Source organism: Pseudomonas sp. S09G 359, from assembly GCF_002843605.1.
Taxonomy (GTDB): Bacteria; Pseudomonadota; Gammaproteobacteria; order Pseudomonadales; family Pseudomonadaceae; genus Aquipseudomonas.
In genome coordinates this window covers 4,756,485-4,987,170 of sequence record NZ_CP025263.1, presented here as the reverse complement: position 1 = coordinate 4,987,170, position 230,686 = coordinate 4,756,485, and the positions used below count along the sequence as shown (strand labels likewise).

The window sequence follows — 230,686 nt, the reverse complement described above, 5'->3', positions numbered from 1 at the left end:
ACACGGAAGCCCTGTTTGCGGCTCCAGTTGAAGTCTTCGGCGGTGTAGCCCTGGGCGCGCAGGCCGATTTGCACCACGCGGTCGCAGTCGAGCAGGCCTTCTTCCACGGCGCGGCGGAAGGTGGTGCCGTGGGCGATTTTCTCGCCGAACATATGGTCGTTGACGTCGGCGTGGGCATCGATGTGCACCAGCCCGACCTTGCCGTGTTTCTTGTGGATCGCGCGCAGGATCGGCAGGGTGATGGTGTGGTCGCCGCCCAGGGTCATCGGGATCACGTCGTGTTCAAGGATCTCGTCGTAGGCTTCTTCAATGATGCGCACGGCGTCGAGCAGGTTGAAGGTGTTGATCGCCACGTCGCCGATGTCGGCCACCGACAACGAGTCGAAGGGCGCAGCACCGGTGGCCATGTTGTAAGGGCGGATCATCACCGACTCGGCGCGGATTTCGCGTGGCCCGAAACGGGTACCGGCGCGCAGCGAGGTGCCGATGTCCAGGGGCACGCCGACAAAGGCGGCGTCCAGGCCCTTGGCCGACTGCAAATGGGGAAGACGCATCATGGTGGCGATGCCGGCGAAGCGCGGCATTTCGTTGCCGCCCAGTGGTTGGTGGAAAATCTTGTCCACGGGATTGCCTCATCGTTGTTTTGTTTATTAGGGGCCGATTCTGCGAAATACGCCGATACGAAAGAATCGGCAGGGGCAAATACTTAGTTCAGATTTTTCTAAACTAATGCCTGAGGTAAACTGCGTTCAAATGTGGGAGGGGGCTTGCCCCCTCCCACAGGTTTTCGTGTGCCTCTGGAGCTGACCATGGCCAACGCCTTGCCCGACCTGAAACTCCTGCGCATCTTTGTCAGCGTCGTGCGGCATCAGGGGTTCGCCAATGCCCAGCACGAACTCAACCTGTCCACCTCGGCCATCAGCACTTATATGAGCCAGTTGGAAAGCGCGTTGGGCCTGGTGCTCTGCCATCGCGGGCGCGGCGGGTTCAGCCTGACCAGCAAGGGCGAGTTGTTCCACCAGGAAACCCTGCGTTTGCTCGGTGAACTGGAAGGCTTCGAGCAATACGCCGCCGCGCTCAAGGGCGAGTTGCGCGGTACCCTCAAGCTCGGCGTACTCGACTCCACCGTCAGCGACAAGGCCCTGCCGTTCGCCGAAGTGATCGGCGCCTACAGCCTGGAGCACCCGGCGGTGCACTTGCATTTGTCGGTGATGAGCCCTTACGAGCTGCAGCTCGGTGTGCAGGACAATCGCCTGGACCTGGCCATCGGGGCCTTTTCCAACCGCATGAGCGGGTTGATCTATATGCCGCTGTATCGCGAGCAGCATTGGCTGTATTGCAGCACGCGGCATCCTTTATTCAATGAGCGGCGTATCCCCGAACAGGTGATCACCCAGCAACGCATGGTGGGTCGCGGCTACTGGAGCCAGGCCGAACTCGCGCGCCACGGCTTCAAGCACAGCGCGGCCACGGTAGAAAGTATGGAGGCGCAGCTGATTCTGGTGCTGTCCGGCGCCTACATCGGTTACCTGCCCGAACATTACGCCCAGGCCTGGGCCGATAAGGGCGACCTGCGCGTGCTGCTGCCGGCCACCTTCGGCTACCAGGCGCCGTTCTCGATGATCATGCGTCGGGGCCGCAGCCGCGAACCGCTGATCCAGACCTTCCGCGATCTGCTCAAAGCCCAGCTCAACCAGGCCTGATAAACCATGTCCAGACCCCAATGTTCGCGTTGCCTCAGGCCGATTACCCACTGCTTGTGCGCGCTGATCCCCAGCCTCGACAGCCGCACCCGTGTGTTGCTGTTGCAGCACCCAAGCGAGGTCAACCACGCGCTGAATACCGCGCGGCTGGCGGCGCTGGGCTTGAATAATGCGCAGTTGCTGGTGGGCGAGGTGTTTGCTGATTTGGCGAGCTTGTTAACCCCGCCCGGCTATCAGGCGCGGCTGTTGTTTCCGGCTGACGATGCCCAGCCGCTGCACGCTTATGCGCCCAACGATCAACCGCTGTTGCTGGTAGTGCCCGACGGCACCTGGCGCAAGGCGCGCAAACTGTTGCACCTCAACCCCTTGCTGGCGGCGTTGCCACGGGTGACGTTGGCTGCGGGCGGCGTATCGCGTTATCGACTGCGCAAGGCGCCAGGGCCGGGGGCGTTGTCGACTGTTGAAGCTATCGTGCAGGCGTTGCAGGTGTTGGAGGCGCCGGTGTCCTTCGAGCCGTTGCTCAAACCGTTCGAGGCGTTGATCGAAGGGCAGATTGCGGCGATGGGGGAGGAGGTGTTTCAGAGAAATCATGGCGGCGGGGATTTGGGCTAGGCGGGTTATCGAGGCGCGGCCATCGGGGGCAAGCCCCCTCCCACATTGACCGCGTTCCAACATGAGAATGCGCTCCAGTGTGGGAGGGGGCTTGCCCCCGATAGGGCTCTCACAGCCACCACCTTCCTCGCTTATTCCTTTAAGCCATAAGCACCGCACTTTGCGTGATATGGCCCGCCGGCCTTTCCCGGTATGATGTTCGCCCCCGCAGTCTGGATTGCGAATACGCCATGACCTTGCAGTACCCTACAATCGCCGATTGCGTCGGCAACACGCCCCTGGTCCGCTTGCAACGCATGGCGGGTGAAACCAGCAATACCCTGTTGCTTAAACTCGAGGGCAACAACCCGGCCGGCTCGGTAAAAGACCGCCCGGCGCTGTCGATGATCACCCGCGCCGAGCTGCGCGGGCAGATCAAGCCCGGCGACACCCTGATCGAAGCCACCTCGGGTAACACCGGGATCGCCCTGGCCATGGCTGCCGCGATCAAGGGCTACAAGATGGTGCTGATCATGCCCGACAACGGCAGCGCCGAGCGCAAGGCAGCCATGACTGCCTATGGCGCCGAGTTGGTGCTGGTGACCCAGGAAGAGGGCATGGAAGGCGCCCGCGACCTCGCCGAGCGGATGGCCGCCGAAGGCCGTGGCGTGGTGTTGGACCAGTTTGCCAATGGCGATAACCCTGAGGCGCACTACACCAGCACCGGCCCGGAAATCTGGCGCCAGACCCAGGGCACCATCACCCATTTCGTCAGTTCCATGGGCACCACCGGCACCATCATGGGCAACTCGCGCTACCTCAAGGAGCAGAACCCGGCGATCCAGATCGTTGGCCTGCAACCGATGGAAGGCGCGGCTATCCCCGGTATCCGCCGCTGGCCCGAAGAGTATTTGCCGAAGATCTACAACGCGACCCGTGTGGACCGCATCATCGACATGGCCCAGCGTGAAGCCGAAGACACCACGCGCCGCCTGGCCCGTGAAGAAGGCATTTTCTGCGGCGTGTCCTCCGGTGGCGCCGTGGCGGGCATGTTGCGCCTGTCCAAAGAAGTGGAAAACGCGGTGATCGTCGCGATCATCTGTGACCGAGGCGACCGTTACCTGTCGACCGGCATCTTCGACGAACCCAACTGATGGCCAAGCACGAGAGAGGCCTGCGCTTCCAACCGACGGGCGGCAGCCGGGCCCCACAGATTCCCGTGGGCAAGAAACAACGCCTGACCATCGAGCGCCTGGCCAATGACGGCCGTGGCATCGTGTTCTTTGAAGGCCGCACCTGGTTCGTCAACGGCGCGCTCGCCGGCGAAGAGGTCGAAGCGCGGGTACTGGGCGCCCATGGCAAAGTGGTCGAGGCGCGTACCGAGCGCGTTTTCAAAGCCAGCGAACTGCGCCGCCCGGCGCCGTGTGCACATGTTGGCCGCTGTGGCGGTTGCAGCGTGCAGCATTTGCCCCATGACGAACAACTCGCCCTGAAACAGCGCATGCTCGCCGAGCAACTGTCCCGCGTGGCCGGTGTCGAACCGCAAGAGTGGGCAGCGCCTTTGAGTGGGCCGGAATTCGGCTACCGACGCCGTGCGCGTGTGGCCGTGCGTTGGGACGCCAAGGCGAAAACCCTCGAGGTGGGCTTCCGCGCCGTGGCCAGCCAGGACATCGTTGCCATCGATGATTGCCCGGTGCTGGTACAGGCCTTGCAACCGATCATGCAGCGCTTGCCGAACATGCTGCGCCGCCTGAGCAAACCGCAGGCCTTGGGGCATGTGGAACTGTTCAGTGGTTCATCCATCGCCGTGTTGCTGCGGCATATGGCGCCGTTGTCGGACGCGGACCTGCAGGTGTTGAAAGAATTTTGTGCTTTCCATGAAGCCCAATTGTGGCTGCATGGCGAGGGCCAACCGGAGCCCGTGGAGCCTGACCAGGCGCTCGGTTTTCGATTGGAGGCCTGGGACCTGGAACTGGCTTACCGGCCAGGCGATTTTGTCCAGGTCAACGCCGGGGTTAACGAGGCGATGGTCGCCCAGGCCCTGGAATGGCTGGCGCCGCAGCCGGATGAGCGCGTGCTGGATTTGTTTTGCGGCCTTGGCAACTTTGCCTTGCCGCTGGCTAAACAAGTTCGCGAAGTCGTGGCGGTGGAAGGCGTGCAGACCATGGTCGAGCGGGCGGCGCTCAACGCCGTCAGCAACAATTTGCATAATGCGCAGTTTTTTCAGGCCGATTTGTCCCAGCCTTTGATTGACGCGCAGTGGGCCAAACAGGGCTTTTCTGCGGTACTCTTGGACCCACCCCGTGACGGTGCCCTGGAGGTTGTGCGTAAGCTCGCCACCCTGGGGGCCAAGCGCCTGGTGTATGTGTCCTGCAACCCGGCCACGCTGGCGCGGGACACGGTTGAGTTGGTCAAGCAAGGCTACCGGCTAAAACGTGCCGGGATCCTCGACATGTTTCCGCAGACTGCGCATGTCGAGGCCATGGCGTTATTTGAAGCGGGCTAGGATGCCCGTTTAATCCGACTGGCCTGCATTCTCCAGGGCCGTGATCTGCCAGGGAGTTTGCAGCAAAAGTCGGCGATGATTTTTGGCGCATCCAAGGTGCGTCGTAGGGAAGGTAAGCAAGATGGTACAGGTGAGAGCACACCAGCCGATCAACACCGACGGCAGTATCAATCTCGAGGCATGGCTGGATCATGCCATCAGTGTCGACCCGGCACTGGACCGTGAAGCCTTGAAAGCAGCCTGCGAGTTCGCTCGTGAGTCTGAGCAGCAAGACAATGCGGCCAAGAACCTGTGGGCCGAAGGCACTTCAAGCTTTCGCACCGGGTTGGAAATCGCCGAGATCCTCGCCGATCTCAAGCTCGACCAGGATTCGCTGATCGCCGCCGTGCTCTATCGCGGCGTGCGTGAAGGGCATATCCAGTTGCCGACGGTCAGCCAGCGTTTCGGCGCCGTGGTGGCCAAGCTGATCGACGGCGTGCTGCGCATGGCCGCCATCAGTGCCAGCCTCAGCCCGCGTCAGTCCATGGTGCTGGGCACCCAGGGCCAGGTCGAGAACCTGCGCAAGATGCTCGTGGCGATGGTCGACGACGTCCGCGTCGCCTTGATCAAGCTGGCCGAACGCACCTGCGCGATCCGTGCGGTGAAAACCGCCGACGACGAGAAACGCAATCGCGTCGCTCGTGAAGTCTTCGATATCTATGCGCCGCTGGCTCACCGCCTGGGTATCGGCCATATCAAGTGGGAGCTGGAGGACTTGTCCTTTCGCTACCTCGAGCCCGACCAATACAAACAGATCGCCACGCTGCTGCACGAGCGGCGACTCGACCGTGAGCGCTTTATCACCGACGTGATGGGCCAGCTGCGTTCCGAGTTGCAGGCCACCGGCGTGGACGCCGATATCAGCGGCCGGGCCAAACACATTTATTCGATCTGGCGCAAAATGCAGCGCAAGGGCCTGGCGTTCAGCCAGATCTACGATGTGCGCGCGGTGCGTGTGCTGGTGCCGGAAATGCGCGATTGCTACACCGCGCTGGGCATCGTCCACACCCTGTGGCGGCACATTCCCAAGGAGTTCGACGACTACATCGCCAACCCCAAGGAAAACGGCTATCGCTCGCTGCACACTGCGGTGATCGGCCCCGAGGGCAAGGTGCTGGAAGTGCAGATCCGCACCCACGCCATGCACGAAGAGGCCGAACTGGGCGTGTGTGCGCACTGGCGCTACAAGGGCACCGACGTCAAGGCCGGGTCCAACCAGTACGAAGAAAAAATCTCCTGGCTGCGCCAAGTGCTGGAATGGCACGAAGAACTCGGCGACATCGGCGGCCTGGCCGAACAGCTGCGGGTGGATATCGAGCCGGACCGGGTCTACATCTTCACGCCCGACGGCCACGCCATCGACTTGCCCAAGGGCGCCACACCGCTGGACTTCGCCTACCGCGTGCACACCGAGATCGGCCACAACTGCCGTGGCGCCAAGATCAACGGGCGCATCGTACCGCTCAACTACAGCCTGCAAACCGGTGAGCAGGTCGAGATCATCACCAGCAAGCACGGCACGCCGAGCCGCGACTGGCTGAACCCGAACCTGGGCTACATCACCACGTCGCGGGCGCGGGCGAAGATCGTCCACTGGTTCAAGTTGCAGGCGCGCGACCAGAACGTCGCCGCCGGCAAGACCCTGCTCGAACGCGAACTGGCGCGCCTGGGCCTGCCCCAGGTGGACTTCGACAAGTTGGCCGAAAAAGCCAACATGAAGATCGCCGAAGACATGTTCGCGGCCCTCGGTGCCGGCGACCTGCGCCTGGCGCAACTGGTCAACCTGGCCCAGCAGTTGGTGGAGCCGGAACGCGGCAGCGAACAGCTGGAACTGATCCCACGCAAAGCCACCGGCTACAAGCCCGGCAAGCGCGGCGATATCCAGATCCAGGGGGTGGGCAACCTGATGACGCAAATCGCCGGGTGCTGCCAGCCGTTGCCGGGCGACGCCATTGTCGGCTACATCACCCAGGGCCGTGGGGTGAGCATTCACCGCCAGGATTGTGCCTCGGTGCTGCAGTTGGGCGGGCGTGAGCCGGAGCGGATCATCCAGGTCAGCTGGGGCCCGGTGCCGGTGCTCACCTACCCGGTGGACATCGTCATCCGTGCCTACGACCGTTCCGGTTTGCTGCGTGACGTCTCGCAAGTGCTGCTCAATGAGCGGATCAACGTGCTGGCGGTCAACACCCGCTCGAACAAAGAGGACAACACCGCGTTGATGTCCCTGACCATCGAGATTCCGGGGTTGGATGCATTGGGACGGTTGCTGGGGCGGATTTCGCAGTTGCCGAACATCATCGAGACACGCCGCAACCGTACCCCATGAATAGCGGGATGAACACAATCTGAAATGTGGGAGGGGGCTTGCCCCCGATTGCGGTGGGTCAACCAAGAATCTGGCACCTGACACTCCGCTATCGGGGGCAAGCCCCCTCCCACATTTGATCTTCAGCGGAAAAAGATCGATGTATTCACTTGAAGACTTGCTGCACCTGATGAGCCGCCTGCGGGACCCGCAATACGGGTGCCCGTGGGACATCAAGCAAACCTACGCCACCATCGTGCCGCACACCCTGGAAGAAGCCTACGAAGTCGCCGACGCCATCGAGCGCGGCGACTTCGATCACCTGCAGGGTGAGTTGGGCGACCTGCTGTTCCAAGTGGTGTATTACAGCCAGTTGGCGCGGGAAGAAGGGCGTTTTGAATTTGCCGGGGTGATCGACAGCATCACCCGCAAGCTGATCCGCCGCCATCCCCACGTGTTCCCGAGCGGTGATCTGTATGCGCCGCTGGACATTCCTCAACTGAGTGAAGAGCAGGTCAAGGCGCGTTGGGAGCAGATCAAGGCCGAGGAACGTGCGGAAAAATCCGACGCGCCAGAGCAACTTTCCCTGCTCGACGATGTGCCTACGGCGCTGCCATCGCTGTCGCGTGCCGCCAAGTTGCAAAAGCGCGCCAGCCAGGTCGGCTTCGACTGGCCGTCCGCCTTGCCGGTGGTAGATAACGTGCGCGAAGAGCTGGATGAAGTGCTCGAGGCCATGGCCGACAACGACCCTGCGGCCATCGCCGATGAGGTCGGTGACCTGCTGTTCGCGGCGGTCAACCTGGCCCGGCACCTCAAGGTCGACCCGGAAACCGCGCTGCGTGGCGCGAATGCCAAGTTCGAACGACGTTTCCGATTTATCGAACAGGCATTGCGCGATACGCACAAACCCATAGAAGATTGCACCCTCGAAGAGTTGGACGCCCTGTGGGGCGAAGCCAAACGTCAGGAAAAAAATGTGTCCAGCTGCGGTTGAGCAGTTGCCTAAGTGAGTAAGCACCATGAGCATTTCCCTTCGCGACCAGTTGCTCAAAGCAGGTCTGGTCAACCAAAAGCAGGCCAAGCAGGTCGGCAAAGAAAAACAGAAGCAGCAGCGCCTGGTCCATAAGGGCCAGATCGAGGCTGATGACACCCAGGCCCGCCTGGCTGCCGAGGCGCAGGCCGAGAAGGTCAAGCGCGACCAGGAGCTGAACCGCCAGCAGCAGGAAAAAGCCGAGGCCAAGGCCCGTACGGCGCAGGTCAAGCAACTGATCGAGACCTCGCGCCTGCCCAAGCTGACCACTGAGGACTACTACAACTTCGTGGACGACAAGAAGGTCAAGCGCCTGTCGGTCAACACCTTGATGCGTAACAAACTGAGCAACGGCTCCCTGGCGATCGTGCACCACGGCGGCGGTTACGAGGTGATCCCGCGCGAAGCGGCGCTGAAGATCCAGGAGCGCGCACCGGAGCGCATCGTGCAGCTCAACATCCTCACCGAAAGCCAGGTGCCGGATGAGGATGACCCGTATGCCGCCTACCAGATCCCCGATGACCTGATGTGGTAAAGCATTAACGCTCCTGTGGCGAGCGGGCTTGCCCGCGTCGGGCTGCGCAGCAGCCCCCAAAAAACACAAACCCCGCTCAAAAGGCGGGGTTTGTGTTTTACAGGCACCCCCGCTGCGTGGCGCTCGGGTGCCTATACAATTTCAGTGTTTCACGAGCTCTGTGCCTGGCGCTTCATTTCGAGAGTTTCGAGCTCGTTTTTATAATTGTGGGCTTCGTTCTCGTTATGGAACATGCCGACCAGTTGGTCTTGTTGATGTACGTCCCAGATGTGAATCCCGTGGGCTACCGCTTCATGGGACATATGTTCGTCGTCGCGCTCAGTTACTTTTACAGTCATCTGCTTGCTCCAATCTCTGGTGGGGTCTGCGGCAAGTCGTCGCAGGTCTTTGTTATATATTTTGTTAGCTTGCTAAGTAAACCGATTTTCCGCGCAACAATTCATTGCAGAAAACGCAACAGTGCTGAAGGCCGCGTAAACCGCGACATTGCGCCGCAGGGTGCTGAGTTTTATGACAAAAGTTTCATGTTCGGGTAAGGCTTTCAGCCCGGTATTGACCCGACTGGCGTCATCGCAGGCAAGCCAGCTCCGTTCCAAAGGTGGGAGGGGGCTTGCCCCCGATAGCGATAGAAGCTTCAAAACAAAACCAGCAGGCAAAAAAAAGCCCCGCATTCAGCGAGGCTCTTTTTTAATCCATCATCCCATCAGCTACCTTTGACAGCCTTGCCGTCAACGGTACCGTCCTGCAGCATGATGTTGTATTCCTTGCCGTCGGTCTCGACCTGACGCAGGGCAACCAGAATGCCGCCCTGGTCCTTGGCAAACCACATCTGGGTGATGCGCTTGCTTTGAGTGGGGTCACGCACGCGCTCAACCTTGATTGCGTCGATGGAACCGACCTTGGTCTGGACCTTTTCCGGGCCGATCACGCGGAAGTCGTAGGTGTCGACGTCGGTGCCTTCAACCACGTTGTAGCTCATGCTTTTCTTGCCGGCAGCCACGTCGCGCTGCAGGGCCAACTGGTAGGTCGACTTGTCGAGCATGCCGCTTTGCAGAGGGACGTTGACCGGGTCCTTGTTTTCAAAGCCAGTAACTTTCTTGGCGGACTGGTCGAAATCCAGGTTGATCTTCTTGGCCTTGCCCAGGCCGCCGCGTTCGAAGGTGTAGCTCTTCGGTTGCAGGGTGTCCTTGTCAAACAGGATCACGCTGGTTTCGGTCAGGCTGGCGATCATCATGGAGGCCTTGAAATTCAAGGTCCAGGAGCCGTTGTCGTTTTTGGTCAGGCTGCGTTCAGCCGAACCACTCATGGGCAACTGTTTCCAGTCGGCGGTGTAGCTGACGGAGAAAGGGTGTAGGTCTGCTGCTTGCACGGCAGGCAAGGCGAACAGCGCAAAAGCGAAGAGCAAGGCGCGACGCATAAAATCTCCTAGGTTCGAATCAAGTGGCCGCTGGCCGCAAGTAACTGACCGTCCAATAATGCACCCTGGTCGCCAAGAATCAACCGCCCCTCGGCAAACCAGCGAACAGCCAGCGGATAAATCCTGTGTTCCTGGGTGTGAACCCGTTGCGCAAGGCTCTGCGCCGAGTCGTCAGACTCTACCGGAACCACTGCCTGTACGACCAGAGGCCCGCCATCGAGTTCCTCGGTGACGAAGTGCACGCTGCAGCCATGCTCGCTGTCACCGGCGTCAAGGGCGCGTTGATGCGTGTGCATGCCTTTGTATTTGGGCAGCAGGGAAGGGTGGATATTCAGCAGGCGCCCTTCATAGTGGCGGACGAAATCGGCGCTGAGGATGCGCATGAAGCCGGCCAGTACCACGAGTTGGGGGTTGAAGGTGTCGATCAGGTCGACCAAGGCGCTGTCGAAGGCCTCGCGGCCCTCGAAAGCCTTGTGATCCAGCGAGCGGGTTTCGATGCCCGCGTCCCTGGCGCGTTGCAGGCCGTAGGCGTCGCTGCGGTTGGAGATCACCGCAGCGATGCGCACCGGGCTGTCGCCGGTGCGCGTGCTGTCGATCAGGGCCTGCAAGTTACTGCCGGTGCCGGAAAGCAGCACCACGACATCACAGGTCTGGGACATTAATGAGCCTTGAGGTTCTTCAGTTCAACCTGGGCCGCGCCTTCAGGGGCGGTGGCGATCTGACCGATAACCCATGGTTGCTCGCCCGCTTCACGCAGTACGTTCAGCGCGGTTTCAACGTGCTCTTGCGCCACGCAGATGACCATGCCCACGCCGCAGTTCAGCACGCGGTGCATTTCGGTTTCGTTGACGTTGCCTTTCTCTTGCAGCCAGTCGAACACAGCAGGGCGCTGCCAGCTGGCCACGTCGACAATCGCCTGGGCGCCTTTTGGCAATACGCGCGGGATGTTGTCCAGCAGGCCGCCGCCAGTGATGTGGGCCATGGCCTTGACCGCGCCAGTGTCCTTGATCAGCTTGAGCAGTGGCTTGACGTAGATGCGCGTTGGCGCCATCAGCAGGTCGGTCAGTGGCTTGCCGTCGAGCTGGATGTTCTCGATGTCGGCGCCGGACACTTCGATGATCTTGCGGATCAGCGAGTAGCCGTTGGAGTGCGGGCCGGAGGATGGCAGGGCCAGCAGGGCGTCACCGGCGGCGACTTTGGAACCGTCGATGATGTCGGCTTTTTCTACCACGCCGACGCAGAAGCCGGCCAGGTCGTAGTCTTCGCCTTCGTACATGCCTGGCATTTCAGCGGTTTCGCCGCCGACCAGGGAGCAACCCGACAGTTCGCAACCAGCGCCAATGCCGGTGACCACTTGGGTAGCGGTCTCGACGTTGAGCTTGCCGGTGGCGTAGTAGTCCAGGAAGAACAATGGCTCGGCGCCGCAGACCACCAGGTCGTTGACGCACATGGCAACCAGGTCGATGCCGATGCTGTCGTGCTTGTTCAGGTTCAGTGCCAGGCGCAGCTTGGTGCCTACACCGTCGGTGCCGGAAACCAGCACGGGCTGCTTGTAGCCGGCCGGGATCTCGCAGAGGGCGCCAAAACCGCCCAGGCCGCCCATGACTTCGGGGCGCGCAGTGCGCTTGGCGACGCTCTTGATGCGTTCGACCAATGCTTCACCGGCGTCGATGTCTACACCGGCGTCCTTGTAGCTCAGGGAGGGTTGCTTGCTCATGATCCAGGCCTTTAGGGGGGATTCAGGGGTAACGACCGAGTGGGCAGGCGCTTTGGGTAAAAGGCCTAGCCGTTGACGGTCTGCGAAGGCGCGCGATTTTATCAGGCTTGAGGGGCAGCGGCCATCCTCGGGCCGACGGGCAGGGCCATATAGGTTAAAAAAGCCGGTTAAAAAAATGCTAATCGGCTCTGCCATGGCGCGTATTAAGGTATAGCCTTGAACCAGCTGTCGTTATGACAGCATGAAAACTTACCAAGACCCTGTGAATGTTTTGCCGGTAGCTGTGGTCACAGCCTTGCCAAACCGAGTTCACGCGGTCTGTTCCAGCCGCTAAATTTGTCGTTCGGGAATCTTCCATGCGTCTGTGTAAATTCTTATTTGTGGGCTGTTTGTCGTTGGTCAGCCTGGCGAGTCATGCCGAAACCCTCAATGGCCTCTATCAAGTACTTGAACCTGTCAGCAGCCAATCGCCGCAAGAGCGCGACCAGGCCACCCAGCGCGCCGTGCAGACTCTGGTGATCCGCCTCACCGGCGACGCCAAGGCCGCCGATGGCCCAGGGCTGGCGGCGATCCGCAAGGACCCGCAGCAAATTATCACTCAGTACGGCTATGACGCCGGCCCGCCCGAGAGCCTGCAGGTGGATTTCGACCCGGTCAGCACCGACCGTGCGCTGCGTGACGCGGGCCTGTCGATCTGGGGCAGCAATCGCCCCTCGATCCTCGGCTGGTGGCTGAACGACTCTACCGAAGGCAGCAGCCTGGTGGGTGATGGCCAGACCATCGCGGCAGCACTGCGCCGTGCGGCACAACACCGTGGCCTGCCACTGCGTCTGCCGTTGGGCGACCTGGAGGAGCAAGTTGTCGCCACTGCACCGAATCTGGAAAGCGCCGACGCCACGCCATTGCGCGCCGCCTCGGAACGCTACGGCGCCGACGCCTTGCTCGCCGTGCATGCGCGCCAGGAGGGCAGCCAGTGGCAGGCCAAGTGGCGCCTGTGGCTGGGCGACAAGAGCGAACAGGGCACGGCGCAAGGCGCCGACACCGCTGCGGTGGCCGACGCCGTGCTGCTCGCCGTCAGCCAAAAACTCGCGCCGCGCTTTGCGGTCAAGCCAGGGGTAAGTGCCGAGCAACTCCTGGAAGTGCAGGGCATGACCCTGGAGCGCTACGCCGCCCTGGGGCATCTGTTGGAGCCGTTTGGTGGCCAGCCACTGTTGGTGGATGGCAATCGCATTGTGTATCGCGTGAATGGCAGTGCCGAGCAGTTGCGCACCCAGTTGAGCCTGGCCAAGTTGCAGGAGGTGCCTGCTGGCGAGGCGCCGGTGCAGCAACCGGTGGTCGATGGCACGCAACCGGTTGTAGCACCAGAGCCTCAGGCGCAGCTGCGTTTTCGTTGGTAAAAAGTTTCTTTCTATATAGAAGCAAATAACAGATGGAGTGGTTTATGGCGGATACGCGTCGTTGGGTGTGGCTTGGCGGGATCGTCCTGCTGTGCGTTTTTGTGTTCTTGCTGCATTCGATCCTGACGCCGTTCCTGGTTGCGTTGCTGCTGGCCTATCTGTTCGATCCCGTGGTGGATCGCCTGGAAAAAGCCGGCCTGTCGCGCACCCTGGGCGTGGTGGCGGTGTTTGCCCTGTTCACCTTGATCATCACCGCGTTGGTGCTGGTGCTGGTGCCGATGCTGGCCAAGCAGCTGTTCCGCCTGTACGAGCTGGCGCCACAGATGCTCGATTGGCTGCAGCACACGGCGATGCCGTGGGCCCAGGCCAAACTGGGATTGGCCGATGGCTTCTGGAAGTTCGACAAGGTCAAGGCAGCCATCAGCGAGCATATGGGCCAGACCACCGATATCGTCGGTGTGGTGCTCAGCCAGGCGACCGCCTCCAGCCTGGCGCTGATCGGCTGGCTGACCAACCTGGTGCTGATCCCGGTGGTAGCGTTCTACCTGCTGCGTGACTGGGACATCATGATGGCCAAGATCCGCAGCCTGCTGCCGCGCAACAACGAAGAGCGCATCGTGTCCCTGGCCGGCGAATGCCATGAGGTGCTCGGCGCGTTCGTGCGTGGCCAACTGCTGGTGATGCTGGCCCTGGGGATCATCTACGCGGCCGGCTTGATGGCTATTGGCTTGGAGCTGGGCCTGTTGATCGGCTTGATTGCCGGCCTGGCGGCTATCGTGCCGTACATGGGCTTTGTGATCGGTATCGGTGCGGCGTTGGTTGCCGGGCTATTCCAGTTCGGCGGCGACCTGTACCCGATGCTGGGGATTGTCGCGGTGTTCATGGTCGGCCAGGCCCTCGAAGGCATGGTGCTGACGCCATTACTGGTCGGCGATCGGATTGGCCTGCACCCGGTGGCGGTGATCTTTGCGATCCTGGCGGGCGGTGAGCTGTTCGGCTTTACCGGGATCCTGCTGGCGCTGCCGGTGGCGGCGGTGATCATGGTGCTGGTGCGCCATGTGCATGATCTATACAAGGATTCGGATGTGTATACGGGCGTCGAAGACCCGGACCTGTAACCGCTGCGTCACAAACCCGGCTTCGGCCGGGTTTGTAGTTTATGGCGATAGGCTGTCAAACTATTTGCGCAAAACCGCCAAGTTAACGCAAACCTTTGATTTTGCTTGTGGTCTGCTGCATTGTGCGCCCGGCGTCACGGGTATAAACTTTGCAAACTTTACACAGAGGCCACTAACGGTTCGTTTGGAGCCGTTCAGTCAGCATGAAACCGATTCAGCTGCCCTTAGGTGTGCGTCTGCGTGATGACGCCACCTTTATCAACTACTACCCAGGCGCCAATGCCGCTGCACTCGGCTATGTCGAGCGGCTCTGCGAAGCCGACGCCGGGTGGACCGAAAGCCTGATCTATCTGTGGGGCAAGCACGGCGTGGGGCGTACCCACCTGTTGCAGGCGGCGTGCCTGCGTTTCGAGCAGATGGGCGAGCCGGCGGTTTACTTGCCGCTGGCTGAGTTGATGGACCGCGGTATCGGCATCTTCGATCAGCTTGAGCAGTACGAACTGGTGTGCCTGGACGACCTGCAGGCCATCGCTGGCAAGGCGGAGTGGGAAGAGGCGCTGTTTCACCTGTTCAACCGCTTGCGTGACAGCGGCCGGCGCCTGCTGATTGCCGCGTCCACCTCGCCGCGTGAGCTGCCGGTCAAGCTGGCCGACCTCAAATCGCGCCTGACCCTGGCGCTGATCTTTCAGATGCGCCCCTTGTCCGACGAAGATAAATTGCGCGCCCTGCAGTTGCGCGCATCGCGTCGCGGCCTGCACCTCACCGACGAAGTCGGGCACTTCATTCTCACGCGTGGTACCCGCAGCATGAGCGCCTTGTTCGATTTGCTCGAACAGCTCGATCAAGCCTCGTTGCAGGCTCAGCGCAAGCTGACGATTCCCTTCCTCAAGGAAACCCTCGGCTGGTAGCCAAGCCTTTGTTTACGGGGCTTTTGGCAAATTCCAGGCGTCAGAAAACCCGCGTTTGGGCCGGTTTGGCCACGCAAATGGGTTGCATAGGGTGTTAAGGGCTTAGATGTCATAGTCCAAACAAGAAGTCACATAGATCACGATTGAATTTGCAAATCGATGTGATAGAGGGCATAGTCTCGGCTTCTTTACATATCAGCCACGGTCGTGCCCATGCTAAATCGCTTCGCACCCCTCGTGCCTCTCGCACTCGTTACCCTGTTGTTTGGTTGCGCCTCCCACCCTCAACAGGTGGTTGAGCAGCAAAAACCTCAACAACAATCCCAGGCAAAATTCGTCGCAGCGCAGTCCTCCACTGTCTATGAGGACGCTCTTTATAAAGAAGAGCAGGCCACTGAGAACGAACTCGCCAACTTCGGCGGCAACAAGCCTTACCAGCTTCCAGTCCTGGCCGACAGCATCCTCGAACGCGGCATGTCCCTGATCGGTACCCGTTACCGTTTTGGCGGTACCTCTGAAGCCGGTTTCGACTGCAGTGGTTTCATCGGCTACCTGTTTCGTGAAGAAGCTGGCATGAACCTGCCACGCTCCACCCGCGAAATGATCAACGTGAAAGCACCGTTGGTCGCACGCAACAACCTCAAGCCGGGTGATCTGCTTTTCTTTAGTACTGCAGGCCGTGGTCGTGTCAGCCATGCCGGTATCTACCTGGGCGATAACCAGTTTATCCACTCCAGCAGCCGCCGCAGTGGTGGTGTCCGGGTCGATAGCCTGGGTGACAGCTACTGGAGCAAAACCTTCATCGAAGCCAAGCGCGCACTCGCGATGGCCCCGACTACGGTTACCGCTAGCAAGTAAACTTAAAGTGATACTTGAAGTTTGACGTGTAAGCGCTAGAATCCCTGGATATTGTTGTAATCCGTTCGCGCGAGCTTTGCTTGCGCGTTCTGGTTTTCAGCGTTCGGCAGCGAAAGCCGCATCCAGACCAGGATTGTTCTGCACATGTCGACCTCGGCCCGCCTGATTCTTATCCTTTGCGCCGCGCTGCTCAGCGCCTGCGCAAGCCGACCACCGCCGCCCGCGCCTGTCGCGGTCAAGCCCAAGCCGGTGTTCAACTATTCCAGCCAGAATTATTCGCCTGCAGCCGAAGATGTGCTCTTCCGCGCGCTGGGCCTGGTTGGCACGCCGTATCGTTGGGGTGGCAATACGCCGGATTCGGGGTTTGACTGCAGTGGCCTGATCGGCTTTGTGTACCGTGACGCGGCGGGCATTTCCCTGCCGCGCACCACCCGCGAACTGATCGTGATGCGTGCCCAGGATGTCAGCGAGCAGAACCTGCAAACCGGCGACCTGCTGTTCTTCGCCACCGGTGGCGGCTCCCAGGTCAGCCACGCCGGCATCTACGTCGGCGAAGGCCGCTTTGTGCATGCGCCGCAAACCGGCGGTACGGTGAAGCTGGACACTCTGTCCAAGGCGTATTGGCAGAATGCCTACCTCAGCGCCAAGCGCGTACTGCCAGGGAATCTGGCGCGTAACCCCTGAATCGGCAAAAGATCCAAATGTGGGAGATTCTATGGTTGAGGCTTGCCCCTCAACCATACAATCTCCCACATTGGTTTTGTGGCGTCTTTAATTGACGCTCCACCCCCAACCCACTAACCTTCGCCGCTTGTTTCAGGTGCTCTGTGACCGGTGGGTCGACAGGGTGAAACAGGGAAGCCGGTGAGTGAGCGCACTTGTACACAGTGCTGCCGCGATCCCGGCGCTGCCCCCGCAACGGTAAATGAGAAAAACGCTGCCTTTTTGCCACTGTATCGCCTGAGATATGGGAAGGCGCAGCGTCGGCATGCCTGCCACTCATGAGCCCGGAGACCGGCCTGGACCATTCAACAGCATCACGGTGGGCGATGCTTGGCTGTCTGTATGTGTTTTTCCTGCCCGCCGTTTTTGTTCACTCCCAACGGAGAGCTGCCATGACCGATACCCCCGACCGCGACGAACGCCACCTGGCACGCATGCTGCGCAAAAAAGCCGTGATCGACGAGCGCATCGCCAACTCCCCCAACGAATGCGGCCTGCTGCTGGTGCTCACCGGCAATGGCAAGGGCAAGAGCAGCTCGGCGTTCGGCATGCTGGCCCGGGCCATGGGCCACGGTATGCAGTGCGGCGTGGTGCAGTTCATCAAGGGGCGTAACAGCACCGGTGAGGAGCTGTTTTTCCGCCGCTTCCCCGAGCAAGTGCGCTTCCATGTAATGGGCGAAGGCTTTACCTGGGAAACCCAGGACCGCCAGCGCGACATCGCCGCCGCCGAAGCCGCCTGGGCGGTGTCCCGTGAGCTGCTGCAAGACCCGGCCATTGGCCTGGTGGTGCTGGATGAGCTGAACATCGCCCTCAAGCACGGTTACCTTGACCTCGACCAGGTGCTTAGCGACCTGCAAGCCCGCCCGCCGATGCAACATGTGGTGGTCACCGGCCGTGGCGCCAAGCCTGAACTGATCGAAATGGGCGATACCGTTACCGAAATGGGCATGCTCAAGCACGCCTTCCAGGCCGGTATCAAGGCACAGAAGGGCGTCGAACTTTGAACCAGCCCCGTCATTGCCCGGCTGTCTTGATCGCCGCACCGGCGTCTGGCCAGGGCAAAACCACCGTCACCGCCGCGCTGGCCCGTTTGCACCGCAACCTGGGGCGCAAGGTACGCGTGTTCAAATGCGGCCCGGACTTCCTCGACCCGATGATCCACGAGCGCGCCAGCGGTGCGCCGGTGTATCAGTTGGACATGTGGATGGTGGGCGAGCAGGAAAGTCGTCGCCTGCTGTGGGAAGCAGCGGGGGAGGCCGACCTGATCCTGATCGAAGGCGTGATGGGGCTGTTCGACGGTACGCCGTCCAGCGCCGACCTGGCGCGGCACTTTGGCGTGCCGGTGCTCGGCGTGATCGACGGCACCGCCATGGCGCAGACCTTCGGCGCACTGGCCCTGGGCCTGGCGCGCTACCAGCCGGACCTGCCGTTCGCCGGGGTGCTGGCCAACCGCGTCGGCACCCTGCGCCATGCGCAATTACTCGAAGGCAGCCTCACCGAAGGCCTGCGTTGGTACGGCGCGCTGTCCCGCGAAACCGGGATCGAACTGCCCAGCCGTCACCTCGGCCTGGTGCAGGCCAGTGAGCTGAATGACCTCGACGTGCGCCTGGACGCCGCCGCCCAAGCCCTGGGCAGCAGTTGTGAAGTCGCGTTGCCGCCACCGGTGACCTTCGCCGCTCCACAGGTGATCGAGGCCGAGCCATTGCTGGCCGGTGTGCGCATTGCGGTGGCGCGTGACGAAGCCTTCGCCTTTACCTATGGCGCCAGCCTCGACCTGCTGCGGGCGATGGGCGCCGAGCTGAAATTCTTTTCTCCGATCCACGATCGCGAATTGCCTGACGCCGACAGCCTCTATCTGCCCGGTGGTTATCCGGAGCTGCATCACAAGGCCTTGTCGGAAAACACCCCGATGCTTGACGCCATTCGTGCCCATCACGCCGCCGGCAAGCCCTTGCTCGCCGAGTGCGGCGGCATGCTCTATCTGCTCGACTCGCTCACCGACGTCGACGGCACCCGCGCCGAACTGGTCGGCCTGTTGCAGGGCGACGCGGTGATGCAAAAGAAACTCGCGGCCCTGGCCCTGCAAAATGTCGAGCTGCCGGAAGGCACATTGCGCGGGCATACCTACCACCATTCCTTGACCACCACGGCGTGGGAGCCCATCGCGCGCGGCCTGAGCCCCAATGGTGGGCGCGGCGCCGAGGCGGTGTATCGGCAGGGGCGGATGACTGCGTCCTACGTGCACTTTTACTTTCCGTCGAATCCGGCAGCGGTGGCCGCGTTATTTTTGCCTGACAAGGAGACCGCCATCGGGGGCAAGCCCCCTCCCACATTTGGAACGCGGTCAACTGTGGGAGGGGGCTTGCCCCCGAAGAGGCCATGACCGACAACGCCTTCCCCGAGGCCGACCGCCAGGCCGTCTACCGCGCCATCGCCGAACGCCGCGATATGCGCCACTTCAGCGGCGGCAGCGTGGCCCCCGAATTGCTCCAGCGCCTGCTCCAGGCCGCGCACCAGGCGCCGAGCGTGGGCTTGATGCAACCGTGGCGCTTTATCCGCATCAGCGACCGCCAGCTGCGTGGGCAGATTCAGCAATTGGTGGAGGAAGAGCGCGTGCGCACCGCCGAGGCGTTGGGCGAGCGCTCCGATGAGTTCATGAAGCTCAAGGTCGAAGGCATCCACGACTGTGCCGAAGTGCTGGTGGCGGCGCTGATGGATGATCGTGAGCGGCATATCTTCGGGCGTCGCACCTTGCCGGAAATGGACATGGCCTCGCTGTCCTGTGCGATCCAGAATCTGTGGTTGGCATCCCGCGTCGAAGGGCTGGGCATGGGCTGGGTCTCGCTGTTCGAGCCCCAGGCCCTGGCCGACCTGCTGGGCCTGCCGCCTGGCGCCAAACCCCTGGCCGTGTTGTGCCTGGGGCCCGTTACCGAGTTCTATCCGGCACCGATGTTGCAGCTCGAAGGCTGGACCGAGCCTCGGCCGTTGAGTGACATGTTGTATGAGAATGTGTGGGGAGTGAGTCAATGAGTGTGGCCTTGCTGTGTGTTGCTGCGGTGGCGCTGGATGCGCTGCTGGGCGAACCCAGGCGCTGGCATCCGCTGGTAGCGTTCGGCACGTTTGCCGGGCGCATCGAGCAGCGTTTCAACAGCGGCGGCCGCGGCTGGCGCAGCCATGGCGTAACTGCCTGGTTTATCGCCGTCGTGCCCTTGACCCTGCTGGCCACCGCGTTGTCGTGGGCGCCGTATATCGGTTGGGTGCTGGAGATCCTCGCGTTGTACTGTGCCCTCGGCATGCGCAGCCTCGGCGAACATGTGATCCCGGTGGCCCAGGCGTTGCGCAGCGATGACCTGGATGAAGCGCGCAAGCGCGTGAGCTACCTGGTCAGCCGCCAGACCAGCGAACTCGACCGCACCGAAGTCGCCCGCGCCGCCACCGAGTCGGTGCTGGAAAACGGCAGTGACGCGGTGTTTGCCGCGCTGTTCTGGTTTGTCGTCGCGGGCGTGCCGGGCGTGGTGCTCTACCGCCTGAGCAACACCCTCGACGCCATGTGGGGCTATCGCAACGAACGCTTCGAACGCTTCGGCTGGGCTGCGGCAAAAATCGACGATGTGCTGAACTACATTCCTGCTCGCCTGGTGGCGCTGACCTACGCCGTATTGGGCAAGACCCGACTGGCCCTCAAATGCTGGCGCACCCAGGGCCCGACCTGGGACAGCCCCAACGCTGGTCCCGTGATGGCTGCCGGTGCAGGCGCCCTGGGCGTGGAACTGGGCGGCGCGGCGATCTATCACGGCGAAGTGCACCAGCGTCCGCCATTGGGCGAAGGCCCGGCGGCGGATGCCGATTCCATCGACCGAGGCTGGCAACTGGTGCAACGCGGCGTATGGTTGTGGCTGCTGATCCTTTGTGCAGGGGCGCAATTCTATGCTTGAACACGGTGGTCGGTTGCGCAAGGCGTCGCTCCAGTATGGGATTGCCGAGGCTGATTGGCTCGACCTGTCCAGCGGCCTCGCGCCGTGGCCGTGGCCGATCCCCGAGATCCCGCTGCGGGCCTGGGCACGCTTGCCCGAAACCGACGACGGCCTGGAACAGGCCGCCAGCGAGTATTACGGCGCCGCCCATCTATTGCCGGTGCCCGGCTCCCAGGCGGCGATCCAACTGCTGCCGCGCCTGCGCCGTGCCGGCAAAGTCGGCGTGTTGTCACCGTGCTACGCCGAGCACGCCGAAGCCTGGCGCCGCGCTGGTTACGTGGTGCGCGAAGTGCAGGAGCAGGAAGTCGATTTCTTCCTCGACGGCCTCGACGTGCTGGTGGTGGTCAACCCCAACAACCCCACTGGCCTGAGCTTGAGCCCACAACGCCTGCTCGACTGGCACACACGGCTGGCCCAGCGCGGTGGCTGGCTGGTGGTGGACGAAGCCTTCATGGACGTGACTCCGCAATTGAGCCTGGCCAGCCAGGCGCATCAGGTTGGCCTGATTGTGCTGCGCTCGTTCGGTAAATTTTTCGGCCTGGCCGGTGTGCGGCTGGGCTTTGTGCTGGCTGAACGGCGGTTGCTCAAGTTGCTCGCCGAACAAGTCGGGCCCTGGGCGGTCAGCGGGCCAACACGGGTGCTGGGCCAGGCGTGCCTGCGCGACACCGCCGGGCATGCGCGACAACGCGCGCGGTGCATCGAAGCCGGCCAGCGCCTGTATGCCTTGCTTGAAGGCCATGGCTTCCAGCCCCAGGGCGGCTGCGCCTTGTTCCAATGGCTGATCACACCGCACGCCGAGCGCATGCATGAATTCATGGCCCAGCGCGGCATCCTGCTGCGGCTGTTTGCCCACGACAGCAGCCTGCGCTTCGGCCTGCCCGACACCGACGTCGACTGGCAGCGTCTCGACGCGGCCCTGGCCGCCTACAAGGAAGCGGTATGAGTACGCTGATGGTGCAAGGCACCACCTCCGATGCCGGTAAAAGCACCCTGGTGACCGCGCTGTGCCGTTGGCTGGTGCGCCAGGGCGTGGCGGTGGCACCGTTCAAGCCGCAGAACATGGCGCTCAACAGTGCCGTGACCGCCGAAGGCGGCGAAATCGGCCGCGCCCAGGCGGTGCAGGCCCAGGCGGCCAACCTGGCGCCGCATACCGACATGAACCCGGTGTTGCTCAAACCCAACAGCGACACCGGCTCGCAAGTGATCATCCACGGTCGGGCGGTTACCAGCATGAATGCGGTGGCCTATCACGACTACAAAGCCATCGCGATGCAGGCGGTGCTGGCCTCCCATGCGCGGTTGAGCGCTGCCTATCCGGTGGTGATGGTCGAAGGCGCGGGGTCGCCTGCGGAGATCAATCTGCGCGCCAATGACATCGCCAATATGGGCTTCGCCGAGGCGGTGGACTGCCCGGTGCTGCTGATCGCGGATATCAATCGCGGTGGGGTGTTTGCCCATCTGGTTGGCACCCTTGAGTTGCTGTCGCCCAGCGAGCAGGCGCGGGTCCAGGGTTTTATCATCAACCGTTTTCGCGGCGATATCGCCTTGTTGCAGCCGGGGCTGGATTGGCTGGAGGCGCGTACCGGTAAGCCGGTGGTGGGGGTGTTGCCGTATGTGATGGACCTGCACCTGGAGGCTGAGGACGGTATTGACCGGCGTCAGATTGATAAGGCGGAGCAGGTGCTCAAGGTGGTGGTGCCGGTGTTGCCGCGCATCAGTAACCATACGGATTTTGATCCGTTGCGCCTGCATCCTCAGGTGGATTTGCAGTTTGTTGGGCCGGGGCAGGCGATTCCGGCGGCGGATCTGATTATTTTGCCGGGGTCCAAGAGTGTGCGCAGTGATTTGGCCTATTTGCGTGCCAATGGGTGGGATGCGGCGGTGGTGCGGCATTTGCGTTATGGCGGCAAGGTGTTGGGGATTTGTGGTGGGTTGCAGATGCTTGGGGAGCAGGTGCATGACCCGTTGGGGTTAGAGGGGGTTGCCGGGTCCAGTGAAGGGTTGGGGTTGTTGGCGTTTAGTACGACGCTTGAAGAGGAGAAGCAACTGCGTAATGTGCGGGGGCGGTTGGTGCTTGAGGGGGCTGAGGTCAGTGGGTATGAGATTCATGCTGGGGTGACGTCTGGCGATGGTTTGTCTCGGGCTGCGGTGCAGTTGGATGATGGTCGCAGTGATGGGGCTTTGAGTGCAGATGGGCAGATTCTTGGGACCTACCTGCATGGGGTGTTTGAAACCCCGGCTGCCTGTAGTGCTTTGCTGCGTTGGGCTGGGTTGCAGGATGTGCAGGAGGTTGACTATCACGCTTTGCGTGAGCGGGATATCGAGCGGTTGGCGGACTTGGTAGATAATCACCTCGATACTGCTTTACTGCGCAAGCTATGCGGGATTTGACTATGTGCACGCGGTTAAAGTGTGGGAGGGGCGGTGCGACGATTCGACTTGCGCCCGATAGCGGTCTCCCGGTGTACATATCCATTCCTGGTGTAACGGCCACCTACGGTTCCGCTCTTACAGCGGGTCACTTTTGGAAAGACCCAAAAGTAACCAAAAGGTCTTCGCCCCACCACTCGGCACCTCGCCTAGGCTCGGTGTGCCCTCACTCCGGCTTGAATCCGTGGGCCGCCGCGATGGGCCATCCTTGGCCCAGCGCGGCTAACCCGGCGTCCTGCCGGGTTACCCACGGATTCAAGCCTGCGTTCGGCCAGCGTGGTTTACGGGGCGATTTCAGACCAACAGCAAGATCAAGATCAAAAGCGACTCGCTTCGCATCGCAGGTAGGGTTTTTGATTGGGGGCAGCTCATGCTTCAACTGATTTTGGGTGGCGCCCGCTCCGGCAAGAGTCGGTTGGCTGAAAAGCTCGCCAGCGATAGTGAGTTGGCCGTCATTTACATCGCCACCAGCCAGCCGTTGGATGGGGAGATGAATGAGCGTGTTGCGTTGCATCGTCAGCGTCGCCCTGAGCATTGGGGTTTGGTCGAAGAACCTCTTGAGCTGGCGCGTGTGCTGCGTGAAAACGCTGCTGCCGACCGCTGTCTGTTGGTGGATTGCCTGACCCTCTGGCTCACCAATTTGCTGATGCTCGAAGACGCCGATCGCCTCGTTTTCGAGCGCGATCAATTGCTTGAAACCCTGGCTTCGCTGCCGGGTGAAATCATTTTTGTCAGCAACGAGACCGGTCTGGGTGTCGTGCCGCTGGGCGAATTGACTCGCCGCTATGTGGATGAGGCCGGTTGGCTGCATCAAGCTTTGGCCGAGCGGTGTCAGCGCGTTGTCCTGACGGTTGCCGGCCTGCCTATGACTTTGAAAGGTACTGCGTTATGACTGACACTTGGTGGATCAACCCTTGTAAGGCGATTGATGCCTCTGTGTACGAAGAAGCTCTGGCGCGCCAGCAGCAGTTGACTAAGCCGGCCGGCTCCCTCGGTCAGTTGGAGGCGCTGGCGGTGCAGTTGGCTGGGTTGCAGGGCCGGGTCAAGCCGTCGGTGGAGCAGGTGTGGATTGCGATTTTTGCCGGGGACCACGGTGTGGTTGCGGAGGGGGTGTCGGCGTTTCCCCAGGAAGTGACCGGGCAGATGCTGCATAACTTTGTCACCGGCGGTGCGGCCATCAGTGTGTTGGCGCGGCAGTTGGATGCGCGCTTGGAAGTGGTCGACCTCGGCACCGTCACGCCGTCGCTGGATTTGCCGGGTGTGCGTCACCTGAATATCGGCGCGGGCACGGCGAATTTCGTTAAAGGCCCGGCGATGACTGACGTTCAGGGGCGCCTGGCGCTGCAAGCCGGTCGGGACAGTGTGCTGCGCGCCCGTGAAACGGGTGCCCAGTTGTTTATCGGCGGCGAGATGGGCATCGGCAACACCACGGCTGCCAGTGCGTTGGCCTGTGCTCTGCTCGACTGTCAGGTCAGTGACCTCACGGGGCCGGGCACCGGGTTGAATGCCCAGGGCGTCAGCCACAAGGTTGCGGTGATCGAGCGCGCGCTGGCGTTGCATGCGGCGCAGCGCGGCGATGCGTTGCAAACCCTGTTCAATCTGGGTGGTTTTGAGATTGCTGCGTTGGTGGGGGCTTATCTGGCCTGTGCCCAGCAAGGCATCGTGGTGCTGGTGGATGGGTTTATCTGCAGCGTCGCGGCGTTGGTTGCCACGCGTTTGAATCCGGCCTGCCGTGAGTGGCTGTTGTTTGGCCATCGGGGCGCCGAGCCGGGTCACCGTCATGTGTTGCAAAGCCTCGACGCACAGCCGTTGCTGGAGCTCGGTCTGCGCCTGGGTGAGGGCAGTGGCGCGGCGCTGGCGGTGCCGTTGTTGCGCCTGGCGTGCGCGCTGCACGGGCAGATGGCGACCTTCGCTGAAGCTGCCGTGGCAGACCGCCCCGCATGACCTTGCACCTGGACCTGCTGCGCCACGGTGAAACCGAGCTGGGCGGCGGCCTGCGTGGCAGCCTGGATGATGCGCTCACCGCCAAGGGCTGGGAGCAGATGCGCGCCGCCGTGGTTGCGCGTGGGCCTTGGGATCGGTTGATCAGTTCGCCGTTGCAGCGTTGCGCACTGTTCGCCCATGAGTTGGGCGCGCGGCTCGATCTTCCGGTCAGCCTGGAAAAGGACCTGCAAGAGCTGCATTTCGGCGCCTGGGAAGGGCACAGCGCGGCAGCGCTCATGGAGACCGACGCAGAGGGCCTGGGCCTGTTCTGGGCAGACCCCTATAGCTTTACGCCGCCTGAGGGTGAGCCGGTCAGCGAATTTTCTGAACGCGTTCTCGGCGCTGTCTCACGCTTGCATCGGGCGTATGCCGGTGAGCGCGTGTTGCTGATCAGCCATGGTGGCGTGATGCGCCTGTTGCTGGCACGCTCGCGTGGGTTGCCGCGGGAGCAACTGCTGAATGTTGAAGTCGGCCATGGCGGGTTGTTCAGCCTGCAGGTGGCCGCCGATGGCGTCTTGAAGGAAGTCGAATAAGCATGCTGCCGTTCTGGATCGCCGTGCAATTTCTCAGCAGCCTGCCGATTCGCTTGCCGGGCATGCCGCAGCCTCAGGAATTGGGGCGTTCGCTGCTGTTTTATCCGCTGGTCGGTGGGTTATTCGGCGTGCTGCTTTGGGCCCTGAACACGGCATTGATGGGCGCCCCGTTGTTGCTGCACGCCGCCTTGCTGCTGACCGCTTGGGTATTGCTCAGTGGCGGCCTGCACCTGGATGGCCTGGCGGACAGCGCGGACGCCTGGCTGGGTGGCTTTGGCGACCGCGAGCGCACCCTCACCATCATGAAAGACCCGCGCAGCGGGCCGATTGCGGTAGTGACCCTGGGCCTGGTGTTGCTGCTCAAGTTCACCGCGTTGGTGGCCTTGATCGAGCAGCACAGCGGCGCGGCGCTGATCCTGGCGCCGTTGATTGGGCGCGCGTCGATGCTCGCGTTGTTTCTGACCACGCGCTATGTGCGTGCAGGCGGATTGGGCCAGGCTCTGTCGGACCATTTACCCAGAGTCGTCGGCCAGCAGGTGCTGATCCTCAGCGGCCTGGCCTGTATCCTCATCGGCGGTTTCAGTGGTGGGCTCGCCGTGTTGCTGGCCGCGCTGTGCTTTATGGTGCTGCGCCAATTGATGATCAACCGACTCGGCGGCACCACCGGCGACACCGCCGGCGCCTTGCTGGAGCTGTTGGAAGTCGCGGTGTTGGTCGGCCTGGCGCTGTAACACTTTCTTGCATTTCCTTAATCGCGGGTATATACACGCTCCATGCTTGCCTCCCAATGTTTATGTACCAACCTGCGACGTGCCGCCCGTGGCGTCAGCAGGCATTACGACGGCGCCCTCGACGGCTTCGGGATCAACGTTGCCCAGTATTCTTTGCTGTGCAACTTGCAGCGCCTGGATCAGCCGAGTATTTCCAGCCTCGCCGAAGCCATGGGCCTGGACCGCAGCACCCTGGGGCGCAACTTGCGGGTGCTGGAGTGCGAAGGGCTGGTGCAGTTGGTCGAGGGCAATGACCTGCGCAACCGCCTGGTGCTGCTTACCGACGCCGGAGCAGAGCGACTGGCCGCGGCCTTGCCGGCCTGGGAAGCGGCGCAACAGAAATTGATCGATCAACTCGGCGCGGATAAACGCGAAACCTTGTTGGCCTTGCTGGATGAACTCGCCTGAGCGCGGGTTTGTTCAAATACAAGCGGGTATATACCCGCGAACGGAGAATAAGAAATGACCTCGATGTGGCGCACCAGTGGTTGGATCCTTGTAGGGAGTGCGCTGATCCTGGCGTTATCGTTGGGTGTGCGGCATGGTTTCGGCCTGTTCCTGGCGCCGATGAGCAGCGAGTTCGGTTGGGGTCGTGAGACGTTTGCCTTTGCCATCGCCTTGCAAAACCTGATCTGGGGCCTGGCGCAGCCGTTTACCGGCGCGCTGGCCGACCGCTTCGGCGCAACCAAAGCGGTGTTTGTCGGCGGCGTGCTGTACGCCCTGGGCCTGGTGTTGATGGGGATGTCCGATTCGGCGTGGTCGTTATCCCTGAGTGCAGGCTTGCTGATTGGCATTGGCCTGTCCGGTACCTCGTTCTCAGTGATTCTCGGCGTGGTCGGGCGTGCCGTGGCGCCGGAAAAACGCAGCATGGCCATGGGTATCGCCAGTGCGGCCGGTTCGTTCGGTCAGTTCGCCATGGTGCCCGGCACCTTGGGCCTGATCAGCTGGTTGGGCTGGTCGGCCGCCTTGCTTGCACTGGGCTTGATGGTGGCGTTGATCCTGCCGCTGGTCAGCATGCTCAAAGACAAGCCGCTGCCCGTCATGGCTGGCCAGCAAACCTTGCGTGAAGCGCTGAAGGAAGCCTGCTCCCACTCCGGATTCTGGCTGCTGGCGTTCGGCTTTTTTGTCTGCGGATTCCAAGTGGTGTTTATCGGTGTGCACCTGCCGGCCTACCTGGTTGACCAACACTTGCCGGCGACCGTTGGCACCACGGTGCTGGCACTGATCGGCCTGTTCAATATCTTCGGTACCTACACCGCCGGTTGGCTGGGCGGGCGCATGTCCAAGCCGCGCTTGTTGACGGGCTTGTACCTGCTGCGTGCGGTGGTGATCGTGTTGTTCCTGTGGGCGCCGGTCACCGAAGTCACGGCTTACCTATTCGGCATGGCCATGGGCTTCCTGTGGCTGTCCACGGTGCCGCTGACCAATGGCACGGTCGCCACCCTGTTTGGTGTGCGAAACCTCTCCATGCTCGGTGGGATCGTGTTCCTGTTCCACCAACTGGGTTCGTTCCTCGGCGGCTGGTTGGGCGGGGTGGTCTATGATCGAACCGGTAACTACGATTTGATCTGGCAGGTTGCGATTCTCTTGAGCCTGCTCGCCGCCGCCCTGAATTGGCCGGTGCGTGAGCGGCCCGTGGCGCGGCTGCAGGCGCAGATGGAGGCGGCATGAGCATAGCGGTGCGCGGTTTGATAGCCGCTGCGGGGTTGTTGCTGGTGCTGCTGGCCTGGTGGGGCTGGCAGCATGGCGGGCTGGCGTTGATGCAACTGGGTATGTCGATCTGTTAAGTTCGATATCTGTACTTTTAAAGGACGTTTCGACATGCAGATGCGCTGGCTTGCTGTACCCGTGCTGATGGCTGCTTTTGGCAGCGTGGCGATGGCCGCCGATTGCCCACCCTTGCTCGAAGGGCAATTGCCCAAGCTGCGCGCCAAGGAATCCATCGACCTGTGCCAGCGCTTTGCCGGCAAGCCGCTGGTCATCGTCAATACCGCCAGCTTTTGCGGGTTCGCGCCGCAGTTCAAGGGCCTCGAAGCCTTGTATCAGCGCTACAAAGGCGAAGGGCTGGAAGTGATTGGCGTACCGTCCGATGACTTCAAGCAGGAAGCCAAGACCGGCGAAGAGACTGCCAAGGTCTGCTACGTGAATTACGGCGTGACCTTTACCATGACCGAGCCGCAGAAGGTCAAGGGGCCGGATGCGGTACACCTGTTCAAGGTGCTGGCGCAGCAGACCGATGCGCCGCCGAAGTGGAATTTCTACAAGTACGTGGTCGATCGGCAGGGCAAGGTGATTGCCAATTTCTCCAGTTTGACCAAGCCGGACAGCCCGGAGTTGATCAAGGCGGTGGAGGCGGCGATAGCGTCCAAGCCCTGATCGCCAGCCACTAAAAAGCCCCGCCTCCTTTTGCAGGAGAGCGGGGCTTTTTTACACCGGTCTGAATCAGAAGGTGTAGGTCATGCCCAGGCCGAAACCGTTGGCACTGTTTTCGTATTTGGCGCGGTAGCTGGCTGTCGATGGTGGGTTAGCGGTGTTGTTAACCTTGACGTCTTCTTCCTTCAGGTACGAGTACGCGAGGTCGATGGTCATGTTATCCATGACTTTGTAGCCCAGGCCCACACTGAAGATTGTACGGTCGCCAGTCGGGATGCGCGGCGAACGATCAGTGTTGTTGGTTGGGGACTGGTCGAAGGTCAGGCCAGTACGCAGCACCACTTGTTTGGTCAACTGGTACGAGGTACCCACGGCGTAGGCCCAGGTGTCGTGCCAGTCTTGTTCTTCGGTGATGGAGCTCAGTTGGCTAGGTGCCAGTGCGCCGCCGGCTGCTGTAACGCCTTCGTTGTTGACGGTGATTTCCTTCAGGCGGCTCCAGCGGGTCCAAGTAGCACCACCGTACAGCTTCCAGGCATCGGTCAGGTCTTGGGTGACCGACAGGTCGTAGGACTCAGGGGTTTCGATTTTCAACGAAGCGTCGTAACGGTTGTTACGCAGGAAGCCTTGGGTCGCGGTAGGACCCGATACCTCGGTGTGCCCGTCAAGCTTGTATTTGACCTTCGAGTGGTAGGTCAGGCCAACACGGGTGGTGTCGGTCGCCTGGACCAGTACACCAACGTTGAAGCCCAGGGCGGTATCGTCACCCTTGATCTTGACGTTGGTATCGCTGACGGCCGGGTTAAGGGTCCGGTCCGACTCCAGCACACCGGAAATCCGGTTGATGGTCGGGCCAAAGCCGATGGACACCCGATCATTGAACGCGTAGCTGACAGTTGGCTGGAAGGTCATGACCTTCACTTCGCTCTTGCTGCCGAAGCCACGGCCCTGGAAGCCGTTTTCATAGTCGGTCACCAGGCCGAACGGTGCGTAGACACCGAAGCCGATGGCCCACTGATCGTTAAGTTTGTTGGTGTAGAAACCGAATGGCACCGCGGTGAACGGAACCATGTCACCTTTGTTGGAACCGCGCGAGTTACCGCCGGTATCGCTGATGTCGGTGGAGGCATCAATCGCCGCAACACCACCCGTGATTTGCTGGCCATTCAGGCGGGCCATACCGGCAGGGTTACCGTAAACAGTGCTTGCATCATCGGCAGAAGAAGAGCGACCTGCGAAACCCGTACCCATCCCGCTGACGCTCTGTTCGTTGAGTGCAAAACCGCTTGCGAACAGGTGGGAGGATGCCATGGCAACGGCGAGGCTAAGTGTGGTCTTGAGCATTACTTTTTTCATTATTAGAACTCCGTGGTGATCACCGCTGCGGAAAGTATCAATAAATTTAAGATCGCGCTATAGGCTGTAATGCAGGAGATAGAGCGGTTTTGTAGGACAATCCGACCAAAATTCAGGCTTTTTGCCGAATCTTGCAAATTGCCCGGTCAGCAAACCACGTGATTCATGGGTGAAACACAGGTTTGCCACGCTTGAGTGAAATCGCGCAGCCTTCCTTGTGGGTGAAAAATTTCTTTCCAGATACGCGCCATGGCCAAAACATCGCCCGGCGGTGGCAGTGCAGGCGTGTGTTGCTCCACCAGCAACCAGGCGATGGCGGTGGCGTAACGCAGGTTTACCGTGAGTTCAAGCTGGGGCGCGCTGAGAAAGGCGTGTTGGCTGGCCAGCCCGCGCACCAGGCTGGCGCGCTCGGGGTCCAGGGCCAGGTAGTTATCCCACAACGCGCGATGGCGAGGTTCGGTGATGCTGTACAGGCCATGCCCGCGTCGGTCGTGCAAGGCTGAGCCGAGTTCCGACTGGCTGGCGGCAATGCCCAGCAGCAGGGATTCAGCAGTCTGGTTATGGCGACCGAGGTACATCAACGTCGGCCGGATCACATAACGACACAATTCGCTGGCGGCGATACCCATACATGCCTCAATCCGTGAAAGTGGTCGGCGAGGCCTGAGAGGGGGGCTTGGCAGCAGTGGATCGGATCTCAGGCTCGCCGGAAGCGGATCATGCCGCTTGAGTTGAAGTGTAGTGTCATATTTGTGATGTAAAGGACTGTTTTTAAAACATCTTCGCCATCCAGTTATAACGGTTATATCTATTTGAACTTAGTACAAAAGCTCAAACAAGAAATCCCAGGCAATAAAAAACCCTGTGTTTTAAACAGGGTTTTTTGTGTTTCAGCGACTCGGGTCGATCAGGCAACCAGTGCCTGACGGGTACGCTCGATCACGGCCTGCAGCGGTTCTGCGCTGGAGTATTGATCGGGGTACAAGCGTTCGCTGTGACGAGCGATGCCGTGTTCGTTGACCAGGGTGAAGCTGAAGCAGCCTTTGCGAGCGGCCATGATCAGGCAGTTCATTGGAGCAAAAGCGTTGGTGAGGGTGCGAATGGCATCCTGAGTGTGGATAGTGGACATATTATTGGTGTTCCTACAAATGACACGGTTAAGAACCGTGCAACGTTAAAACGTTCCAGTGACGTTGATCACCATTGATCGAACGAAGAACCCGACTGGAACAAAGCAGCCAGTTTGAAGCGCTAATAAGTTAGGCGCGCTTGGGCTGGCAGGTAGGTACTTAGGAGGGCAGGCAACACAACAGGGGCAAAGGTTCTGGGCCCGGGGTGAAGATCCTGATCAATTTGCAGGTTGGTTCGGTCAGAGTATTGAGACTTCGCGACACCCTTTGCTTGTTCAAAGGCCGTGTCGTCGCAAGTGATACCTGGAAACCATCGAGGTGGTCGGTCCCGTGTTGTTCAGGGGATTTGTTCGACCAGAATTGACTTTCAGCTTGGTACTAACGCCGCGGATAGTAACGGATTGAATCGAGGAAGGGAAGTGTGCTAGTCAAAAAACTTTCTGTCAGCCGCCCAATAGCCCGCGATAGACCAGCACGGTGGTGGCCGCCGCCAATGAGCACCCCAGCCCATACGCTGCCAGGGTAAGGCGCAGGGATTGCCCGGTCTCGACGACCTTCATCACATCGCCCATGTCATTGATGCGGCCTTCGCTCAGTTCGATGCACAGGCTCACGGCGGTGAACGCGGCGGACAACAGGATGGCAATCGCAAACAACGCCCCGTCCGGCGACGGCAGCGCTGCATTGATCCCCAGAGAGATCGCGCAAATGGCCAGCAACAATACGGCGAATAACAGAATTCCTTTCATCGACCCCACTCACCGTCGCGATGTAGGTCGGGAGTGTGGCGAGCCCGCAACGATTTGAAAAGTCCTCGGTCTGCCCCTGCGGTAACATTTTTACAGCCCGTCGCTTCAAAAAAAGCCACTGATATAACCTGTGGGTGGGTACTTGTGCACATTAGTTGCGGCATGTGTAACCACGCCGTCATCTACCTTGTCGGGCCGCCGTTAGCCTGCAATGGAAATTTAAGTCAATGAAAAATCTGGCTTTTTTTTATTGGTGAAAAAATCGTCAGTTTGACTGCGGCCCCCATTCCATGGGGCTTTGCGAGCCTTAAAGGGGGGTTGTCCACTGAGTTATCCACAGCTTCTGTGGATTGTCCCGAGCGCTTGCTCTAGAACGGGCGTGCACGGTTTTTTCAGCTTTACCTGTAGGAAAAAAAGAGTAGAGTGGCGCGCCTTCCGTTCTGTCCCGCAGTGCTTTATGAAGTTTCGCTCAGTATCACCTTCTGTTACCGACACCCCTCAGACTGTTACCGTACCCAAGCGCTTCTCCTTGAAAGTCGCCCTGTGGTTGCTCGACAGCCCGCGCCTGGGCCACAACACCAACGTCAAGCACTTTGCCGGGCGTTTGCTCAAGCAGCCGGCCCGTGAAGGGGTGGTCGCGGCGCAAAGTCGCCTGGGCCAGCTGATGTGCCGTGAGTGTGGCAACGCTCGTGACCGCCGCATCGGCCACGACCTGTTGCGCCTGGCCGCCCGTGCCGGCGACCGCCGCGCCCAACGCGAACTGGGCCAGGTCGAAGACTGAGCTGTCCTCCCGCCCTGTGCTTGGTTAACCTTGCTCTTTTTCGGTAATGGCAGAAATGGCTATGGTTTTTGACTGGACCAGTATTGCCTTGGGTCTTGCTGGCGCCGCGGTGCCTTTATTGGCCGTATGCTGGCAGCTCCAACGGCGGTTGACCGCGCGCACCACGGGCTGGGAATTGCTCGAAGAGCGCCTGGCCACTGCGCAACTGGCCCAGGAAGGCCTCGCCGCCCAACTGGACGCCAGCCGCGACGAGATCAGCGACCTCAGCCAGGCCAATGCCGCCAAACAGGCCGACCTGGCCGCCGTGCGCCGCGAAGTCGAGTTGCTGCAGATCGACCGCGATAACGCCCGCGACGCCGCCCACGCCTGGAACCTCGACCGCAGCGCCAAGGAAACCGAGCTGCGCCGCCTGGACGCACTGTCGGCGGCCTTGCGCGCCGAACTGCGCGAGCAACAGGACAGCCATCAACAGCGCCTCACCGACCTGCAAGGCTCGCGGGACGAGCTGCGCGCGCAGTTCGCTGAACTGGCCGGCAAGATCTTTGACGAGCGCGAGCAACGTTTCGCCGAAACCAGCCAGGAGCGCCTGGGGCAATTGCTCGACCCCTTGAAGGAACGTATTCAATTCTTCGAAAAACGCGTGGAAGAAAGCTACCAGAACGAGGCGCGCGAGCGCTTTTCCCTGGCCAAGGAGCTTGAACGCCTACAGCAATTGAACCTGCGCCTGTCAGACGAGGCCACCAACCTGACCCGCGCCCTCAAGGGCCAGAAAACCCAGGGCAACTGGGGTGAGCTGATCCTCGAGCGCGTGCTGGAACACGCGGGCCTGGAAAAGGGCCGCGAGTACCAGACCCAAGTCAGCCTCAAGGGCCCGGATGGTGAGCGCTTCCAGCCGGATGTGTTGATCATGTTGCCTGGCGACAAGCAGGTGGTGGTGGATTCCAAGGTCAGCCTGACCGCGTATCAACAATACGTGGCAGCGGATGATGAAGTGATCGGCCAAGCCGCGCTGAAGCAGCACGTGCTATCGCTGCGCAATCACGTCAAAGGCCTGGCCGGTAAGGATTACAAACGCCTGGAGGGCTTGCACAGCCTGGATTTCGTGTTGTTGTTCGTGCCGATCGAGGCGGCGTTTTCCGCGGCGCTACAGGCCGAACCCAACCTGTTCCAGGAGGCTTTTGACCGCCATATCGTCATCGTCAGCCCAACCACCTTGCTGGCCACTCTGCGGGTGATCGACAGCCTGTGGAAGCAGGAACGCCAAAGCCAGAACGCGCGGGAAATCGCCGAGCGTGCCGGTTGGCTGTACGACAAGTTTGTGTTGTTTATCCAGGATCTGGACGAAGTGGGCAACCGTTTGCAGCAGTTGGATAAGGCTTACAGCGCGGCGCGGAACAAGCTGACAGATGGGCGCGGAAACCTGGTCAGCCGCACCGAGCAATTGCGATTGCTCGGCGCCCGGGCGAGTAAGAGTCTGCCGGCGGATTTGCTGGAACGGGCGATGACCGATTCAGACGGCGTGGCGCACGTCCCTGAGTAAAATGCAGATCGAAATGTGGGAGGGGGCTTGCCCCCGATAGCAGTGGTTCAGTCACCTAACCTGTAACTGACCCACCGCCATCGAGGGCAAGTCGAATCGTCGCACCGCCCCTCCCACATTTTTACTGTGTACATCCTTGTTATAGCGGCAAATGCCGACTCAACAGCGCCCGCAACGCCGCCGGCTTCACCGGCTTGGCCAGGTAGTCCAACCCCGCCGCATGCACCTCGGCCACCATCTCCGGGCGGCCGTCGGCGCTGATGACCACGCCGGGAATCGGCTCCGCCAGTTGGGCGCGCAGCCAGCCCATCAATTCGGTACCGGTTTCGCCGTGGTCCAGGTGGTAGTCCACCAGTGCCAGCTGCGGGCGCACGCCATCGGCCAGCAACGCCGCGCATTGCGCCTGGTCGGTGGCGGTCCACACCTCGCAACCCCAGCGCGTGAGCAGGCTGCGCATGCCGATCAGGATGCTCTCTTCGTTATCCACACAGAGCACTTGTGCGCCGCTGAGCGGCAGGCCGTTTTCCTGCACGGTTTTGACCTGCGGGCTGGCCTGGTTACGCGCCAGCGGCACGCGCACGCTGAATACACTGCCTTTGCCCGGCCAGGACCGTACGCTCAAGCGGTGGCCGAGTACGCGGCAAAGGCCGTCGGCAATCGCCAGGCCCAGGCCCAGGCCTTTTTCGGCGCGGGTTTGGTGGCTGTCCAGACGCTTGAACTCTTCGAAGATCACCTTCTGTTTATCCTGTGGGATGCCGGGCCCACGGTCCCACACTTCCAAGCACAGCTCGCCCTTGCGCCTGCGTACGCCAAGCAGCACCGGGCCGTCGGCATAACGGAAGGCGTTAGTCAGAAAATTCTGCAAAATCCGCCGTAGCAGCTTGATGTCGCTGTCTACCCGCAATCGGCTGCCACGCAGGCGAAAGCGCAAACCTTGCTCGTGGGCCAGCGCCTTGAATTCGGCGCCCAGAGTGTCGAACAGCTCGTTGAGTACAAACGGCTGGCGTTGCGGGTTGATCTTGCCGTTTTCCAGGCGCGAGATATCCAGCAAGTCGCTGATCAAGTCTTCAGCGGAGCGCAGCGAGCTGTCCAGGTGCTGCACCAGTTGCCGAGCCTCGCTGGACAAGCCGTCATGCTGGTGGGAGAGGGCGGCCGAGAACAGGCGTGCGGCATTCAGCGGCTGCATCAAATCGTGGCTGACCGCTGCGAGGAAGCGCGTCTTCGACTGGCTGGCGGACTCGGCCACACCCTTGGCGTCGGTGAGCGCCACATTGAGTTGCGACAGCTCGTGGGTGCGCTCGGTGACGCGTTGTTCCAGGCCTTCGTTGGCCTCGGTGAGGGCCTGCTCGGCTTCGCGGAACGCAGTAATGTCGGTGAAACTCATGACAAACCCGCCGCCGGGCATCGGGTTGCCGATCAGCTCGATCACGCGCCCGTTCGGGAATAAACGCTCGGACGTATGCGCGCGCCCCTGGCGCATCCAGTGCAGGCGGCGCGCCACATGCACCTCGGCTTCACCCGGCCCGCACAGGCCGCGCTCGGCGTTGTAGCGGATAATGTCGGCAATCGGCCGGCCCACGCTGATCAGCCCGTCGGGGTAGTTGAACAGCTCCAGGTAGCGTCGGTTCCACGCCACCAGCTTGAGGGACTGGTCCACCACGCTGATGCCTTGGGTGATGTTCTCAATGGCGCCTTGCAGCAATGCGCGGTTGAACTGCAGCACCTCCGACGCCTCGTCGGCGATGCGTACTACGTCCTCCAGTTGCATTTCCCGCCCTTCGATGGCGGCTTTCACCACTGCCCGGGTCGACGATGCCCCGAGCACACCCGCCAGCAAGCGCTCGGTGTGGGCGATCCAGTCGTTGTCGGCGTTCTGGTTGGGGTTGAAGCCTTTGCCTTGGCGATAGGCGAAGCGGATAAAGCTCTGCTGCGCGCGCTCGTCACCCACAAAGCGCGCCGCCAGGCTGAGCAGGTCGCTGATCTGCACCGACAGCATCGAACGGGCACTGGCACGCTGGCTGATTTCCTGGCCGATAAAGCGCCCGGCCTGCCAGTGTTCCGACACGCGTGTGCGCGACAGCATCGACACCCACACAAACAACGTGAAGTTACCCGCCAGGGAAAACACCGTGCCCAGCGTCAGTGAAGTGACTGACAAACCCAGCGGGTGCGAATGCATCCACGTCAGCCCGGGGAAAAGGCTGAGCGACCACCCCAGGCTTTTCGCCGTCACGGGTAGGACCAATGTGTAGAACCACAGGAAAGTACCCGCCGCCAAACCGGCAAACACCCCACGTCGATTGGCCTGTTTCCAATACAGTGCGCCGAGCATCGCCGGCGCCAGTTGGGTCACGGCGGCGAAGGCGATCTGGCCGATGGTCGCCAGGCTCGCACTGGAGCCGAGCAGGCGGTAACTGACATACGCCAGCAACAGGATGATCACGATGCTTACGCGGCGTACCGAGAGCATCCAGTGGCGGAACACTTCGAACGGCCGCTCGGCGCTGGAGCGGCGCAGCAGCCAGGGCAGCAACATGTCGTTGGATACCATGGTCGACAAGGCGATGCTGGCCACGATCACCATGCCGGTGGCCGCCGATGCACCGCCGATAAACGCCAGCACGGCCAGGGCCGGATGGGCTTCGGCCAGGGGCAGGCTGATCACGTAGGAGTCCGGCAGCACCGAGCCGGGCAGCATCATCTTACCGCCCAGGGCGATAGGGATTACAAACAGGGCGGCGAGGATCAGGTAGGCCGGGAACACCCATTTGGCCAGGCGCAGGTCCTGCGGGTCGATGTTCTCGACCACGGTGACGTGAAACTGCCGGGGCAGGCAGATGATTGCCATCATGGCCACGCCGGTCTGCACCACCATCGACGGCCAGTTGATGGTTTCTTTCCAGTATTCCTCTAGGCGGGGCGCGAGCATCGCCTGGCTGAACAGGTCGCCGAAGCCGTCATACAGACCGAAGGTCACGAATGCGCCGACCGCCAGGAAGGCGAACAGCTTGACCAGCGATTCAAACGCGATGGCCAGCACCATGCCCCGGTGGTGCTCGGTGGCGTCGAGGTTGCGTGTGCCGAACACAATGGTGAACAGCGCCAGCACCAGGGATACGATCAATGCGGTGTCCTGCGCGCGGGTGCCGGTGGTATCGGCGCCGGCCCCGATCAACAGGTTGACCCCCAGCACGATGCCTTTGAGTTGCAGGGCGATGTAGGGCAGCACGCCCACCAGGCAGATCAGCGCCACCACCACGGCCAGGGACTGGGATTTGCCGTAGCGTGCGGCGATAAAGTCGGCGATGGAGGTGATGTTTTCCTGCTTGCTGATCAGGATCATCTTTTGCAACACCCAGGGTGCCAACACCAGTAGCAGCACCGGTCCCAGGTAGATTGGTAAAAATGCCCACAACTGTTCGGCGGCCTGGCCTACGGCGCCGAAGAAGGTCCAGCTGGTGCAGTACACCGCCAGCGACAGGCTATACACCCAGGCGCGCATACGCGGCGGCAACGGCGCGCGGCGGCGGTCACCATAAAAGGCAATGGCAAACATAATGGCCATATAGGCCAGGGCAACGGCGGCGATCAGCCCGCTGGACAACGTCATGGTAACTCCGCGCATAAGAACACCCGGGCATTCCAGGCCCGGTTGGACAGTCTCGCATGATGCTTGGGGTTAGTCAGTGTCGACCAAGGTCTGAGCGCGACGTGATGTCGCGGCTTACCGGGGTGGCAGGGTTTTCTGACGCAGGATGTAGATCGTCACCAGCACGGCGCTGGTCAGCATAAAACCACGGGCCCACGGCAACGGCACCAGGTAGCAGGAGAAACCGATGCTGAGCCACATCAAGCCAATGGCGTAGACCTTGCCCTTGAGCGGGATGCCATTGCCGTCCAGATAGTCACGGATCCAGGGGCCCAGGCGCGGGTGTTCCACCAGCCAGTTATAGAATCGTGGGGAGCTTCGCGCGAAGCAGGCGGCGGCGAGCAGCAGGAAAGGGGTGGTGGGCAGCACCGGCAGGAAAATGCCGATGACCCCCAGCGCTACGCTGAGCCAGCCGATGGCCAGCAGCACGTAGCGCAGGAGCAGCGAGCGATTGCCCATGGGTGTCACGGGCAAGCGACTCAGTGGTGACGTGGCTTGAGGATCGCCGGTTTTTCGTCAGGGGCGTTGCACAGCAGGTACAGGGCGGTCAGGGCTTCCGGGATCTGTACGATCATGTCGTCCATCAGGTTGGCGTCGGCGGCGATGTCGGCGAATTCCGGCTGGTCGTCGAACAGGCCCGAACCGACCATGATCGGCAGCAGCATTTCGCTGACTTCTTCTTCGGCGGTTTCGAACCAGGCAGCTTCACGCAGGAACACGCCTTCCATGAAACCGATGCACCAGCCGCGCAGGTCGGAGTCATCCGGTTCTTCGCCGAGGTCCAGCTCGCACGGCAGCTCGAACTCCTCGTCGGAAGCCAGTTGGCGACCGATGTGGGCCTTGAGGGCCAGCAGGGTCGATTCGATTTCTTCACGCTGGGCGGCGTCGGCGTAGTGCGGCTCTTCGGCGAACAGCGCGTCGATCCATTCACGGTCGGGTACGACCTCGGAGCAGATCGACAGGGCGGTCAGGTAGCCGTGGGCGGCCACGTAGTCCAGCGCCTCGTCATGCAGCTCATCGGCGTCGAGGAAGGCTTGCAGGCGGGTTAGTTGCTCAGCGAAGGACATTGAAGGACTACCTTGGGAATAAACGATGCTGAATTCTAGGCTTTCTTGAGCGCCCAGGCCAGTGTGGGAGCGGGCTTGCTCGCGAAGAGGCACTATTTAGTGCTGCTGAAGGAACGGATTGCTCAGTGTTTGGGGGCGATTGCCCATTTCCCGCTATTCGTCAGCGGCGCCCTTTGGCGGATGATGCTCGGGTATACTGCCGCGTTTTGTGATGCCCCTGCAGGCCAAGCGCCCACTTGAGAAAACTTCGCTTACGGATTATTTCCTGAGCCCGCGTGTTTTTTCGGCCAGCCTGTACAGAGGGATTTCGGCAATATTTGGAGTTTTACATGCTCGAGCAGGCTCAACGCGTCCTCAAGGACATCTTCGGCTACGACAGTTTTCGTGGCCGCCAGGGTGCGATCATTGAGCGCGTGGCCAGTGGCGGTGATGCACTGGTATTGATGCCTACCGGCGGCGGCAAGTCGCTGTGCTTCCAGGTGCCGGCGTTGTTGCGCAATGGCCTGGCCGTGGTGGTGTCGCCGCTGATCGCGTTGATGGACGATCAGGTTGCCACCCTTGAAGAACTCGGCGTCGCGGCTGCGTCGCTGAACTCCACCCTCAGCGCCGAGCAACAGCGCGACCTGGCCGCGCGGATCAAGCGCGGCGAAGTGAAAATGCTCTACCTGGCCCCCGAGCGCCTGGTACAGCCACGCATGCTGGCGTTTTTGCAGAGCCTGGAAATTGCCCTGTTCGCCATCGATGAAGCCCACTGCGTGTCACAGTGGGGTCACGATTTCCGTCGCGAATACCTGCAACTGGGTCAACTGGCCGAACTGTTCCCCGATGTACCGCGTATCGCCCTGACCGCCACCGCCGACAAACGTACCCGCGAAGAAATCGTCGAGCGCCTGCACTTGCAGAACGCCGAGCGCTTCCTGTCGAGCTTCGACCGGCCGAACATTTTCTACCGCATCGTGCCCAAGGAGCAGCCACGCAAGCAGTTGCTGGCGTTCCTGTCCGAGCGGCGCAGTGATGCGGGCATCGTGTATTGCCTGTCGCGTAAAAAGGTGGATGAAGTTGCCGCCTTCCTCTGTGAGCAGGGTTACCCGGCGCTGCCGTACCACGCCGGCCTGCCCAACGAAACGCGTTCTGCCCACCAGAAGCGCTTCCTCAACGAGGAAGGCCTGATCATGGTGGCGACCATCGCGTTCGGCATGGGCATCGACAAATCCAACGTGCGCTTCGTGGCCCATATGGACCTGCCCAAGTCCCTTGAGGCGTATTACCAGGAAACCGGCCGCGCCGGCCGTGATGGCCTGCCGGCGGACGCCTGGATGGTCTACGGCCTGCAAGACGTGGTGATGCTCAAGCAGATGTTGCAGAACTCCGAGGGCGACGAGCGCCACAAACGCCTGGAGCAACACAAGCTCGACGCCATGCTGTCGCTGTGCGAAGAAACCCGCTGCCGCCGTCAGACGCTGTTGGCGTATTTCGACGAAGACATGCCCGAGCCGTGCGGCCATTGCGATAACTGCACCGATGGCGTGCAGACCTGGGACGCCACCGAGCCGGCGCGCCAGGCGTTGTCGACCATCTACCGCACCGGCCAGCGCTACGGCGTGGGGCACCTGGTAGATGTATTGCTCGGCAAGGACAACGAGAAGGTGCGCAGCTTTGGCCACGAAAAACTCTCGGTGTATGGCGTCGGCAAGGCACGCGCCGAAGGCGAGTGGCGTTCGTTGTTCCGGCAGATGGTTGCGCGCAACCTCGTCGACATCGACATTGAAGGCTATGGCGGCTTGCGCCTGAACGACAGTTGCCGGCCATTGCTCAAGGGCGAGGTAAGCCTGGAACTGCGCCGCGACCTCAAGCCGCAGACCACCGCCAAAAGCACCAGCACCAGCCCGGCCAGCCAACTGGTGCGTGGCGAAGAGCGCGAGCAGTGGGAAGCCTTGCGCACCCTGCGGCGCAAACTGGCGCAGGAACACAGCGTGCCGCCGTATGTCATCTTTCCCGACTCCACGCTGCTGGAGATGCTTCGCGAACAACCCACCACCATGGCCGAGATGGCCCGGGTCAGTGGCGTGGGGGCACGCAAGCTGGAGCGTTATGGCCAGGCGTTCCTCGAAGTGCTCGGCGGTCAGGTCGAGGCGCCGAAGGAAGTTGTTGATATTCGCCACGAATTGATCAGCCTGGCGCGTGCCGGCATGACCCCGATCCAGATCGCCGGCCAACTGCAATGCTCGGAAAAAAACGTCTACACCTTGCTGGCCGAATCTATTGCTAAGCAGCAATTGTCGCTGGAGCAGGCCCTTGATTTGCCGGAGGATTTGCTCGGTGAAATCCAGGATGCGTTCCTCGACGGAGAAGGCGAATTGCCACCGGTTGCGGAGATCGCAGGGCTGTTTACCGGTCGTGTTCCGGAGGGTGTTTTGTACTGCGTGCGGGCCGCTTTGCAGTCTGAATTCGAAATTTAGTGTGCCAATTACGACAATGTAACGAATCAGTACATAGCAACTCTTGCCTACTGGCATGGCTCATGCTTAGCTGACTAATAATTAGCCACACTCTATTTTCAGTCTAAACCATGAGTTTTTTATGCCGTTAACCGATCAACACCGTTTTGGCATGCAGCTGGCGCAAATGTCCCGAGGTTGGCGCGCCGAGCTGGATCGCCGCTTGGCCGGGCTGGGCTTGTCCCAGGCGCGCTGGCTGGTGCTGCTGCACCTGGCTCGTTTCGAAGAGCCGCCGACTCAACGTGAGCTGGCGCAAAGCGTCGGGGTCGAAGGGCCGACCCTTGCACGCTTGCTCGACAGCCTGGAAGGCCAGGGTCTGGTGCAACGCCAGGCGGTGGTGGAAGATCGTCGTGCCAAACGTATCTTGCTGTGTGACACCGCCCGCCCGTTGATCGAGCAGATTGAAACCATTGCCACCGCCCTGCGCCATGAGCTGTTCGTGGGCGTGGATGAAGCGGATTTGAGTGTGTGCATGCGCGTGCACGGGCACATTCTGGCGAACCTGGAAAAGTCCTGACCCAGACAGCACTGGTGATCAAATGTAGGAGGGGGCTTGCCCCCGATGGCGGAGTGTCAGTTGAAATACTCTTCACTGATACACCGTCATCGGGGGCAAGCCCCCTCTCACATTAGAAGGTTTGCCCCAAGTTGAGATAAACCGCCTTCTGGTTATCATCGTTGAACCCATAGCTGAAGTTCAGCGGCCCCAACGGTGTATCGAAGCCCAGGAAAATACTCGCCGCGTTGATATAGCCGCTGTCAAATTCATTGTCGTTGTTCCAGGCCCGACCGCGCTCCAGTGACGCCCCCAAATACAACGGGAAATCCAGCGGCAGGTACGAGCGGGGCGTCAGCCGGCGGTAATACACCGCGCGCATCAAGCTGATGTTCTGCCCCGAGATCGCATCCTGGCGGAAGCCCGACAACTGCCGCGCACCACCGAGCAGAAAGCTGGAAATCACCACGTCGGAATCATCCAGGGTGCGCCCGTAGCGACCGCCCAGCACCAGGGTGTCCGGGCCATGGCTCATGGCCTTGTCCAGCTTGAACTCCCACTGTCGGTAGCGCTGGTCCGAGCCCAGCCCCGGTTCGAATTCGCGGTAGGCCAGGCCGATGTCCTCGCCAGTGTGAGGGAAGTACACGTTGTCCAGGGAGTCGAAGGAATACTTCAGCTCATAGAAGCCTTCACTGAAGCTTACGCTCGGCAGGTCCCGATCACCGATGCGCACGTCGGCCTTGCCCCAGGCTTCGCCGACGCCGAAGCGGATCTCGCCACTGTTGCCGATCTGGCGCCCCACGTTCAGGCCGAAACCGTAGCGTTCCAGGCGATATTCGGAGATCGGGTCGTTGTCCAGGATCAGCTCCACGTTTTGTGCCTGGGCGCTGATGTATGGCGCGACGAAGTAGCGCGAACCAGTGTCCATCGGCTGGTAGAACTCGCTGTACAGCTCCTGGCGATCACCGATCTGCACGCGCGTCAGCCATTCGGCCCCGAGGCGGTTGATGCCGTTCATGCGGTAGCTGGCGCCCAGGTTGAAGGCGCTGTCGCCGCGCATGTCATCCGACAGGTTCAGCCCCAGGCGCAAGTAGTCGGTGCCGCTGCGTTTGCCCCGCGCACTGATCACCAGGGTGTTGGCCTGGCCTTTCTTGATCACGCGGTATTGCACCTGTTCGAAGTAGTCCAGGCCGTAGAGGGTGCCCATGTCTGTTTGCAGGCGGCCCAGGTTCAGCGGTTCACCCAGGGGCTGGCGGATGTAGTAACGGATCACGTCGTCGCTGACTTTGGAGTCGTTTTCCACGTCGATGGCGGTGATCACCGGGGTGCGTTCGCCCGGGGTGCGCGCCGCCACCAGTTGCGGGTCGATCGGCTCGGCGGGGCGCAAGTGCGCGAGCCGTGCGTCGAGTGCGCGGGTGGCACGGTAGCCGGCGTCGATCATGTCCTTGGCGCGGCCGAAGTCGGTCACGCCAAAGGCGGCCAGGGGCGGCTGGATCAGCACGTCCTTGGGGTTAAGGGCCTTGAGTTGTTCTTCGGAGTTGCGCCGGGTCATCAGGGTGATGGACTGGTTAAGCACGTCGACCACCGTCGCCAGTTGCTTGCGTGAGCGCAGCGGGGTGCCGATGTCGACCACGATGGCGATATCGACGCCCATCTCCCGGGCCACATCCAGCGGGATATTGTCGGTCATGCCGCCGTCCACCAGCAGGCGGCCGTCCAGCTCCACTGGCGCGAACACCGCCGGGATCGACATGCTGGCGCGGATGACCTGGGGCAGATGGCCCTTGCGAAATACGACCTTTTCGCCGGTGGTGATATCGGTGGCCACCGCGCGGAACGGGATCGGCAGCTTGTCGAAATTGCGCGTGTTGCTGCTGTGGGCGAACATGCTTTCCAGCAGCAGCGCCAGGTTCTGGCCCTGGATCACGCCCAGCGGCAGGCCGAGGCTGCCGTCATCGCGAAAGCTGAGTTTCTGCTTGACCAGGAAGTCCCGGTCATCCTGCTTGCGCCGAAACGGCACGTCTTCGCGGGGCGGCGCATCGGACAGGGCCTGTTGCCAGTCAATACCCAGCGCGAGTTTCTCCAGTTCGTCGATCTTGTAGCCCGACGCATACAGCCCGCCGATCACCGCGCCCATGCTGGTGCCGGCAATCGCATCGATATGGATGCCTTGTTCTTCCAGGGCCTTGAGCACGCCGATATGCGCCAGGCCACGGGCGGCACCGCCGGACAGCACCAGGCCGATTTTCGGGCGGGGGGCTTCGACGGCTTGGGCGAGGAGAGGCAAAAGGAGCAGGAGCAGCAACAGGCGACGCATCAGGAATCTCGGGGCAGGGCGATAAAGGCCGGTATTATAGCCACTCGATCCGCCGAGCCCGTTACGCCAGGAACCTGTCAAATTATGTCCGTGAACAAACCCGAGATCGTCATCACCTATTGCACCCAGTGCCAATGGCTGCTGCGCGCCGCGTGGCTGGCGCAGGAATTGTTGAGTACGTTTGCCGATGACCTGGGCAAAGTCTCGCTGGCGCCGGCCACCGGCGGCGCGTTTAGCATCACCTGCGACGGCGTGCAGATCTGGGAGCGCAAGGCCGATGGCGGATTTCCCGAGGCCAAAGTGCTCAAGCAGCGCGTGCGCGACCAGATCGACCCGCAACGCGACCTCGGGCACAACGACCGAACCGTGTGACGGTCACCGCAACATCCGGGCGGTGACCGGGGGCACTATTTGGCGGCCAGCTTGTGCTTGATGAAGCCGACGATCAGCGTCAGCACCAGGCCGCCGATACCGCCGCCGATGATATTACTGCCAACCACCGCCACATCCAGGGCTTCGCCACCAGAGCTGCCTGTGAGTGCCGAGATGATCTGGCCCAGCACCAGGCCGCCGACGCCACCGATAACGGTGTTGAGCCCGGTGCCCAGGCTGTGTTTGGTCACGCCGGCGACGTTGCCGCCAATGGCGCCGCTGATGATCTGAACCAGCAAGCTGATGAGCATTTCCATGTTGAAGCCCCTGCATAGCGTTAATGGAGTGACCACTCGCGTGCAGCAACTTCAAGGATCATGGCTGTCGTCGAGGAGTCTTTATCCGTTGAACGACGACAGACTGTTGCGGATAGGCAAAGTATAGATCAGGCCGTGGCAGTCGGCTGTTTGGCTTGGCTGGCGCTGCCCATCAACCCGGAAAGCACGATGGCGACGATGATCAGTGCGCCGCCCAGCAACATGCGCAGTGTCGGTGTTTCGGCGAACAGCAGCCACGCCACGGTGATGCCGTAGAGCGGTTCCATGGCAAACACCACCGAGGCCGTCCGTGCCTTGATCACCGCGAGGCTGGCGACAAACAGGCTGTGGGCCAGGCCGGTGCAAAACACCCCGAGCAGGCCGATCCACAGCCAATCCAGCGCGCGCACTTCGGCCAGCCCCGGTGCCGCCACAGGCACCAGGCACACCGCTACCACCACGTTCTGGCACAGCGCCGCCTGCACTGCCGGAATCCGCCCGGAACTGGCGCGATTGTTCAGCGACAGCAACGAGAACAGCAGCCCCGAGGCGATGCCCCAGAGCAGGCCGCCGGTGGCCTCGCTGGCGAGGTTGAAGTCCGGGGTGACCAACACCAGGCCAACCGTGACCAGCGCCACCAGCAGCACTTCATTGGCGCGGATGCGTTCGCGGAAGATCAAGCCTTCGAGGATCACGGTAAACGCCGGGAATGCGGTGAACCCCAGGGTCGCCACGGCCACGCCGGCTACTTTGACCGCAATAAAGAATGTCACCCAGTGTGCCGCCAGTAACACACCGCTCACCAGCAGGCGGCGCCAGTCGCGCAGCTCGAGTTTTTTCCACGCGGTGTTACTGGCAAACCGGGCAAATATCGCCAGGGCAATGACCGCGAACACGGCGCGGCCAAATACGATGATGGACGGCGAGGCCGCCGCCAGTTTGCCGAAAACGCCGGTGAGGCCAAACATCAATGCGCCGATATGCAGGGCGCCGAGGGCTGAACGGGGAGTCATTGCGATCCTTGAACCAACGGGAGTGACAGCCTCGCAGTCTAGAAGGTTACCGCTGCGGATGTCTGTCGCGCGGCTCGCGATTTATAGCGCAGGGCTCTTGCTCAGGCGCGGCGGCGTAACGCACCGGGGGACGCGCCGAACTCGCGCAACATCGCCGCTGCAAACGCACTTTGCGACCCATAGCCGACACGTTCGGCCACCGCGCCGATCGGCAGCGGTGTTTCGCGCAGCAAGCCCAGGGCCATCTGCAGGCGGCGGCTGCGGATATAGTCCATCGGCGTCTGCCCGCATTCGGCGACGAAGCGTGCGTGCAGGCGGGCCACGGAGAGGTCGGCGATGCGCGCCAGGTCGGCGACTTGCAGCGGGTGCGCCAGGTGCCGCTCGATATGCGCATTGAACGCCGCATAGGGCAGCCGTCGGCCCGGCAGCGGTTGGGCCAGCGGGTGATTGAGGCTGGCCAGCAACAGCACCGCCCCTTGCTGGGCGATCAGCGGGTCATCCACCGGGCTGTGGGCCAGCCATTGCACCAGATGGTGTTGCCGTGCATCCAGGGCCAGGCGCGTGGGTTGATCGAGCAGGCGCTGGCAGGCATCGGCATGTTCGCCCAGGGATTGCACTACCCAGTGCTCGGTGGGCACGTCCAGCACCAGGCAGCGGCTGCCATCGCGACTGCCGCAAGCGTGGTGGGCGGAGAAGGGCAGCACCATCACGCTGCTTTCGCGCACCTGGCTGCCACGGCCATCGACTTCCAGGTCCAAGTGGCCGGACAGGCCAAACACCAACTGCGCATGGTCATGGCTGTGGGCGAGGGGCGCTTCGGTGTAGTGGCGTAGCGTGAGGGCTGGGCTCATCGCGGTCTCCTTGGCTGCAGGCGCCAGTCTACAACGCTTTGCGCCGGGCTGGCGCTGTCATCAGACTGACGCACGACTGTCATGGGCTATTAATCGCCAGGGCGCAAGCTCGCGAAAACACCGTCGAGGTATGCCCATGACCAGTGCCGAGTTCACCAAGCCCAGCCGCAAGCAACGGGTGCGTACCCTGTGGATTTCCGATGTGCACCTGGGCACCCGGGATTGCCAGGCCGAACATTTGTCGCAGTTTCTCAAGGGCTACCACGCCGACAAGGTGTACCTGGTGGGCGATATCATCGACGGCTGGAAGATGCGCGGCGGCATGTATTGGCCCCAGGCCCACACCAACGTGATCCGCCGCCTGCTGACCATGGCCAAGCGCGGCACCGAAGTGATCTATGTCACCGGCAACCATGACGAATTCCTGCGCCGCTACTCCAAGCTGATCCTGGGCAATATCCAACTGGTGGACGAGGCCGTGCACGTCACCGCCGATGGCCGCCACTTGCTGGTCATCCACGGCGACCAGTTTGATGTGATTACTCGCTACCACCGCTGGCTGGCGTTCCTCGGTGATTCGGCCTACGAGTTCACCCTCACGCTGAACCGCTGGCTCAACCACTGGCGTGCACGGTATGGCTATGGCTACTGGTCGTTGTCGGCGTATCTGAAACACAAGGTCAAGACGGCGGTGAGCTTTATCAGCGATTTCGAAGAAGCCATCGCCCACGAAGTGACCAAGCGCGAGCTGCATGGCGTGGTATGCGGGCATATCCACCATGCCGAGATTCGCAAGGTGGGCGCGGTGGATTACCTCAATTGCGGGGATTGGGTGGAGTCGTGCACGGCATTGATCGAGCACTGGGACGGCAGCATCGAGCTGTATCGGTTGGCGGATGCGCAGGCCAAGGAAGCGCAGCTTAAAGCCGAGATGGTTGCGGGCTAGAGCCGGGCACGATCCAAATGTGGGAGCGGGCTTGCTCGCGAATGCGGTGAATCAGTCAATATATTAGCTGGCTGACACACCGCATTCGGGGGCAAGCCCCCTCCCACATTTGTTCCAGGTTTCTTCAGTTGGAGACGTCGGCGATGGCGGCGGCCAGCAGTGTCAAACGCGTTGCATCAATACCCGCGACACTCGCGCGCCCCGAACTGACCATATACACGCTGTGTTTCTCCCGCAGCAGCTTCACCTGCTCGGCACTCAAGCCGGTATAGGAAAACATCCCCCGCTGCGCGCCGATATGCGCAAACCGTTCCGACAACCCGTGGGGCGCCAGTGCTTCCACCAGGCCGGAACGCAGATGTGCGATGCGCGAGCGCATGGCTTCGACTTCGTCGCTCCACAGCTGTTTCAGCTCGGCATCACCGAGGATGGTGGCGACTACGGCAGCACCATGATCCGGCGGCGTCGACCACAGGTTGCGCGCGGTATTCGCCAACTGGCTGCGTACATCCGTCAGTTTTTCGGCATCCGCCGTGCACACGATCAGCGCGCCGACGCGGTCGCGGTACAGGCCGAAATTCTTCGAGCACGAGCTGGTGACCAGCACTTCCGGCAGCTCGGCGGCGAACAGCCGTACCGCCCAGGCGTCCTGCTCCAGGCTGTCGCCAAAGCCCTGGTAGGCAAAGTCGATCAATGGCAGCAGCTGGCGCTCGCGCACGATCTGCAGCACCTGGCGCCAGTCGTCCTGGGACAGGTCGAAGCCGGTCGGGTTATGGCAGCAGGCGTGCAGCAACACCACGTCGCCCTTGGGCACGGTGGCCAGCGTCGCCAGCATCGCCGGCACATCCAGGCGGTTGTCCGCGCCTACGTAGGGGTAGTGGCTGACCTTGATCCCGGCCTTGGCGAAGATGGTTTCGTGGATCGGCCAGGTCGGGTTGCTCAGCCACACGCCACGGCCGGGCAGGCTGTGGGCGATAAAGTCGGCGCTCAGGCGCAATGCGCCGGTGCCGCCTGGGGTCTGGGTGGCGCCGGCACGGCGGTCACGCAGCAGTGCGGAGTCTGCGCCCAGCACCAGCTCACTGATCAGCCGGCCGAAGGCTGCATCGCCGTGGCCGCCGATATAGGTCTTGGTGGTTTGGCTGTCGACCAGGCGCTGCTCGGCGAGTTTTACCGAGCGGGGAATCGGCGTCAGGCCCTGGTCGTCTTTATAAACGCCCACGCCCAAGTCGAACTTGTTCGGGTTGGGGTCCTGGGCATACAGGTCCATCAGGCCCAGGATCGGGTCGCCGGGCACGCGGCCAATGGCATCGAAATGCATTACTTGCGGCCCTCGGCGTCCTTGGCCACTTCGTCGGTGCGCGCGGCCATGATGAAGTCGTTGCGGTGCAGGCCCTTGATGGAGTGGCTCCACCAGGTCACGGTGACCTTGCCCCATTCGGTGAGCAGGCCTGGGTGATGGCCTTCGGCTTCGGAGATTTCCCCCATGGCGTTGGTGAAGGCCAGGGCGAATTTGAAGTTCTTGAACAGGAAAACCTTTTCCAGCTGCATCACGCCGTCGCGTACTTCGATGTTCCAGTCAGGGATCTGCTTGAGCAGCACCGGCAGTTCTTCATCGCTGACTTGCGGGGCATCGGCGCGGCAGGCTTCGCAGTGGGCTTGGTTCAAGGTGGTCATGTGGGTGTCCTGAATTCGAATGTTGAAGGTCAGTAGCGTCACCCTAAAGCAACGCAGGGCCAGGGAACAGATGCACCTGGCTTCAAAATGTAAGGGTCAAGCGGCCTTTGGCTTGGGTGGAAATTTCGGCGCATGCAAACCCAGCTGCATGCCGCGCTCGACCATACCCATGATGTCTTCCTGCGCCACTTCAAACAGGCGCTTGAGCTCGGGCAGCACGAAATACAACGGTTGCAAGATGTCGATGCGATACGGCGTGCGCATCGCTTCCAGCGGGTCGAACGCCTGGTGCTCGGGCTCGGAGGACAAGCTGTACACGGTCTCTTTGGGCGACGACAAAATCCCGCCACCGTAGATGCGCAGGCCGGCGGGTGTGTCCACCAGGCCGAACTCGATGGTCATCCAGTACAGGCGCGCCAGGTACACCCGTTGCTCCTTGGTGGCCGCGAGGCCGAGCTTGCCGTAGGTATGGGTGAATTCGGCGAACCAGGGGTTGGTCAGCAGCGGGCAGTGGCCGAAGATCTCGTGGAAAATATCCGGCTCTTGCAGGTAGTCCAGTTCTTCACGTGTACGAATAAAGGTCGCCACCGGAAACTGCTTGCTGGCGAGCAATTCGAAGAATGTCTGGAAGGGGATCAGCGCGGGGACACGGGCGACTTGCCAGCCGGTGGTCTCGGCCAACACTTGATTGATTTCGCTCAGTTGCGGAATGCGGTCCAGGGGCAGGCCGAGCTTGTCGATGCCGTCCAGGTATTCCTGGCAGGCGCGGCCTTCGATCACTTTCAACTGGCGCGTGATCAGGGTGTTCCACACCGCGTGTTCTTCCGGCGGGTAGTGGATAAAACCTTGCGCATCGGGCTCGCGGGCCACGTACTGCGTCTGCTTCATACGGCTCTCCTGCTAGGCATTCGTTCTTGTTATGTCCTCGGATACACCTATTGATAACGCGGAAGGCGCGGGATTCCATCGGCCTCGGGATTGAAGTTGTAGGAAAAGTTACCGACTTTCGTAAAGTATTCGTTACGACTGTGGGCCTGATCTGTGTCTTGGGCTGTGAAAAGCGCGCGCGCTGTCACATAATCTTGACGACTATCTGCGCCCAGCGGCAAAAAGACGCGGCGCCTTCCCACTTTTCGGGCCTTTTCATGCGTATCAAAGTGCACTGCCAGAACCGCATCGGCATCCTGCGGGACATCCTCAACCTGCTGGTGGAGTACGGCGTCAACGTCGCCAAGGGTGAGGTCGGCGGCGAACACGGCAACGCGATCTACCTGTTTTGCCCGAACCTGGTGAACATGCAGTTCCAGGCGCTGCGCCCGCAGTTCGAAGCAATTGCTGGGGTATTTGGCGTGAAAAGGGTAGGGCTGATGCCCAGCGAGCGTCGGCATATGGAGCTTAATGCGCTGCTCGGTGCCCTGGATTTCCCGGTGCTGTCGATCGACATGGGCGGCTCCATCGTCGCCGCCAACCGTGCGGCCGCGCAGTTGCTTGGGGTGCGGGTGGACGAAGTGCCGGGCATTCCATTGTCGCGTTACGCCGAGGACTTCGACCTGCCGGAACTGGTGCGCGCGAGTAAATCGCGGATCAATGGCTTGCGGGTCAAGGTCAAGGGCGACGTGTTCCTGGCGGACATAGCGCCACTGCAATCCTCCGAGCACGATGACAGCGAGGCCATGGCTGGCGCCGTGCTGACCCTGCATCGCGCCGACCGCGTGGGTGAGCGCATCTACAACGTGCGCAAGCAGGAGCTGCGCGGCTTCGACAGTATTTTCCAAAGCTCCAAGGTCATGGCCGCCGTGGTCCGCGAAGCCCGGCGCATGGCGCCACTGGATGCGCCTCTATTAATAGAAGGCGAAACCGGCACCGGCAAGGAACTGCTGGCGCGCGCCTGCCACCTGGCCAGCCCGCGCGGGCAATCGCCGCTGATGGCGCTTAACTGCGCAGGCTTGCCCGAGTCGATGGCCGAGACCGAGTTGTTCGGCTACGGCCCCGGCGCGTTTGAAGGCGCACGGGCCGAAGGCAAGCTAGGGCTGCTGGAGCTGACGGCGGGCGGTACGTTGTTTCTCGATGGTGTGGGGGAAATGAGCGCTCGGCTGCAGGTGAAATTGCTGCGCTTTTTGCAGGACGGATGCTTTCGCAGGGTCGGCAGCGATGAAGAGGTGTACCTGGATGTGCGGGTGATCTGCGCCACCCAGGTGGATTTGTCCGAACTTTGCGCCCGGGGTGAATTCCGCCAGGACCTTTACCATCGCCTCAACGTGCTGTCCCTGCATATCCCGCCCTTGCGCGAATGCCTCGACGGCCTTGCACCATTGGTTGAGCACTTTCTCGATCAAGCCAGCCGGCAGATCGGCTGCCCGCTGCCCAAGCTGGCACCGGCGGCGATGGACCGGCTTAGCCACTACCACTGGCCGGGCAATGTACGGCAGTTGGAAAACGTGCTGTTCCAGGCGGTGTCGTTGTGTGAGGGCGGCACGGTCAAGGCCGAGCATATCCGCCTGCCGGATTACGGCGTGCGCCAGCCCCTTGGCGATTTTTCCCTGGAGGGCGGTTTGGAGGCGATCGTCGGGCGCTTCGAGAAGGCGGTGTTGGAAGCCTTGTATGCCGAGCACCCCAGCAGCCGGCAGTTGGGCAAGCGGTTGGGGGTGTCGCACACCACCATCGCCAACAAGCTGCGCGACTACGAAATCCTGAAGACCGATAAATAATTCGCTGACACTACGCGGTAAAAAAATGTGGGAGCGGGCTTGCTCGCGAATGCGGTGTGTCAGCCAGCTAATATATTGATTGATTCACCGCATTCGCGAGTAAGCCCGCTCCCACATTTGATCTTCGTCGTTTTCCAGGCCTGTGTTTGCCGCAGGCGGCAGTAGTCCGCCGTTTTTTCGACTCTCACGCCATCCTGAAATCTTCCCGCCTTGGCGCAAACCCCCGTCCCGCCTGGACTTTCCCCTGTTTTGGAAAGTTGGTTCGCAAATTGCTTAAGCCTCATCAGTACAGCGGTGGGCGGCAAGCGTCCGTCAGAAAGAGGAAAGAGCGTGGACAAGTACCTTTATGTGGCAATGACCGGCGCCAGCCAGAATGCTCTGGCGCAGAAGGCCCATGCCAACAACCTGGCGAACATTTCCACCAATGGTTTCCAACGTGACCTGGAACAGGCGCGTTCGATGCCGGTGTTCGGCGACAGCTTTCCGGCGCGGGCGTTTGCCATGACCGAGCGCCCAGCCACCGACTTCAGCCCTGGCGCGATGATCGAAACCGGTCGCGACCTCGATGTGGCGGTGAGCGGCGACGGCTGGATGGCCGTGCAAACCCCGGACGGCAGCGAAGCCTACGTGCGCAGCGCCAGCATGAACGTCGATGCATTGGGCGTACTGCGGGCCGGCAACGGTATGCCGATCATGGGCAACGGTGGCCCGATTGCCGTGCCGCCGCAGCAGAAAATCGAAGTGGGCGCCGATGGCACCATCAGCATCCGCGCCATGGGCGAAGGCCCGCGGGTGATGGCTGAAGTGGACCGCATCAAGCTGGTCCAGCCCGACCTCAAGAATATGAATAAAGGCCTCGACGGCACCATCCACACCAAGGATGGCCAGCCGGCCCAGGCCGATGCGGGCGTCACCCTGACCTCGGGTTTCCTGCAGGCAAGCAACGTCAACGCGGTGGAAGAAATGACCGCGGTGCTGGCGCTTTCCAAGCAATTCGAGCTGCACATCAAGATGATGAACAGCGCCAAGGAAGACGACCAGGCCATGACCCGCGTTATGGCGATGAGCTGATAGCCGCGTCACCGACGACTAATTTTGCAACGCAGCGCCAACAAACAGGCGCACGAAGGAGAACAGCATGCTTCCGGCTCTATGGGTTGCCAAAACAGGTCTGTCCGCCCAGGACACCAACCTGACCACCATTTCCAACAACTTGGCCAACGTGTCGACCACGGGTTTCAAACGTGATCGCGCCGAGTTCCAGGACCTGCTCTATCAGATCAAGAAGCAGCCGGGCGCCCAGTCGACCCAGGACAGCGAACTGCCGTCGGGCCTGCAACTGGGTACCGGTGTGCAGATCGTTGGCACTCAAAAGAACTTCAGCGCCGGTAACCTGCAGCAAACCGGTCAGCCGCTGGACATGGCGATTAACGGCCGTGGCTTCTTCCAGATCCTGCAACCGGATGGGACTACGTCCTACACCCGCGACGGTACTTTCCACCTGGACTCCAACGGCCAGATCGTCACCGCCAATGGTTTCGCCCTGGAACCGGCTGTAGTGGTACCGGCGGATGCCAAGACTTTCACCGTCGGCAACGACGGCACCGTGTCGATCACCGTGGCCGGTAACCCGGCGTCGCAAGTGATCGGCAACCTGCAAACCGCCGACTTCATCAACCCGGCCGGCCTGCAGGCCATGGGTAACAACCTGTTCCTGGAAACCGCCTCCAGCGGCGCGCCGCAAATCGGCACCCCTGGCTTGAACGGTTTCGGCACCACGCTGCAAAGCACCCTGGAAACCTCCAACGTCAGCACGGTTGAAGAGATGGTCAACATGATCACCACTCAGCGCGCCTACGAGATGAACTCCAAGGTGATTTCCACCGCCGACCAGATGCTTTCGTTCGTAACGCAGAATCTGTAATCAAGTCTATGGGGCGCTCTTGAGGGCGCCTGCAACACCGTGAGGTAAGGGTCATGAATCGCTATGTTTCCGTTCTGGCATTGAGTGGGATTGCCGTGCTCGCGGGCTGTGTCGCCCCGACGCCAAAACCCAATGACCCGTACTACGCGCCGGTGTTGCCACGCACGCCGCTGCCGTCGGCCGCCAACAATGGCTCGATCTACCAGGCCGGTTTCGAACAGAACCTGTACAGCGACCGCAAGGCGTTCCGGGTCGGTGACATTATTACCATCACCCTGAACGAGCGGACCCAGGCGAGCAAGAATGCCAACTCGAAGATCGACAAGACCTCCGCAGCCAACCTCGGCCTGACCTCATTGTTTGGCGCCGTGCCAAATACGAATAACCCGCTGGGCGATGGCGACTTGACGTTGAACGCCGGCTATAACGGCAGCCGTGCCACCAACGGCCAGAGCGCTGCAGCGCAGGGCAATACCTTGACCGGTTCTATCACCGTGACAGTGGCGGATGTATTGCCCAACGGCATCATCGCCGTGCGCGGTGAAAAGTGGATGACCCTCAACACCGGTGACGAGCTGGTGCGCATCGCCGGGATGATCCGGGCCGATGACATCGCCACCGACAACACCGTGCCGTCCACGCGGATTGCCGATGCGCGCATTACCTATTCGGGTACGGGTTCGTTTGCTGACGCGAGTCAGCCGGGCTGGTTCGACCGTTTCTTCCTTAGCCCGCTGTTCCCTTTCTAGGTGGCCACTTTGAAACTCAAACAGCTGATGGCAGCGGCGCTCTTGCTGAGCTTGAGCGCAGTCGCCCAGGCCGAACGCCTGAAGGACATCGCCAGCATCTCTGGCGTGCGGTCCAACCAGTTGATCGGCTACGGCCTGGTGGTGGGGCTCAACGGTACGGGTGACCAGACCACTCAGACGCCGTTCACCCTGCAGACCTTCAACAACATGCTCTCGCAGTTCGGCATCAAGGTGCCGGCGGGTTCGGGCAACGTGCAGTTGAAAAACGTCGCGGCGGTATCGATCAGTGCCGACTTGCCGGCGTTTTCCAAGCCGGGCCAGGTGGTCGACATTACCGTGTCGTCCATCGGTAACTCGAAAAGCCTGCGTGGCGGCACCTTGCTGATGACGCCGCTCAAAGGTATCGACGGCAACGTCTACGCCATCGCCCAGGGCAACCTGGTAGTGGGCGGCTTTGATGCCGAAGGCCGCGACGGTTCGAAGATCACTGTCAACGTGCCGTCGGCCGGTCGTATTCCTGGCGGCGCCACGGTTGAACGCACCGTGCCCAGCGGTTTCAACCAGGGCAACAGCCTGACCTTGAACCTCAACCGTTCCGACTTCACCACCGCCAAGCGCGTGGTCGACAAGATCAACGACATGCTCGGCCCTGGCGTGGCCCAGGCCATTGACGGTGGCTCGATCCGCGTGACGGCGCCGTTGGACCCAAGCCAGCGCGTCGACTACCTGTCGATCCTCGAAAACCTTGAGGTCGACCCGGGCCAGGCGGTGGCCAAGGTCATCATCAACTCGCGTACCGGTACCATCGTGATCGGCCAGAACGTCAAGGTTTCGCCAGCGGCGGTGACCCACGGCAGCCTGACCGTGACCATCACCGAAGACCCGATCGTCAGCCAGCCGGGGCCTTTGTCCAATGGCCAGACGGCGGTTGTACCGCGCTCGCGTGTCAACGCTCAGCAAGAAGCCAAGCCGATGTTCAAGTTCGGCCCTGGTACCACCCTGGATGAGATTGTCCGCGCGGTGAACCAGGTCGGCGCAGCGCCGGGCGACTTGATGGCGATCCTCGAAGCTTTGAAACAGGCCGGCGCCTTGCAAGCCGACCTGATCGTGATCTAAGGCCATGGCCATGGATATGCGCAAGAGCGGGATCAGCAGCACGGCGGACTCGGGGTCTTATTCCGACCTGAACCGGCTTAACCAGCTCAAGGTCGGCGACGACAAGAACAGCGAAGGCAACATGCGCAAAGTCGCGCAGGAGTTCGAGTCGCTGTTCCTGAGCGAAATGCTCAAGTCGATGCGCTCGGCCACCGAGGCCCTGGGCAAGGACAACCCGCTGAACACCCCGGCGGCCAAGCAGTACCAGGAAATGTACGACCAGCAACTGGCGGTCTCGATGTCCCGCGAGGGCGGCGGTATCGGTTTGGCCGATGTGCTGATGCGCCAGATGCAGAAGAACAAGCCGGTGGACGCCCAGGCGGCCACCTTGCAGGGCCCGGCTGCGGCCGAACCGGTGAAGAAGGTCGCTGTGCCGACGGAGATCGCCGCCGGTACCCAGGCCGACGGTCCGCTGGGCCGCTCCAATGGCCAGCGCCCGCTGTGGGCCTATCGCGTGGCCGAGCCCCAGGCCGGCGCCGCTGCGTCCCACAGCAACGACATGGAATTGATGAACCAGCGCCGTATCGCCTTGCCGAGCAAGCTGACCGACCGCCTGCTGGCTGGCATCGTGCCGAGTACCGAGGCCACCACCGTGGCCCAGGCTGCGCCACTGCGTAACAGCGCCGCCGCCGACAACGTGGTCAACAGCACCGCGCGCACCTTTGCCGTGCCGAGTGGGCGCATGCAGGTGTATGGCCGTGCGGTGGCCCAACCACCGTTGGCTCCGGCGAAAAAGGCGTTCAGCTCGCAGGATGAGTTTGTCGCCACCATGTTGCCGATGGCCAAGGCGGCCGCGGCGCGTATTGGCGTTGACCCGAAATACCTGGTGGCCCAGGCCGCCCTGGAAACCGGTTGGGGCAAATCGGTGATGCGCGCCGAGGACGGCAGCAGCAGCCACAACCTGTTCGGCATCAAGGCCGGCCAGAGTTGGCAGGGCGGCCAGGCACGTGCAATCACCAGCGAGTTTCGTGATGGGGCAATGGTCAAGGAAACGGCGCAGTTCCGTTCCTACGATTCTTACCAGGACAGCTTCCATGACCTCGTGACATTGCTGCAAAGCAATGATCGCTATAAAGAAGTTGTGAAGTCGGCCGACAACCCGGAACAGTTTGTACGCGAGTTGCAGAAAGCCGGTTATGCAACCGACCCGGACTACGCCAGCAAGATTTCGCAGATCGCCAAAACGATGAACAGTTACCAGAACTACGCTGCCGCTGGCGCAACCACACATTTATAAGGTCTGAACCATGAGTTTGCTCAGTATCGGGATGTCAGGGCTCAATGCCGCTCAAGGATCGTTGTCGGTCTTGAGTAATAACATTGCCAACGCCAATACCGCGGGCTATTCGCGTCAGCAGACCACCCAGAGCGCAACGGCGTCGAACCCGTATGGCGGCGTGTTCATCGGCACCGGCACCACCCTGGCCGACGTGCGTCGGGTGTACAACGAGTACCTGGACACCGCCTACCAGAACAGCACCGCGCTTAACAGCGATGCAGCGGCGTACCTGGACCAGGCCAGTGCCATCGACAAGACGCTGTCGGACAAGACCACCGGCATGTCGGCGGTACTCAGCTCGTTCTTTGCTGCGGTGCAGACGGCGTCGGCCAACCCGAACGATACCTCGGCGCGCCAGATCCTGCTGACCAATGCCCAAACCTTGAGCAACCGTTTCAACTCGATCTCCACCCAGTTGAGCCAACAGAAAGAAACCATTAACAGCCAGTTGACCTCCATGAGCGATCAGGTCAACCAGTTGACCTCCTCGATTGCTTCGCTCAACAAGCAGATCAACCAGGTGCAGGGTTCGACGAACACCGCCCCGGCCAACCTGCTGGATGCGCGCGCCGAGGCCGTGCGTTCGCTCAATGAGCTGATCGGCGTGACCGCCACCGAGCAGAACGGCGTGTTCAGCGTCAGCACCGGCAGCGGGCAATCCCTGGTGTTGGGTGACCGCTCCAACACGATTTCCGCCGTGCCGAGCAGCAGCGACACCAGCCAGTACACGATCCAGCTGAATATGCCCGGCGGCACCGCGCTCGACCTGGCCAATGTGGTCAGTGGCGGCAGCATCGGCGGCCTGATGCGTTATCGCAGCGACGTGCTGATGCCGGCGATCAACGATCTGGGTCGGATTGCCATCGTCACCGCTGACGCAATCAACAGCCAATTGGGGCAGGGTGTAGACCTGAACGGTGAGTTCGGCGCGTCGATGTTCAAGGACATCAACAACGCAGCCTCCGTGGCCCTGCGCAGCCAGGCGGCACAAGGCAACCAGGGTGACGCAAGCCTGGGCGTGACGATTGCAGACAGCAGCAAGCTGACCAACTTCGACTACAAGGTCTCCTTCAACGACGCCACCAACCTCAACAAGGTGACCGTGCTGCGTTCCGACGGCAAGGCCATGGGCACCTACGATCTGAGCACCACGCCGCCGCCGGTCATCGACGGGTTCACCCTGGCGGTCAACAACGGCGCGACGGGCGTGTCGGCGGGTGACAGCTTCAAAGTCAGCCCGACCGCCAACGGCGCCAAGGAAATCGGCACCGTACTCACCGACCCGAGCAAGATTGCCTTTGCCGGGCCGTTGCAGGGCGAGGCGGGCAAGACCAACCAGGGTAGCGGCACGTTCACACCGCCGACCCTGACGGTGCCCATCGACATCGAGGGCGGCGCCGACGCTGCACAGTTGCGTGTCGGCATCGCCAATTCGATGCCGGTGAAGATGGTCTTCGGCGACACGGCAGCCGATGGCACGCAGAGCTACACCCTGAGTAACTCCAAGGGTGAGGCTATCGGTTCGGGCACTATCGTCCCGGGCCAGGCCAACAAGATTTCCATCAGCGTACCGATGCGCGATGCCAGCGGCACCTTGCTGAGCCCGGCCAAGAGCTTCAGCTTCGACACCACCGTGGCCGGTTCGCCTACCAACGGTGACAGCACCTCGTTCTCGTTCAATGCCACCGGCAAGTCCGATAACCGCAACGCCCAGGCACTGATCAACCTGCAGACCAAGGCGACCGTGGGTGTGGCAGCGGATGGCAGTGGCGGCACCAGCCTGGTGGGCGCCAACAGCAAGTTGGTCTCGACCGTCGGCGCCAAGGCCGCTGCGGCCGCCACCGACACCACGGCCACTACTGCGCTGTTGACGGCCAACAAGAACGCGCGCAACTCGGTGTCCCAGGTCAACCTGGACGAAGAGGCGGGCGACATGATCAAGTTCCAGCAGTACTACACCGCGTCGTCGCAGATCATCAAGGCTGCGCAAGAAACCTTCAGTACGCTGATCAATAGTCTTTAAGGGAGTCTGGGACGATGCGCATTTCTACTCAGCAGTATTTCGACACCAGTGCCAGCAAGTATCAGAGCAACTATTCCAGTGTCGTGCAGGCCCAGCAGCAGGCGAGTTCCGGTGTGCGTGTGCAGACCGCCGCGGATGATCCCGTTGCCGCGCAACGCCTGCTGATGCTGCAACAGCAGAAAGACATGCTGGCCCAGTACAGCGGCAATATCACCAGCATTCAAAATACGCTGACCAACGAAGAAAGCGTCCTGACTGCGATCAGCACCACGATCCAGGCCGGCAGCCAGCTGGCCTTGCGTGCTGGCGGCGTGACCAGTGATGCGGACCGCAAGTCGATTGCGGTCGAGGTGGGCGCCCTCGAAGATCAACTGCTGGGCCTGCTCAACAGCAAGGATTCGGCGGGTAACTATCTGTTCTCCGGCTCCAAGACCGACACGCCGCCGTACTCGCGCAACAACGATGGCACCTACAGTTATCAGGGCGACGAGAATGAGCTGAGCCTGCAGGTGTCCGAGACGCTGAATGTGCGCACCAGCGACACCGGCAAGACCATCCTGGAAGGGGCGGTCAACACCAGCCGCACCCAGTCCAATTACATTGCGCCGGCAGCGGGCCCTGTGGCACCGGCGATTTCGCCGCCGCTGGTGGATGATCACAAGGTCGCGATCTCGGCGGGCCTGGTCACCTCGGGCGTCGACTACACCAAGCAGTTCGCCGACGGCCAGCCGTACAAGGTGACGTTTACCAGCAGCACCCAGTACGTTGTGACCGACAAGGACAACAACAACATTACCTCGCAGCTGCCCGGTAATGGCACGTTCGACTCCACCAAGGAAGGCAGCGCCAGCATCAACGTGCGCGGGGTCAAGTTCGATATCACGGTTGACCTCACTGACACCGCCACCGGGCCGAATGCCGATGCGCTGGTCACGGGGCGTGAGTTCAGCTTGAGCGCCACGCCGGACGCGTTCAACATCTCGCGGACCGCGAGCAATACCTCGTCGGCGCAATTGGTCAATGCCCAGGTCAGCAGCTCAGCCGACTATGCCAGCACCTTTCCGGGCAACAGCGGGATCCTGATCAAGTTCGACGACACCGACCCTTCGCAGTTCAAGGTGTATGCCCAGCCCTACACCGCCAACAGCAAGCCGATTGTCGACAATGGCGTGGTCGTGCCTGGCATCGCACCGGCCAAGGACACGATCACGGCGGCTGGCGTCACCTTTGAGTTGAGCAGCGCGCCGAACGCTGGCGATCAGTTTGCAGTCGGCAACACCACCCAGAAAACCCAGAACGCCCTCGACACCCTGGGCCAGCTACGCAAGGCGCTGGAGCTACCGGCGGACGGTATCCCAGGTGCGCGCGTCAAACTCCAGGACGCCTTGAACGCCGCCGTGAGTAATCTGACCAACTCGTCCGACCAGGTCGACAACGTGCGCGGCTCCATCGGCGCCCGCCAGAACGCACTCACCGTGCAGGCCAGCGAGAACACCAGCGTCGGCCTGGCCAACACCTCGACCATGAGCGCCCTGGCCAACGTCGACATGGGCGAGGCAGCGATCAACCTGACCTTGCAGCAAACCATGCTCGAAGCCTCGCAACTGGCGTTTGTGAAAGTCTCGCAGTTGAGCTTGTTCAACAAGATGTAAGTGGCTTTACCGCAAACGGCCCACCCTGGAAACAGGGTGGGCCGTTTGCGTTTGCGGGGTTTAATTGTTTGAAGGTTTTGCATAAACCACACACAATTGAGTGACCTGTGAGTCATAAAGCGCATCTTCACTGTATCGTGTGAAAAGGATAAGTCGTCACAGGGTCCATGCAGGGCGGCTTTCAGCGAGATTTTTTATGGGGTTATCCCCTTTATTGTCAGCACCCCAGGCGTAGCCCTCGGGGTGTTCTCCAGCTATTTAGTATTGGGAAGCCACAATGATTGGCATAAAAAGCATCGCCAGTTACGTGCCGGCAGACGGGATCGATAACTACGCCCAGGGTGCCAAATTCGCCAAGGATGAAGAGTTCATCATTGGCAAGATCGGTTCGGCGTTCCTGCCGCGCAAGGAAGCTGCGCAGGAAACCTCCGATCTGTGTGTCGAGGCGGTCAACGCTTTGTTTGCCAACAACCCGGATTTGAAGCGCGAATCGATTGACGCGCTGATCGTCGTCACCCAGAACGGCGACGAAGAGGGTTTGCCCCACACCGCCGCCATCGTCCAGGACAAGCTCGGCCTGCCGACCCACGTCGCCGCCTTTGATATCTCCCTGGGCTGCTCCGGCTACGTCTACGGCATCTACGCGATGAAGGGCTTCATGGAAGCCGCCGGCCTGAAAAACGGCCTGCTGATCACCGCCGACCCGTATTCCAAGATCGTCGACCCGGAAGATCGCAATACCACCATGCTGTTCGGCGACGCCGCCACCGCCACCTGGATGGGCGAAGACGCGCCGTGGCTGCTGGGCAAGTCCAAGTTCGGTACCGACGGTTCCGGCGCGCCGCACCTGAAGGTCAGCGACGGCGTGTTCTTCATGAACGGCCGCCAGGTCTTCAACTTCGCACTGCTTAAAGTACCGGCGCATTTGCACGAGCTGCTCGACGAGTCAAACCTCAAGGCGGATGAGATCGATGCGTTCTGCATTCACCAGGGCAGTGCGGCGATTGTCGACGCCGTGGCCCGCCGTTTTGAAGATGCGCCGGTGGACAAGTTCATCAAGGACATGGTCGAGACCGGCAACACCGTGTCGTCGAGCATTCCGTTGCTGCTGGAAAAGCACGTGATGGACGCCACCTGGAAGCGCGTGGCCATCAGCGGTTTTGGTGTGGGCCTGTCGTGGGGTTCGGCGATTCTCTATCGCCCGTGACCCTTTAATAGCCGCAACAAAAAAACGCCGATGATCGAAAGATCATCGGCGTTTTTTATTTGGCGCCAGAAAAGCCAATGTTTGTTGGGTTTTGTGCCTGCGTAAACCCTTGAATTACAAGGGGTGGCACCGCGCCAGCAAAAAAATCAAAAAAAATCCTCAAGCAACTGCCCACCACGACGATAACTATTACGTAGGTTCTCAGGCCACACCCGGCGGTTGCCAGGGCCGGAAGCCGCAGTATCCATCCAACGAGGATTTCGTCATGGCTTTAACAGTAAACACCAACATTGCTTCGATCACTACTCAGGGTAACCTGAACAAAGCTGGCGGCGCCCTGGCCACTTCCATGCAGCGCCTGTCTTCCGGCCTGCGTATCAACAGCGCTAAAGACGACGCTGCCGGCCTGCAGATCGCTAACCGCCTGACCAGCCAAATCAACGGCCTGGGCCAAGCAGTCAAAAACGTGAACGACGGTATCTCGATCGCTCAGACCGCTGAAGGCGCGATGCAGGCTTCGACCGACATCCTGCAAAAAATGCGTACCCTGGCTCTGTCCTCCGCTACTGGCTCCCTCAGCGCTGACGACCGTAAGTCGAACAACGACGAATACCAGGCTCTGACTTCGGAACTGACCCGTATCTCCACCACCACCACTTTCGGTGGCCAGAAGCTGCTGGACGGTTCGTACGGTACCAAAGCTATCCAGGTTGGCGCCAACGCTAACGAAACCATCAACCTGAGCCTGGAAAACGTTTCGGCCAACAACATCGGCTCCCAGCAGCTGAAAAGCGTTGCCATCGCTCCAGGTACCGGCACCGTTGCTGGCGACATCGTTGTAACTGGTAACGGTCAGACTGGCACTTACACTGCTGTCGCCGGCGACTCGGCTAAAACCATCGCCAGTAACCTGAACGGCATCATCGGTGGCCTGACTGCTACTGCCAGCACCGAAGCCAAGTTCACCGTAGACGAAGCTGCAGCGACTACTGCTCCTGCTTCGTTCACCCTGACTGTAGGCGGCGCGTCCGTTGACTTCAAAGGCGTGACCAGCCAAGCCGGCCTGGCCGACCAACTGAAATCCAACGCCGCTAAACTGGGTATCAGCGTCAGCTACGACGAAAGCAAGAAAACCCTGGAAGTGAAATCCGACACCGGTGAAAACATCGTGGTCAGCGGTTCCACTGCTCCTGGTTCGGTAAGCGTTGCTGCTAAAGACGGTGCTGGCGCCTACGGTACTGCCGTTCCTTTGGCTAACGCCCTGATCGTTACTGGTCAGGTGTCTCTGGATTCGGCCAAGGGCTACTCCCTGGCTGGCGCTGGTGTTGCCGGTCTGTTCAGCGCTACTACTGAAGCCGCTTCGACCAAAACCACCGTTGCTCAAACCGACGTGACCGACGCCACCAAGGCCCAAAACGCCCTGGCTGTAATCGACAAGGCCATCGGCACCATCGACGGCGTTCGTTCGGGCCTGGGTGCTACCCAGAACCGTCTGACTACCACTGCAGACAACCTGCAGAACATTCAGAAGAACTCCACCGCTGCACGTTCCACCGTTCAGGACGTCGACTTCGCTTCCGAAACCGCCGAACTGACCAAGCAACAAACCCTGCAATCGGCTTCCACTGCGATCCTGTCGCAGGCTAACCAGCTGCCATCCGCTGTACTGAAGCTGCTTCAGTAATTCCAGCGCTTGGTAACTAACGGAAGGGCGCGTCTACGTGCCCTTCCGTTTTTTCGGTTTAGAGGAGATTGGACATGGACATGAGTGTAAAGCTGAGCCCGTCTTATCCGCCGGTTGCACCTCAAAGCGCACCTGCTCAGGTGGCAGCCGACAAAAGCGTCACTAAAGTCCAGGAAGCCCCCGCCATCGGCAAGCAGCCGGAGCGCGCGGACCTGGAAAAAGCAGTCACCGATATGCGTGAGTTCGTTCAATCGACTCAGCGCAGTCTGGATTTTTCGATTGATGATTCGACCCACCGTGTGGTGGTCAAGGTCATCAATACCGACAATGGTGAAGTGATTCGCCAGATTCCGTCGGAAACAGCATTGAAGCTGGCACAGAACCTTTCCAGCGCAAGCAACCTGTTGTTTGATGACAAGGTCTGAGCTGGCATGAAACTTGTTGCTGTCGTAGCTTGAGGCGTAATAAGTCAAGATAACGGCAGCCACCGAACAGGAGATAGATGATGGCGGGTTCAACGGTAAGTGGTATCGGTTCGAACATCGATACGCAAGCGATCGTGACATCCTTGGTCAACGCCGAAAAGGTGCCCAAGCAGACGCAGATCAATACCGCGTCCCAGAAGGCGACCACCACGCTGTCTTCGATCGGCAAGATTCAGGCCGCGCTGGATGCGTTCCGTGGCGCGTTGGACACCATGTCCACGGGCAACAGCTTCACGGGCTTGACCGGCTCGTCCTCGGACGAAAAGGTCGCCACCATGACGGCCAGCAACACCGCGTCCAACGGCAGTTTCCGTTTGATCGTGAGCCAACTGGCGCAGGCGTCCAAGCTGTCGAGCGCGAACTACGCGAGTGGTGCCACCACTGTCGTGAACGCGACCGACAAGCCGACAACCTTGACCATTTCCCAGTCGGGCAAGGCTTTCGACCTGAGCGTGCCGGCCGGCGCTACCCTGCAACAGGTGCGTGACTCGATCAACACCCAGTTCGGCACGTCGGGGTTAAGTGCCAACATCCAAACCGACTCCAATGGCTCACGGCTGATTCTGACCTCGACCAACATGGGTACGGGCTCGGACCTGACCCTCTCGGGTAATTCCGGGTTGGATGCCGGCGCTACGGTGGTTGATAAACCGTTGGATGCGCTGTACAGCATTGACGGTGTCAAATCCGTTTCCAAGACCAACAGCATCGAAGGCGCCCTCAGTGGGGTGAACATCAAGCTGGTGTCGCTTTCTGCACCGACGACGACTGGCGATAGCGGCGTCGACGCCGTGAGAAACGCCACGCTCATTACGGTCAGTACTAACAATGCGGCCCTCAAGTCCGGGGTCAAAGGCTTTGTCGATACCTACAACGCCCTGATCACTGCGATGAACGCCGAAACCAAGGTCACCACCAACCTTGACGGTAGCACCACGGCGGCAGCACTGACCGGCGACTCGACCATGCGCTCGCTGCAGAATGCGATCCGCAACGAGTTCAACACGTTGTCGGGTACCGGTACGTTCAAGTCCTTGGCTCAGTTTGGCGTGACTACCAGTTCGACTACTGGCTTGCTGACGCTGGATGACAAAAAGTGGGACAAGGCTGTTGCGACTAACGCTGCCGATATCAGCAGTATGTTTTCCGGGACGAATGGCATGTTGGCGCGCATGAAAAGCGCTACGGATGATTTCGCCAAGTCCACCACTGGCATCCTGGCGACGCGCTCTACATCGTTGTCCGACACCCTCAAGGACCTGACCAAGCAGCAGTCCTCGCTCGACGAGCGCATGACCCTGCTCACCAGCAGCCTGTCGGCCAAATACAACGCCATGGACACCCTGGTTGCCCAACTGCGCCAGCAAAGCACCAGCGTCATGACCACGCTCAATGCGTTGAACAACGTCAAGACCAATACTTGATCCACGGTAGGCAAAAAAGGCCAGGCAAACTGCCTGGCTTTTTTTATCCAGAGACGACTGGCGCTAAAGCTTTTTGCCAACCCGTCGACATATTTGTTACTAGAATCCTTTTCGCTGTCGCCTGTCACGAGGTAGAAACATGAATCCCATGAGAGCCCTTCGCCAATACCAGAAGGTCAATTCCCATGCTCAGATCTCTGAAGCCAGCCCACATCGCCTGGTGCAGATGCTGATGGAAGGCGGGCTGGACCGTATGGCCCAGGCCAAAGGCGCCCTGGCGCGCGGCGACATCGCGGCCAAGGGCCTGATGCTCGGCAAGGCCATCGACATCGTGATCGGCCTGCGAGACGGCCTGGATGCCGAGAAGAGTGACAACCCGGCTTACGTCCAGCAGTTGGAAAGTCTGTATGCGTACATGACCAACCGTCTGATGGAAGCGAACCTGCACAACGACGCCGACATGATCGACGAAGTCGCGCGTTTGCTGATTACTGTGAAAGAAGGCTGGGATGCTATCGCCGCGCCACAGGCTGTAACCGAGTAAGGCGCAGCAGAGAAGGGCCTGAGGGCCTTGAGGAATATGTCATGAGCCAAGCACTGCAACGCATTGATGAAACCCGCGAGGCGCTGATGGGCGCGCTGGCGGACCGTAACTGGGACGCCATCGGCGAGCTGGACCTGGGCTGCCGCGACGTGATCGAGCAGGTGCTCAGCGAGGCGCCGGTGGACGAGGATGCGTTGCGTGAGAAGCTGGAAAGCCTGCTGGCGGTGTATCAGCAGTTGCTGGAAGTGACGACTGGCGAACGCCAGGCGATTTTTGAAGAGATGTCGCAGATCAACCAAGCGAAAAACGCGTCAAAGGTTTACCATCTGTTCGGCTGAACTGGCTCAGTTAATCCGAATGCGCGTCATAAATTTGACTGCGCGAGTTTTTTTGACTTAACTAGTGCTGTTTTCAGATTTCAGACGTCTCTAAGGTAAGAAGTCTTACAGGCGTCTCGATTGCCCTCACTCTGGGGCAGAGCGATTGACTAGGGAAGTTGCTATTGCATGTGGCGTGAAACCAAAATTCTGCTGATTGATGACGATAGCGTCCGCCGCCGCGATTTGGCGGTGATTTTGAATTTTCTTGGCGAAGAAAATCTTCCCTGCGGCAGCCATGACTGGCAGCAGGCGGTCAGCTCATTGTCATCGAGCCGTGAAGTCATTTGCGTGCTGATCGGGACCGTAAACGCTCCTGGCGCTGTTTTGGGCTTGTTAAAGACACTGTCAACCTGGGATGAGTTCCTTCCCGTGTTGCTAATGGGCGATATTTCTTCTGTCGACCTGCCTGAAGACCAGCGCCGCCGCGTGCTTTCCACCCTGGAAATGCCGCCCAGCTACAGCAAATTGCTCGATTCCCTGCACCGCGCCCAGGTCTACCGCGAGATGTACGACCAGGCGCGCGAGCGCGGTCGCCACCGCGAACCCAACCTGTTCCGCAGCCTCGTCGGCACCAGCCGTGCGATCCAGCACGTGCGCCAGATGATGCAGCAAGTGGCCGATACCGATGCCAGCGTGCTGATCCTCGGCGAGTCGGGCACCGGCAAGGAAGTGGTTGCGCGCAACCTGCACTACCACTCCAAGCGTCGCGACGGGCCGTTTGTGCCGGTCAACTGCGGGGCGATCCCGGCAGAGCTGCTGGAAAGCGAATTGTTCGGCCACGAGAAGGGCGCCTTTACCGGGGCGATCACCAGCCGTGCCGGGCGTTTCGAGCTGGCCAATGGCGGCACGCTGTTCCTCGACGAAATCGGCGACATGCCGCTGCCGATGCAGGTCAAGCTGCTGCGCGTACTGCAGGAGCGCACCTTCGAGCGCGTGGGCAGCAACAAGACCCAGAGCGTCGACGTGCGCATCATCGCGGCTACCCACAAGAACCTCGAAAGCATGATCGAGGTCGGCAGCTTCCGCGAAGACCTGTACTACCGCCTCAACGTCTTCCCAATTGAGATGGCCCCGCTGCGTGAGCGCGTGGAAGACATCCCGCTGCTGATGAACGAACTGATCTCGCGCATGGAGCACGAAAAGCGCGGCTCCATTCGTTTCAATTCCGCCGCGATCATGTCCCTGTGCCGCCACGGCTGGCCGGGCAACGTCCGCGAGCTGGCCAACCTGGTGGAGCGCATGGCGATCATGCACCCCTACGGTGTGATCGGCGTGGTCGAGCTGCCGAAGAAATTCCGCTACGTCGACGACGAAGACGAGCAGCTTGTCGACAGCCTGCGCAGCGACATGGAAGAACGGGTGGCGATCAACGGTCACACCCCGGACTTCGGTTCCACCGCCATGCTGCCGCCCGAAGGCCTGGACCTGAAGGACTACCTCGGCAACCTCGAGCAGGGTTTGATCCAGCAGGCTTTGGACGACGCCAACGGCATCGTCGCGCGTGCCGCCGAGCGCCTGCGCATCCGTCGAACCACCCTGGTCGAGAAGATGCGCAAATACGGCATGAGCCGCAAAGAAGGCGATGAACAGGCAGATGATTGACGCCTAAAATACAAACCGCTGATTAATCAGCGGTTTTTTTTTAGGCACGGGTATTGCTACAGCCCTCGCAACGTTCCGTTTAACTGACGGTCAGCCAAGCGAGAGAGCATGATGCCCCACGCCGCCCAGCAATCTTCCAGCCCAGCCCTTCCGGGGTTGCTGCCTTCTGTCGAACAGCAGAGCCGTCAGGGCCTTGAAACGGCTTTTTCGCTGTTCAACCAGATGTCGAGCCAATTGACGGACTCCTACAGCCTGCTCGAAGCCCGGGTTTCCGAGCTGAAAGGCGAGTTGGCGGTGGTCAGTGCCCAGCGCATGGAAGAGCTGGCCGAGAAAGAGCGCCTGGCCAACCGTCTGCAAAACCTGTTGTCGCTGCTGCCTGGTGGCGTGATCGTGATTGACGACCAGGGCCGTGTGCGCGAAGCCAACCCGGCCGCCTGCGACATGCTCGGCCTGCCGCTGGAAGGCGAACTGTGGCGCGAAGTCATCACCCGCTGCTTCGCGCCGCGTGAAGACGACGGTCACGAAATTTCCCTGAAAGACGGCCGCCGCTTGTCCATTGCCACCCGCTCGCTGGACGCGGAGCCGGGCCAGTTGGTGCTGCTCAACGACCTGACTGAAACCCGTCACCTGCAAGACCAACTGGCGCGCCATGAACGTTTGTCGTCGCTGGGGCGGATGGTCGCTTCTTTGGCGCATCAGATCCGCACACCGCTGTCGGCGGCATTGATCTACGCCAGTCATTTGACTGATGAGCAATTGCCAGCATCGACCCACCAGCGCTTTGCCGGCCGCCTCAAGGAGCGCCTGCATGAGTTGGAGCACCAGGTGCGCGACATGCTCGTGTTTGCCCGCGGCGAGTTGCCGCTCACCGACCGCCTTACGCCGGCCGAGCTGATGCAAGCGCTGCAAGCCGCTGCCGCCACCCACATCGCGGACGCCCAGGTGCGTTGGCAATGCGACAGCCATGTCGGCGAGTTGCTGTGCAACCGCGACACCCTGGTGGGCGCGCTGCTCAACCTGATCGAAAACGCCACCCAGGCCAGTGGCCCCGGCGCGCGGCTCAAGGTGCACCTGTACCACCGCGGGCAAACCCTGCGCCTGTGCATCAGTGACAGCGGCAGCGGCATCGACCCTGCTGTGTTGCAACGCTTGGGCGAACCGTTTTTTACCACTAAGACCAACGGTACCGGCCTCGGCCTGACCGTGGTAAAGGCCGTGGCACGTGCGCATCAGGGAGAATTGCAGCTGCGTTCCCGCGTGGGGCGTGGCACGTGTGCATTGATGACCTTGCCGCTGTTTTCATGCGCGGCAAGCACGGAGTAATACAGTAATGGCTATCAAGGTTCTGTTGGTGGAAGACGATCGCGCCCTGCGTGAAGCATTGGCTGACACGCTGCTGTTGGCGGGCCATGACTACCGGGCGGTCGGTTCTGCCGAGGACGCCTTGGAGGCGGTGGAGCAGGAAACCTTCAGCCTGGTGGTCAGTGATGTGAACATGCCCGGCATGGACGGCCACCAGTTGCTCGGCCTGCTGCGTGCGCGCCAGCCGCAACTGCCGGTATTGCTGATGACCGCCCATGGCGCCGTGGAGCGCGCGGTGGATGCCATGCGCCAGGGCGCGGCGGATTACCTGGTCAAACCCTTCGAACCTAAAGCGTTGATCGAGTTGGTGGCGCGCCATGCCCTGGGCGTGGTCGCGGCCAGCGAAGGCGAGGGCCCCATAGCCTTCGAGCCGGCCAGTGCGCAATTGCTCGAGTTGGCGGCCCGCGTGGCGCGCAGTGATTCCACCGTGTTGATTTCCGGCGAGTCCGGCACCGGTAAAGAGGTGTTGGCGCGTTATATCCACCAGCAATCGACCCGCGCCAAACAACCGTTTATCGCCATTAACTGCGCGGCGATCCCCGACAACATGCTCGAAGCCACGCTGTTCGGTCACGAAAAAGGCTCGTTCACCGGCGCCATTGCGGCCCAGGCGGGCAAGTTCGAACAGGCGGATGGCGGCACCATCCTGCTCGATGAAATCTCGGAAATGCCCTTGGGCCTGCAGGCCAAATTGCTGCGCGTGCTGCAGGAGCGTGAAGTGGAGCGCGTTGGCGCGCGCAAGCCGATCCAGCTGGATATCCGGGTGGTCGCTACCACCAACCGTGACCTCGCCGGCGAAGTAGCGGCGGGGCGCTTCCGTGAAGACTTGTTCTACCGGCTGTCGGTGTTTCCGCTGGCCTGGCGGCCGTTGCGCGAGCGCCCGGCGGATATCATTCCGTTGGCCGAGCGCCTGCTGAACAATCACGTCAAAAAAATGAAGCACGCCCAGGCGCGGCTGTCGGCCGAGGCCCAGGCCTGCCTGATCAGCTACCCATGGCCGGGCAATGTGCGCGAATTGGACAACGCCATCCAGCGCGCGCTGATCCTGCAGCAGGGCGGCCTGATCCAACCCCAGGATTTCTGCCTGGCGATGGGCAGCGGGGCCGCGCCGCTCCCCACCTTGGCGCCCGCGCCGGTGGTGGCGGAGGCCGAGTCAGCCGGCGCCTTGGGCGACGACCTGCGCCGCCGCGAATTCCAGATGATCATCGACACGCTGCGCGCCGAGCGCGGCCGCCGCAAGGAGGCCGCCGAACGCCTTGGCATCAGCCCGCGCACCCTGCGCTACAAGCTGGCGCAGATGCGGGATGCCGGGATGGATGTGGAAGCGTATCTGTTCGCCACATAACCGGTAACAAGGTTGACAAGCTTTGTCACCTTTTCTTACGAGTTGATACAGAGCTGGCACCCTTGTTGCTACTTCCCCTGGTAATCGCTGCCTAGTGTCAAAAATTTGCGTGTTGTCGGAGAGAGAAGGTCATGAGCCAGGGTATTGAGTTCAATCGGTTGATGTTGGATATGCGCTCCATGCAAATGGATGCCATGGCTCAACCGAAATCCGTCGCGCCAGCGCCGGAATTGGGCCAAAGCAGCTTCGCCGACATGCTCGGCCAGGCCATCAACAAAGTCAGCGACACCCAGCAAGCCTCCAGCCAGTTGGCCAACGCGTTTGAGATCGGCAAAAGCGGCGTGGACCTCACCGATGTGATGGTCGCCTCGCAAAAGGCCAGCGTTTCGTTCCAGGCCCTGACCCAAGTGCGTAACAAGTTGGTTCAAGCCTATCAAGACATCATGCAGATGCCGGTTTAAGGACGAGATTTAAGTCATGGCAGAAGCAGTCGTGGACAACGTACCCGCCAAGGCAGAAGGCAAGCCGCCACTGTTTGGCCTGTCGTTCCTGGAAAACCTCTCGGAAATGACCATGCTGCGTCAGGTGGGCCTGATGGTCGGCCTGGCTGCCAGCGTGGCGATTGGTTTTGCCGTGGTGCTGTGGTCACAGCAACCTGATTACCGCCCGCTGTACGGCAGCCTGGCCGGCATGGATTCCAAGCAGATCATGGAAACCCTGGCTGCCGCCGACATCGCCTACACCGTGGAGCCCAACTCCGGCGCCCTGCTGGTCAAGGCCGACGACGTGGCCCGTGCACGCATGAAACTCGCCGCCGCCGGCGTAACCCCGTCCGACAGCAATATCGGTTTTGAAATCCTCGACAAGGACCAGGGCCTGGGTACCAGCCAGTTCATGGAAGCCACCCGCTACCGTCGTGGCCTCGAAGGCGAGCTGGCCCGCACCATCTCCAGCTTGAATAACGTCAAGGGTGCCCGCGTGCACCTGGCCATCCCGAAAAGCTCGGTGTTTGTGCGCGATGAGCGCAAGCCAAGTGCTTCGGTCCTGGTCGAGTTGTTCTCTGGCCGCTCCCTGGAGCCTGGCCAGGTGCTGGCGATCGTCAACCTGGTGGCCACCAGCGTGCCGGAGCTGAGCAAGTCGCAGATCACCGTGGTCGACCAGAAGGGCAACCTGCTGTCCGACATGGCCGAAAACTCCGCGCTGACCCAGGCCGGCAAGCAGTTCGACTACAGCCGCCGCATGGAGAGCATGCTCACCCAGCGCGTGCACAACATCCTGCAACCGGTACTGGGCAACGACCGCTACAAGGCTGAAGTGTCCGCCGACGTGGACTTCAGCGCCGTCGAGTCGACCTCCGAACAGTTCAACCCGGACCAGCCCGCCCTGCGCAGCGAGCAGTCCACCAGCGAACAACGTACCGCCAGCAATGGCCCGCAAGGTGTGCCGGGTGCCCTGAGCAACCAGCCACCGGCGCCGGCTTCGGCGCCGCAAACCACCGGCGGCGCCGCAGCCACCGCGGGCGCGATCCAGCCTGGCCAGCCACTGTTGGACGCCAACGGCCAGCAGATCATGGACCCGGCTACCGGCCAGCCGATGCTCGCCCCGTACCCGGCGGACAAACGTAACCAGTCGACCAAGAACTTCGAACTCGACCGTTCCATCAGCCACACCAAGCAGCAACAGGGCCGCGTCAATCGCCTGTCGGTGTCGGTGGTGGTGGATGACCAGGTCAAGGTCAACCCGGCGGATGGCGCGGTTACCCGTGCGCCGTGGAGCGCCGACGAATTGGCGCGCTTCACCCGCCTGGTGCAGGACGCCGTCGGTTTCGACGCCAGCCGTGGTGACAGCGTCAGCGTGATCAACATGCCGTTCTCCGCCGAGCGCGGTGAAGTGATCGCCGAACCTGCGTTCTACTCGCAGCCGTGGTTCTGGGACATCGTCAAGCAAGTGCTGGGTGTGTTGTTCATCCTGGTACTGGTATTCGGTGTGCTGCGCCCGGTGCTCAACAACATCACCGGCAACGGCAAGAAGCAACTGGCCGCGTTTGGTGGCAGCGACGTGGAATTGGGCGGCATGGGCGGCCTGGATGGCGAACTGGCCAACGACCGCGTCAGCCTTGGCGGCCCGCAAAGCATCCTGTTGCCAAGCCCGAGCGAAGGCTACGACGCTCAGTTGAACGCAATCAAAAGTCTGGTGGCAGAAGACCCGGGCCGTGTGGCCCAGGTCGTGAAAGAGTGGATCAACGCAGATGAGTGATAATCGAGCCGCTGTTGCCAAACTCACCAAGGTCGACAAAGCCGCTGTGCTGCTGCTGTCCCTCGGTGAAACCGACGCCGCCCAAGTGCTGCGCCACATGGGCCCTAAAGAGGTCCAGCGGGTGGGCGTGGCCATGGCGCAAATGCGCAATGTGCACCGCGAGCAAGTCGAGCAGGTGATGAGCGAGTTCGTCGAGATCGTCGGCGACCAGACCAGCCTGGGCGTCGGCTCCGACAGCTACATCCGCAAGATGCTCACCTCGGCCTTGGGCGAAGACAAGGCCAACGGCCTGATCGACCGCATCCTGCTGGGTGGCAACACCAGCGGCCTCGATAGCCTCAAGTGGATGGAGCCGCGCGCCGTGGCCGACGTGATCCGCTATGAGCACCCGCAGATCCAGGCCATCGTCGTCGCGTACCTCGACCCGGACCAGGCCGGTGAAGTGCTCGGCCACTTCGACCATAAAGTGCGCCTGGACATCATCCTGCGCGTGTCGTCGCTGAACACGGTGCAGCCGGCGGCCCTGAAAGAACTCAACACGATTCTGGAGAAGCAATTCTCCGGCAACTCGAATGCCTCGCGGACCACCTTGGGTGGTATCAAGCGCGCGGCCGACATCATGAACTTCCTCGACAGCTCGGTCGAAGGCCAGTTGATGGACTCGATCCGCGAGATCGACGACACCCTGTCCGGCCAGATCGAAGACCTTATGTTCGTGTTCAACAACCTCTCCGATGTCGACGACCGTGGCATCCAGGCGCTGCTGCGCGAGGTCTCGTCCGACGTGTTGGTGCTGGCACTCAAGGGCTCCGACGAAGGCGTCAAAGAGAAGATCTTCAAGAACATGTCCAAGCGTGCGTCCGAACTGTTGCGCGACGACCTGGAGGCCAAGGGCCCGGTGCGCGTCAGCGACGTGGAAACCGCACAGAAAGAAATTCTCACCATTGCCCGCCGTATGGCCGAAGCCGGAGAAATCGTTCTCGGTGGGAAGGGCGGCGAAGAAATGATTTAAGGCGCCCCTGATGTCGAACAAAGATGAGGCGCCCAGCGATCTGATTCGCGCACGGGACGTGGGTGGGTTCGATATCTGGTCGTTGCCCAGTTTCGACCCGCATGTGCCTGAGCCCGAACCCGAGCCGGTCGAAGAACCGCCGGTGGAAATGGAAGAAGTGCCGCTGGACGAAGTCCAGCCACTGACCCTGGAAGAGTTGGAAAGCATCCGCCAGGAGGCCTACAACGAAGGCTTTGCCGCCGGCGAAAAAGACGGTTTTCGGGCCACCACGCTCAAGGTCCGCCAGGAAGCCGAGGAAGCCCTGAGCGTCAAGCTGGCCAGCCTGGAACGCTTGATGGGCGGGCTCTTCGACCCGATCGCCGAACAGGATTCGCAGATCGAAAAAGCCATGGTGCACCTGGTGGAGCACATCGCCCGCCAAGTGATCCAGCGCGAACTGGTGCTCGATTCCAGCCATATCGAAAGCGTCATGCGCGAAGCCCTCAAGCTGCTGCCCCTGGGCGTCGGCAATGTGCGGCTGTACATCAACCCGCAGGATTTCGAACAGGTCAAAGCCCTGCGCGAGCGCCATGAAGAAACCTGGCGCATCGTCGAGGACGCGGCGCTGCAGCCGGGTGGTTGCCGCGTCGAAACCGAACACAGCCGCATCGATGCGACGGTGGAAACCCGTATCAGCCAGATCATGGCCAAGCTGCTCGATCAAGTGCATGAGCAGGTGCTGAACCCGGCGGAACCCGACCTGAGCGTGGACCTGGACGCCCCCGATGCGCCTTGACCGCACCAGCTTCGCCAAGCGCCTCGGCGGCTATGTCGAAGCCACCGAATTGCCTGGCCAGCCGATTCTCGAAGGGCGCCTGTTGCGCATGGTCGGCCTGACCCTCGAAGCCGAGGGCCTGCGCGCCGCCATGGGCAGCCGCTGCATGGTGATCAACGACGACAGCTACCACCCGGTGCAGGTCGAAGCCGAAGTGATGGGCTTTTCCGGCAACAAGATTTTCCTGATGCCCGTGGGCAGCCTGGCCGGCATCGCCCCTGGTGCTCGCGTAGTGCCGCTGGCTGATACCGGTCGCCTGCCTATGGGCATGAGTATGCTCGGCCGCGTCCTCGACGGCGCCGGCCGCGCGCTGGACGGCAAGGGCGGCATGAAGGCCGAAGACTGGGTGCCGATGGATGGTCCCACCATCAACCCGCTCAACCGCAACCCCATCAGCGTGCCGCTGGATGTGGGCATTCGCAGCATCAACGGCTTATTGACGGTCGGCCGTGGCCAGCGTCTGGGCCTGTTTGCCGGTACCGGCGTGGGTAAATCGGTGTTGCTGGGCATGATGACCCGCTTTACCGAAGCCGACATCATTGTGGTCGGGTTGATCGGTGAGCGCGGCCGCGAGGTGAAGGAGTTCATCGAGCACAGCCTCGGCGAAGAAGGGCTCAAGCGTTCGGTCGTCGTCGCCTCCCCGGCGGATGACGCGCCACTCATGCGTTTGCGCGCTGCGATGTACTGCACGCGGATCGCCGAATATTTTCGCGACAAGGGCAAGAATGTCCTGTTGCTGATGGACTCGCTCACGCGTTTTGCCCAGGCCCAGCGGGAAATCGCCTTGGCCATCGGCGAGCCGCCGGCTACCAAGGGTTACCCGCCGTCAGTGTTCGCCAAGCTGCCGAAGCTGGTGGAGCGCGCCGGTAATGCCGAGGCGGGCGGTGGCTCGATCACCGCGTTCTATACCGTGCTGTCCGAAGGCGATGACCAGCAGGACCCGATTGCCGACTCGGCGCGGGGCGTACTCGACGGCCACATCGTGCTGTCGCGGCGCCTGGCGGAAGAGGGGCACTACCCGGCCATCGACATCGAAGCCTCCATCAGCCGGGTGATGCCGGCGGTGGTCACGCCGGAGCACATGGCCCGCGCGCAGCATTTCAAGCAGTTGTGGTCGCGTTATCAACAGAGCCGCGACCTGATCAGCGTGGGCGCCTATGTGGCCGGCGGTGACCGCGAAACCGACCTGGCTATCGCCCTGCAACCGCAGTTGGTGACCTACTTGCGCCAGGGCCTCAACGACAAGATCAGCATGGGTGAAAGCGAAGCGCACCTGGGCTCGATCTTCGCCCCGGCGCCAGGCGGCTAAGCCATGGCCAGCACCCGCTCTTCACGCCTGGCCCCGGTGGTCGACATGGCCGAAAAGGCCGAAAAAACCGCGGTGCAGCGCCTCGGTTATTTCCAGGGCCAAGTCCGTTTGGCGGAAAGCAAGCTGGGCGACCTTGAGCGCTTTCGCGCCGAATACCAGGAACAATGGATCGAGCGTGGCACCAAAGGCGTGTCGGGCCAGTGGCTGATGGGTTATCAGGGCTTTCTCAACCAACTGGAAACCGCCGTCGGCCAGCAGCGCCAAAGCCTGGCCTGGCACCAGAACAACCTCGACAAGGCTCGCGAGAGCTGGCAAGAAGCCTTCGCCCGCGTTGAAGGCCTGCGCAAACTGGTGCAGCGCTACATTGACGAAGCCCGGGCAATTGAAGACAAGCGCGAGCAAAAGCTGCTCGACGAATTATCCCAACGTCTTCCCCGCCAGTCGCAGTTCTAAATGTGGGAGGGGGCTTGCCCCCGATGGGGGAGTGTCAGTTGATACATTCATGACTGACCCACCGCCATCGGGGGGCAAGTCGAATCGTCGCACCGCCCTCCCACATTTGATCTGCAGTGTTGCCCGCAGCCGGTTCACCTGCTAAACCTTGTTGCATATTGCCCATGACAAGGAAGCGTCGCATGTCAGTCGAATCAGAAGTGTCCCTGGACGGGAAGAAGTTGACGATCGCCATCAAGGGCCGGTTCGACTTCGGCAGCCACCAGACTTTTCGTGACGCCTATGAGCGTTTCTACAAGGTGCCCGAGCTGTATGTGGTCGACCTGAAGGAAACCACCTATATGGACAGCTCGGCCCTGGGCATGCTCCTGTTGTTACGCGACCACGCCGGCGGTGAAGAAGCGGAGGTCCGGGTGATCAACAGCAGCTCCGATGTGCGCAAGATCCTCGCCATCTCCAATTTCGACAAACTGTTCGACATCAATTGAGTGCCCTGGCCCCCGTCCTCGAGGCGCTGACCATCCTGATCGTCGAGGACAGCGCCGCCGACTTGTTGTTGCTGTCCACCATCGTGCGCCGCCAGGGCCATCAGGTACTTACCGCCAGCAATGGCGCGCAAGCGCTCGAGGTGTTTACCCGCGAGCGCCCGCAACTGGTGTTGATGGACGCGCTGATGCCGGTGATGGACGGCTTCGAAGCGGCGCGACGGATCAAGCAGCTGGCAGGGGAGGAGCTGGTCCCGATCATCTTCCTCACCTCCCTGCGCGAAAGCGAAGCCCTCGCCCAGTGCCTGGATGCCGGTGGCGATGACTTCCTGCCCAAACCCTATAACCAGTTGATCCTGGCCGCGAAGATCAACGCCATGGACCGCCTGCGCCGCCTGCAAGCCACGGTGTTGCAGCAGCGCGATCTGATCGCCAAGCACCATGACTATCTATTGCATGAGCAGCGGGTGGCCAAGGCGGTGTTCGACAAGGTCGCGCATTCCGGCTGCATCAATGCCGCGCCGAATATCCGCTACCTGCAATCGCCCTATGCGCTGTTCAATGGCGACCTGCTGCTGGCGGCCTACACGCCGTCCGGTGACATGCATGTGCTACTCGGCGATTTCACCGGCCACGGCTTGCCGGCAGCGGTGGGCGCCATGCCCCTGGCGGAAGTGTTCTATGGCATGACCGCCAAGGGCTACGGCCTGGCGCAGACCCTGCGGGAGATGAATGCCAAGCTCAAGCGCATCCTGCCGGTGGACATGTTTTGCTGCGCCACCCTGTTGTGCCTGAGCACCCAGCGGCGGGTGGTGGAGGTGTGGAACGGCGGCATGCCCGACGGCTATGTGCATGAAGTCGCCAGCGGCAAGCGCACGCCGCTGCAGTCACGGCATTTACCACTGGGCGTGCTGTCGGCACAGGCGTTTGATGACCGCACCGAAGTCTGGCCCATGGCGCTGGGTGACCGTGTGTTCCTGCTGTCCGACGGGGTGCTGGATACCGCCGACGCGAATGACCAGCTGTTCGGCGCCGAGCGCTTGCAGCAGGTCTTTGCCGCCAACCGCGAGCCGAATCGCCTGTTCGAAGACATCGAGCAGGCCCTGGCGGCGTTTCGCGGTGAGGTGCGCGATGACGTGAGCATGGTGGAAATCACCTTGCAGCCCGGCCAATCGCTGCGCGCGACTGGGCCGCTGTATGCCGACAGCGGCCAGTCGTGCCCGCTGGATTGGTCGGTGAGTTTCGAGTTCCGCGCCGAAACCCTCAAGCGCTACAACCCGCTGCCGTATCTGCTGCAACTGTTGCTGGAGATCCACGGCCTGCGCGAGCAGAGCGGGGCGCTCTACAGTGTGATGGCCGAGTTGTATTCCAATGCCCTGGAACATGGCGTGCTGGGCCTGGATTCACGGCTCAAGCGCGATGCCCAAGGGTTTGCCGAATATTATCGCCAGCGTAACGAGCGCCTGGCGCAACTGAATACCGGATTTGTGCGCGTGCATGTGGAGGTCGTGCCGACGTCGGCGGGCGGCAAAATGACCTTGCGCCTGGAGGACAGTGGCCCGGGGTTTGACGTGGAACAGGTGTTGGCGCGGCCGCTGGATATCGACCGTCTGTCTGGCCGGGGCCTGAGCCTGGTGCGTCAACTGAGCAGCGATGTACGCTGGGCCGATGGCGGGCGCAGTGTCTGCGTGGAGTTTTGCTGGGGGGCTCTGGCATAATCCGCCGATTCTTGATCAAGGAGCGAGCAAGTGGCAGAGATTCATATGGACCCGCAGGTGTTGTCGGGTTTGCAGGAGGTCATGGAAGGCGAGTACCCCAAGTTGCTTGATACGTTTCTGGATGATTCCCAAAAGCGGGTCGAAGCGCTGCGCAAGGCTCGCGATGATGCCAAGGCGCTGGGGCGCATAGCGCATAGTTTCAAAGGCAGTAGCGGGAATTTGGGCGCGGTGCGGTTGGCGCAGTTGTGTCAGCGGTTGGAGCTTGAGTCCTCTGAGGTGACGGCGGACCTCGGGGCGTTGGTGGATCAGATTGATCGGGAGTTTGCTTTGGTTCGGCCGATGTATGAATCCGAGCGGGAGCGGTTTGCCGGGGTTTGAGTTTTGAACTCGGTCAAATCTGCAACCTGGCCCGACTCTTGCTCTATGTCCTGATACTGCATCCCCGATCCCCATGCAGTGGAGACCTTTACCTATGCCAGTCGCCCCCAATTCGCTCCTTCAGGCTGCCCCTGCGGCCAAGCCTCAAGCGCCCGTCGCCACCCCACAGGTTGCGGCTGCGGACCCACGGGACAAGGGCCCTGGCTTCGCTCAGGTGTTCGCCAGCCAAGGCGCAAAACCTTCGGTAAAAGCCGATGACAACTCGGCCAAGCCCACGCGGGACAAGCCTGTGGATGCCAGCGCCAAGCCGGCCGCCGGTGACGACAAGCCTGCCGCCAGCACACCGGCGGTTGCCGATAGCGGCAATACCTTGCCTGCCAACCCGCCGGCCAAGTCTGACGACAGTGCCAGCAAAGATGACGACGCCGCGGTCGACCCGACCCTGGTGCAGCAGCCTCCGGCTGATCCGGTTGTCGACCCGGCCATGCTGGCCGCCGTGACGCCAGTGGCCGTGCCGGTGCCAGTGCCGGTGGAAACCCCGGCGCCTGCTACCAGCGCCAAGGATGACAAGGCGGCGCCTGTGGTCGCTGCGCCACTTGCGGCGACCGAGGCGGCCAAGCCGGCCTTCGACCCCGAGGCCGACCCCCTCGACGCGATGCCGGCCGTGCGCCTGGCGATGGAGCAGGGCGGGCACGTGTCCGCCAGCAGCCAGGCGCCGGCAAAGACCGCCCCGGCACCGACCCAGGACCAGCCGACCGCCGCGCAGAATTTCGCCGCCGGCCTGGCCACTATGGTCGACCAGCAAGCCACCAAGGACAGCACTGACTCGGGTGGCGAAAAGGCCTTCAGCGGCTTGATCGAAGGCGGCCTCAAGGACCTGAAGGAGGCCAGCAGCGACACCCGCGTCGATGACTTCGCCAACCGCCTGGCCGCGCTGACCCAGGCCGCCACGCCGAAAACCGCGAACGCCTTGCCGCCGCTGACCAATGCGCCGCTGGCCATGCACCAGAGCGGCTGGACCGACGAGATCGTCAACCGCGTGATGTACCTGTCCAGCGCCAACCTCAAGTCGGCCGAGATCCAGTTGCAACCGGCCGAACTGGGCCGCCTGGATATCAAGGTCAACATGACCGCCGACCAGCAGGCCCAGGTCAACTTCATGAGCGCCCACCCGGTGGTGCGTGAAGCGCTGGAAAGCCAGTCCGGCCGCCTGCGGGAGATGTTCGCCCAGCAAGGCATGGGGCAGGTGGACGTGAACGTGTCTGACCAGTCCCGTGGCCAGGAGCAGCAACAACAGCAGGCCCAGACCCGTGGCGTGAGCGGCAACGGCGGGCGTGGCGGCGATAACGGCGACAGCGGCAACCACATTGATGTGGCTGAAGCAGTGACGCCGGTAACGTCGACTGTGATCGGCTCCAGCGCAGTGGATTACTACGCCTGATTCAAGCCATACAACGGTCAAAATGTGGGAGGGGGCTTGCCCCCGATGGCTGAGTGTCAGTCACTGTATTGGTTGCTGACCCACCGCCATCGGGGGCAAGCCCCCTCCCACATTTGATTTGTAGTGCCGCCTCTTCCCCGAGTGCCAGACAACTCTGGCATAACACTTGCTCTTGCCTTTCCGTAGATCTATGAATCCCCGAATAGTGACGGATTATTGGCATGGCGAAGAGCGACGACGCAGCAAAAGCACCCGCAGGCAAAGGCAAGCTCAAGCTTATCCTGGTCATAGTCCTGGGCCTGCTCCTGGCCATCGGCGCCTCGGTGGGTGGCACCTGGTACATCATGCACAGCAGTGCAAGCAAACCGGCACCCGCCGCCGAATCCGCCAGTAACGTCAAGCAACCGGCAATCTTCGAGCCGATGCTCCCGGCCTTCGTGGCCAACTTCAACCAGAACGGTCGGCAACGCTACTTGCAGGTGAGCATCACCTTGCTCGCGCGTGACAAGGGCGACCTGGAAGCGCTCAAGGTGCACATGCCCGTGATCCGCAACAACCTGGTGATGCTGTTCTCCAGCCAGAGCTTCGACACCCTGGCCACCCCGGTGGGCCAGGAAATGCTGCGTCAGAAGGTCACTGCCAGCGTGCAGGAAGTGGCCCAGAAAGAACTCGGCAAAGTCGTGGTCGAGCAGGCGCTCTTCACTAATTTCGTATTGCAGTAGGACCTCGACATGGCCGTGCAAGACCTGCTGTCCCAGGATGAAATCGACGCGCTGTTGCATGGCGTCGACGATGGTCTGGTACAGACCGAAATGGCTGCCGAGCCCGGCAGCGTCAAAAGTTATGACCTGACCAGCCAGGATCGCATCGTCCGTGGACGTATGCCGACCCTGGAAATGATCAACGAGCGTTTCGCCCGCTATACCCGTATCAGCATGTTCAACATGCTGCGCCGCTCGGCGGACGTTGCGGTGGGCGGCGTGCAGGTGATGAAGTTCGGTGAATACGTGCACTCGCTGTACGTGCCCACCAGCCTCAACCTGGTCAAGATCAAGCCGCTGCGCGGTACCGCGCTGTTCATCCTCGACGCCAAACTGGTGTTCAAGCTGGTGGACAACTTCTTCGGCGGCGACGGCCGCCACGCCAAGATCGAAGGCCGTGAATTCACCCCCACCGAATTGCGGGTGGTGCGCATGGTGCTGGAGCAGGCCTTCATCGACTTGAAGGAAGCCTGGCAGGCGATCATGGAAGTCAATTTCGAGTACATCAACTCGGAAGTGAACCCGGCCATGGCCAACATCGTCGGCCCCAGCGAAGCGATTGTGGTGTCCACCTTCCACATCGAACTCGATGGCGGTGGCGGTGACCTGCACGTGACCATGCCGTACTCGATGATCGAGCCGGTGCGCGAGATGCTCGACGCCGGTTTCCAGTCCGACCTCGACGACCAGGACGAACGCTGGGTCAAGGCCCTGCGCGAAGACCTGCTGGACGTCGACGTGCCGCTGAGCGCCACCGTGGCCCGTCGCCAACTGCGCCTGCGGGATATTTTGCACATGCAGCCTGGGGACATCATCCCCGTCGAATTGCCGGAAGAAATGATCATGCGCGCCAATGGCGTGCCGTCGTTCAAGGTCAAGCTCGGTTCCCACAAGGGCAACCTGGCTTTGCAAGTGGTTGAGCCCATCAACCGTCGCTGATCCCTTATTTATGAATGCTTGCTTCGCCGAGGACATGTAATGGCTACCGAACACGAAAACACTTCCGCCGAAGACCAGGCCCTGGCTGACGAATGGGCCGCGGCCCTGGAAGAAACCGGCGATGTTGGCCAGGACGATATCGACGCCCTGCTGGCCGCCGACGCTGCCACTGCGCCGGCCAGCAACCGCCTGCCGATGGAAGAATTCGGCAGCGTGCCGAAGAACAACGATCCGGTGACCCTCGACGGCCCGAACCTGGATGTGATCCTGGATATTCCGGTGTCGATCTCCATGGAAGTCGGCAGCACCGAAATCAACATCCGCAACCTGCTGCAACTCAACCAGGGCTCGGTGATCGAGCTGGACCGCCTGGCCGGCGAGCCGCTGGACGTGTTGGTCAACGGCACCTTGATCGCCCACGGCGAAGTGGTCGTGGTCAACGAGAAGTTCGGCATCCGCCTGACGGACGTGATCAGCCCGAGTGAACGCATCAAGAAGTTGCGCTGATATGAAATATTCGATGGCGGGACTGTTGCTGGCGCTGCCATTGAGCGCCCTGGCGGCCGAGCCGGTCGCGCAAGCGGCAGCGGCAGCGGCGCCTGTGGCCAGCAGCGGCATCGGCGGGCAGCTGACCCAGCTGGTGCTGGGTTTGCTGCTGGTGGTCGGGCTGATTTTTGTGCTGGCCTGGCTGCTTCGTCGCGTGCAGAGCGTGGGCCCGGGCAACGGCCAGGTGATCGAAATGATCGGCTCGCGTGCCCTCGGCCCGCGTGATCGGCTGGTGCTGGTGCAAGTGGGTGAGGAACAGATCCTGCTGGGCCTCACCCCCGGGCGTATCACCCCGTTGCACGTGCTCAAGACCCCGGTCAACGTCGACCAGTCCAAGCCCGCCACGCCAGAATTCGCCCAGCGCCTGATGGAGTTGCTGGGCAAGGATCAGAAGGATAAGAAGTAATGCGCGTTTTATTGACGCTCATGCTGTTGCTGGCCGCGCCGTTGGCATTTGCTGCCGACCCGTTGTCGATCCCGGCGATTACGCTGGGCACCAACGCGGCAGGGGCGCAGGAGTATTCGGTCAGCCTGCAGATCCTGCTGATCATGACCGCGCTGAGTTTTATCCCTGCGTTCGTGATGCTGATGACCAGCTTCACGCGGATCATCATCGTGTTCTCGATCCTGCGTCAGGCCCTGGGCCTGCAGCAGACGCCGTCGAACCAGATCCTCACCGGCATGGCCTTGTTCTTGACGCTGTTCATCATGGCGCCAGTGTTCGACAAGGTGAACCAGCAAGCCCTGCAACCGTACCTGGCGGAAAAAATGACCGCCCAGGACGCGATCGACAAGGCCCAGGGCCCGATCAAGGACTTCATGCTGTCGCAAACCCGCTCCAGCGACCTGGAGCTGTTCATGCGCCTGTCCAAGCGTACCGACATCGCCACCCCGGACCAGGCGCCGCTGACCATCCTGGTGCCGGCGTTCGTGACCTCCGAGTTGAAAACCGCGTTCCAGATCGGCTTCATGATCTTTATCCCGTTCCTGATCATCGACCTGGTGGTGGCGAGCGTGCTGATGGCCATGGGTATGATGATGCTGTCGCCGCTGATCATCTCGTTGCCGTTCAAGATCATGCTGTTTGTGCTGGTGGACGGTTGGGCGCTGATTATCGGCACCCTGGCCGGCAGTTTCGGAGGGGTATAGGGCTATGACCCCAGAAGTCGCCGTCGACCTGTTCCGCGAAGCGCTGTGGCTGACCACCGTGATGGTTGCCGTGCTGGTGGTGCCGAGCCTGTTGGTGGGCCTGCTGGTGGCGATGTTCCAGGCCGCGACGCAGATCAACGAACAGACCCTGAGCTTCCTGCCGCGTCTGCTGGTCATGCTGATCACGCTGATTGTCGCCGGCCCGTGGCTGGTGCAGACCTTCATGGAATACATCCTGCAGTTGTACGGCAGTATTCCGCAGTTGATCGGCTGACCCGATGCAGTCTTTGCTGGCATTGACCGACACCCAGATAAGCACCTGGGTGGCTTCCTTCATCCTGCCGTTGTTCCGGGTGACGGCCATGTTGATGGCCATGCCGGTGTTCGGTACTACCCTGGTGCCGCGCCGGGTGCGTCTGTATTTCGCGGTGGCGATCACGGTAGTGCTGGTGCCGGGCTTGCCGCCCATGCCGCCGGTGAATGCCCTGGATCTGAGTGCGCTGATGCTGATCGCTGAGCAGATCCTGATCGGCACCATGCTCGGCTTCTCCCTGCAGCTGTTTTTCCAGGCCTTTGTGATCGCCGGGCAAATCATCTCGATCCAGATGGGCATGGGCTTCGCATCCATGGTCGACCCTACCAACGGCGTGTCGGCGGCGGTGATCGGGCAATTCCTGACCATGCTGGTGACCTTGCTGTTTCTGGCGATGAACGGCCACCTGGTGGCCTTCGAGGTGCTGACCGAAAGCTTCACCACCTTGCCAGTGGGCTCGGGCCTGGTGGTCAATCACTTCTGGGAAGTGGTCGGGCGTCTCGGTTGGGTGCTCGGCGCGTCGCTGTTGCTGGTATTGCCGGCGATTACCGCGTTGCTGGTGGTCAACATCGCGTTTGGGGTGATGACCCGTGCGGCGCCGCAATTGAACATTTTCTCGATTGGTTTCCCGCTGACCTTGGTGTTGGGCATGGGGATTTTCTGGGTCGGCCTGGCTGACATTCTCAATCAGTATCAGCCGCTGGCGACCGACGCCTTGCAGTTCTTACGTGATCTGGCACGGGCGCGCTGAGCCATGGCCGAGAGCGAGAGTGGTCAGGACAAAACAGAAGACCCCACGGAGAAACGTAAAAAGGACTCCAGGGAAAAGGGCGAGATTGCACGCTCCAAAGAGCTGAATACCGTCGCCACCATGATGGCCGGCGCGGGCGGCCTGCTGATCTACGGCGGCGGCTTGGCGCTGGACCTGCTGGAGTTGATGAAGCACAACTTCACCTTGCCCCGCGAAGTGCTGCTCAACCCTGATTCAATGGGGCAATACCTGCTGCATTCGGGCAAGATCGCGATCCTGGCGGTGCAGCCGATTCTGATCACCTTGCTGCTGGCCGCGCTGATCGGCCCGGTCGCCCTCGGCGGCTGGCTGTTTGCCGCCGGCAGCATGGCACCCAAATTCAGCCGCATGAACCCGGCGGCCGGGCTCAAGCGCATGTTCTCCGCCAAGGCCCTGGTGGAGCTGCTCAAGGCCTTGGCCAAGTTCATCCTGATTCTGTTCGTGGCCTTGACGGTATTGTCGTCCGACATCGACGACCTGCTGCGCATTGCCCACGAACCGCTGGAGTCGGCGATCATCCACAGCGTGCAGGTGGTGGGCTGGAGCGCGCTGTGGATGGCCGCCGGGCTGATCATCATTGCCGCCGTGGATGCGCCGATCCAATTGTGGGAAAGCCACAAGAAACTGCTGATGACCAAGCAGGAAGTGCGTGACGAGCACAAGGACCAGGAAGGCCGCCCCGAGGTCAAGCAACGCATCCGCCAGCTGCAGCGGGAAATGTCCCAGCGCAAGATGATGGCCTCGGTGCCCGACGCCGACGTGGTGATCACCAACCCGACCCACTACGCCGTCGCCCTCAAATACGACCCGGACAAAGGCGGCGCGCCGATGCTGCTGGCCAAGGGCAGCGACTTCACCGCCCTCAAGATCCGCGAAATCGCCGTGGCCAACGACATCCTGCTGCTGGAGTCGCCGGAGCTGGCGCGATCGATTTTCTACTCCACCGACCTCGACCAGGAAATCCCCGCTGGGTTGTACCTGGCTGTGGCCCAGGTGCTGGCGTATGTCTATCAGATCCGCCAATACCGCGCCGGCAAGGGCAAACGCCCAGACCCGCTCAAAGACCTGCCGATCCCGCCGGACTTGCGCCGCGATTCCTGATTGCCCACACCCGGCCAAATACCGTTCGTCGCAAATTCCCACCTACCTGTCAACTCTGACAGTAGCCAGCCTCGCGTTCTCACGGTTTTATGACCCCCAGTGCTGCATGCACGCGGTTAAAGGATGCAGAAGGGGTAGCCATGGGTGTGGTGACGGGAACGGTTAAATCTTACGACCCGCAGATCGGTGAAGGTTTGATTGTGCTGGATGGCAATGCAGAGCAGGTATTGCTGGATCGGCGCGTTTCGGGCGGGGTTCGGCTTTCGGTGGGCGTGAAAGTGGCGCTGCAGATGATCCACCGACCAGCTGGCGTGTACGCGTCATGCGTGAGGCTGCTGTAGCGATATGTGGACGGAGAACAACAATGGCAACGGGCACGGTGAAGTGGTTCAACGCGGAAAAGGGCTTTGGGTTTATCACTCAGGACGACGGAGGGACGGATGTGTTCGTGCACTTTTCGGCGATTCAGGGGGATGGATTCAAAACGCTCGAAGAAGGCAAAAGAGTCGAGTTTGAAGTGAAACCAGGACAAAAAGGCCCGCAGGCCGAGAACGTGCGACTCACGTGAACACATACAAATCCCAATGTGGGAGGGGGCTTGCCCCCGATTGCAGTGTGTCAGGCCCGAAATAGGTGTCTGGTACAGCTCTATCGGGGGCAAGCCCCCTCCCACATTTTGATTGGTTTACAGCCGATAAAGCCTGGGGGGTTGTAGCGATCCACGTGCTGAAGCAAAAGTTGGAAGGCTTCTTGCAATACCGCCTCCAGGACGCCTCTCGGCGTCAAAACTTTGCTTCAAGGAACACGAGGAATACCGGTGGTGGAACGTTCTCAAATGCTCAGCACGGCCCGTGGCACCCTGACTGACCTCTCGCGGGGCAATCTGGGTGTGCCGTTGTTGTTGCTGGTGATGCTGGCAATGATGATGTTGCCGATGCCGCCGTTCCTGCTGGACGTGTTCTTCACCTTCAACATTGCGCTGTCGGTGGTGGTGTTGTTGGTGTGCGTCTACGCCCTGCGCCCGCTGGATTTTGCGGTGTTCCCGACGATTCTGCTGGTGGCGACCCTGCTGCGCCTGGCGCTCAACGTGGCGTCCACCCGCGTGGTGATGCTCCACGGCCAGGACGGCCACGCCGCTGCCGGCAAGGTGATCCAGGCCTTCGGTGAGGTGGTGATCGGCGGTAACTACGTGGTCGGTATCGTGGTGTTTGCGATCCTGATGATCATCAACTTTGTGGTGGTCACCAAGGGCGCCGGGCGGATTTCCGAGGTGAGCGCGCGTTTCACCCTCGACGCCATGCCGGGCAAACAGATGGCCATCGACGCCGACCTCAACGCCGGCCTGATCGACCAGAACCAAGCCAAGTCCCGCCGCCTGGAAGTGGCCCAGGAAGCCGAGTTCTACGGCTCCATGGACGGTGCCAGCAAATTCGTACGCGGTGACGCCATCGCCGGCCTGTTGATTCTGTTCATCAACCTGATCGGCGGTATGGCCGTGGGTATCTTCCAACACGGCATGACGTTCGGCGATGCGGGCAAGGTGTACGCCTTGCTGACCATCGGTGACGGTTTAGTGGCGCAATTGCCATCACTGTTGTTATCTACAGCTGCCGCGATCATGGTGACCCGTGCCTCGGGCTCCGAAGACATGGGCAAGCAGATCAGCCGCCAGATGTTCGCGTCGCCCAAGGCCCTGGCCGTGGCGGCAGGCATCATGGCAGTCATGGGCATCGTGCCGGGCATGCCGCACTTTTCGTTCCTGACCATGGCGGCATTGGCCGGTGGCGGCGCCTACCTGTTCTGGAAAAAGCAGAACCAGGTCAAAGTCATTGCCCAGCAAGAGATCGCGCGCCAGCAGGAACTGCTGCCATCCCCGGCCCGCGCCCAGGAAACCAAGGAGTTGGGCTGGGACGACGTGACCCCGATCGACATGATCGGCCTGGAAGTCGGCTACCGCCTGATCCCCCTGGTAGACCGCAACCAGGGCGGCCAATTGCTCGCGCGGATCAAGGGTGTGCGCAAGAAGCTGTCCCAGGACCTGGGGTTCTTGATGCCCACCGTGCATATCCGCGACAACCTCGACCTGGCGCCCAGTGCCTATCGCCTGACCCTGATGGGCGTGATCCTGGCCGAAGCCGAGATCTACCCGGACCGCGAACTGGCGATCAACCCAGGGCAGGTATTCGGCAGCCTCAACGGCATAACCGCCAAAGATCCGGCTTTTGGCCTGGACGCGGTATGGATCGAAATCAGCCAGCGCAGCCAGGCACAGTCCCTGGGCTACACCGTGGTGGACGCCAGCACCGTGGTCGCCACCCACCTCAACCAGATTCTGTACAAGCACTCCCATGAGCTGATCGGCCATGAGGAAGTCCAGCAATTGATGGGGTTGCTGGCCAAAGCGTCGCCTAAACTGGCTGAAGAACTGGTGCCGGGCGTGCTGTCGCTGTCGCAGCTGCTGAAGGTATTGCAGGCACTGCTGGCCGAACAGGTGCCGGTACGCGACATTCGCAGCATTGCCGAGGCCATCGCCAACAATGCCGCCAAGAGTCAAGATACTGCCGCCCTGGTGGCTGCGGTGCGCGTCGGATTGTCGCGCGCAATCGTCCAAAGCATTGTAGGGCTTGACTCCGAGCTGCCTGTGATCACCTTGGAACCAAGGTTGGAACAAATATTGCTCAATAGTATTCAGAAGGCAGGACAAGGCCAGGAAGAGGGCGTTCTGCTGGAGCCAAGCATGGCTGAGAAGCTGCAGCGTTCGTTGATCGACGCCGCACAGCGCCAGGAAATGCAGGGCCAACCGGTGATTCTGCTGGTGGCCGGCCCCGTCCGGGCGATGTTGTCGCGGTTTGGACGCCTGGCAGTACCGAATTTGCACGTTTTGGCTTATCAGGAAATTCCTGACAACAAGCAAGTGACTATCGTCGCGACAGTAGGGCCCAACGGCTGAGGGTAGTGGGTTATGCAAGTTAAGCGTTTTTTCGCCGCCGATATGCGTCAGGCCATGAAACTGGTTCGTGATGAGCTGGGCGCCGACGCCGCGATCATCGGCAACCGTCGTATTGCCGGCGGTGTCGAGCTGACGGCTGCCCTGGATTACACCCCCTCGGCCCTGGCGCCGCGCGTGCCGAACATGGAGCTCGAAGACGAGCTGCGCAAGACCGCTTCGCGGATCGTCTCGGCCCAGGCCGAACTGAGCATGCGTGGCGACAGCGATGCCACCACCAACCGCCAGTTGTTTGCCGGCCTGCCGCTGACCGCTGCCGAGCCGTTGGTTGAGCCGACCTTTGTTGAACCGCCACGTCCTGCAGCGCCGGCTCCGGCTGCCGCAGTCGACCAGCGTGTGTTCGACTCGATGCGCTTTGAACTCAATGGCCTGCGCGAGCTGCTTGAAGTACAACTCGGCTCGCTGGCCTGGACCCAACTGCAAGGCAGCAAGCCGCAGCAGGCCAACCTGTGGCGTCGGCTGCAACGTATCGGCTTGTCCGGCCCGTTGTCCCGCGACCTGCTGGCCCTGACCACCGAAATCGAAGAGCCTCGCCAGGCCTGGCGCATGTTGCTGGCGCACTTGGCGCGCATGATCGTCACCCCGGAAATCGAGCCGCTGGAAGAGGGCGGTGTGATCGCCATGGTCGGCCCTGCCGGCATGGGCAAGACCACCACCCTGGCCAAGTTGGCGGCGCGTTATGTGCTCAAGTACGGCGCGCATAACATCGCGCTGGTGAGCATGGACAGCTACCGTATCGGCGCCCAGGAGCAGCTCAAGACCTTGGGTCGTATCCTCAATGTGTCGGTGACCCACGTGGACCCGGGCCAGTCCCTGGCCAACGCGTTGGACCCGCTGCTGCGCAAGCGCGTGGTGCTGATCGATACCGCCGGCCTGCAAGCCAGCGACCCGGCACTGCGCATGCAGCTGGAAAGCCTGGCCGGGCGTGGGATCAAATCAAAAAATTACCTGGTGCTTGCAACCACCAGCCAGAAACAGGTTCTTACCGCTGCATACCATAGTTACAAACGCTGCGGCCTGGCCGGTTGCATCCTCACCAAGCTCGATGAAACCGCGAGCCTGGGCGAGGTATTGAGCCTGGCCATCAGCCATGAATTGCCGGTTGCCTACCTCACCGACGGGCCGCGGATCCCGGATGATCTGCATCTGCCGCGCCGTCATCAGTTGGTCAGCCGTGCAGTCAGCGTGCAAATGCAAGAAGAGCCTAGCGAGGAAGCGATGGCCGATATGTTCGCCGACCTCTACCACAACCCGGCAAAGCGGGTGGGTTGAGGGCAGGATGAACACCGTGAAATGTATCTACATCGATGGTCTGCAAGCGATTCACGCGGCCAAGCCATGTAGCCTGCGTCTAAGCAAGACAAGGTAAAGAAATAAAATGGGCAGCATGCATCCCGTACAGGTGATCGCGGTGACCGGCGGCAAAGGTGGCGTCGGGAAAACTAACGTGTCAGTGAATTTGTCCCTGGCCCTGGCAGAGCTTGGCCGTCGTGTCATGCTGCTGGATGCTGACCTGGGGCTGGCGAACGTCGACGTTCTGCTGGGGCTGACGCCCAAACACACCCTGGCCGATGTGATCGAGGGCCGCTGTGAGCTGCGCGACGTGCTGCTGCAGGGCCCCGGTGGCATCCGCATCGTGCCGGCCGCCTCCGGTACCCAGAGCATGGTGCATCTGAGCCCGGCGCAGCATGCCGGCCTGATCCAGGCCTTCAGTGACATCGGCGACAACCTCGACGTGCTGGTGATCGACACCGCCGCCGGGATCGGCGAGTCGGTGGTCAGCTTCGTGCGCGCCGCGCAGGAAGTATTGCTGGTGGTCTGCGATGAACCCACCTCGATCACCGACGCCTACGCCCTGATCAAACTGCTTAACCGTGACTACGGCATGAACCGCTTCCGCGTGCTGGCCAACATGGCCCAGAGCCCACAGGAAGGTCGCAACCTGTTCGCCAAGTTGACCAAGGTCACGGATCGCTTCCTCGATGTCGCCTTACAATACGTCGGCGCAGTTCCCTACGACGAGTGTGTACGCAAGGCTGTGCAAAAGCAGCGTGCAGTCTACGAAGCGTTCCCTCGTTCCAAATGCGCACTGGCGTTCAAGGCTATTGCCCAGAAGGTCGATACCTGGCCGTTGCCTGCCAACCCGCGGGGGCATCTGGAGTTTTTCGTCGAGCGATTGGTGCATCAGACGAGCGCAGGACCGGTGCTATGACATCCAGCGGCTACAACCTTTACAAGAAATCGGCACGTGACAGCCAAGGTGAGTTGATCGAGCGCTATGCGCCCCTGGTCAAGCGCATCGCCTATCACTTGCTGGCACGCCTGCCCGCCAGCGTCCAGGTCGAAGACCTGATCCAGGCGGGCATGATCGGCCTGCTCGAAGTGTCGACCAAGTACGACGCGAGCAAGGGTGCCAGTTTCGAGACGTATGCGGGTATCCGCATCCGTGGCGCGATGCTCGATGAAGTGCGTAAAGGTGACTGGGCGCCGCGTTCGGTACACCGCAATACGCGCATGGTCAGTGACGCAATTCGCGCAATTGAAGCAAAAACCGGTCGCGACGCTAAAGATCACGAAGTTGCGGCCGAACTCCAATTGAGTCTCGACGATTACTACGGGATTTTGAACGATACCTTGGGCAGCCGCCTGTTCAGTTTCGACGACCTGCTGCAGGACGGCGAACACGAAGGGCTGCACGAGGACGGCGCGAGTGCTCATATGGAGCCATCGCGCGACCTGGAAGATGAACGTTTCCAGGGCGCCTTGGCGGACGCGATTGCCAATTTGCCGGAGCGTGAGCGGCTGGTGTTGGCGCTGTACTACGACGAAGAGCTGAACCTCAAGGAAATCGGTGAGGTCCTGGGAGTCAGCGAGTCGCGGGTCAGCCAGTTGCACAGCCAGTGCGCAGCCCGCTTGCGGGGGCGTTTGGGAGAGTGGCGAGCGCGCTGACAGGCAGTGTTGGGGAGCACTGCAAAGCGAGGCCGCGAGGGTGATAGACCTTCGCGGATTCGACCCGTGGTGCCCCCCACAGTCCTTTTTGTGTAATGCCTGTTGATTGAAATGGCGCGTCCAGGTGCTGGGCGCGTTTAAGACTGCTTGGAGGTCGAATTGGACAAGAACATGAAAATCCTCATCGTTGATGACTTCTCAACGATGCGGCGGATCATAAAAAACCTGTTGCGTGACCTTGGGTTCACTAACACGGTCGAGGCGGATGACGGCATTACGGCGATTCCGATCCTCAACAGCGGGAGCATCGACTTTCTGGTAACAGACTGGAACATGCCGGGCATGACCGGTATCGACCTGCTGCGCCACGTGCGCGCTGACGAAAAGCTGCGCAGCCTGCCGGTGCTGATGGTGACCGCCGAAGCCAAGCGTGAACAGATCATCGAAGCCGCCCAAGCTGGGGTTAACGGCTATGTGGTCAAGCCATTCACTGCATTGGCCTTGAAAGAGAAGATCGAAAAAATCTTCGAACGCATCCACGGCTAATGCCATCGCGGGGGAGCTATGGAGCATAAAGAATCATCACAGGGAGACTTTGAGTCGACCCTGAAAAAGCATGCTCACCAGTTGGTCGACAGCCTTGAAAAAGGCCAGTTCGGCGACGCGGTGCAGTTGATCCATGAGCTCAACCAGACCCGTGACCGCGGCCTGTACCAGGAAGTGGGCAAGCTCACACGCGAGCTGCACAGTGCGATCGTCAATTTCCAGATTGACCCGCATATGCCCCAGGCCGAGGAAATCTCGCAGATCACGGATGCCACCGAACGCCTGTCCTACGTGGTCAGGCTGACTGAGGCGGCGGCCAACCGCACCATGGACCTGGTGGAAAACGCCACGCCCCTGGTCAATGGCATGGCCACTGAAGCCCAAGCCCTGAGCCACGACTGGGGCCGCTTCATGCGCCGCGAAGTGGGGGCTGAAGAGTTCCGTGAGCTGGCGCGTCGGGTTGAAGGTTTTCTGTCACGCAGCGAGCAGGAAAACCGCACGGTTTCCAGCAACCTCAATGACATTCTGCTGGCCCAGGATTACCAGGACCTTACTGGCCAGGTGATCAAGCGTGTGACCCAGTTGGTCACCGAAGTGGAAAGCAACTTGCTCAAATTAGTGCTTATGGCAGGCCAGGTTGACCGTTTTGCCGGCATCGAACATGACCGCGAAGCGATCCTCTCGGAAAAAGATCCAAAAAAACATCTCGCCAAGGGTGAAGGTCCGCAGATTCATGCCGATAAACGTGAAGACGTTGTGTCAGGTCAGGATGACGTAGATGACCTGTTATCCAGTTTAGGCTTCTAAGGAGCACCCACATGAGCTTCGGCGCCGATGAAGAAATCCTTCAGGATTTCCTTGTAGAGGCCGGCGAAATTTTAGAGCAACTGTCCGAACAACTGGTCGAGCTGGAAAGCCGCCCGGATGATGCGAACCTGCTCAATGCAATTTTTCGCGGTTTTCACACTGTAAAAGGGGGCGCCGGCTTCCTCCAGCTCCATGAGCTGGTGGAGTGCTGCCACATCGCCGAGAACGTGTTCGACATCCTGCGCAAGGGTGAGCGTCACGTTGATTCGGAATTGATGGACGTGATTCTCGAAGCACTGGATGCGGTCAACGGCATGTTCAGCGAAGTGCGCGAACGTGCACCGATCACGGCGGCTACGCCGGAACTGCTGGCCGCCCTGGCGCGCTATGCGGAGCCGGCCGACCTGTCCGCTGCGCCGGCCGTTGAAGCTGCGCCAGAGCCTGTGGCTGAGCCTGAAGCGGATGTGACGGACAGCGAGTTCGAGCAGTTGCTCAACTCCCTCAATGCCGTCAAGGCCGAGGCCGAAGCACCGGCGGCGGTTGCCGCACCGGCAGCGCCGACCAGCGAAGACATCACTGACGCAGAGTTTGAATCCCTGCTCGACCAGTTGCACGGCAAAGGCCAGTTCGCTGCCGACGCCGTGGCACCGGCCGCTGCCGCCGAAGCGCCTGCCGCCGCGGCCAGCACCGACATTACCGACGACGAATTCGAAGCGTTGCTCGACCAACTGCATGGCAAAGGCACGTTTGCGGCCGACGCCTTGCCGGAAGTCGCGGCAGCCCCTGCGCCAGCTTCTGAGCCCGCTGCCAGTGCCGCACCGGCTGGCGACGGCCTGATCTCCGATCACGAATTCGAAGCCCTGTTGGACGATTTGCACGGCAAGGGCAAGTTCACCGAAGTCGCCCCGGCTGCCGCTGCAGCCGTTGCCACGGCGGCACCGGTTGCCGCCAAAGCCGCTGCGCCGGCCGCCAAGCCTGCGCCGGCCCCGGCTGCCGCCCCGGCCCCAGCGCGTGCCGCTGCGGCGCCGGTCGCCGAGAAACCCGCCAGTGAAGCCGAAACCACCGTGCGGGTTGATACCGCGCGCCTGGACGACATCATGAACATGGTCGGCGAGCTGGTACTGGTGCGTAACCGCTTGGTCCGCCTGGGCCTGACCAGTGGCGATGAAGCCATGCAGAAAGCCGTGTCGAACCTCGACGTGGTCACTGCCGACCTGCAGACCGCCGTGATGAAAACGCGGATGCAGCCGATCAAGAAAGTCTTCGGCCGCTTCCCGCGCCTGGTTCGCGACTTGGCGCGCCAGTTGAAGAAAGAGATCAACCTGGAACTGGTGGGTGAAGAAACCGACCTCGACAAAAACCTTGTCGAGGCCCTGGCCGACCCGCTGGTCCACTTGGTGCGCAACGCCGTCGACCACGGCGTGGAAACCCCGGAAGAACGCGAAGCCTCGGGCAAGTCCCGTGGCGGCAAGGTGATTCTGGCGGCCGAGCAAGAAGGCGACCACATCCTGCTGTCGATCACCGATGACGGCAAGGGCATGGACCCGACCATCCTGCGCAATATCGCGGTCAAGCGTGGCGTGATGGACAAGGACGCCGCCGACCGCCTGACCGACACCGAGTGCTACAACCTGATCTTCGCCCCGGGCTTCTCGACCAAGACCGAGATTTCTGATGTGTCCGGCCGTGGCGTGGGCATGGACGTGGTGAAGACCAAGATCAGCCAGCTCAACGGCTCGATCAACATTTACTCGACCAAGGGCCAGGGCTCGAAGATCGTGATCAAGGTGCCGTTGACCTTGGCGATCATGCCGACCCTGATGGTGATGCTGGGCAACCAGGCCTTCGCCTTCCCGCTGGTCAACGTCAACGAAATCTTCCACCTCGACCTGTCGCGCACCAACGTGGTGGACGGTCAGGAAGTGGTGATCGTGCGCGACAAGGCGTTGCCACTGTTCTACCTCAAGCGTTGGCTGGTGGCATCGGCCAAGCATGAAGAGCAGCGCGAAGGCCACGTGGTGATTCTCTCCGTGGGCACCCAGCGGATCGGCTTTGTGGTCGATCAATTGGTGGGTCAGGAAGAGGTGGTCATCAAGCCTTTGGGCAAAATGCTGCAGGGAACCCCGGGCATGTCCGGTGCGACCATCACCGGTGACGGTCGGATCGCGCTGATTCTCGATGTTCCGAGCATGCTCAAGCGTTACGCCGCTCGGCGTATTTGATTCTGGTGGGGCAGGGCGGTTCGCCCGCCCCGCCTAACGGAGTGTTTATGGCAGTCAAGGTCCTGGTGGTGGACGATTCGGGTTTCTTCCGCCGCCGCGTCTCGGAAATTCTTTCCGCCGATCCAACGATTCAGGTGATCGGCACGGCCACTAACGGCAAAGAGGCGATTGATCAGGCGATTGCGTTGAAACCCGACGTGATCACCATGGACTACGAGATGCCGATGATGGATGGCATCACCGCAGTTCGACACATCATGCAACGCTGCCCGACCCCGGTATTGATGTTCTCCTCGCTGACCCATGAAGGCGCCCGGGTGACCCTGGATGCGCTGGACGCCGGCGCGGTGGACTTCCTGCCGAAAAATTTCGAAGACATCTCGCGTAACCCCGAGAAGGTCAAGCAACTGCTGTGCGAGAAAGTCCACAGTATTTCCCGCAGTAACCGCCGCAGCCTGTTCAGCACGCCAGCACCCGCGCCGGCACCGGTAGCTGCGCCAGCCCCTGCACCAGCCTCTTCATTTGGTCGCCCGGCGCCTGCGCCGGTTGCACGGCCTGCGGCGCCGCCAGTGCGCACGTCGGCGCCTGCTGCTGCGCATTCGCCGGCGCCCAAGCGCAAGGCTTACAAGCTGGTGGCCATCGGTACCTCCACCGGCGGCCCGGTGGCGCTGCAACGCGTGTTGACGCAACTGCCGGCCAACTTCCCGGCGCCTATCGTGTTGATCCAGCACATGCCTGCCGCGTTCACCAAGGCTTTCGCCGAGCGCCTGGACAAGCTGTGCCGCATCAGCGTCAAGGAAGCCGAAGACGGTGACATCCTGCGCCCAGGCCTGGCGCTGCTGGCCCCGGGTGGCAAGCAGATGATGGTCGACGGGCGTGGCGCGATCAAAATCCTGCCGGGCGATGAGCGCCTGAACTACAAGCCGTGTGTGGATATCACCTTCGGCTCGGCAGCCAAGTCCTACGGCGACAAAGTTCTGGCGGTGGTACTCACCGGCATGGGCGCCGACGGCCGTGAAGGCGCGCGCCTGCTCAAGCAGGGCGGCAGCGCAATCTGGGCCCAGGACGAAGCCAGCTGTGTGATCTATGGCATGCCCATGGCCATCGTCAAGGCTGACCTGGCCGACGCCGTCTATAGCCTGGACGACATCGGCAAGCACCTGGTGGAGGCCTGCCTCTGATGGATGTATTGAGCCTGATCGGCATCATCATGGCGTTTGTCGCGATCATCGGCGGCAACTACCTCGAAGGTGGCCACCTTGGTGCGCTGGCCAACGGCCCGGCGGCGCTGATCGTGATCGGCGGCACCGTGGGCGCGGCGTTGTTGCAGTCGCCGATGAGCTCGTTCAAGCGTGCGATGCAGATCCTGATCTGGATCATCTTCCCGCCGCGCGTGGACCTGCCCGGCGGCATCGACCGCGTGGTCAACTGGAGCCTCACCGCCCGCAAGGAAGGCCTGCTGGGTCTGGAAGGCGTGGCCGATGCCGAGCCTGACAGCTACGCGCGCAAAGGCCTGCAATTGCTGGTGGACGGCGCCGAACCGGAAGCGATCCGCAGCATCCTCGAGGTGGATTTCTACACCCAGGAAAGCCGCGATATCAACGCCGCCAAAGTCTATGAAAGCATGGGCGGCTACGCGCCGACCATTGGCATCATCGGTGCGGTGATGGGCCTGATCCACGTGATGGGCAACCTGGCCGACCCTTCGCAACTGGGCAGCGGGATTGCCGTGGCGTTTGTGGCCACCATCTACGGCGTGGCCAGTGCCAACCTGGTGCTGTTGCCGGTGGCCAGCAAGCTCAAGTCGATTGCCATGCGCCAATCGCGTTATCGCGAAATGCTGCTCGAAGGCATCCTGTCGATTGCCGAGGGCGAGAACCCGCGCTCCATCGAACTGAAGCTCCAGGGCTTCATGGATTGATGGGTATGGAGAGCGTGTTGTGGCCAACCGGCTTGTTGTGGCAAGCGGGCTTGCTGTGGCGAGCGGGCTTGCCCGCGTTGGGCTGCGAAGCAGCCCCAGTACAGTCACCGCATTCCTCCAGGTTTAACTGTGTGTCGGGTTTTGGGGCCGCTTCGCGCCCCAACGCGGGCAAGCCCGCTCGCCACAACAAGCCCGCTCTCCATAACAAGCCCGCTTGCCACATTGAATGGAGAGTTGCCTGCCAATGAGCCGTCGCCGTCGCGAGCCTGAAGAGCACGTCAACCACGAACGCTGGCTGGTGTCCTACGCGGACTTCATCACCTTGCTGTTCGCGTTTTTCGTGGTGATGTACTCCATCTCGTCGATCAACGAAGGCAAGTACAAGGTCATTTCCCAGGCGCTGATCGGCGTGTTCAACGACGCCGACCGCGCCCTCAAGCCGATTCCCATCGGCGAAGAACGGCCCAAGACCGTGACCCCGGCCAAGCCGCTGGTCAACGACAGCGACGAAACCGCCGCCGGCGTGGGTGGCACCAGCGACCCGCTGAAGAGCATCGCCGACAATATCAGTGCCGCATTCGGCGACCTGATCAGCTCCAACCAGATGACCGTGCGTGGCAATGAGTTGTGGGTCGAGATCGAGCTTAATTCCAGCCTGTTGTTCGCCAGCGCCGACGCCATGCCCAGCGACCAGGCGTTCACCATCATCGACAAGGTGGCGGGGATCCTGCGGCCGTTCGAAAACCCGATTCACGTCGAAGGCTTTACCGACAACCTGCCGATCAGCACGGCGCAGTACCCGACCAACTGGGAGCTGTCATCGGCGCGCGCGGCAAGCATCGTGCGCATGCTCGCGATGCAGGGCGTAAACCCTGGCCGCCTGGCGTCGGTGGGCTACGGCGAGTTCCAGCCGGTGGCCAATAACGCCACGCTGGAAGGCCGCGCACGTAACCGCCGGGTGGTGTTGGTGGTCTCGCGCAACCTGGATGTGCGCCGCAGCCTGACCGGCACCGGCACCGCCAATGCAACACCGGACGCGGCCTTGAAGCGGGCTGGCACACAAACTGCACCGGCCCCTGCAAAACCGCCGGTTCGACAGGGTGCCGTCAATTCTCCGTCACCGGCTCAATAACCTTATGCAATGTCTCGGTCGCGCCTGTGCCTGCCGGGAGGAACCAACCGAATGAGAGTCTGGGCAGTTGCCAATCAAAAAGGTGGGGTCGGCAAGACCACCACCTCCATCGCCTTAGCCGGCTTGCTGGCCGAGGCGGGCAAGCGCGTGGTCGTGGTGGATCTGGACCCCCACGGCTCCATGACCAGCTATTTCGGCTACGACCCGGATGCGCTGGAACACAGCTGCTACGACCTGTTCCTGCACAAGGGCAGCGTGCCTGCCGATTTGCCTGGGCAGCTGCTGCTGCCCACCAGTAACGAAAGCATTTCCCTGCTGCCCTCCAGCACCGCATTGGCCACCCTCGAGCGCCAGTCGCCGGGGCAGAGCGGCCTGGGCCTGGTGATCGCCAAGACCCTGGCGCAGCTGTGGCAGGACTTCGACTACGCGATCATCGACAGCCCGCCGCTGCTCGGCGTGCTGATGGTCAACGCCTTGGCGGCCAGCCAGCAACTGGTGATCCCGGTGCAGACCGAGCACCTGGCGGTCAAAGGCCTGGAGCGCATGGTCAGTACCCTGGCGATGATCAACCGTTCGCGCAAACAGGCGCTGCCCTACAGCATCGTGCCGACCTTGTTTGACCGCCGCACCCAGGCGTCCCTCGGCACCTTGCGGGTGCTGCGCGATGCTTATCCGGAGACCATCTGGAATGGCTATATCCCGGTCGACACGCGCCTGCGCGATGCTAGCCGTGCGGGCCTTACGCCTTCGCAGTTCGACGGCAAGAGTCGTGGCGTGATGGCCTACCGCGCGTTGCTCAAACACCTGCTGTCCCAGCAGCTTGTTGCGCAGGTGGCGTGATGAACCGTCCCGTCGAATTCAAGACCCGGCCGCAACTGGCACTGGAATCCTACCTGGATGCCCTGCTGCAGGATGCGACCGAGGAAGAGCTGCCGGAACCGATCCTGGTCCTTGAGCCCGCGGTAGTCGCAGAAAGCACGCTGGATGAATTCCAGTTGGCGGTGCTGGAAGAGCAGGCCCGCGATGCGCAGGTCGCACCAGTGGCCGAGCGCGCACCCGTGCTGGTACCGATCACGCCGGTTGTGGTTGCGCCGGTGGTGGTCGAGCCCGTGGTGGAAGTGCACCTGCCGCCGAGCATCACGCCGCCGCCGGTGGCCGGCGATGACCGCCCGGCCTGGGCCGCGGAGCCGTTCGAGTGCCTGCTGTTCGACGTCGCCGGGTTGACCCTGGCGGTGCCGCTGGTGTGCCTGGGCTCGATCTATTCCCTGGAAGGCCAGGAGCTGACGCCGCTGTTCGGGCAACCGGAGTGGTTCCTCGGCATCCTGCCCAGCCAGGCCGGCAACCTCAAGGTACTGGACACCGCGCGCTGGGTGATGCCCGACCGCTACCGCGATGATTTCCGCCAGGGCTTGCAATATGTAATCTCGGTGCAGGGCTACGAGTGGGGGCTGGCGGTGCATCAAGTCAGCCGCTCGTTGCGCCTGGACCCGAATGAAATCAAATGGCGCAGCCACCGGGGCCAACGGCCTTGGCTGGCGGGCACCGTGATCGAACACATGTGCGCGTTGCTCGACGTCGCCGAACTGGCCGAGTTGATCGCCAGTGGCGCGGTCAAGACGCTGCCGCTAACCAAACGCAGTTGATTGAACAATAAGGGCCGCATGCGAGTGTGGTCAGAGAAGTACATACGCCGTGTCCAACGGCATTTGAAGGGGTCAGAGAGATGAACAAGTCAGCGTCCGCACAAGGTTTGGATGATCCGATCCTGCAATGGGTTACCTTCAAACTGGACAACGAGTCCTACGGCATTAACGTGATGCGCGTGCAGGAAGTGCTGCGCTACACCGAGATCGCTCCGGTACCGGGTGCGCCAAGCTACGTGCTGGGCATCATCAACCTGCGCGGCAACGTGGTGACGGTAATCGACACCCGCCAGCGTTTCGGCCTGGTGCCAACCGAAGTCAACGACAACACGCGTATTGTGATCATCGAAGCCGACAAGCAAGTGGTCGGGATCATGGTCGACAGCGTGGCGGAAGTGGTTTACCTGCGCCAATCGGAAGTGGAAACCGCGCCGAACGTGGGTAACGAAGAATCCGCCAAGTTCATCCAGGGCGTGTGCAACAAGAACGGCGAACTGCTGATTCTGGTTGAGCTGGACAAGATGATGAGCGAAGAAGAATGGTCGGAACTGGAGAGCATCTGATTGTTCCTTGAGGCGGCGGTAATTGTCCTGGCCCTGTTGTGGGCCGGGACGCTGGCATTGCTGCTGCGCTATGTGCGCCAGCAGCGCGAGTTGGCCCTGCAACAGGCCGAGCGCGATGCGGTGCGGGATCGACGCATCCTGGAGTTGGTCAAGCGTGTGGACCATTACCAGCAGAGTGCGGTGAAGGTCGGGGACGAGGTGCATGAACTGCGCGCGATCCTCGCGCCGTTGCCGGACAAACTGGCGCAGATTGAGCAGCGTGATCCGTCGAGCCTTTCGTTTGCGCAGGCGGCGAAGCTGGTGGGCATGGGCGCGACCGTGGATGAGCTGACGCAGTCGTGTGGGCTGACCCAGGCTGAAGCGCAGTTGATGAGTAAGCTTCACAAGAGCTGACGGCATACCCGGATCAAACAGGTGGGAGGGGGCTTGCTCCCGATGGCAGTGTTTCAGTATCAGCTGTACTGACTGACACACGGCTATCGGGGGCAAGCCCCCTCCCACATTTGCATCTGGATTGTCCTGGGGATTATTTTCCCGCCTGACGACCTTTTGCCTATTACTTGTGGTCCACATCCATCAGGAACCCTTTCCCCCTGGAGTAGCCCACCCATGACCAGCCCCAAAGCCCTGTTGATCCTCCACGGCAAGCAAGCCCTTAACGAGGACGTACGCGCCGCCGTGCAGGCCCGGCGCGAGCAGGGCGGGGAGTTGGCCGTGCGGGTCACATGGGAGGGCGGCGACGCCCAGCGCCTGGTCAAGGAGGCGCTGGACGGCGGCTACACCCAGATCATCGCCGGTGGCGGCGACGGCACCTTGCGCGACGTCGCCGAAGCCATGGCCCAGGCCGAGACCGACGCCAGCCTGGTGCTGATGCCGCTGGGTACCGCGAATGACTTCGCCAAGGCCGCCGGTGTGCCGCTGGAGCCTGCCCAGGCCCTGGCGCTGCTGGACGTGCCGCCACGGGCGATCGACCTCGGTCGGGTCGGCGGGCAGGTTTTCCTGAACATGGCCACCGGCGGCTTCGGCAGCCAGGTCACTGCCAATACGTCCGAAGATTTGAAGAAGGTGCTGGGTGGCGCCGCGTATCTGTTCACCGGCTTGACCCGCTTCAGCGAGCTGAAGGCGGCTTATGCCGAGCTGGACGGCCCGGATTTTCACTGGAAGGGCGAGCTGCTGGCGCTGGGCATCGGTAACGGTCGCCAGGCGGGTGGCGGGCATGTGCTGTGCCCGGGTGCGCTGGCTGACGACGGCTTGCTGGATATCAGCATCCTGCCGGCGCCCCAGGAGGTGGTCGGCACCCTGCGTGAGCTGATGAACAATGGCTGGGGGCTGGACACCATGTTTGTGCGGGCGCGCCTGCCATGGGTCAATATCAAGGTCGCGCAGGGGCTGTACATCAACCTCGATGGCGAGCCGCTGGAGGGCGACGACCTGCATTTCGAGGCGGTGCCCAAGGCTCTGCGCGTGCACTTGCCGGTGGGCTCGCCCCTAGTCGTCCAGGCTGATGATCTGCTCGCGCACGGCGAATAACACCAGGCCTGCGACGTCGAAAATCTGCAGGCGCTTCATGATTTGCGAGCGGTGCGCTTCCACGGTCTTGATGCTCAGGCCCAGCCCATGGGCGATTTCCCGCGTGGATTTGCCGCGCACGATCAGGCGCAGGATCTCCAACTGGCGGGCGGTGAGGTTATGGCTCTGGCCTGCGGGGGTGGTGGCGCCCTGGCCGCGCACCAGCGCCTGGTTGATCACCGTGTGGGCGATTGCCGGGCTCAGGTAGCGTTCGTTGTTGCTCAGCGCCAGCAGCGCGTGTTCAAGCTCGTTGGCGGTGGTGTCCTTGAGCAGGTAGCCGTGGGCACCGGATTCCAGCGCGCACATGATCAGCTCCGGGTCGGTGTGCATCGACAGGATCAGCACGCGGCTTTTGGGATAGGCGCGCTTGAGTTGCTGCAAGGCATCCAGCCCGCCGGTGTGCTTCATCGACAGGTCCAGCAGCACGATGTCGGGCAGCAGGGCGCTGAACTGCTCCAGCAACTGTGCGCCATCGCTCGCCTCGCCGATCACCGTATAGCCGGGAATATCCTGGACCAGTGCGCGCACGCCGGCCCTGATCAGTGCATGGTCATCCACCAGGAGTAATTTGCAGGTCACTCGAGAACCTTAGGGGAGCTGGCCCGTTCGAGGGCGCGTGGCGCCCAGGGGAAAAGCGCGTCGATCCGTGTGCCTTTGCCTGGCTGGCTGCTGACGGATAATGACCCGCCAAGCTGATCAATCCGCTCGGACATGCCGGCCATGCCCCGTTGACCTTCCAGGCCGGGGTTGATGGCCGGCGAAAAGCCCTGGCCGTCATCGCTGATGGTCAGCGACAGGCCTTCGGGCAGGCGTTGCAGGCGCACCAGCAAATTGCGCGCCTGGGCGTGGCGTAGCATGTTGGTCACGGCTTCCTGGGTGATGCGAAAGGCTGCCACGGCCATTTCTTCGGGGATGCCGGTCAGCCGTTGCTGGCATTCCAGGCTCCAGTGAATCGGGGTGTTTTCCAGGGTCTTGAGCAGGTGCGCGCGCAGGCTGGCTTCCAGGCCCAGGCTGGCCAGTTGGCGCGGGTTGAGGATGGCGGAAACATCACGCACCTTGGCCAGGGTTTCATTCAACGTGTTGCACAGCACCGTGCATTGGCTTTGCAGGTCTTCCGGCAGGCGGCGCTTGAGCCATTCGCTCTGCAACTTGGCGGCCGTGAGTAACTGGCCGATATCGTCATGCAGTTCGCGGCTCAAGCGGTGGCGTTCGTTTTCCTGCACTTGCAGCAAGCGGTCAGCCAGTTCCTGGGGCTGGAACTTGATGGATTTGCGTGAGAGCCACTGTTGCAGGCCAACCACCATCAGTGTCGCCAGGTTCAGCAGCAGCACCGCCAGTGGCAGCGGCTCGGCGCTGGCATAGGCCCAAAGGCTCAGCAACAGCGAGCCCACGCACAGGGCAAGGATCAAGCGGCGAGCATGGCTGCGGGACACGGACCTGGCGAGGAGTGACTTGAAGTTGGCGTACATAGCGGATGGAGCCAATGAGGGTTCGCTGCGGGAAGACCGGTCACGGCGGCTGACGGGGCTTTGTGTGGAATGCGTGGCCGAATCGTTTTTATACATGATGAAGTTGAGTTACTTCGAGTGGGTCATAGTACCACCCCTGTAACCGTTGGTCGCCTGGCACTTTGCTTGGCCGCGTCGATATCCAGGCAAATACCCTGAAAGAGTCTCAGAGTTTGAACAGTGGGAACTTGTATTACATAAGTTGGTTTGTATCGATATGCTCGTTGATGGCTATTTGCTATAACTGCATGTCGTTTTTAGCTAACTCACGTATCGAATACGACCTGCTGTTGGTTCAGGATGTGTGATGCGCGCGTTGCTGCGGTTTGGCACTGAAGTCCTTTTGCGGAATTTGCAGTGTGACCGTGGCGATCAATGTGGTTTGTTCCGTTTCATCCAACGTCAGCAGGCCGGTCTTGGCATCGATAAGCTCCAACTGCCATGCCAGTAAGGTCAGGCAATCATGCAGCGCATCCAGGGCTTGATCGTGCAGTTGCAAGGGGTTCTCGGCGTTGGCGATCAGGTATTGGATATGTCGCGAGAACTCGCTGATTGCCTGCAGGGCCAGGGCATCGGCCTTTTCGGCAAGATTGATCAGGCTGATTTTCATGCAGTCGATGGCATCGCTGTCATTTCGAATCAGGTGCAGATGACTTAGGCACTCTTCGGACTTGGCCAGCAGCTTTTCAGCCTCATTCAAGAAGTCGGGAAGTGCAAGTTGCCACTCGTTACCGTCGTTCATCATGCAAGTCTCCACAACTTAAGGTCGGGTGATGAGATGTCGCACCGGGTGAATGGCTTAAAACTAGCGCTGAAATATGACTGAAATCTGTAGGTTGCTTCTGAGATTTCAGTAGGACGTTTATTTAAATGATGACGAAGGCTGCGCATCGCCCTCATGAATGGGGTCAATTGCACACCTGCACTTGCCGTGACGTGAATGTCTGGAAGGCCCGTGGGCCGAGGGCTAGGGATGGCGAACAAAAGCCTGACTCCATTCATGCATTGAGAATGGCGTCACATTAATGGCTATTAGATATTGCGAATATCAGGTTGCACCTGATTGCGCATAGGGGAATCCCTTATATGACGGAACCTTGCGTCGATTTGAGTGTCGCGCAACGTCGCTGAACCGCCGTATGGAGAGGCCAACGCAGTAAAGCATGATGTCAGTGTGACATCAATGAATTTACGTGGCATTTTACAGGGGTCAAGGTCTGGCGCTCGCCGCCGATAACTAGCCTTAGTGAGCTGCACAAACCCTTAGCGCATCAGGAGCTTTTAATGGCCGGCATTCTCGACACGGTAGATCAACGCACGCAACTGGTCGGTGAGAATCGCCTGGAGATCCTCATGTTTCGCCTGGCCGGGCGGCAGTTGTTCGCGATCAACGTGTTCAAGGTGCAGGAAGTCCTGCAGTTACCCAAGCTGACCCTGATGCCTCAGCGTCACCCGTTCGTCTGTGGCGTGGTCAACCTGCGTGGCCAGACCCTGCCGGTGATCGACCTGTCCCAGGCCATCGGCATGCGCCCACTGGTGCCGGGCCCTAACAGCACCATTATCGTCACCGAGTACAACCGCTCGGTGCAGGCGTTCCTGGTGGGCGGCGTGGACCGCATCGTCAACATGAACTGGGAAGCCATCCTGCCGCCGCCAGCCAGTGCCGGGCGCCAGCATTACCTCACCGCCATCAGCAAGGTCGACGACCAGTTGGTGGAAATCATCGACGTGGAAAAAGTCCTGGCCGAGATCGTGCCTTACAACGCCAAGGTTTCCCGCGAAAAACTCGATGACCCGGTGCTGGAACGCGCCCGTGGTCGCGAAGTGCTGCTGGTGGACGACTCCAACGTAGCCTTGTCGCAGTTGCGCGATACCCTGGGCCAATTAGGCGTCAAGATGCACATCGCCAGCGACGGTCTCAAGGCCCTGAACATGCTCAAGGGCTGGGCCGACAGCGGCCAGGTGATGACCGACAAACTGCTGATGATCTTCACCGACGCCGAAATGCCCGAGATGGACGGCTATCGTCTCACCACCGAGATCCGCAACGACCCGCGCCTGCGTGGGCTGTATGTGGTGCTGCACACGTCGCTGTCGGGCAGCTTCAACGACTCGATGGTGAAGAAGGTCGGCTGCGACAACTTCCTGTCCAAATTCCAGCCCGACAAGCTGGTAGATGTGGTGCGTCAGCGACTGATGCTGGACGAAGTGCCGGCTTGACCTTAGGGTGGCATCTTTGCTCCTCAGGAATGCAGGCCCATGCTTCGTCTCAGCGCGTTGTACCGTTACCCCTTGAAGTCCGGCAAGGCCGACACCTTGCAGCAGATTGGCCTGGATAAACTCGGGCTGGAAGGGGATCGACGCTGGATGCTGGTGGACGCGGCCAGCGGGCGCTTCCTGACGCAACGCGCGGTGGCGAAGATGAGCCAGTTATCGGCGCTGTGGAACGGCGCCGGCGGCCTTACCCTGAGTTCGCCGGGCTATGCGCCGCTGGACGTGGCACTGCCTGGCAGCGCCGCCGAGTTGCGCGGTGTGACCATCTGGCGCGACACCTTGCGCGTGCCGGATGCCGGCGACGAGGCTGCCGCTTGGGTCAGCGACTTCATCGGCAAGCCGACCCGGCTGGTGCAAATCCCCCTGGAGCGCGCTCGCAACACCGAAGCGGGCTACGGGCGCGATGATGACCAGGTCGCCTTTGCCGATGGTTACCCGTTGCTGGTGATCGGCCAGGCTTCCCTCGACGACCTTTCGCAACGCATCGGCCGGCCCATGGAGATGCTGCGCTTTCGGCCCAACCTGGTGATCGAAGGCAGCGCGGCCTTTGCCGAAGACGGCTGGAAACGCCTGCGCATCGGCGATGTGGAGTTTCGCGCGGTCAAGCCTTGCACCCGTTGCATTCTCACCACCATCGACCCGCAGACCGGCGAACGCAGTGCCGACCGCGAACCCTTCGCCACTCTTGAGGCGTATCGCAAGACCGAGAGCGGCGCGGTGTTTGGCCAGAACCTGGTCAACGAGGGCATCGGGCGCCTGGAAGTCGGCATGCCGGTGACCATTCTTGAGTAATTGCCCTCGGCCATAAAAAATGCCCGTCTCACAGGAGACGGGCATTTTTTTGGGTCGGCGTAACGATCAGCCGCGGTATTCGCACAGGTAAGCGGTGTCCACGGCGACCTTCAGCTGGAACTTGCTGTTGGCCGGCACGTTGAACTGGGTGCCGGCGGCGAAGGTTTCCCAGTCGTTGGCGTCAGGCAGCTTGACGGTCAGGGCGCCGGACACCACGTGCATGATTTCACGCTGGGCGGTGCCGAATTCGTATTCACCCGGGGCCATCACGCCGATGGTCGCAGGGCCTTCTGCGGTGCCGAAAGCGATCGACTTGACGGTGCCGTCGAAGTACTCGTTGACTTTAAACATGGGCGAATCCTCGGAAAAGGGTCTGTAAAGGTCGGCCAGTATGCCCAAGCCCAGGGAAGCTGCCTAGACCGGCAAAATCAACGGCAGCAGGCGCGCCGTGTTGCGCGCATCCTCAAGCGCCCGATGTTGCTGGCCATGGAACTGCATCCCGGCCAATTGCAGGGCGCCATTGAGCCCCAGCGGCTTGTCCAGGCGCCGGGCCTTGGCGAAGCGTTGCTTGAGGTTCACATGCGGCGTCTGGGCCAGCGCGCTGGCCAGGCCATGGCGCTGCCATTCGAGTTCAAGCTGCGCGCGGTCGTAATCGCCCCAACTGGCCCAGCCTTCCAGGCGCGGGTGATGCTGGCCAAGCCAACGCTCGAACAACGGCCACACTTCGGTGATCGGCGCGGCCGTGTCGATGTTCGCCTGGGTGATGTGGGTCAATTTGCGACAAAAGGGCGTCAGCAAGGGGCGACGCAGCGGCCGCACAAAGCGCTGGAAGTGGTCCAGCTCGCGGCCTTCGCGGTTCACCAGGCTCGCGCCGATCTCGATGACTTCCATCTCCGTCACGGGCCAGCCGCCATCATCCGTTGTGGCTTCAAGGTCAATAATCAGCCAATGAGGCATCGTGCAGGTTCCCGTACTCTTCCCTTCCTGATGGGGATAGAGCGTAGCGTGGCCCTGTAGTTCCGCCTAGGGCGTTATTCGATCTCGAGCAAAACCTGGCGGTTACGCACCTGATCGCCGGAAACGACCTGCACGGCCGCGACCACGCCGTCCATGCCGGCTTTCAGCGGATGTTCCATTTTCATGGCTTCAAGCACCAGCAGCAACTGGCCTTTGGTCACGCTGTCACCGGCGCTGACGCGCACGTCGACGATGGCGCCGTCCATGGGGGCCTTGACTACGCCGCTGCCGGCGTCGGCCTGGCGGTTGGCGACTTGCTGGGTGCGGTTGAGCACGCTGATGCCGGGCAGCCACAGCTTGTCGCCATTGAGGTTATAGGGGATGCGTCGGCGGATGCCGTCAAGCACCACCGTGGCGTGGCGGCCGTCGGTGGTGAGTGGCAGGGGCTCGGCGCTGACGTGGTGGATTTCGCCGTTGACCTCCAGGCGATAGGTCCACGGCGCGCTGGCGTTGTTGCGCCAGCCTGCCAAGCCTTGGGGATGCTGGTCTGCACTGTGTTGGTAAAACAGCGCAGCGGCCAGGCTGAGTTGTTCGTTAGACGGGCTCCGGGGCGAGATTTCGCTGAAATGCTCGGCGATAAACCCGGTGCTGAAATCGCCGTCGATAAAGTCGCGGTGCTGGAGCAGGTCGGCCAGCAGTTGCTGGTTGGTGGTCACCCCGAGCAATACCGTGTCTTGCACCGCGCGCAGCAGTTTGCGCCGGGCCTCTTCGCGGGTGGCGCCGTGGGCGATGATCTTGGCTTGCATGGCATCGTAGAACGGGCTGATTTTCCCGCCTTCGAGCAACCCATGGTCGGTGCGGACGCCGGGGGCCGGTTCCCAGCGCAGCACTTCACCGGTTTGCGGCACAAAGCCCTGGGCCGGGTCTTCGGCGTACAGGCGTACTTCCATGGCATGGCCGCTCAGGCTGACGTCGGCCTGCTGCAGCGGCAAGGGTTGGCCGCTGGCGATCTGCAGTTGCCAGGCCACCAGGTCGAGGCCGGTGATCATCTCGGTGACCGGGTGTTCGACCTGCAGGCGGGTGTTCATTTCCAGGAAGTAGAACCGGCCATTGCGGTCGAGCAGGAATTCCACGGTGCCAGCGCCGACATAATTGACTGCGCGCCCCGCCTTGAGGGCCGCCTCGCCCATGGCTTGACGCAGTTCGGGCGTCATTATCGGGCAGGGGGCTTCTTCGATGATTTTCTGGTGGCGGCGCTGGATCGAGCAATCGCGCTCGCCTAAATAGATGAGGTTGCCGTGGCTGTCGCCGAACAGCTGGATTTCGACGTGGCGCGGGTCGATCAGGGCTTGTTCGAGGATCAGTTCGTCGCTGCCGAAAGCGTTCATTGCTTCGGAGCGTGCGGTGCGCAGTTGGTCGAGCAGTTGGCTGCTGTCGTGTACCAGGCGCATGCCACGCCCGCCGCCACCGGCGCTGGCTTTTATCATCAGCGGGTAGCCGATGCGGTCGGCTTCCTGTTGCAGCGTTGCGTGGTCTTGTTGGTCGCCCTGGTAACCGGCGATACAAGGCACGCCGGCGTTGAGCATGGCGAGTTTGGACAGGCGCTTGCTGCCCATCAGTTCGATGGCTTCGGGGCTGGGGCCGATGAAGGTGAGGCCAGCGTTGAGGCAGGCTTTGGCGAAGTCGGGGTTTTCGGAGAGGAAGCCGTAGCCGGGGTGGATGGCGTCGGCGCCGGTTTTTTTCGCGGCGTCGAGGATGGCTTCGATGTTCAGGTAGGACTGGTTTACCGGGGCGGGGCCGATGTTGATGGCTTCGTCGGCCATTTGGACGTGCAGGGCTTGGGCGTCGGCATCGCTGTAGACGGCTACGGTGCGGTAGCCCAGGGCTTGGGCGGTGTGTTGGATGCGGCAGGCGATTTCGCCGCGGTTGGCGATCAGGATTTTTGTTAGCTGCGGCATTTTTTTGCTCCGTGTACATATCCGTTTTTGCGGTAACGGCTGGTTATGGTTCCGCTCTTACAGCGGGTCACTTTTGGCAAACGCCCCAAAAGTAACCAAAAGGTCTGTGCCCCATCACTCGGCACCTCGCCTAGGCTCGGTGTGCCCTCACTCCGGCTTGAATCCGTGGGCCGCCGCAATGGGCCATCCTTGGCCCAGTGCGGCTAACCCGGCGTCCTGCCGGGTTACCCACGGATTCAAGCCTGCGTTCGGCCAGCGTGATTGACGGGGCGTCTCAGATCAAAATCAAAATCAAAAGCAGAGCACGGCGGCCTGAAAGCCGACCTGAGTGGTGTAGATCAAAAGCGTTTTTGCTCTGCTTTGTTTTTGATCTGGCTCTTACATCCTTTGCGCTGACGAAGTCGGCGGTCTTTTGATCTGCGCTGTTGATCGTGATCTTGATCTTAGGCGCCCCGTTAAACACGCTGGCCGAACGCAGGCTTTGGAGCGTGGGTAACCCGGCAGGACGCCGGGTTAGCCGCGCTGGGCCAAGGATGGCCCATCGCGGCGGCCCACGGTCCAAAGCCGGAGTGAGGGCACACCGAGCCGGAGGCGAGGTGCCGAGTGTTGGGGCAAGAGCCCTTTTGGTTACTTTTGGGGCTCTTTTCCAAAAGTGACCCGCTGTAAGAGCGGAACCCATTTCAGCCATCACCCAAACACCCGATATTCACCCATTCATCGAGCCCACCCCGGCTTGCGCTTCTGCACAAATGCCTGAGTCCCTTCAATCCCCTCGGCCCCCGTCACCGCCTCAGCAAACCACTGCGCCCCAAGATCCAACACAGCCTCCAGCGGCTCATCCACACTCGCCAACAACAACGCCTTGGTGCGCCCATTCGCCCCCGGCGCGCACCGCAACACCTGCCCCAACACCTCATCCAAACGCTCCGCCAACGCCTGCGGATCGCTCTCGACAAAATGCACCACCCCCAACCGCAGCGCCTCGACCCCATCAAATCGCGCCGCCGTCAGCGCCAGCCGCCGCGCCTGGGTCAGCCCGATCCGCTTCACCACAAACGGCGCAATCTGCGCCGGCAACAGCCCCAGGCTGGTTTCCGGCAAACCGAACTGCGCCTGGTGATCAGCAATCGCAATATCGCTCACGCAGGCCAGGCCAAAACCGCCGCCCAGCACCGCGCCTTGCAGCACCACGATCACCACCTGCGGCACCGCTTCGACTTCTTGCAGCAAGGTGCCAAACGCGCGGTTCAACGCCTGCAACCGGGTGCCCGCGCTGACCAGGTCCTTCACATCGGCGCCCGCACAAAAGTGCCCACCCGCACCGCTGATCACCACGGCGCGTACCTGGTTGTCCAAGTTCGCCAACACCGCGCGCAGTTCGTTGACCATCTCCAGGCTCATCGCATTGCGGCATTCAGGCCGGTTGAGGGTGATGTGCAGCACGCCGTTATGCGGTTCGAGCAGCAGGGTGTTCATGGCTTTTTCCCCGGCAAAGTACCCATCAGTTTGCAGATGATGCCCAGCATGATCTCGTCGGCGCCGCCGCCAATCGACACCAGGCGCACGTCCCGATAGGCGCGGGCCACCGGGTTGTCCCACATAAAGCCCATGCCGCCCCAATATTGCAGGCAACTGTCGCTGACTTCGCGGCCCAGGCGCCCGGCCTTGAGTTTGGCCATGGAGGCCAGGCGGGTCACGTCCTGGCCTTTGATGTACTGCTCGGTGGCCTGGTACACCAGCGCGCGCAGGCATTCGATTTCGGTGGCGAGTTCGGCCAGGCGAAAGTGGATGACCTGGTTGTCGATCAGCGCCTTGCCGAAGGTCTGGCGCTCCTTGCAGTAGGCGATGGTGCTGTCGATGCACTGCTCCAGGCCCTTGATCATATTGGCCGCGCCAAACAGGCGTTCTTCCTGGAACTGCAGCATCTGCATCATGAAGCCCGCGCCTTCGTGGCCGATGCGGTTGCGCTGAGGGATGCGCACGCCGTCAAAGAACACCTGGGCGGTCTCGGAGCTGTGCATGCCGAGTTTTTCCAGGGGCGGGCTGACGCTGATGCCTGGCGTGTTCATCGGCAGCATGATCAGCGACTTGTTGATGTGCGGCTTGTCGTCGGAGGTGTTGGCCAGCAGGCAGATAAAGTCGGCGCTGGGCGAGTTGGTGATCCACATTTTGCTGCCGTTGATCACGTAGTCGTCGCCGTCCTTGCGCGCGTGGGTCTTGAGCCCGGCCACATCGGAACCGGCACCGGTTTCCGAAACGCCGATACAGCCGACCTGCTCGCCGCTGATGGCCGGGCGCAGGAATTCGTCGCGCAGTTCATCGGAGCCGAAGCGGGCGAGGGCGGGGGTGCACATGTCGGTCTGCACGCCGATGGACATGGGGATGCCGCCGCAGTGGATGGTGCCGAACTCTTCGGCGGCGACGATCGAATAGCTGTAGTCCAGGCCCATGCCGCCGAATTTTTCCGGCTTGGAAATGCCCAGCAGGCCCAGGTCACCGGCCTTGCGGAAGATGTCGTGGATGGGAAAGCGCCCGGCTTTTTCCCATTCGTCCACATGGGGGTTGATCTCGCGGTCGACGAAGGCGCGGACGCTGCGACGCAGTTCCTGGTGTTCCTGGGTGAAGATCATGGTGCTTATTCTCCTGTTAGAAACGCGCCACACCGAAACTATTGGGCTGTAACGGCCGCACTTCGGCCTCATGGCAGATATCAAGCAAAAAACCCAACAGCGTGCGGGTGTCGCGTGGATCAATCAGCCCGTCGTCCCACAGATTTGCGCTGCCATAGAGGGCGGTGGATTGGCTGTCGAGTTTCTGCGCGGTGACCTGCTCCAGCATGTCCAACACCTTGGGGTCGGGCACCAGGCCGTCCTTCAATTGCTTGGCCTCGGTGACGATGCGCAGCACCTTGCCCGCCTGCGCGCCGCCCATCACCGCCGTGCGGCTGTTGGGCCAGGCGAAGATAAAACGCGGGTCCAGCCCACGCCCGCACATCGCATAATTGCCGGCACCGTAGGAACCGCCGACCACCACCGTGAGTTTAGGCACCCGTGCATTGGCCACGGCCTGGATCATCTTCGCGCCGTGCTTGATCACCCCTTGCTGCTCCGCCTCGGTGCCCACCATGAAGCCGGTGGTGTTGTGCAGAAACAGCAGCGGCGTGCGGCTCTGGTCGCACAGCTGGATAAACTGCGCGGCCTTGCTCGCGCCCTTGGGCGTGATCGGGCCGTTGTTGCCGATCACGCCGACGGCGCGGCCCTGGATGTGCAGGTGGCCGCAGACGGTGTGGGGGTCGAACTCGCCCTTGAATTCCAGGAACTGCGAAGCGTCGGCCAGGCGCGCGAGGATTTCGCGCACGTCGTAGGGCTTTTTCGGGTCATCGGGGATCAGCCCCAGCAGCTCGTCGATGGGGTACAGCGGCTCGGCGTAGGCGCGTTTTGGCGCTGGCGGCAGGCGGTCGTCCCAAGGCAACAGGCCGACAATCTCACGCACGATACGCACGCCGTCGGCATCGTTTTCCGCCAGGTATTCGGCGGTGCCGGCGGTTTGCGCGTGCATCTCGGCGCCACCCAACTCCTCATCGGTGGCCACTTCGCCGGTGGCGGCCTTCAGCAGCGGCGGCCCGGCCAGGAACAGCTTGGCCTTGCCGCGCACCACTACCACGTAATCCGACAGCCCCGGCTGGTACGCGCCACCCGCCGTGGCCGAGCCATGCACCACGGTGATCTGCGGCAAACCCATGGCCGACATGCGCGCCTGGTTGGCAAAACTGCGCGCGCCTTCGACGAAAATCTCCGCGGCATAGTTGAGGTTGGCGCCGCCGCTTTCGGCCAGGGTCACCACCGGCAGTTTGTTGTCCATGGCGATCTGTTGCAGGCGCAGGGATTTTTTCAGCCCGGTGGGGGAAATCGTGCCGCCCTTGATCGCGCTGTTATTGGCCACCACCAGCATGCGCACGCCGCTGACGTAGCCGATGCCGGCGATCAAGCCGCCGCCGGCGGCGCTGCCGTCCTTGTCATCGTGCAGCTTGTAGCCCGCCAGGCTGGCGAGTTCCAGAAACGGCGCGCCGGGGTCCAGCAGCAGGTTGAGGCGTTCGCGCGGCAGCAACTGGCCGCGTTTGTCGAACTTGGGCTTGGCTTCCTCGGCCTTGTTGAGCAGCGCCTGTTCCAGTTGGCGCAGTTGCTGGATGCCGGCCAGCATGGCTGCGCGGTTCTGCGCGAATTGCGCGCTGTGGGCGTCGATCAGGCTTTCAATCACCGGCATGGTTTATTGCTCCGCCTTGAGGACGTCGGGCAGGTAGGCGCGGTGGAAGCCATTGAAGGGTTCACTCGGCGACTGCGCCTTGTGCAGCGGCCAGGCGCGGCTGCCCAGGCTGGCGGCGCCATCGATGCGCAAGGTGCTGCCGCTGACGAACGCGGCAGCGGGGCTGAGCAGGAACACAATGGCCGCGCTGACTTCCGATTCGGTGCCGATGCGCTTGAGCGGCACATGCTCGCGCAGCGTCGGGATCACCGCCTTGAATGCGCCTTCGTAGGTGTCCATGCCGCTGGACGCGATCCACCCTGGCGCCACGGCATTCACCCGCACCCCGGCGTAACCCCATTCGAAGGCGGCGGTTTTAGTGAAGTTGTCCATGCCCGCGCGCGCCGCGCCGGAGTGACCCATACCGGGCATGCCGCCCCACATGTCGGCGAGCATATTGACGATGGCGCCGCCGTGCTTGCTCATGGATTGGTTGAACACTTCCCGCGCCATCAGGAAACCGCCGACCAGGTTGGTGCGCAGTACCGTTTCAAAGCCTTTTTGATTGATCGAGGCGAGCGGCGACGGGTACTGGCCGCCGGCGTTATTGACCAGGCCATGAATGGGTCCGTGTTCATCAATAAGCTGCGTAACCAGCGCCTTCACCGCCTCTTCATCGCGAATGTCACAGGCCAGCCAATGGGCGCTGCCGCCGTCTTCGGCGATTTCTGCGGCGACCTTTTGCAGTTTTTCCGGTTTGCGCCCCACCAGAATCACCCGCGCGCCCAGGGCTGCCAGTTCATGGGCGGTGCAACGGCCAATGCCGCTGCCACCGCCGGTGACAATCACGGTTTGCCCCTGGAACAGCTTGGCTTTGAAGATCGAGTCGAAGGCCACGGCAACGGTCCTTTAAGTAAGTGAGTCGGCGATGTGTTGCGGCACGGCGATAGGGATTTCCAGCAACTGCTGGGCGAAGGCCTTGCCTTGCGGGTCGATGCGCAGGCTGGCGATACCGCCGCCGCCCAGGGCGTTTTCCAGCAGGAAATTGAGGCTGTGGCTGCCGGGCAAGTACCAGCGCTCGACGCGGCCGTGTACGGGGTCGAGCACGTGGCCCATCCAGTCGACGATCACCTCCGGGGTCAGCGCTTCGGCAATCCACGCCAGGTACTCGGGCTGGCGGGCGATCACCCCGATATTGCTGTGGTTGCCCTTGTCGCCGGAGCGCGCCACGGCGAGTTTCACCAGCGGCACGCTGGCATCGGCGCGGCCTTGGGGTTTGGGGGCGTCAACCGCAGCGGCGGGCAGGGTGGGCGCGTCGCTGATGGGTTGCGTGCAGGGATGTTGCTTGCCCTGGAAGTCGATCACGGGCGTGCAGGCCGTTTTGTCGATCAGGAACGAAAACAGGCGGATCAACGGATACACCGTCGGCCGCCCGCCGACGATGCCGGTCAGCCCCGGCGCCATGCCGGTGGCCGCCTGGGCGATCTCGCGGGCAAACAACACCAGTGCCTGCTTGTTCGGGTGTCGCACCGCCAGCTTCACCACCACTTCGCGGCAATCCTGGCGTCGGGCGTGGGCGCCGTAGGTAGCTTCGCTGCCGAGCAGTTCGATGTTCACCTCGGAGTAGGGCGCCCAGCCGCGCTGGCTGAACAGTTCCGCGGTCTTGCTGATGATTGCCTGGCTGACGCGTTCGGCCTTGGCCACTGCGTCGATCCCGGCGATCAGGCAACTGGCGGTGCAGCGGAACCCGTCGGGGTAAGTGGCGCTGACCTTGTACTGGCCGGTCGGCGGTGCACCCTTGGCACCGTGCAGGCGCACGCAGTTTTTGCCTTGCTGCTGCAGGGTCACCTGGCTGAAATCGCAGATGACATCGGGCAGCAGGTACGCACGCGGGTCGCCGATTTCATACAGCAACTGCTCGGCCACGCTGAGCTCGCTGATCAGCCCGCCCGTGCCGGCGACTTTGCTTACGGTGAACTGGCCATCGTTGCTGACTTCAACGATGGGAAAACCGATGTGCTCGTAGTCGGGCACGTCGCGCCAATCGGTGAAGTTGCCGCCGGTGCACTGTGCACCGCATTCGATGATATGCCCGGCCAGCGCGGCCTGGGCCAGGCGGTTGTAGTCCTGCCAGGACCAGTCGAATTCATGCACCAGCGCGGCGCTGACCACCGCGCTGTCGACCACACGGCCAGTGATCACGATGTCCGCGCCCATTTTCAGCGCCTGCACGATGCCCGGAGCGCCGAGGTAGGCGTTGGCCGACACGCACACCGGCGGCAGTGGCGCGCCGTTGAACATATCGGTGATGCCGTGCATGTGCTTGAGTTGGGGTTGCAGGTCGTCGCCCAGCAGCACGGCGATTTTCAACCGCAGTTGGGCCTTGTCACAGGCCGCTTGCAGGGCGGCGGCGCAGGCCAGCGGGTGGATGCCGCCGGCGTTGCTGATTACGCGCAGGCCCTGGCGCTGGATATCGGCCAGCAGCGGCGTGAGCACGTCGACGAAGTCGGTGGCGTAGCCGGCCTGGGGGTCTTTCATCCGTGCGCCCGCGAGGATCGACATCGTGACCTCCGCCAGGTAGTCGAACACCAGGTAATCCAGCTCGCCACCGTGCACCAACTGGGCGGCGGCGGTGCAGGTGTCGCCCCAGAAGGCGCTGGCGCAGCCGATACGAACCGTCTTGCTCATGAGAAATCCTTCCTCGAATGGCTGGCTCCGAGACTACCAAGCAAGCGCTTGGTTTGTAAACTGCCGAAACAAGTTTTACCCAAGCGCTTGCTTGGGTGGCTGCCACGGCCTAAATTGCCGGCCAAGACGATTGTAGAAGTAGAGGAGAGCAGCATGGATGAGCACCAAGCCCTGCAGGTGATGCGCACCATGGTCGACGCCGGCCAATTGACCGACCCCGACAGCGCCCGGGGCAAGTTGCTGCAAACGGCGGCTCACCTGTTTCGCAACAAAGGCTTTGAACGCACCACCGTGCGCGACCTGGCCAGCGCCGTGGGCATCCAGTCCGGCAGCATCTTCCATCACTTCAAGAGCAAGGATGAGATCCTGCGGGCGGTGATGGAGGAAACCATCCACTACAACACCGCGATGATGCGCGCTGCGCTCGCCGAGGCGACGAACGTGCGCGAGCGGGTACTGGCGCTGATTCGCTGCGAGTTGCAGTCGATCATGGGCGGTACCGGCGAGGCCATGGCCGTGCTGGTGTACGAATGGCGCTCGCTGTCGGCCGAGGCCCAGGCCCAGGTGCTGGCCCTGCGCGATGTGTATGAGGCGATCTGGTTGCAGGTGCTGGGCGAGGCCAAGGCCGCCGGCTATATCAAGGGCGATGTGTTTATCGCGCGGCGCTTCCTTACCGGCGCCCTGTCCTGGACCACCACCTGGTTCCGTGCCGAGGGCAGCCTCACGCTCGAGCAATTGGCCGAAGAAGCCCTGTTGATGGTTCTGAAACCCGACTGAGGCGCAAGCTATTAATTTGCGGGTGGAAAGTTGTCTCGCCAGACAAAAACGCCTAGCTTATCGCCATCGATGTGTTGAACGGTGTGTGCCTTGATGTATTCGCCTTGGCGGCTGGCTGCAGGACTTACTTTATGGGCACTGGGCACCGCGTGGTGGATGCCGGCTTCGGCTGCACAATTGGTGCGGATCGGCGCGGCACACTTCCCGCCCTACACCGTGCGCCCTGAGCAGGGCGCCGACACCGGTTTGCTGCCGCAGCTGGTAGAGGCCCTGAACGCCGTGCAAACCGACTACCAGTTTGTGCTGGTGCCCACCTCGATTCCGCGGCGGTTCCGTGATTTCGAACAGGGCCGCGTCGATATGGCCATCTTCGAGAACCCCGACTGGGGTTGGCGCAAGATTCCCCACACCAGTGTCGACATGGGCCTGGAAGACGCGGAAATTTTCGTCGCCCAGCGTCAGCCCGGTCGCGGGCAGGACTATTTCACTGACCTCGCGGGCAAACGCCTGGCGGTGTTCAGTGGTTATCACTATGCCTTTGCCAACTTCAACCCCGACCCCAAGTACATGGCCGAGCATTTCAACGCCACGTTGACCTACTCCCATGACAGCAACCTGCTGATGGTGGTGCGCGGGCGTGCGGATATCGCGCTGGTGACCCGTTCGTACTTGAGTGATTTCATGGTGCGTAATGCGGACATGGCCGGGCAGTTTCTGGTTTCGGAGCGTATCGACCAGGTTTATCACCATTACGCGCTGCTGCGGCCGAAGGCGCCGATCACTGGCGAGGCGTTTTCTGCGCTGCTCACGCGCTTGCGTGACAGTGGTGAGATGCTGAAGATTTTTGAGCCCTACCGTATTGATGTGATGCCAGTGCCTTGAGAACGGTGGTGCTGAACCCTTAATTGCCTCTCAGACGACTGAGTTTTCTCTGCTGTAAACCGGTTCGAATGTGGGAGGGGGCTTGCCCCCGATAGCGGTATGTTGGTGTACATATCCGTTATTTAGGTAACGGCGGCCTATGGTTCCGCTCTTACAGCGGGTCACTTTTGGAAGGACCCAAAAGTAACCAAAAGGTCCTCGCCCCAACACTCGGCACCTCGCCTGGGCTCGGTGTGCCCGCACTCCGGCTTGAATCCGTGGGCCGCCGCCATGGGCCATCCTTGGCCCATCGCGGCTAACCCGGCGTCCTGCCGGGTTACCCACGGATTCAAGCCTGCGTGCGGCCAGCGTGTTTGACGGGGCGTCTGAGATCAAGATCAAGATCAAGATCAAACGCAAATCAAAAGCCTACGTGCTCAGTCAGCATCAGTTGTGTTCGGGCTATGGGCCTTACGGGCTAAATTTGTGCTCCCGGCTCACGTCACCTCTTCATCTGTCGATGACTATCGTGAGCCCTTCCCATGTCCAATCTGAATGACTTGTCGGTCCTGCCGTTGCCGGCCGGGCCTGCCTTGAATGCTGATGAAACCGAAAGCCACCTGAGCCTGACGCTGGAGGGCGAGCCTCTGCTGCGTTTGCGCCTTGAGCGTGGTGACGCATTGCACGTGCATTTGCAGGACGCCGGCCATGTCGCTCCGGCCCGCGCTTTGTGGGCGGCCTGTTATTGGTTGTTCACCAAGGAGCCGGCCCGGCAGCGGCTGGTGTGGTGCCTGGAGCATGTGCCGGAAGACGCCTTGCGCAGTGGCCTGCTGGTCGCCACTGAGGTGGCCGGGCAGTTTCATTGCGAGCGCACCCAGTTCTGGCAATTACCCCAGCCGTGGCTCGGGCAATCGATGGGTGGCAGCTACCCGCAGCAGATGGTGATCAGTGGCGGCAAGCGCCACCCTGCGCGTGCGCCGAAGCCGCGGGGTGAAGTTTATCGTCGTTATGACGCGCGCCTGGGCGCCTGGATTTCGCTGCGCACGGTTGAGATCGATGTGGACCTGGCCCGCTTCAATCGTTGGCAGAACAGCCCCCGCGTGGCGAGTTTCTGGCAGGAAAGCGGCAGCCTGGAACAGCACCGCGAGTACCTCGACAAACTCCAAGCCGACCCGCACACCCTGACGTTGATCGGCTGTTTCGATGACGAACCCTTCGCTTATTTCGAAGCCTACTGGGCCAAGGAAGACCGCATCGCGCCGTTCTACGATGCTGGTGACTATGACCGTGGCATTCACATGCTGGTGGGCGAGGAGCATCACCGTGGCCCGCACAAGGTCGCCAGCTGGCTCTCGGCGCTGGTGCACTACCTGTTTCTGGATGACCCGCGCACCCAGCGCGTGGTGGCGGAGCCGCGTGCCGACAATGCGAAGATGATCGGGCATATGCACAACCAGTGTTTCCACTGTGAGAAGGAATTCGATTTCCCTCACAAGCGTGCGGCGTTGATGATTCTGGGGCGGGAGCGGTTTTTTGATCGGTGCGATTTAGCCTGAAAGGGGGCTGATCGTTCCCGACCCGGGAGCGATCAGCCTGCGCTCAGACCCGGCGGGCGAAGGTGTCGCTGTGGCTGCCCGACACCTTGCGGCAATGCACCAGCGCATCGCGGATCATGAAGTTCACCAGGGTCGGCGATACGCCCAGTTCCTTGGCGATGTCCTTTTGCGGTACGCCGTGCAGGCGGTACATCTCAAACGCGTAGCGGGTGCGCTGGGGCAGCTCCGTCAGGGCGTCGGCGATGTTTTCCAGGGTGCTGAAATTGATGTGCGAGGTTTCCGGTGAAGCGCCGTGAATAACCACATTCAAGCCTTCCTCTTCCGTCCCGGAGTATTTGAGCTCCAGGGCCTGCTTGCGGTAGTGATCGATCGCCAGGTTGCGCACGATCTGGAACAGATAGCTGAGCTGCGCCTTGAACGATGATGTGATGGTCGGCGCTGATTGCAGGCGGAAATAGGCGTCCTGCACTACGTCTTCGGCGCGGGAGCGGCAACCGGTAATACGTGCCGCGATCTTCACCAAAATCAGTCGATTGTCGACGAACGCCTGGAGAAGAGGTGAGTCGCACCTGCCTGTGGTTACTTGTTCCGTCATGGAAATCACCTTGTCGCAAAAGAGGTTAGGGGAGGGCGTCCTTGCTGAGGCCTCCTACACATCGGGCAACAAATTATGCTTAATGATAATGATTGTCAAATGAGAAGACGAACTAATCTTATGCTTTCTTGTTCGATGTGAACCGCGTCTCGCTTGCGCCCGGCGACTAATTATTTGCCGGTGCCGTCCGTTCTTCTGGGTGACAGGTCCGTAAGTGAAACGGCCAAGGATCAACACCCGCAGGAGGACGAAATGGGTTTTTATCGTGCACACAGCGTGTTTCAGTTTGGCGTCGCCGTTCGATGAACACGCCGACTCGGCTGCGCCTGTTCTGCCTGCCCTATTCGGGTGCCAGCGCCATGGTTTATGCGCGTTGGCGCCGAGCCATGCCGGACTGGATCCAGGTCAGCCCGCTGGAGCTGCCCGGCCGTGGCATGCGCATGGACGAGCCGTTGCAGCGCGATATCCAGGCCTTGGCGGTGCAGCTTGCGGATGAAATCAGCCGCGACCTCAACGGCCCCTATGCCTTGTTCGGGCATAGCCTTGGCGGCCTGCTGGCCTTCGAGCTGGCGCACGCCTTGAACGCGCGCAACCTGCCGGCGCCGTTGGCGCTGTTCGCCTCCGGTACGGCCGGCCCGGCGCGGCGCGATGTCAGCGAATACGCTATCGAAAAAACCGATGAGCAACTGATCGCCCGCCTGCGCGAATTGCAAGGCACCGCCGAAGAAGCCCTGGCCAACCCTGAGTTGATGGCGTTGATGCTGCCGATCCTGCGCGCCGATTTTCTGCTGTGCGGCAGTTTCAGCTACGGCGAGCGCGAGCCGTTGGGTATGCCGATCCATGTGTTTGGCGGCAAGCAGGACAGCGTACGCGCTGACCAACTGCTCGACTGGCAACTCGATGCCGCCAGTGGCTTTTCCCTGGACATGTTCGAGGGCCACCACTTCTTCCTCATGCAACACGAAAGCGCCGTATTGCGCTGCGTACGGCGCTACGCCGACGAACACTTGGCCCGCTGGCGCAATGGTGTAGCGCGGCCAGTGGCCGCCGGCTGAAGCCTGGTCCCCCCTAATTCCCGAATTTCCCGCAAGCCGATTTCAGGCAGGAACCCCATGATGGACGCCTTCGAACTTCCCCGCACTTTGGTCCAGTCCCTTCAACGTCGCGCCGAGCAGACCCCGGACCAGGTCGCCCTGCGCTTCCTGGCCGAGTCGGCCGAACACAGCGTGGTGCTCAGTTACCGTGACCTGGACCAGCGCGCCCGCAGCATCGCCGCCGCGTTGCAGGCCAATGCCGCACTGGGTGATCGCGCGGTGCTGTTGTTCCCCAGTGGCCCGGATTACGTCGCGGCGTTCTTTGGTTGCCTGTATGCCGGGGTAATCGCGGTGCCGGCCTACCCGCCGGAGTCCACCAAGCGTCATCATCAGGAGCGCTTGCTGTCGATCATCAGTGACGCCGAACCGCGCCTGTTGCTGACCATCGCCAGCCTCGCCGACGGCCTGGCGCAGATCGAAAATGCGCCGCCGGTATTGAGCGTCGATACCCTGGAGAACACTGGCCAGTGGGTCGCCCCCGACCTGCAGGCCGATGACATCGCCTTCCTGCAATACACCTCCGGCTCCACCGCGTTGCCCAAGGGCGTGCAAGTCAGCCACGGCAACCTGGTGGCCAACGAAGTGCTGATCCGTCGCGGCTTCGGCATCGACCTCAACCCGGATGACGTGATCGTCAGCTGGCTGCCGCTGTACCACGACATGGGCCTGATCGGCGGCCTGCTGCAACCGATTTTCAGCGGCGTGCCTTGCGTGTTGATGTCGCCGGCGTACTTCCTCGGCCGGCCGTTGCGCTGGCTGGAAGCGATCAGCGAATACGGTGGCACCATCAGCGGCGGCCCGGATTTCGCCTATCGCCTGTGCAGTGAGCGGGTCAGTGAGTCGGCCCTGGAACGTCTGGACTTGAGCAAATGGCGCGTGGCCTACTCGGGCTCCGAACCGATCCGCCTCGACACCCTGGAACGCTTCGCCGAGAAGTTCGCCGTCTGCGGTTTCAGCTCGAATAATTTCTTCGCCTCTTATGGGCTGGCCGAGGCGACGCTGTTTGTCGCAGGCGGGCGCCGTGGCCAGGGCATCCCGGCCCTGCGGGTCGACGAACAGGCCCTGGCCGCCAACCGTGTCGAAGCCGGGCAGGGCAGTGCGATCATGAGTTGCGGCACCAGCCAGCCGGAACACGCGGTGCTGATTGCCGACCCGCACACCCTGGGCGAACTGTCCGACAACCAGGTCGGCGAACTCTGGGCCACGGGCCCAAGCATTGCGCACGGCTATTGGCGCAACCCTGAAGCCAGCGCCAGGACCTTCGTAGAACATGCCGGCCGCACCTGGCTGCGCACCGGCGACCTGGGCTTTATCCGCGAGGGCGAGGTGTACATCACCGGTCGCCTCAAAGACCTGTTGATCGTGCGCGGCCACAACTTGTATCCCCAGGACATCGAACAGACCATCGAGCGTGAAGTTGAGGTGGTGCGCAAGGGCCGGGTCGCCGCGTTTGCGGTGAATGACCAGGGCCTGGAAGGCATCGGTATTGCCGCCGAAATAAGCCGCAGCGTGCAGAAAATCCTGCCGCCCGAAGCGCTGATCAAGGCCATCCGCCAAGCCGTGGCCGAGGCTTATCAACAGGCGCCAAGCGTGGTGGTGTTGCTCAACCCTGGCGCACTGCCGAAAACCTCCAGCGGCAAAGTGCAGCGCGCAGCGTGCGCGATTCGCCAGGCTGATGGCAGCCTCGACAGCTATGCACAGTTCCCCGGCCTGCAAGCGCAGGCGAGTGATGCTGGGCTGGAATCCGCGCTGCAAAACAGGATTGCTGCAATCTGGTGTGAGCAACTGCAAGTGGAATCCGTGGCCGCGGATGATCACTTTTTCCTGCTCGGCGGCAACTCGATCACCGCCACCCAGGTGGTCGCGCGCCTGCGTGAAAGCCTGGGCCTGGAGCTGAACCTGCGCATGCTGTTCGAGGCGCCGAGCCTGGCCGGCTTTGCCGCGAGTGTCGCGCAGTTGCAACACGATGGCGGCGTTGCCCAAGGCGCGATCCACAGCTTGTCGCGCCAGGACGAACTGCCGCAATCCCTGGCACAGAACCGCCTGTGGATCACCTGGCAACTGGACCCCCACAGCAGCGCCTACACCATCCCCGGCGCCTTGCGCTTGCGTGGCGAGCTGGATGAAGACGCAGTGCGCGCCAGCTTCGAGCAACTGATCCAGCGCCACGAAGCCCTGCGCACGCGCTTCTATGAACGCGACGGCCAGGCCTTCCAGCGCGTCGATGCAACCACGGACTTCAACCTGCAAGTCATCGATCTCAGCGACCTGCCCGCCGCCGAGCGCGATGCCCGCGCGCAACAGATCCGCGAAGACCAGGCGCGCACCCATTTCGACCTGGAAAACGGCCCGCTGCTGTGGGTAACCCTGGTGCGCCTGGATGATGAAGATCACCACTTGCTGGTGACCCTGCACCACATCATCGCCGATGGCTGGTCGCTGAATATCCTGATCGATGAGTTCTCGCGCCTGTATGCCGCCGCGTCCCAAGGCCAAGCCTTGGAACTGCCGCCGCTGGCATTGCAGTACGCCGACTACGGCAGCTGGCAGCGCCAATGGCTGGCCGAGGGCGAAGGCCAGCGGCAACTGGCGTACTGGAAAGCGCAGTTGGGCGAGGAGCATCCGCCCCTGAGCCTGGCCACTGACCACCCGCGTTCGGCGCAGCACCTTCACAGCGCAGCGCGGCATACCGTGCGGCTGAGCGCCAGCGTCAGCGAGGCGATCCGCCAGACCGCCCAGGCCCATGAGTCCACGCCGTTCATGCTGTTGCTCGCGGCGTTCCAGAGCTTGCTCTACCGCTACAGCGGTCAACGCGATATCCGCATCGGCGTGCCCAACGCCAACCGCCCGCGCCAGGAAACCCAAGGCCTGGTCGGCTTCTTCATCAACACCCTGGTGCTGCGCGCCGAGCTGGACGGTCGGCAGCCATTCAGCGCCTTGTTGGCCACGACCCGCCAGACGGCATTGGGCGCCCAGGCCCATCAGGACCTGCCGTTCGAACAACTGCTGGAAGCCTTCCCGCAAGCGCGCGAACAGGGCCTGTTCCAGGTGATGTTCAACCACCAGCAACGTGATTTGAGTGCCTTGCGCCGCCTGCCGGGCATGCTCGCCGATGAGCTGCCATGGCACAGCCGCGAAGCCAAGTTCGACCTGCAACTGCACAGCGAAGAAGACCGCAACGGGCGCTTGAGCCTGTCGTTCGACTACGCCGATGAACTGTTCGACAGCGCCACCATCCAGCGCCTGGCCGAGCATTTCATCCACCTGCTGCAGGCCGTGTGCGCGCAACCGCAGCTGGCCATCGGCGACCTCACGCTGATGCAGCAAGACGAACAGCAGCCGTGGAGCCAGGCGCCGTGCGCACCGGCCCAGCAGTGGCTGCCCGAACTGCTCAACCTTCAAGCCTCGGATAACACCGCCTTGGTGTGGGAGGGGGGCAGCCTGACCTTCGCGCAACTGCACACCCAGGCCAACCGCCTGGCTCACTACCTGCGCGACAAAGGCGTCGGCCCGGACGTGTGCGTGGCCATCGCCGCCGAGCGTTCGCCGCAACTGCTGATCGGCCTGCTGGCGATCCTCAAGGCCGGCGGCGCTTATGTGCCGCTGGACCCGGACTACCCCGCCGAGCGCCTGGCCTACATGCTCAAGGACAGCGGCGTGCACCTGCTGCTGACCCAGACCGCCTTGCTGGAACACGTGCCGAGCGCCGAAGGCGTGTGCGTGATTGCCATGGATAGCCTGCATCTGGACAACTGGCCGACCCAGCCACCGGGCCTGCACCTGAATGGCGATAACCTCGCCTACGTGATCTACACCTCCGGCTCCACCGGCCAGCCCAAAGGCGTGGGCAATACCCATGCGGCCCTGGCCGAACGCTTGCAGTGGATGCAGGCCACCTATCAATTGAATGACACCGATGTACTGATGCAAAAGGCCCCGATCAGTTTTGACGTGTCGGTGTGGGAGTGCTTCTGGCCATTGATCACCGGCTGCCGCCTGGTGTTGGCGGGCCCCGGTGAACATCGCGACCCGCACCGCATCGCGCAGTTGGTGCAGGAACACGCGGTGACCACGCTGCACTTTGTGCCGCCGCTGTTGCAGCTGTTTATCGACGAGCCGCTGGTTGCTGAATGCACCAGCCTGCGTCGGCTGTTCTCCGGCGGTGAAGCCTTGCCTGCCGAGTTGCGTAATCGCGTGTTGGCGCAGTTGCCGGCGGTGCAATTGCACAACCGCTATGGCCCGACTGAAACCGCGATCAACGTGACCCACTGGCACTGCACCGTGGCGGACGGCGAGCGCTCGCCCATCGGCCGGCCGCTGGGCAATGTGATCTGCCGCGTGCTGGATGAGCAGCTCAATCCTGTACCGCTGGGTGTTCCGGGTGAACTGTGCATCGGTGGCATCGGCCTGGCCCGGGGTTACCTCGGGCGTGCCGGGTTGACGGCTGAGCGCTTTATCGCCGATCACCAGGGCGCACGCCTGTATCGCACCGGTGACCGCGCGCGCTGGAGTCGCGATGGCGTGCTCGAATACCTCGGCCGCCTCGACCAGCAGGTCAAGCTGCGTGGCTTCCGTGTGGAACCGGAAGAAATCGAAGCGCGCCTGCTGGCCCAGGACGGTATCGCCCAGGCCGTGGTGCTGGTGCGTGATGCGCAGTTGATCGGCTATTACACGGCCCATACCGCGCTGGACGAACAGGACGTAAAAGCCGCGCTGGCCGCCGAGCTGCCGGAGTACATGGTGCCCGCGCAGCTGATGCGCCTGGAGGCCATGCCCCTGAGCCCCAGCGGCAAACTCGACCGCCGCGCGTTGCCGGAGCCGGTGTGGCAAACCCGAGAACACGTGGAGCCGGAGACACCGCTGCAACAGCAGATCGCGGCGATCTGGCGCGAGGTGCTGGGCCTGCCACGTATCGGCCTGCGCGATGACTTTTTCGCCCTCGGCGGCCACTCGTTGCTGGCCACGCAAATCATCTCCCGTACCCGTCAGGCCTGCGACGTTGAGCTGCCGTTGCGCACCTTGTTCGAAGCCAGTGAGTTGGGCGCGTTTGCCGAGCAGGTCGAGCTGATCCAGGCGTCGGGCCAGCGCAACCAGCAAACCGCTATCGCCAAGGTCGACCGCAGCCAGCCGGTGCCGTTGTCGTACTCCCAGCAGCGCATGTGGTTCCTGTGGCAGATGGAGCCGGACAGCCCGGCCTATAACGTCGGCGGCATGGCGCGCCTGCGTGGCGTGCTGGATGTGGGGCGTTTTGAGGCCGCGTTGCAAGCCTTGATCATGCGCCACGAAACCCTGCGCACCACCTTCCCGAGCGTCGATGGTGTGGCCTATCAGAAGGTGTCGGCGCAGACCGGCCTGCGCATGGACTGGCAGGATGTCTCGGCACTCAACGAAAGCGAACGCGAGCAACGCTTGCAACAATTGGCCGATCACGAGGCCCACACCCCGTTCAACCTGGAAACCGGGCCGTTGTTGCGCGCCTGCCTGGTCAAGGCCGGTGAGCAGGAACACTACCTGGTGCTGACCCTGCACCATATCGTCACCGAAGGCTGGGCCATGGACATTTTTGCCCGTGAACTCAGTGCGCTCTACGAAGCCTTTATCGACGAACGCCTGTCGCCGCTGGCGCCGTTGCCGGTGCAATACCTGGACTACAGCGTGTGGCAACGCCAGTGGCTGGAAGGCGGCGAGCGCCAACGCCAGCTGGACTACTGGACCGCACAGTTGGGCCACGAACACCCGCTGCTGGAACTGCCCGCCGACCGCCCACGCCCACCGGTGCAAAGCCACCAGGGCGAGCTGTACCGCTTCGACCTGAGCGACGAGCTGGCCGCGCGTGTTCGCGCGTTCAATGCCGAACGTGGCCTGACCCTGTTCATGACCATGACGGCCACCCTGGCCGTGTTGCTCTACCGCTACAGCGGCCAGACCGACCTGCGCATCGGCGCGCCGGTGGCCAACCGCATCCGCCCGGAAAGCGAAGGGCTGATCGGCGCGTTCCTCAATACCCAGGTGCTGCGTTGCCAGCTCAATGGGCAGATGAATGTGGCGCAGTTGTTCGAGCAAGTGCGCCATACCGTGATCGAGGGCCAGTCCCACCAGGACCTGCCGTTCGACCACCTGGTAGAGGCCCTGCAACCGCCGCGCAGCGCGGCGTACAACCCGCTGTTCCAGGTGATGTGCAACGTGCAGCGCTGGGAATTCCAGCAAAGCCGCCAGTTGGCCGGCATGACCGTCGAGTACCTGGCCAACGATGCCCGCGCGACCAAGTTCGACCTCAACCTGGAAGTCACCGACCTCGACCATCGCCTGGGTTGCTGCCTGACCTATAGCACCGACCTGTTCGACGAACCGCGCATTGCGCGCATGGCCGAGCATTGGCGTAACCTGCTCGAAGCACTGATCGCCAACCCGCAGCAGCGCCTCAGTGAACTGCCGTTGCTGACTGTCGCCGAACAGCGCGCGTTGCAGGACAGCCTGGGTGTCGAGGCCGGTGAGCATCGTCTCGACCAGTGCCTCCATCAACTGTTCAGCCAGCAGGCGCGCAAGCGTGCCGACGCACCGGCGCTGACCTTTGCCGGTGAGACCCTGACGTACGCCGAGCTCGACGCCCGCGCCAACCGCCTGGCCTGGATGCTGCGCGAGCGTGGCGTCGGCCCGCAGGTGCGCGTTGGCCTGGCGCTGCCGCGCTCGCTGGAGATGGTTATCGGTCTGCTGGCGATCCTCAAGGCCGGTGGCGCCTATGTGCCGCTGGACCCAGAATACCCGCTGGACCGCCTGCACTACATGATTGAAGACAGCGGCATCGGCCTGCTGCTCAGTGACGCAGCGATGTTTGCCGCCCTCGGCGAATTGCCGGCGAGCGTGGCGTGCTGGTGCCTGGAAGATGATTCGCCGGTACTGGACAACTACCCGGCCGACGCGCTGCCATTTATCAGCTTGCCGCAGCATCAGGCCTACCTGATCTACACCTCCGGCTCCACCGGAAAACCCAAAGGCGTGGTGGTGTCCCACGCTGAAATCGCCATGCATTGCCAGGCGGTGATCGAGCGTTTCGGCATGCGTCCGGACGATTGCGAGCTGCATTTCTATTCGATCAACTTCGACGCCGCCACCGAGCGGTTGCTGGTGCCGTTGCTCAGCGGTGCGCAGGTAGTGTTGCGCGCCCAGGGCCAGTGGGATGCCGAGGAAATCTGCGCGCTGATCCGCACCCATCGCATCAATATCCTGGGCTTTACTCCCAGCTATGGCAGCCAGTTGGCGCAGTGGCTGGCCACTCAACGCCAGACCTTGCCGGTGCGCATGTGTATCACGGGTGGCGAGGCCCTGACCGGCGAACACCTGCAACGGATCCGCGCGGCGTTCACGCCGGCGCTGTTCTTCAACGCCTATGGCCCGACCGAAACCGTGGTGATGCCGCTGGCCAGCCTGGCGCCGCAGCAACTGGAGGAGGGCGCCGGCAGCGTGCCGATCGGCAGCATCATCGGCGACCGCGTGGCCTATATTCTCGACGCCGACCTGGCCCTGGTGCCACAAGGCGCGACGGGCGAGCTGTACGTCGGCGGGGCCGGCCTGGCCCAGGGTTACCACGAGCGGCCGGGCATGACCGCGGAGCGTTTTGTCGCCGACCCGTTTGCCACGACTGGCGGCCGCCTGTACCGCACCGGTGACTTGGTGCGCCAACGCGCCGATGGCCTGGTGGAGTACTTGGGCCGCATTGACCACCAGGTGAAGATTCGCGGTTTCCGCATCGAGCTGGGCGAAATCGAAACCCGCCTGCTGGAGCATACCGCCGTGCGCGAAGCGGTGGTGCTGGCCGTGGATTCGCCCAGTGGTAAACAGCTGGTGGCGTACCTGGTCAGCGATGCCGAGCACGGCACCTTGCGCGATGCGTTGAAGGCGCACCTCAAGGCGCAACTGCCGGACTACATGGTGCCTGCCCACCTGATCGTCCTGGACAGCATGCCGCTGACCGCCAACGGCAAACTCGACCGCCGCGCCTTGCCGCAGCCTGATCCCGAGGCCAACCGCCAACAGTACGTGGCGCCGCGCAACGAGTTGGAAAGCACCTTGGCAGCGATCTGGTGCGCGGTACTGAACGTGCAGCAAGTCGGCCTCGACGATAACTTCTTTGAGCTGGGCGGCGATTCGATCCTGTCGATCCAGGTGGTCAGCCGGGCACGCCAGGCGGGGATTCATTTCAGCCCGCGCGACCTGTTCCAGCACCAGAGCGTACAAGCCCTGGCCGCCGTCGCCACGCGCTCCGAGCAGGTCAGCGCCGAGCAGGGTGTGCTTACCGGTAGCTCGGGGCTCACGCCGATCCAGCATTGGTTCTTCGACACCGAGATCCCGAATCGCAAGCACTGGAACCAGGCCTTATTGCTCAAGCCTTTGCAATTGCTCGAGCCCCATCGCCTGGAGCAGGCGCTGCTGGCGGTGCTGGAGCACCACGACGCGCTGCGCCTGAGCTTTACCCAGCGCGATGCGCAGTGGCATGCCGAACACTTGGCCGTGCCCCACGGCGGCGTGCTGATGCAGGCGCAAGTGCGCGACATGGCGCAATGCACCGCGCTGTTCACCGACACCCAGCGCAGCCTCGACCTGGAACACGGGCCGCTGCTGCGCGCCTTGCTGGTAGACGGCCCGCAGGGCCAGCAGCGCCTGCTGATCGCGATCCATCACCTGGTGGTGGACGGCGTGTCGTGGCGCGTGTTGCTGGAAGATCTGCAAAGCGTCTATCGCCAACTCAGCGCCGGCCAGTCGGTCAGCCTACCGGCCAAGACCAGCGCCCTGCGAGACTGGGCTGCGCGTTTGCAGGCGTACGCCGGCAGCGAATCCCTGCGCGAAGAATTGAGCACCTGGCAGGAGCAGTTGGCGGGCCCGGCAGTCACCTTGCCCGTTGATCGCCCCCACGGTTCGCTGCGCAACCGCGATGCCGATACGCTCAGCGTGCGCCTGGATGCCGAGCACACTCGCCAGTTGCTGCAACAGGCGCCGAGCGCCTACCGCACCCAGGTCAACGACCTGTTGCTGACCGCGCTGGCGCGTGTGTTGTGCCGCTGGAGCGGGCACGCCTCGGCGCTGATCCAACTGGAAGGGCATGGCCGCGAAACCCTGTTCGATGACCTCGACTTGACCCGCAGCGTCGGCTGGTTCACCAGTGCCTACCCACTGCGCCTGACGCCCCAGCACATCGAAGAAGCCGCCGGGCAGGGCGCTTCGATCAAGGCGATCAAGGAGCAATTGCGCGCCGTTCCGCACAAGGGCCTCGGCTATGGCGTGCTGCGCTACCTGGCCGACGATCAGTGCCGGCAGACCATGGCCGCGCTGCCGACGGCGGCCATCACCTTCAACTACCTCGGCCAGTTCGACCAGAGCTTCGGCGCCGATGCGCTGTTCCACCCGCTGGACGAATCCGCCGGCGTGGCCCATGACCCGGACGCGCCGTTGCCCAACGAGTTGAGTGTGGACAGCCAAGTGTACGGTGGCGAACTGGTGCTGCGCTGGACCTTCAGCCGCGAACGCCACGACCAGCAGACCATTCGCGAACTGGCGGATGCCTACCTGGCCGAGCTGCAAAGCCTGATTGCGCATTGCCTCAAGGACGGTGCCGGCGGCCTCACGCCGTCCGACTTCCCCCTCGCGCGCCTGACCCAGCCACAGCTGGACAGCTTGCCGGTTGCGGCCAGCGTCATCGAGGACGTGTACCCGCTGACCCCGATGCAGGAAGGCCTGTTGCTGCACACGCTGCTGGAGCCGGGCACTGGCCTCTACTACATGCAGGACCGCTACCGCATCAACAGCGCCCTCGACCCCGAGCGGTTTGCCCAGGCCTGGCAGGCGGTGATCGCCCGTCACGAAGCCTTGCGCGCTTCGTTCTGCTGGAACGTCGGCGAAGACATGCTGCAAGTGATCCACAAACCGGGCAGCACGCCGATCGAGTACCTGGACTGGAGCCACGCCCCCGAAGCCGAGCAAGAGCCGCGTCTGCAAGCGCTGCTCAAGGCTGAGCGTGAAGCCGGGTTCGATCTGCTCAACCAGGCACCGTTCCACCTGCGCCTGATCCGCGTGGGCGAGGCGCGCTACTGGTTCATGATGAGCAACCACCACATCCTTATCGATGCCTGGTGCCGTTCGTTGCTGATGAATGATTTCTTCGAGATCTACATGGCCTTGGGCGAAGGTGTTGAAGCGCAATTGGCCACGCCGCCGCGTTATCGCGACTACATCGCCTGGCTGCAACGCCAGAACCTGAACGAGGCGCGCCAGTGGTGGCAGCAAAACCTGCAGGGTTTCGAGCGCACCACGCCGATCCCGAGCGACCGGCCGTTCCTGCGTGAGCACGCAGGCCACAGCGGCGGCATGGTGGTGGGTGACTGCTACACCCGTCTGGATGCCCGCGATGGCGCGCAATTGCGTGAATTGGCCCAAGCGCATCAGTTGACCGTCAACACCTTTGCCCAGGCGGCATGGGCCCTGGTGCTGCGGCGCTTGAGCGGCGACCGTGACGTGCTGTTCGGCGTCACCGTGGCCGGGCGCCCGGTGGAAATGCCGGAAATGCAGCGCACCGTCGGCCTGTTTATCAACAGCATCGCGCTGCGGGTAAAACTGCCTGAAGACGACCAGCGCTGCAGCGTGCGCCAGTGGCTGAGCGGCCTGCTCGACAGCAATATGCAGCTGCGCGAGTACGAGTACCTGCCGCTGGTGACCATTCAGGAACACAGCGAACTGCCCAAGGGCCAGCCGCTGTTCGACAGCCTGTTCGTGTTCGAAAATGCCCCGGTGGAAACCTCGGTGCTGGACCGCGCGCAAAGCCTGAATGCCACCTCGGACTCCGGCCGCACCCACACCAACTTCCCGCTGACGGCCGTGTGCTACCCGGGGGATGACCTTGGCCTGCACCTGTCCTACGACCAACGTTACTTCGACGAAACCACCGTGCAAGGCATGCTCGGCGAGTTCAAGCGCCTGCTGCTGGCGCTGGTGCAGGGCTTCCATGGCGACATGGCCGACCTGCCGCTGATTGGCGAACAGGAGCGCGAATTCCTGGTGGAGGGCTGCAACCAAAGCGAGCACGCCTACCCGCTGGGGCGCAGCTATATCGAGTTGTTCGAAGCACAGGTGAGTGCGCAGCCACAGCGGATCGCCGCCAGTTGCCTGGATGAACAATGGACCTACGACCAGTTGAACCGACGCAGTAACGGCCTGGGGCATGCGCTGATTGCGGCCGGCGTCGGCCTGGACCAACCGGTGGCGTTGTTGGGCGAGCGTAACCTCGACCTGTTGGGCATGATCATCGGCAGCTTCAAGGCCGGTGCCGGTTACCTGCCGCTGGACCCTGGCCTGCCACACTCGCGCCTGAGCCGCATCATCGACCTGAGCCGCACGCCTTTGCTGGTGTGCACCGAGGCGTGTCGCGAGCAGGCGATTGAACTGCTGGACGGTACCGACTGCCAGTTGCTGGTCTGGGAAGAAGTGCCTGGGCGCGGGGAAAACCCTGGGGTGTACAGCGGCCCGGATAACCTCGCTTATGTGATCTACACCTCCGGCTCTACCGGCCTGCCCAAAGGCGTGATGGTGGAACAGCGCGGTATGCTCAATAACCAGTTGAGCAAGGTGCCGTACCTGGACCTGAGCGCGGCGGATGTGATCGCGCAGACCGCGTCGCAAAGTTTCGATATTTCCGTGTGGCAGTTCCTGGCGGCGCCACTGTTCGGCGCGCGGGTGGATATTGTGCCGAACACCCTGGCCCATGATCCGCAGGGCTTGCTGGAGCATGTCCAGGCCCAAGGCATTACCGTGCTGGAAAGTGTACCGTCGCTGATCCAGGGCATGCTGGCCCAGGACCGCATCAGCCTGGACGGCCTGCGCTGGATGCTGCCGACCGGTGAAGCGATGCCGCCGGAGCTGGCGCACCAGTGGTTGCAGCGTTATCCGCAGATTGGCTTGGTCAACGCCTATGGCCCGGCGGAATGTTCGGATGACGTGGCGTTCTTCCGTGTCGATGTGGCGTCCACCCGTGGCACTTATCTGCCGATTGGTACGCCGACCGACAACAACCGTTTGTACCTGCTGGATGGCGCGCTGGAGTTGGTGCCGCAGGGCGCCGTCGGTGAATTGTGCGTGGCCGGCACCGGCGTGGGCCGAGGCTATGTCAGCGACCCGTTGCGCACAGCGCAAGTGTTTGTGCCGAACCCGTTCGGCGCAGCGGGCGAGCGCCTGTACCGTACCGGCGACCTGGCGCGTCGGCGCAGTGATGGTGTGCTGGAATACGTCGGGCGTATCGACCACCAGGTGAAAATTCGCGGCTACCGCATCGAGCTGGGTGAAATCGAAGCGCGCCTGCATGAGCAGCCGGAAGTGCGTGATGCGGCCGTCGGCGTGCAGGAAGGCGTCAACGGCAAGCACCTGGTTGGCTACCTGGTGGCGGCAGATGAAACGCTGAGTCAAAGTGAGCGCCTGGACCGCATCAAGCAGCGCCTGCGTGCCGAACTGCCGGAATACATGGTGCCGCTGCACTGGCTATGGCTTGCGCGCCTGCCGCTGAACGCCAACGGCAAACTCGACCGCAAGGCTTTGCCTGAGTTGGAAATCGGCCAGCTGCACAGCCAGGACTACCTGGCACCGCGTAACGAACTGGAAGGCACGCTGGCGGCAATCTGGGCCGAAGTGCTGAAGGTTGAGCGGGTGGGGGTACAGGACAACTTCTTCGAACTGGGCGGGCATTCATTGCTGGCCACGCAGATTGCCTCACGCGTGCAGAAAACCCTGCAACGCGATGTGCCGCTGCGGGCGATGTTCGAATGCAGCACGGTGGCGGAGTTGGCCGAGTACATCGATGGGTTGGCGGCCAATGACATCAGTGCGGAGAAGGTGGATCGGTTGAGTGATCTGATGGCGGAGTTGGAGGGGCTTTAATCCTCTTCGCCTGTCAGGGCCTCATCGCAGGCAAGCCAGCTCCCACATTTTGAATGGTGAACACATTCAAAGTGTGGGAGGGGGCTTGCCCCCGATGGCGTCAGCTCAGACGCCGCTCACTTCCGCCGGTCGGTAAACCTGGTTTTTTGCCCGCTACCTGTCAACTTTCACAGTAGCCAACGCCTGTCGTCCAGGCATTGAATGAAGCTCGTGTTGTGGCTGATTTCCATCTACCTGCACTGGAGGCTTTACCGTGGCTAAAGAACTGTCTGCGAGCGGCGTATTGGCATGTGATAACAACCCTGGGGAGTTGGATAGCCCTGCGGTTACCAAGACGATAACGATCAGGCGTACCGTCACCCGTGTGTGCGAAGTGATCACGGACCTGAATTTTACTGTGCCTACGCAGTTGCCAGCACCCGAAGTGCCGGAGGCTGACGGTGAAATTCTGGACCTGCGTAATTTCAACGGGGACGCCACTGTCATTATTAGAAAATGGGCTTTTTTGGAGGAGGGGCAAAAGGGCTGGCTGGAATGCCTCAGCACCCTTAAGGATGGTACTGCCTACACTCTACAGCTGATGGACGGTGAGCCGATTACGGCGAATGAAGTGGAAAACGGGATATCGCGCGTTCTTCTGCGTGAAGAGCTGGAAAAGCTTCTTCACGATAGCCCGTTGACCATCGTCTTCAAGACGGCGGTGGACGCCTGTTGTGAAGAGGGGCCGGTGGTTGTTTTTCCCGAATTGGAATTGATCTACCGTCAGAAATTTCGAGACTTAACCACGTTTACTGACAATGATTGGAACGGATGGGAGCGTGGTGAAGCTGCCTATCGTGACGTGGATTTGATAAACGCTCACAGTGGGGGCAACTATTTTTTGGTGCATGATGCCTCTGATACCAGGCCGGGTACGTTGTTGACTAAGGAGTACGATGAATTTGTGGTTGGCGTGGTGTACGAATTTAGCGTGATGGTCAGACGTAGAAATTTGCTTATCCCCGTGCCAACGCTTTCGCTACATGCCAGCGATGGTACAACTACGATTGATGTGACCGATCCGGTTAGTTTTCCTACAACGACTCGCTTTGAACCGCTAAGAGGAACATTCATATCAACGGCTAGAAGTATGACGTTGAGTGTCTATACACATCAGTTCGTTGGTCCAGGGGGAAATGGAGATGACTACGATATTGACGATCTTCTCGTTCAAGGGGCATAGAGTGCTCTAAGACATTTGGCGAGTCTGGGGCAGTCCAGCCTGTCAGCGTCGGAGCGCTATGAGCCATTTCCGATCCTTTGCTGCGATCGATTTATCAGGCCTAACAGGTAACGCTACGGCCTGCCTAACGGCAGGCCTTTATCGACCCGAGCGTAAAAAATCTGATACTTTCAGGCAGTTTTACTTCGGCCCCATAATCTTCACCAACTTCTCCGGCGACGGCGCGCCTTGCTGTTGCTGCAAGCCGCCCTTGTCATCCAGATAGAAAATCGCCGGCGTCGCCGACAACTCCAGCTCATCCATCAACTTCATATTGGCGTCGAGCTTGGCCTCGATATCGGCCGGGATCTTGTCCAGTGCCTGCAACTTGCTGGCCTTGCCGGCGGCTTCGTGTGCTTCCAGGGCTTTTTGCGGGTCTTTGGCGGCGAACAGCGCGGCGGATTTGCCGGGGCTGTCTTCGCGGATGATCCCCACCATGATGTGGCGTAACTGCACCTTGCCGGCTTTCACCCACGGGCGTGCCTGTTCCCAGAACATGTTGCAGTAAGGGCAGTTGGGGTCACTGAACAGGTAGACGATGCGCGGTGCGTTTTTGTCGCCGTCCTGGATCCAGCTGCTTGTTTCCATCTTGGCCCAGACTTGCTTGGCCATCGGCGCATACACCAGTTTTTCCAGGGGCGCGCTGCTCAGGTCATTGCCCTGGGCGTCGTACAGGTTGCCGGCGAGCACGCTTTTGCCGTCGGCGGTCAGGTACAGGGCCATGCCACGGTTTTGGTACTGCGCGGCGTAGCCCGTGAGGCCGCTGGGGGCGTCGAATTTGCCGAGGATCTTGGCACCCTTGGCCTCAATCTGTTTGATCGGTGCCGGCCAGTCTTCGGCCTGGGCCAGTGTGGCCGCAAGCGTCAGCGGCAGCAGGGTCAGCAGGTGGCGGAGGCTTGGCATGTCGGTTTCCTTTCAGGGGCGGTGTCGAAGGGTTCCATGGCGCGGGCCAGGCTGGCTTGGGACAGCTCGCCCAGGTGGCTGTTGATCAGGCGCCCGTCGGCTTGGTAGAACAGCGTAGTCGGCAGGGCCATGGAGCCCACGGCCTGGCCGAGGCGGCCGCTGGCGTCAAACAGTACGTTGTCCAGGGTCAGGCCCTGGGTGGCCAGGAAGGTGCTGACGCTTTGCATGCTTTCGGCCTGGTTGACGAACAGGAATGTCACGTCGGGGCGTTGGTGCTGTGCGCGCTCCAGCACCGGCATTTCGCGCCGGCAGGGCGGGCACCAGGTGGCCCACAGGTTGATCACCAGCGGGCCGCCTTTGTAGTCGGCCAATTGCACCACCTCGCCATTGGCATTGCGCAAGCTGATCTCCGGCAATTGCGAGCCCTTGTCGTACAGGCTCAGGGACACGCTGGTCAGGCCCCAGAACACCAACCCGGTGATCACCCCGGCACCCAGTGGCTTGCGCAGCGCCGGGCGGCGCCAGCCGTAGGCCAATGCCCCGAGCACCAGCGCGATTACGCCAGGCCAGGCGAGAAAGCCGCCGTCGCGCAGGTCGACCATCTGCAGGGGGTCGTGGCTGTATTCGCTCCAATACATCAGCACAAAGCTGATGCGCGCTACCAACATACCCAGCAGGAACAGGCTGAACAGCACCGATTCCGGGTTTTCACCACCACGCTTGGCCACCCGCCAACCCACCAGGGTGGCGAGAATCAGCGCGCTGATCAGCAGGATGTGATTCAGCGCGATGGCGAAAGTGCCGATGGTCAGGGTCAGCATCAGCGGGCTTCTCGGGTCTGATTCCAGCGTTGCAGGAAGGTATCGGCATCCACCTCGCCAGTGATGCGTTGGGCGCGGCGTTCTTCACCGTTGGGGCCGATCCAGATAAAGGTCGGTGGCCCGGGGATCTGGTAGCGTTCCAGCAGTTGACGGCTGGCAACGTTGTCCGCCGTCACGTCGACCCGCAGCAGGCGCACGCCGTTGAGGGCGGCCATGACCTCGGGTTTGCCGAACACGCTTTTTTCCATGATCTTGCAGGACCGGCACCAATCGGCGTAGTAGTCGAGCAACACCCATTGGCCCTGGGCCCTGGCTTCGTCGAGTTGGCCTTGCAGAGCTGCAGGCGTGTTCACCGCGGTGAAGGCTTCGTGGGCGTTGGGTGCGCCAGCGGTGCGGGCGCCGCTGTAGACCTTCAACGGTTGCCATACGTCATCGCTGCCGCCTGCCGCGCCGATCACCAGCGCGCTGCCCCAGAGGCCCAGCAGCAGCGAGCCGGCACCCACCAGCATGGCCGCCCGGCCGGTGTCGCGGGCTACCCGCCAGCCGCAATAGCCGACCAGTATCGCCAACGCGCCCCAGGCGCCTACCCACAGGGTGTCGCCGAGCAGGGGTTGGATCAGCACCAGGGCCGTGCCCAGGAACAGGAAACCGAAGATGCCCTTGAGCAGGTTCATCCAGGTACCGGACTTGGGCAGCACGCTGTTGCCGACAGTCACCAGCAGCAGCAGCGGCACGCCGATGCCAATGCCCAGGGCGAACAGCGCCAGGCCACCAAACACCACATCACCGGTCTGGGCGATGTACAGCAGCAGGCCCGCCAGCGGTGCGGTCATGCACGGACCCACCAGCAGCCCGGACAAGGCGCCGAGGACGCCGGCCCCTACCAGGCTGCCACCGCGCTGCTGGCGGCTGAGGTTGTCGAGGCGGTCACGCAGGAATGCCGGCAGTTGCAGTTCGAAGAAACCGAACATCGGCAATGACAGCAGGATAAACAGCGCGGCGAAAGAGCCCAGAATCCAGGGTTGTTGCAACCAGGCCTGCAAGTTGCCGCCGAGCAAGGCGGCGGCCACGCCCAGCGCGGCGTACACCAGTGCCATGCTCACCACGTAGCTGCCGGCGAGGGCAAAACCCCGGCGTGGGCTCGCGCCGCTGCCCACCACCAGGCCGGCGAGAATCGGCAACATCGGCAAGGAGCAGGGCAGGAAGGCCAACAGCAGGCCCAGGCCGAACATGGCCAAGAGGCTCCAGAACAGGTTGCTTTCGCCGAGGAATTTTGCCAGTTGCTGGTCGTCGGCCGCACCGGCGGAGGCTACCGCAGGGGCAGGCGCGACGGCTGGACCGCCTAGGTCTACGGTGATCGATTGCGGCGGGTAGCACAGGCCCGCGTCGGCGCAGCCCTGCCAGCCCAGCTTGACCTGGCCGGTGGTGCCGGCGGGGATTTTCACTTCCAGGCCCTGGCGATAGACCTCTTGTTCGCCGAAGAACTCGTCGCTATGCGGCTCGCCTTTGGGCAGCACCGGCTTTTCCGCCAGGCCGTCGAATTTCATGCGCTGCTGGTACAGGTAATAACCGTCGGCAATCTGCCAATACAGCTGGGTTTCGCCGGATTCCAGGCGCTCGGAGGTAAAGGTGAAAGCTTTGCCCACCGGGAGGAAATCGGGTTTGGTCTCAAAAGGGTTGCCAGGCGCGGCCTGGGCGAATCCCGCGAACATTACCAGCAGAAAGGTAAACAGATGCCGCATGGTCAAGCCTTAGTTCGATGCAAGTAGGCACACAATGTGTGGCGTTGATTAACCGATGATTAACCACCCTCTATTCTAAAGTGAAGGCGAGGCCCGAGCGCGCCTCTTTTCACGGCATAATCTGCGCTTAATCCGCGCCACCTTTAATCCCCCCATCTTTCATGAAGGGTTCACCATGCACGTACTGGTCTGTGAAGACGACGAACTGATCGCCAGCGGCATCGTAGCCGGTCTCGGCGCGCAGGGCTTTACCGTCGAGCGCGTGGCCACGGCCGCTGCCGCACGGGCCATGCTCAAGGCGGCCACGTTCGACATCATGGTGCTCGACCTCGGCCTGCCGGATGAAGATGGTCTCAAATTGTTGCAACAACAGCGCAGCCAGGGCTTGGAAATTCCGGTGCTGATCCTGACCGCGCGGGATTCGGTGACCAACCGCGTCGACGGCCTGCAAGCCGGCGCCGATGACTACCTGCTCAAGCCGTTCGACCTGCGTGAACTCGCCGCACGCCTGCAAACCCTGCTGCGACGGGTGGCGGGGCGCAGCGTCAACCTGATCGAACACGGCCGCCTGGCCTACGACCCAAGCAGCCGCGAGACCTTCCTCGGCGGCCAGCCGGTGGACCTGTCGCGGCGTGAGCAGGCGTTGCTGCAGGCCTTGCTGCATAACAAGGGGCGCGTGTTGTCCAGTGAGCAGCTCAAGGACAGCGTCTACGGCTTCAACGACGAACTGGAAAGCAACGCCCTCAACGTGCACATCCACCACCTGCGGCGCAAGTTGGGCAACGGCATCGTCGAAACCGTGCGCGGCCTTGGCTACCGCCTGGGCACGGCTGACGGGGGCGAGGACGCATCGTGAAAAGCCTGCGCCTGCGCCTGACGTTCAAGCTGGGCGCCGCTTTTGTGTTGATCTGGGTCCTGGCGGCGGCCTGGATGCTCAACGACCTGCGCAACCAGATGATGTTCTCCCTCGACCAGCGCCTGGTGGCGTCCGCGCGCATGGTGGCCGGGCTCACCGAACAGATGCCGGGCCTGGCCAGCGTGAGCGGCGGCACGCAATTACGCACCGACCAACTGAATGTACCCGGTGGGATGGCCTGCCAGGTCAGCTCGTTGCGCGGGGAAATTCTTGCGCGCAGCCACACCACCCCGGATGAGGGGCTGGAGTCGCGCAAGAGCGGCTTTCGCGACCAGATCATCGATGGCGTGGGCTGGCGCAGTTTTACCCTGTCCCGTGGCGACCTGCTGATCACCACGGCCGACCGCCAGGTGGAGCGCGAGGCGTTGAACCTGTCGATCCTGCTGGCGGCCTCGGTGCCGGTGGGCGTGGCCCTGCTGGGCTGCCTATGGCTGCTGTGGCTGGGCATCGGCCAGAGCCTGCAACCGCTCAACCGCATGCGTGACGCGCTGATGCGCCGCAGCGCCGACTCCCTCGAGCCGTTGCAGATTCATCCGTTGCCCAGCGAGCTCAAGCCGCTGCTCGACACCCAGAACCAATTGCTGCAGCGCATCGCCAAGACCATCGAGCGCGAACGGCGCCTCACCGGCGACGCCGCCCACGAGCTGCGCAGCCCGCTGACAGCCATCAAGACCCACCTGCAAGTGGCGCGCATGACCGAGGGCGCGGCGCGCGACCAGTCCCTGGCGCACGCCGAGGAGGGCGCCGACCGCCTGCACCGGACCCTGGAGCAATTGCTGCTGCTGGCGCGAGTGGAGGGCAGCTTGTCGTTCGATGACGGCCTGCAATCGAGCGCGGAGCAAGTCGCGCGGCTGGCGATCCAGGACGCGAACGCCGGCGATAATCAGCGCATCGACCTGATTCTGGCGGACAACCTCAGTGAAACCCCGGTGGAAATGCCGGTGGCCCTGGCCGTCGCGGCCTTGCGCAACCTACTGGATAACGCGTTGCGCCACACGCCGGGTGACACCCGCGTGGAGCTGAGTGTCTTTACCGCTGCCGACAACGTGGTGTTCCGCGTGCGCGACCATGGCAAGCAGATTGCCGCCGAAGACCTGCAATACCTGACGCAGCGCTTCTGGCGCAATGGCAGCAGCGAGGGCTGTGGCCTGGGCCTGGCGATCGTGCAGGCGATTGTGCAGCGTTGTTCGTGCTCGCTGAAATTCGACAGCCAGCCGGACGGCCTGCGGGTCGACCTGGGGATGCCGCTGCGGCGCTGAATGCTTTTCTTCAAGTGCTAGATAGTTACCGCCTGCCTGGGGTTTAAGCCTTCAGGATGGCGGTAGTTTTTTTGTGCTTGAACGGGCTGAAAGACTTGGCCTGTATTGAAAAGGACTCTTCTGATGTTGGTCATTGATACGAGTTTTCCTGCCCGGGACTTCAACGAACGCAACGGTGAGCCCGTGGGGCAGGTGATTCTGCACTACACCGCGGCGCCCTTCGTGTCTTCCTTGCGTACCCTGACGCGTAATGGGGTCAGCGCGCATTACCTGCTGCCTGATCCTGATGAGCCTGGCTACCGCGCGGCGGGATATGACGAGTTGCGGGTGTTTCGCCTGGTGGGTGAGGAGCAGCGTGCCTGGCATGCGGGGGTGAGCCATTGGGCTGGGCGCGATAACCTCAACAGCCGGGCGATTGGTGTCGAGATCGTCAACCTGGCGCGCGATGACGGGGGGGTGTTTACCTTTCCTGGGTATGGTCAGAAGCAGGTGGAGGGGTTGATTGCGTTGGTTCGCGACATTCTTGGGCGATACCCGCAGGTAGGGCCGGCGGATATTCTTGGGCATTCGGATGTGGCGTATTGGCGCAAGAGTGATCCGGGGCCGCGGTTGCCTTGGCTTGCGTTGTATGAGGCCGGGGTGGGGGCTTGGTTTGATGAGCCGACGCGGGTGATGTATCAGCGGCGGTTTTGTGTTGGTTTGCCGCCTGAGGTGGAGGTGGAGCGGGCGTTTCAGCGCTATGGCTATAAGCCGGCGCAGAATCGCCGAGCGTTTGAACTTAGGACTCGGGCGTTTCAGATGCACTTTCGGGCGCGGGATTATCGTGGGGTTCTGGACGCTGAGACTTGTGCGATTTTGTATGCGTTGAATGAGAGGTATCGGGGGGGGGTGAGGTGGGTTGAGTGCATATCCATTTCTTCGGTAACGGCGGCTTATGGTTCCGCTCTTACAGCGGGTCACTTTTGGAAGGACCCAAAAGTAACCAAAAGGTCCTCGCCCCACCACTCGGCACCTCGCTTAGGCTCGGTGTGCCCGTAATCCGACAGTGATTTGGGGGGCCGCCGCCACGCGCCATCCATGGCGCGGGGCGGCTAAACCGGCATCCCTGCCGGTTTACCCCCCAAATCACTGTCGAATTCCGGCCAGCGTGGTTGACGGGGCGATTTCAGATCAAGATCAAAAGCCAAAGCAGATCAAGAGCAGAGCACGGCGGCCTAGTAGCCGACCTGAGTGGTGTAGATCAAAAGCGCTGTTGCTTTGCTTTGTTTTTGCTGTGGCCCTTACATCCTTTGCGCTGACGAAGTCAGCGGTCTTTTGATCTGCGCTTTTGATCGTGATCTTGATCTTGATCTTAGGCGCCCCGTTAAACACGCTGGCCGAACGCAGGCTTGAATCCGTGGGTAACCCGGCAGGACGCCGGGTTAGCCGCGATGGGCCAAGGATGGCCCATGGCGGCGGCCCACGGATTCAAGCCGGAGTGAGGGCACACCGAGCCTAGGCGAGGTGCCGAGTGTTGGGGCAAGAGCCCTTTTGGTTACTTTTGGGGCTCTTTTCCAAAAGTGACCCGCCGTAAGGGCGGAACCATAAGCCGCCGTTACCGCAGCAACGGATATACCCCCAATCAAAAACGACCACCCCCCCTAAATCCTCCTCACGCTGGTGCGTTTCCAGAACAGGAAATCCGTGCGCATGCCCTTGGGCCAGACGCCAACGGATCGGCAGTTTGGTCACCATCATCAGCGTATTGAGGGATCGAGAGATGTCAGTCGCTATCAGCCGTATCGAAGACGCCCCGGTGCAGGTCAACCCAGCACCCGTGGAAACGCTCTACCAGTTCGACGAGACCCCGCTGCTGGCCCGCCAGCGCCAGCAGGAGTCCAACGCCCGCAGCTACCCACGGCGCATTCCCCTGGCGCTCAAGCGGGCCAAGGGCATTTATGTAGAAGATGTGGAAGGCCGCAGTTTCATCGACTGCCTTGCCGGCGCCGGTACCCTGGCGTTGGGGCATAACCACCCGGTGGTGATCGAAGCCATCCAGCAAGTGCTGAGTGATGAACTGCCGCTGCACACCCTGGACCTGACCACGCCGGTCAAGGACCAGTTCGTGCAAGATCTATTCGGCCTGCTGCCGGCAGAACTCGCGCGAGAAGCCAAGATCCAGTTCTGCGGCCCCACCGGCACCGATGCGGTGGAAGCCGCATTGAAGCTGGTGCGCACTGCCACCGGTCGCAGCACGGTGCTGTCGTTCCAGGGCGGTTATCACGGCATGAGCCAGGGCGCGCTGAGCCTGATGGGCAGCCTGGGGCCGAAAAAACCCTTGGGCGCGTTGCTTGGCAATGGCGTGCAGTTTTTGCCGTACCCCTATGACTACCGTTGCCCGTTCGGCCTGGGCGGCGCAGAAGGTGTGCGGGTGAACCTGCATTACCTGGAAAACTTGCTGAATGATCCGGAAGCCGGGGTGTTGCTGCCGGCGGCGGTGATTGTCGAGGTGGTCCAGGGCGAGGGCGGGGTGATCCCGGCCGATCTCGACTGGCTGCGCGGTCTGCGGCGTATCACCGAGCAGGCAGGTGTGGCGTTGATCGTCGACGAGATCCAGAGCGGGTTCGGCCGCACCGGCAAGATGTTTGCCTTTGAACACGCCGGCATCATCCCGGACGTGGTGGTGATGTCCAAGGCCATTGGCGGCAGCCTGCCGCTGGCGGTGGTGGTGTATCGCGACTGGCTCGACACCTGGCTGCCGGGCGCGCATGCCGGGACCTTCCGTGGCAATCAGATGGCCATGGCGGCGGGGTCGGCGGTAATGCGCTACCTCAAGGAGCACGACCTGGCCGGTCACGCGGCGGCCATGGGCGAGCGCCTGGCTGAGCACCTGCGCATCTTGCAGCGCGACTTCCCGCACCTGGGGGATATTCGTGGGCGCGGGTTGATGCTGGGCGTGGAACTGGTCGAGCCGGATGGCGCTCCGGATATCCAGGGTCACCCCCCGGTGCATCGCCAATTGGCACCGCTGGTGCAGCGTGAATGCCTCAAGCGCGGCCTGATCCTGGAGCTGGGCGGCCGGCATGGCAGCGTGGTGCGTTTCCTGCCGCCGCTGGTGATCACTGCCGTCGAAGTCGACCGGGTGGCCGAGATTTTCGGGCGCGCTTTGGCGGCCGCCGTCGCCAGCCTCTAATTTTTCGCCAAGTTGGTACGTTTCTACAGATATCAGCGCTGCGCATGGTGCGCAGCCAGCCTTTGAGCGATGGAGAACAGCAATGACCTCAGTATTTGACCGCGACGACATCCTGTTTCAGGTAGTGGTCAACCATGAAGAACAGTATTCCATCTGGCCCGACTACAAGGCCGTGCCGGAAGGCTGGCGCACCGTGGGCAAGAGCGGCCTGAAGAAAGAGTGCCTGGCCTACATCGAAGAAACCTGGACCGACATGCGCCCCCTGAGCCTGCGCCAGAAGATGGACGGCGCCGCACTGGCCTGACCCGGCAACAAATTAGCTTCCTGTGGCGAGCCCGCCTGTTGTGGCGAGCGGGCTTGCCCGCGTTGGGCTGCGAAGCAGCCCCAAAGCCAGGCGATGAGTTCTTCCTTAAGGATCGCATTTCTCAGTACTGGGGCCGCTTCGCGGCCCAACGCGGGCAAGCCCGCTCGCCACAACAAGCCGGCTTGCCACAATAAGCCCGCTCGCCACAACAAGCCGGCTCGGCAAAGTTATGATTCAGCGTCTTTTGCCAGCCCGCCCGAAGCCCCTGTCACCACCTGCACACTCAAGCGCGGCGTGGCCAGGTCCAGTCCGGCTTCATCCAGGTGGCGTTTGAGCGATAAGTTAAACGCCCGCGACACTTCCCACTGCTTGATCGGCGCCGTCTTGAACCGCGCGCGCAGAATCGCGCTGCCCGACTCGAAACTTTCCACCCCCTGAATTTCCAGCGGTGACCAGATATTGCGCCGTTGCAGCGGGTCGTTGCGCATTTTCTGGCCGACATCGCGGATCAGCTTGATCGCCGAATCGATCTCCATGTTGTAGGGGATCGCCACCCGGAAGATCGCGTAGCCGAACTCTCGCGAGTAGTTCTTGATGCTCTTGATCTCGCTGAACGGGATGGTGTGCACGATGCCATCGATATCGCGCAGGCGCACGGTGCGGATGGTCAGGCCTTCGACAGTGCCGAGGTGGCCGCCGACGTCCACGTAGTCATCGATGGCCAGGGAGTCTTCGATGATGATGAACAGGCCGGTGATCAGGTCTGCCACCAGCGACTGCGCACCAAAACCGATGGCCAGGCCGATCACACCGGCACCGGCCAGCAGTGGCGTAACGTTCATGCCCATGTTCGCCAGGGCGACGATGGCGGCGATGATAAAGATGGTCACAAACAGCACGTTGCGGATCAGCGGCATCATGGTTTGCGCACGCGCGTTGGCCAGGCCTTTGCGCGAGCGGGTGAGGGCGTGGTGGATCGCGGTGTCGCTGAGGATCCAGATCAACCAGGCAAACAGCAGCGTGCCACCCAGGCCAAACAGCTTGACGCTGATTTCATGGCCGTCGCCTTCGGTAAAGCGGATCAGCGACAGGCCCCACACCCGCAGGCCCAGTTCGATAAACACCAGCCACACCACCAGGTGGGCCAGGGTGTACACGAAGCTTTTCAGGCGCTCGGAGTACAGCGCATGGCGCTTGTGCCCGCGTTGCGGCTTGAGAGCGTGGCGGCGCACCAGGCCGTTGATCACCATGCACAACACCAGCAGCACCGTGCACAACAGCGACTGGCGCAGGGCGGTGCTGGTGTCGCCGGCGGACAGGAAGGTGGCAAACAGCGAGATGCCCACCAGCAGCAGGGCCGGGATGTACCAGAAGGAGCCGATGATCGACAGCGTGTCGGTGAGGGCGCGGCGGGTGAGGCGGCGCGACAGCGGCTGGTTGCGGATCAGGTGGGCGATCGGCCGGCGGAAGCGCAGGATAAACACGCCGGTGGACAACGCCGCCATCACATTCGCCACCGTCGCGGCGGTGTGGGCCAGGTGCTGGCCGAGCGCCGCGACCAGCCGCGGGTCACTCAAGGCTTCGCCAAAGGCTGCAAAGCTGCCGATCCACCACAGCGGGCGGAATGCCTGGCGGCGCAGGATATACAGCGCGCGATGGCGGTGCGGGCCATCGAGCAGCGAAAAGGCGATGACGCAGATCGCCGAGAAACACGTGCCGACCACCAGCGCATAGGCCAGTACCATCGCCAGGGATTTGCCCAGGGACGACGGCAGCGCGTAGCTCAGGTACACGGTGATCACCAGCGCAATCAGCCATGGCCCCAGTTTGCGCAGGGCAAAACGCAGCATATCCCAGGTGCGCGGGTGTTGCGGCAGCTCCTCGGGCAGGCCGAAGCGTTCGCGCACGCGGTGGCTGAGCCAGATCAACGCGGCCGCCAGCAGGCTCCATATCGCCAGGATCAAGGCAAAACCGAAGATGATCGGCAGCCATTCGTTGGCCGGCAGTATCAGCGCACTGAGTTCATCCTTGGCCAGGTCGACTTCATCGGCCCAGCGCCCCAGCGGGCTGTCGGCACCGGAAAACTGAGCCTCGAGGCCGGCCAGGGTGCCGCCGATCAAGCCAAGTACGCCTTGCTCGGCGGCCGGCTGGGCCTTTTGCGTGGCTTCGCGGAGTTTTTTCAGGTCGCTCAAGAGCTGGGTGCGTTGCTGGTCGTTTTCCAGGGTCTTGATCACCTCGTCCAGGGACTGGCCGAGGGGCACGTCTGCCTGGGGTTGGCTCTTGTTGGTGCTGCCCAGCAGGCCGGGCAGGCTCACGGCCTGGGCAGGCGTGAGCGGCAGCAGCGTGAGCAGGGCGATCAGGAGGTAGCAGGGCAGGGCGAACAGACGGGAAAGCACGAGGCGGTCAACCTTGAAAACGGCAGGTTGAGCGAGTGTACGAGTGCAATCGTCATTCGGCCAGTTTGGCGAGGATCTTGTACACCACGGTGCCCAGGATCAGCAGCATGCCAAGCCACATGCCGAACACGCCAAGGGGCTTGTCGCGAAAGTTGAAACCGACCGCGAGCATGATCATGCCGATCAGGATAGGGATCAGCATGGCGTGGAAGGAGGACATGGAGATCATCGGGCGACAGCCTTGTCAGAGTGGGAATACTGACAAGTCTAGGCCGGATTGCAGAAAATGCAGGTGATGCAGATCAGCTTTACATAGAGCTAAATGTGGGAGCGGGCTTGCTCGCGAATGCAGTGGATCAGTCAGCATATTCGTGCCTGATACACCGCATTCGCGAGCAAGCCCGCTCCCACATTTTTGACCGATTTACCATGCAAAATCAGGGCAGATCGTGGCTGGCGTAGAACGCCCCCAATACCTTCACCAGGTGCGCCAGGTCATGGCTGCCGCACAATTCCCGAATCGAGTGCATGGCAAACGTCGGCAAACCAATATCTACGGTACGCACTCCCAGGTGGCTGGCGGTGATCGGGCCGATGGTCGAACCGCAGCCCATGTCGCTGCGCACCACAAAGCTCTGCACCGGCACTTCCTGGGCCATGCACAGGTGGCGGAAGAACCCGGCGGTTTCGCTGTTGGTGGCGTAGCGCTGGTTGCTGTTGACCTTGATCACCGGGCCGGCGTTGAGCTTGGGGCCGTGGTTGGCGTCGTGCTTCTCGGCGTAGTTCGGGTGCACGCCGTGCGCATTATCCGCAGACACCAACAGTGATTTCTGAATGGTGCGTACGAATTCATCACCTTCCGGCAACAGGCGACGTAGGGTCTGTTCCAGCATCGGGCCATCGGCACCGCAGGCCGAGCAGGAACCGACTTCTTCGTGGTCGTTGCATACCAGCACGCAGGTTTCGTCGCTGTCGCTGGTGAGCAGGGCTTGCAGGCCGGCGTAGCAGGACAGCAGGTTGTCCAGGCGTGCGCCGGCGATGAAGTCGCCGTTGAGGCCGATCACCGCAGCACTTTGTGTGTCGTAGAAGCTCAGCTCATAGTCGAGCACCACGTCGGCGTTCAACCCGTGTTCGCGCGCAAGCTGCTCGGTGAGCACGGCGCGGAAGTCCACGCGCTCGTCACCGGCAAATTGCGCGAGGATCGGCGGCAGCTCGGTCTGGGCATTGATCGCCCACCCCTGGTTGGCTTCACGGTTCAGGTGGATGGCCAGGTTGGGGATGATGGCAATGGGCAGCTTGAAGTCGATCAGTTGGCTCTCGACCTTGCCGTCGCGGCGGAAGGTCACGCGGCCGGCGAGGGACAGGTCGCGGTCGAACCACGGCGCCAGCAGTGCGCCGCCGTAGACTTCCACACCCAGCTGCCAGAAACCCTGGCGCTGCAGTTCCGGCTGCGGCTTGACGCGCAGGCACGGGCTGTCGGTATGGGCGCCGACCAGGCGGATGCCGCCTTGCAGCGGCGAGTGGCGGCCAAGCTTGAAGGCGATGATCGAGGAGTCGTTGCGGGTCACGTAGTAGCGACCGTTGGCCTCGGTGGCCCAGGTCTCGCGTTCGTCGAGACGCTGGTAGCCGGCCGCTTCCAGGCGCTGGGCCAGGGCCGCGGTGGCATGAAAAGGAGTAGGGGAGGCCTTGAGGAAGTCGATCAGGCCTTGATTCAACGCTTCGCGCATAAATAGCTCCAGACAGCAATGCGCGGAGTTTACCGTATTGGTTTGACTCGGTGGCGAGAAGTGATGCAGATCTAAATGTGGGAGGGGGCTTGCCCCCGATGGCGGTGTGTCAGTCAACAAATACTGTGACTGACACTCCGCTATCGGGGGCAAGTCGAATCGTCGCACCGCCCCTCCCACATTTGACTGTGTTTGCAGCTTAAAAGGGTGCAGGGCACTCAAACCGCAAACGCTCGCCGCTCTGCGGATGGGTAAAACTCAACATGCTCGCATGCAGGCACAGACGCGGCCAGGCGGCCAGGGCTTGTTCATGGGCATACAAGCCATCACCCAGCAGCGGGTGGCCGATAGACAGCATGTGCACGCGCAACTGGTGCGAGCGCCCGGTGATTGGCGTGAGTTCGACGCGGCACCAATCGCCACAACGTTCCAGCACTTTCCAGAAAGTCAGCGCGTGCTTGCCGAATTCGTGGTCCACCACGTGGCGCGGCTTGGTCGGCGGGTCGTAGCGCAGGGGCAGGTCGATGCTGCCACTGTCCAGTTCAGGTTGGCCCCAGGCCAGGGCGGTGTAGGCCTTTTCGGTTTCGCGGTCGTGAAACTGGCGCGACAGCTCGCGGTGGGTGTCGGCGTCACGGGCCAGCAGGATGATCCCTGAGGTTTCCCAGTCCAGGCGATGGACGATACGGGCTTCGGGGTAGCCGTTTTCCTGCAGGCGGGTGATCAGGCAGTCCTTGTTGTCGTCAGCGCGGCCAGGCACCGAAAGCAGCAGGGTCGGTTTGTTCACCACCAGGACAGCGTCGTCCTGGTGCAGGATGTGGATATTGGACAGCGGCATTAAACAGCCTCGTAACAAACGCCAACGGCGGCTCGACCACCCAGGCCCCGCAAAGGGGTCAAGGTGATCGAGCCGCCGTGGCAGCCGCCTTTTCGATCAACGATCAGGCAGGGTGATATTGAGTTCCAGAATCGAGCAGCTGCCGTCGTTTTCCAGGGCGACATGCACGTCATCGTTGCCGATATTGACGTACTTGCGGATCACCTCGACCAGTTCCTTCTGCAAGGCTGGCAGGTAGTCCGGGGTACTGCGTTGGCCGCGTTCGTGCGCCACGATGATCTGTAGACGCTCTTTCGCTACCGACGCGGTACTTGGCTTTTTGTTGGCGCGAAAGAAGTCGAGAAATTTCATTGTTTAGTTGCCTCCAAAGATACGCTCGAAGAATCCCTTCTTCTTAACATCGAGGAAGCGATGTTCCACGGTCTTGCCCAGCAAGCGATCAACTGCATCGCTGTACGCCTGGCCGGCGTCGCTCTGGTCGTCAAGAATAACCGGCACGCCCTGGTTGGAAGCCTTCAGCACGGCCTGGGATTCCGGGATTACACCCAGCAGGGTCACGGCGAGGATTTCCTTCACGTCTTCAACGCCGAGCATTTCGCCGTTGCTGACGCGCTCAGGGTTGTAGCGGGTGAGCAGCAGGTGTTCCTTGATCGGGTCCTGGCCTTCTTCGGCGCGCTTGGACTTGCTGGCCAACAGGCCGAGCATGCGGTCCGAGTCACGTACCGAGGACACTTCCGGGTTGGTCACCACGATGGCTTCATCGGCGAAGTACATCGCCAGGTGAGCACCGGTCTCGATACCGGCCGGGGAATCGCAGACCACATATTCGAAAGTTTCTTTCAGCTCAGCGAGGACTTTGCCTACGCCTTCTTTGGTCAGCGCATCCTTGTCACGGGTCTGGCTGGCGGCCAGTACGTACAGGTTCTCAAGGCGCTTGTCCTTGATCAGGGCCTGTTGCAGGTTGGCTTCGCCGTTTACCACGTTGACGAAGTCGTACACCACGCGGCGTTCGCAGCCCATGATCAGGTCGAGGTTACGCAAACCGACGTCGAAGTCGACGATGACTGTTTTGTGGCCGCGCAGTGCGAGGCCGGTACCGATAGCGGCGCTGGTGGTGGTCTTACCCACACCACCCTTGCCGGATGTAACCACGAGAATCTTGGCCAAGGTGTTTCACCCCTAAGGAAAAAGGACTTTTCGGTCCCTGAAAAACATCTCTTGAAACTCGCTGCAGGCGGACAGCCCTTGTAGGAAAAGATGTGGTTTGCGTTGGGAAACGCCAACTTCCAATTATTCCTACGCAAGTCTTGCCGGTTTCGCTGTGCTATCAGAGTCTAGAGATGCTTGGAAAATGCGGCAGTATCCGTTAAAGACGGATGATGTTCAACACATCGCCCGACAGGCTGACCTGCACCCCGGCCCCCCACAGCGGATCACGGCGCAAATCTTCTGCAACCTTGTACTGGCCTGCGATGGACACTAGTTCAGCGGTCAACTGCTGGCAAAAAATTCGAGCCTTGGTATCACCCTTGATGCCGGCGAGGGCACGTCCGCGCATTGGGCCGTATACATGGATGTTGCCATCGGCGAGAAGTTCCGCGCCGGGACTGACCGAGGCGATCACCACCAGGTCGCTGCCCTGGGCGTAAATCTGCTGCCCGCCGCGTACGGGCGTGGTGATTATCTTTGTAGGCTTAATCGTCGGCTCGGGTGGTTTTTCCGGTTTTTTAGTCACTTCGCCGACCAAAGGTTCCAGCGGACGCTCGCGCGCACCGGACGGCGGCAGTACTGGCAGTTCAATAGCGATGGCAGCGGCAATGTCTTCGATCCGGCTGGCGCGAATCGCCAGGGTGCGCAGGCCGTGGGAGCGGCATACGCGCATCAGCCCGGGCAGGTCAACGGCCCCTTGGCCGGCTGGCAGTTTGTCCAGGGCCAGCACCAGCGGGGCATTGTTGAAGAAGTTCGGCGCCAGGGCGACCTTGGCGGCGAGCTGGCGGTCCAGGGCGTCGAGGTCGTTGCGGGCCAGTTCCAGCACGGTGATGGCGAGCATGCTGCCTTTCAGCTGGAACACGGGATCTTGGTCTAGCGGTTCGGTTTGGCTCATGGTCGGCAAAAGCGGCTTGTCACGAAAAGTGTCGAGACTTATAACGAGAACACTCACTGGCCGCAAGCCGAGTCGAACCGTTGTAGAATGCGCGGCCCTGTCTTTACCGGAATCTGTAATGGATCGCCCGCGTTTTCGAGCTGTATTTTTTCACCCGCGTTTCTGGCTGTTATGGCTGGGGCTCGGCCTCCTGTGGCTGGTCACCCAACTGCCGTACCGCGCGCTGCTGACCATTGGTCGCCTGCTGGGCGCCGGCATGTACCGCGTGGCCGGTGAGCGTCGGCGCATTGCCGCGCGCAACCTGGAACTGTGCTTCCCGGAAAAAACCGCCAAAGAGCGCAAGCAGCTGCTCAAGGAAAATTTCGCCTCCACCGGCATCGCCTTCTTTGAGATGGCCATGAGCTGGTGGTGGTCGCGCCAGCGTCTGGCGCGCCTGGCCCATGTCGAAGGCCTCGAGCACCTCAAGCAGGCGCAACTGGATGGCAAGGGCGTGATCCTGATGGCCCTGCACTTCACCACGCTGGAAATCGGCGCCGCGCTGCTGGGGCAGAAACACACAATCGATGGCATGTACCGCGAGCACGGCAACCCGCTGTTCGACTATATCCAGCGCCGTGGCCGCGAGCGCCACAACCTCGATTCCCTGGCGGTGGAGCGCGAGGACGTGCGCGGCATGCTCAAGCTGCTGCGCGCTGGGCGTGCGATCTGGTACGCACCGGACCAGGACTACGGCGCCAAGCAAAGTATCTTCGTGCCGCTGTTCGGCATTCAGGCCGCTACGGTGCCCGCCACCAGCAAGTTTGCCAAGCTGGGCAAGGCGCTGGTGGTGCCGTTCACCCAGCAGCGCCTGGCGGACGGCAGCGGTTACCGCCTGGTGATCCACCCGGCGTTGACCGACTTCCCTGGCGAAAGCGATGAAGTCGACTGCCTGCGTATCAACCAATGGGTCGAGGCCTCGGTGCGCGAGTGCCCCGAGCAATACTTGTGGACCCATCGCCGCTTCAAGAGCCGGCCACCGGGCGAGCCCAAGTTGTACGAAAAACGCCGTTGATCAGTAGTCCCAATTCCCATATGGAGTGACGCGATGCGCCCAGCTGAACCGGTTACAGGCTTGATTCTTTCCGGCGGCGGGGCGCGAGCGGCGTATCAGGTGGGGGTGTTGGCGGCGATTGCCGAGTTGTTGCCGCCGGGGGCACCGAATCCCTTTCCAGTGATCGTCGGCACTTCGGCCGGCGCGATCAATGCGGTGAGCCTGGCCAGTGGCGCGATGGATTTCACTGCTGCGATCCAGCGCCTGACCGCGTTCTGGCAAGGCTTTCGCAGCCACTTGGTGCTGCGCAGCGACTGGCCAGGTGTCGTGCGCCAGGCAGGCCGCTTCTTTATCCATAGCCTGCTGGGCCTGGGCCGACAGTTTCCGGTGGCGTTGCTCAACAGCTCGCCGCTGCGGGATTTGCTGCAGGACAAACTGAATTTGCAGGGCATCGACGAGGCCATCCGGCAAAAGCATCTGCATGCCGTGGCGGTCACCGCCTTCGGTTATGAGTCTGGCCAGGCGGTGACCTTCTACCAGGGCGGCGGCACCATCGACGCCTGGTTGCGCCATCGGCGTATCGGCGTGCCCACCCAGCTCACGGTTGAACACTTGCTGGCCAGCTCTGCGATCCCTTTATTGTTCGCTCCGGTGAAACTCGACCAGGAATACTTTGGCGACGGCGCCGTGCGCCAGTCAGCCCCGATCAGCCCGGCCTTGCACCTGGGCGCCACGCGCGTGCTGGTAGTCGGCGTCAGTGGCAACCCGCGGGGTAACGAACCGTCGATGCAACGCACCTACACCGGCCAGGAACCGACGCTGGCGCAAATCGGTGGGCATATGCTCAACAGCACCTTCATTGACAGCCTCGAAAGTGATATCGAACTGCTGGAGCGCCTCAACCAGTTCAGCCATTTGCAGCCGGCCGACAGCGCGGCCCGAGGCCTGGCGCCGGTGGAAGTGCTGGTGATTGCGCCCAGCCAGCCGATCGATGAAATCGCGGCGCGGCATCGCCAGGAATTGCCGGCGGCGATGCGCTTGTTTTTACGCGGGCCGGGGGCGACCAAGACGAGCGGGGCGGGGGTGTTGAGTTACTTGCTGTTCGAGGCGGGGTATTGCAGCGAGTTGATTGAGTTGGGGCGGCGCGATGCGCTGGCCAAGCGTGAAGAGATCACGCGTTTTCTCGGCCTCTCTCCAATCTAAATGTGGGAGCGGGCTTGCTCGCGAATGCGCTGTATCAGCCAGCACAAGCATTGACTGATACACCGCATTCGCGAGCAAGCCCGCTCCCACATTGACTATGTGCTGATCAATTAGAAGTGGTACTTGACCAGGAAGCTCGCCGTGTCCTGAGTCGTCTTGAACGCGCCGGAATCTTCGATCCCGTACTTGTTCTTCCAGTAGTCGTACTCAAAGCCCACATACAGCTGCTTGTCGCCCCAATGCAGCGCCTTGCCCAGGTCGTATTTGACCTGCGGGTTGAAGTGCAGGTTGGCGTGGTAGGTGCCACGGACGTTCTTGTCGTTGTCCGTCACCCAGTCCATGAAGCCGTCGATCAGCACGTCGGAGCTGCCCACAGGAATGGTGTACGACCACACTGGGGTGATCTGCCACACGCCGTCACCCGGGCGATTGCCTTCGGTCTGGCGCTGGTAGAAGTTCAGCTGGAAGTAATCGAAACCCGGGATGTTCAAGTCAAAGGCTGGGCCCAACAGGTAGGACTCGTTATCGCCTTCGCCGAACTCATAGGTGAAGGCCAGTAATACGTCTTTGATCGGGCCGAATGACAGGTCCTTGTCGAAAATCTTGCCGAACGACAAACGCGGGCTGATCTCGCCGTAGTAAGTACTCGGGCCGACGTTGCCGTCTTCCTTACCGTTGTAAAAGATGCGGTCGACGAACACAAAGTTGTCGCCGTATTTCCAGGCGTCGGCATGTTCGAACGTGACGGTTTGCTGGATCTGCGGGTTAACGGTGAAGCTCTTGCCCCACAAGTACGTCAGGCTGTTGTTCTGCCACTGCAACAGGTCACCGGCCACGGCTTGGCCACCGGCCAGCAGGGATCCCGCCAGCATCAGGCCTTTGAACATAGGTTTCATTCGGTTGCTCCCGAGTTAAAGTTTTATGGTTTTTCTTCTACGCAGGCGCTCTGGTGTGGCGCCTTTTGGTTCGCTGCAAAAATCGTCTGTTCGGTCAGCTTTAATGCTTTTAGCAAGAGCTGCGCCAAGGTGTTTAAAAAGCCAAAAAATCCCCGTCGGCTGCATGGGATGCAGTCGAATTCAGAGGACTTTTGCGCACTTTGGCCGCAGACCGCAGGCCGGGATAAGTTGGCCTTGCAGTCAGCTTTTACATTCGCTGTTTTTTTTTGAGTCGATTCGAGCGGGCGCGGAGAATACTGGCTCCAAAGCCTTGGCTCAAGTGCGCTGTTACAGAGCGCGTGGGGCGAGAATGGGGCACGGCGTATGGCCGGCCCCGGGTGAATGGCGTGCATGTGAGTGTTCCCTGTCTGTTGTTATTGTTTTTGTTGTTTCAAGCGCAGGCAGGAATCAATGGGTATGGGCGACGGCGGGGCGTTCAGCGCCGCCGAGGATGTTGAACAATATGTTCAGCGACAACGCGCTAAGGGTGGCCATGGCAATCCCGCTGTGGGTAATCGGGCTCATCCACAGCGGCAGTTGCGCGAAGAACTCCGGGCGCACCACCGGGATCAGGCCCATGCCGATGCTGACGGCCACCAGCAGTTGGTTACGACGGTCGGCAATGTCAGCTTCCTGGAGGATCTTGATGCCCGTGGCCGCGACCATGCCGAACATGGCAATCGCTGCGCCGCCGAGCACCGCCGGGGGAATCGACGCCACCAGGTACGCGGCCTTGGGCAGCAGGCTAAGTACGATCAGGAAGGCGCCGGCCATGATCGTCACCGAGCGGCAACGCACGCCGGTCATCTGCACCAGGCCGATATTCTGCGCGAACGAGGAGTGGGTAAAGGTGTTGAAGAACCCGGCGAAGAACGACGCGCCGGCATCGCACAGCAGGCCTCGGCGCAGCATCTTCGGCGAGACTTCCTGGCCGGTGATCTTGCCCAGGGCGAGGAACATGCCGGTGGACTCGACAAAGATGATCACCACCACCAGGCACATCGACAGGATCGGCGCCAGCTCGAACTTGGGCATGCCAAAATGCAGCGGCGTCACCACTTGCACCCACGGCGCCTGGGCCAGGCCGCCGAGGTCGACCATGCCAAGCACGCCGCACAAGGCGTAACCCAGGCCCATGCCGATCAGCACCGAGATGTTCACCCAGAAGCCGCGCATGAAACGGTTGATCAGCAGGATGGTCGCCAGTACCAGGGCGGCAATCGCCAGGTAGATCGGCGAGCCGAAGGTGGCCGCCGCGCTGCCGCCACCGGCCCAGTTCACGGCCACCGGAAACAGCGAAAGGCCGATAGCGGTGATCACGGTGCCGGTCACCAACGGCGGGAAGAAGCGCACTACCTTGGACATGAACGGCGCAATCAGCATGCCGAAGAACCCGGCGGCGATGGTCGCACCGAAGATGCCTTGCAGGCCGATACCGGGCATTCCGGCCATGGCGACCATGCTGCCGACGGCGGCAAAACTGGCGCCCATCATCACCGGCATGCGAATGCCCACCGGGCCGATGCCGAACGACTGCACCATGGTGGCGATACCGGCCACCAGCAGGTCGGCGTTGATCAGAAAGGCGATTTCTTCACGGCTCAGGCCGGCAGCCTGGCCAATGATCAGAGGCACGGCGACGGCGCCGCCGTACATCAGCAAGACGTGTTGCAGGCCTACCAGAATCAGTTGCAAGAGGGGCAGCCGCTCCATGGCAGGGGCGGCAGGAATCTGCGGTTCGACTAACTCGGTCATGCAACACCTCGAATCTTTTTTATTGTTGTGTTGTTCGGCATTCAATTGCCGGATGGAGCGGGATCTTTCAAACACTGCAGATCCCCTGTGGGAGCGGGCTTGCTCGCGAATGCGGTGTGTCATTCAACACTTCAGGTGACTGAACCACCGCATTCGCGAGCAAGCCCGCTCCCACATTTGGATCTGCGTCTGGCTGTCAGTTGGTACGCGCCCCCTGGTTGATCCAGGTGCCGATCAAATCCCGTTCCTGCTGGGTCATCTGCGTGATGTTGCCCAGCGGCATGATCTGGCTCGCCACGGCCTGCGCCTGAATGCGCGCCGCCTGCTGCTGGATCTGCGCCGGGGTATCGAACATCACTCCCGCCGGCGCGGTGCTGAACAGTGGGCTGGTTGGCTTGGCCGAGTGGCACACGGCGCAGCGTTCCTGGATGACCCCGTGCACCTTGTCGAAATCAATCGTGGCCTGGGCCGGTGCAGCGGCAGCGGCGGGTGCTGCCGGGGCGGCTGGCGCGGCAGGTTTCAAACCACCCCCCAGTGCAGTTTCCGGCAACGGCTGGTACTCGATGGCGGCCGGTGCCTTGGCCACTTCCGGTGACGTTGCCACGGGTTTCGGGCCGGTCACGTACGCCAGGCAAATCATCGCCAGCGCGCCAACCGGCAGGGTCCACGCATACTTTTGGCTGTTGTGACGGGTGTTGAAGTAGTGCCGCACCAACACCGCCGCCACCGCGATACCGGCCAGGATCAGCCAGTTGTATTGGCTGCCATAGGTGCTCGGGAAGTGGTTGCTGATCATGATGAACAGCACCGGCAAGGTGAAGTAGTTGTTGTGGCGTGAACGCAGCAGACCCTTGGCCGGCAGTGCCGGGTCGGGCGTGCGGTTTTCCGCGATGGCCGCCACCAGCGCACGCTGGGCCGGCATGATGATACGGAACACGTTGCCGACCATGATGGTGCCGATCACCGCACCCACGTGCAGGTAGGCGCCACGGCCGCTGAACACCTTGCTGAAACCGTAGGCCGCCGCAATCAATAGCACAAACAGGATGAAGCCGAGCAGGGCAGGGCGCTTGCCCAGGGCCGAGTCGCAGAGGAAGGAGTAGATGAACCAGCCGGCGAACAGTGAGCCGATGCCCAGCAAGACGCCTTCGGTACCGCTGAGGGTGCTGCCGGGGGCGAGCAGGTACAGCGTCGGGTTGAGGTAGAACACCACGCACAGCAGCGCGACGCCCGACATCCAGGTGAAATAGGCTTCCCATTTGAACCAGTGCAGGTTGTCCGGCATGGTCGGTGGGGCCAGTTTGTATTTTTCCAGGTGGTAGATACCGCCACCGTGGATCGCCCACAAGTCGCCGGCCAGGCCGTCCTTGGGGTTGACGCGATTGAGGTTGTTTTCCAGCCAGACAAAATAGAAGGAAGCGCCGATCCACGCGACGCCAGTGATCATGTGAACCCAGCGCACGCTAAGGTTCAGCCATTCCAACAGATGTGCTTCCACAGTCTTTACCTCTCGCCTGTCACCCTTGTTGTCGGGTGATCAAGCCTTCTCTTATTGGTGGGGGGCGAGGATCAACCGCTCATCCTCTTTGAAGAAATGCTCATCGCAGTTATTGCCTGTGCCACTGCGATCAACCACCAGGAAGTCATCCCGCTTTTCGATCGTCAGCACCGGGTGGTGCCAGACGCCGCGATGGTAATTAATGCCCTGCCTGCCGTTGGTAACGAAGGCGCGGACCAAGCCCGATACAGGTGCATCGCCAAGTGGCGCGACCACGATCAGAAAGGGGTTGCCGAGCAGCGGTATGAAGGCCTGGCTGCCCAGCGGGTGTCTCTCCAGCATGCACACGGTCAGCGGCATGTCCTGCGCGTCGGCGCGGAAAATGCTGATGATGGCGTGGTCCTCAGGCTGTGCGGTTTCTACCGTTGCCAGCTTGTGGAAGCGCATGGTCGACCCGTTGTTGATCATGAAGTGATCGCTGCCATCGGTTTCGATAACGTCTCCGAAAGGGGCGAAGGCTTCTTTGGTCAGGGGTTCGATCATCAGTGTGCGCATGGCTGTCTTCTTTTCCGAATTCTGTGTTGTTAGTTTTGCTTTTTGTGGCGAGGGAGCTTGCTCCCGTTGGGCTGCGTAGCAGGCCCATCTTTTGGGGCCGCTTCGCGGCCCAACGCGGGCAAGCCCGCTCGCCACAGGGGTTCAGCGCTTACTTCGAGACTTTGCCGAGCACCCGCAGGCGGCTCACACCACCGTCCGGGAACACGTTCAGGCGGATATGGGTAATCGGCCCGAGTGCCTTGATCTGCTCGGCGAAGCTGTGTTCAGCGTGCATTTCCAGCTTCTGCGCCGGCAGCAGTTCGCGCCAGAACAGCGATTGGGTTTCGATCTGGCTGTCGGTACCGCCCTTCACGAACGCGCCCTGGATCGAGCAAGTGTCCGGGTAGTTGCCCTTGAAGTGCAGGGTGTCGACGATGATTTTCTCGATCTCGCCTGGGTGGCCCAGCGCGACGATCACCCAGTCATTGCCCGGTGTACGACGACGCGCGGTTTCCCAGCCGTCGCCCATGTTGATGCCACGGCCCGGGTTGAGGATGTTGCTCATGCGGCCGAAGTGTTCATCGGAGCAGGCCAGGGCGCGACCGCCGTTCAAGGCCGCAGCCAGGTCGACTTGTTCGTTATCGCCCACCGCGGACCAGTCGCGGAACGGCACGCCGTACACACGCAGGCGCGCCACGCCGCCATCCGGGTAGATGTTGAAACGCAGGTGGCTGAACGCCTGGTCGTTGTTGATCGCGTGGTAGTGGTGGCTGTTGCCTTGCAGCTCGACGGCCGACAGCACTTCCACCCACTGGGTGTTGTCATCCGGCTCGCCGCTTGCGAGGAAGCAGGCTTCCAGGGAGGCCGACGGCGGGAAGTTGCCGGTGAAGAATGAAGTGTCGATGTCCACGCCCTTGATCGAACCCGGTACGCCCAGGCGGATCACCGCGCTGTCGTAGCCTTCGAAGCGCTTGCGGCGCGACTCCCAGCCGTCCATCCACTTGCCGTTGTCATCGAAAACGCCCTCCTTCCATACGGCCGGGGTCGGCTGGAACAGGCGGTTGGCGTCGGCGAACCAGTCATCTGTCACAGAGATGATCTTGGTGCCCAGGCGGGCGTCGGCCAGGTTGACGAACTTCTCGAAAGGTACGGCGTAAGCTTTCATTCTTCTTGTCTGCCTTAAATAGAGTGGCTTGGGATGCTCGCCAGGCCCTGGGCGTCATGAGCGCTCGGGCCAGGTCTGCTTAAAGAGTCAGTAATCGGAACAACGCGATTTTGTTGATCTCGTCCAGGGCACATTTGAACTCGACTTCCACCGAGTTGTGAATGCGCGTTTCAAACGCGGCGAGGATCTGATGCCGGTTGCTGCCTTTTACCGCCATGATGAAGGGAAACTTGAACTTGGCCTTGTAGGCATCGTTCAGCTCGGTGAAGCGAGAAAACTCTTCGGCCGTGCATTGGTGAATACCGGCGCCAGCCTGTTCATTGGTGCTGGCTTCGGTAAGTTGGCCCTGGACGGCAGCTTTGCCGGCCAGGTCCGGGTGAGCGTTGATCAGGGCCAGCTGGCTGGCATGATCGGCGCTCAACAGGATGTCGCTCATGCGCTGGTGCAGGGTTTCGATCTGGTCGATCGATGCATCCTGGCCCAGGTCGAAGGCCTTTTCGGCCACCCATGGCGAATGTTCGTAGATATCGGCGAAGGCAGCGACGAATTCGTCGCGGCTCAAGGTCGAGGGTTTCAGGCGCTGGAACGCAGTCATTTCGCCGCTCCCGTGTAGGGGTGGGTTGCATGCCAGTGGCGGGCGATGTCGACGCGGCGAGTGAACCACACCTGTTCGTGACCTTTGGCGTACTCGATAAAGCGCTGCAAGGCCGCGAGCCGGGCAGGGCGGCCGATCAGGCGGCAATGCAGGCCGATCGAAAGCATCTTCGGTGCCTCGGCGCCTTCGGCATACAGCACGTCGAAGGCGTCCTTGAGGTATTCGAAAAAGTCGTCGCCCTTGTTGAAACCCTGCACTTGGGTGAAGCGCATGTCATTGGTGTCCAGGGTGTAGGGGATCACCAGGTGCGGCTTGCCGGTGGGATTGTTGGGTTCCCAGTAGGGCAGGTCGTCGTCGTAGGTGTCGCAGTCATACAGGAAGCCGCCTTCCTCCATCACCAGCCGGCGAGTGTTCGGGCCGGTGCGCCCGGTGTACCAGCCCAGTGGGCGCTCGCCGGTCAGCTCGGTGAGGATGCGGATGGCTTCGAGCATATGCTCGCGCTCCTGGGCCTCATCCATGTACTGGTAGTCGATCCAGCGGTAGCCGTGGCTGCAGATTTCGTGGCCGGCCTCGACCATCGCGCGGATCACATCCGGGTGGCGCTGGGCGGCCATGGCCACGGCGAAGATGGTCAGCGGAATATCGAATGCTTTAAACAGCTTGAGGATGCGCCACACACCGGCACGGCTGCCGTATTCGTACAGCGACTCCATGCTCATATTGCGCGCGCCTTGCAGCGGCTGGGCCGAGACCATTTCCGACAGGAAGGCTTCGGACTCTTTGTCGCCGTGCAGGATATTGCGCTCGCCGCCTTCTTCGTAGTTGAGTACGAATGACAGGGCGATACGTGCCTTGCCCGGCCAGTGGGGGTGAGGAGGGTTACTGCCGTAACCGATCAGGTCGCGTGGGTAGTCAGCGCTCACTGCAGTCTTCCTTCTTGTTCGTGTTGGCGATGGGTGTGGCGGCCGGGCAGTGAAATGACTGGGTGGCGTCACAGCGATGACTGATTGTATACAACTTAATGCGTACTTTGTAAGCCTGGATTTCTGCATTTTTTCCATCAAGCCTTCTCGGCATTGCGTTGCAAGAAACCTGCCTGACTGGTCAGCTAATGGATAAAAGGTCGTTTAAAAGCAAGGGTTGCTCGGGAATCAGGCAATCGACCCCTGCGGGCAGGGGTCAACATAAATTTGTGATTTTTATTGTGTACAATTTTTTTCAAAAGTGTCTTAATCAGTCATCGCCGGCTTTTTCAGTGCGCTGAAAAGGTGCAGGTTTTCTCTTTCATGACTTAGGGAGGCGCGCAAACGCTATGGGACGTTTGACCACACACGTGTTGGACGCTGCACACGGCTGCCCCGGCAGTGCGATCAAGGTGGAGCTGTACCGCGTCGAAGGCGCGCAGCTGGAACTGGTTGCCAGCACCTTGACCAACAGCGACGGCCGTTGCGACGCGCCGCTGCTGCAAGGTGAAGACTACCGCAGCGGTGTTTACCAATTGCAGTTCAGCGCCGGCGACTACTACCGTGCCCGCGGCGTGCAACTGCCTGAACCGGCTTTTCTCGACGTGGTGGTACTGCGTTTCGGCATCAGCGCCGAACAAGACCACTACCATGTGCCTCTACTGATTTCGCCTTACAGCTACTCCACCTATCGCGGTAGCTGAGTCGTCACCTCGCTTCACACCCCCAAAGCTCTTCGTTGGTTTCGCCCGCTCACACTGCGGGCTTTTTTTTGCCCGGTATACCGTTCAATTATCTAGCGCCTGGTGAGGGTGTGCACTGCATAGGCTAGGTGTTTTCCTCGACGAAGATACTGCCGTGACCTTACCTACCGACCCCGATGCGTCTGACGACGATGCGTTGCAGGCCATGCGTATTCAGCTGACGCAGCGGATCGACAGCAGCCCCCAGCCCAGCCTCTTGATCAATCGGCTCACGGCTGCTGACCTGCGTTGTGCCGACGCGGCCCACCATCGGTTGCGCCTGATTTCCAGGGCGCCCAGGATCCTGCGCGTGATCCGTGCCGAGTTGCGCAAGGCTTTCGAGTTGGACCCGGACAGCGTGCTCTTTACCGAACCCAAGCCGCCGGCAGTCGCGCAGAAAGTCGACACTTTGACCGACCGCGCATTGCAGCTGCTGGTGCTGCCGTCGTTGCCGATCAATCTCAATCATTTTACCGCCGTCAGCCTCAAGGGCGACCCCGTGCGACGCTTGCCTTTCACGCCGCTGGAGGCATTGCGACGGGTAATTGCGCTCAATCTGTTCGGGCGGCTGGCCCAGGCGCGCAGGGACTATTGGCAGGCACTGGTGGCGTGCTCCTGGCTGACACGCACTGAGCGCTGGGTGCAATTGCACGCACAGCTGTTCGCCGACCAGGCCCTGGTGGCGCGGCAATTGGATGAGCTGTCGACTGCAGGCGTGGAAATGGTCCAGGCCCTGGTGGACGCGCCGACAGCGCAGGCCCGCCAGCACGCCGGGGCGCAATGGGCCAGCCTGCGAGTGTGCAAGTTGTTCTGGCCGGGTGTGGGGCCGCGATTGATGGCGATCCCCGGCGCCCTGCATCTTTATCGCGAGGGTGAGCCGCCAGGTACGCCGCATGTGATTTACCTGCCGGGTGTGCAGCGTAATTACTACGAGTACCCGTCCTTCGACCAGTTGCAATGTGGATTGGCGGGACTGATCAATGGCGCCTTGTTCGACAACCTGTGGCAGTGCCTGCCGCTGCGCCGCCGGCATGAGGTGTGCCGGCCCGAGGTCGCGGCTGCCGGCGCCAACCTTGCGGTGGGGCGTAGTTGCGCCCTGCAGGGCGATGCTTTGGAGAGCAGTGCACTGGCGGTGCTGGAGGGGCAATGGGACAACGAGCTGGCCTGCGCGGTGTCGATCAATCTTGCGCAGGTCTATTCCGACAGGCGTGAGCCTGCTGTGGAGAACCCTACACGTTTTCTGACTTATATCGAACGCGCCAGGCACCACTGGGCAGGCAAGGCGCGCCTGGGGAGCATTCGCCATGAAGTGCAGGAATGGGATCAGCAGCGGCGGCACAAGCACATTATTTTTGCCAGTTGCGCACCGGAGTTGCCCGTGCAAACGGTGCAGCAACAGGTCAAGCGCTATGAAAAAGGCCTGATGACGCTGCTGGACTCGCAGGACCCCAGTGCAGATACCCAAGGCTGGCAGGATTTCATCACCCTTGAGGCGCGGTTCAAGGAGCAGGCAAACACCTTGCGCATGCTGCTGCAGGGCGCGCCACTAAGCCTGTTCGAGACGGCGTTCTGGAAGGCGCGCCCCACAGGCGAGCGTAATCGCCTGGTTGCGCTCGTCCACAGCTGGGCCGAGCTGCTGCGCAGCGAAACCCAGTTGCAGCACCTACTCAAGCTGATCTCGACAGCCCATCGGGACCTACTGGTCGAGGTGCTGGACACGCCCCTGGCGAGTAAACGCGGGGGCAGTGAAACCTGCGTTCTGTCGGTGCTGGTGGGGAGCGAAGGCATTGCCATGCAGCCTTTGCACAGCCTGTTTGCGATCACCCGCACCGCCGCGCTGGGCGAGCCGGAACGGCGCGTGCCGGTGGTGCTGTGTGCATTCGGGCGGGAGGGCGGGGTGCTCGAGTTTGCCAGGCTTGGGGCGTTGTCCCGTGGCATCCGGGCCAGCCTCGGCAGCCGCGATGGCTCGGTACTGTGGCGCTATGTCGAGCGCAAACACCGCGCAATGGTCGCGGAACAGGTGGCCGGCCGAACCCTGGCGGTGCGGTATGAACCCATCGAGGGTAACCCGCTGGCGTTGGCATTCAAGCGGCTACTCAAGGGCTACGTGGCCCAGCAGCAGGGCCTTGACGGCAGTGCGCGGGTTTTCAGTGAAACCCATGACGTCCAACTGAGCCGACTGCTTCTGGCGGTGGAATTGGATGAACACCTGAATGCGCCCGCCAGCGCCGCTCGGGCTCAGGCACGGGCGCATGTCGAACTGGTGCGCAAAGCCGCGAGCGCTAAACACCAACTGCCGAGCTGGCTGGCCGATGCCAGCGTGGCCCAGCGTAACCGCTTCAGGTACTTGCAGCGCCACTACCTGGGCAGCGCGTTTGCCTTTGAAGAGCACCTCAAGCAACGCTTGCCTGACCTGCATGCCTACGCCCGCCGTGTGCTGGTTGCCCGTTTGCGCGAGGACGGCCTGCAACTGGACATCGACACACCCTTCATCGAATTGCCGGACCACGTCGACGGACGGTTCTGTGCCTGGGAAAGCGCGTGCGTGGTGGGCGAGCGTGGCGAAGTCCTCAGCCCAAGTGCGGCGCGTACATGCCTGAGCCTGCTGCAACTGGCGTTGCAGAACCTGGACCCGCAGATGATGCCCACCTGGTGGCGTTTCAGGTACGCCCGTTACCTGGTCCCGGCCTGGCAGCCGCAGTTGACGCCACATTACTTGATCAACATGGTGTCCTCGCTGGATATCGGCGGACGTTACGAGGCATTGATCGACGGCGTTTTTTACCCGCCCGCGAGCGCTGACGACGCCCGTGTGCCGCACCTGTTGCGGCGCGCTGTGCAGGCGGGTGCCGAGGCTGATCTGTATTCGGCGGTTCAACAAGGGCTCTCGGCAGAGGGGCAACGCCTATTCAGTCAGGCAATGGCAGGGCTGCATGGGCTGGCTCAGCACGTGCAACTGCTGGTGGTGCATCTGGTGGGCCACACGCTGCAGCATGACCGTTATATCGCCGGCGTCCTGGTGATTCACGACCAGCGGTCCGAGCACTGCGTGGTCTACTGGCCCACCGCTTCGGGGGCCGCCAACCTGAGTGAATACGCCAGCCTGCAACTGGCACGGGAGCACGTGAACCGCAGCTGGGCGGTACCCGGCACGGTCAAGGCGCTGGCCCGGCACGTCGCGCCGGGGTGGGCGTTTGAAGCCATCACCCATCACCCAGGTGACGCGCGCAAGGAACCGCGCTTCGAGGCGTTTGCATTGCTCCCCGGCTCGGCATTGGTGCAGGGGGGCTGGCGCGGCGTTGAGTTTGTGCGTTCATTTGCGATCAAGCACTTGGTACCCACGGCGCTTGTCGACAGCATTGAACAGCAGATCCATGAGCAGGTTGCCCATGACGCGCAGAACTGGCTGGCCCTGGTGCCCACTTCCCACGACGATGCCATGGCCCTGTTGTATCGGGCGCGGGTGCTGGACCTGCAGCATCAGGCGCAGGCCGGCAGTAACTCTGGCAAGACCCTGGAGAAGTACCGGGAACAACGCCTGGGCGAGCAGAGTGATACCCGCCTGCGCGCTATTCTGTCGACCTTCGTGCCGTTTTTCGGCGTGGGTAATCAGGTGTATGAATTGCTGCTCGCCGCACGGCGTTATCACCGCTATGGCGACCCTCGCGATGCGGTGGACGTGGCCTTTGGGGTGATATTTCTGGCGGTGGACCTTTTGCTGAGTTTTGCCCCTGGCCCCAAGCTCAAGGCGGGAACGTTGCCGCGCCCGAGCACGGATTTGATGGTGAGGGGTTTGAATCGCATTCATCATTCAACCGTTGCGCAGGTTGGCCGCGTTTCTCTGCAGTCCCCGTCGCCATCGCCGGCTGCGCGGCTCACACCTGTGCAGCGGTTCAAGGTTCAGGGGCTGCCTCACGACGCCGTGGCGTTGAAGGGGCCGGGTGAACGAGGGGTCTACGTGAAAAGCGGCGAGCGCTTCATTGTCGATGATAGCCACCACTACCCGGTTTACCGGCGCGGCGACGAACGCTTTTTGCGCTTGAAGAACAAAGAGGCGCCGGGTACGGATGAGCTGATCCTGACCATCCATGAGCCCACGGACTGGCAGTTAGGCGCGGATGCGCCGGTGGCCGGCCCGAGCTCACGGGCAATCCGGCCGCAGCCGGCGCCTTTGCAGCCAGCGGGCTGGCAGCCCTCCGTCGAGCGTGCGGCGACGTACAGGCGAATTCAGCAGTCATCGGTGCAGGGCAATAACTGGTTCAGTTGGCGCACTCGGGTTGCTGAAAACCAGGCGTTTGGCCCCACGGCTTCCGGGATATGCCATGTTCATCTGGACCCGCCGGGGTTTCCCTACGATGTCATCTACGTGGATGGCACGTATGGCACCCCGGCGCAATCTACGGCGGGCTACTACCGGTTGCTTCACCAGGGCGACCATGCGCCGTTGGGCAACATCGCGTTTATCGCCCCGGACCGGCCGCTGGTGTCAAAAGCTCAGGTGGACATTGGGCGTTGGACAACTACCGACCTGCATGAACAACCGATTCCGACCTCTCGTACTGCAACAGGTGCCTGGCAGCTGCATGCCCCACTGTTCGAGGGGCCGCTGGAGCCGCTGGTGGGCCGGGCTTTCCCTGGCATGACGCGAAAAAGCCGCGAGTTTGCAGTCGCACGATTAATTGAATTGTCCGACTCTGCCCGCTCGGTAACCGCCAGCCATCTGCTGAATCTGCGTGCGACCCTGGACCGATGGCTGACCCCTGATCCGGTCAGGCTTGGCCAGACCGACGACTTGCTGGCGATGCTTCGGCCCAGCGACAGGGGCCTGAATACCCTCTACATCGGTTTTGAAGGCAAGGCACCCGGCTTCACGCGTGTCGACTTCAGCCCGCCCGTTGCATTGGACCCCAGCCTGCGCGCCGGTGGTGTACGGGTTTCGGCACAGAGAAACACCGCGCAACGTGTGGCCATCCGCACGGTGCTGGAACAGCAGGGCTTCAATGTTGAGGAATTGCGCATGCGACGTGGCCGGCGATCCACGGGGGAATGGGTGGTGACCCACCCCCGTTCGAACAGGTTGTACTACCTGGTCTACCAGTGGGTCGGGCGCGGGACCATCCAGTTGAAAACGCGGCTTACGGATAACTGGCTGAATGCAGCCGTTCATTCATATAGCGCTCCGCCCTTATCCGCGCAGCTCAGAAGGGCGATGGAGGAACAGCGCCTGGTGCTGATCGCCGCCGGTATTCAATGGCCCACCCACGGCAACGTCCCACCCAGCGTTTACTTTGCCAGGGTCAACCGACTCTAACCTTGAGCAGCGAGACCGCGCCGGCGCAGCCGAACAGGGCGGCGCTGACGCGGTTGAACCAGCTTTGCCCGCTGCCGCTGCGCAGGTACCGCGCCGCACCATGGGCCCCAAGGCCATAGGCCAGCTTGCACAGCAGGTCGAGCACGGTCCAGGTCGCGATCATGATCAGCAATTGCGGCAAAAACGCCTGCTGGGCGCTGAGAAACTGCGGCAGGAACGCGGCGAAAAACAGGATGTCTTTCGGGTTGCTGGCGCCCAGCACAAAGGCCCGGCCAAACAGCGCACGAAAGCGTGGCGTGCTGGTGACCTGCGGCACGTCGGCGCCGTGGGCCGGTTGCCGCGACTGCTGCCAGCTTTGCCAGGCGAGGTAGAACAGGTACAGCGCGCCGACGATCTTCAGTGCGCTGAACAGTTGTTCGGAAGCGAGCAGCAATGCGCCCAGGCCCAGGGCCGACGCACTCAGCAGGCAGATCGAAGCGATCACCCCGCCGAGAAACGCCGGGTACGAGCGACGCAGGCCGTAGTTCAGGCTGTTGCTGATCATCAGCAACGACAGCGGCCCCGGGATCAGGATCACCACCAGTGCAGCGCCGCTGAACAGCAGCCAGGTTTCCAGACTCATTGCTTGCTCCTTGTTTTATAGAAAGACGAACTTGGCGATAAAGATCACGCACAGCACCCACAGGCTCACGGAAATCTCGCGGTACTTGCCGGTGCCGGCCTTGAGCGCCACGTAGGTGATAAAGCCCAGCGCGATGCCGTCGGCGACCGAAAAGGTCAGCGGCATCATGATCGCCGTGACGATCGCCGGAATGCTGTCGGTGGCCTCATCCCAATTGATGTGCGCCATGCTGGCCATCATCAGCATCGCCACGTAGATCAGCGCGCCGGCGGTGGCATAGGCCGGGATCATGCCGGCCAGCGGTGCAAAAAACATCGCCGCGACAAACAAGATCCCCACGGTCACGGCGGTAAGACCGGTGCGACCGCCTGCGGCAACACCGGCGGCGCTTTCCACGTAGCTGGTCACCGGCGGTACGCCGACCATGGCGCCAAACACACTGGAGGCGCTGTCGGCCTTCAAGGCGCGGGACAGGTTATCGATCTTGCCATCGGCATTCACCAGCCCGGCACGTTGCGCAACGCCCATCAGTGTACCGGCAGTATCAAACATGTGCACAAACAGAAAGGCAAATACCACGCTGATCATGCTGACATTGAATACACCTTTTACGTCCATTGCCATCCAGGTCGGCGCCAGGCTTGGCGGCGTGGAGAGGATGCCGTTGTAGTGCACCAGGTCCAGACCCCAGCCGGCCAGCGTCACAGCGATGATGCTGATGAGGATTGCGCCGAACACCCGGTGGTAGCTGAGGATCGCAATCAGCAGGAAGCATACCGCCGCCAGCAGTGGCGCGGGCTCATGCAGCGAACCAAGCTTGATCAGCGTAGCCGGGCTGTCGACGATGATGCCGGCGGTTTTCAGGCCGATCACCCCGAGGAACAAGCCGACCCCGGCGCCCATCGCATGGCGCAGGCTCACCGGAATGCTGTTGAGCAGCCATTCGCGCACCCGCGAGAGCGTGAGGCCCATGAACAGCACCCCGGAAATAAACACCGCACCCAGCGCAGTTTCCCAGTGGTAGCCCATGGTGCCGACCACGGTGTAGGTAAAAAACGCGTTCAGGCCCATGCCGGGCGCCAGGCCCACTGGCCAGTTGGCGTACAGGCCCATCAACAGGCAACCGAGCGCGGCGGCGATGCAGGTGGCGACGAACGCCGCGCCGTGATCGATACCGGCGTCGGCCATGATGTTGGGGTTGACGAAGATGATGTAGGCCATGGTGATAAAGGTGGTGAGGCCGGCGATCAATTCGGTCTTCACTGTGGTGCCATGCAGGCGCAGTTTGAACAGGCGTTCCAGCAGGCCGCCTGGCGGTGCGGCGAGGTCGAGCGTAGGGGCTTCGGTTTTGCGGCTATCCACAGCGAGTACTCCTCAAGAGTTTTATTGTTATTTCCAGCGCCGGTCACATGAGTGGGCAACAGCGCTTTGAGGTACTGGCGGGTTTTGTTGACCAATAGGTCAGGAACTCGCACGAAGCGAATTATGCTTTTGTATACAAATAAAGCAAATAATGTTTTCGATTATCCGGGTGAAAGGGGATGAAAGGCTAACGGTGGTCAGCAATTCTGTGTGCTGGGAATGTTTTTGTGTAACCCATGCCTTTGTGGCGAGCGGGCTTGCCCGCGTTGGGTCGCGTAGCGGCCCCAAAAAATGGGCCTGCTTCGCAGTCCAACGCGGGCAAGCCCGCTCGCCACAGCAAGCCCGCTCGCCACAACGGCCCGCTTGCTTGTCACAACCAGAGGGTCAAGGCTGGCCGGCGAGTGCTTGATTGACCGCCAGCCAGCCCATCACCGCTTCTTCGCCGGCTTCGCTGAACGCGCGCTGCAACAGCTTCACCTGTTCGCGACGCAGCGACTGCTCAAACCGCAGGCCTTCTTCGGTCAGTTGCAGCAGGCGTTTACGCTTGTCGGCCTCGGACGCAACGCTGTCCACCAGGTGCATTTCCTGCAATTGGCGCAGCGGCATGTTCAGCGCCTGCTTGCTTACACCGAGCAATTCGAGCAATTCCTTCACGCTCAGCGTCGGATAGCGCGCGATAAAAAACACGATGCGCTGGTGCACTCGGCTCAGGCCTCGACGTTCGAGCATTTCGTCGGCCTTGGCGGTAAACGCCTGGTAGCCGAAGAAGAACGCTTCCATGGCCTGCTGCTGGCTGCTTTGGTTTTTAAGGTCAAGCATGTTGACGTATCCACTGAAGCTGTCGTAATTTCGGTCAACCAGTTTGACGTATTTCCCACAGCCTTCGCTAGCGGTGACCTCCATGGCCTTCTCTGAACGTGTAACACGCCTCAAAAGCTCCTTGATCCGTGAAATCCTCGCCGCTGCCCAGCGTCCGGAAGTGATGTCGTTCGCCGGTGGCCTGCCCGCCGAAGCCATGCTGCCGGCGTTGAACTGGGACGCGATGCCACTGAACATTGGCCAATACGGCATGAGCGAAGGCGAGCCGCAGCTGCGTGAATTGCTCGCCGCCGAGGCGCGCGCCCTGGGCGTACCGTGCCAGGCCAGCCAGGTGCTGGTGGTCAGTGGCTCGCAGCAAACCCTCGACCTGGCGGCCAAGCTGTATATCGACAAAGGCACCAAGATCCTGCTGGAAGGCCCGACCTACCTGGCCGCGCTGCAGATCTTCCAACTGTTCGGGGCCGATTGCCTCACGGTGCAACTGGAGGCCGACGGCCCCGACCTGGCCAGCCTGCGCGCCAACCTCGAACGCCATCGCCCGGCGTTCATCTACCTGATCCCGACGTTTCAGAACCCGTCGGCCGTGCGCTACAGCGAGGCCAAACGCGAAGCCGTCGCCGCCTTGCTCGATGAGTTTGGCGTGACCCTGATCGAGGACGAGCCCTACCGCGAGCTGACTTTCGACGGCGGCAGCGCCAAGCCCATCGTCGGCCGCTTGAAAAAAGCCAGCTGGATCTACACCGGCACGGTCTCCAAGACCCTGCTGCCAGGCCTGCGCGTGGGTTACCTGATCGCCAGCCCGGACCTGTTTCCGCACCTGCTCAAGCTCAAGCAGTCGGCGGACCTGCACACCAACCGCGTCGGCCAGTGGCAGGCGATGCAATGGATCGGTACACAGAAATACCAGCAGCACCTGGTGGAACTGCGCAGCTTTTACCGCGAGCGCCGCGATGCGTTCCAGGCCGCCCTTGAGCGCCACTTCGGCGATCTGGCCGACTGGCAAGTGCCCCAGGGTGGATTATTCTTCTGGCTGACCTTGAAACAGCCGCTCGACACCCGCACCTTGTTGGCTCCTGCGCTCGATCAGGACGTCGCGTTCATGCCCGGTGAACCGTTCTTTTCCGAGCCGGACCAGCATCTTGGCTCACTGCGGCTCAATTTCAGCCATATCGACCCGTCCCGTCTGGACGAAGGTCTCAAGCGCCTGGCCGCAGTGGTCCGTCAAGCACAGCACGCGCAAGCGGCATAAGGGGAGCCCCATGTACAAGGTTTATGGCGATTACAAGTCGGGCAACTGCTACAAGGTCAAATTGATGCTCAACCTGCTGGGCATCCCGTACCAGTGGGTGGATATCGACATCCTCAAGGGCGACACCGAAACGCCGGAATTCCTGGCCAAGAACCCCAACGGCAAGATCCCGGTACTGGAACTGGAAGACGGCACCTGCCTGTGGGAATCCAACGCGATCCTCAATTTCCTCGCCGATGGCAGCGAATTCCTGCCCACCGAACCGCGCCTGCGCACGCAAGTGCTGCAATGGCAGTTCTTCGAGCAGTACAGCCACGAGCCGTATATTGCGGTGGCGCGGTTTATCCAGTTTTACCTGGGCCTGCCGCCAGAGCGCCAGGAGGAATACAAGAAGCTGCACAAGGGCGGCTACAAGGCCCTCAAGGTCATGGAACGCCAACTGCAACTGACGCCGTACCTGGTGGGCGACCAGTTCTCCATCGCCGATGTGGCGTTGTATGCCTACACCCATGTGGCCCATGAGGGTGGGTTTGACCTGCAGGCTTATCCGGGCGTGCAGGCGTGGCTCCAGCGCGTGGCCAGCCATCCCAAACACGTAGCTATGCTGGATTAAACGCAGGTCAAAATGTGGGAGCGGGCTTGCTCGCGAAAGCGGTGTATCAGTGAAGTTTTATCAACTGACCCACCGCTTTCGCGAGCAAGCCCGCTCCCACATTTAGTTTGATGCTGTGCCTGATAATTCTTCGTTCAACAGCTCAAAGCAGCGCTGCGCCGCCGGGCTCAAGCCCATCCCGCTACGACTGATCAACCCGATCTCCCGGTTCACGCCGGGGTGGTCGATGTTGATACGCTTCAAGCCTTCCAGGCTGTCCGCCGCCGACTCCGGCAGCACACTGATCCCCAACCCTTGGCGCACCAGCGCGAGCACCGTCGACATGTAGTTGGCCTCCATGCCCGCGTTCATCCGTAGCCGTGTTTCGTCAAACAGTGCATCCACTTGCTCGCGCACGCTGCTGTCGCGTCCGGTGAGGATGATCGGCTGGTCCGCCAGTTGCTCAAGGGTCAACTGGCGATGGCGGGCGAGGGGATGCTCCAGCGGCACAAAGGCGCATAGCCGGTCATTCAGCACCGGCACAAAGTCCAGGCCATGGCTGAGCCGCGCGCGTACGCCAACACCGAAATCCACCTCACCGGCGCGCACTTGGGCATGAATGCGATGGGCCACCAGGTCATGCAGGCGCACTTCGATCCCGGCAAAGCGCTCACGAAACAGGCGCAAGGCAGGCGGTAAGGTGCCGGCGCACACTGAGGGCAGGGCGGCGATGGTCACTACGCCCCGGCGCAAGGCGGCCAGGTCGCGGGAGCCGGTGACGATGTTGTCCAGGTCCAGCAGCAGTTTTTCCATCGGGCCACGCGCGTCCTGGCCGGCGGCCGTGATGCTTACATGGCGCGGGCTACGGTCGAGCAGGGCGACGCCGAGCCAGTCTTCGAGTTGCTGCACCTGCACGGTCAGGGCTGAGGGTGACAAATGCAGCTCGTTGGCGGCCTTGGTAAAACTGCCGGTGCGGGCTACGGCGAGAAAGGCTTGTATGTGTTGGATGCTGTTCTTCATTTTGTTTTTCCGAACGTGCCACGCCGAATATTCCAATTTACAAAGACTAACGCGATTCCAATACTCCGGGGAAAACAATAACCGGCCGCAAAGGCCGCTCTGGAGTAACCCATGCTCGCTACCCTGGGTGTCATTACCATCCTGTGCCTGCTCGCTGCCGTCATGAGCAAACGCCTCTCACCACTGGTGGCCCTGATCGCCTTGCCGATCATCGCCGCGCTGCTCGGCGGGTTCGGCCTGCAAACCAGCGCCTTCATCATTACCGGTATCAAGAACGTCGCCCCCGTGGTGGGCATGTTTGTGTTTGCGATCCTGTTTTTCGGGATCATGACCGATGCCGGCATGCTCGACCCCATCATTGATCGCATCCTGCGTACGGTAGGGACGCGTCCTACACGAATTGTCGTCGGTACGGCGACCCTGGCCTTGCTGGTGCACCTGGATGGCTCCGGCGCGGTGACCTTCTTGGTGACGGTGCCGGCGATGCTGCCGCTGTATACGCGGCTGGGCATCGACAAACGCGTCCTCGCTTGCGTGTGCGCCATGGCCGCCGGGGTCAACTTCCTGCCTTGGACCGGCCCGGTGCTGCGCTCATCGGCGGCGCTGCATGTGCCGGTGGCAGACCTGTTCCAACCGCTGATCCCGGTGCAGATCGTCGGGCTGATTTTTGTCTTCGCCTGTGCCTGGTGGCTCGGCCGGCGTGAAGAAAAACGCCTCGGCCTGGGCGCCGGCTCCACGGTTGACGCGGTGCCGCAACGGGTACTCAGCGACGACGACATCAAGCTGCGCCGCCCACGCCTGTTCTGGGTCAACCTGATGCTCACCGTGCTGGTGATGGTGGTGATGATCGCCGGCTGGGTCGACCCGGTGGTGATGTTTATGCTCGGCACCGTGGTGGCGTTGTGCATCAACTACCCGAACGTGGACGCCCAGCGCGCGCGCATCGACGCCCACGCAAAAACCGCCCTGACCATGGCCAGTATCCTGCTTGCCGCCGGGGTGTTCACCGGCATCATGCAAGGCACCGGCATGCTCAAGGCGATTGCCGAAGTGGCGGTGGCGCAGATTCCCGCTGGCCACGGCAAGCTGATTCCGGCGGTGGTGGGCTTTATCTCCATGCCGCTGAGCATGCTGTTTGACCCCGATTCCTACTATTTCGGTGTGATGCCGGTGATCGCCGAAGTCGGCAAGGCCCTGGGCGTCGACCCGCTGCAAGTGGCCCAGGCCTCGTTGCTGGGCGTGCACACCACCGGCTTCCCGGTCAGCCCGCTGACCCCCGCGACCTTCCTGTTGGTGGGCCTGTGCAAGATCGAATTGGCCGATCACCAGCGCTTCACCATCCCTTTTCTGTTTGCCGCGTCGGTGTTGATGACCCTGACCGCGTTGCTCCTGGGAGTGATTTGAGATGAAAACCTTGCGCATCGGTTCCGGCGCCGGCTATTCCGGTGACCGTATCGAACCTGCCGTGGAACTGGCCGAGCACGGCGACCTGGATTACCTGGTCTTCGAATGCCTGGCCGAACGCACCATCGCCCTGGCGCAGCAGGCGCGTATCAGCGATCCCCAGGGCGGCTACGACCCGTTGCTGAGCGAGCGCATGCGCCGCGTGTTGCCGTTTGTTGGCCTGAAGGGCGGGCGGCGCCTGCGGGTGATCACCAATATGGGCGCGGCCAACCCGGTGGCGGCGGCCAAGGAAGTGCGGCGGGTGGCCGGCGAATTGGGCGTGCAGCTCAAGGTCGTGGCCGTGGTGGGTGACGACGTTTTGCACGCCTTGCAGCCTGAGCAAGTGCTGGACAACGGCCAGACCCTCGGCTCCCTGGGCGAGCGCTTGATTTCGGCCAATGCCTACCTGGGCGTGGACGGTATTCTTGATGCCCTGCGCGCCGACGCCGACGTGGTGATCACCGGGCGCGTGGCCGACCCTTCATTGTTCCTGGCGCCACAAATGTTCGAGTTCGGCTGGGCCGCAGACGATTGGCCGCGCCTGGGGCGCGGTACGTTGGTCGGGCATTTGCTTGAGTGTGCCGGGCAAGTCAGCGGCGGCTATTTTGCCGACCCCGGTTTCAAGGATGTGGACGACTTGGCGCGGCTGGGCTTTCCCTTGGCCGAGATTGATGCGGACGGCGCAGCCTTGATCACCAAGGTGGCGGGCTCGGGTGGGCGGGTCAGCCGCGCCACTTGCACCGAACAACTGATCTATGAAGTGCATGACCCGGCGGCTTACCTCACGCCGGACGTAACTGCCGATTTTTCCCACGTGGGATTTGTCGAAGAGGGCGTTGATCGCGTGCGTGCCCACGGTGCCGAAGGGCGCGCGCGGCCTGAACAGTTGAAGGTCAGCGTCGGCTATCTGGACGGTTGGATCGGCGAAGGGCAGATGTCCTACGGCGGCCCGGGTGCGGTCGCACGGGCGCAGTTGGCGCGGGATGTCGTGCTCAAGCGTCTTGAACTGATGGGCGTGAAAATGCAGGACGTGCGCGCCGAACTGATCGGCATGGACTCGCTCCACGGCCCGCGCAGCAACGTCGAGCCTTGGGAAGTGCGCCTGCGCGTGGCGGCGCGCTGTGAAGAACGCAGCGAGGCGGTGCGGGTGGGCAATGAAGTGGAAACCCTCTACACCAACGGCCCGTCGGGCGGCGGCGGTGCCAGCAAAAGCTTGCGGCAGGTGGTGGCGGTGGCGTCGTTGCTGCTGCCGCGCAGTGCGGTCAACCCGAGGATCGAAGTATGAAACTGCAGATGCTGGCCCATTCCCGTACCGGGGACAAAGGCGATACCTCGAACATTTCGATCATTGCCTATCGCACCGAGGACTACCCGTTGCTCTGTGAGCAACTCACCGTCGAGCGCGTGGCCGAATTCTTCGCTGGCCTGCTGGAACCGGGCGCGGCGCCGGTGCGGCGGTATGAATTGCCCAACGTGCACGCGCTGAATTTTGTGTTGCCGGGGATTTTGCGGGGTGGCGTGACCCGCTCGCTGGCGCTGGATGCCCATGGCAAGTGCCTGGGTTCGGCCTTACTCGATCTGGACTTGGTAATCTGATCAAAATGTGGGAGGGGGCTTGCCCCCGATAGCGGTGTATCAGTCAACTCATCTGTGACGGATAGACAGCAATCGGGAGCAAGCCCCCTCCCACATTAGATCTGCACAAGTCTGTCAGATAGCGGCAAACCGCTTGTCCAAGTAATCAATAATCACCTTGGAGTCATACATCCAGGTGGTCTGCCCGTTCTCTTCGATACGCAGGCACGGCACCTTGATCTTGCCACCTTGCTCCAGCAGGGTCTGGCGGTCCTGTTCGTTGTTCTTTGCGTCTTTCAACGCCACCGGCACATTCAGGCGGTGCAGGGTGCGGCGGGTCTTCACGCAGAACGGGCACGCGTGGAACTGGTACAGGGTCAAGTCTTTGGCAGCCGCGTTCACTTGCGCCTGTTGCTCGGCAGGGCGTTGCTTTTTGCGTGGGCGAGTCAGGAAGTCGCCGGCGATGATGATTTGGCCGAGACCCACTCGAAGTGCTTTGACGAACATGGCTGAAACCTCTTGCCCAATACAGAAGGGGCCGCAGCTTACCTGATTTTCTGTGGGCGAAAAAAAACCGGCGATGAACGCCGGCTTTTTCCTACGCAACCTGTTACTTGATCAGGCTGAGAAACTCGCTGCGGGTGGCCGCGTTTTCGCGGAACTCACCCAGCATCACCGAAGTGATCATCGACGAATTCTGTTTCTCCACACCGCGCATCATCATGCACATGTGCTTGGCCTCGATCACCACGGCCACGCCCAGGGCGCCGGTCACTTGCATCACGGCATCGGCGATCTGGCGGCTGAGGTTTTCCTGGATCTGCAGGCGACGGGCGTACATGTCGACAATCCGCGCGACCTTCGACAGGCCCAGCACTTTGCCGCTCGGGATGTAGGCAACGTGCGCCTTGCCGATAAACGGCAGCAGGTGGTGTTCGCACAGCGAGTACAACTCGATGTCCTTGACCAGCACCATTTCGCTGTTGTCGGAGCTGAACAAGGCACCGTTGGTGACTTCTTCGAGTGTCTGTTCATAGCCGCGGCAAAGGTACTGCATCGCCTTGGCGGCACGCTTTGGCGTGTCGAGCAGGCCCTCGCGGGAGACGTCCTCGCCGAGTTGGCCGAGGATCGCGGTGTAATTCTGTTCCAGGGACATGAAACTACCTGTGGGATTTTCGCAAAGCGCAAGGTTACGGTGGCCGACACATCGCTGCAAGCCTGACGATGGCACTTGTTACTCGTCGCGCCCTTCCATCATCGTGCGCTTGAGCATCACATACACCGCCCCCGCGCCGCCGTGGCGGGCCTGGCACGAGGTAAAGCCGAGTACCTGGGCGTGCTGGCGCAGCCAGGTGTTGACGTGACTCTTGATCATCGGCCGCTTGCCGTCCAGGCGCACGGCCTTGCCGTGGGTGACGCGCACGCAGCGGATTTCGAATTTGGTGGCTTCGGCGAGGAACGCCCAGAGGGTTTCCCGGGCTTTTTCCACGGTCATGCCGTGCAGGTCGAGGCTGCCTTCGACCGGGATCTGTCCAACCTTGAGCTTGCGCATCTGGCTTTCCTGCACGCCGTCGCGGGCCCACATCAGCTCGTCTTCGGGGCCGACATCGATCACGAACTGGTCCGACAGGCCGTCCACGGTCGTGGCGTCAGTGCGCACGGTCGCAGCCTGGCGCAGTTTGGCGATCTGCGCCCGGTCAGCCTTGGGTTTGCCGGTGTCGGCGCGGTCGTGCTTGATCGGCTTGACGCCGCGCAGCTCGTTTTTGAATAGGGAAAAATCGTCGTCTTGCATGTCAGCCTCCGCGAAGGGCGGGCAGTTTACCTAAATCGCGGCGGCCAGGGCGCAGGAAACGCTATCCAAGCGCCATCAGTCGTGCTTTTTCATCAAGTGTGAAGCGATATTCAGCGACAGCGGCTGGCGCATCTTCCTACGGCTACGGCGCCACAACCACACGCCCAACCACAGCACCAACAGGCCGATCGCCAGCAGGAGCGCCGAGCCGCCGGGGCTGGCATTCAGCTCGCCAAGGGCCGGTGAGTGACCAAACAAACCAGCGCCACCAGCGCCGGTAAGCAACAAACCTACAATCGCCAGCAGCGCGCCAATCAGCGCCACCAGACGCAGACGCCAGTTGCTCGGGCCCTTGGGGCGCAAGCGACGAGCATCAAAACCATCGGATATCTTCATTCCGACCTTTCCTCCAGGGTATCGGCCCTTCGACCGGAAGATACACAGGTTGTTCCGGGGGGAGGGGTAAATGCGCCAAATGAAAGGGCTTTGCGGATGAGCGGGGCAATAAACATTGCCGCGCCGCTCATCAGAAGGTCGATCAGATCAGATCTTTGGTCAACGCCAGGGTGGCGAAGTTGTCAGCCATGATGGCCATTTCGGTCTGTTGCACGTGCTCGGCACTCAGGATGCCGCCCTTGTAAGGCAGGTCGCGGGTGGCGCAGGCGTCTTCGACGAGGGTGCAGCGAAAGCCCAGGTTCTTGGCCGCACGCACGGTGGTGCTGACGCTGGAGTGGCTCATGAAGCCGCAGACGATCAGGTCCAGGGAGCCCAGGTCCTGCAGGTGTTTTTCCAGGCCGGTACCGTGGAAGGCGCTGGGCAGCAGCTTGCCGATGATGGTTTCGTCGCCGGCAGGTTCCAGGCCGGGGATAAATTCACCGCGCTCGCCCTGCGGGTCAAACAGGCCGCCGACGGTGCCCAGGTGGCGCACATGCACGATCGGGCGCCCGGCATTGCGAGCCGCTGTCACCAACTGCTTGATGTTGTCGACCGCCGCGTCCATGCCCGAAAGGGCAAGCGGGCCGCTGAGGTATTCTTTCTGGGCGTCGATGATCACGAGGGTCGCATGGCCAAGGTTGGCTGCTGCGTAACCGCGACCGCTGAGTTGAAACATCGTCTTTGGAACGGACATTCTGGGGCTCCTGTGAGGGGGGCTTTTGTCACATTGTCCACTGGCTGAGCGGTTCTGTGAATCGCTACCATCGTAAGGTACGCCGTTGTTGACGTGCAGCCATGTCAAGTGGCCGGCTTGTTTAGCCGAATGATGGCAATTTGGATGAAATCCGACGTATGGCGGGGCTATTTCGTACATCGTCGGTACAGGCTAAGGCTGTTAGAATCGCCAGTCGTTTTTTCCAGGAGTCTGCCCCCCGTGATTACTTCCCGCCTGCGCACCTTGCGCGACCACATCCGTTGGGCTGTCAGCCGTTTCCATGGGGAAGACCTGTTTTTTGGCCATGGCACCGACAACGCCTGGGACGAAGCCCGGCAATTGGTGCTCGGCGCCTTGCACCTGCCGTGGGAAATCAATGACAGCTACCTGGACTGCAACCTGGAAGAGGAAGAGATTTCCCACGTGCAGCGTTTGCTGCATCGCCGTATCCATGAGCGTGTGCCCACCGCCTACCTGTTGAAGGAAGCGTGGTTCTGCGGCATGTCGTTTATCGTCGACGAGCGCGTGCTGATCCCGCGTTCACCGATTGGCGAGCTGATCGAAAACCGCTTCGAACCCTGGCTGGCCCAGCCACCGGCGCGCATCCTCGATTTGTGCACGGGCTCCGGTTGCATCGGTATTGCTTGCGCCTACGAGTTCCAGGACGCTGAAGTGGTGCTGGGTGACTTGTCCTTCGAAGCGTTGGAAGTGGCCAACCAGAATATCGAGCGCCATGGCGTCGACGAGCGCGTGTACACCGTGCAGGGTGACGGCTTCGACGGCCTGCCGGGCCAGCGCTTCGACCTGATCGTTTCGAACCCGCCGTATGTGGATGCCGAAGACTTCGCCGACATGCCCGACGAATACCAACATGAGCCGGAGCTGGGCCTGGCCTGTGGCGACGATGGCTTGAACCTGGTAAGGCGGATGCTGGCAGAGGCCGCAGACCACCTGACCGAGAAGGGCTTGCTGATTGTCGAAGTGGGCAACAGCCAGGTGCACGTCGAGGCGCTGTACCCGGAAGTGGACTTCGCCTGGCTGGAGTTCCAGCGCGGTGGGCATGGGGTGTTCATGTTGACGGCTGAGCAGTGCCGCGAGCATCAGGCAGTGTTTGCCGCGAGGGTTTAAAACATTATCAATGTGGGAGGGGGCAAGCCAGCTCCCACATTTTTGACTGCATTTCAGCCTGCTAGCGGTGCGTGGCAATCCAGATCAACAACCCCGCCTGAAACACGGTAAACGCTACCAAACAGGTGATGGTAAAGCGCAACCCGCTGTCCTCGCGCTTGAACTTGGTGACTTTTTCCTCTTCCTTGCGCAGCTTCACTTCCTGCTCCGCCAGATTGTGCTCGGCCTGTTGCAGCATCTGCGCGGCTTCGAGTATTTCCACGAACTGGACTTTCTCGGTGTTCCAGCTGTCCAGCACGTTGCTGACCTTGCCCGGCTGCACGTTGCCCTTAAGGTGCTGCACATCGGCATAGGCCACATCAAAACCCTGGATGCGCAGGAAGTGGTCGCGGCGCAGGCGCGTGGCTTCGTTAAGCGCATCCTTGTTGGCCAGGTCCACGCCGTCGACGCGATAGTGCGACCACTTCTTCTTGGCCCACGCGGCGCCTTGGGCCACCAGGAAGCGGCCGATGCCACGGTTGGCGGGTTCGATTTCCAGGCTGTTGCCCGGGCCGAAGTGCACGCGGTGGGTGTCGTGATCGACCCAGATATCCAGGTGGTTCTGCTCGCGGCGCACACGTTGGCCCGGCAGTTGTATCACCATGCGCAGCAGGCTGTGGTGCTTGTCATTGCGCTCGGCGTAACCGAACTGCACGAACCGCAACGGCCGCACGCCCGTGGCACGGTCGGTGGCCAGGGGGGCCAGGCGCAGCATCTTGAAATGCTCGGCCTGAACATCCGCCCACGGCAGGGACGCCGCGTCGACGGCCTCGGTATTTTCAGCCGGGGTGTCGGCAGTAGGTTCCGGTATTGCTTCAGTGGTTGTCATGCGGCGCGATCCTGTCCAAGCCCAGCAAGCCGACAGTCTTTTTGCTGTCGACTCTGGGCTTATCGGCCGTTATCCGTAGGACTAGAGGCAAATTGTCGCTTAACGGAGTTGAAGTCCGTCGATAAAGCGCACGATGCGCTGGCCCAGCTCGGCGGCGAGGGGCAATTGCGGGTCATTGTAGGAGGCCAGTTGCTGCTTCACGTCATTGGGCACGATACGCATCACGTGGTTCATGCCTTCAATCAGCACAAGCTGCGCGTCGGGCTTGGCCTGCTTGAGTTGTCGGGCGTCGCCCACGCCGACCTGGATGTCGTTGCTGCCCTGGATGATCAGCGCCGGCATCGTCAGTTTGGCGAACGCCGCTGACGGATCGGCGCGAAACAGGCTGATCAGATAAGGCTGCACGCTGGGTCGGAAAATACCCTGCAGCGGGCCAGGCACATCGGTATCCACCTGGCCGGCCTTGAGGTGATCGAGGATTTCATTGCTGCGTAGCAGCAGGGCAGGGGGCAAGTGGTCAGCCAGTTGCTGGCGGATCACCTGGTCCACCGGGCGCGCGCTGCCGGACAGCGAAACCACCCCGGCCGGGTCGAGCTGCGGTGCGGCCAGGGCGGCGACCAGTGCACCTTCGCTATGGCCCAGCACAATCAGCGGGCCCAGGCGTTTATCGGCCTTGAGCAGCTTGCCCCAGGCCACGGCGTCGGCCACGTAGGCGTCAAGGCTCAGGTTGCGTTCGTCGGGCGTGGCGGCCAGGCTGGCGGCGACGCCGCGCTTGTCATAGCGCACGCTGGCGATGTTGTGCCGGGCCAGCACCCAGGCCAGGCGCTTGAGGCTGTCATTGCGCGCGCCGTCGGCGCTGTTGCCGTTGCGGTCGGTGGGGCCGGAGCCGGCGATGATCAGCACCACCGGCACCGGTTGGTCGGACTGTGGCAGCAGCAGCGAGCCAAATAGCTCGCCGCTGCCGGTGTCCAGGCTGATGGGCCGTTGCAGCACGACAGGGGAGGCGGCCTGGGCCATGGCGGTAAACAGGGTGAGGGTAAACAGCAAAACTCGCAGCATCATCGCGCCATTATCGGGAAGGTGCCGGTTGGACCAATGCCCACCGGTAAGGTTTCGATGATGATCTAGTCGAATAGCCTGCGTATACTGGCCGCCTTAAGTTATTACGGTTGACTTGATTCAACTGATTTCACGGAGCGCCCTGCATGTCCGGCAATACCTTCGGCAAGCTGTTCACTGTCACCACCGCGGGCGAAAGCCATGGCCCGGCGTTGGTCGCCATTGTCGACGGCTGCCCGCCCGGCCTCGAGCTGTCCCTGGAAGACCTGCAGCGTGACCTCGACCGTCGCAAGCCCGGCACCAGCCGCCACACCACCCAGCGCCAGGAGCCCGACGAAGTCGAGATCCTCTCCGGCGTGTTCGAAGGCCGCACCACCGGTTGCGGCATCGGCCTGCTGATTCGCAACACCGACCAGAAGTCCAAGGACTACTCGGCGATCAAGGACCTGTTCCGCCCGGCCCATGCCGACTACACCTACCACCACAAATACGGCGAACGTGACTACCGTGGTGGCGGCCGCAGCTCGGCCCGCGAAACCGCCATGCGCGTTGCCGCCGGCGCCATCGCCAAGAAATACCTGGCGACCCAGGGCATCGTGATCCGTGGCTACATGAGCCAGCTGGGCCCGATTGAAATCCCGTTCAAGACCTGGGACAGCGTGGACGACAACGCGTTCTTCAGCCCCGACCCGGACAAGGTGCCGGAGCTGGAAGCCTATATGGACCAGTTGCGCCGCGACCAGGATTCGGTCGGCGCCAAGATCACCGTGGTCGCCGAAGGCGTCAAGCCAGGCCTGGGCGAGCCGATCTTCGACCGCCTGGACGCCGAGTTGGCCCATGCGCTGATGAGCATCAACGCGGTGAAAGGCGTGGAAATCGGCGCCGGCTTCGCCTGCGTGTCCCAGCGCGGCACCGAGCATCGTGATGAAATGACGCCTGAAGGCTTCCTCAGCAACAACGCCGGCGGCATCCTCGGCGGTATTTCCTCCGGCCAGCCGATCGTGGCGCACCTGGCACTCAAGGCCACCTCGAGCATCACCACCCCGGGCCGTTCGATCGATGTGCACGGCAATCCAGTGGACGTGATCACCAAAGGCCGCCACGACCCGTGCGTGGGCATCCGCGCCACACCGATTGCCGAGGCAATGATGGCCATCGTGTTGATGGACCACCTGCTGCGCAACCGTGGGCAAAACGCTGACGTGCAGGTAAGCACCCCGGTTCTGGGCCAGCTGTGACAGCGTGTTATGACAAGCAAGCTTGCTATGGTGAGCAAGCTTGTTATGGCAAGCAAGCTTGCTATGGTGAGAGAGCTTGTTATGGCAAGTGTGCTTGTTGTGGCGAGCGGGCTTGCCCGCGTTGGGCCGCGAAGCGGCCCCCAGCATGACCCCCGGCATAACCCCCACCCTCCCATACTGGCGCCTCTCCAGCTTCTACCTCTTCTACTTCGCCCTGCTCGGCGCAACCGCCCCATTCCTGGCGCTGTACTTCGACCACCTGGGGTTCTCCAGCGCACGCATCGGCGAGCTGGTGGCCATCCCCATGCTGATGCGCTGCGTCGCGCCGAACCTGTGGGGCTGGCTGGGCGACTACACCGGCCGGCGCCTGGCCATCGTGCGCTTCGGCGCGGTGTGCACCCTGGCGAGTTTTTCGCTGATCTTCATCAGCCACACCTACGCCTGGCTGGCGCTGGTGATGGCCCTGCATGCGTTCTTTTGGCACGCGGTGCTGCCGCAATTTGAAGTGATCACCCTGGCGCACCTGCAAAAACAGACCTCGCGCTACAGCCAGATCCGCCTGTGGGGTTCCATCGGTTTTATTCTCACTGTGGTGATCATGGGCCGCCTGTTCGACTGGCTGAGCCTGGATATTTACCCGGTGGTCGTCGTGGTCATCATGGCCGGCATCATCGGCGCCAGCCTGTGGGTCCCGAATGCGCAGCCGGTCAGCCACGGCAATCGCCTGGCCGGTGACGGCTTTCTCAAGCAATTGCGCAGCCCCGGGGTGCTGGCGTTTTATGCCTGCGTGGCGCTGATGCAAATGAGCCATGGCCCGTATTACACCTTCCTGACCCTGCACCTCGAGCACCTCGGTTACAGCCGTGGCGTGATCGGCCTGCTGTGGGCCTTGGGGGTGGTGGCGGAAGTGTTGATGTTCCTGGGCATGAGCCGCATCCTCACGCGGTTTTCAGTACGCCGGGTGCTGCTGGCCAGCTTCCTGCTGGCGGCGCTGCGGTGGTTGTTGCTGGGGTCGTTCGCCGAGTTTTTCTGGGTGCTGTTGCTGGCGCAGGTGATGCACGCCGCGACCTTCGGCAGTTTTCATGCGGCGGCCATCGCCTTTGTGCAGCGCAGTTTCGGCGCTAAACAACAAGGCCAGGGCCAGGCGCTGTATGCCGCGTTGGCCGGCACCGGCGGCGCGTTGGGCGCGCTGTATTCCGGCTATAGCTGGAACCTGTTGGGGCCGACCTTCACCTTTAGTATTGCCAGCGTCGCGGCGCTGGCCGCAGCCGTTATCATCGGTCTTCGATTGCACGAGCAGAACCAAGGAATCCCTCAATGAGTTACGTCGCCGTCTACCCCGTCGCTTCACCGGACACGCCGAACAAGGTCCTGACCCATCTCGACGACATTGCCGCAACCCTCGCAGAACATGGCGTGCGGTTCGAGCGCTGGTTGCCCGCGCCGATTGAGCAGGGCGCCAGCGATGCGCAACTGATCGCCGCCTACCAGGCGCAGATCGATGCCCTTGGCTACGCCCGTGTGGAGGTGCTCAGCGTCACGGGCGACGCGGTGCAGAAAGACGAATTGCGCGCCCAGTTCCTCGATGAGCGCCGCTACAGCGAAGACGACGCGCGTTTCTTCATCGCCGGCCAAGGTCTGTTCACGCTGCACATCGGCGACTACGTGTATGCGGTTCGCTGTGAGAAAAACGACCTGCTGGTGGTTCCGGCGGGTATGGCGCATTGGTTTGATATGGGCGAGAACCCGCATTTTGTGGCGCTGCGGCTATTCAATACCGCTCAAGGCTGGGTGCCTGAACTGACGGGTGATGAGATCGCCCGGCGTTTTCCTGGGTTGGACGATTAATCACTGCATATTGGAAACTTCAAGCCCTACAAGTTGGAAGTTGTTGTGGGAATAACCCCAAACTTCTGTAGGGCAAGGCTGTTTATCGCGGGGGCTGCTCCTTAATACCAGTCGTTATGTAACTCTCTTGCTAATCGACGTTTATGTCACCTGTCAATAGGAGAAATCCGAATGGTGATAGGGCGTTAGTCAATACAAGGGAGAGAAATTAATGAGAGGCCCGAAGGAATGTTGTGCAACGTCGTATTCCTTACCCAACACTGTCAGACGGCGCCTTAGCCTGTCCGGAAAGCCCTTGACCCCCACGGAGTTGGAGATACTGCGATGGGCCTCTGAGGGCAAGACGGTCTGGGAGATCAGCCAGATACGTGCCACTTCCGAAGCCACGGTGAAATTTCACTTGCGCAATATCTACGGCAAGCTGGACGTCAACAACCGTGTGCAGGCGATGAACGAAGCAGCCCGCTTGGGACTGTGCTGAGAGCCCACAAAAAAGGGCCGCGACGCCCAATGGCGTCGCGGCCCTTTTTTTAACGGTTGCTTATGCCGAATGGTAGGTCGGCAGGGCAAAGCGGTTCTGGCTTTGCAGCATCGAAATCTGCGGCAGCTCACTGGCTTGTTCCGCCAGGTCACGGCGAATGGCGCTGATCACCCACGTCAGTTGATCGGCGGTGTGTAACTGTTGGTACGAGATCGAACGCTTGACCTGCTTGCCTTCGCTGTTGCGCAGGGTCAACAGGATACCGCCGTCCGGGCGTGGCTGGGTGGTGACGTCGTAGTTGGAGAATACTGAAGCGAATTTATCTTGGATCAGGCTCATGTCTATCAGCTCCGTTGGCTCAAGTTGGCAAGCATGGAGTGATAGGTGCAGTGATTGTGCCAGCTAGCGTATTTATAAAATATCGTTATAAATCAGCAAGTTATAAATTTTAGGATTTTTCGATTTCGTGCAATTTGCATGAGTGGCCATCATGCATCCTGCATTTTGCGCTGTTCGGCCGGGCGGCGATGCTGTGCTGCTATAGCTAAAGACTGCCGCCGCTTGGCTAAATTCCTTTTTTCCGTGGACGCCCATCGGGATACAAAACTTTTCAAATCCCGCGTGTACAGCCGAAGAAGGGCTGACGTATTTTCCTGGCATGCACTCGGCTTGCCCTCGATGGGAATACCGGTGTTTGGATCATACGAAGAATAAGAAAAAGGACGTTCCGCCATGAGCCATCCGCAAAATGACATGATCACCTGGAGCATGATGCTGCGTAAGGTGCCCGCCATTGTTCGCGCGTTGCCGCGGGTGGTCCGCGGCATGCGTGCCGCGAATGTTACCGACCCCGAGCAATCCTGCGGCCTGGGCTGGCACTTTGAGCAAGCCACGCTGCGCAACCCGGATGGCGCCGCGCTGCTCTACGCTGACCAGGTCATCAGCTACCGCGAAGCCAACAGGCGCGCCAACCGCCTGGCGCATCACCTGCAGGCTGAAGGCATCGGCAAGGGCGACGTGGTGGCGCTGTTTATCGAAAACCGTCCCGAACTGCTACTGAGCGTGCTGGCCGTGGCCAAGCTGGGTGGTATCTGCACGATGCTCAATACCGCGCAGACGCAAAGTGCCCTGGTGCATAGCCTGAACCTGGTCAACCCAGTGGCGATTGTGGTGGGCGCGGAGTTGGTCGCCGCTTACGACGCCGTACGCGACCAGGTGCAGATCCCTGCGCAGCGCACCTGGTTTGTCGCCGACCAGCAGGCCGGGGCGACGCCTGCGGGCTATATCGACGTGCTGGCCGCCAGTGCCGAATGCCCCGAGGCCAACCCCACCAGCACGGCGCACATCTACTTCAACGACCCGTGCTTCTATATCTACACCTCCGGTACCACCGGCTTGCCCAAGGCCGGCATCATGAAACACGGGCGCTGGACCAAAACCGCCGTGAGTTTCGGCAGTATCGCCCTGGACATGGGCCCGGATGACGTCGTGTATTGCACCTTGCCGCTGTACCACGCCACTGGCCTGTGCGTGTGCTGGGGCTCGGCGATTGTGGGGGCGTCGGGTTTCGCCATTCGCCGCAAGTTCAGCGCCAGCCAGTTCTGGGATGATGCGCGCAAATTCAAGGCGACCACCCTCGGTTATGTCGGTGAGCTGTGCCGTTACCTGCTCGACCAGCCTGCCGCCGACAACGACCGTGATAACCGCGTGACCAAGATGGTCGGCAACGGCCTGCGCCCTGGCGTGTGGGCGCAGTTCAAGGCGCGTTACGGCGTGGAGCATATTTGCGAGTTGTACGCGGCCAGTGATGGCAACATCGGTTTTACCAACGTATTGAATTTCGACAACACCATTGGCTTCTGCCTGCAGCATTGGGCACTGGTGGACTACGCCCACGGCAGCGGCGAGCCGGTCCGCGGCGCCGATGGCTTTATGCGTAAGGTGCAAACCGGCGGGCAGGGCCTGTTGCTGGCCAGGATCGATGAGAAGTCGCCCTTTGACGGCTACACCGACCCGGAAAAGAACCGCAAGGTGATCCTCACCGACGTGTTTGAAAAGGGTGACCGCTACTTCAATACCGGTGATCTGTTGCGCAGCATCGGCTTTGGCCATGCGCAATTCGTCGATCGGCTGGGCGACACCTATCGCTGGAAGGGTGAAAACGTTTCCACCACCGAGGTCGAGAATGTGCTGTTGCAACACCCGCAGATCGCCGAAGTGGTGGCCTATGGTGTCGAGATTGAAAACACCAATGGCCGCGCAGGCATGGTGGCCATCACCCCGAGTGAGTCCCTGGCGTCCCTGGACATGCGCGAGTTGCTGCAATTTGCCCACGGCCAGTTGCCGCACTATGCGGTGCCACTGTTCCTGCGGGTCAAGGTGAAGATGGAAACTACCGGCACCTTCAAATACCAGAAGGTGCGGCTCAAGGAAGAGGCGTTCGACCCGGACAAGGCCGGCAATGATCCGGTGTACGCCTGGCTGCCGGGGTCGGACTGCTACGTTCCGGTGACCGGGCAGTTGCTGGCGCAGATCCAGGGTGGCCAGTTCCGCTATTGATTCTGCCTATAAGGGCTTTTGGCAAAAAAACCATGACAGGTGGGAACTCCCTCGCGACACTGGCGCCTATTCAGTACGCGATTTAAGGAGCCCCACATGTCAGACCAGCCTAAACAAATGACCGAAGACGAAGCCGCCGAGTTTGCCGAACAGGTCTTCGACGTGGCCCGCCGTGGCGACGCGGCGATGCTCGCGGCGCTGCTGGCCAAGGGCTTGCCAGCCAACTTGCGCAATCACAACGGCGATACCTTGCTGATGCTGGCGGCCTACCACGGCCATGCCGAGGCGGTAAAAGTGCTGTTGGAGTTCAAGGCCGACCCGCTGATCGCCAATGACAAGAACCAACTGCCGATTGCCGGCGCGGCCTTCAAGGGCAACCTGCCCGTGGTCAAGGCATTGATCGAAGGTGGCACGCCCGTGGAGGCGGCATCGTCCGACGGCCGTACCGCACTGATGCTGGCAGCCATGTTCAACCGCGTGGAAATGCTCGACTACCTGCTCGGCCAAGGCGCCAACCCCAAGGCCACCGATGCCCAGGGTGCAACCGCGCTGGCAGCCGCGCAAACCATGGGCGCAGCGGATACGGCGGCGCAGTTGCAGAAACTGGTGTAGGCTTTGCGCCCTCAAAAACCAGCCCGCTACAGGATTACCCCATGAAAACCGCCCTCGTCGAACTCATCAGCAAAATCAGCGCCGGGGTCATGGGCGAGGACGAGGTGGCGCGCATCGCCGAAGAAGCCGCCCAAGCCTACGCCGACCCGGTAGCGTTTCTGGCGGCCAACCCGGATATCAACTACGACGACACCTTCCCGATCCCGCTGGGGGAGTGGGTAGTAGTCGGCAGCCTGCCGGAGACGGTGCTGTTCCAGGCCGATACCTATGGTGACCTGTTCGCGCAGATCGTTGCCTCGTTCGGCCCGGGCGTGGCCTTCAACCTCAAGCCCAAGCAACTGGCCAAGACCGAAGACCTCACCGCACTCAACCGCATCCAGATCCAGATGAGCGCCCTCAGCCCGGAAGACGGTGGCTATGTGCTGCTTAACTTCAGCCAACTGCTGGATGACGAGATCCAGGCCGTGCTGGTCTACGGCAACGACCTGCCGCGCGTGCTGGAACTGTGCGCCGAAGTCGGCATCAAGGCCGAGCCGTCGCTGGAAGCGCTGAAGGTCGCGGTTCACGTGTGAAATAAAGCGGAACCCCTGGCAGGGCTGACTATCCTACAAGTGCATGCCCTCACTTAGGAGCGACACCATGGGTTCCACCTTTAATAGCTTGATCGGGCTGATCATCCTCGCGCTGGACATCTGGGCGATCATCAATGTGTTCAAAAGCGGCGCCAGCACGGGCGCCAAAGTGTTGTGGATCCTGTTGATCCTGTTGCTGCCGGTGCTGGGCCTGATCATCTGGGCGATTGCCGGGCCGCGCGGTAACGTGCGGATCTGATCCTGCCGCTCACTCCATCTCGAGTGAGCACGGAACATGTGGGAGGGGGCTTGCCCCCGATGGCGGTGTATCAGCCACTCATCTGGCACTGAAAAACCGCTATCGGGGGCAAGCCCCCTCCCACATTTGGTTTCAGCGTGTCTGGCAGATTTGTGTATCGAAATATTCGCTGCACACAATTTTCACATCCCATCCAAGACAATTTGCCGGCTATATCTGCCTGCCATTAAAGGCGGTGCAGCAGTGCTCGTTCAGTAATTAATAGCCTTGCTGTGACTGATCGGGCACCATTCGCGCCACTGCGATTTTTCGTCACTTAAACTTCCAATGGGTCCTGAAACGACATGGCAAACCCGGACGCCCTGAGTCAGCAGCGAGCTTCTAATCGCCTGCTGCAACCGACCGTCAAATCCCATCTGGCGTACACGCTGCTCTGCGCACTGGTCATGATGGTGATGTTCTCCCTGCTGCGCCTGGCGCTGCTGGTGTACAACCGCGAGATGATCCTCGACACGCCGGCCTCGACCTTCCTCGAAGCGTTCGCCAACGGCCTGCGTCTCGATATCCGCCTGGTGGTGTACCTGATCATTCCGTTGCTGCTGGCGCTGTTCAGCGTCCGGGCCATGGCGGCGCGTGGGCTGTTCCGGCTCTGGCTGACGGTTGCGTCGAGCATTGCGCTGTTCCTTGGCCTGATGGAGATGGACTTCTACCGCGAGTTCCACCAGCGCCTCAACGGCCTGGTGTTCCAGTACGTGAAGGAAGACCCGAAAACCGTGATGAGCATGCTCTGGTACGGTTTCCCAGTGGTGCGCTACCTGCTGGCCTGGGCCGTGGGCACGCTGATCCTGAGCATCGCGTTCAAAGGCGCAGACCGCGCCACTCGCCCGCGCGGCCCATTCAGCGGTGGCAGCGTCGGCACGCGCCAGGTTGCGCCGTGGTACAGCCGCATCGCGGTGTTCGTGGTCTGCCTGTTGATCGCCGTGGTTGCCGCCCGTGGCACCCTGCGCCAAGGCCCGCCGCTGCGTTGGGGCGATGTGTACACCACCGACTCGAACTTCGCCAACCAGTTGGGCCTCAATGGCACCTTGTCGTTGATTGGCGCAGCCAAGGCGCGGTTTGGTGAAGACCGTTCCAATATCTGGAAGGCGACCCTCGACCAACCGCTGGCCACCCAGACCGTGCGTGACATGCTGGTGCTGCCGCAAGAGAAGCTGGTGGATACCGACATCGCCGCCGTGCGCCGTGACTACACACCACCGGCCGAGAAGACCCTGCCGATCAAGAACGTGGTCGTGATCCTGATGGAAAGCTTCGCCGGTCACTCGGTAGGCGCATTGGGCCGCCCGGGCAACATCACGCCAGCCTTCGACAAATTGTCCAAGGAAGGCCTGCTGTTCGACCGTTTCTTCTCCAACGGTACCCACACCCACCAGGGTATGTTTGCCACTATGGCTTGCTTCCCGAACCTGCCAGGCTTCGAATACCTGATGCAGACCCCGGAAGGCAGCCACAAGCTGTCCGGCTTGCCGCAGTTGCTCAGCGCCCGTGACTTTAACGACGTGTATGTCTACAACGGCGACTTCGCCTGGGACAACCAGTCGGGCTTCTTCAGCAACCAGGGCATGACCAACTTCATCGGGCGTAACGACTTCGTCGACCCGGTGTTCTCCGACCCGACGTGGGGCGTGTCCGACCAGGACATGTTCAACCGTGGCCTGGAAGAGTTGAAAGCCCGTGAAGGCGGCAAGCCGTTCTACGCACTGCTGCAAACCCTGTCCAACCACACGCCGTATGCGTTGCCGACGCCATTGCCGGTCGAGAAAGTCACCGACCGTGGCAGCCTCAACGAGCATTTGACGGCCATGCGCTACTCCGACTGGGCCCTGGGCCAGTTCTTTGAAAAGGCCCGTAAAGAGCCGTACTTCAAGGAAACCCTGTTCGTGATCGTGGGCGACCACGGCTTCGGCAACGAACAGCAGATCACCGAGATGGACCTGGGCCGCTTCAACGTGCCGATGCTGATGATCGCACCGGGCATGCAGGAGAAATTCGGCGAGCGTGACCACACCGTGGGCACTCAGATCGACATCGTGCCGACCATTATGGGCCGCCTCGGTGGCGACACCCTGCACCAGTGCTGGGGTCGCGACCTGCTGAACCTGCCGGAAGGCGACAAGGGCTTTGGCGTGATCAAGCCGTCGGGCAGCGACCAGACCGTTGCACTGGTTACCGCTGACCGCATCCTGGTACTGCCTAAGGAAATGCCACCGAAGCTGTGGGAATACGAACTGGGCGCCAACCCGACCGGTAAAGTGATTCCTGAGTCCCCGGACGAGGCGGCGTTGAAGCAGAAACTCGAGTCGTTCCTGCAAACCGCGACCAAGAGCCTGTTGGATAACACCGCCGGTGTAGTTAACGGTAAGCCGGACTAACTAACCGCGCATAAAAAAAGAGGCCATCAAGGCCTCTTTTTTTTGCGCCGGTTTTATATCCGACCGAGCAACAACAGCACCAGCAGTACCACCAGGACAACACCGAGGATACCCGACGGGCCATAACCCCAGTTGCGGGAGTGCGGGAACACTGGCAGACCACCGACCAGCAGCAGGATCAGGATGATAATTAGAATGAGGCTCATGGGTTTATTTCCTTATAGGCCTTGTGCAAGGACTGAAGATTTAACGTTAGCACCGCTGATTTAATTGCCGGCGCCTTAAAAACTCCGACTGCGCTGAGTTGTGAAAAATTCAGTATTTTTTTAAAGCATTTTGCGAACTCGCTTATTTCTTTTAATGCGTTCGCAAAACCACGTTGTTAGTTGAAAAATATTGAACTTAGTCTATGCGCCAGCCTCCGACCCGGCCTGTGGTTTGCCTGGGGCATTCATCACTCTGATGGTGCGTGGGTGTGGGAAAAACCTTCGCTACACTGCCGATCACTTCTTCTGTGAACCACAAGGCTACTACCTATGCAAAATCGCATGATGATCACTGGCGCCGGGTCCGGCCTGGGTCGTGAAATCGCTCTGCGCTGGGCCCGTGAGGGCTGGCAGTTGGCCTTGTCGGACGTCAGCGAGCCGGGCTTGCAGGAAACCCTGAAGCTCGTACGCGAAGCCGGCGGCGAGGGCTTTACCCAGCGCTGCGACGTACGCGACTACAGCCAGCTCACGGCGTTTGCCCAGGCCTGCGAGGTGAAACTGGGCGGCATCGATGTGATCGTCAACAATGCCGGTGTGGCCTCGGGCGGGTTCTTCGCCGAGCTGTCCCTGGAGGATTGGGACTGGCAGATCGCAATCAACCTGATGGGCGTGGTCAAGGGCTGCAAGGCGTTCCTGCCGCTGCTGGAGCAGAGCAAGGGCCGTATCATCAACATCGCCTCCATGGCGGCGCTGATGCAGGGGCCGGCCATGAGCAACTACAACGTGGCCAAGGCGGGCGTGGTGGCGCTGTCGGAGAGTTTGCTGGTGGAGCTCAAGCAGCAGGAAGTCGGGGTGCATGTGGTGTGCCCATCTTTCTTCCAGACCAACTTGCTGGACTCGTTCCGTGGGCCGACTCCGGCGATGAAGGCGCAGGTGGGCAAGTTGCTCGAGAGCTCGCCGATTTCGGCGGCTGACATCGCCGATTACATCTATCAGCAGGTGGCGGAAGGTGAGTTCATGATCCTGCCCCATGAGCAAGGGCGGATGGCGTGGGCCTTGAAGCAGAAAAACCCACAGTTGCTGTATGACGAGATGACAAGCATGGCGGACAAGATGCGCGCCAAGGCACAGGCAGCTAAGGGCTGATTGGGTAGTTGTCCGTAAGGCAAATTACCTTCGCGCGTAGGTACTGCCTGATTTTAATGCAGGGCATTGATGGCTGTACCGCCAGCGCGCATGGTCGGGGTCCTGTCATTGCACAAAGGACAACCGCCATGCTGGTCTTAAGCCGCGCTGTAGGCGAAATCATCTCGATTGGCGATGACATCGCCGTGCATATCCTCGAAGTGAACGGCACCCAGGTGAAATTTGGCGTGGTAGCGCCGGCCGGGGTGCATGTACACCGTGCCGAGGTCTACCAGAAAATCCTCCAACGCCAGGGCGCCGCCACCCATCCGGTGGTCGTGCCCAACCCCTGAGCTACACGGTCAGTCGAACAGATGCTTGGGCACGTCGTGCTTGAGCATCAACTGGCACTGCTCGCTTTCGGGGTCGAATACGATGAGTGCCTGGCCTTTGGTCAGCGCCTGGCGTACACGCAGCACGCGGGTTTCCAGGGGCGTGTCGTCGCCGTTGTCGGTGCCGTCGCGGGTTACGAAGTCTTCGATGAGGCGGGTCAGGGTGTCGACTTCAAGTGCGTCGTAGGGAATCAGCATACAAGCCTCAAGTAGAGAATCCCGGCGATGCTACTGCGCCGGGAGCTCAGTTGCCAGTATCAGGTTTTGTTGCCTACCAGGCTGTCCACCGAGGGCACGCGTGTGTCGCTCTCCATCTGCGTTTCATGTTCGATCTGATGACTGAACCGATCCAGTGAACCCTGGGCCGGTTGTGCATCGCTGGCGAACACCGGCGGGCTGAGGATGTAGGCGCCCAACAGGCGGCTCAGCGCGGCCAGGCTGTCGATATGGGTGCGCTCGTAGCCGTGGGTTGCATCGCAACCAAACGCCAGCAGGGCAGTGCGGATGTCATGGCCGGCGGTCACGGCCGAGTGGGCGTCGCTGAAGTAATAACGGAACAGGTCGCGGCGCACCGGCAGTTCGTTATCCGCCGCCAGGCGCAGCAGGTGCCGCGACAGGTGATAGTCATAGGGCCCGCCGGAATCCTGCATCGCCACGCTGACCGCGTGTTCGCTGGAATGCTGGCCGGGCGCGACCGGGGCGATGTCGATGCCGACAAATTCACTCACATCCCAGGGTAGCGCGGCCGCAGCACCGCTGCCGGTTTCCTCGGTGATGGTGAACAGCGGGTGGCAGTCGATCAGCAAGGGTTCGCCACTGTCGACGATGGCCTTGAGCGCCGCCAGCAGGGCAGCGACGCCGGCCTTGTCATCCAGGTGGCGCGCGCTGATATGCCCGCTCTCGGTGAACTCGGGCAGCGGGTCGAAGGCCACGTAGTCGCCGATGCCGATCCCCAGGGAATCGCAGTCGGCACGGGTGGCGCAGTACGCGTCCAGGCGCAGTTCCACATGGTCCCAGCTCACCGGCATTTCATCCACGGCGGTGTTGAACGCATGCCCGGAGGCCATCAACGGCAACACGCTGCCACGGATCACGCCATTGTCGGTAAACAGGCTGACGCGGCTGCCTTCGGCAAAACGGCTCGACCAGCAGCCCACCGGCGCCAGGCTCAGGCGGCCGTTGTCCTTGATCGCACGCACGGCGGCGCCGATGGTATCGAGGTGCGCGGACACCGCGCGGTCGGGGCTGTTTTTCTGGCCCTTGAGGGTGGCGCGGATGGTGCCACGCCGGGTCATTTCAAATGGGATGCCGAGTTCTTCCAGGCGCTCGGCGACATAGCGCACGATGGTGTCGGTAAAGCCCGTGGGGCTGGGAATGGCGAGCATTTCCAGCAGTACTTTTTGCAGGTAGTTGAGGTCCGGTTCGGGGATGGTTCGGCTCATAAAGACTCCTGGTAAATGGTGCGCGCTCCTGCGGCGAGCGGGCTTATGTGGCTAGAACGCTTGGCTTATGTGGCGAGCGGGCTTGCCCGCGTTGGGCTGCGAAGCAGCCCTTATCCAGGCGCCGCGTTCGTTCAGCCAGAACGCATTGGCAGGTTTTGGGGCCGCTTCGCAGCCCAACGCGGGCAAGCCCGCTCGCCACACACGCTCGGTGGCCACAGCTTATTGGGCGGTCGGCTGACTGTGGGGAAACAGCAAATCCACAAATTTCTCGGCGGTCGGTTGCGGTTCGTGGTTGGCCAGGCCGGCCCGTTCATTGGCTTCGATAAATACGTATTCGGGTTGATCGGCGGCGGGCACCATCAGGTCCAGGCCGACCATGGGGATGTCGAGGGCGCGGGCTGCGCGGACGGCGGCGTCCACCAGCGTGGGGTGCAGGATTGCAGTGACGTCTTCCAGGCAACCGCCGGTGTGCAGGTTGGCAGTGCGGCGCACCGCCAGGGTCTGGCCACGCGGCAGGATGCTGTTGTAGTCGTAGCCGGCGGCGGCCAAGGTGCGCTCGGTTTCGGCGTCGACGGGGATTTTGCTCTCGCCGTCGGTAGCTGCCTGGCGGCGCCGGCTCTGGGCGTCGATCAAAGCGCGGATCGAGTGGTGGCCGTCGCCGGTCACCTCGGCGGGGCGGCGAATCGCAGCGGCGACCACCTCGAAACCGATCACCAGGATGCGCAGGTCCAGGCCCTCGTGGAAGCTTTCCAGCAGCACGCGGCTGTCGAACTGCCGCGCGGCTTCGATGGCCTGTTGCACTTCTTCGATGCCCTGCAAATCCACCGCCACGCCTTGGCCCTGTTCGCCATCCAGCGGCTTGACGACGATGCGCTGGTGCTCGTCGAGGAATTCCAGGTTGTCGTCGGCGCTGCCGGCTAATTGCTGCGCCGGCAGTTTCAAGCCGGCGGCTTTCAACACCTTGTGGGTCAGGCTTTTGTCCTGGCACAGGGTCATGCTGATCGCGCTGGTCAGGTCGCTCAATGACTCGCGGCAACGCACGCGGCGCCCGCCATGGCTGAGGGTGAACAGGCCGGCATCGGCGTCATCCACCTGCACATCAATACCGCGCCGGTGCGCCTCTTCGACAATGATCCGCGCATACGGGTTGAACCCCGCCTGCGGCCCGGGGCCGAGGAACAGCGGCTGGTTGATGCCGTTCTTGCGCTTGATCGCAAAAGTGGTCAGCGCACGGAAACCAAGCTTGGCGTAGAGGTTCTTGGCCTGGCGGTTATCGTGCAGCACCGACAGGTCGAGGTAGCTCAGGCCACGGCTCATGAAGTGTTCCACCAAGTGGCGCACCAGCACTTCGCCCACGCCGGGGCGGGTGCATTGCGGGTCGACGGCCAGGCACCACAGGCTGCAACCGTTTTCCGGGTCGTGGAAGGCTTTCTGATGGTTGAGGCCCATCACGCTGCCGATCACCGCGCCGCTGTCTTCATCCTCGGCCAGCCAGTACACCGGGCCGCCCTGATGGCGCGGCGTGAGGCGTTCGGCGTCGACTGGCAACATGCCGCGCCCCTGGTACAGCTGATTGACCGCCAGCCAGTCGGCCTCGGTCTGCACCCGGCGAATACGAAAACCGCGAAACACGCGGGTGGCCGGGCGGTAGTCGGTGAACCACAGGCGCAGGGTGTCGGATGGGTCCAGAAACAGCTGCTGCGGGTCGATCCCGAGAATCTGCTGGGGCGCGGCCACGTACAGTGCAATATCGCGTTCGCCAGGCTGCTCGTTGAGCAGCTCCAGGGCCAGGCTGGCCGGGTCGGGGAAGGTATGCCCGATCAACAAGCGGCCCCAGCCGCAGTGCACGGCAATCGGTTCAGCATTCTGCGGGCTGCCATCTTCGGCCAGTCGGGCTTGCAGGCGCTCGTAGGACGGCGCCTGGCCCTTGAGCAAGCGTTGGTTGTAAGCCGCTGCATGGGGTTTCATCAATCAGATTCCTTGTTCGCTGAGCCACAGGTTCAGCGCCGCCAGTTGCCACAGCTTGGAGCCGCGCAGCGGGGTCAATTGGCCTTGCGGGTCGGTGAGCAGGCGGTCGAGCATGGCCGGGTTGAACAGGCCACGATCCTGGCTCGGGTCCAGCAGCAGTTCGCGTACCCAGTTCAGGGTGTCGCCTTGCAAATGCTTGAGGCCGGGCACCGGGAAGTAACCTTTTTTGCGGTCGATGACTTCGCTGGGGATGACTCGGCGCGCGGCTTCTTTCAACACTTGCTTGCCACCGTCCGGCAGCTTGAATTTGCCCGGTACACGGGCCGACAGCTCCACCAGGCGGTAGTCCAGGAATGGCGTGCGTGCTTCCAGGCCCCAGGCCATGGTCATGTTGTCGACACGTTTGACCGGGTCGTCCACCAGCATCACCGTGCTGTCCAGGCGCAGGGCCTTGTCTACGGCCGCGTCGGCACCGGGCATGGCGAAATGTTCGCGCACAAAGTCACCGGCGGCGTCGTTGGCGGTCAGCCATTTCGGCGCGACGGTGGCGGCGTAGTCGTCGTAGCTGCGGTCGAAAAACGCCTCGCGGTAGGCCGCATACGGGTCGCTGGCGCCGTCCACCTGCGGGTACCAGTGGTAACCGGCGAACAATTCGTCGGCGCCCTGGCCGCTCTGTACTACCTTGCAATGCTTGGCCACTTCCCGCGACAGCAGGTAGAAGGCGATGCAGTCGTGGCTGACCATCGGCTCGCTCATGGCGCGGAACGCGGCCGGCAGTTGCTCGATGATCTCGCTTTCGGCGATGCGCAATTGATGGTGTTGCGTACCGTAGTGCTTGGCGATCAGGTCCGAGTATTGAAACTCGTTGCCAGCCTCGCCACCGGCGTCTTCAAAACCGATGGAGAAGGTCGACAGGTCTTGCACGCCGACTTCCCGCAGCAGGCCGACGAGCATGCTCGAATCGACGCCGCCGGAGAGCAGCACGCCGACATCCACGGCGGCGCGTTGGCGAATCGCCACGGCTTCGCGGGTGCTGTCGAGCACGCGGTCGGTCCAGTCTTCCAGCGTCAGGTTTTTCTCATCGTCATGCGGGCCGTAGGGCAGGGTCCACCAGGTTTTCTGTTCGGTGTTGCCCTTGGCATCGATGCGCAGCCAGCTGGCCGGCGGCAGTTTTTCAATGCCCGCCAGTAAAGTACGCGGCGCAGGTACCACGGCGTGGAAGTTCAGGTAGTGATTAAGCGCGACCGGGTCGAGGATCGGGTTGATATCGCCTCCTTTCAGCAGCGCCGGCAACGCCGAGGCAAATCGCAGGCGCTGGCCGGTACGCGACAGGTACAACGGCTTCACGCCCAGGCGGTCACGGGCGATGAACAGACGCTGGGCGTCGCGTTCCCAGATGGCGAACGCGAACATGCCATTGAGCTTGGGCAGCAGTGCCTCGCCCCAGGCGTGATAACCCTTGAGCAGCACTTCGGTGTCGCCGCCGGAATAGAAGGCGTAGCCCAGGGCTTCCAGCTCTTCGCGTAATTCCGGGAAATTGTAGATCGCGCCGTTGAATGCCAGGGACAGCCCTAATTGGGCGTCGACCATCGGTTGGGCGGAGCCGTCCGACAGGTCCATGATTTTCAGGCGTCGATGGCCCAGGGCAATCGGCCCTTGGGCGTGGAAGCCCCATGCGTCGGGGCCTCGTGGGGCGAGGTGATGGGTGATTCGTTCCACCGCTGCCAGGTCGGCAGGTTGTTGATCAAAGCGTAACTCGCCAGCTAATCCGCACATAAATTCCTTACCGGTTTTTCCGTTGGGGAGAGTTCAGGGGGGCCGCGTCAAATGGCGGCTACCCAGAAACTGACACGGGTGAATCCAGGGAGTTTTAGAACGATCGGTTATAAGCAGGGTTTTCAGCTGGGGCCGGCGCGCAGCAGCGGCGCAGCTGACGCGTGTGCCACATAGTTACCTGAGGCCGCGTGCGACGGATGGTTATGGTGCGGGTTCACTTCTGCGCAACAAGGATATTGCCGATGCCCGATCCCGTTTCCGTGCCCGCTCAACTGACCCCGGCACTGCTCTCATCCACCCTGTTGGAGTTGACCGGCGACTTGGATAAAGCCGATGTACTGCAACAACGAATCCCCCGTTGGCTGTTCGAGGCCAAACCTGAACTGTTGGAGCAACTGGAGAAAATGCATGAATTGGGCGGGCTCCACGAGCCCAGGGTCAATGCCATCCTGCAACGTATCAAAGGTATTGATCAGTTCTGCGCCGACGAATTGACCCGTGGCCTGCAGCGTCAGTTCGGGGTGGCCCTGGACGTCAGGCGCGATCATCTGTGGCTGCCTTGGGATGTGCTGGACAGCGGTACCGCAACGTTCGGTGTGCCAACGACCCAAGTGATCATCGAAACCCGGACGCTGCTCGAGGCGGCGATGCTGAATTTTTCCGAGGATGAGGCCCAGGGCCGGCGGTTTCCGAGCGGCAGCCAGATCCGGCGCGACACCGATACCGTTGTGAGCCAGATCAGCGTTACGGCCTTCGCGACCTACTGCCGCAGCCTTGACCTGGGGCGACGCTACCAGGAGCACCTGCGTGGCGCGATCAAACAGGCCGTGCCGTTGGCCGATGAGTCGCTGTACAACGCCGATGCCGTCGAAATCAAGCAGCTCAAGGTCTATGACATGGCAACGGATGTGTACCTTGCGTACATGCGCGGGGATATCACCGCGCCGGCCTTCAAGCTGCTCCTGGGCTTTACCCGGCAGGGTGCCAGCCTGAGCAAGGCCGGCGTGCTCGGCGAAATCTATGGTGGCAAACCGCTGGTGTGGCAAGGGCTGGATGTGCATGACAGTTGCTTGTGGGGCATCGTGGTGTTTTCCCAAGACGCCATTGATACCAATCCCCAAACCCCCTGCATCGTTTATATGCCGGGAGAGCCCTATCGACCGATTTTCGAATACCCCACGTTTGCCGCGTTTCAGACCTACCTGACGTTAAAGCTGCAGGTCAAAAGCTATGCCGATTTTTTCGTGCGTTACCTTGATGAAGAGTCCCGCGGGGGTTTTTTCAAGCGGTTCTCGGTGGGCAAATCCCTGGGGCTGATCAAGCCGATGGCGATCAACGTCGGGCTGTTCCAGTTTTTTTTCAATAGCCTGATCGGCAAGTTGCAAAAAGACAGCCGCGTGCTGGCAGTCCCCACCGCGGACTTTGACCAGGCGGTGCGCGACCAGCGTTGGCGCGACTATGAGTCATGGGGCTTGGACCTGTTGAACCTCGCTGGTTTTTTTGTACCGGTCATCGGGCAATTGATGCTCGGGGTAGCGATTGGGCAAATGCTCGGTGAGATCTACGAGGGTGTGCAGGACTGGCGCCACGAAGACCGCAGCGCAGCACTCGCGCACCTGCGCAACGTGCTGGAAAGTGTCGCCTCGATGGCCGCGTTTGTGGCAGGCGGCAAGGTGGTCGGCAGCTTGCGCCGGGTTGCGCAACATAATCTGGAGCTGATCGACAACTTCCAGGCAGTTGACGCGAGCGATGGTACGCGGCGCTTGTGGCGTACAAGCCTCAAGCCCTATGAGCAGCCATTGACCGCCACCGCGCCCGATAACCAGGGGGTGTATTGGAGTGGTGGGCGGCCTTGGGCCAGGATTGACGGGCGCGCCCACGCACTGCGTTTCGACCCGTCTTCGGGGCAGTGGCGTATTCGTCATCCGCGTCGCCCGGATGCCTACGCGCCGCCGGTGCTGCACAACAGCGCGGGAGGCTGGCGAGGGCTCCATGAGCGCCCGCAGGAGTGGAGCAATACACTCTATGCCCTGCGGCGTCTGGACCCGCGGCTGGTAGCTTTGAGCGACACCCGCCTGGAACAGATCTGTCAGGCTAGTGATGTGCAACTGCCGCAGGTGCAGCGCTGGGCCGAGGGTAATCTCAAGCTGCCGGCGAGCTTTGTCGACAGCATTCAGCGGTTCGCCCTGAATCAGAAAATCACTGACTTGATCGCCCGCCTAGAACAGCGTCAGCCCTACACGGCCGAGGATATTACCTTGCAGTTGCAGGCGTTGCCGTTGATGCCCGGGTGGCCCCGAGGCCGTTACCTTGAGGTGCTCCACGCCGAGGGTAACGCCTTGATCCGTTACCCGGCGACCGCGCGTACCGATAACGAATTGAGTGTTCAGATCAGCCAGGAGCAACGGGAAGAAGGCGAAGTGCTGGTGGGCGCGGCAGAGGGGCTGTACCGCGCCGAGCTGGACACGCTGCTGGGTGACACGCCGCTGCGCACGGGTGAAACCGACGCCGAAGCACTGGCGCGGCGCCTGGCGCAGACCTTGAAGATCGACCGCCAACCCCTGTTCCAGAAACTGTATGCCGACTATGACCAGCCGGTGGGCGCAGAGCCGTCGCGGTTGCTCGAGAACGTGCCGGGCCTGCCTGCCAGCATTGCCAGGGAGCTGATCGACAACGCGGCCAGTATTGACCGAATCCACCTGCGCGATGAACGCCGCGTGCCGTTGTCGCTCGCGCAGGCGGGCCGCGAGGCCGCCGCGCAGGTACAGCGTGAGCGGCTGATGGCGAGTTTCCACATGCCGGAATTGGCGGATATGCAGGCTCATCGATTTTCCTGGCGTCTGCTGCAGGATTTGCCTGGTTTTCCCGACACCTTGCAGTTGCAATTGCGCGAGGCCTCGGCCAGCGGGGCAGTGCTGGAGCGTATCGGTAATTCGGCTGCCACCAAGACCCAGGTGGTGGTCAAGACCGGCGAGCGCTATCAGGCGTTCGAAACCGACGGGCGTGCCCTGGGCGAGCAGTTCAGCGGCCCGCAGGCGTTCTATCGAGCGACCTTGCAAACGTTACCCGTGGAGATGCGAACCGGCCTGGACATCAGCGGCAGTGCGGCGTCAGATGCACAAAGGTTGCGTTATCACCTGCTTGATCGCGCCGTGGCGGAGCGTGGCAGAGGGCCTGAAGAGCCTGTCGTGTCGGCAAGCGCTTGCCAAGTCATGGACTCACCGCCGACGCCGGCGGTTACCACGCGTGCACAGCGCGGGATGATGCGCAAGATCAGAAGCCTGTACCCGTTTTTCAGCGAGAGCCAGGCCCGTGAAACGGTTATGAGCCTGGGCCTCGACGACCCGTCACGAGCACTTGCAGTGCGCCAGCGCGAGCAGCAACTGGCCAGGCTTGATGCGCTACTCAAGGCGTGGATGCAGCGTGACGACGACATGCGAAAACTTCCCGGGCGCCTGGAGGACTATCAGCTCAGCCGGCGTCAGGTAACCGACCGTTTACGCAGTGCCTGGCGCCGTCAGACGCGTTTGCCCAATGAAGCCCGCGCGCAGGTATATGGCTTGAGCCTTGACGGCATGCGGGTCGGCAAGTTGCCGGCGTTGCCGGCCGATATCAACTTTGATCACGTGCAACGGCTGTCGCTGAAAAACATGGCGCTGGATAACGACGTCGCCTACTTCCTCAAGGCGTTCAAGGGCCTGCGTTCACTGGAATTGGACAAGAACCAGCTCACCTGGCTGCCGGAAGTGTTGTCCCATATGCCCTGGTTGCAACGCCTGAGCCTGGCGCAAAACAGCCTTAACCTCAGCGACGCGACCACCAAAAAATTGCAGGCCATGAGCGGTTTGCGCGCGCTGGACCTGAGCAGCAACCCTTTGGGTGAGACCCCGTCGGTCAAACAAATGAACGCGCTGCAATACCTGAACCTGCGCAACACCCGCGCCCGTGAGTTGCCCGAGGGTTTGCTGACGCGCTTGCATCTGGAGGATGCCAACCTGCGCGAAAACGACATCGTCGAATTGCCCTCGCAGCTGTTTACCGCGCCGGTGGCGGTGACCGAGAAAATCAACCTGCGGCTCAATCCGGTCTCGTCCAAGAGCCGCCAGGACCTGGACGAATACCGGCGCCGCACCGGTGTGGGCATGGGCTTGCAGGATGACGACATTGCGCTGTTGAGCGAGCAACGTTCCCGGCAAGCCTGGCTGGAAGGCAAGACTGCCGATGCGTACCGCGCACGTGAAGTTACCTGGGAGCTGCTCAAGGACGATTGGCAGTCCGCGGACTTTTTTGCGGTACTGCGCCAACTGGTCAATACCCCCCAATACAAGCAAGTGCGGGCAGACCTGGTGCGCCGGGTGTGGCAGGTGATCGAGGCGGCCGCCGAGAATCGCGAGTTACGCGAGTTGCTGTTCAATCTGGCCAGTGGCGAGCCCAATTGCGTCGACGCGGCGGCTTACAGCTTCAGTGAGATGGAAGTCACGGTGATGCTCAATAAGGCCATGAACGAGGCGGGTACCCGCACACCCAGTGTGGCAACGTTACTGAAATTGGGGCGAGGACTGTTTCGCCTGGAGCAGCTCGACAGCATTTCCGACATCTTCAGCCGGCGTAAAAACCTCGCCGACCAATTGGCCGTGCGCCTGGTGTATCGCAGTGGGCTGGCCAAGGCCCTGGACTTGCCGGGGCAGCCGGAAACGATTGCCTACCGCGAGGTGGGCGGCGTGACTCAAGAGGACCTGACAGACGCGTTGACGCAGGTCAGCACGCGGGAGATGACCTCGGACCTGTTGCGCTTTATGACGCGCCAGGGTTTCTGGCTGGAGTACCTCAAACGTCGTCACTCAGCGCAGTTCAGCCGCGTCAGTCAGGTGTACGACACGCAACTCAAGGCGCTGGAGGTGACCAGCAGCACCTACCTCGCCCAGGCGCTCAAAGTGCAGAACGACCACCATCAAGCCCGTGAGCAGTTGGTGGACCGCCTGACCCGCAAGGCCCTGGAGGATGGCGATAAACCCCAGGCGGGGCAGTGCCCGCTTTAAGCCTTGGCGCGAATCAACCCGCGCACGGCAAAACGGTTCGGATGGCAGGCTTCGGCCACGCTTCTGGGCAGCGGCAACGGTTCGTTGTCCAGCCAGGCCGCCAGCAACTCCCCGGATAACGGTGCGGTGATCAGCCCGCGGGAGCCGTGGCCGCTATTGACGTACAGGCCGTCGAGCCACGGGCAGGGCGTGTCCGGCACTTGGCGCGCGTCTTTGCTCAGCACGCCATAGGCCTCGCTGAATTGCTGCGGGTCTGCCAGCGGTCCGACAATGGGCAGGTAGTCCGGGCTGGTGCAGCGGAACGCGGCGCGGCCTTCGAGGTGTTCGGGGGCCAGTTGCCCGGCGCCCAGGCGTTGCGCCAGGTCGGGGGAGATTTCCTGCAGCATCGCCAGGTTGCCCGCATGTTCGGCGGCGGTGGGCGTCAGGTCATCGTTCTTGAAGTCGAAGCTGGCGCCGAGGGTGTGCTCCCCCAGACGCGCCGGTGCCATATAGCCCTCGGCACACACCACGGTGGCCAAGGCCTGGCTCGCCTCGGTCTGCGGCAAGCGGGTGATCTGCCCGCGAATGCGCTTGAGGGGCAACTCGGCACTCGGCGCAAAGCGCTTGACCTCGGCGGCGCCGGCCAGCACCACCACCGGGGCGCTTGCCAGCAAGCTGTCGCCGTCCCACGCCTGCCACGCGCCGTCGGCCTTGCGCAGCTCCAGCACGTCACGATGGGTGAGCACCGCGATGCCTGGCTGGCGGGCTTGCCATTCGCACAGGGCGGGCGGGTGTACCCAGCCGCCTTCGGGGAAAAACAGCCCGCCATGTTCGAGCGCCACACCGGCTTGGGCCTCGGCCTGGGCCTGATCCAGCAGGTGCAGCAAGCCCGGCGCAAACGCCTGGGCCAGTTGCGCCTGGCGCTCGGCTTCCTTGGCGTTGAAGCCCAGTTGCAGCACGCCGCAGCCATCCCAATCCACCCCGCGTTGCAGGTGCTCGAGCAGACGCCGGGTATGCCCGAAACCACTGACGATCATCTGCGACAACGCTGTGCCGTGGGCCGAGAGCTTGAGGTACAGCACCCCCTGCGGATTGCCCGAGGCTTCCTGCGCCAAGCCGGCGTGACGTTCCAGCACACTGACCTGCCAGCCCCGCGTCGCCAGGCTGGCGGCCGTGGCGCAACCGGCCAGGCCGCCGCCGATCACCAGCGCGCGGCGCTCGCCGGCCAAGGGGGCAGGGCGGGCGAACCAGGGTTTGATCACGGGGGGCGGGGGGGTATCGGCGGGCCAGCCGAGAAACTCGCCGCGCAGGATCTCCCACTTGTGGCCGATGCCTGGCGTGCGTTTCATCTTGAACCCGGCGGCATTGATCAGCCGGCGCACCCAGCCGGTGCTGGTAAAGGTGCTGATGGTCGAGCCCGGCGCCGCCAGCCGCGCCAGTTCGGCGAACAGCTCGGCGGTCCACATGTCGGGGTTTTTCGCCGGGGCGAAGCCGTCGAGGAACCACGCGTCAATCTGTGCATCCAGTTGCGGCAGTTGCTCCAGGGCATCGCCGATCAACAGGGTCAGGGTCACGCGGCCGTTATCCAGCACCAGGCGCTGGAAGCCCTGGTGGATGGCAATGTACTGGGCCAGCAACTGATCGGCGAAGGGTTTCAACTCCGGCCACAGGGTCAGGGCGCGTTGCAGGTCGGTGTGGCTCAGCGGGTACTTTTCCACGCTGACAAAATGCAGGCGCGCCCCCGCCACGGCGTGTTGCTCGAACAACTGCCAGGCACACAGGAAATTCAGGCCGGTGCCGAAGCCGGTTTCGCCGATCACCAGCCGCCCGCCGTCCGCCAGCGCGGCAAAGCGCTCCTGCAAACGGTTCTGCTCAAGGAACACGTAGCGGGTTTCTTCCAGGCCCGACTGGTCGGAGAAGTACACGTCATCGAAGACCCGCGAGTGCGGGCGGCCTTGGTCATCCCAGTCGAGCTGGGCGTGGGAGATGGGGTTCATGGGCGGCTCGGTAAACACAAGACGGCCATTCTAGCCGATCAACCGGCAATGAATTGACCCACAGCAAGCGCGGGTGGAATTTCCTCCCGCGTGTTGTTGCCCAATCCGCTAGTCTTGAGCCATCTTGAAACGGAGCTGCCCATGTTCGAATCCGCCGAAATCGGTCACGCCATCGACAAAGACACCTACGACGCCGAAGTGCCGGCCCTGCGCGAAGCCTTGCTGGAGGTGCAGTACGAGCTGCAACAGCAGAAGCGCTTCCCGGTGATCATCCTGATCAATGGCATCGAAGGCGCCGGCAAGGGCGAAACCGTCAAGCTGCTCAATGAATGGATGGACCCGCGCTTGATCGAGGTGCGCACCTTCGACCAGCAGACCGACGAAGAACTGGCCCGCCCACCGGCCTGGCGCTACTGGCGCCAATTGCCGGCCAAGGGCCGCATGGGAATTTTTTTCGGCAACTGGTACAGCCAGATGCTGCAAGGCCGGGTGCACGGGCAGATCAAGGACGCACGCCTGGACCAGGCCATCGCCGGTGCCGAACGCCTGGAAAAAATGCTCTGCGACGAAGGCGCGCTGATTTTCAAATTCTGGTTCCACCTCTCCAAGAAGCAAATGAAGGCGCGGCTCAAGGCCCTGGCCGACGACCCGTTGCACAGCTGGCGCATCAGCCCGTTGGACTGGCAGCAGTCCGAGACCTACGACAAGTTTGTGCATTTCGGTGAGCGCATCCTGCGACGTACCAGCCGCGACTATGCGCCGTGGCATGTGATCGAAGGGGTGGACGCGCATTACCGCAGCCTTACCGTGGGCAAGCTGCTGCTGGAGGGCCTGCAAAACGCGCTGAAGTTGCCCAAGGGCAAGGCCAGCGGCATGAACCCGGCGCCGTTGATCGCCTCGGTGGACAAGAAGAGCCTGCTCGACAGCCTCGACCTGACCCTGCGCCTGGAGAAGGACGATTACGAAGAACAGCTGATCACCGAGCAGGCGCGTTTCTCCGGGCTGATGCGCGACAAACGCATGCGCAAGCACGCGCTGGTCACGGTATTTGAAGGCAACGACGCGGCGGGCAAGGGCGGGGCGATCCGTCGCGTGGCGGCCGCGTTGGACCCGCGCCAGTACCATATCGTGCCGATTGCCGCGCCGAGCGAGGACGAACGCGCCCAGCCCTACTTGTGGCGGTTCTGGCAGAAGATCCCAGCGCGCGGCATGTTCACCGTGTTCGACCGTTCATGGTACGGCCGCGTGCTGGTGGAGCGCATCGAGGGCTTCTGCACCCCGGCCGACTGGATGCGCGCCTATGGCGAGATCAATGACTTTGAAGAGCAACTGCGAGACGCGGGGGTGATCGTGGTCAAGTTCTGGCTGGCCATCGACAAACAGACCCAGTTGGAACGTTTCCAGGCTCGCGAGGAGATCCCTTTCAAGCGCTTCAAGATCACCGAGGACGACTGGCGCAACCGCGACAAGTGGGACGACTACCGCGCCGCCGTCGGCGATATGGTCGACCGCACCAGCACCGAGGTGGCGCCCTGGACCCTGGTGGAAGCCAATGACAAGCGTTGGGCGCGGGTCAAGGTGTTGCGCACCATCAACCGGGCGCTGGAAGAGGCGTTCGAAAAGACCGACAAGCACGACAAAAAGAAAAAGAAATAACCCCGTTTATTGTGATGGGCAGGCGTGTTGTGGCGAGCGGGCTGGCTGTGGCTAGAGGGCTGGTTGTGGCGAGCGGGCTGGCTGTGGCGAGCGGGCTTGCCCGCGTTGGGCTGCGAAGCGGCCCCAAAACCTGCGAATGCGGTCTGCCTGTAATACTGCGGTGTCTGTAATAGGGCCGCTTCGCAGCCCAACGCGGGCAAGCCCGCTCGCCACGGCAAGCCCGCTCGCCACACAAGCCCCGTGCCCGCACAAGCCATGCTTTTGCATACGCCAGGTGAATGATCGTCGCGGTTGGGCGGGCCTGGATCTATGCTCGATCCGTCTCCCAACAACGACAAGATCGAGGTAGCCCATGCGTGAAGTAGTGATCGTCGACAGCGTGCGAACCGGCCTGGCCAAGTCCTTTCGTGGCAAGTTCAACCAGACCCGCCCGGATGATATGGCGGCCCATTGCGTCAACGCGTTGCTGACCCGCAATGGCATCGACCCGGCCAGCGTCGAGGATTGCATCGTTGGCGCTGGCTCCAATGAAGGCGCCCAGGGCTACAACATCGGACGCAACGTAGCAGTGCTCTCGCAATTGGGCACGGGCACGGCTGGCATGACCCTCAACCGTTTCTGCTCGTCGGGCCTGCAGGCGATTGCGATTGCCGCCAACCAGATTGCGTCGGGGTGCAGCGACATCATCGTTGCCGGTGGTGTCGAGTCCATCAGCCTGACCATGAAAAGCGTCAACACCGACAACCTGATCAACCCGCTGCTTAAAGAGCAGGTGCCGGGCATCTACTTCCCCATGGGCCAGACCGCCGAAATCGTCGCGCGCCGCTATAACGTCAGCCGCGAAGAACAAGACCTCTATGCCCTGCAAAGCCAGCAGCGCACCGCCCAGGCCCAGGCCGATGGCTTGTTTGACGATGAAATCGTGCCGATGGTCGTCAAGTACAAGGTCGAGGACAAGACCACCGGGGCCGTGCAGATCCTGGACGGCGTGGTCGACCGCGATGACTGCAACCGCCCCGACACTACCCTGGCCAGTCTCCAGGGGTTGAAGCCGGTGTTTGCCGAAGATGGCTCGGTGACGGCGGGTAACTCCTCGCAGCTGTCCGACGGCGCCTCGATGACCCTGGTGATGAGCCTGGAAAAAGCCCTGGAACTGGGGCTCAAGCCCAAGGCGTTTTTCCGTGGGTTTACCGTGGCCGGTTGCGAGCCGGACGAAATGGGCATCGGCCCGGTGTTCTCGGTGCCTAAGCTGCTCAAGGCCAAGGGCTTGCAGGTGGCGGATATCGACCTGTGGGAACTCAACGAGGCGTTCGCGTCGCAGTGCTTGTATGCGCGCAATCGCCTGGAAATCGACAATGCCAAATACAACGTCAATGGCGGCTCCATCTCTATCGGCCATCCGTTCGGCATGACCGGTTCGCGGCAGGTTGGGCATCTGGTGCGTGAGCTGCAACGGCGCAACCTGCGTTACGGCATCGTCACCATGTGTGTGGGCGGTGGCATGGGCGCCACTGGCCTCTTCGAAGCCGTGCGCTAGTTATCACTGAAGAAACCGGCTCCCACATTTAAATTACGACATAGCCCTATCCTTTCGCTTGCCCCTAGAATGCCTGTTCCACTTCCTCAGGCATTCGGGGCACTCATGCACATCTCTTCCGGCCGCTGGGTCTATGGCTTTGGCTTGACTCTGTTGACCGCGCTGCTCTGGGGCATTCTGCCGATCAAGCTCAAACAGGTATTGCAGGTGATGGACCCGATCACCGTTACCTGGTTCCGGCTGACCGTGGCCGGCGGCTGCCTGTTTATTTACCTGGCACTCACCAAACGTTTGCCCAGCCGTAAAGTACTCGGCCCCAAGGGCGGTTGGCTGGTGGCGATGGCCGTGTGTGGGCTGGTGGGCAACTACGTGCTGTACCTGGTCGGTTTGAAAATGCTCAGCCCTGGCACTGCCCAGCTGGTGGTGCAAATGGGCCCGATCTTCTTGATGATCGCCAGTGTGTTCGTCTTCAAGGAACGCTTCAGCCGGGGCCAGGTGCTCGGGTTGTTTGTGTTGATCATCGGGTTTGGCCTGTTCTTCAACCAGCGTCTTGATGAGTTGCTCACCTCCATGGGCGCCTACACCGCCGGAGTGCTGACCATTCTGCTCGCCACCTCGATCTGGGTGTTCTACGCCCTGGGCCAGAAGCAATTGTTGACGGTGTGGAATTCGCTGCAGGTGATGATGGTGATCTACCTGACCTGCGCGTTGCTGCTCACGCCTTGGGCGCACCCGCTGGAAGCCCTGCAACTGAGCCCGTTGCAAGGCTGGCTGTTGCTGGCGTGCTGCATGAATACGCTGGTGGCCTATGGCGCGTTTGCCGAAGCGCTGGCGCATTGGGAGGCTTCGCGGGTGAGTGCGACTTTGGCGCTTACGCCGTTGGTGACGTTTGTGGCGGTGGCGTTGGCGGCGTGGTTGTGGCCTGAGTATGTGCAGGCTGAAGAGATCAACGCGCTCGGGTATTTCGGGGCGTTGGTGGTGGTGCTGGGGTCGGCGACGGTGGCGTTGGCGCCTTCGTTGTTGGCAGGGCTCAAGGCCCGGCGCTTACGCATGGCCTCCTAGGTTTATCAGGTAGGGCGCGGATCAAAATGTGGGAGGGGGCCTGCCCCCGATAGCGGTTTGTCGGTGTACATATCCGTTGTTCAGGTAACGGCGGCTTAGGGTTCCGCCCTTACGGCGGGTCACTTTTGGAAAAGAGCCCCAAAAGTAACCAAAAGGGCTCTTGCCCCAACACTCGGCACCTCGCCTTGGCTCGGTGTGCCCGCACTCCGGCTTGAATCCGTGGGCCGCCGCCATGGGCCATCCTTGGCCCATCGCGGCTAACCCGGCGTCCTGCCGGGTTACCCACGGATTCAAGCCTGCGTGCGGCCAGCGTGTTTAACGGGGCGCCTAAGATCAAGATCACGATCACAAGCAAATCAAAAGCTCTTAATGCCCCGCTTCCAGCATGTTTTCCGGGCGTACCCACTGGTCGAATTCTTCGTCGGTCAGGTAGCCCAGGTCCAGTGCGGCTTCGCGTAGGGTCAGCCCTTCGGTGTAGGCCTTTTTGGCGATTTGCGCGGATTTGTCGTAGCCGATATGTGGGTTGAGTGCGGTCACCAGCATCAGCCCGCGTTCCAGGTGTTCGGCCATTTGCCCGGCATCCGGTTCCAGGCCGGCTACACAGTGTTCCTGGAAGTTGTTGCAGCCGTCGGCCAGCAGGCGGATCGACTCCAGCAGGTTGTGGATGATCACCGGTTTGTACACGTTCAACTGCAAATGCCCTTGGCTGGCGGCAATGCCGATGGTCACGTCATTGCCCAGCACCTGGCAGGCCAGCATCGACAGCGCTTCGCACTGGGTCGGGTTGACCTTGCCCGGCATGATCGAGCTGCCCGGCTCGTTGGCCGGCAGTTTGACTTCGGCCAGCCCGGCACGTGGGCCAGAGCCGAGCAGGCGCAGGTCGTTGGCGAGTTTCATCAGGGCCACGGCCAGGGTTTTCAGGGCGCCGTGCAGGGTCACCAGCGGCTCATGGCCGGAGAGGGCGGCAAACTTGTTCGGTGCGGTAACGAACGGCAGGCCCGCCAATGCCGCCAGCTCGGAGGCAATCGCTTCGCCAAAGCCATGCGGCGAGTTGAGCCCGGTGCCAACGGCAGTACCGCCCTGGGCCAGCTCGCACACGGCGGGCAGGGCGCTGCGGACTGCGCGTTCGGCGTAATCGAGTTGGGCGATAAAGGCCGACAGCTCCTGGCCAAAGGTGATCGGCGTGGCGTCCATCATATGCGTGCGGCCGGTCTTCACCAGTTTCATATGGCGCGCGGCCAGTTCCGCCAGGCCACCGGACAGGTTGGCAATCGCCGGCAACAACTGCTGGTGCACGGCCTGCACGGCCGCGATGCTCATGGCCGTGGGGAAGCAGTCGTTGGAGCTTTGGGAGCGGTTCACATGATCGTTGGGGTGCACCGGGCTCTTGCCGCCGCGAGTCTTGCCCGACAGCTCATTGGCGCGGCCGGCGATCACTTCGTTGGCGTTCATATTGCTTTGGGTGCCGCTGCCGGTCTGCCAGACGACCAACGGGAACTGGTCGTCATGTTGGCCGGCCAGCACTTCGTCGGCGGCCTGTTCGATCAGGCGGGCGATGTCGGCGGGCAGGTCGCCGTTGCGGTCGTTGACCCGTGCAGCGGCCTTCTTGATCAGGGCCAGGGCGTGCAGTACCGCCAGGGGCATGCGCTGTTCGCCGATGGCGAAATTCACCAGCGAACGTTGGGTCTGGGCGCCCCAGTAAGCGTCATCCGGGACTTCTACGTCTCCCAGGCTGTCGGTTTCGATACGGCTCATCGGGCACACTCCTTCAGGTTCGTTTGCGCAGTTTAGGCCTTGATGGACCTTGGGGGTTCCCTAAAAGACTTTTCATCGGATTGATTGCGCGCAAATCCGCACCCGACAAGGCCCGGGGTTGAGCCGCGAGGTTTTTTAGGCGCAGAATGGTCGCCCTTGGGGTCTTACCTCGCCTGCTAGAAAAGGAAACTCGATGACTCGTCTTCGTGCCATCTGTACCGCGGTTGCTCTGGTTTGCGCCAGCGGCCAGGTTCTTGCCGATACCGCCAGCCACAACGCCAGTGCCGAAGCCTTCCTTACCCTGGCCCATGCCGACAAGCTGGGTACCCCGGTGTACATGCAAGTGCAGCAAATGTTCGCCCAGCGTTTCGAACAGACCAAGGCGCCTGCCGCCAAGCAGTCGGTACTCGACAGCTACCAGGCCAAGGCCAACGCCGCCCTGGACCAGGCCATCGGCTGGCCCAAGCTGAAGCCAGACATGGTCAAACTCTACACCACCAACTTCAGCGAATCCGAACTCAAGGACCTGGTTGCGTTCTACCAGTCGCCGCTGGGCAAGAAAGTCCTGGAAAAAATGCCGCAACTGACCCAGCAATCGGCCCAGATGACCCAGGCCAAGCTGGAAAGCGCCGTGCCGGTGGTGAACAAGCTGTTGGAAGACATGACCAACGAGCTGGCACCCAAAGCCGCTGCACCGGCCAAGAAGAAGTAAGCAGGAATGACCATGCAACAGCGTATCGAAACGGCGCTCGGCGCCCTGGCCCCGGACCACTTGAGCGTGCTGGATGAAAGCCATATGCACAGCCGTGGGTTGCAGACCCACTTCAAGGCCGTGTTGGTCAGCCAGCAGTTCGAGGGGCTTAACCGCGTCAAGCGCCACCAGAAGGTCTACGCCACCCTGGGTGACCTGATGAGCGAGTTTCATGCGCTGGCGCTGCACACCTACACTCCTGAAGAGTGGCAACAAATCGGCGCGGCACCTGCTTCGCCGACGTGTGCGGGCGGGCATTGACCACAATGCTCGGGCTTCAGCCGGCAGGTGCCGGTTGAGGCTGTTTGCATAACCCGATACCCCATTTCTCCCTGACGTGATCCCTAGGCTTTGCTGACTATTCAGCCACCAGGGTCATGTGATCATGTCTGCTGCACTCCATCGAAACACCCCCACTCTTGTGGCGTTCGACCCGCGCGGGTTGACCGTACGCACTGTTGCCTACCAACGCGCCAGCGCCCAGGCCGAGCCCCAGGCCCGCGTCATACGCCAGGTGTATGGCGCCAGCGGCTTGCTGCGTCAGCAATGGGACCCGCGCCTGTATGCCCTGAACGCCCCTGCGCCCTCTGAAAGCCTGGTGCACAGCCTGTCCGGGGCTACGCTGCAGCGCGACAGCGTGGATGCCGGCCGGCGCCTGGTGGTGCTGAACCAGGCCGGGCAACTGCTGCAGGCCTGGGACAGCCGGGGCGCTTGCCAACGCTATGAATACGACACCTCGCAACGGCCGGTCGCGGTGTTTGAACAGGCGGCCGACGAACCGCGTGAACGTTGTGTCGAGCGCTTGGACTATGCCAGCCCCTCGCCCGAAGCGGCGGCGCTGAACCGTTGTGGCCGGCTGATTCGGCATGCCGACCCGGCGGGCAGCGTGCTGTTCGATGAGTACGCCATCGATCAGCGCGAGCTCAAGCAAACCCGGCGTTTTCGCTCCGACACCACCCCGGTGGACTGGCCGGCTACGGCGCCCGCCCAGGAGGCTTTGCTGGAAAAAGCCGCCTATACCACGGTTCGCCGCTACGACGCCCTGGGCGCATTGCTTGAGCATACCGACGCCAAGGGCAATCGCCAGCATCGGGCCTATGGGCTGCATGGCCGGCTCAAGGAGGTCGCAATCACCCCCAAGGACGGCGCACGCACGCTGTTGTTGCATCAGCGCAAATACACCGCCAACGGGCAGATGGAGTACGAATGGCTTGGCACCAGGCTGATCAGGACCGCGCGTTATGCGCCGCAAAACGCGCGTTTGTTGCAGATCCAGACTTACCGCCAGGGCGGAGCCGCCAAGCCATTGCAAGACCTGGTGTACGCCTATGACCCGGTTGGCAATATCCTCAGCCTCAGCGACCTGGCCCAGCCCACCCAATGGCACAGCAATGCGCGCATTGAGGCGGGCAGTCGATACGAGTACGACAGCCTGTACCAACTCACCCTTGCCACCGGGCGCGAACATGCTGCGAGCACGTCGGGCCAGGCACCCCCGCCGCAACTGATGTTCGGTGCGACGGACGCTGGGCTGTGGCGCAATTACACCCAGCGTTACACCTACGACGAAGGTGGCAACCTCACGCACCTGCGTCATTCACCGGGCACCGGCACGGGTTACACCCGGCAGATGACGGTTGCGGCTCACAGCAACCGCGCCGTATCCGGTACCGCGCTGCCAGCGGCCGAGGACTTTGACGGCAATGGCAACCAGCGTGCCCTTGGCAGCGGCCAGCAGATGGGCTGGAACGTGCGCAACCAGTTGACCCACGTGACCCACGTGGGGCACGAGGCTGACGGCGAGGCTTACCTCTACGATGCCCACGGCACGCGTGCGCTCAAGGTCAGGCGCAATGGCATGCACTCGCAACGTACCTATTATCTGCCGGGGCTGCAGATGCACTGGCGGCGTGGCCAGCGCTTCAACCTGCTGGATATTGACCTGGATGGCAGCCGGGTGACGGTGCTGCAATGGGAGCAGGGCCGCCCTGACGGCATGGACGCCGAGCAGATCCAGTTCAACCTGCTCGACCACCTCAAGAGCAGCGCGTTGGTGGTCGATGACCAGGCGCAGCTATTGAGCCAGGAAGGCTATTACCCCTACGGCGCCACAGCCTGGTGCGCCAACCGGTCGGCGCTCCAGGGCGACTACAAGTGCTACCGCTATGCGGGCAAAGAGCGCGACGCCACCGGTCTGTATTACTACGGTGCGCGTTACTACGCGCCTTGGTTGATGCGCTGGATCAGCCCGGACCCGGGTGGCGCTGTAGACGGGTTGAATCTGTATGCGATGGTGCACGGTAACCCCATGCGGTTCACCGATGCAGGGGGCGGGCAGACGACCTTTGGTGAGCAGTTCCAACCCAGCCGGGGCGACATGATTTTTGGCCTGAGCGAGGTGGTCGCGGGCTACCGGAGTTTCTGGTCAAAAATGAGCGCGCGGGGCGATGTCTTGGCGGCGTACTTTTCTGGTGCCGACGTGGCGAACTGGAGCGCCGGGCTAGGGGTCGTCGCACATGCATTCAAGAGTTATCAAGAGCTGGCGCCGGACATCTTCAAGGACCTGATCACGCCCGACCCAAGCGGAACCGAAGAGGTTTACGTCCGGCTGAAACGCGAGCTGGTCCAGAAGACTTCAGCAGTAGAACAGCACTTCTATCAAAGTATGGTGGCGCGTTATTCCGGTTGTTTGTCTACAAGTGCCAACCAGCAGTTCGTCAGGCGTTTTGCTGGGGATCTGGTGCAAAGCAAGTACTCACTCACCGACACTACGCGGGAGTTCATTGACAAAGGGCTGAACGAGATTCAAAAAAAGCTGATCAGCCGCAGCAGTAAATCGGCATTGGCTACGCTGATTGGCTCCCAGGGCGCGACGGTGCATTTCGCCCTTGATGAGCTGGACATCAACAGCGTGATTCGCAAGACCAAACGCTCGGTCACCGGTTCCGAACTGCGCTGGCTTTACCGGCACCGTGCTCAGTTGGCCGGCCGAGTGGTGTTTTATCAAGGCCAGCGGCGCGTGGATGCCCCTTGGGACACCCATGCGGCGACGTGGAAGAGTTACCGGCCGCGCAGTACGCGAGTGACTGCACGGCGTTGATCATAATCCCCGACCGGCGCCGGGTTCAGCCTGCGCCGGCGCTTTCCTCCCATGTGTCGTTTTCATCCTCGCTGACCGCATACCAACCATTATGGCTCACGCGCTTTATCGCGCCGCTGGCCGTCAGCGTGCGCACCGCACGCCCCAGCGCGTCATGAAACTGCCGGTCGTTGTCGGCCAGGTCGCGCAAAGACCCATCGCTGATGTAGCGGTGCGCGCTGGCGAAGTAAGGCCGATAGACGCGCGTAATTGCGCCCTGGTGATTGTATTCGACACGCTCTTCGACGCACCAGCGCGGGTCAGCCATTACCGATTGAATGACCCCGCGCTCGACACTCAAACGGCCATTGCCCAGCACCTGCCAGGCGTCGCCCGGCTCGGTGTTGTGCACACGTTGCAAGGACCGGCCAAAGCCATCCCAGAAGGTCAGGCTCAGACGTACCGTCTGTTGCGGGTCATCGGGGTAACGATCGGCCAGCAGCGTCAGGCGATGGACCGGTTCGCGAGGGGCCTGGGCAACCAGCGCGGCGAGTTGTCGGGTAGAGGCATCGGCACCCGGCGGGATCTTTTTCAGGCGCAACCGGGCGGTCTCGCGGATATGCCCACCGGGTAGCAGGTAACCCCGGGTCACCCACTCAGCCTGGCGATCCGCTGTTGCAATTGTGCCCATCCAACTGAATGGCGCGTAGAGGTGCGCGCTGGCGGCCTGGCCGAGGGTTTGGCGGGGGGCGTTGATGGCCTGTTCGACAGAACTGCCGAGCAACTGCCGGGCATCCGGCAGCGGGCCGAAGCCTTTGGTTTGACCCGACTCCTGGCCCTGGTAGCGGCTGGAGAGCAGCCGCCCGAAGCCGTCGTAGAGGGCTTGTTGCACGCTGCCATTGGGGTCGGTGAGGCTGGTGGGCAGCAGCAGCCGATAGTCCGGCAGGGTTTTGCTGATGCAGCCATCGGCGTGTTTGACCTCGATGATGTGGCAGCCATAGGGGTCATAGGTCAGGGTGGTGTCGCCCAGCGCTTGGGTCAGGCGCCAGCTGTGCAGTTGGTAAAAACCGCTGCCATCCAGATACCGCGGCCACTGCCGGCGGACGGACCAGAGTGCCGGCTCGGCCACACCAGTGGAGAAAAATACCTGCATGGGGCGATAGCCGATCTGCTGCAATTGGGCCGTGAGCTGCCAAGTCTCCTGGCCGGGCAGCTGGGGTATTTGCCGGTAGGTTTCCAGGGCTTCAGCGTGCAGTTCGGCGCTCTCCAGGTAGTCGCTCAAGGCCTGCAACGTGGCCTTGCCCGCTACCAGGGTTTTGCCGGCGAGGCCCGGCTCGCGGTAATACTGGATCGACAGCCCGCTGAGCGCGCGTGGCGCTTGCGGCCCCATGGGCCCTGAGCGCTTGTCGATAAATTGTTCATAGGCAATGGTCGCGGCACGCAACTCGGTTTTGGGCACGACCCAGGCATTGTCGCGTTGGCGGCAAGGCAGGCCCAGGCGCCATTGCGCGTCCTGCGTCAGGTGGGTCCACTGCGTCAGGGTCTCGTTCAGATAGTGGGTTTGCTGCGCCGGGTCATGGCTGTCGCGCCACCACTGTTGTTGAGCGGCATCGGCCAGTGCAGCCGGCGCGGCATCGCTGGCGGCCTTGCGTCGTGCCAGGTGCACGCTGACGCTATGGACCAGGTGGCCAAACCCATCCCAGCGCAGGTTGAGCTGATGGGTGACTACAGGGTCGTCGGGCACCTGTTCATACCGGTAGTCGATGCTTTCCACGGTCACTACCAGCATGCGTGCCCAGGGTTGTGAGTCGGCCGCGGCGGCCAGCTGGCGTACCAGGTAGCGATGTTGCTGCACGGAAAACGGCACGCCCTGCGCCGTGTCGCCGGCGAAGACTTCGTGGCGCAACAACGCGCCTTTGAGCGCGTAGGCCGCATCCCGCAGGGTTTGTGCGGCGGGGGTGGGCAACGGCACATCGACGTGGTCGGTGGGCTGCGGTTGTGCGGGGGCGCGGTGTCGGCATAGCAGGGTTTTACCCAGGCGGGGCGCCTCTGGGTCATGCAGGTTGTAGCCTTCGGTTGGCATGTCCAGGGCCTGGCCGGTATGAAACCAGCGTTTGCTCAAGGTGCCAGCCCTGTCAGATGCGTCGCCAGGCGCGCGCTCGGTTTCGCTCTGAAGGATCAGGCCGAAGCCCTGGAACGCGCGCTCGGTGGCGTTGTAATACGCCTGCCGGTAGCTGAAATGCCGGGTCAGGGTGCTGTTGTTTATTTCGTCGTGGAGAGTCTGGCGGCACACCAGTGGGATGGCCAACGGCGAGTGACTGATGGCGCGCCTGCCTTGAGCGCGCTGCTGTTTTTTTTCATCCAACCACTCCTGGGCGCTGCTGCGGTAGCGCACTTTTGCCTGGGCACCGAGGTTGTTGGTGGTGTAGATGAGCAGGCTGGGTCGCTCGTCGAAAAAGTCGTAGCGCCAATGGCGTGGGTGTTCGTACAGGACGCTGACGATCAGGCTGGGGCAGCCCAGGCCGTTCAGGTCAGCCAGGCTGATCTGGCAGAGTGCGTCATGCCGCACGCCTTGCGGCCATGCCAGCACTTGGGGTGTGGTGTCGAAGCGGTTGCCGGCGAGGTTGCTGAAAACCCGCAGCTCCCCCGGCATCAGGTACAGCAGGTCGGCGCCGCCAATGCCGTCCAGGTCTGCCAGGCGTATGTGGGTGGCGTCGAACGTGGCCGGGTTGAAGGGCAGGCTAGCCATCACAAAACCTTTGCCGAACCGGCCTCGTCCCAGGTTGGGCCAGCACATCAGCTGGTTATGGCGGATGCGCACCAGATGCTGCTGGCCACTGCCAAGCACATCACTGAAACCGACCCATTCATGGGGTGAGTGGGACAGGGTCGGCAGCGTGTCGTCAGCGTGTGTATGGGGGATATCGACACCGGGGGCGAACCCGGCCTGCTGGCGGTTGGCATACAGGCGCACGCTGCGCGGCCCTACCAGCGCCAGGTCGTTGAAACCGCCACCCATCAGGTCACCAAAAACCGCGTCGGGGTGGAAGTACTCCATGGGGAAGGCGTCGAACGGGATAAAACCGGACCAATCCAACTGCGCGCTCAAACTGAAGAAACCACTGAAGCCTGGTCGGCCAATGACCCAGTCAATGCGCCCATTACCGGTGACATCGGCCAGTTGCGGGTGCATGTGATCGGCGCTGTCGGCCATGGGGACGGCGGGGATTTCCCGCGCCGCCGCGTAGCTCACCTCATCTGCGTTGCCGGCTTCAGCGCGTTGCGGTTCCCGGTAGTACCAGGCCTTGTCGGAGCGATACAGCAGCCCCGGCAGCCCTTCGCCATAGAGGTCGACCAAGTGATAGCGCTGGCCGTCGTTCAGGCCGGGGAAGTCGGCCAGGCGTTGAAACCGCGCGGGCTCAAGCTTCAGGGCGGCATTTTGATAGAGGCATTCCTGCGGGGGCAGGCTGCTGATCACGCCCTGGGCGTCGATGGCTTGTTCGTGGATGGCGTGCAGCAGGTTCAGGCCATTGCGCACGCGGTGGTGCTCCAGCACCACACGCCTGACCAGCACCGGCGCGTGGCCCATCTGCGGCTCGCCGGGAAAGTGGTGGAACAACAACACCTGGCGACACAGGCGCAAGGTGCGCCGTTCAAAGCCGTCGGCGAAGCTGGAAAACGCGTCCTCGCGCAGGGGCCAGGGGGTGTCTATGGCGTAGGGCGGCACCTGGTCGAGGGCCGTGGTGCGTTGCCCGTAATCGAATAGCAACTGGAAGTGCCAGCCTTTGGACAAGGCATCGTCGGTGTCCAGCAGGTACAGGCGCTCTTCGGCCCTGGCGGTGAAATGCCCGTAGCAGACCTTTATCAGGTAGCGTTGGGCGCGGCAGTCGCGTGGGTAGCGAGCCGTCTCGGTTTCCGGTTCGTAGTGATAGTAAATGTGCTCGCCGCGGGCACTCAGGCTCTCCTGCAACAGCCACTGCGCGATGTGGTGTGGCTGGTCCGGGTCGGTGATCCGCGCGGCGTTGGTTTTGCCGTACAGGTGCTGGCTGCCGTCCGCCGCATGAACCCGCCAGAACCCGCTGGGGTCGGTTGCCGATTGGCAGCGTTCGAGCCGATCGAAATCACGTTCGACCCTGGGCTGGTAGCGTGTCACGGAGTAGCCCGTGCCTGGCTCCAAGCGAGCCGGTTCGTCGGGTAACAGCAACTGCCCATCCGGGCCGATGAAACGGTCGTCGGCGGTATAGGCCGGTACGCCATGGGAGGTGCGCCGGCTGATGGCGTTGACCGGCACCGTCCAGCCGAGGCCGAAGGGGCTGTTGCCGGCGGCGCTGTGATACACCAGCGTCATCGCGGGGGTGAAACCGCGTGCAGGCGAGACGGGCAGGGGGAACTCCAGCGAGGCACCGCCGTTGAAGCCGACATCGCCCCAATCCTTGCCACTGCCTTGAATCGACGCGCCGCCCTCTGGCAGTGCGGGGGCATTGATCGGCGATTTGTCCTGGGCGCGGTTCATCGACGGCCACCGCTGGCCGCTGCGGCCCTGGCGGTGTAGCGCACATGAATAACGATATCGTTGATCGATTCGAGCAGCACCTTTTGCCGAGCCGGTTCGGGGAACGCCAGGTTCCAGTCGGAAATCGCGCCGGTGTACTCGAAGGGCAGATAGCGATCATTACCCTCGAACATCAGTGTGAACAGGCCGTTGTCATCCAGGCCGGTGGAGAGGGCGATTTGCTGGTTTGCCCGGATGTCCTTGAGCGCCGCGCCGGTGGGCAGTTCGATCTGGTTGCTGGTTTGCGTCAGGATTGCCCTCACGTCTTCATAAGGGCCGAGTGTCGCCGGCAGAGACAGGCTGATGCTCTTGATGCGCCGAAGCACCTGGCCGGGGTAGTCCTGGTCGAACAGGGCTTTGGTCAACTTGAAGCTGAGCATGCCTTTTTCAACCAGGTTTTTTTTATGCTGGGCCCACGGATCTGGCGGATCCGTGCCATCGGCAGCGCCCAAGCTTGTGACCTCACAGTCGCTGAGGCGATGACGCAGGGACAGTGTCTTGACGATCTCCAGGTCGCGCACGTGATGGTGCAGGTAGTCCCTGTTCATATTGAGCAGCGACAGTTTCAATGCCTCGCCCGCCAGGTAGCCGCGATAACTGTTGTTCCAGGCGCCGGGGTTGATAAATGTGCGTTCGAAATCGGCCATCTCATAGCGCCAGCTGGCTTCGGTCGCCTGGCACAGGGACAGGCACAGGTCATAGGCCTGGTAGAAAAACTGGCCGAGCTGTGCATTGACCCAATCATAGAGGCGCGCCTTGGAAAAGCGCTTGGTCAGCAACTGGTAGCTGGACCAGGCCTGCGCCAGGGACGTCTGCGCCAGGCGTAATTGCAGGCGGGTGGCTTTCTCCTGTTCGGCGTAGGCCTGTTTCTGCACGGCGATCTGCGCCAGTTCGAGGTGCGCCTGGTCCCGGGCATGGGCCCACTCTTGCGCCCGCCGGTTGAATTGCTCGGTGCGGTCCAGGTCGGCGGCGCTGCTGCGCAAGGCGGTCGCGGCGCCTTGGGCCAAGGCTTGGGTGGCATGGAAGGGGCCTTCCCAGCGCGAGCCGCCTACCGACATGCCGACAATATTCGGCGCCAGCATCGCAACCCCCGCCGCGGCGCCAGCCACGGCGGCCGCCGCCTCGAAGCCGGCGCTGCGCAGGTACAGCAGTCCAGCCTGGGCTTCTGCACTGCTGACCCCTTCGGCCAGTTGGCGTTCGTAGTAGTGGGCCCGGCCTTCGATGATCTGGCGGCCGGCCTCGAGGGTTTCGCGGTTCTTTTCGTCAATGCGCAGTGCCTGCTGCTGTTGGCTGACGATGATGTTGGCCAGGTCCCAGGCTTGCTGTTGTTGCAGCTCCAGGAGTTCAGCCTGTTCCTTGCGTTCATTGAGGCTGAGCATCGTGTTGCCGAATTGAATCAGCGTATCGGTGGCGTCTTTGGCGTGGCTGAGCATCACCTGGAACCGATAGTGGCTCAGTGGTGCCGGGGGCAACGCACCGAAGCCATCCTGGCCCAGCGCGCCTTTGCCTTGGCTGGCCAGCAGCCTGTGGGGCGACAGCGGCGGAGCGTAGAGCGGCAGGCGCAGCGGTTTGCCGCTGATATCCAGGTTGTATCGCAAGTTGTGCAGGCGGCTTTCCAGCTTGTCCCAGCGCGCGACAAGGTCCGGGTTGAAGGGCAGGCAGAGGTCGTCGGTGTCGGTCAGAAACGGCAGCGAGAGACCATTGATCGGGCGGTTTTCGTTGACGGACGGGGCTTGCCGCTCGAGCTGTCGCAGGGCTTTGGATTGGTTCTTTGCCAGCTTTTCCAGGGTGATGCTCGCCCAGGGTTCCACGCGGGTGATCGTCGGCCGCGACTCCAGCAGTTGATGGGCGCGGGTATACCAGAGCTTGGCTTGCGTCAGGCTGTCGGCGGTGAGTTGCCGGTAAGCGGCGTCGCCGCGATTGAGCAGGATATCGAGGTAGAACTGGTAGACCGCTTTACGAAAGTGTACCGGGGCCGCCAGCGCCGAGTGATGCGGGTCGCTGTCGACTTCGCCATTGCCACGGGTGTCCCGGGTCAATTCGCTGAACCCCCAATAGGCCGGGCGATCACTGTTGGCGGCGGCATTGCGCCCGGGGTCGAAGACATATTTGAGCCACGCCTGGGCCTCCACATACTGTTGTTCCTGGTTCAGGCGATGGGCAATCAGCCAGGGCACGTACAGGAACAACTCCCAGAAGTACTTGCCGTTGGCCCCGTTGAAGTCGATGTCATCGGCTGCTCCCTGGGCGGCCAGCGGGGGCTCTTTCCATCGTTTTGGACTAAACGAGTACAAATGTTCAAGGCTGATGCTGGCGGCGTCTACCAGCTTGCCGGCGAAGCAGGTGTTCAAGCGAATGGGGGCCGGTGGGTCCTTGACCAGTGTGCTGGTGGAGAAATCAATGAATTCGGCGATACCCAGTGGTGGTGAGGCAAGCGTTGTAATGCTCGGCGCACGTTGCTGGGTAAGCTGGATTCCGCGGGTTCTGGGCGCTACCTTCAGAGTGATCGCCTTGAGTGCATAGCCAAGGACTTTTGATTCACTTTCTTCAACTCCGAAGCACAACACCCCGTGGATCAGTGTGAGGGTTGTATCCGTTGTGCTGTCCGGTACTGGAATATGTGCGGTGACGCTATGTTTAGCCGGTAACTCGGGACTTGAGCCTGCCAGGCTGTCGAGTGCGGCGTCCTGAAAGTTGAGGATTTGGTTCGAGTTGGCGTCAATGATTTTGGTGACTTCATAGCCACTGAAGTTGCTGCTCATGATGACGTGTTTGTAAGCGCGCAGTTGTGAGGGAACGACGGAGACGTCCTTTCCCGAGAAGAAGTTTTGTTGATGCAACTCCTGTTGGTTATTGTTCTCCTCGTTCCTGTAACTTTGGTAGCGAGTAAGGATAACTTCGATAGGGCTATGCATGTGGGCATAGAGGTGCATCAACGCCAATCGGTCAACGAAGGTGCCTTCCAGAGAGGATTGCTTTGAATTGTCTGAGGCTTTTTTTATGGTGATTAATGGCCTGTCTTTGTCGTGTACGAAATTGGGAAACGTTTCTTGGGTGAGCGTATTTCTGAAATACAGCGCATACAGGCTGGCTTGATAATCATCTCTTTTGTCGATGATGATTGAGCCACTGCCCAGTTCGAACTGCATGGCAGTTGGATCGGCGAGTGGCTTGGTTTTTAATACGATGGTAAGACCATCTTTTTCCAGGGTAATACTGTAGGTTTGGACGAAGCTGGATTTTAGTGTCGACGTGATGATCAAATCGTTGGTGGTTGAATCAAAGGTGAAAGCGCCTGTTTCTATATCGTTGATGTCGTGTTGCTTGCTTTCAAAATTCCAGTGATTCTCCTCTGAAAAAGGCGCCTGTTGCCGGGCTATCGTGATGTCGCGCTGGGTATAAGGGGTGATCTTGAACTGCAAGTCTCCCGGGTTTTTATAGCCGAAGAACGTGAAGTATTGTCGCGCACTGCCAGGCAGTAACTCGCTGTAGTAGCCGGTGTGGTTATCCACTTTTCCGCTGATGACACTCTGCACTTTTCTACGCTCGTTAACGTCCAGGACTTCCACCAGTCGGCTGATTTCCTGCGCTAGGTCAGACCCTGGCAACACTTTATAACGCTCAGGGCTGCCTCCGTCAGCGGCGGTGGTTACATTGAAGTGCTGGTCGAGATAGACCGCCTGGAAAAACTTGCCGGTGAAGTGCTGCTGCCGTTGCGGATCAGTGTGCATGGGCGCATGCACGCCCAGGAATAGCCTGGCCGGCGACTCGGCATCGACAATCGCCACCGTTTGGGTGATGGCCTTCAGCAGCGCGATAGACGCGGTATTGACCTCTTCGGTGGCACAGTACTGATTGATGCAGGCCTTGGGTGCGCTCCAGGTGTCATCGTATTTTTTGTAGGAAAAGTTAAGGCGAAATTTGACGTAGTGGCTGGCGAACCAATCATGCAGGTGGTCTTTTGTATCGAGCTGGGTGTCGGGCGTCGCGACGTTGCGCACGGGTTCGGGTTTGACGCATTCGGCCCAGATCAGATACAGGCGGTTATTCATGAACACCGGTCGGATGCTCTGCTCGGCCGTGTCGTCGGAGAGGGTCAGATTGATTTTCTTCCAGTCCGACCAGGCCTGTACCGAGGGCTTTTTGGCGTCGCTGGATGAGCGTTTGGACAGGTCCAGGGAGCGCCAGTAATAGGCCTTTTCAGAGGTGGATTTGCCGACGAAGTAATAAATGCTGGTGTGCAATTCAGAGGCATTGCCATCGATGTAGCCGTTGAGGGTGCGGATATTGGCCATTTCCTCGAAGCGACCCAGGTAGCTTTGCACGGCGGTGAGCACGGTATCGGCTTGCAGGCGGTATTGGCTCAGGTCGTTTTGCAGGTGCTGAAAACTGTCGGTCTTGTCGCGGCGCAGTGTGGGGTCCAGGTAATTGGCCGGGTGGTAGCACAGCTGCTGGCTGGCGCTCCAGAGCGGATAGGCGTGCAGGTGTTCGCGCCACATCTGGTCCTGCTTTGGGCTCATGCCCTGTGTTTCATAGCCGGGCTCCAGGCCCAGCTGGATGCGCGTGATGTATTGCTGCAGGCTGGCAATTGCACAGGCCACGGGGCTGGTGGGCACTGCCTGGCTGACTTGCACATCGAGCAGCCAATACTCGTAGAGGTCATCGGCGTTGGTGATTTTGCCGGCTTGCGCGGTGGGTATTTTGTGGGCCAGGTAGTAAGCCAGCATGGCATCACGCAGGCTTTCGTTGAGGCGTTGATTGAGCGAGTGAGACATGATCATTCCTTGAACAGGTCGTTGGGAGAGCTGCGATGGCGTGTTACTGGCGAGTGCTGGTGACGGCTTCACCGACGGCCTGCCACTCTTCGAATGTCGATTGGCTGTTCAGGCGGCAGAGGTCCAGCAGCTGCTTGGCGGACAGGCCGGTGTCGGCGCTGGCTTGCCGGCACCGCAGGACCCAGTCCAGGCGTTCGATGGAGGTGATGCGCTTGGGCTGCAAGGACTGGCTCAAGGCCTCGATTTCACTGGCGCTCCAGCCCAACAGTTGGGCCAATTGGTTGTTGGCTTCGGCATCCGCGGTCGCGGGCGCGTTGTTGGCATGCTTGAGGTAGTCCAGAAGCTGCTCTTCCGATACGCCATAACGGTCGATGCAGTGTTTGAACTGTTGCATCAAAAACACGTTGTGCAAGGTCAGCTCAAGCAAGGCGTCAGCGTGATAGGCGTCATTGAGCCAGTGCGGGTTGCCCAGCAAGGCGTGCAACGCCTGCCGGCTGACGGGCAATTGCAGCAGGTCTGCGGCGTGCGGCAGCAACAACACCAGGTAACTGAGGGTGTGCAGCGGTGAACCGCTTGCCGTGCTCGGATGGAACAGGCGCAGCACGTGATCGGCTTGCCCGTACTTCGCATGGTTTGCTTGATTGCCAGGCTCCTGCGGCAGGTTTTGCAGGGTTTGTTGGAGGCGTAGATACAGGGGCTGCAAATCCTGCTGGATCGAAGCCAGGATCGACAGCAGGGTTTGCTTGGCCTGGGAAACGCTGTCGCGCTGACCACCCAATTTAAGCGTGGCGAGCACTTGGTCGAGCGCGGTATTGCGTGATCTGCCCTGCCGTATCCGCTGCAGTGCGCTATGGATCGTGGCTTCCCAATCAATCGCCGGGTCATGCTCGGCTTGGGTGGGAAATGTGTGGTCGGTGAGCAGGTCTGACAGGGCACGTTGTGGATGGCTGGTGAATGCCTTGAGCAGCAGGGCGACGGCCGGGTCCAGGCTCACGGTTTCCCGCAGCAGCAGTTGATGGCGCAACAGCTCAAGGCTGCTGCCATTTTCGTTGATCCAGCGACTTGCCCAGTCCAGATGCATGAGCACGTCGAGTACATCCGGCGAGCCTTTCAACGCGTTGCGCAGCGTCGGCTTGAGTATTTGGTGCTGATAGCCGCCGTGCTTGAGCAACTCCAGCAAATGCTTGTAGTCCATGATCGACAGGCCAAACAGCCGGGCGACGCGTGCTTGCCGATAAAGGCCGCTGATTGCGGCGAGGGTGCGCTTGGGCGATTTGCCGGCGCCGATCAGCAGTTGCAGCGAAGTCGGCGAGTCCTGCAGGCCGAGGCTGGCACACAGCTGTTGCCGGGTCGTGGCATCAAAGGGCTGACCATCCAGGTACAGCGGCGGTAGCGCCGAGTCGGCACGGTTGAACACTTGGTCGAATAACGCCACGCGCTCGCCCGAAGCATCGACCGGCAGGTGATGCAGTAGCGCGGCAAACTCTTCGGCTTGCAGCCCATAGCGTTTGTTCAGGTACCGATACACGCCCAGCGCGCGCAGGGTGTTGTGGGTGATCAACAGGTCAGGGTTGGCCTTACCTTCGCAACGCATGGCACTGACCAGCAGGGTGTCGAGTTGGGCGAACGGGATGTCCAGCCAGCGCTGCAGGCGAGTCATGCGTTGCAGGCGATCGAAGCGCTCAAGCGTGAGATTCACCAGCCGGGCCGAGTGGGTGCCGCCCTGGCTGATCGCAGTGCCGGCGGGGCCATTGATGAACGCGGCCCCATATGCCATATCAGCGACCGTTTTGCAGTGAGGCGATCGGCGCGGCTTGTGTGTGGTTTGCGCGAGCAGTACCTGCAATTGCCCGGCATTGAGGCCAGTACAGCTAAGGAAATCGGCGACCTTTTCCGGGCCTGCCAGATCGGCGTCCACTCGCCAATTGTAATAGTCGCGATAAAAGGACCGAACTTGCTGCGTGTCATAGGTCGAGCCTGCCAACTGTTGCTTGAGCAGTGCCTGCTGCTCCGGGCTCAAGCCGGACAGCAGCGGTTGCAAGTCGTCATTGTCGACGGTGACGTAGCCGTAGGCGTGCGTATCCCGCCGTGCCACAGGCAGCCTGCGGCTGATCCGGTAGTTCAGTTCGCCCAGCGACAGTGTGTTTTCAGCCAGCCCCAGCAGGCACTGTTGGTGGTGAAAGTGGTAGGGCAGGGAAAACGGATACCAGGTCACGCTCAACAACTGACAGGCACCTTTCTGATCACCTACGCCGAGGTTATCGAGCAGGGTCTGGTTGATGATCGACAGCATGGGGCGCTGGCCCGATACGCTGTGTGGGTCGATGAGCAGGTCCTTGAGGTCCGGGCGGCGTTCGGCCAAACGGGTCGCCGTTGCGGCGTCGGCGTGTTTTTCCAGTTGCATGGCAAACAGATAGAGTGCCCTGAGGTACGCCACCGGCGAGTCGACGGCGGCGATGGAGTCGGGGGCGCAAAACTGTTGCCAGTCTTCTTTGAATAACGCGTTATAGGTCACGCCGCTGGTGGGCTTCGCGCCGACGCCCGGGGGTGGCGACACCTGTTGCTCACGAAACAGTGTTTCCAGCTGTGCGGCGGCGCTGCAGGCCTTGAAGTGCAAACGCGTGGCGTCAACGTCGCGGTGGCTGGCCACCTGCTCGGCAAACTCGCCCTCGGACAGTTGCGCAATGTCGAATACCGAGTTGATGCTCAGTTGCTGCAAGGTGTCCTTGAGGTCTCTTTGACCCTCGGCGGGCGGTGACGAGTCACTGACCATTCGCGAGAGTAGGGGGCTGCTGTCTTCATCCATGTGCAGGGTGTTCCTTCGGGCCCGCCAGCGGGTCCGGCGAGCGACACAGGAAGCTATCACGCAGGTTACAAGGGGCGGGGTCAGCCGATGTCGCGGCGGCAGTGCGGAAATATCAACAGGCGAGCGGATGCCATCGTGACGTGGATTTTGTTAGAATCCGCCACGCGCCGCAGAGTCGGCGCTTTTTTTTGCATCCGGTTCACCCCTTACGAGGGTAGCCACCTGGAGAGAACACCCATGACTCAACCGATTGTCGTGGCGGCACTGTATAAGTTCGTCACCCTCGAAGATTACGTCGCCCTGCGCGAGCCACTGTTGCAGGCGATGGTCGACAACGGCATCAAAGGCACCTTGCTGATCGCCGAAGAAGGCATCAACGGCACCGTTTCCGGCAGCCGCGAAGGCATCGATGGGCTGATGGCCTGGCTGAAGAACGACCCACGCATGGTCGACATCGACCACAAAGAGTCGTATTGCGACGACCAGCCGTTCTACCGCACCAAGGTCAAGCTCAAGAAAGAGATCGTGACCCTGGGCGTCGACGGCGTTGACCCCAACAAGAAAGTCGGCACCTACGTCGAGCCGCAGGACTGGAACGCGCTGATCAGCGACCCGGAAGTGCTGCTGATCGACACCCGCAACGACTACGAAGTGTCGATCGGCACCTTCGAAGGCGCAATCGACCCGAAAACCACCAGCTTTCGCGAATTTCCCGACTACATCAAAGCCAACTTCGACCCGGCCAAGCATAAGAAAGTCGCCATGTTCTGCACCGGTGGTATCCGCTGCGAGAAGGCGTCGAGCTATATGCTCAGCGAGGGTTTCGACGAGGTCTACCACCTCAAGGGTGGCATCCTGAAGTACCTCGAAGAGGTGCCGCAGGCAGAGACCAAATGGCAGGGCGACTGCTTTGTGTTCGACAATCGTGTGACCGTGCGCCACGACTTGAGCGAAGGCGACTACGATCAATGTCATGCCTGCCGCACACCGGTGAGCGTCGAAGACCGCGCGTCCGAGCACTATGTGGCCGGCATCAGTTGCCCGCATTGCTGGGATAAGCTGCCGGAGAAAACCCGTCGCAGCGCGATCGACCGGCAAAAGCAGATTGAGCTGGCCAAGGTCCGCAATATGCCGCACCCGATTGGCTTCAACTATAAGCAAACCCCTTCCGAGGCCTGAGCCCATGTCCGCGCGCCTGCTCTATGTAATGGACCCGATGTGTTCCTGGTGCTGGGGCTTTGCCCCGGTGGCCGCGGCGTTGGTTGAGCAGGCCCAGGCGGCCGGTGTGGAGCTGCACCTGGTGGTGGGCGGCCTGCGCACCGGCAGCGGCGCGGCGTTGGAGCCGACCACCCGACGCTACATCCTTGAGCACTGGCAGGCCGTCACCGACGCCACCGGCCAGCCGTTCAAGCGCGAAGGTGCATTGCCCGACGGGTTTGTCTATGACACTGAGCCCGCCTGCCGCGCCATCGTCACTGCGCGCAGCCTGGCGCCCGATTGCGCGTGGACGCTGCTGGGGCTGATCCAGCGCGCGTTTTATGTCGAGGGTCGCGATGTGACCCTCGCCAGCGTGCTGGTCGAGTTGGCTGAAGAAGCGGGCATCCCGCGCATCGAGTTTGCCGGCGCGTTCGACCGCGCCGAGCAGCACGCGGCGACGGCCGCCGACTTTACCTGGGTGCAGGATCTGGGCATTGCCGGTTTCCCGACGCTG

At 61.8% G+C, this 230,686-nt stretch carries 197 protein-coding genes, 1 pseudogene and 1 riboswitch (2 of these 199 only partly in view); of the genes and pseudogenes, 126 read left to right on the top strand and 72 right to left on the bottom strand.

What is annotated here, in order from left to right; all coding sequences use genetic code 11:
• Positions 1–623 carry the 5' portion of an agmatinase gene (speB, locus tag CXQ82_RS22735; RefSeq protein ID WP_101272391.1) on the bottom strand. It extends 328 nt beyond the left edge of the window, so 623 of the gene's 951 nt are visible here — the first part of the coding sequence; it begins with the start codon at positions 621–623; its stop codon lies off the left edge, out of view.
• Positions 624–809: 186 nt separating this feature from the next.
• Between speB and CXQ82_RS22730 the strand changes: the two genes are divergently transcribed.
• From CXQ82_RS22730 to CXQ82_RS22695, 7 genes are all read left to right on the top strand, one after another.
• The gene (locus CXQ82_RS22730) at positions 810–1,703 is read left to right on the top strand and encodes a LysR family transcriptional regulator (protein WP_017134867.1); all 894 of its coding nucleotides are present in this window, start codon (positions 810–812) and stop codon (positions 1,701–1,703) included.
• Positions 1,704–1,709: 6 nt separating this feature from the next.
• The gene (locus CXQ82_RS22725; protein ID WP_101272390.1) at positions 1,710–2,315 is read left to right on the top strand and encodes a tRNA-uridine aminocarboxypropyltransferase; all 606 of its coding nucleotides are present in this window, start codon (positions 1,710–1,712) and stop codon (positions 2,313–2,315) included.
• A gap of 230 nt (positions 2,316–2,545) precedes the next feature.
• Positions 2,546–3,448, top strand: coding sequence for a cysteine synthase CysM (gene cysM / locus CXQ82_RS22715; protein ID WP_101272389.1), 903 nt, complete (start codon positions 2,546–2,548; stop codon positions 3,446–3,448).
• A complete protein-coding gene (rlmD, locus tag CXQ82_RS22710; RefSeq protein ID WP_101272388.1) occupies positions 3,448–4,800 on the top strand; it encodes a 23S rRNA (uracil(1939)-C(5))-methyltransferase RlmD in 1,353 nt (450 codons plus the stop codon). Before cysM ends, rlmD begins: the two co-directional genes overlap by 1 nt.
• Positions 4,801–4,921: 121 nt before the next feature.
• Complete coding sequence (gene relA, locus CXQ82_RS22705) at positions 4,922–7,165, top strand: GTP diphosphokinase (protein WP_101272387.1); 2,244 nt, start codon at positions 4,922–4,924, stop codon at positions 7,163–7,165.
• 139 nt (positions 7,166–7,304) lie between these two features.
• Entirely contained in the window at positions 7,305–8,138 is an 834-nt protein-coding gene (gene mazG, locus CXQ82_RS22700; protein ID WP_101272386.1) for a nucleoside triphosphate pyrophosphohydrolase, read from the top strand.
• A 25-nt stretch (positions 8,139–8,163) separates the two neighbouring features.
• Positions 8,164–8,709 carry a DUF2058 domain-containing protein gene (locus CXQ82_RS22695; protein ID WP_101272385.1) on the top strand — a complete coding sequence of 182 codons (546 nt, stop codon included), beginning with the start codon at positions 8,164–8,166 and terminating at the stop codon, positions 8,707–8,709.
• A 149-nt stretch (positions 8,710–8,858) separates the two neighbouring features.
• On the opposite strand, the gene CXQ82_RS22690 is transcribed toward CXQ82_RS22695, so the two are convergent.
• The 4 genes from CXQ82_RS22690 to purM form a co-directional block, all read right to left on the bottom strand.
• A complete protein-coding gene (locus CXQ82_RS22690; protein ID WP_101272384.1) occupies positions 8,859–9,047 on the bottom strand; it encodes a hypothetical protein in 189 nt (62 codons plus the stop codon).
• Between the two features lie 365 nt (positions 9,048–9,412).
• A complete protein-coding gene (locus tag CXQ82_RS22685; RefSeq protein ID WP_101272383.1) occupies positions 9,413–10,126 on the bottom strand; it encodes a DUF3108 domain-containing protein in 714 nt (237 codons plus the stop codon).
• Between the two features lie 8 nt (positions 10,127–10,134).
• Complete coding sequence (purN, locus tag CXQ82_RS22680; RefSeq protein ID WP_101272382.1) at positions 10,135–10,785, bottom strand: phosphoribosylglycinamide formyltransferase; 651 nt, start codon at positions 10,783–10,785, stop codon at positions 10,135–10,137.
• Complete coding sequence (gene purM / locus CXQ82_RS22675; RefSeq protein WP_003175376.1) at positions 10,785–11,843, bottom strand: phosphoribosylformylglycinamidine cyclo-ligase; 1,059 nt, start codon at positions 11,841–11,843, stop codon at positions 10,785–10,787. Before purM ends, purN begins: the two co-directional genes overlap by 1 nt.
• A 356-nt stretch (positions 11,844–12,199) precedes the next feature.
• Here purM and CXQ82_RS22670 point away from each other — a divergent pair, with 356 nt between their 5' ends.
• From CXQ82_RS22670 to CXQ82_RS22580, 18 genes are all read left to right on the top strand, one after another.
• The gene (locus tag CXQ82_RS22670; protein ID WP_101272381.1) at positions 12,200–13,240 is read left to right on the top strand and encodes a DUF2066 domain-containing protein; all 1,041 of its coding nucleotides are present in this window, start codon (positions 12,200–12,202) and stop codon (positions 13,238–13,240) included.
• Positions 13,241–13,284: 44 nt separating this feature from the next.
• Positions 13,285–14,358 (top strand): AI-2E family transporter, encoded by a 1,074-nt coding sequence (locus tag CXQ82_RS22665; protein ID WP_101272380.1) that lies wholly within the window; start codon positions 13,285–13,287, stop codon positions 14,356–14,358.
• 203 nt (positions 14,359–14,561) lie between these two features.
• Positions 14,562–15,266: a DnaA regulatory inactivator Hda gene (gene hda, locus CXQ82_RS22660; protein ID WP_078738436.1), complete on the top strand. Its 705-nt coding sequence runs from the start codon at positions 14,562–14,564 to the stop codon at positions 15,264–15,266.
• A 213-nt stretch (positions 15,267–15,479) separates the two neighbouring features.
• Positions 15,480–16,124, top strand: a complete 645-nt coding sequence (locus tag CXQ82_RS22655; RefSeq protein WP_101272379.1) for a C40 family peptidase — start codon at positions 15,480–15,482, stop codon at positions 16,122–16,124.
• 144 nt (positions 16,125–16,268) lie between these two features.
• Positions 16,269–16,808 carry a C40 family peptidase gene (locus CXQ82_RS22650; protein ID WP_101272378.1) on the top strand — a complete coding sequence of 180 codons (540 nt, stop codon included), beginning with the start codon at positions 16,269–16,271 and terminating at the stop codon, positions 16,806–16,808.
• 117 nt (positions 16,809–16,925) lie between these two features.
• A riboswitch (cobalamin riboswitch) is annotated at positions 16,926–17,162 on the top strand.
• A 77-nt stretch (positions 17,163–17,239) separates the two neighbouring features.
• Positions 17,240–17,851, top strand: a complete 612-nt coding sequence (cobO, locus tag CXQ82_RS22645; RefSeq protein ID WP_101272377.1) for a cob(I)yrinic acid a,c-diamide adenosyltransferase — start codon at positions 17,240–17,242, stop codon at positions 17,849–17,851.
• Entirely contained in the window at positions 17,848–19,230 is a 1,383-nt protein-coding gene (locus CXQ82_RS22640; RefSeq protein ID WP_101272376.1) for a cobyrinate a,c-diamide synthase, read from the top strand. Before cobO ends, CXQ82_RS22640 begins: the two co-directional genes overlap by 4 nt.
• On the top strand, positions 19,227–19,877 hold the full coding sequence (bluB, locus tag CXQ82_RS22635; RefSeq protein WP_101272375.1) for a 5,6-dimethylbenzimidazole synthase: 651 nt from the start codon (positions 19,227–19,229) through the stop codon (positions 19,875–19,877). Before CXQ82_RS22640 ends, bluB begins: the two co-directional genes overlap by 4 nt.
• Positions 19,874–20,782 (top strand): adenosylcobinamide-phosphate synthase CbiB, encoded by a 909-nt coding sequence (gene cbiB / locus CXQ82_RS22630; RefSeq protein WP_101272374.1) that lies wholly within the window; start codon positions 19,874–19,876, stop codon positions 20,780–20,782. Before bluB ends, cbiB begins: the two co-directional genes overlap by 4 nt.
• Entirely contained in the window at positions 20,775–21,764 is a 990-nt protein-coding gene (gene cobD / locus CXQ82_RS22625) for a threonine-phosphate decarboxylase CobD (protein WP_101272373.1), read from the top strand. The genes cbiB and cobD overlap by 8 nt, the downstream gene beginning before the upstream one ends.
• Positions 21,761–23,212 carry a cobyric acid synthase gene (locus tag CXQ82_RS22620; protein WP_101272372.1) on the top strand — a complete coding sequence of 484 codons (1,452 nt, stop codon included), beginning with the start codon at positions 21,761–21,763 and terminating at the stop codon, positions 23,210–23,212. Before cobD ends, CXQ82_RS22620 begins: the two co-directional genes overlap by 4 nt.
• Positions 23,213–23,621: 409 nt before the next feature.
• Entirely contained in the window at positions 23,622–24,143 is a 522-nt protein-coding gene (gene cobU, locus CXQ82_RS22610) for a bifunctional adenosylcobinamide kinase/adenosylcobinamide-phosphate guanylyltransferase (protein ID WP_101272371.1), read from the top strand.
• Entirely contained in the window at positions 24,140–25,195 is a 1,056-nt protein-coding gene (cobT, locus tag CXQ82_RS22605) for a nicotinate-nucleotide--dimethylbenzimidazole phosphoribosyltransferase (RefSeq protein WP_101272370.1), read from the top strand. Before cobU ends, cobT begins: the two co-directional genes overlap by 4 nt.
• On the top strand, positions 25,192–25,767 hold the full coding sequence (gene cobC / locus CXQ82_RS22600; protein WP_101272369.1) for an alpha-ribazole phosphatase family protein: 576 nt from the start codon (positions 25,192–25,194) through the stop codon (positions 25,765–25,767). The genes cobT and cobC overlap by 4 nt, the downstream gene beginning before the upstream one ends.
• Positions 25,768–25,769: 2 nt before the next feature.
• Positions 25,770–26,498: an adenosylcobinamide-GDP ribazoletransferase gene (locus CXQ82_RS22595; RefSeq protein ID WP_101272368.1), complete on the top strand. Its 729-nt coding sequence runs from the start codon at positions 25,770–25,772 to the stop codon at positions 26,496–26,498.
• Between the two features lie 42 nt (positions 26,499–26,540).
• Positions 26,541–26,945, top strand: coding sequence for a MarR family winged helix-turn-helix transcriptional regulator (locus CXQ82_RS22590; RefSeq protein ID WP_101272367.1), 405 nt, complete (start codon positions 26,541–26,543; stop codon positions 26,943–26,945).
• A 63-nt stretch (positions 26,946–27,008) separates the two neighbouring features.
• On the top strand, positions 27,009–28,208 hold the full coding sequence (locus CXQ82_RS22585) for an MFS transporter (protein WP_164444859.1): 1,200 nt from the start codon (positions 27,009–27,011) through the stop codon (positions 28,206–28,208).
• A gap of 150 nt (positions 28,209–28,358) precedes the next feature.
• The gene (locus CXQ82_RS22580) at positions 28,359–28,913 is read left to right on the top strand and encodes a glutathione peroxidase (protein WP_101272365.1); all 555 of its coding nucleotides are present in this window, start codon (positions 28,359–28,361) and stop codon (positions 28,911–28,913) included.
• Positions 28,914–28,979: 66 nt separating this feature from the next.
• On the opposite strand, the gene CXQ82_RS22575 is transcribed toward CXQ82_RS22580, so the two are convergent.
• From CXQ82_RS22575 to CXQ82_RS22555, 4 genes are all read right to left on the bottom strand, one after another.
• Entirely contained in the window at positions 28,980–30,263 is a 1,284-nt protein-coding gene (locus CXQ82_RS22575; RefSeq protein ID WP_101272364.1) for an OmpP1/FadL family transporter, read from the bottom strand.
• A gap of 146 nt (positions 30,264–30,409) precedes the next feature.
• On the bottom strand, positions 30,410–30,892 hold the full coding sequence (locus tag CXQ82_RS22570) for a hypothetical protein (RefSeq protein WP_101272363.1): 483 nt from the start codon (positions 30,890–30,892) through the stop codon (positions 30,410–30,412).
• A 278-nt stretch (positions 30,893–31,170) separates the two neighbouring features.
• A complete protein-coding gene (locus CXQ82_RS22565; protein ID WP_024076751.1) occupies positions 31,171–31,392 on the bottom strand; it encodes a hypothetical protein in 222 nt (73 codons plus the stop codon).
• A 444-nt stretch (positions 31,393–31,836) separates the two neighbouring features.
• Complete coding sequence (locus tag CXQ82_RS22555) at positions 31,837–32,142, bottom strand: hypothetical protein (protein ID WP_101272362.1); 306 nt, start codon at positions 32,140–32,142, stop codon at positions 31,837–31,839.
• A 457-nt stretch (positions 32,143–32,599) separates the two neighbouring features.
• Between CXQ82_RS22555 and CXQ82_RS22550 the strand changes: the two genes are divergently transcribed.
• A complete protein-coding gene (locus CXQ82_RS22550) occupies positions 32,600–32,923 on the top strand; it encodes a sel1 repeat family protein (RefSeq protein ID WP_101272361.1) in 324 nt (107 codons plus the stop codon).
• Positions 32,924–33,098: 175 nt separating this feature from the next.
• Complete coding sequence (gene rmuC, locus CXQ82_RS22545; protein WP_177409963.1) at positions 33,099–34,463, top strand: DNA recombination protein RmuC; 1,365 nt, start codon at positions 33,099–33,101, stop codon at positions 34,461–34,463.
• A gap of 139 nt (positions 34,464–34,602) precedes the next feature.
• On the opposite strand, the gene CXQ82_RS22540 is transcribed toward rmuC, so the two are convergent.
• The 3 genes from CXQ82_RS22540 to CXQ82_RS22530 all read right to left on the bottom strand — a co-directional run bounded on the left by CXQ82_RS22540 (position 34,603) and on the right by CXQ82_RS22530 (position 39,179).
• Positions 34,603–38,073, bottom strand: a complete 3,471-nt coding sequence (locus CXQ82_RS22540) for a PAS domain-containing hybrid sensor histidine kinase/response regulator (protein ID WP_101272359.1) — start codon at positions 38,071–38,073, stop codon at positions 34,603–34,605.
• A gap of 114 nt (positions 38,074–38,187) precedes the next feature.
• On the bottom strand, positions 38,188–38,571 hold the full coding sequence (locus CXQ82_RS22535; protein WP_101272358.1) for a YbaN family protein: 384 nt from the start codon (positions 38,569–38,571) through the stop codon (positions 38,188–38,190).
• A 20-nt stretch (positions 38,572–38,591) separates the two neighbouring features.
• Complete coding sequence (locus CXQ82_RS22530) at positions 38,592–39,179, bottom strand: YecA family protein (RefSeq protein ID WP_101272357.1); 588 nt, start codon at positions 39,177–39,179, stop codon at positions 38,592–38,594.
• A gap of 329 nt (positions 39,180–39,508) precedes the next feature.
• On the opposite strand from CXQ82_RS22530, the gene recQ reads away from it, so the two are divergent.
• Positions 39,509–41,638: a DNA helicase RecQ gene (recQ, locus tag CXQ82_RS22525; RefSeq protein ID WP_101272356.1), complete on the top strand. Its 2,130-nt coding sequence runs from the start codon at positions 39,509–39,511 to the stop codon at positions 41,636–41,638.
• A gap of 121 nt (positions 41,639–41,759) precedes the next feature.
• The gene (locus tag CXQ82_RS22520; RefSeq protein ID WP_101272355.1) at positions 41,760–42,194 is read left to right on the top strand and encodes a MarR family transcriptional regulator; all 435 of its coding nucleotides are present in this window, start codon (positions 41,760–41,762) and stop codon (positions 42,192–42,194) included.
• Positions 42,195–42,306: 112 nt separating this feature from the next.
• On the opposite strand, the gene CXQ82_RS22515 is transcribed toward CXQ82_RS22520, so the two are convergent.
• The gene (locus tag CXQ82_RS22515; protein ID WP_101272354.1) at positions 42,307–44,490 is read right to left on the bottom strand and encodes a patatin-like phospholipase family protein; all 2,184 of its coding nucleotides are present in this window, start codon (positions 44,488–44,490) and stop codon (positions 42,307–42,309) included.
• An 84-nt stretch (positions 44,491–44,574) separates the two neighbouring features.
• Here CXQ82_RS22515 and CXQ82_RS22510 point away from each other — a divergent pair, with 84 nt between their 5' ends.
• Positions 44,575–44,862 carry a SelT/SelW/SelH family protein gene (locus CXQ82_RS22510; RefSeq protein WP_101272353.1) on the top strand — a complete coding sequence of 96 codons (288 nt, stop codon included), beginning with the start codon at positions 44,575–44,577 and terminating at the stop codon, positions 44,860–44,862.
• Between the two features lie 35 nt (positions 44,863–44,897).
• On the opposite strand, the gene CXQ82_RS22505 is transcribed toward CXQ82_RS22510, so the two are convergent.
• From CXQ82_RS22505 to CXQ82_RS22495, 3 genes are all read right to left on the bottom strand, one after another.
• The gene (locus CXQ82_RS22505; RefSeq protein WP_101272352.1) at positions 44,898–45,179 is read right to left on the bottom strand and encodes a hypothetical protein; all 282 of its coding nucleotides are present in this window, start codon (positions 45,177–45,179) and stop codon (positions 44,898–44,900) included.
• 128 nt (positions 45,180–45,307) lie between these two features.
• Entirely contained in the window at positions 45,308–46,192 is an 885-nt protein-coding gene (locus CXQ82_RS22500) for a DMT family transporter (protein WP_101272351.1), read from the bottom strand.
• Between the two features lie 101 nt (positions 46,193–46,293).
• Positions 46,294–47,043 (bottom strand): AraC family transcriptional regulator, encoded by a 750-nt coding sequence (locus tag CXQ82_RS22495; protein ID WP_101272350.1) that lies wholly within the window; start codon positions 47,041–47,043, stop codon positions 46,294–46,296.
• A 136-nt stretch (positions 47,044–47,179) separates the two neighbouring features.
• Here CXQ82_RS22495 and CXQ82_RS22490 point away from each other — a divergent pair, with 136 nt between their 5' ends.
• Positions 47,180–47,989: a UDP-2,3-diacylglucosamine diphosphatase gene (locus CXQ82_RS22490; RefSeq protein ID WP_101272349.1), complete on the top strand. Its 810-nt coding sequence runs from the start codon at positions 47,180–47,182 to the stop codon at positions 47,987–47,989.
• 124 nt (positions 47,990–48,113) lie between these two features.
• Here CXQ82_RS22490 and CXQ82_RS22485 read toward each other — a convergent pair whose 3' ends face one another.
• The 3 genes from CXQ82_RS22485 to phhA form a co-directional block, all read right to left on the bottom strand.
• A complete protein-coding gene (locus CXQ82_RS22485) occupies positions 48,114–49,307 on the bottom strand; it encodes an amino acid aminotransferase (RefSeq protein WP_101272348.1) in 1,194 nt (397 codons plus the stop codon).
• A complete protein-coding gene (locus CXQ82_RS22480) occupies positions 49,307–49,663 on the bottom strand; it encodes a 4a-hydroxytetrahydrobiopterin dehydratase (RefSeq protein WP_010208721.1) in 357 nt (118 codons plus the stop codon). Before CXQ82_RS22480 ends, CXQ82_RS22485 begins: the two co-directional genes overlap by 1 nt.
• A gap of 96 nt (positions 49,664–49,759) precedes the next feature.
• Positions 49,760–50,551, bottom strand: coding sequence for a phenylalanine 4-monooxygenase (gene phhA / locus CXQ82_RS22475; protein ID WP_101272347.1), 792 nt, complete (start codon positions 50,549–50,551; stop codon positions 49,760–49,762).
• Between the two features lie 257 nt (positions 50,552–50,808).
• Here phhA and CXQ82_RS22470 point away from each other — a divergent pair, with 257 nt between their 5' ends.
• The 52 genes from CXQ82_RS22470 (at position 50,809) to yegS (ending at position 102,971) form a co-directional block, all read left to right on the top strand.
• A complete protein-coding gene (locus CXQ82_RS22470; protein WP_101272346.1) occupies positions 50,809–52,371 on the top strand; it encodes a sigma-54-dependent transcriptional regulator in 1,563 nt (520 codons plus the stop codon).
• A 330-nt stretch (positions 52,372–52,701) separates the two neighbouring features.
• The gene (locus tag CXQ82_RS22465) at positions 52,702–53,442 is read left to right on the top strand and encodes a flagellar basal body rod protein FlgF (RefSeq protein ID WP_101272345.1); all 741 of its coding nucleotides are present in this window, start codon (positions 52,702–52,704) and stop codon (positions 53,440–53,442) included.
• Between the two features lie 67 nt (positions 53,443–53,509).
• Positions 53,510–54,295: a flagellar basal-body rod protein FlgG gene (gene flgG, locus CXQ82_RS22460; protein ID WP_005790105.1), complete on the top strand. Its 786-nt coding sequence runs from the start codon at positions 53,510–53,512 to the stop codon at positions 54,293–54,295.
• Between the two features lie 53 nt (positions 54,296–54,348).
• Positions 54,349–55,044, top strand: a complete 696-nt coding sequence (gene flgH / locus CXQ82_RS22455) for a flagellar basal body L-ring protein FlgH (protein ID WP_101272344.1) — start codon at positions 54,349–54,351, stop codon at positions 55,042–55,044.
• Between the two features lie 27 nt (positions 55,045–55,071).
• On the top strand, positions 55,072–56,160 hold the full coding sequence (locus CXQ82_RS22450; protein ID WP_033901075.1) for a flagellar basal body P-ring protein FlgI: 1,089 nt from the start codon (positions 55,072–55,074) through the stop codon (positions 56,158–56,160).
• Positions 56,161–56,164: 4 nt separating this feature from the next.
• Complete coding sequence (gene flgJ / locus CXQ82_RS22445; RefSeq protein WP_101272343.1) at positions 56,165–57,436, top strand: flagellar assembly peptidoglycan hydrolase FlgJ; 1,272 nt, start codon at positions 56,165–56,167, stop codon at positions 57,434–57,436.
• Positions 57,437–57,446: 10 nt separating this feature from the next.
• Positions 57,447–59,501: a flagellar hook-associated protein FlgK gene (gene flgK / locus CXQ82_RS22440; protein ID WP_101272342.1), complete on the top strand. Its 2,055-nt coding sequence runs from the start codon at positions 57,447–57,449 to the stop codon at positions 59,499–59,501.
• A gap of 14 nt (positions 59,502–59,515) precedes the next feature.
• Positions 59,516–61,153, top strand: a complete 1,638-nt coding sequence (locus CXQ82_RS22435) for a flagellar hook-associated protein 3 (RefSeq protein WP_101272341.1) — start codon at positions 59,516–59,518, stop codon at positions 61,151–61,153.
• Positions 61,154–61,430: 277 nt separating this feature from the next.
• Complete coding sequence (locus tag CXQ82_RS22430) at positions 61,431–62,360, top strand: ketoacyl-ACP synthase III (protein ID WP_101272340.1); 930 nt, start codon at positions 61,431–61,433, stop codon at positions 62,358–62,360.
• Between the two features lie 265 nt (positions 62,361–62,625).
• Complete coding sequence (locus CXQ82_RS22425) at positions 62,626–64,044, top strand: flagellin (RefSeq protein ID WP_101272339.1); 1,419 nt, start codon at positions 62,626–62,628, stop codon at positions 64,042–64,044.
• 74 nt (positions 64,045–64,118) lie between these two features.
• Entirely contained in the window at positions 64,119–64,469 is a 351-nt protein-coding gene (locus CXQ82_RS22420) for a flagellar protein FlaG (protein WP_101272338.1), read from the top strand.
• A gap of 80 nt (positions 64,470–64,549) precedes the next feature.
• Positions 64,550–65,953, top strand: coding sequence for a flagellar filament capping protein FliD (gene fliD, locus CXQ82_RS22415; RefSeq protein WP_101272337.1), 1,404 nt, complete (start codon positions 64,550–64,552; stop codon positions 65,951–65,953).
• Positions 65,954–66,092: 139 nt separating this feature from the next.
• Positions 66,093–66,497: a flagellar export chaperone FliS gene (gene fliS / locus CXQ82_RS22410; RefSeq protein ID WP_101272336.1), complete on the top strand. Its 405-nt coding sequence runs from the start codon at positions 66,093–66,095 to the stop codon at positions 66,495–66,497.
• A gap of 41 nt (positions 66,498–66,538) precedes the next feature.
• Complete coding sequence (gene fliT, locus CXQ82_RS22405; protein WP_101272335.1) at positions 66,539–66,835, top strand: flagellar protein FliT; 297 nt, start codon at positions 66,539–66,541, stop codon at positions 66,833–66,835.
• Between the two features lie 168 nt (positions 66,836–67,003).
• The gene (locus CXQ82_RS22400) at positions 67,004–68,479 is read left to right on the top strand and encodes a sigma-54 dependent transcriptional regulator (RefSeq protein ID WP_033900748.1); all 1,476 of its coding nucleotides are present in this window, start codon (positions 67,004–67,006) and stop codon (positions 68,477–68,479) included.
• A 111-nt stretch (positions 68,480–68,590) separates the two neighbouring features.
• A complete protein-coding gene (locus CXQ82_RS22395) occupies positions 68,591–69,802 on the top strand; it encodes a PAS domain-containing sensor histidine kinase (RefSeq protein WP_101273854.1) in 1,212 nt (403 codons plus the stop codon).
• 7 nt (positions 69,803–69,809) lie between these two features.
• Complete coding sequence (locus tag CXQ82_RS22390; RefSeq protein WP_101272334.1) at positions 69,810–71,186, top strand: sigma-54 dependent transcriptional regulator; 1,377 nt, start codon at positions 69,810–69,812, stop codon at positions 71,184–71,186.
• 131 nt (positions 71,187–71,317) lie between these two features.
• Positions 71,318–71,647 (top strand): flagellar hook-basal body complex protein FliE, encoded by a 330-nt coding sequence (gene fliE / locus CXQ82_RS22385; RefSeq protein ID WP_015885194.1) that lies wholly within the window; start codon positions 71,318–71,320, stop codon positions 71,645–71,647.
• A gap of 16 nt (positions 71,648–71,663) precedes the next feature.
• The gene (gene fliF / locus CXQ82_RS22380) at positions 71,664–73,442 is read left to right on the top strand and encodes a flagellar basal-body MS-ring/collar protein FliF (protein ID WP_101272333.1); all 1,779 of its coding nucleotides are present in this window, start codon (positions 71,664–71,666) and stop codon (positions 73,440–73,442) included.
• A complete protein-coding gene (fliG, locus tag CXQ82_RS22375; protein WP_010563975.1) occupies positions 73,435–74,454 on the top strand; it encodes a flagellar motor switch protein FliG in 1,020 nt (339 codons plus the stop codon). Before fliF ends, fliG begins: the two co-directional genes overlap by 8 nt.
• 10 nt (positions 74,455–74,464) lie before the next feature.
• A complete protein-coding gene (gene fliH / locus CXQ82_RS22370; RefSeq protein ID WP_101272332.1) occupies positions 74,465–75,229 on the top strand; it encodes a flagellar assembly protein FliH in 765 nt (254 codons plus the stop codon).
• On the top strand, positions 75,219–76,577 hold the full coding sequence (gene fliI / locus CXQ82_RS22365; RefSeq protein ID WP_101272331.1) for a flagellar protein export ATPase FliI: 1,359 nt from the start codon (positions 75,219–75,221) through the stop codon (positions 76,575–76,577). Before fliH ends, fliI begins: the two co-directional genes overlap by 11 nt.
• Positions 76,578–76,580: 3 nt before the next feature.
• A complete protein-coding gene (fliJ, locus tag CXQ82_RS22360; protein WP_101272330.1) occupies positions 76,581–77,030 on the top strand; it encodes a flagellar export protein FliJ in 450 nt (149 codons plus the stop codon).
• A gap of 182 nt (positions 77,031–77,212) precedes the next feature.
• Positions 77,213–77,518 carry an STAS domain-containing protein gene (locus CXQ82_RS22355; RefSeq protein ID WP_101272329.1) on the top strand — a complete coding sequence of 102 codons (306 nt, stop codon included), beginning with the start codon at positions 77,213–77,215 and terminating at the stop codon, positions 77,516–77,518.
• On the top strand, positions 77,515–79,233 hold the full coding sequence (locus tag CXQ82_RS22350) for a fused response regulator/phosphatase (protein WP_101272328.1): 1,719 nt from the start codon (positions 77,515–77,517) through the stop codon (positions 79,231–79,233). Before CXQ82_RS22355 ends, CXQ82_RS22350 begins: the two co-directional genes overlap by 4 nt.
• Before the next feature lie 30 nt (positions 79,234–79,263).
• Positions 79,264–79,611 (top strand): Hpt domain-containing protein, encoded by a 348-nt coding sequence (locus tag CXQ82_RS22345; protein ID WP_101272327.1) that lies wholly within the window; start codon positions 79,264–79,266, stop codon positions 79,609–79,611.
• A 94-nt stretch (positions 79,612–79,705) separates the two neighbouring features.
• The gene (locus tag CXQ82_RS22340; protein ID WP_101272326.1) at positions 79,706–81,052 is read left to right on the top strand and encodes a flagellar hook-length control protein FliK; all 1,347 of its coding nucleotides are present in this window, start codon (positions 79,706–79,708) and stop codon (positions 81,050–81,052) included.
• 221 nt (positions 81,053–81,273) lie between these two features.
• Positions 81,274–81,774, top strand: coding sequence for a flagellar basal body-associated protein FliL (fliL, locus tag CXQ82_RS22335; protein ID WP_101272325.1), 501 nt, complete (start codon positions 81,274–81,276; stop codon positions 81,772–81,774).
• Between the two features lie 9 nt (positions 81,775–81,783).
• Complete coding sequence (gene fliM, locus CXQ82_RS22330; RefSeq protein WP_010208755.1) at positions 81,784–82,752, top strand: flagellar motor switch protein FliM; 969 nt, start codon at positions 81,784–81,786, stop codon at positions 82,750–82,752.
• 39 nt (positions 82,753–82,791) lie between these two features.
• Positions 82,792–83,259: a flagellar motor switch protein FliN gene (gene fliN, locus CXQ82_RS22325; RefSeq protein WP_101272324.1), complete on the top strand. Its 468-nt coding sequence runs from the start codon at positions 82,792–82,794 to the stop codon at positions 83,257–83,259.
• Between the two features lies 1 nt (position 83,260).
• On the top strand, positions 83,261–83,704 hold the full coding sequence (gene fliO, locus CXQ82_RS22320; protein WP_101272323.1) for a flagellar biosynthetic protein FliO: 444 nt from the start codon (positions 83,261–83,263) through the stop codon (positions 83,702–83,704).
• Positions 83,704–84,447, top strand: a complete 744-nt coding sequence (gene fliP / locus CXQ82_RS22315; protein ID WP_101272322.1) for a flagellar type III secretion system pore protein FliP — start codon at positions 83,704–83,706, stop codon at positions 84,445–84,447. Before fliO ends, fliP begins: the two co-directional genes overlap by 1 nt.
• 4 nt (positions 84,448–84,451) lie before the next feature.
• The gene (gene fliQ / locus CXQ82_RS22310; RefSeq protein WP_027603863.1) at positions 84,452–84,721 is read left to right on the top strand and encodes a flagellar biosynthesis protein FliQ; all 270 of its coding nucleotides are present in this window, start codon (positions 84,452–84,454) and stop codon (positions 84,719–84,721) included.
• Between the two features lie 4 nt (positions 84,722–84,725).
• Complete coding sequence (gene fliR, locus CXQ82_RS22305; RefSeq protein WP_101272321.1) at positions 84,726–85,511, top strand: flagellar biosynthetic protein FliR; 786 nt, start codon at positions 84,726–84,728, stop codon at positions 85,509–85,511.
• A 3-nt stretch (positions 85,512–85,514) separates the two neighbouring features.
• Positions 85,515–86,651: a flagellar biosynthesis protein FlhB gene (gene flhB / locus CXQ82_RS22300; RefSeq protein ID WP_101272320.1), complete on the top strand. Its 1,137-nt coding sequence runs from the start codon at positions 85,515–85,517 to the stop codon at positions 86,649–86,651.
• Between the two features lie 140 nt (positions 86,652–86,791).
• Positions 86,792–86,992 (top strand): DNA-binding protein, encoded by a 201-nt coding sequence (locus tag CXQ82_RS22295; protein WP_101272319.1) that lies wholly within the window; start codon positions 86,792–86,794, stop codon positions 86,990–86,992.
• Positions 86,993–87,015: 23 nt separating this feature from the next.
• Entirely contained in the window at positions 87,016–87,219 is a 204-nt protein-coding gene (locus CXQ82_RS22290) for a cold-shock protein (protein ID WP_101272318.1), read from the top strand.
• Between the two features lie 267 nt (positions 87,220–87,486).
• Positions 87,487–89,601: a flagellar biosynthesis protein FlhA gene (flhA, locus tag CXQ82_RS22285; protein ID WP_371917368.1), complete on the top strand. Its 2,115-nt coding sequence runs from the start codon at positions 87,487–87,489 to the stop codon at positions 89,599–89,601.
• A gap of 12 nt (positions 89,602–89,613) precedes the next feature.
• Positions 89,614–90,930 (top strand): flagellar biosynthesis protein FlhF, encoded by a 1,317-nt coding sequence (gene flhF / locus CXQ82_RS22280; protein WP_101272317.1) that lies wholly within the window; start codon positions 89,614–89,616, stop codon positions 90,928–90,930.
• A gap of 106 nt (positions 90,931–91,036) precedes the next feature.
• The gene (fleN, locus tag CXQ82_RS22275; RefSeq protein WP_003192912.1) at positions 91,037–91,870 is read left to right on the top strand and encodes a flagellar synthesis regulator FleN; all 834 of its coding nucleotides are present in this window, start codon (positions 91,037–91,039) and stop codon (positions 91,868–91,870) included.
• On the top strand, positions 91,867–92,607 hold the full coding sequence (gene fliA / locus CXQ82_RS22270) for an RNA polymerase sigma factor FliA (protein WP_065884564.1): 741 nt from the start codon (positions 91,867–91,869) through the stop codon (positions 92,605–92,607). The genes fleN and fliA overlap by 4 nt, the downstream gene beginning before the upstream one ends.
• Positions 92,608–92,778: 171 nt before the next feature.
• Complete coding sequence (locus tag CXQ82_RS22265) at positions 92,779–93,153, top strand: chemotaxis response regulator CheY (protein ID WP_015885173.1); 375 nt, start codon at positions 92,779–92,781, stop codon at positions 93,151–93,153.
• An 18-nt stretch (positions 93,154–93,171) separates the two neighbouring features.
• Positions 93,172–93,960: a protein phosphatase CheZ gene (locus tag CXQ82_RS22260; RefSeq protein ID WP_101272316.1), complete on the top strand. Its 789-nt coding sequence runs from the start codon at positions 93,172–93,174 to the stop codon at positions 93,958–93,960.
• 11 nt (positions 93,961–93,971) lie between these two features.
• The gene (locus tag CXQ82_RS22255) at positions 93,972–96,182 is read left to right on the top strand and encodes a chemotaxis protein CheA (protein WP_101272315.1); all 2,211 of its coding nucleotides are present in this window, start codon (positions 93,972–93,974) and stop codon (positions 96,180–96,182) included.
• 47 nt (positions 96,183–96,229) lie between these two features.
• Positions 96,230–97,363 (top strand): chemotaxis response regulator protein-glutamate methylesterase, encoded by a 1,134-nt coding sequence (locus CXQ82_RS22250; RefSeq protein ID WP_101272314.1) that lies wholly within the window; start codon positions 96,230–96,232, stop codon positions 97,361–97,363.
• Positions 97,363–98,103 (top strand): flagellar motor protein, encoded by a 741-nt coding sequence (locus tag CXQ82_RS22245; protein ID WP_033900785.1) that lies wholly within the window; start codon positions 97,363–97,365, stop codon positions 98,101–98,103. Before CXQ82_RS22250 ends, CXQ82_RS22245 begins: the two co-directional genes overlap by 1 nt.
• Before the next feature lie 244 nt (positions 98,104–98,347).
• Complete coding sequence (gene motD, locus CXQ82_RS22240; protein ID WP_101272313.1) at positions 98,348–99,235, top strand: flagellar motor protein MotD; 888 nt, start codon at positions 98,348–98,350, stop codon at positions 99,233–99,235.
• Positions 99,236–99,286: 51 nt separating this feature from the next.
• Positions 99,287–100,075: a ParA family protein gene (locus CXQ82_RS22235; protein ID WP_101272312.1), complete on the top strand. Its 789-nt coding sequence runs from the start codon at positions 99,287–99,289 to the stop codon at positions 100,073–100,075.
• Complete coding sequence (locus CXQ82_RS22230; RefSeq protein WP_101272311.1) at positions 100,075–100,878, top strand: CheW domain-containing protein; 804 nt, start codon at positions 100,075–100,077, stop codon at positions 100,876–100,878. The genes CXQ82_RS22235 and CXQ82_RS22230 overlap by 1 nt, the downstream gene beginning before the upstream one ends.
• Positions 100,879–100,958: 80 nt before the next feature.
• The gene (locus CXQ82_RS22225; RefSeq protein ID WP_010564003.1) at positions 100,959–101,441 is read left to right on the top strand and encodes a chemotaxis protein CheW; all 483 of its coding nucleotides are present in this window, start codon (positions 100,959–100,961) and stop codon (positions 101,439–101,441) included.
• Positions 101,442–101,834 (top strand): DUF2802 domain-containing protein, encoded by a 393-nt coding sequence (locus tag CXQ82_RS22220; RefSeq protein ID WP_101272310.1) that lies wholly within the window; start codon positions 101,442–101,444, stop codon positions 101,832–101,834. It abuts the gene before it with no gap.
• A gap of 216 nt (positions 101,835–102,050) precedes the next feature.
• On the top strand, positions 102,051–102,971 hold the full coding sequence (gene yegS / locus CXQ82_RS22215) for a lipid kinase YegS (RefSeq protein WP_101272309.1): 921 nt from the start codon (positions 102,051–102,053) through the stop codon (positions 102,969–102,971).
• Here the strand turns inward: yegS and CXQ82_RS22210 are convergent.
• From CXQ82_RS22210 to CXQ82_RS22200, 3 genes are all read right to left on the bottom strand, one after another.
• Positions 102,930–103,589, bottom strand: coding sequence for a response regulator transcription factor (locus tag CXQ82_RS22210; RefSeq protein WP_101272308.1), 660 nt, complete (start codon positions 103,587–103,589; stop codon positions 102,930–102,932). The two genes, yegS and CXQ82_RS22210, sit on opposite strands and share 42 nt — an antisense overlap.
• Positions 103,586–104,479: a sensor histidine kinase gene (locus tag CXQ82_RS22205; protein ID WP_101272307.1), complete on the bottom strand. Its 894-nt coding sequence runs from the start codon at positions 104,477–104,479 to the stop codon at positions 103,586–103,588. Before CXQ82_RS22205 ends, CXQ82_RS22210 begins: the two co-directional genes overlap by 4 nt.
• Before the next feature lie 334 nt (positions 104,480–104,813).
• Entirely contained in the window at positions 104,814–105,263 is a 450-nt protein-coding gene (locus tag CXQ82_RS22200) for a hypothetical protein (RefSeq protein WP_177409926.1), read from the bottom strand.
• 539 nt (positions 105,264–105,802) lie between these two features.
• On the opposite strand from CXQ82_RS22200, the gene CXQ82_RS22195 reads away from it, so the two are divergent.
• On the top strand, positions 105,803–106,738 hold the full coding sequence (locus CXQ82_RS22195; RefSeq protein ID WP_101272306.1) for a chemotaxis protein CheV: 936 nt from the start codon (positions 105,803–105,805) through the stop codon (positions 106,736–106,738).
• A 39-nt stretch (positions 106,739–106,777) separates the two neighbouring features.
• Positions 106,778–107,584: an MOSC domain-containing protein gene (locus CXQ82_RS22190; RefSeq protein ID WP_101272305.1), complete on the top strand. Its 807-nt coding sequence runs from the start codon at positions 106,778–106,780 to the stop codon at positions 107,582–107,584.
• Positions 107,585–107,650: 66 nt separating this feature from the next.
• Here the strand turns inward: CXQ82_RS22190 and CXQ82_RS22185 are convergent, their stop codons facing one another.
• From CXQ82_RS22185 to CXQ82_RS22140, 8 genes are all read right to left on the bottom strand, one after another.
• Positions 107,651–107,935: a pyrimidine/purine nucleoside phosphorylase gene (locus CXQ82_RS22185; protein WP_101272304.1), complete on the bottom strand. Its 285-nt coding sequence runs from the start codon at positions 107,933–107,935 to the stop codon at positions 107,651–107,653.
• A gap of 63 nt (positions 107,936–107,998) precedes the next feature.
• Positions 107,999–108,541, bottom strand: a complete 543-nt coding sequence (locus CXQ82_RS22180) for an exonuclease domain-containing protein (protein WP_101272303.1) — start codon at positions 108,539–108,541, stop codon at positions 107,999–108,001.
• Between the two features lie 74 nt (positions 108,542–108,615).
• Entirely contained in the window at positions 108,616–110,499 is a 1,884-nt protein-coding gene (locus tag CXQ82_RS22175; RefSeq protein WP_101272302.1) for an acetyl/propionyl/methylcrotonyl-CoA carboxylase subunit alpha, read from the bottom strand.
• Between the two features lie 714 nt (positions 110,500–111,213).
• The gene (locus tag CXQ82_RS22160) at positions 111,214–111,975 is read right to left on the bottom strand and encodes an enoyl-CoA hydratase/isomerase family protein (RefSeq protein WP_101272301.1); all 762 of its coding nucleotides are present in this window, start codon (positions 111,973–111,975) and stop codon (positions 111,214–111,216) included.
• Positions 111,972–113,129, bottom strand: a complete 1,158-nt coding sequence (gene atuD, locus CXQ82_RS22155) for a citronellyl-CoA dehydrogenase (protein WP_101272300.1) — start codon at positions 113,127–113,129, stop codon at positions 111,972–111,974. The genes CXQ82_RS22160 and atuD overlap by 4 nt, the downstream gene beginning before the upstream one ends.
• A 16-nt stretch (positions 113,130–113,145) precedes the next feature.
• Positions 113,146–114,762, bottom strand: a complete 1,617-nt coding sequence (atuC, locus tag CXQ82_RS22150) for a geranyl-CoA carboxylase subunit beta (protein ID WP_101272299.1) — start codon at positions 114,760–114,762, stop codon at positions 113,146–113,148.
• A 3-nt stretch (positions 114,763–114,765) separates the two neighbouring features.
• Entirely contained in the window at positions 114,766–115,638 is an 873-nt protein-coding gene (locus tag CXQ82_RS22145) for an SDR family oxidoreductase (protein ID WP_101272298.1), read from the bottom strand.
• A gap of 12 nt (positions 115,639–115,650) precedes the next feature.
• The gene (locus CXQ82_RS22140; RefSeq protein ID WP_101272297.1) at positions 115,651–117,429 is read right to left on the bottom strand and encodes an acyclic terpene utilization AtuA family protein; all 1,779 of its coding nucleotides are present in this window, start codon (positions 117,427–117,429) and stop codon (positions 115,651–115,653) included.
• 153 nt (positions 117,430–117,582) lie between these two features.
• Between CXQ82_RS22140 and CXQ82_RS22135 the strand changes: the two genes are divergently transcribed.
• The 3 genes from CXQ82_RS22135 (at position 117,583) to CXQ82_RS22120 (ending at position 120,623) form a co-directional block, all read left to right on the top strand.
• Positions 117,583–118,206 carry a TetR/AcrR family transcriptional regulator gene (locus tag CXQ82_RS22135; RefSeq protein ID WP_101272296.1) on the top strand — a complete coding sequence of 208 codons (624 nt, stop codon included), beginning with the start codon at positions 117,583–117,585 and terminating at the stop codon, positions 118,204–118,206.
• A gap of 93 nt (positions 118,207–118,299) precedes the next feature.
• A complete protein-coding gene (locus CXQ82_RS22130) occupies positions 118,300–119,088 on the top strand; it encodes an ABC transporter substrate-binding protein (RefSeq protein ID WP_101272295.1) in 789 nt (262 codons plus the stop codon).
• A gap of 521 nt (positions 119,089–119,609) precedes the next feature.
• Entirely contained in the window at positions 119,610–120,623 is a 1,014-nt protein-coding gene (locus CXQ82_RS22120) for a GNAT family N-acetyltransferase (RefSeq protein ID WP_101272294.1), read from the top strand.
• A 43-nt stretch (positions 120,624–120,666) separates the two neighbouring features.
• Here CXQ82_RS22120 and CXQ82_RS22115 read toward each other — a convergent pair whose 3' ends face one another.
• Positions 120,667–121,218 (bottom strand): RNA polymerase factor sigma-70, encoded by a 552-nt coding sequence (locus CXQ82_RS22115; RefSeq protein WP_101272293.1) that lies wholly within the window; start codon positions 121,216–121,218, stop codon positions 120,667–120,669.
• A gap of 302 nt (positions 121,219–121,520) precedes the next feature.
• On the opposite strand from CXQ82_RS22115, the gene CXQ82_RS22110 reads away from it, so the two are divergent.
• The 3 genes from CXQ82_RS22110 to CXQ82_RS22100 all read left to right on the top strand — a co-directional run bounded on the left by CXQ82_RS22110 (position 121,521) and on the right by CXQ82_RS22100 (position 136,449).
• Entirely contained in the window at positions 121,521–122,273 is a 753-nt protein-coding gene (locus CXQ82_RS22110) for a thioesterase II family protein (protein WP_101272292.1), read from the top strand.
• Positions 122,274–122,330: 57 nt separating this feature from the next.
• Positions 122,331–135,227, top strand: a complete 12,897-nt coding sequence (locus CXQ82_RS22105) for a non-ribosomal peptide synthetase (RefSeq protein ID WP_101272291.1) — start codon at positions 122,331–122,333, stop codon at positions 135,225–135,227.
• A gap of 253 nt (positions 135,228–135,480) precedes the next feature.
• Complete coding sequence (locus CXQ82_RS22100) at positions 135,481–136,449, top strand: hypothetical protein (protein ID WP_101272290.1); 969 nt, start codon at positions 135,481–135,483, stop codon at positions 136,447–136,449.
• A gap of 180 nt (positions 136,450–136,629) precedes the next feature.
• Here CXQ82_RS22100 and dsbG read toward each other — a convergent pair whose 3' ends face one another.
• Genes dsbG through dsbD form a run of 3 tightly spaced genes read right to left on the bottom strand, consistent with a single transcriptional unit; the run spans position 136,630 to position 139,954 of the window.
• Complete coding sequence (gene dsbG / locus CXQ82_RS22095) at positions 136,630–137,391, bottom strand: thiol:disulfide interchange protein DsbG (RefSeq protein ID WP_101272289.1); 762 nt, start codon at positions 137,389–137,391, stop codon at positions 136,630–136,632.
• Positions 137,367–138,212 (bottom strand): TlpA disulfide reductase family protein, encoded by an 846-nt coding sequence (locus tag CXQ82_RS22090; RefSeq protein WP_101272288.1) that lies wholly within the window; start codon positions 138,210–138,212, stop codon positions 137,367–137,369. Before CXQ82_RS22090 ends, dsbG begins: the two co-directional genes overlap by 25 nt.
• A complete protein-coding gene (dsbD, locus tag CXQ82_RS22085) occupies positions 138,212–139,954 on the bottom strand; it encodes a protein-disulfide reductase DsbD (protein WP_101272287.1) in 1,743 nt (580 codons plus the stop codon). The genes CXQ82_RS22090 and dsbD overlap by 1 nt, the downstream gene beginning before the upstream one ends.
• 175 nt (positions 139,955–140,129) lie before the next feature.
• Between dsbD and CXQ82_RS22080 the strand changes: the two genes are divergently transcribed.
• The 5 genes and pseudogenes from CXQ82_RS22080 to CXQ82_RS22055 all read left to right on the top strand — a co-directional run bounded on the left by CXQ82_RS22080 (position 140,130) and on the right by CXQ82_RS22055 (position 145,605).
• Entirely contained in the window at positions 140,130–140,810 is a 681-nt protein-coding gene (locus CXQ82_RS22080) for a response regulator (RefSeq protein WP_101272286.1), read from the top strand.
• Positions 140,807–142,129, top strand: a complete 1,323-nt coding sequence (locus CXQ82_RS22075; protein ID WP_101272285.1) for an ATP-binding protein — start codon at positions 140,807–140,809, stop codon at positions 142,127–142,129. The genes CXQ82_RS22080 and CXQ82_RS22075 overlap by 4 nt, the downstream gene beginning before the upstream one ends.
• Positions 142,130–142,252: 123 nt before the next feature.
• Positions 142,253–143,014 (top strand): annotated as a pseudogene (locus CXQ82_RS22070) (N-acetylmuramoyl-L-alanine amidase); the annotation flags it as partial.
• Positions 143,015–143,888: 874 nt separating this feature from the next.
• Positions 143,889–145,301, top strand: a complete 1,413-nt coding sequence (locus CXQ82_RS22060; RefSeq protein ID WP_101272284.1) for an aspartate aminotransferase family protein — start codon at positions 143,889–143,891, stop codon at positions 145,299–145,301.
• Between the two features lie 82 nt (positions 145,302–145,383).
• Complete coding sequence (locus CXQ82_RS22055; RefSeq protein ID WP_017527671.1) at positions 145,384–145,605, top strand: MbtH family protein; 222 nt, start codon at positions 145,384–145,386, stop codon at positions 145,603–145,605.
• Between the two features lie 227 nt (positions 145,606–145,832).
• Here CXQ82_RS22055 and CXQ82_RS22050 read toward each other — a convergent pair whose 3' ends face one another.
• The 7 genes from CXQ82_RS22050 to minC form a co-directional block, all read right to left on the bottom strand.
• The gene (locus tag CXQ82_RS22050; protein WP_101272283.1) at positions 145,833–148,001 is read right to left on the bottom strand and encodes a mechanosensitive ion channel family protein; all 2,169 of its coding nucleotides are present in this window, start codon (positions 147,999–148,001) and stop codon (positions 145,833–145,835) included.
• Positions 148,002–148,053: 52 nt separating this feature from the next.
• Positions 148,054–148,230 (bottom strand): hypothetical protein, encoded by a 177-nt coding sequence (locus tag CXQ82_RS31500; protein ID WP_163034621.1) that lies wholly within the window; start codon positions 148,228–148,230, stop codon positions 148,054–148,056.
• Between the two features lie 208 nt (positions 148,231–148,438).
• Positions 148,439–149,728 (bottom strand): M18 family aminopeptidase, encoded by a 1,290-nt coding sequence (locus CXQ82_RS22045; RefSeq protein WP_060755982.1) that lies wholly within the window; start codon positions 149,726–149,728, stop codon positions 148,439–148,441.
• 199 nt (positions 149,729–149,927) lie between these two features.
• A complete protein-coding gene (locus CXQ82_RS22040; RefSeq protein ID WP_005789965.1) occupies positions 149,928–150,563 on the bottom strand; it encodes an RluA family pseudouridine synthase in 636 nt (211 codons plus the stop codon).
• Positions 150,564–150,659: 96 nt separating this feature from the next.
• Positions 150,660–150,914, bottom strand: a complete 255-nt coding sequence (gene minE, locus CXQ82_RS22035; RefSeq protein WP_003175252.1) for a cell division topological specificity factor MinE — start codon at positions 150,912–150,914, stop codon at positions 150,660–150,662.
• Positions 150,915–150,917: 3 nt separating this feature from the next.
• A complete protein-coding gene (gene minD / locus CXQ82_RS22030) occupies positions 150,918–151,730 on the bottom strand; it encodes a septum site-determining protein MinD (RefSeq protein WP_003175251.1) in 813 nt (270 codons plus the stop codon).
• Between the two features lie 199 nt (positions 151,731–151,929).
• Positions 151,930–152,667, bottom strand: coding sequence for a septum site-determining protein MinC (gene minC / locus CXQ82_RS22025; RefSeq protein WP_101272282.1), 738 nt, complete (start codon positions 152,665–152,667; stop codon positions 151,930–151,932).
• A gap of 118 nt (positions 152,668–152,785) precedes the next feature.
• Between minC and CXQ82_RS22020 the strand changes: the two genes are divergently transcribed.
• Positions 152,786–153,718: a lipid A biosynthesis lauroyl acyltransferase gene (locus tag CXQ82_RS22020; RefSeq protein WP_101272281.1), complete on the top strand. Its 933-nt coding sequence runs from the start codon at positions 152,786–152,788 to the stop codon at positions 153,716–153,718.
• Between the two features lie 33 nt (positions 153,719–153,751).
• Positions 153,752–154,900, top strand: coding sequence for a patatin-like phospholipase family protein (locus tag CXQ82_RS22015; RefSeq protein ID WP_101272280.1), 1,149 nt, complete (start codon positions 153,752–153,754; stop codon positions 154,898–154,900).
• A gap of 110 nt (positions 154,901–155,010) precedes the next feature.
• Here CXQ82_RS22015 and CXQ82_RS22010 read toward each other — a convergent pair whose 3' ends face one another.
• The 8 genes from CXQ82_RS22010 to puuE all read right to left on the bottom strand — a co-directional run bounded on the left by CXQ82_RS22010 (position 155,011) and on the right by puuE (position 162,305).
• A complete protein-coding gene (locus tag CXQ82_RS22010; protein ID WP_101272279.1) occupies positions 155,011–155,796 on the bottom strand; it encodes an outer membrane protein OmpK in 786 nt (261 codons plus the stop codon).
• A gap of 23 nt (positions 155,797–155,819) precedes the next feature.
• Positions 155,820–156,188, bottom strand: a complete 369-nt coding sequence (locus tag CXQ82_RS31335) for a hypothetical protein (RefSeq protein WP_157832189.1) — start codon at positions 156,186–156,188, stop codon at positions 155,820–155,822.
• Positions 156,189–156,243: 55 nt separating this feature from the next.
• Positions 156,244–157,590: a nucleobase:cation symporter-2 family protein gene (locus CXQ82_RS22005; protein WP_101272278.1), complete on the bottom strand. Its 1,347-nt coding sequence runs from the start codon at positions 157,588–157,590 to the stop codon at positions 156,244–156,246.
• A gap of 196 nt (positions 157,591–157,786) precedes the next feature.
• Positions 157,787–159,088, bottom strand: coding sequence for a urate hydroxylase PuuD (locus tag CXQ82_RS22000; RefSeq protein ID WP_101272277.1), 1,302 nt, complete (start codon positions 159,086–159,088; stop codon positions 157,787–157,789).
• Between the two features lie 51 nt (positions 159,089–159,139).
• Complete coding sequence (locus CXQ82_RS21995) at positions 159,140–159,643, bottom strand: ureidoglycolate lyase (protein ID WP_005789953.1); 504 nt, start codon at positions 159,641–159,643, stop codon at positions 159,140–159,142.
• A 148-nt stretch (positions 159,644–159,791) separates the two neighbouring features.
• Positions 159,792–160,787: an allantoicase gene (gene alc / locus CXQ82_RS21990; protein ID WP_101272276.1), complete on the bottom strand. Its 996-nt coding sequence runs from the start codon at positions 160,785–160,787 to the stop codon at positions 159,792–159,794.
• 79 nt (positions 160,788–160,866) lie between these two features.
• Entirely contained in the window at positions 160,867–161,382 is a 516-nt protein-coding gene (gene uraD, locus CXQ82_RS21985) for a 2-oxo-4-hydroxy-4-carboxy-5-ureidoimidazoline decarboxylase (RefSeq protein ID WP_101272275.1), read from the bottom strand.
• Positions 161,379–162,305 carry an allantoinase PuuE gene (gene puuE / locus CXQ82_RS21980; protein WP_101272274.1) on the bottom strand — a complete coding sequence of 309 codons (927 nt, stop codon included), beginning with the start codon at positions 162,303–162,305 and terminating at the stop codon, positions 161,379–161,381. The genes uraD and puuE overlap by 4 nt, the downstream gene beginning before the upstream one ends.
• Positions 162,306–162,694: 389 nt before the next feature.
• On the opposite strand from puuE, the gene uraH reads away from it, so the two are divergent.
• Both uraH and CXQ82_RS21970 read left to right on the top strand, forming a co-directional pair.
• Positions 162,695–163,048: a hydroxyisourate hydrolase gene (uraH, locus tag CXQ82_RS21975; RefSeq protein WP_101272273.1), complete on the top strand. Its 354-nt coding sequence runs from the start codon at positions 162,695–162,697 to the stop codon at positions 163,046–163,048.
• A 154-nt stretch (positions 163,049–163,202) separates the two neighbouring features.
• Positions 163,203–168,398 carry a dermonecrotic toxin domain-containing protein gene (locus CXQ82_RS21970; RefSeq protein WP_101272272.1) on the top strand — a complete coding sequence of 1,732 codons (5,196 nt, stop codon included), beginning with the start codon at positions 163,203–163,205 and terminating at the stop codon, positions 168,396–168,398.
• Here CXQ82_RS21970 and CXQ82_RS21965 read toward each other — a convergent pair.
• The 3 genes from CXQ82_RS21965 to CXQ82_RS21955 all read right to left on the bottom strand — a co-directional run bounded on the left by CXQ82_RS21965 (position 168,385) and on the right by CXQ82_RS21955 (position 171,201).
• Entirely contained in the window at positions 168,385–169,020 is a 636-nt protein-coding gene (locus CXQ82_RS21965) for a LysE family translocator (protein WP_101272271.1), read from the bottom strand. The two genes, CXQ82_RS21970 and CXQ82_RS21965, sit on opposite strands and share 14 nt — an antisense overlap.
• Before the next feature lie 15 nt (positions 169,021–169,035).
• Positions 169,036–170,382, bottom strand: coding sequence for an NCS2 family permease (locus CXQ82_RS21960; RefSeq protein ID WP_101272270.1), 1,347 nt, complete (start codon positions 170,380–170,382; stop codon positions 169,036–169,038).
• Between the two features lie 384 nt (positions 170,383–170,766).
• Positions 170,767–171,201 (bottom strand): MarR family winged helix-turn-helix transcriptional regulator, encoded by a 435-nt coding sequence (locus CXQ82_RS21955; protein WP_101273851.1) that lies wholly within the window; start codon positions 171,199–171,201, stop codon positions 170,767–170,769.
• Between the two features lie 82 nt (positions 171,202–171,283).
• On the opposite strand from CXQ82_RS21955, the gene CXQ82_RS21950 reads away from it, so the two are divergent.
• On the top strand, positions 171,284–172,450 hold the full coding sequence (locus CXQ82_RS21950) for a PLP-dependent aminotransferase family protein (RefSeq protein WP_101272269.1): 1,167 nt from the start codon (positions 171,284–171,286) through the stop codon (positions 172,448–172,450).
• 10 nt (positions 172,451–172,460) lie between these two features.
• The gene (locus tag CXQ82_RS21945) at positions 172,461–173,063 is read left to right on the top strand and encodes a glutathione S-transferase family protein (protein WP_101272268.1); all 603 of its coding nucleotides are present in this window, start codon (positions 172,461–172,463) and stop codon (positions 173,061–173,063) included.
• Between the two features lie 102 nt (positions 173,064–173,165).
• On the opposite strand, the gene CXQ82_RS21940 is transcribed toward CXQ82_RS21945, so the two are convergent.
• Positions 173,166–174,062 carry a LysR family transcriptional regulator gene (locus tag CXQ82_RS21940; RefSeq protein ID WP_101272267.1) on the bottom strand — a complete coding sequence of 299 codons (897 nt, stop codon included), beginning with the start codon at positions 174,060–174,062 and terminating at the stop codon, positions 173,166–173,168.
• 111 nt (positions 174,063–174,173) lie between these two features.
• On the opposite strand from CXQ82_RS21940, the gene CXQ82_RS21935 reads away from it, so the two are divergent.
• From CXQ82_RS21935 to CXQ82_RS21925, 3 genes are read left to right on the top strand one after another with little or no spacing between them, the layout of a single operon-like run.
• On the top strand, positions 174,174–175,466 hold the full coding sequence (locus CXQ82_RS21935; protein WP_101272266.1) for a CitMHS family transporter: 1,293 nt from the start codon (positions 174,174–174,176) through the stop codon (positions 175,464–175,466).
• 1 nt (position 175,467) lies between these two features.
• On the top strand, positions 175,468–176,790 hold the full coding sequence (locus CXQ82_RS21930) for an acyclic terpene utilization AtuA family protein (protein WP_101272265.1): 1,323 nt from the start codon (positions 175,468–175,470) through the stop codon (positions 176,788–176,790).
• Positions 176,787–177,101: a hypothetical protein gene (locus tag CXQ82_RS21925; RefSeq protein WP_101272264.1), complete on the top strand. Its 315-nt coding sequence runs from the start codon at positions 176,787–176,789 to the stop codon at positions 177,099–177,101. Before CXQ82_RS21930 ends, CXQ82_RS21925 begins: the two co-directional genes overlap by 4 nt.
• 114 nt (positions 177,102–177,215) lie before the next feature.
• On the opposite strand, the gene CXQ82_RS21920 is transcribed toward CXQ82_RS21925, so the two are convergent.
• The 5 genes from CXQ82_RS21920 to CXQ82_RS21900 all read right to left on the bottom strand — a co-directional run bounded on the left by CXQ82_RS21920 (position 177,216) and on the right by CXQ82_RS21900 (position 180,001).
• Complete coding sequence (locus CXQ82_RS21920; RefSeq protein ID WP_101272263.1) at positions 177,216–177,587, bottom strand: glutathione S-transferase N-terminal domain-containing protein; 372 nt, start codon at positions 177,585–177,587, stop codon at positions 177,216–177,218.
• Positions 177,588–177,690: 103 nt separating this feature from the next.
• Complete coding sequence (folE, locus tag CXQ82_RS21915) at positions 177,691–178,236, bottom strand: GTP cyclohydrolase I FolE (RefSeq protein WP_003442011.1); 546 nt, start codon at positions 178,234–178,236, stop codon at positions 177,691–177,693.
• Positions 178,237–178,314: 78 nt separating this feature from the next.
• A complete protein-coding gene (locus tag CXQ82_RS21910; protein WP_101272262.1) occupies positions 178,315–178,872 on the bottom strand; it encodes a Smr/MutS family protein in 558 nt (185 codons plus the stop codon).
• Between the two features lie 75 nt (positions 178,873–178,947).
• Positions 178,948–179,268 (bottom strand): hypothetical protein, encoded by a 321-nt coding sequence (locus CXQ82_RS21905; RefSeq protein WP_101272261.1) that lies wholly within the window; start codon positions 179,266–179,268, stop codon positions 178,948–178,950.
• 142 nt (positions 179,269–179,410) lie between these two features.
• The gene (locus CXQ82_RS21900) at positions 179,411–180,001 is read right to left on the bottom strand and encodes a cysteine hydrolase family protein (RefSeq protein ID WP_101272260.1); all 591 of its coding nucleotides are present in this window, start codon (positions 179,999–180,001) and stop codon (positions 179,411–179,413) included.
• A 240-nt stretch (positions 180,002–180,241) separates the two neighbouring features.
• Here CXQ82_RS21900 and prmB point away from each other — a divergent pair, with 240 nt between their 5' ends.
• Entirely contained in the window at positions 180,242–181,150 is a 909-nt protein-coding gene (gene prmB / locus CXQ82_RS21895; protein ID WP_101272259.1) for a 50S ribosomal protein L3 N(5)-glutamine methyltransferase, read from the top strand.
• 61 nt (positions 181,151–181,211) lie between these two features.
• Here prmB and CXQ82_RS21890 read toward each other — a convergent pair whose 3' ends face one another.
• Positions 181,212–182,018 carry a hypothetical protein gene (locus tag CXQ82_RS21890; protein WP_101272258.1) on the bottom strand — a complete coding sequence of 269 codons (807 nt, stop codon included), beginning with the start codon at positions 182,016–182,018 and terminating at the stop codon, positions 181,212–181,214.
• Between the two features lie 99 nt (positions 182,019–182,117).
• Positions 182,118–183,080 (bottom strand): alpha/beta hydrolase, encoded by a 963-nt coding sequence (locus tag CXQ82_RS21885; RefSeq protein ID WP_101272257.1) that lies wholly within the window; start codon positions 183,078–183,080, stop codon positions 182,118–182,120.
• 143 nt (positions 183,081–183,223) lie between these two features.
• Here CXQ82_RS21885 and aroC point away from each other — a divergent pair, with 143 nt between their 5' ends.
• The 4 genes from aroC to CXQ82_RS21865 all read left to right on the top strand — a co-directional run bounded on the left by aroC (position 183,224) and on the right by CXQ82_RS21865 (position 186,644).
• Positions 183,224–184,315: a chorismate synthase gene (aroC, locus tag CXQ82_RS21880; RefSeq protein WP_101272256.1), complete on the top strand. Its 1,092-nt coding sequence runs from the start codon at positions 183,224–183,226 to the stop codon at positions 184,313–184,315.
• Between the two features lie 157 nt (positions 184,316–184,472).
• Positions 184,473–185,636 (top strand): MFS transporter, encoded by a 1,164-nt coding sequence (locus tag CXQ82_RS21875; RefSeq protein ID WP_164444986.1) that lies wholly within the window; start codon positions 184,473–184,475, stop codon positions 185,634–185,636.
• The gene (locus tag CXQ82_RS21870; protein ID WP_101272255.1) at positions 185,633–186,163 is read left to right on the top strand and encodes an acireductone dioxygenase; all 531 of its coding nucleotides are present in this window, start codon (positions 185,633–185,635) and stop codon (positions 186,161–186,163) included. Before CXQ82_RS21875 ends, CXQ82_RS21870 begins: the two co-directional genes overlap by 4 nt.
• A 211-nt stretch (positions 186,164–186,374) precedes the next feature.
• The gene (locus tag CXQ82_RS21865) at positions 186,375–186,644 is read left to right on the top strand and encodes a response regulator transcription factor (RefSeq protein ID WP_101272254.1); all 270 of its coding nucleotides are present in this window, start codon (positions 186,375–186,377) and stop codon (positions 186,642–186,644) included.
• A 60-nt stretch (positions 186,645–186,704) separates the two neighbouring features.
• On the opposite strand, the gene CXQ82_RS21860 is transcribed toward CXQ82_RS21865, so the two are convergent.
• Together CXQ82_RS21860 and CXQ82_RS31330 are read right to left on the bottom strand one after the other, a co-directional pair.
• Positions 186,705–186,983, bottom strand: a complete 279-nt coding sequence (locus tag CXQ82_RS21860; protein WP_003172952.1) for a DUF3509 domain-containing protein — start codon at positions 186,981–186,983, stop codon at positions 186,705–186,707.
• A 149-nt stretch (positions 186,984–187,132) separates the two neighbouring features.
• Entirely contained in the window at positions 187,133–187,378 is a 246-nt protein-coding gene (locus CXQ82_RS31330; protein ID WP_157832188.1) for a hypothetical protein, read from the bottom strand.
• Here CXQ82_RS31330 and CXQ82_RS21855 point away from each other — a divergent pair.
• The 5 genes from CXQ82_RS21855 (at position 187,377) to CXQ82_RS21835 (ending at position 193,078) form a co-directional block, all read left to right on the top strand.
• On the top strand, positions 187,377–189,203 hold the full coding sequence (locus tag CXQ82_RS21855) for a long-chain-acyl-CoA synthetase (RefSeq protein ID WP_101272253.1): 1,827 nt from the start codon (positions 187,377–187,379) through the stop codon (positions 189,201–189,203). The two genes, CXQ82_RS31330 and CXQ82_RS21855, sit on opposite strands and share 2 nt — an antisense overlap.
• A gap of 96 nt (positions 189,204–189,299) precedes the next feature.
• Positions 189,300–189,815 carry an ankyrin repeat domain-containing protein gene (locus CXQ82_RS21850; protein ID WP_101272252.1) on the top strand — a complete coding sequence of 172 codons (516 nt, stop codon included), beginning with the start codon at positions 189,300–189,302 and terminating at the stop codon, positions 189,813–189,815.
• Positions 189,816–189,856: 41 nt separating this feature from the next.
• A complete protein-coding gene (locus CXQ82_RS21845) occupies positions 189,857–190,387 on the top strand; it encodes a hypothetical protein (RefSeq protein WP_101272251.1) in 531 nt (176 codons plus the stop codon).
• Between the two features lie 67 nt (positions 190,388–190,454).
• Positions 190,455–190,646 (top strand): PLDc N-terminal domain-containing protein, encoded by a 192-nt coding sequence (locus CXQ82_RS21840; RefSeq protein WP_003192770.1) that lies wholly within the window; start codon positions 190,455–190,457, stop codon positions 190,644–190,646.
• 344 nt (positions 190,647–190,990) lie between these two features.
• A complete protein-coding gene (locus tag CXQ82_RS21835) occupies positions 190,991–193,078 on the top strand; it encodes an LTA synthase family protein (RefSeq protein ID WP_101272250.1) in 2,088 nt (695 codons plus the stop codon).
• A 53-nt stretch (positions 193,079–193,131) separates the two neighbouring features.
• Here CXQ82_RS21835 and CXQ82_RS21830 read toward each other — a convergent pair whose 3' ends face one another.
• Positions 193,132–193,284: a DUF3309 family protein gene (locus tag CXQ82_RS21830; RefSeq protein WP_015885095.1), complete on the bottom strand. Its 153-nt coding sequence runs from the start codon at positions 193,282–193,284 to the stop codon at positions 193,132–193,134.
• 330 nt (positions 193,285–193,614) lie between these two features.
• Here CXQ82_RS21830 and CXQ82_RS21825 point away from each other — a divergent pair, with 330 nt between their 5' ends.
• The gene (locus tag CXQ82_RS21825) at positions 193,615–194,430 is read left to right on the top strand and encodes an SDR family oxidoreductase (RefSeq protein ID WP_101272249.1); all 816 of its coding nucleotides are present in this window, start codon (positions 193,615–193,617) and stop codon (positions 194,428–194,430) included.
• Between the two features lie 128 nt (positions 194,431–194,558).
• Positions 194,559–194,762 (top strand): carbon storage regulator CsrA, encoded by a 204-nt coding sequence (gene csrA, locus CXQ82_RS21820; RefSeq protein ID WP_101272248.1) that lies wholly within the window; start codon positions 194,559–194,561, stop codon positions 194,760–194,762.
• Between the two features lie 9 nt (positions 194,763–194,771).
• Here csrA and CXQ82_RS21815 read toward each other — a convergent pair whose 3' ends face one another.
• From CXQ82_RS21815 to CXQ82_RS21800, 4 genes are all read right to left on the bottom strand, one after another.
• The gene (locus CXQ82_RS21815) at positions 194,772–194,999 is read right to left on the bottom strand and encodes a YheU family protein (RefSeq protein WP_003192759.1); all 228 of its coding nucleotides are present in this window, start codon (positions 194,997–194,999) and stop codon (positions 194,772–194,774) included.
• 59 nt (positions 195,000–195,058) lie between these two features.
• On the bottom strand, positions 195,059–196,243 hold the full coding sequence (locus tag CXQ82_RS21810) for an osmoprotectant NAGGN system M42 family peptidase (RefSeq protein WP_101272247.1): 1,185 nt from the start codon (positions 196,241–196,243) through the stop codon (positions 195,059–195,061).
• Between the two features lie 219 nt (positions 196,244–196,462).
• Positions 196,463–198,211, bottom strand: coding sequence for an N-acetylglutaminylglutamine synthetase (gene ngg / locus CXQ82_RS21805; protein ID WP_101272246.1), 1,749 nt, complete (start codon positions 198,209–198,211; stop codon positions 196,463–196,465).
• Between the two features lie 3 nt (positions 198,212–198,214).
• Positions 198,215–199,987 carry an N-acetylglutaminylglutamine amidotransferase gene (locus tag CXQ82_RS21800; protein WP_101272245.1) on the bottom strand — a complete coding sequence of 591 codons (1,773 nt, stop codon included), beginning with the start codon at positions 199,985–199,987 and terminating at the stop codon, positions 198,215–198,217.
• A 242-nt stretch (positions 199,988–200,229) separates the two neighbouring features.
• Between CXQ82_RS21800 and CXQ82_RS21795 the strand changes: the two genes are divergently transcribed.
• Positions 200,230–205,026 carry an NEL-type E3 ubiquitin ligase domain-containing protein gene (locus CXQ82_RS21795; protein WP_157832187.1) on the top strand — a complete coding sequence of 1,599 codons (4,797 nt, stop codon included), beginning with the start codon at positions 200,230–200,232 and terminating at the stop codon, positions 205,024–205,026.
• On the opposite strand, the gene mnmC is transcribed toward CXQ82_RS21795, so the two are convergent.
• Positions 205,023–207,002, bottom strand: a complete 1,980-nt coding sequence (mnmC, locus tag CXQ82_RS21790) for a bifunctional tRNA (5-methylaminomethyl-2-thiouridine)(34)-methyltransferase MnmD/FAD-dependent 5-carboxymethylaminomethyl-2-thiouridine(34) oxidoreductase MnmC (protein ID WP_101272243.1) — start codon at positions 207,000–207,002, stop codon at positions 205,023–205,025. The genes CXQ82_RS21795 and mnmC overlap by 4 nt on opposite strands.
• A 141-nt stretch (positions 207,003–207,143) precedes the next feature.
• On the opposite strand from mnmC, the gene pap reads away from it, so the two are divergent.
• The 3 genes from pap (at position 207,144) to CXQ82_RS21775 (ending at position 211,257) form a co-directional block, all read left to right on the top strand.
• Entirely contained in the window at positions 207,144–208,658 is a 1,515-nt protein-coding gene (gene pap / locus CXQ82_RS21785) for a polyphosphate:AMP phosphotransferase (protein ID WP_101272242.1), read from the top strand.
• 352 nt (positions 208,659–209,010) lie between these two features.
• A complete protein-coding gene (locus CXQ82_RS21780; RefSeq protein WP_101272241.1) occupies positions 209,011–210,195 on the top strand; it encodes a thiolase family protein in 1,185 nt (394 codons plus the stop codon).
• A gap of 105 nt (positions 210,196–210,300) precedes the next feature.
• Entirely contained in the window at positions 210,301–211,257 is a 957-nt protein-coding gene (locus CXQ82_RS21775) for a DMT family transporter (RefSeq protein ID WP_101272240.1), read from the top strand.
• Between the two features lie 366 nt (positions 211,258–211,623).
• On the opposite strand, the gene CXQ82_RS21765 is transcribed toward CXQ82_RS21775, so the two are convergent.
• Positions 211,624–213,012, bottom strand: coding sequence for a class II fumarate hydratase (locus CXQ82_RS21765; RefSeq protein ID WP_101272239.1), 1,389 nt, complete (start codon positions 213,010–213,012; stop codon positions 211,624–211,626).
• 193 nt (positions 213,013–213,205) lie between these two features.
• Here CXQ82_RS21765 and CXQ82_RS21760 point away from each other — a divergent pair, with 193 nt between their 5' ends.
• The 3 genes from CXQ82_RS21760 to CXQ82_RS21750 all read left to right on the top strand — a co-directional run bounded on the left by CXQ82_RS21760 (position 213,206) and on the right by CXQ82_RS21750 (position 216,863).
• Positions 213,206–213,724 carry a DUF2059 domain-containing protein gene (locus CXQ82_RS21760; RefSeq protein WP_014719258.1) on the top strand — a complete coding sequence of 173 codons (519 nt, stop codon included), beginning with the start codon at positions 213,206–213,208 and terminating at the stop codon, positions 213,722–213,724.
• Positions 213,725–213,730: 6 nt separating this feature from the next.
• The gene (locus tag CXQ82_RS21755) at positions 213,731–214,024 is read left to right on the top strand and encodes a BolA family transcriptional regulator (RefSeq protein WP_101272238.1); all 294 of its coding nucleotides are present in this window, start codon (positions 213,731–213,733) and stop codon (positions 214,022–214,024) included.
• 124 nt (positions 214,025–214,148) lie between these two features.
• Positions 214,149–216,863 carry an RHS repeat-associated core domain-containing protein gene (locus CXQ82_RS21750; protein ID WP_101272237.1) on the top strand — a complete coding sequence of 905 codons (2,715 nt, stop codon included), beginning with the start codon at positions 214,149–214,151 and terminating at the stop codon, positions 216,861–216,863.
• A 25-nt stretch (positions 216,864–216,888) separates the two neighbouring features.
• Here the strand turns inward: CXQ82_RS21750 and CXQ82_RS21745 are convergent, their stop codons facing one another.
• The 3 genes from CXQ82_RS21745 to CXQ82_RS21735 are packed head-to-tail and all read right to left on the bottom strand — an operon-like array spanning position 216,889 to position 228,975.
• Positions 216,889–221,355 (bottom strand): SpvB/TcaC N-terminal domain-containing protein, encoded by a 4,467-nt coding sequence (locus CXQ82_RS21745; protein WP_101272236.1) that lies wholly within the window; start codon positions 221,353–221,355, stop codon positions 216,889–216,891.
• Positions 221,352–226,169, bottom strand: a complete 4,818-nt coding sequence (locus tag CXQ82_RS21740) for a neuraminidase-like domain-containing protein (RefSeq protein ID WP_101272235.1) — start codon at positions 226,167–226,169, stop codon at positions 221,352–221,354. The genes CXQ82_RS21745 and CXQ82_RS21740 overlap by 4 nt, the downstream gene beginning before the upstream one ends.
• Before the next feature lie 43 nt (positions 226,170–226,212).
• Positions 226,213–228,975 (bottom strand): Tc toxin subunit A, encoded by a 2,763-nt coding sequence (locus CXQ82_RS21735; protein ID WP_256581826.1) that lies wholly within the window; start codon positions 228,973–228,975, stop codon positions 226,213–226,215.
• A gap of 237 nt (positions 228,976–229,212) precedes the next feature.
• Here CXQ82_RS21735 and CXQ82_RS21730 point away from each other — a divergent pair, with 237 nt between their 5' ends.
• Both CXQ82_RS21730 and CXQ82_RS21725 read left to right on the top strand, forming a co-directional pair.
• Positions 229,213–230,154 (top strand): rhodanese-related sulfurtransferase, encoded by a 942-nt coding sequence (locus CXQ82_RS21730; RefSeq protein WP_101272234.1) that lies wholly within the window; start codon positions 229,213–229,215, stop codon positions 230,152–230,154.
• 37 nt (positions 230,155–230,191) lie between these two features.
• A protein-coding gene (locus CXQ82_RS21725) for a DsbA family protein (protein ID WP_177409961.1) crosses the window boundary here: on the top strand, positions 230,192–230,686 show its 5' portion. It continues 111 nt past the right edge of the window; the window shows 495 of its 606 coding nt (coding positions 1–495); the start codon lies at positions 230,192–230,194; the stop codon falls past the right edge of the window.

Bases quoted from the DNA above. Each gene is read 5' to 3' on its own strand.
- CXQ82_RS21910 (WP_101272262.1), bottom strand. From the start codon at position 178,872: ATGCAAGACGACGATTTTTCCCTATTCAAAAACGAGCTGCGCGGCGTC.
- CXQ82_RS21935 (WP_101272266.1), top strand. From the start codon at position 174,174: ATGCTCGCTACCCTGGGTGTCATTACCATCCTGTGCCTGCTCGCTGCC.
- flgK (WP_101272342.1), top strand. From the start codon at position 57,447: ATGAGTTTGCTCAGTATCGGGATGTCAGGGCTCAATGCCGCTCAAGGA.
- cysM (WP_101272389.1), top strand. From the start codon at position 2,546: ATGACCTTGCAGTACCCTACAATCGCCGATTGCGTCGGCAACACGCCC.
- CXQ82_RS22205 (WP_101272307.1), bottom strand. From the start codon at position 104,479: ATGTACGCCAACTTCAAGTCACTCCTCGCCAGGTCCGTGTCCCGCAGC.
- CXQ82_RS22090 (WP_101272288.1), bottom strand. From the start codon at position 138,212: ATGCTGACCCTGACCATCGGCACTTTCGCCATCGCGCTGAATCACATC.
- CXQ82_RS21850 (WP_101272252.1), top strand. From the start codon at position 189,300: ATGTCAGACCAGCCTAAACAAATGACCGAAGACGAAGCCGCCGAGTTT.
- CXQ82_RS22005 (WP_101272278.1), bottom strand. From the start codon at position 157,590: ATGACCGAGTTAGTCGAACCGCAGATTCCTGCCGCCCCTGCCATGGAG.
- CXQ82_RS22725 (WP_101272390.1), top strand. From the start codon at position 1,710: ATGTCCAGACCCCAATGTTCGCGTTGCCTCAGGCCGATTACCCACTGC.
- CXQ82_RS22120 (WP_101272294.1), top strand. From the start codon at position 119,610: ATGTCCAATCTGAATGACTTGTCGGTCCTGCCGTTGCCGGCCGGGCCT.
- CXQ82_RS22195 (WP_101272306.1), top strand. From the start codon at position 105,803: ATGGCCGGCATTCTCGACACGGTAGATCAACGCACGCAACTGGTCGGT.
- CXQ82_RS22175 (WP_101272302.1), bottom strand. From the start codon at position 110,499: ATGCCGCAGCTAACAAAAATCCTGATCGCCAACCGCGGCGAAATCGCC.
- motD (WP_101272313.1), top strand. From the start codon at position 98,348: ATGAGCCGTCGCCGTCGCGAGCCTGAAGAGCACGTCAACCACGAACGC.
- CXQ82_RS22590 (WP_101272367.1), top strand. From the start codon at position 26,541: ATGCTTGCCTCCCAATGTTTATGTACCAACCTGCGACGTGCCGCCCGT.
- CXQ82_RS22200 (WP_177409926.1), bottom strand. From the start codon at position 105,263: ATGATGAACGACGGTAACGAGTGGCAACTTGCACTTCCCGACTTCTTG.
- CXQ82_RS21995 (WP_005789953.1), bottom strand. From the start codon at position 159,643: ATGCGCACACTGATGATCGAACCCCTGACCAAAGAAGCCTTCGCCCCT.
- flgJ (WP_101272343.1), top strand. From the start codon at position 56,165: ATGGCCATGGATATGCGCAAGAGCGGGATCAGCAGCACGGCGGACTCG.
- CXQ82_RS22040 (WP_005789965.1), bottom strand. From the start codon at position 150,563: ATGCCGCTGTCCAATATCCACATCCTGCACCAGGACGACGCTGTCCTG.
- CXQ82_RS22555 (WP_101272362.1), bottom strand. From the start codon at position 32,142: ATGAAAGGAATTCTGTTATTCGCCGTATTGTTGCTGGCCATTTGCGCG.
- CXQ82_RS22480 (WP_010208721.1), bottom strand. From the start codon at position 49,663: ATGACCACCTTGAACCAAGCCCACTGCGAAGCCTGCCGCGCCGATGCC.
- CXQ82_RS22695 (WP_101272385.1), top strand. From the start codon at position 8,164: ATGAGCATTTCCCTTCGCGACCAGTTGCTCAAAGCAGGTCTGGTCAAC.
- CXQ82_RS22425 (WP_101272339.1), top strand. From the start codon at position 62,626: ATGGCTTTAACAGTAAACACCAACATTGCTTCGATCACTACTCAGGGT.
- CXQ82_RS21745 (WP_101272236.1), bottom strand. From the start codon at position 221,355: ATGAACCGCGCCCAGGACAAATCGCCGATCAATGCCCCCGCACTGCCA.
- cobO (WP_101272377.1), top strand. From the start codon at position 17,240: ATGACCGATACCCCCGACCGCGACGAACGCCACCTGGCACGCATGCTG.
- CXQ82_RS22235 (WP_101272312.1), top strand. From the start codon at position 99,287: ATGAGAGTCTGGGCAGTTGCCAATCAAAAAGGTGGGGTCGGCAAGACC.
- fliR (WP_101272321.1), top strand. From the start codon at position 84,726: ATGCAGTCTTTGCTGGCATTGACCGACACCCAGATAAGCACCTGGGTG.
- CXQ82_RS22520 (WP_101272355.1), top strand. From the start codon at position 41,760: ATGCCGTTAACCGATCAACACCGTTTTGGCATGCAGCTGGCGCAAATG.
- CXQ82_RS22015 (WP_101272280.1), top strand. From the start codon at position 153,752: ATGCGCCCAGCTGAACCGGTTACAGGCTTGATTCTTTCCGGCGGCGGG.
- CXQ82_RS21885 (WP_101272257.1), bottom strand. From the start codon at position 183,080: ATGATGCTGCGAGTTTTGCTGTTTACCCTCACCCTGTTTACCGCCATG.
- CXQ82_RS22550 (WP_101272361.1), top strand. From the start codon at position 32,600: ATGAAGTTTCGCTCAGTATCACCTTCTGTTACCGACACCCCTCAGACT.
- CXQ82_RS21930 (WP_101272265.1), top strand. From the start codon at position 175,468: ATGAAAACCTTGCGCATCGGTTCCGGCGCCGGCTATTCCGGTGACCGT.
- phhA (WP_101272347.1), bottom strand. From the start codon at position 50,551: ATGAAGCAGACGCAGTACGTGGCCCGCGAGCCCGATGCGCAAGGTTTT.
- CXQ82_RS21755 (WP_101272238.1), top strand. From the start codon at position 213,731: ATGACCATGCAACAGCGTATCGAAACGGCGCTCGGCGCCCTGGCCCCG.
- CXQ82_RS22470 (WP_101272346.1), top strand. From the start codon at position 50,809: ATGCGTATCAAAGTGCACTGCCAGAACCGCATCGGCATCCTGCGGGAC.
- CXQ82_RS22140 (WP_101272297.1), bottom strand. From the start codon at position 117,429: ATGAGCAAGACGGTTCGTATCGGCTGCGCCAGCGCCTTCTGGGGCGAC.
- pap (WP_101272242.1), top strand. From the start codon at position 207,144: ATGTTCGAATCCGCCGAAATCGGTCACGCCATCGACAAAGACACCTAC.
- CXQ82_RS22250 (WP_101272314.1), top strand. From the start codon at position 96,230: ATGGCAGTCAAGGTCCTGGTGGTGGACGATTCGGGTTTCTTCCGCCGC.
- cobC (WP_101272369.1), top strand. From the start codon at position 25,192: ATGACCTTGCACCTGGACCTGCTGCGCCACGGTGAAACCGAGCTGGGC.
- cobD (WP_101272373.1), top strand. From the start codon at position 20,775: ATGCTTGAACACGGTGGTCGGTTGCGCAAGGCGTCGCTCCAGTATGGG.
- fliG (WP_010563975.1), top strand. From the start codon at position 73,435: ATGAGTGATAATCGAGCCGCTGTTGCCAAACTCACCAAGGTCGACAAA.
- CXQ82_RS21760 (WP_014719258.1), top strand. From the start codon at position 213,206: ATGACTCGTCTTCGTGCCATCTGTACCGCGGTTGCTCTGGTTTGCGCC.
- CXQ82_RS22655 (WP_101272379.1), top strand. From the start codon at position 15,480: ATGCTAAATCGCTTCGCACCCCTCGTGCCTCTCGCACTCGTTACCCTG.
- CXQ82_RS21945 (WP_101272268.1), top strand. From the start codon at position 172,461: ATGTACAAGGTTTATGGCGATTACAAGTCGGGCAACTGCTACAAGGTC.
- folE (WP_003442011.1), bottom strand. From the start codon at position 178,236: ATGTCCCTGGAACAGAATTACACCGCGATCCTCGGCCAACTCGGCGAG.
- CXQ82_RS22290 (WP_101272318.1), top strand. From the start codon at position 87,016: ATGGCAACGGGCACGGTGAAGTGGTTCAACGCGGAAAAGGGCTTTGGG.
- CXQ82_RS22500 (WP_101272351.1), bottom strand. From the start codon at position 46,192: ATGACTCCCCGTTCAGCCCTCGGCGCCCTGCATATCGGCGCATTGATG.
- CXQ82_RS22060 (WP_101272284.1), top strand. From the start codon at position 143,889: ATGTCAGTCGCTATCAGCCGTATCGAAGACGCCCCGGTGCAGGTCAAC.
- CXQ82_RS21775 (WP_101272240.1), top strand. From the start codon at position 210,301: ATGCACATCTCTTCCGGCCGCTGGGTCTATGGCTTTGGCTTGACTCTG.
- alc (WP_101272276.1), bottom strand. From the start codon at position 160,787: ATGAAAGCTTACGCCGTACCTTTCGAGAAGTTCGTCAACCTGGCCGAC.
- CXQ82_RS21865 (WP_101272254.1), top strand. From the start codon at position 186,375: ATGAGAGGCCCGAAGGAATGTTGTGCAACGTCGTATTCCTTACCCAAC.
- CXQ82_RS21835 (WP_101272250.1), top strand. From the start codon at position 190,991: ATGGCAAACCCGGACGCCCTGAGTCAGCAGCGAGCTTCTAATCGCCTG.
- fliN (WP_101272324.1), top strand. From the start codon at position 82,792: ATGGCTACCGAACACGAAAACACTTCCGCCGAAGACCAGGCCCTGGCT.
- CXQ82_RS22430 (WP_101272340.1), top strand. From the start codon at position 61,431: ATGATTGGCATAAAAAGCATCGCCAGTTACGTGCCGGCAGACGGGATC.
- purN (WP_101272382.1), bottom strand. From the start codon at position 10,785: ATGTCCCAGACCTGTGATGTCGTGGTGCTGCTTTCCGGCACCGGCAGT.
- fliO (WP_101272323.1), top strand. From the start codon at position 83,261: ATGAAATATTCGATGGCGGGACTGTTGCTGGCGCTGCCATTGAGCGCC.
- CXQ82_RS22130 (WP_101272295.1), top strand. From the start codon at position 118,300: ATGTATTCGCCTTGGCGGCTGGCTGCAGGACTTACTTTATGGGCACTG.
- CXQ82_RS22265 (WP_015885173.1), top strand. From the start codon at position 92,779: ATGAAAATCCTCATCGTTGATGACTTCTCAACGATGCGGCGGATCATA.
- dsbD (WP_101272287.1), bottom strand. From the start codon at position 139,954: ATGCGGCATCTGTTTACCTTTCTGCTGGTAATGTTCGCGGGATTCGCC.
- relA (WP_101272387.1), top strand. From the start codon at position 4,922: ATGGTACAGGTGAGAGCACACCAGCCGATCAACACCGACGGCAGTATC.
- bluB (WP_101272375.1), top strand. From the start codon at position 19,227: ATGACCGACAACGCCTTCCCCGAGGCCGACCGCCAGGCCGTCTACCGC.
- CXQ82_RS22435 (WP_101272341.1), top strand. From the start codon at position 59,516: ATGCGCATTTCTACTCAGCAGTATTTCGACACCAGTGCCAGCAAGTAT.
- mnmC (WP_101272243.1), bottom strand. From the start codon at position 207,002: ATGAACCCCATCTCCCACGCCCAGCTCGACTGGGATGACCAAGGCCGC.
- CXQ82_RS21810 (WP_101272247.1), bottom strand. From the start codon at position 196,243: ATGAGCCGAACCATCCCCGAACCGGACCTCAACTACCTGCAAAAAGTA.
- CXQ82_RS22510 (WP_101272353.1), top strand. From the start codon at position 44,575: ATGTCCGTGAACAAACCCGAGATCGTCATCACCTATTGCACCCAGTGC.
- ngg (WP_101272246.1), bottom strand. From the start codon at position 198,211: ATGAAACCCCATGCAGCGGCTTACAACCAACGCTTGCTCAAGGGCCAG.
- fliL (WP_101272325.1), top strand. From the start codon at position 81,274: ATGGCGAAGAGCGACGACGCAGCAAAAGCACCCGCAGGCAAAGGCAAG.
- mazG (WP_101272386.1), top strand. From the start codon at position 7,305: ATGTATTCACTTGAAGACTTGCTGCACCTGATGAGCCGCCTGCGGGAC.
- CXQ82_RS21750 (WP_101272237.1), top strand. From the start codon at position 214,149: ATGTCTGCTGCACTCCATCGAAACACCCCCACTCTTGTGGCGTTCGAC.
- CXQ82_RS21965 (WP_101272271.1), bottom strand. From the start codon at position 169,020: ATGAGTCTGGAAACCTGGCTGCTGTTCAGCGGCGCTGCACTGGTGGTG.
- CXQ82_RS31335 (WP_157832189.1), bottom strand. From the start codon at position 156,188: ATGCACGCCATTCACCCGGGGCCGGCCATACGCCGTGCCCCATTCTCG.
- CXQ82_RS22595 (WP_101272368.1), top strand. From the start codon at position 25,770: ATGCTGCCGTTCTGGATCGCCGTGCAATTTCTCAGCAGCCTGCCGATT.
- CXQ82_RS22230 (WP_101272311.1), top strand. From the start codon at position 100,075: ATGAACCGTCCCGTCGAATTCAAGACCCGGCCGCAACTGGCACTGGAA.
- cobT (WP_101272370.1), top strand. From the start codon at position 24,140: ATGACTGACACTTGGTGGATCAACCCTTGTAAGGCGATTGATGCCTCT.
- CXQ82_RS22395 (WP_101273854.1), top strand. From the start codon at position 68,591: ATGCCCCACGCCGCCCAGCAATCTTCCAGCCCAGCCCTTCCGGGGTTG.
- CXQ82_RS21855 (WP_101272253.1), top strand. From the start codon at position 187,377: ATGAGCCATCCGCAAAATGACATGATCACCTGGAGCATGATGCTGCGT.
- CXQ82_RS22055 (WP_017527671.1), top strand. From the start codon at position 145,384: ATGACCTCAGTATTTGACCGCGACGACATCCTGTTTCAGGTAGTGGTC.
- fliP (WP_101272322.1), top strand. From the start codon at position 83,704: ATGCGCGTTTTATTGACGCTCATGCTGTTGCTGGCCGCGCCGTTGGCA.
- fliD (WP_101272337.1), top strand. From the start codon at position 64,550: ATGGCGGGTTCAACGGTAAGTGGTATCGGTTCGAACATCGATACGCAA.
- CXQ82_RS22160 (WP_101272301.1), bottom strand. From the start codon at position 111,975: ATGAACACCCTGCTGCTCGAACCGCATAACGGCGTGCTGCACATCACC.
- fleN (WP_003192912.1), top strand. From the start codon at position 91,037: ATGGGCAGCATGCATCCCGTACAGGTGATCGCGGTGACCGGCGGCAAA.
- CXQ82_RS21800 (WP_101272245.1), bottom strand. From the start codon at position 199,987: ATGTGCGGATTAGCTGGCGAGTTACGCTTTGATCAACAACCTGCCGAC.
- CXQ82_RS31330 (WP_157832188.1), bottom strand. From the start codon at position 187,378: ATGGCGGAACGTCCTTTTTCTTATTCTTCGTATGATCCAAACACCGGT.
- fliS (WP_101272336.1), top strand. From the start codon at position 66,093: ATGAATCCCATGAGAGCCCTTCGCCAATACCAGAAGGTCAATTCCCAT.
- CXQ82_RS22580 (WP_101272365.1), top strand. From the start codon at position 28,359: ATGCAGATGCGCTGGCTTGCTGTACCCGTGCTGATGGCTGCTTTTGGC.
- fliJ (WP_101272330.1), top strand. From the start codon at position 76,581: ATGGCCAGCACCCGCTCTTCACGCCTGGCCCCGGTGGTCGACATGGCC.
- CXQ82_RS21815 (WP_003192759.1), bottom strand. From the start codon at position 194,999: ATGCTGATTCCCTACGACGCACTTGAAGTCGACACCCTGACCCGCCTC.
- rlmD (WP_101272388.1), top strand. From the start codon at position 3,448: ATGGCCAAGCACGAGAGAGGCCTGCGCTTCCAACCGACGGGCGGCAGC.
- CXQ82_RS21950 (WP_101272269.1), top strand. From the start codon at position 171,284: ATGGCCTTCTCTGAACGTGTAACACGCCTCAAAAGCTCCTTGATCCGT.
- fliE (WP_015885194.1), top strand. From the start codon at position 71,318: ATGAGCCAGGGTATTGAGTTCAATCGGTTGATGTTGGATATGCGCTCC.
- CXQ82_RS22115 (WP_101272293.1), bottom strand. From the start codon at position 121,218: ATGACGGAACAAGTAACCACAGGCAGGTGCGACTCACCTCTTCTCCAG.
- CXQ82_RS22010 (WP_101272279.1), bottom strand. From the start codon at position 155,796: ATGAAACCTATGTTCAAAGGCCTGATGCTGGCGGGATCCCTGCTGGCC.
- CXQ82_RS22575 (WP_101272364.1), bottom strand. From the start codon at position 30,263: ATGAAAAAAGTAATGCTCAAGACCACACTTAGCCTCGCCGTTGCCATG.
- CXQ82_RS22045 (WP_060755982.1), bottom strand. From the start codon at position 149,728: ATGCGCGAAGCGTTGAATCAAGGCCTGATCGACTTCCTCAAGGCCTCC.
- CXQ82_RS22540 (WP_101272359.1), bottom strand. From the start codon at position 38,073: ATGACGTTGTCCAGCGGGCTGATCGCCGCCGTTGCCCTGGCCTATATG.
- CXQ82_RS22450 (WP_033901075.1), top strand. From the start codon at position 55,072: ATGGCAGCGGCGCTCTTGCTGAGCTTGAGCGCAGTCGCCCAGGCCGAA.
- CXQ82_RS21840 (WP_003192770.1), top strand. From the start codon at position 190,455: ATGGGTTCCACCTTTAATAGCTTGATCGGGCTGATCATCCTCGCGCTG.
- fliH (WP_101272332.1), top strand. From the start codon at position 74,465: ATGTCGAACAAAGATGAGGCGCCCAGCGATCTGATTCGCGCACGGGAC.
- CXQ82_RS22495 (WP_101272350.1), bottom strand. From the start codon at position 47,043: ATGAGCCCAGCCCTCACGCTACGCCACTACACCGAAGCGCCCCTCGCC.
- atuD (WP_101272300.1), bottom strand. From the start codon at position 113,129: ATGATCTTCACCCAGGAACACCAGGAACTGCGTCGCAGCGTCCGCGCC.
- CXQ82_RS22400 (WP_033900748.1), top strand. From the start codon at position 67,004: ATGTGGCGTGAAACCAAAATTCTGCTGATTGATGACGATAGCGTCCGC.
- fliQ (WP_027603863.1), top strand. From the start codon at position 84,452: ATGACCCCAGAAGTCGCCGTCGACCTGTTCCGCGAAGCGCTGTGGCTG.
- CXQ82_RS21825 (WP_101272249.1), top strand. From the start codon at position 193,615: ATGCAAAATCGCATGATGATCACTGGCGCCGGGTCCGGCCTGGGTCGT.
- CXQ82_RS22185 (WP_101272304.1), bottom strand. From the start codon at position 107,935: ATGTTTAAAGTCAACGAGTACTTCGACGGCACCGTCAAGTCGATCGCT.
- fliT (WP_101272335.1), top strand. From the start codon at position 66,539: ATGAGCCAAGCACTGCAACGCATTGATGAAACCCGCGAGGCGCTGATG.
- CXQ82_RS22295 (WP_101272319.1), top strand. From the start codon at position 86,792: ATGGGTGTGGTGACGGGAACGGTTAAATCTTACGACCCGCAGATCGGT.
- minC (WP_101272282.1), bottom strand. From the start codon at position 152,667: ATGAGCCAAACCGAACCGCTAGACCAAGATCCCGTGTTCCAGCTGAAA.
- CXQ82_RS21925 (WP_101272264.1), top strand. From the start codon at position 176,787: ATGAAACTGCAGATGCTGGCCCATTCCCGTACCGGGGACAAAGGCGAT.
- flhA (WP_371917368.1), top strand. From the start codon at position 87,487: ATGCTCAGCACGGCCCGTGGCACCCTGACTGACCTCTCGCGGGGCAAT.
- CXQ82_RS22690 (WP_101272384.1), bottom strand. From the start codon at position 9,047: ATGACTGTAAAAGTAACTGAGCGCGACGACGAACATATGTCCCATGAA.
- CXQ82_RS21870 (WP_101272255.1), top strand. From the start codon at position 185,633: ATGAGTTACGTCGCCGTCTACCCCGTCGCTTCACCGGACACGCCGAAC.
- CXQ82_RS22730 (WP_017134867.1), top strand. From the start codon at position 810: ATGGCCAACGCCTTGCCCGACCTGAAACTCCTGCGCATCTTTGTCAGC.
- CXQ82_RS22390 (WP_101272334.1), top strand. From the start codon at position 69,810: ATGGCTATCAAGGTTCTGTTGGTGGAAGACGATCGCGCCCTGCGTGAA.
- cobU (WP_101272371.1), top strand. From the start codon at position 23,622: ATGCTTCAACTGATTTTGGGTGGCGCCCGCTCCGGCAAGAGTCGGTTG.
- fliI (WP_101272331.1), top strand. From the start codon at position 75,219: ATGCGCCTTGACCGCACCAGCTTCGCCAAGCGCCTCGGCGGCTATGTC.
- CXQ82_RS22340 (WP_101272326.1), top strand. From the start codon at position 79,706: ATGCCAGTCGCCCCCAATTCGCTCCTTCAGGCTGCCCCTGCGGCCAAG.
- CXQ82_RS21740 (WP_101272235.1), bottom strand. From the start codon at position 226,169: ATGTCTCACTCGCTCAATCAACGCCTCAACGAAAGCCTGCGTGATGCC.
- purM (WP_003175376.1), bottom strand. From the start codon at position 11,843: ATGAGCAAGCAACCCTCCCTGAGCTACAAGGACGCCGGTGTAGACATC.
- CXQ82_RS21900 (WP_101272260.1), bottom strand. From the start codon at position 180,001: ATGTCCGTTCCAAAGACGATGTTTCAACTCAGCGGTCGCGGTTACGCA.
- CXQ82_RS22080 (WP_101272286.1), top strand. From the start codon at position 140,130: ATGCACGTACTGGTCTGTGAAGACGACGAACTGATCGCCAGCGGCATC.
- CXQ82_RS22665 (WP_101272380.1), top strand. From the start codon at position 13,285: ATGGCGGATACGCGTCGTTGGGTGTGGCTTGGCGGGATCGTCCTGCTG.
- flgG (WP_005790105.1), top strand. From the start codon at position 53,510: ATGCTTCCGGCTCTATGGGTTGCCAAAACAGGTCTGTCCGCCCAGGAC.
- CXQ82_RS22225 (WP_010564003.1), top strand. From the start codon at position 100,959: ATGAACAAGTCAGCGTCCGCACAAGGTTTGGATGATCCGATCCTGCAA.
- fliM (WP_010208755.1), top strand. From the start codon at position 81,784: ATGGCCGTGCAAGACCTGCTGTCCCAGGATGAAATCGACGCGCTGTTG.
- CXQ82_RS31500 (WP_163034621.1), bottom strand. From the start codon at position 148,230: ATGATCTCCATGTCCTCCTTCCACGCCATGCTGATCCCTATCCTGATC.
- CXQ82_RS22190 (WP_101272305.1), top strand. From the start codon at position 106,778: ATGCTTCGTCTCAGCGCGTTGTACCGTTACCCCTTGAAGTCCGGCAAG.
- atuC (WP_101272299.1), bottom strand. From the start codon at position 114,762: ATGCCGGTGATTGAAAGCCTGATCGACGCCCACAGCGCGCAATTCGCG.
- CXQ82_RS21890 (WP_101272258.1), bottom strand. From the start codon at position 182,018: ATGACAACCACTGAAGCAATACCGGAACCTACTGCCGACACCCCGGCT.
- CXQ82_RS22420 (WP_101272338.1), top strand. From the start codon at position 64,119: ATGGACATGAGTGTAAAGCTGAGCCCGTCTTATCCGCCGGTTGCACCT.
- aroC (WP_101272256.1), top strand. From the start codon at position 183,224: ATGTCCGGCAATACCTTCGGCAAGCTGTTCACTGTCACCACCGCGGGC.
- CXQ82_RS22585 (WP_164444859.1), top strand. From the start codon at position 27,009: ATGTGGCGCACCAGTGGTTGGATCCTTGTAGGGAGTGCGCTGATCCTG.
- CXQ82_RS21795 (WP_157832187.1), top strand. From the start codon at position 200,230: ATGCCCGATCCCGTTTCCGTGCCCGCTCAACTGACCCCGGCACTGCTC.
- CXQ82_RS21730 (WP_101272234.1), top strand. From the start codon at position 229,213: ATGACTCAACCGATTGTCGTGGCGGCACTGTATAAGTTCGTCACCCTC.
- flhF (WP_101272317.1), top strand. From the start codon at position 89,614: ATGCAAGTTAAGCGTTTTTTCGCCGCCGATATGCGTCAGGCCATGAAA.
- CXQ82_RS22355 (WP_101272329.1), top strand. From the start codon at position 77,213: ATGTCAGTCGAATCAGAAGTGTCCCTGGACGGGAAGAAGTTGACGATC.
- CXQ82_RS22670 (WP_101272381.1), top strand. From the start codon at position 12,200: ATGCGTCTGTGTAAATTCTTATTTGTGGGCTGTTTGTCGTTGGTCAGC.
- CXQ82_RS21905 (WP_101272261.1), bottom strand. From the start codon at position 179,268: ATGAAGATATCCGATGGTTTTGATGCTCGTCGCTTGCGCCCCAAGGGC.
- dsbG (WP_101272289.1), bottom strand. From the start codon at position 137,391: ATGCCAAGCCTCCGCCACCTGCTGACCCTGCTGCCGCTGACGCTTGCG.
- cbiB (WP_101272374.1), top strand. From the start codon at position 19,874: ATGAGTGTGGCCTTGCTGTGTGTTGCTGCGGTGGCGCTGGATGCGCTG.
- uraD (WP_101272275.1), bottom strand. From the start codon at position 161,382: ATGACTGCGTTCCAGCGCCTGAAACCCTCGACCTTGAGCCGCGACGAA.
- CXQ82_RS22110 (WP_101272292.1), top strand. From the start codon at position 121,521: ATGAACACGCCGACTCGGCTGCGCCTGTTCTGCCTGCCCTATTCGGGT.
- CXQ82_RS21860 (WP_003172952.1), bottom strand. From the start codon at position 186,983: ATGAGCCTGATCCAAGATAAATTCGCTTCAGTATTCTCCAACTACGAC.
- CXQ82_RS22620 (WP_101272372.1), top strand. From the start codon at position 21,761: ATGAGTACGCTGATGGTGCAAGGCACCACCTCCGATGCCGGTAAAAGC.
- fliA (WP_065884564.1), top strand. From the start codon at position 91,867: ATGACATCCAGCGGCTACAACCTTTACAAGAAATCGGCACGTGACAGC.
- CXQ82_RS21735 (WP_256581826.1), bottom strand. From the start codon at position 228,975: ATGGATGAAGACAGCAGCCCCCTACTCTCGCGAATGGTCAGTGACTCG.
- CXQ82_RS21780 (WP_101272241.1), top strand. From the start codon at position 209,011: ATGCGTGAAGTAGTGATCGTCGACAGCGTGCGAACCGGCCTGGCCAAG.
- CXQ82_RS21920 (WP_101272263.1), bottom strand. From the start codon at position 177,587: ATGTTCGTCAAAGCACTTCGAGTGGGTCTCGGCCAAATCATCATCGCC.
- CXQ82_RS22135 (WP_101272296.1), top strand. From the start codon at position 117,583: ATGGATGAGCACCAAGCCCTGCAGGTGATGCGCACCATGGTCGACGCC.
- CXQ82_RS21955 (WP_101273851.1), bottom strand. From the start codon at position 171,201: ATGCTTGACCTTAAAAACCAAAGCAGCCAGCAGCAGGCCATGGAAGCG.
- CXQ82_RS22020 (WP_101272281.1), top strand. From the start codon at position 152,786: ATGGATCGCCCGCGTTTTCGAGCTGTATTTTTTCACCCGCGTTTCTGG.
- CXQ82_RS22485 (WP_101272348.1), bottom strand. From the start codon at position 49,307: ATGCATTTCGATGCCATTGGCCGCGTGCCCGGCGACCCGATCCTGGGC.
- CXQ82_RS21830 (WP_015885095.1), bottom strand. From the start codon at position 193,284: ATGAGCCTCATTCTAATTATCATCCTGATCCTGCTGCTGGTCGGTGGT.
- CXQ82_RS22105 (WP_101272291.1), top strand. From the start codon at position 122,331: ATGATGGACGCCTTCGAACTTCCCCGCACTTTGGTCCAGTCCCTTCAA.
- uraH (WP_101272273.1), top strand. From the start codon at position 162,695: ATGGGACGTTTGACCACACACGTGTTGGACGCTGCACACGGCTGCCCC.
- CXQ82_RS22490 (WP_101272349.1), top strand. From the start codon at position 47,180: ATGACCAGTGCCGAGTTCACCAAGCCCAGCCGCAAGCAACGGGTGCGT.
- minE (WP_003175252.1), bottom strand. From the start codon at position 150,914: ATGAAATTTCTCGACTTCTTTCGCGCCAACAAAAAGCCAAGTACCGCG.
- CXQ82_RS21765 (WP_101272239.1), bottom strand. From the start codon at position 213,012: ATGAGCCGTATCGAAACCGACAGCCTGGGAGACGTAGAAGTCCCGGAT.
- recQ (WP_101272356.1), top strand. From the start codon at position 39,509: ATGCTCGAGCAGGCTCAACGCGTCCTCAAGGACATCTTCGGCTACGAC.
- hda (WP_078738436.1), top strand. From the start codon at position 14,562: ATGAAACCGATTCAGCTGCCCTTAGGTGTGCGTCTGCGTGATGACGCC.
- CXQ82_RS22650 (WP_101272378.1), top strand. From the start codon at position 16,269: ATGTCGACCTCGGCCCGCCTGATTCTTATCCTTTGCGCCGCGCTGCTC.
- CXQ82_RS22260 (WP_101272316.1), top strand. From the start codon at position 93,172: ATGGAGCATAAAGAATCATCACAGGGAGACTTTGAGTCGACCCTGAAA.
- CXQ82_RS22535 (WP_101272358.1), bottom strand. From the start codon at position 38,571: ATGGGCAATCGCTCGCTGCTCCTGCGCTACGTGCTGCTGGCCATCGGC.
- CXQ82_RS22685 (WP_101272383.1), bottom strand. From the start codon at position 10,126: ATGCGTCGCGCCTTGCTCTTCGCTTTTGCGCTGTTCGCCTTGCCTGCC.
- CXQ82_RS22570 (WP_101272363.1), bottom strand. From the start codon at position 30,892: ATGGGTATCGCCGCCAGCGAATTGTGTCGTTATGTGATCCGGCCGACG.
- fliF (WP_101272333.1), top strand. From the start codon at position 71,664: ATGGCAGAAGCAGTCGTGGACAACGTACCCGCCAAGGCAGAAGGCAAG.
- CXQ82_RS22565 (WP_024076751.1), bottom strand. From the start codon at position 31,392: ATGTCCACTATCCACACTCAGGATGCCATTCGCACCCTCACCAACGCT.
- flhB (WP_101272320.1), top strand. From the start codon at position 85,515: ATGGCCGAGAGCGAGAGTGGTCAGGACAAAACAGAAGACCCCACGGAG.
- CXQ82_RS22180 (WP_101272303.1), bottom strand. From the start codon at position 108,541: ATGCCTCATTGGCTGATTATTGACCTTGAAGCCACAACGGATGATGGC.
- flgH (WP_101272344.1), top strand. From the start codon at position 54,349: ATGAATCGCTATGTTTCCGTTCTGGCATTGAGTGGGATTGCCGTGCTC.
- yegS (WP_101272309.1), top strand. From the start codon at position 102,051: ATGACCAGCCCCAAAGCCCTGTTGATCCTCCACGGCAAGCAAGCCCTT.
- CXQ82_RS22505 (WP_101272352.1), bottom strand. From the start codon at position 45,179: ATGGAAATGCTCATCAGCTTGCTGGTTCAGATCATCAGCGGCGCCATT.
- csrA (WP_101272248.1), top strand. From the start codon at position 194,559: ATGCTGGTCTTAAGCCGCGCTGTAGGCGAAATCATCTCGATTGGCGAT.
- CXQ82_RS21845 (WP_101272251.1), top strand. From the start codon at position 189,857: ATGAAAACCGCCCTCGTCGAACTCATCAGCAAAATCAGCGCCGGGGTC.
- CXQ82_RS22255 (WP_101272315.1), top strand. From the start codon at position 93,972: ATGAGCTTCGGCGCCGATGAAGAAATCCTTCAGGATTTCCTTGTAGAG.
- CXQ82_RS22530 (WP_101272357.1), bottom strand. From the start codon at position 39,179: ATGTCCTTCGCTGAGCAACTAACCCGCCTGCAAGCCTTCCTCGACGCC.
- CXQ82_RS21940 (WP_101272267.1), bottom strand. From the start codon at position 174,062: ATGAAGAACAGCATCCAACACATACAAGCCTTTCTCGCCGTAGCCCGC.
- CXQ82_RS22245 (WP_033900785.1), top strand. From the start codon at position 97,363: ATGGATGTATTGAGCCTGATCGGCATCATCATGGCGTTTGTCGCGATC.
- CXQ82_RS22515 (WP_101272354.1), bottom strand. From the start codon at position 44,490: ATGCGTCGCCTGTTGCTGCTCCTGCTCCTTTTGCCTCTCCTCGCCCAA.